The sequence below is a fragment of the uncultured Microbacterium sp. genome, assembly GCF_900078385.1.
Taxonomy (GTDB): domain Bacteria; phylum Actinomycetota; class Actinomycetes; order Actinomycetales; family Microbacteriaceae; genus Microbacterium.
On the sequence record NZ_FLQR01000008.1, the window covers coordinates 1 to 228,171 of the forward strand.

Below are 228,171 nucleotides of genomic sequence, written 5' to 3' on the forward strand. Positions count from 1 at the left end.
GCCCACGCCTGCCCCCGCGCCCGCCCCGTCCCGCGCGCCCGCGCCCCGCGCCCGTCGCCGGGCGCCTGCGCTCCGTCCCCGCGCCAGTCCCCGCGCCCGTGCCGCCGCGGCGCGCCCACGCCCGCGCCCGCCCGATCTTCGCAGGCGTCAAAGTGCGGGTCCTCGGCCGCCGCACCCACACTTTGGCGCGGATGAACAACACGGTCTCTCTTCATCCGCGCCACACGGCGGGTGTCCGGACGCCGCACCCGCTCTTTGCCGCGGATGAACCGGAACCCGGGCCGTCGGCGCGTTGCGGCAGGCGAACAAGGCTTGCACGCCCCCCGGCTCAGTCGGCGCGCACCAGCAGGTCGCCGACCTCGCAGTCGAGCGCGCGGCAGATCGCCGACAGCGTCGAATACCGGATCGCGCGGGCGCGATCGTTCTTGAGCACCGAGAGGTTGACCACCGAAACGCCGACCAGGTCCGACAGGCGCGTGAGCGTCATCCCGCGCTCCGCGAGCAGCTCGTCGAGTCGGCAGTGGATGCCGGTGAGCTCGTCGTCGTCGGCCGGGCTCACACGAGCCCCGCGGTGTCGCGCTCGAGTCGCGAGCCGTGCCGGAGGATCGACGCGAGTGCGGCGAAGCCGAGGCCGGCGGCGATCGGCCAGAACGGGAAGGTGATCCCGAAGGCGGGCTGCGGCCACCAGGCATCGAAGACGCTCTCGATGCCCGCGACCTCTTCGTAGCTCCCGCCGCTCAGCTGCAGGACCTCCGCCGCCGCCATGCTCCCCGCGACGTCGCCGAGCACCTGCGCCGCGACACCGCCGATCATGACGACGACCGCCGTGATCATCGCCATCCGCGCGACGACCGGCGCGAACGCCCGCCCGGCGAGCAGCTGGAAGCAGCCCACAGCGAGCAGCCCGGCGATCGCGCCCGGCACGAGCCACCCGAGCGCCTGGCCGATGCCCCAGCAGACGCGCGCGGCGTCGCTCAGGTCGGCGACCATGCCGCCGGCCGTGGTGAAGCCGCCCGAGACGAGCGTGGCCGTCGGACCGTCGATCGTCGTGTCCGTCGGCAGCTGCGGCCAGAACTCGCGCACGGGGAAGGCGATGGCCACCTCCGGGCTCCCGAGTGCCAGCGCCAGGGTCACGATCGCTCCGATGACCGAGAGTCCGGCCCAGAGGGCCGCGACGACCAAGGTGACGGTGATGACGGGGGAGGCTTCGCCGGCCTGCCGTGCCCTCATGGCCGCGCGGGCGAAGACGACGATGACCCCGGCGACGACGAGCACCACCGGCACGGCGACGAGATAGATCCAGGCTGAGCCCATGTCACACCATCCATATCGAAAGTCGTTGTTATCGACAAACGATATGGCCGCCAGGGATGCCGTGTCAACAGCGCTTCGCCGGGCGCGATCGGCCGTCCGCGCGCCCAAGACGCGACAGGTGAGCGCGCACGCGGCGCTCGAAACTCCAACCCGCGCCGACCCTGGCACCGGTGCGCCGACGGCGAACACGGGCATGCCGGCATCCGGTGGTGGTTATCGTCTTTCGTAAGCACCGGAACACTCGGTGCGCGGAGGAGTCGACGATGTTCGAGAGATTCACGGACCGTGCCCGTCGTGTGGTCGTCCTCGCCCAAGAAGAGGCGAAGATGCTCAACCACAACTACATCGGCACCGAGCACATCCTGCTCGGTCTCATCCACGAGGGCGAGGGCGTCGCCGCCAAGGCGCTGGAGTCGCTGGGCATCTCGCTGGACGCCGTCCGCGAGCAGGTCCAGGACATCATCGGTCAGGGCCAGCAGCAGCCGACCGGCCACATCCCCTTCACGCCGCGGGCGAAGAAGGTGCTCGAGCTGTCGCTGCGCGAAGCGCTGCAGCTGGGCCACAACTACATCGGCACCGAGCACATCCTGCTCGGCCTGATCCGCGAGGGCGAGGGCGTCGCCGCGCAGGTGCTCGTCAAGCTCGGCGCGGACCTCAACAAGGTACGCCAGCAGGTCATCCAGCTGCTCAGCGGCTACCAGGGCAAGGAGCCCGCGGGCGTCGCCACCGGTGCCGGCGAGCAGAACCAGCCCGCCCAGGGCGGCTCGGCGGTCCTCGACCAGTTCGGCCGCAACCTCACGCAGGCGGCGCGCGACAACAAGCTCGACCCCGTGATCGGGCGCGAGAAGGAGATCGAGCGGGTCATGCAGATCCTCTCCCGCCGCTCCAAGAACAACCCCGTCCTCATCGGCGAGCCCGGCGTCGGCAAGACCGCCGTCGTCGAGGGCCTCGCGCAGGCGATCGTCAAGAACGAGGTGCCCGAGACGCTGAAGGACAAGCAGGTCTACTCGCTCGACCTCGGCTCGCTCATCGCCGGATCCCGCTACCGCGGCGACTTCGAGGAGCGCCTGAAGAAGGTCACCAAGGAGATCCGCACCCGCGGCGACATCATCGTCTTCATCGACGAGATCCACACCCTCGTGGGTGCCGGAGCCGCCGAGGGTGCGATCGACGCCGCCTCGATCCTGAAGCCGCTGCTCGCCCGCGGCGAGCTGCAGACGATCGGCGCGACCACGCTGGACGAGTACCGCAAGCACTTCGAGAAGGATGCGGCGCTCGAGCGCCGCTTCCAGCCGATCCAGGTGGCCGAGCCGAGCCTGCCCCACGCGATCAACATCCTCAAGGGGCTGCGCGACCGCTACGAGGCGCACCACAAGGTGCAGATCACCGACGGCGCGATCGTCGCGGCGGCGAACCTGTCCGACCGCTACGTGTCGGACCGCTTCCTGCCCGACAAGGCCATCGACCTGATCGACGAGGCCGGCGCCCGCCTGCGCCTGTCGATCCTGTCGTCCCCGCCGGAGCTGCGCGAGTTCGACGAGAAGATCGCCAAGGTCCGCGAGGACAAGGAGCGCGCGAGCGAGGAGCAGGACTTCGAGAAGGCCGCGTCGCTGCGCGACGAGGAGAAGTCGCTGCTCGCCGAGCGTCTCCGCCTGGAGAAGCAGTGGCGCTCCGGCGACGTCGCGTCCCACGCGGTCGTCGACGAGGGTCTGATCGCCGAGGTGCTCGCCCAGGCCACCGGCATCCCGGTGTTCAAGCTCACCGAGGAGGAGACCAGCCGTCTCGTCTTCATGGAGAAGGCGCTGCACCAGCGCGTCATCGGCCAGGAAGAGGCGATCGCCGCGCTCTCGCGCACGATCCGTCGTCAGCGCGCCGGCCTCAAGGACCCGAAGCGTCCCTCGGGCTCGTTCATCTTCGCCGGCCCCACGGGCGTCGGCAAGACGGAGCTCGCGAAGGCGCTCGCCGAGTTCCTCTTCGACGACGAGGGTGCGCTCATCTCCCTCGACATGTCGGAGTTCGGCGAGAAGCACACCGTGTCGCGTCTGTTCGGCGCCCCTCCCGGATTCGTCGGGTTCGAAGAGGGCGGCCAGCTCACCGAGAAGGTGCGCCGCAAGCCGTTCTCCGTGGTCCTCTTCGACGAGATCGAGAAGGCCCACCCGGACATCTTCAACTCGCTGCTGCAGATCCTCGAAGAGGGTCGCCTGACCGACGGTCAGGGCCGCGTGGTCGACTTCAAGAACACTGTGATCATCATGACGACGAACCTCGGTTCGTCGGCGATCGCCGGTGGTCCGGTCGGCTTCCAGGTCGAGGGCAACGCCCAGACCAGCTACGAGCGGATGAAGGGCAAGGTCGATGAGGAGCTGAAGCGTCACTTCAAGCCCGAGTTCCTCAACCGCCTCGACGACATCATCGTCTTCCCGCAGCTGAACAAGGGCGAGCTGCGTCAGATCGTCGGCCTCTTCACGAAGCGTCTCGCCGAGCGTCTGCTCGACCGTGACATGACGGTGGAGCTGACGGATGCCGCGAAGGACAAGCTCATCGAGATCGGGTTCGACCCGACGCTCGGCGCGCGGCCGCTGCGCCGCGCCATGCAGCGTGAGGTCGAGGACCAGCTCAGCGAGCGCATCCTGCACGGCGAGCTGACCGCGGGCGACCACGTCACGGTCGACGCGCAGGGCGGCAAGTTCGTGTTCGAGAAGGCCGCGCGCGGCGACAAGGTCGCGATCGGCGTCGGCGCCGCCGGCGAGATCGCCGCGACGCCAGACATGGCGACCGGCTCCTGACCTGACGCACCACACGAAGAGCGGATGCCACGCGGCATCCGCTCTTCGTCGTTCCCGGGGTGACCTGCAGCGATATGTTGCCGACTTCCACAAAGTCCTTGCACTCCGTCCGCCCGTCTGCGTACCATGTCCTCGAAGCGCTTCCGCGAAGCGTTTCGAGAACCTGTGACGGAGACGACGGAGTCGACATGGCGAACATCACCGAGGTGGCCGAGGCCGCCGGGGTGTCGATCAGCACCGTCTCCTACGCGCTGAGCGGGAAGCGTCCCGTCGCTGCGGACACGAGGCGACGGATCGAGGCGGCCGTCCGCGAGCTGGGCTACAGCCCGAACGCGGGCGCGCGCATGCTCGCGGGCAGCCGCACGCAGATCTTCGCGCTCACCGAGCCGCTGCGCGCCGACTCCCACGCCCCGACGCACATGGCGTTCGTGCTCGCCACGACCATCGCCGCCCGCCGGCACGACTACGACATCCTCCTGCTGACCGACGAGCAGGCCTCGGCGGGGATGGGGCGGGTCGCCGCGAGCGGCCTGGTGGACGCGATCCTGGTCCTCGACGTCGGGCCGGACGACGAGCGCGTCCCGCTCGCGCGGTCGATCGCCACGCCGACCGTCTTCATCGGGGTGCCCAACGACCGCGAAGGGCTCGTCTGCGTCGACCTCGACTTCGAGTCGGCGGCCGCGCTGGCCGCCGACCGTCTCATCGACGCGGGGCACGAGGTCATCGGGCTCATCGGTCAGCCGGACGTGGCCTACGAGAAGTCCAACTTCCCGCCGCGCCTGCGCCGCGCCTTCACGGCGCGCGCGGCCGAGCGCGGAGTGCGCGCCGTCTCACGCACCTCCGGCGTCAACAGCACGAGTGCGGATCTCACACGCCGAGCGGTCGCTGAGATGCTCGACGACGGGGTCACGGCGTTCGCCGTGCACGCCGCCGACGATGTCCATCTGGTAGTGCTCGCCGAGCTGGCCGACCGGGGCCTCAGCGTCCCCGGCGACGTCTCGCTGATCTCGGTGGCCGCATCCTTCGACACGGCCGCCCTTCCCTTCCCCGTCGACGTCATCCCGCTGATCCCCGAGGCCTCCTGCGATCTCGCCGTCGAACTCGCTCTGCAGAGCCTGAGCGACGAGCCGCCCGAGGCCACGCTTCATCTCATCCCACCCACGCTCATCGTCCACGGGTCGGTCGCGCCGCCGAGGCGCTGACCAACCCTCCTCCAACTGAACATCGCGCTTCTCCACCCGCGTCATCGAAGCGCTTCGACAAGGCCTTGCGCGCCTGGTCGATCCGCCGACGCATCTCGAAACACCAACGAAGGTCACTGCGAAAGGAGTGCCACCATGGCACGCACGACACCCGGCACCACCCGGCGGAACGCGCGGCGAGGAGCCGCCACCGTCGCTGTTCTCACGATCGGGGCGCTCGCCCTGTCCGCCTGTGGCGGCGGCGGCGCGGACGCCGATCCCGCCGACGGCGGGACGCTCAAGCTGTGGCATTACGAAGGCGCCGACAGTGCCATGGGGAAGGCGTGGGCTGAGGCCATCGACATCTTCGAGGAGGAGACGGGGGCCACCGTCGAGTTCGAGGAGAAGTCCTTCGAACAGATCCAGTCCACCGCCAGCCAGGTGCTCGACACCGATGCAGCACCCGACCTGATGGAGTTCAACAAGGGCAACGCGACGGCCGGCTTCCTGGCGAGCACGGGGCTGATCTCGGACATCAGCGACGCGGTCGACGAGTTCGGCTGGGCTGACAAGCTCGCGCCGTCGCTGCAGACCACCGCGAAGTACACCGACGACGGCGTCATGGGCGGCGACAACTGGTACGGCATCCCGAACTACGGCGAGTTCGTCGGGGTCTACTACAACCTGGACGCCTTCGCGGACGCGGGTCTCGAGGTCCCGACCACCTACGACGAATTCGTCGACGTGCTCGACGCCTTCGTCGCGAAGGGGATCACCCCGCTCGCCGAAGCCGGCGCGGAATACCCGCTCGGGCAGCTCTGGTACCAGCTCGCGCTGAGCCAGGCCGACCGGCAGTTCGTCGACGACTACCAGCTCTACGAGAACCCCGTCGACTGGGAAGGGCCGGAGGTCACCTACGCCAGCGAGACCCTCGCGGAGTACGTCGACGCGGGCTACATCGGCTCCGACGTCTCCTCCATCAAGGCGGAGGATGCCGGAGTGTCCTTCATCAACGGCTCGGCGCCGATCTTCGTGTCGGGATCGTGGTGGTACGGCCGGTTCGTCGCCGAGGCGACCGGCTTCGACTGGACGATGACCGCGTTCCCCGAGGCGACGCTGTCGCTCGGGTCGTCGGGAAACCTGTGGGTCGTCCCCGAGAACGCGGCCAACAAGGAGCTGGCCTACGAGTTCATCGACATCACGATGCGTCCTGAGATCCAGGCGATCATCGGCAACAACGGCGGTGTGCCGGTGGCGGCCGACCCCGCCGACATCACCGACGAGAAGAGCCAGGAGCTCATCACGGTGTTCAACGGCATCCTCGACGCCGACGGACTGTCCTTCTACCCCGACTGGCCCGCGCCCGGCTTCTACGACGTCATCGTCCAGCAGCTGCAGGGTCTCGTGACCGGCTCGCAGGATGTCGCGACCACCAACGCCAAGCTCGGCGCCCAGTACGACGAGGGCACGGCCGACTTCCGTTGACCCCGGGTGGGAGCGGCGCCGACCCGAGATGCCGCTCCCACCCACCCCCGTCTCGGACCTGAGGAGAGTCCCCATGACCACCGTCACGCCACCGCGGCGACCGAAGCAGCATCCACGGACGCCGTTGCCCCCCGAGGAACCGTCGATCCCGCAGCGTTCCGGCGGGACCGGAGCGTACTGGCTGTACCTGCTCCCGGGCCTCGCCCTGTTGATCGTCGTGGTCCTCGTCCCGCTCGTCTGGAACGTGTACCTGACGTTCACGCGCTGGCGGGGAGTGCGCGAGCCCGAGTTCATCGGGCTGGACAACTGGCAGAAGCTCCTCACCGACGACGACTTCTGGACGTCGTTCGGCAACTCGGTGTGGATGGTGCTCGCGATGGTCGTGGTGCCCACGATCGTCGGCCTGCTCGTGGCGGCGCTGCTCTTCGACGTCGTCGGGCGGAAGTTCGGCGGCAAGGTCGGGAGCTTCCTCCGCGCCACCTACTACCTGCCGCAGATCCTCCCCGTCGCCGTCGCCGGCATCGTCATCGGCTGGATCGTGCGGCCGGGCGGCGAGGGCGCCCTCAACCAGATCCTCGCCCTCTTCGGCCTCGGCCCGGTCGACTGGCTCGGTCAGATGCCCTCGGCGCTCATCGTGCTCATGGTCGTTCTGGTGTGGGTGCAGATCGGCTATCCGGTGGTCGTCTTCATGGCCGCCCTCCAGCGGGTCGACCCCGAGCTGTACGAGGCGGCCGAACTCGACGGCGCGAACTGGCGGCAGCGCTTCACCGCGATCACCATGAGCATCATCCGTCCCGAGATCTTCGTCGTGACCCTCACCTGCACGATCGCGGCGCTGAAGGTGTTCGGCCCGGTCTACGTCATCACCGGCGGCGGACCGGCCGGGGCGACGCTCGTCCCCGCCTACTACGCGTACACGGAGTTCTTCACGAAGCGCAACGTCGGGTACGGCGCGACCATCGCGACCGTCCTCACGATCCTGGTCGTGATCGTCTCCGTCATCTTCATCCGGGTGCAGACATCGCTCGAGCGCAAGGAAAGGGCAGGTCTGTGATGGCCGGCACCACCGTTCTCACCGTAGACGCGGCCACCGTGGGGCGACCGTCGTCGGGTCGCCGTCCCCGTCCGCGCGGCGGGATGACCCGCAAGCGCGGCGTCGACTGGCTCATGCTGGCGCTCGTCTCCCTCGGCGCGGTCCTCATCCTGGTGCCCTTCTACCTCATCCTCGTGAACTCGTTCAAGTCGCCGGTCGACTACGCGACCTCCGGTCCGCTCGCCTTCCCCGAGACTCTCGACTTCACCGGCATCCAGAAGTTCTGGGAGCGGGTGAACTTCCCGCAGAAGGTCTGGAACTCGATCCTCATCTCGGGCGTGGTGTCGGTGCTCGCCGTGCTGCTGTCGATGCTCAATGCCTTCGCGATCGGCATCGGCCGGATTCGGGGCCGTGCCTGGATCGTGCTGCTGTTCCTGCTCGCGAACCTGCTGCCGCAGGAGGCGCTGCTGTACCCGCTGTACTTCATGTTCAAAGAGGTGGGACTCTACGACAACGTCTGGGCCGTCATCATCATCTTCACCGTGGTCCAGGCCGCCTTCGGCACCTACCTGCTGTCCGCCGTGTACGGCACCTTCCCGAAGGAGATCCTCGAGGCGGCGTCGCTCGACGGGGCGTCTCGCTGGCAGATCCTGTGGCGGGTGGTGTTCCCGATCAGCCGGCCCACCCTGTCGGTGCTGCTCATCTTCTTCTTCATCTGGACGTGGAACGAGTTCCTCATCCCGCTGACCTTCCTCGCCTCGAACGCGAACCAGACCGTGCCCGTCGCGATCAGCGTTCTGCAGGGGGACCGGCTCATGGACGTGACCACCACGAGCGCGTCGGCGCTGCTGGGCATCATCCCGACGCTCATCTTCTTCCTCATCTTCCAGCGCACGCTGACACGCGGCATCACGGCAGGAGCAGTCAAGTAATGAAGTTCACCGACGGATTCTGGCAGCTGCGACCAGGCGTCACGGCGCTGTACGCGCACGAGGCCTTCGACATCGAGGCGACGGATGCGACACCCGACGGCCCGGGGCTGCGCGTCACCGCCCCCACCGCCGCCATCACCGGGCGCGGGGCGACCCTCAATCGGCCGGTGCTGACGGTGACGCTGTCCGCGCCGCGGGAGGGGGTCATCCGGGTGCGGATCGCCCACCACGAAGGCGGCATCTGGCACGGCGGCTTCGAGACACCCGGCATCGAGGCGGGCGACGTCGGCGTCGCGCAGGTCGACGCGGCCGGGGGGACGCTCCGCGCGGGCGCCCTCACCGCGCGCGTCTCGGCCGGCGCGCCGTGGTCGCTCGCGTTCGAGGTCGACGGCCGACGCGTGACCGGCAGCGGTCACAAGTCCGCCGCCTACCTCCGGCTGAGCGCCGATGCCTCGGTCGACCGCGGCATCGTCGGCAACGCCCGGGCCGAGACCGGCCTGCCCGACGAGCGCGTGTTCGTGCACGAACAGCTCGACCTCGGCGTCGGGGAGACGATCTACGGTCTGGGTGAGCGCTTCGGGCCCCTCGTGAAGAACGGGCAGTCGGTGGACATCTGGAACGCCGACGGCGGCACCTCCAGCGAGCAGGCCTACAAGAACGTGCCGTTCTACCTGTCATCGGCCGGATACGGCCTCCTCGTCAACGACCCCGGACACGTCTCGTTCGAGATCGGCTCCGAGGCCGTCGAGCGCGTGCAGTTCGCGGTGCCGGGCGAAGTCCTCGAGTACTTCGTCGTGGCCGGCCCCACCCCCGCCGACGTGCTGTCGCGCTACACGGCCCTGACCGGGCGCCCGCCCGTGGTGCCGGCGTGGTCGTACGGTCCCTGGCTGTCCACGTCGTTCACGACCGACTACGACGAGGCGACGGTCACCTCCTTCATCGAGGGCATGGCCGAGCGCGACCTGCCGCTGTCGGTCTTCCACTTCGACTGCTTCTGGATGCGCGAGTTCAACTGGTGCGACTTCGAGTGGGATCCGCGCGTCTTCCCCGACCCGGAGGGGATGCTCGCCCGCCTCCACGACCGGGGACTGCGGGTGTCCGCCTGGATCAACCCGTACATCGGGCAGCGCTCGCCGCTGTTCGCCGAGGCCGCCGCGGCGGGCTACCTCGTCCGCCGCCGCGACGGATCGGTGTGGCAGTGGGACCTCTGGCAGGCGGGCATGGGGCTCGTCGACTTCACGAACCCTGATGCCACGGCCTGGTATCAGGGGCACCTCCGGCGCCTGGTCGCCCAGGGGGTCGACTGCTTCAAGACCGACTTCGGCGAGCGGATCCCGACCGACGTCGTCTGGCATGACGGCGCCGACCCGGCGCGCATGCACAACCTGTACACGCAGCTCTACAACCGCGCCGTCCACGACGTCCTCGTCGATGAGCGCGGAGCGGGGGAGGCGGTGCTGTTCGCACGCTCCGCGACGGCTGGCGGACAGACGATGCCGGTGCACTGGGGTGGCGACAACACCTCGACCTTCGTGTCGATGGCGGAGAGCCTGCGCGGCGGGCTGTCGCTCGCGATGAGCGGCTTCGCGCACTGGAGCCACGACATCGGCGGCTTCGAAGGCACGCCCGATGCCGCGGTGTTCAAGCGCTGGACCGCGTTCGGGCTGCTGTCGAGCCACAGTCGCTTCCACGGCTCCGACTCCTACCGGGTGCCGTGGGCGTTCGACGAGGAGGCGGTGGAGGTGACCCGCCGCTTCTCGCACCTGAAGATGCAGCTCATGCCGTACCTCTACCAACAGGGGCTGGATGCCGCAGAGACGGGCATCCCCCTCATGCGTCCGCTCGCGCTCGAGTTCCCGGCCGACCCCGCCGCGCGGTATGTCGACGGGCAGTACATGCTCGGCCCCAGCCTGCTTGTGGCGCCCGTGTTCACGGCCGACGGCGACGTGGAGTTCTATCTCCCCGACGGCGAGTGGACGAGTCTCCTCACCGGGGACGTCGTGACCGGAGGCCGGTGGCGGAGAGAGCGACACGGGTTCGACTCGCTGCCGCTCTACGTGCGCGGCGGGGCCGTGCTCCCCTGGGGGGCGCGTGCCGACCGGCCGGACTACGACTACCTCGACGGCCTCCGGCTGCGCGTGTTCGCCGGGGGCGAGGGCGAGGCGACCGTCGTCGTGACGACACCTGAGGGTCGCCGGGAGGAGTTCACCGTGGACCGGTCCGAGGTCACGGGCTGACGGGCGCGACGTCCACCGAGACGCGGAGGGTCGACTTCTTCGCCTTCGTGAAGATGATGCCCTTCACCGGGGAGACGTCGCCGTAGTCGCGGCCCCACGCGACCGTGACGTAGCGGTCGTTCGCCCACTGGTTGTTGGTCGGGTCGATGGCGAGCCACTCGTCGGTGCCCGGCAGCCAGACCGCGACCCACGCGTGCGAGGCATCCGCGCCGAAGACGCGCTGCTTTCCCGGCGGCGGCTGCGTCGCGAGGTACCCGGACACGTAGCGCGCGGCGATGCCGTGCCCGCGCAGGCAGGCGAGCGCGACGTGCGCGAAGTCCTGGCACACCCCGGCGCGCTTGCGGAAGGCGTCCGCGACGGTGCTCGTCACGGTCGTGGCGGTCTTGTCGTAGTCGAAGTCGCGGAAGATCCGCTGCATGAGGTCGGTCGCCGCCTCGCCGATGGGTCGCCCCGGGGTGAGCGACTCCGCCGCGTACGCGGTCGCCTCCGCCGTGTGCGCCACCCGCGCCGACTCGAGCGCGTACTCGGTGGCCGCCCACGCGCCGGGGAGGTCGGGTCGGAAGAGCGGACGCGCCTCCTCCCAGGGCCGGCCGAGGGCTTCCGGGTCGTAGACCGGCTCGTGCACCGTGACATCGCTCGTCGACTCGATCGTGAGCTGCGCGTGCGGGTCGGTCAGGTGGAAGTAGGTCGCGGAGTTGCCGAAGTAGTCGACGTCGGGCTCGTAGTCGCCGGGCACCGGGTCGACGGTGATGGATGCGGTCGCCACCTCCTGCCACGGCAGCGCGCGGGGGAGAAGGTGGAAGAGGCCCACGCTGTCCTGGACGGGTTTGCTGTACGTGTAGGCGGTGCGATGCCAGACGCGATACTGCTTCACGGACGCGCCTCCGTCAGCTCGATGAGGGAGAGCTCGGAGAGCGAGACGGCCGGCGGGCCCATCTCGAAGTGCAGGTGCGCGATCGCCTCGGCGAGCTGCTCGAGCTGGGCCTGCACGCCCGCCAGGAAGTCGGCGAGGGCCGGCCGGCGGCCGCCGCCGGTCGCGGCGAGTGCCGCAGCCTCGACGGCGAGGAGCTCCGTCTCGAGGTGGTCGAGCAGACGCTCGGCCCGCGTCGAGCCGGTGGATGCCGGCATGGCCGCGAGGTGCGAGCGGAGCCCGGCGAGCGCGAACGACAGCGAGCGCGGGTTGTCGCGGTCGAGCAGCAGGAGGTCGAGGGCGTCCGCGGCGCGCAGCGAGCCGCGGTACCGACGGCGGTAGGTCACGATGCTCTCAGCGGTCGTCAGGAGGTTCTCCAGCGCTGCGCGCTCGACGCGCGGGGTCCGCACGTCGGTGAGTCCGGCGCTCAGCAGGTGGCAGAGCTGCAGTCCGCGCTCCAGGGCGCGGCCTGCTTCGATCATGTGCCAGCCCGTGTCGCGGATCATGTTCGCGGTGACCCCGTACAGCACGAGGATGGCGGCGAGCATGCGACCGGCGGATTCCGACGTGCGGTGCGGGTGCGCCGAGCTGCGCAGTGCGCGCGTCGCGCGGTCGACGTTCGCGAAGACCCGCCACGTGTCACCGGACAGCTGATCGCGGACGCCTTCCAGCGCATCGCGGAGCCTGGCCACGGAGTGGGCGACCGAGCCGGGACGCCCGGCGTCGAGCAGGAGGGAGCGGAACTCGGCCTCCGGGTCGAGGAACCGCGCGCCGGCGAGGCGGTGCAGGGCCCCGAGGAGCACCTGCGCGGCGCCGTCGACGACGGCGGCGTGGGCGCCGGGCTGATCCAGCTCCGCCTGTGTCGCAAGCAGGAGTCGCAGCAGGTCCTCCGTGCGCTCGGCGTACCGTCCGGTCCAGAACATGTCCTCCAGCGCGCGGGGCGCGAGAGCCGGGATCGAGCGGGCGGAGGGCAGCGGCAGGATCTCGGTGAGCCCCTGGTCGGGGTCGGTGTCCGAGCTCTTGAGGACCCACACGTCCTTCGTGATCGGGGCGGAGTCGATCGTCTCGCGGAAGGCCGCGAGGCCGCCGACGAGCGGCCGGTAGGCGGAGCCGTACCGCAGCGTGAACGCGCGGAGCGTGAGCGGCATCGCCGCCGCGCGACCCGATCCGCCCCACACCGGTGCCTGCGAGAGCGGGAGGAGGTCCTGTCCCACGAAGCGGTGCGGTGTCGCCTCGATCCGCGCGGCCAGCTCGGCGGGGTCCAGGCCGGCCGTCGCCTTGCGCGGCTCGTCGATGGGGCGGACGATCAGCGCCGGGTCCTTCGCGGCCACGCGCCGGAGCACGGCCGCGCGGGCATCCGGGTCGCCGCACCACCAGGTCGGCGTCGAGGGGAGACGCAGCTGCTCGCCGAGCAGGTGCTCGCACGCGGCCGGCAGGAACGGCATGAGTCCCGGGTTCTCCAGGACGCCGGCGCCGAGGCCGTTGACGAGGCGCACCCGCCCGCGGCGCACCGCCTCGGAGAGCCCCGCCACGCCGAGGCGGGAGTCGGCGCGCATCTCGAGCGGGTCGCACCACTCGGCATCCACCCGACGGATGATGACGTCGATGCGCTCGGTCGGCCTCGTCGACGGCCAGCGGGCCGGCTTCATCCACACCCAGCCGTCACGGACGACGAGGTCGGACCCCTGCACGAGCGGGAAGCCCAAGGCGCTCGCGAGGAAGGCCTGGTCGAACGCCGTCTCGGACAGGGTGCCCGGCGACATGATGACGATGCGGGGATCTTCGATGTCCTGCGGGACCGCCGACAGCAGCGCCGCGCGCAGCGCCGAGAAGTACGGGTCCATCCGGTGCAGGCTGCTCTCCTGGTACAGGTCGGGGAGCACCTGCGAGATGACGCGCCGGTTCTCCGCCGCGAAGCCGAGTCCCGACGGCGCCTGCACCCGGTCGGCCAGGACGTGCCACTCGCCGTCGCCGTTGCGGCCGAGATCGGCGGCGGACAGCAGCAGCGGGCTCGTGTCGAACGCGCTCGCCCGCGCCATCGGCCGGGCGAACCCGGAGTGGCCGACGACCACGGCGGCGGGCACGATCCCGGATCGCAGCAGCGTCTGCGGGCCGTAGAGGTCCAGCAGCATGGCGTTGAGCAGCTCCGCGCGCTGCGCCAGACCCACGTCCAGGCGCGCCCAGCCGGGAGCATCGATGACGAGCGGCATGGGGTCGAGCTGCCACGGCTGGGAGCCCGAGTCGCGTCGTGTGTACGAGACGCCGTCGTCGGCGAGGAAGCGGGTGATCTCGCCGTCCACGCGGTGCATCTCGTCCGGCGTGACCGCGAGGGCGAGCGCTGCCAGCGTCTTCCACGCCGGCCGGAGGGTGCCGTCGGCTTCCACGACCTCGTCGTAGCGGACCGGCCCGCCGGGCGCGTCGAACGGCAGCGTCGGCTGCGACACCGCTGTCGAGTAATCGCGCAGCACGCTCACGCGGGGGAACTCCTCGACGTCGCAGGATGCCGCTGCCCGGCGGGGCGCGGGCGAACGACGCGGAATGGCATGACCCCAGCTTGGCGGATCCCTGTTGCACGCGGGTTACGGCGCACCGGTTCCGCCGCACCGCCGGGCATAAAGTGGTGCGGTGACCTCGTTCGTCGTCCGACCCGCCCGCACCGGGGATGTCCGCGGCATCCTCGAGATCCTCGATCCCTGGGTGCAGCGCCGCATCCTCCTCGGCAAGGAGCCGGTCACGCTCTTCGAATCGGTGCAGGAGTTCGTCGTCGCGGAGGCCGACGGGAAGCTGATCGGATGCGGTGCCCTCCATGTGATGTGGGAGGACCTCGGCGAGATCCGCACCCTCATCGTCATCGAGGACTGGCTCCAGCACGGGGTCGGGGGCGCCATCGTCGCGCGCCTCGAGGAGAACGCGCGGGCGCTGGGGCTCTCGCGCCTGTTCTGCCTCACGTTCGAGGTGGAGTTCTTCACGCGCCGCGGGTTCGCGCAGATCGGGGAGCAGGTCGTGGAGTCCGACGTCTACTCGCAGATGCTGCGCAGCCCCGACGAGGGTGTCGCCGAATTCCTCGACCTCGCCCACGTCAAGCCCAACACCCTCGGCAACACGCGGATGCTCAAGCAGCTCTAGGCGTGCCGCCGCGGGCCGCAGCGGCGCCGCGGCTTAGCCTGAAGAGGTGACCTCCTCTGCGCGTCGACGACCGAGCCCCGCGGTCTACCGCCGCCGGCGTCTCGCCGTGCTGCTGGCCGTCTTCGCCGTCGCCGCGCTCGTGGCCGTCGTGATCTGGCAGCCGTGGCGGAGCGGCGCGGGGGATGCGGCCCGACCGGCGGTCTCGACGTCGCCGTCCGCGACGCCGACCACGTCCGCGACGCCGACGACGTCCGCGCCGACGCCACCTGCTCCCACTCCGAGCGCGAGCGAGAGTGCGGCGACGATCGCGCCGTGCACGACGAGCGACATCTCCGTGCTCGCGGTGACGGACAAAGACTCCTACGGCGGCGATGAGCTGCCGAAGCTGTCGATCACGATCTCCAATGAGGGCGACGAGCCATGCCTCATGAACGTGGGCACCACGACGCAGAAGTTCGAGATCACGAGCGGCAGCGACGTGTGGTGGCGGTCGACGGACTGCCAGACCGAGTCCAGCGATCAGGTCGTGCAGATCGCGGCCGGCCAGACGGTCTCCAGCGCGACCCCGTTGGAATGGAGCCGCACCCGTTCATCCGTCGACACGTGCGACAAGAAGGATCGGCCCCGGGCGCTCCCCGGGTCGTATCACCTGTCCGTCTCGATCGGCGGCATCGAAGCCGCCGACACCCGATACTTTCAGCTTCGCTGATGCTTTGGTGGGCATAAGTCGCCCCGATCGGGGGTTTGAGCAGGCATCTGGCGCCTTTTCAGCCCGTTTCCAGACCTTCCTGAGAACATTCTCATGAATTGTCCTCCGAATGGGGGACGCATGTTTCCGTCAGGTTGCGTACCCTGTAATCAGCTCCCGCGGCGACCCCCGTTGTCCCCAGCATCGGTCGTCGGGCCAACCCCAGAGGTTCGACTCGGATCCCCCGCCCGGTGAGCAATGGGCCCTCTCGATTCCCCCAGTCCCCAATGGGGGGACCGAGAGGGCCCCTCACTTTCTCTAGGCTTGTCGTCATGGCTGGGAAGAAGCGCTCCGCGAAGGAACCCCTGGAGTTCCGCAACACGCAGCTGGCCGACGCCCTGCAGACGCAGGACTTCGCCGCCCTGGCGTTCGCGCTCCGGCATGGTCCGACGGTCGTTCCCCTCCTCCGCCCGGGGCAGCGTGAAGACCCGCTCGACGGCGGCGACGTGTGGACGTACCGCGACCCGCGAACGGGAGACGTCGCGCTCCTGCTGTTCAGTGACGCGACGCACAAGCCCGCCACGCTCCCGCCCGCCGTGGCACTGCAGTCGCCGGGCTGGCTGCGTGCATTCCTCAGCACGCATAAGTCGGAGATCACGACGGTGTTCTTCGACATCGCGGGACCGCATCCGCTGCAGGCATCGCCCGCGGATCTGCTCGCCGCGCTCGAGGCGTAGCGACTCAGAACCCGGGCGCATCCCCCGGGTCGGGGGTGTGCAGACGCGCGAGATCGCCCAGCGCGCGGCGTAGGTCCTTCGAGGCGGTGTCCAGCACGGACCGGTACCCGAGACGCGCCGCCTCGCCGCGGCGCTGGTCGTGCTGGGTGACGGCGCGGATCTCGCCGGACAGGCTGAGCTCGCCGATCGCGGCGAGCTTCGGCGGGTTGTGCCGTCCGGTCACGGCGCTCGCGACGGCCAAGGCGATCGCGAGGTCGGCGGCCGGTTCGGTCAGCCGCACACCGCCGACCGTCGAGACGTAGACATCCTGATCGGATACACGGATGCCGGCGCGCTTCTCCAGCACGGCGAGGATCATCGCGACCCGGGCACTGTCGACACCGCTGACGATGCGGCGGGGGTTCGGCCCGGTCGCGGTCAGCGTCAGCGCCTGCACTTCGACCGGGAGGGCACGGCGCCCCTCCAGGGCGATCGTGATGCAGGTGCCCGGCTCGCGGGAGCCGTGCCCGAGGAAGAGCGCGCTCGGGTCGCTGACCCCTTCGATGCCGGCACCGGTCATGTCGAAGCAGCCCACCTCGTCGGTGGCCCCGAACCGGTTCTTGAGCGCTCGGACGAACCGCAGCGAGGTCTGCCGGTCGCCCTCGAAGTGGCACACGACGTCGACGAGATGCTCGAGGATGCGCGGCCCCGCGATCGACCCGTCCTTCGTGACGTGCCCGACGATGATGACGGGGAGGTCGCGTTCCTTCGCGATGCGGATGAGGGTGGATGCCACCTCCCGCACCTGGCTGGGATGGCCGGCCACGCCGTCGCTCAGCGAGGACGAGACGGTCTGCACCGAATCGACGATGAGCAGTTCGGGGCGCGTTTCGTCGATGTGGCCGAGGATCGTGGCGAGATCGGTCTCGCTCGCGAGGTACAGCTCGTCGTGCAGGGCGCCGGTGCGCTCGGCGCGCAGCCGCACCTGCCCGAGCGACTCCTCCGCGCTGGCGTACAGGACGCGGCGACCGGCCCGCGCGCTCTGCGCGGCGACTTCGAGCAGCAGGGTCGACTTTCCGACCCCCGGCTCGCCGGACAGCAGGATGGCGGCGCCCGGGACGATCCCGCCGCCGAGGACGCGATCGAACTCGCCGACCCCGCTCGTCCGCCGCGGCGTCTCGCTCGTGTCGATCTGCGTGATGGGACGGGCCGAGCGTGTCGGCGCGAGAGCCGACACGGTGTGCACGATGCCCGTCGCGGTGGCCGCCTCGACCACGGTTCCCCACTGCTGGCACTCGCCGCAGCGACCGACCCACTTGGCGGCGGTCCAGCCGCACTCGGTGCAGCGGAAGGCGGTCGTCGCCACGGGTCGTCGGGTTGCCATGCGATCAGCGTACGTCGCGCCCGCGACACCGCCGGTCCGCCCGTGGGCGGGTCCGCCGAGAGGTGCGGGAGCGGTCAGCGCAGAGTGTCGGCGACCTCACGCAGCGCATCCGCCGACCGGCGGAAGAGGCCGAGCTCGCTGGGCGAGAAGGCGGTCGTCCGGATGGGCGCGGCGCCGGTGCGGCTCACCACGGACGGCACCGAGAGCGCGACGCCGCTCACACCGTGGAAGTCGTCGAGCACCGTGGACACCGGCATGACGGCGTGCTCGTCGTTCAGCACGGCCTCGACGATGCGGGCGCTGGAGAGGCCGATGGCGTAGTTGGTGGCGCCCTTGCCCTGGATGACCTTGTAGGCGGCGTCGCGCACGTCGACCGCGATCTGGTCGAGTTCGTCGACGGTGAACCTGGGCTGACCGTCCAGCGGCTCCCAGTCGAGGATCGGGACGGTGCCGATCGTCGCGTGCGACCAGAGCGGGAACTCCGTGTCGCCGTGCTCGCCGACGATGTAGGCGTGGACGCTCGAGATCGAGACCCCGGCGCGCTGTGCGAGCTTCCACCGCAAGCGCGAGGTGTCGAGCACGGTGCCGGAGGCGAAGATGCGCTCATAGGGGAGGCCGGTGGCCTCCTGGGAGAGGACGGTCAGGACGTCGCAGGGGTTGGTGACGATGACGTAGGTCGCGTCGGGGGCGACATCGAGGAGTCGCGGCATCATCGACTTGAGGATGTTCGCGTTCACGCCCGCCAGTTCGATGCGGGTCTGGCCCGGCTTCTGCTTGGCGCCTGCCGTGATCACGACGACGTGCGAGCCGGCCGCGACGGAGATGTCGGCACCGCCGATGATGTCGCTGGAGCCGGTGAACTGGGCGCCGTGCGCGAGGTCGAGCACCTCGGCCTCTGTCTTCTCCGCTGCGATGTCGTATAGCGCGACGTGACGGGCCGACCCGCGGATGAGGGCGGCGTACGCCACGCTCGATCCGACCGCTCCCGCGCCGACGACGGTCAGTTTCGAGTTCTCGATCACGCTCATGGGGTTCAGTCTGGCAGGGCGGAGAACGGGCTGCCACCGCGCGGAGCTTCGGCGTCGGGAACCCTGCGTCAGAGCAGCAGGCCGTCGATCACCGCGTCGACCGCCCGTGCGGCGGCAGCGCGCACGGTTGCGGGTGAGTGGGCGCGGAGCGGACCGCGCAACGCCAGCAGCGCGAAGCCGTGCACCGTCGACCAGCACGGCCACTCGGCGCCGGTGCGCGCCTCGACCGACAGCTCGCCGGCATCCACGAGACCGTCCAGCGCCGCCATGAGGAGCGCGAGAGGCGGGGGCGGCGAGGACTCCGCGACGGGCTGAGCGGTGAGCTCGGAGAACGCCGCGTCGAACCAACCCGGCTCCTCGAGTGCGAACGCGATGTACCCGAGCCCCACGGCGCGGAGCCGGCTCCGCGCGACGCTGCCGATCAGGGGCGGGGGCGACTCGAAGGAGTGCATCCGCGCGGCCATCGCCTCCTGCACGCGCTGTGCGACGCCCGCGAGAAGCTCATCGCGGCTGGCGAAGTGGCGGTAGACGGCGTTGGGGGAGACATCCGCTCGTCGAGCCGCATCCCGTAGCACGACGGCATCCCGCCCGCCCGCCCGCGCCAGTTCCAGGGCCGCGTCCAGCAGTGCGCGACGGAGATCTCCGTGGTGATAGCCGATGCGGGTCATCGGAGCCCCTCTTGACGCGTCGATCCCAATGTGTACGCTGTCAACATACCGCGGGACAGGGACGTCCGCGCGCAAAGGAGGGCTCATGGCCATCGTCGAAACGCACACTCTTCCACCGATCGTCGATATCGAGACGTGGCAGCGCGAACTCGCCGATCTGCGCGTACGAGAGAAGGCGGCCACCCGCGAGCTCGATGCGATCGCCGCTCAGCGGCGGCGACTGCCGATGGTCGAGCTCCCGGAATACACGCTCGTCGGGAAGGATGGGCCGGTTCGCCTCGTGGACGTCTTCGCAGGTCGCTCGCAACTGATCACCTACCACCACATGTGGCGCGACGACGCGGAATGGCAGTGCGGAGGATGCACCGGCTACACGTCGCAGTTCACCCGCCTCGACTTCCTCGAGCCGTACGACGCCCGGTTCGTCATCGTGACGCAGGGGCGGATCGAAGACGCCCTCGCGTATCGCGAGAAGGTCGGCAACCGCATGGACTGGTACTCCACGGCCGACAGTCCGTTCGGCTCCGACATGGACGCCCCTCCCGGCGGTGGGTTCGCCGTCAATGTCTTCCTGCGCGACGGGGACAAGGTCTACCGCACGTGGCATACGAACGGCCGCGGCACGGAGCAGCTGAGTCACACGTTCCCGTTCCTCGACCTCCTGCCGTGGGGGCGGCAGGAGGAGTGGCAGGACTCGCCGCAGGGGTGGCCACAGTCGTCGACCTACGAGCGATGGCTCGACTCGCCCGACATCGCGCGGCTCTACGGGCCGGATGCCGGCTGAGTCGACGCGGTTCGCGGCATCCCCCGGCGTGTCGTAAGCTATACGGCGGTGACGTGTCCGAGCGGCCGAAGGTGCAACTCTCGAAAAGTTGTGTAGGGTAACCCCCTACCGTGGGTTCAAATCCCACCGTCACCGCCACTGAAGCCCACTCAAACTGATCAGTCTGATCGACTTGAGTGGGTTTCGTTCTATTTGGATGTAGCTCGGATGTTGCCATTTTGTTGCCGCGCGACCAGGGGTTCTTCGACCTGAGCGACACCTGCGCCTCGATTGGGCCACCCGGGACCGGCGTTGACCGCTTGGGCGATCCGCCCCCGCTCCCGTGATTCAGCGGATTCGTGGCAACGGAGTGGCAACAAGCACCGGACCGTCGGGCTCAGGGACTCCGGCGTCTTCGGGGAAAGCGTCGAACATGCTGACGGTGGGGATGATGCCCACGGTCGTCCCAGCGTCGCAGGTCATTGGTGGCACCGTGCGGTGAGCGCGCTGCGGGCACGACCTACCCACCGCGAGCGCCACCGGTCACGCGAGCCGGTCCGCTTCGCCCGCCGCCGATCATCTCTTTCGAGATCGTCGCCGGTGGCGGGTTCTTGTAGATCGTCGCCGGTCGCGTGCGCCGGTGAAAACGTACACATCGCTCAGTCCTAGAGAAGTGTTCGGGGCATTCCACGATCGGCAGAAGGTTGGCCGCCTTCAGTCGAGCCGCCCCGCACCGCGGAGGGATTTGCCGCTCCTGCGTGATGACCCGCACAAGATCCCCACATGTGGTGATGCCTAGTCCCCACCTTGATTCATACGTTGCTCAATCAAGAGCACCGCCCGGAACCACAACACATCTTGGAGAGCCACCATGAAAGCTGCTGTCTACCGCCGATTCGGCGGACCCGATGTCGTCCACATCGAGCACATCGCCGACCTCGAACCGAAGCCCGACGAACTCCTCATCCGCGTCCACGCCTCCACCGTGAGTGCCGCCGACTATCGCTCCCGCTCCCGGGACATCCCCGCCGGGCTCGCACTGCCGAGCTCTCTGGTGCTGGGGTTCTTCCGGCCCCGGCGGCCCGTGCTCGGAATGGAGGCCGCCGGCATCGTCGAGAAGACCGGCGACGACGTTCACGGGTTCGCACCGGGCGACGAGGTGGCGGCAATGCTCGGCAGCCGCTTCGGCGGCCACGCCGAGTACGCACTCGTCAAGGCCACCGACGCGGTGGTCCACAAGCCCCGCGGCCTCGGGTTCGACGAGGCAGCCAGCCTCATCTTCGGCGGCATCACAGCCCAGGCGTACCTCAACCAGACGACGGTTCAGGCCGGCACCTCGATCCTCGTCAACGGAGCGTCGGGCGCGGTCGGTTCCGCGTTCGTGCAGATCGCCAGCGCGGTGGGCGCTCACGTGACAGCCGTCTGCAGTGAACCGAACCATGCGTTGGTGACGGACCTCGGCGCGCAGCGCACCATCGACTACCGCAGTCACGACTTCACCGCCGACGGAACCAACTACGACGTGATCGTCGACTGCGTCGGCAACGCGCCCGTCAGCAGGGTGGCACGCTCCGTGCGCCCCGGTGGCGCGGTGCTCCTGGTCGCCGCCGACCTGCGCTCGCTCCTCAACGCCAAGCGCGACGCCCGACGACACGGCATCACGGTCGTTACAGGCCCCGGCTCCTACCGGGCTGCCGACCTGCAGCACGTCATGTACCTCGCCGAGGTCGGAGACATCCGGCCCGTCATCGACCGCTCGTATCCCTTGGACGACATTGCCCAGGCGCACCGGTTTGTGGACACAGGCCGCAAGCGCGGAAGCGTCGTGATCAACATCGCCGAAGCGACCGAAACCGCCTCGGCTACCGCAGCGACCGACCGCCTCGCAGCACCTACTTATCCCGCCACATCATCCGAAAGGCACACCTCATGACGTTCCCGCAATCCATCCGTCACGGCTTCCACCGCTACGCCGACTTCTCCGGCACCGCGAGCCGGTCGGAGTTCTGGTGGTGGATCCTCTTCACCGTGCTCGTCGCCGCCGCTCTCGCCGCCCTCCCCGTGCCGACATTTCCTCCCGTGGACGGCACGACCTTCAGCGCGCCGACGCTCACTCCCGTCTGGCAGCTCGCTGTCCTGCTGCCCACGCTTGCCGTGACCGTCCGGCGCCTCCGGGACTCCGGCTCCAGTTGGGGACACATCTTCTGGGTCTTCTTTCCCGTAGTCGGGGCGATCGTGCTGGCCGTGCTGTGCTCGCAGCCGTCCACGACCCGCCTCACCGCGCCGGTGTCCGTCACCCCTGCGGAGGTCCTCCGATGAGCGCCGAAAGCACCGCCGCGCTTCTGGACGTCCATGACCTCCGCCGTTCCTACGGGCGAGGTGCCAACCGGTTCGACGCGCTGAAGGGCGTGTCCTTCCAGGTCGCGCACGGGGAATCCGTCGCGATCGTCGGGAAGAGCGGATCCGGCAAGTCCACGCTGATGCACCTGCTGGCGCTCCTCGATCAACCCGACCACGGAACGTTGCGTGTCGGGGGAGTGGACGTCGCAAACCTCAGCTCCCGGCAGATCAGCCGATTCCGCAACGAGACTTTCGGGTTCGTGTTCCAGCAGTTCTTCCTCAATCCGAACGCCAGCGTCCTGGAGAACGTCATCCTGCCGTTGAAGATCGCCGGCGTGGGACGTCGCGAGCGGCAAGTACGGGGAATGGCGGTGCTGGACCAGCTGGAGATGGCCGACAAAGCCAAGAACAAGGCCGTCAGCCTCTCGGGTGGTCAGAAGCAGCGTGCCGTGATCGCCCGCGCGCTCGTGAACAACCCCCAGCTCATTTTTGCGGACGAGCCGACCGGCAACCTCGACACCGTGACCGGCCGCCTGGTCGAAGACATCCTCTTCCGGTTGAACAAAGACAGCGGCATCACCCTCGTCGTGGTGACGCACGACACCGAACTCGCTGCGCGCTGCGACCGCCAGATCCACATCAGCGATGGCAGAGAAGTACTTCCCGAACTGATCGGAGCATTCGCATGAACATCTCTGACCTGCTTACCACCGCGGTCGGCAACACCCTGCGCAGCAAGGCGCGGACCACTTTCACCGTACTTGCCATCTTCATCGGCGCGTTCACGCTGACCATCACCAGCGCGATCGGCACGGGCGTCTCCGACTACATCGACAACCAGATCGGCGCGTTCGGCGCCAAGGACATCCTCACAATCACCAAGACGAGTGGGGAGGCTGAGCAGCAGGAAGGGCCAGCCGAATACGACCCGGATGCCGCGATCGTCGGCGCCGATCTTGCCCAGTTCGAGACCGAGCCCCTGACCGATCAGGATCTCGACGCCATCCGAAGCGTCGAAGGCATTCTCGATTTGAGCAGCGTGCGACAGGTCAATCCCCGCTACATCGAGTACGACCACCGCGGCAAGTACATGCTCGACGTGAACGCCTCGGCCAATCTCACCACCCCCGACCTGGCGGCGGGCGCCCAACTGGACAACACGGGCGCCGATCCCCAGATCCTGCTGGTCAGCTCCTACGTCCACGCCCTGGGATACGGGGATGCGGACCGTGCCGTGGGAACGACCGTGCGGATCGGGATAGCCGACTACACCGGAGAGCTGCACGAAGTCGTCGCCACGGTCGCAGGTGTGCAGAACGAGACGATCCTCGCCTCCGGGGCCGCACTCAACGACGCCCTCGTCGAACAACTGCACGCTATCCAGAGCATCGGTCAGCCGGCCGCGACGTCTGAGCAGTCCGTCGTCGCCATCGCGCATTTCAGCCCGGACGCGACCGAAGCTCAGATCGACGCGATCCAAGCAGCCCTCGCGGACCAAGGGTTCGAGGCAGCCACAGTATCGGACCAGATCGGAGTGATCCAGACGGTGGTGGACGGCATCATCGCGGTGCTGAACTCCTTCGCCGTCATCGCGCTCATCGCCGCCGGATTCGGCATCGTCAACACCCTCCTCATGAGCGTGCAGGAACGCACTCGCGAAATCGGGCTGATGAAGGCGATGGGAATGCGAGGCAGAAGCATATACGCACTGTTCAGCACGGAGGCGGTCTTCATCGGCTTCCTCGGCAGTGTCCTCGGCGCGGCAGCTGCCATCGGGATCGGCACCGTAGCGAACGGCCTCATCGTCGACAGGTTCCTCACCGATCTCGAAGGCTTGCAGGTGCTGCGCTTCGAAGTCGTGCCGGTCGCGTCGATCCTGCTAACTGTGATGCTCATCGCGTTCCTCGCCGGCACCCTGCCGGCTCGGCGGGCAGCCCGTCAGAACCCGATCGACGCACTCCGTTACGAGTGAGCGGCCGGATCACCATGACGATCACCACAACTGTGGATGCCGCCTCACCACATGGCTGCGTAGCTTGCAGTCACCGACCCGCACATGATGCGGACCACGCCGACCAGGAGCAGAGATGAACCTCGAGACTTCACACGCGACGCCTCCCGTCCGGCCCGTGCGGAAGCGCCGTGCCGGCTGGCTGCTTCCGGCCGGGCTGATTGTGTTCGGGCTCATCCCCATCCTCGCCAACGCGCTCCGACGAGTCGCCCTCGCCGTCGCCCCAGACGGTTCGTCCTCCGGCGGCGACGGCGGGATGACTCTTCCGGTCATTCTGCACGTCGTCGGCGCGACCGTCTTCGTCGTCCTTGGCGCCCTCCAGTTCTCGGGAGGTCTCCGGAGACGCCGGCCGTCCTGGCACCGGATCGCCGGCCGAGTGGCGATTCTGGCGGCCCTTCTCGCGGCAGCCTCGGGAGTCTGGCTGGCATTCGCCACGCTGGCGGAGTCCTCTCCGCTGCTGTTCCTCTTCCGGCTTCTGGCGGCGGCCGGCATGGCGATGTTCATCATCCTCGGATTCCGTGCCATTCGGCAGCGCCGGCTCCCGCAGCACCAAGCGTGGATGATCCGCGCCTTCGCCATCGGTCTCGGCGCCGCCACCCAGGTGTTCGCCCTCGGCTTCGGCGAGGCGATCTTCGGCAGGAGCGAGCTGAGCATCGCCTTACTGAACGGAGCGGGCTGGGCGATCAATCTCGCGGTAGCCGAGTGGCTGATCCGCCGCACGCTCCGACGCGCAGCCCGCCGGACCGCCGACCGAACCGCGGTGCGCGCATGACTCCGGCAACTGCTCGCGACGAACCCGACTGCTACGAACTGCGTGTCGACCGGCACCTGGATGGTCGCTGGGCCGAATGGTTCGGCGGCCTGACGATGACTCGCGAGCCTGACGGGACGACCACCATCCGAGGTCCTGTCGCCGACCAGGCCGCGCTGCACGGCATCCTGATCAAGATCCGCGATCTCGGGATGGTCCTCCTTGCGGTGCGGCGGATTGACGTGGCACCACTAGGCGGTACGCACAACGCAGCACCAGCGGCCACAGGCGCCGATTCAGACGACTGACGGCGATCCTAAGCGGGTGGTATCTGCCCGCGCCGCCCGAGCTCGCCGAGTTCCTCGGCGCGCACGACGGCCGCTCGCCGGCTGTTGACCCCGAGCTTGGTGTAGATCCGCTTCGTGTGTGTGCGCACCGTGTGCAGCGACACGACGAGCAGACGGGCGATCTCGGGACCGCTCATCTCCGTTGCCAGAAGCCGTAGCACCTCCCGCTCGCGTTCGCTCAACGGCTCCGCGAGACCGGCCCCTCGATCGCTGCTCGGCGCGGCGGCCTCGTTGCCGAACAGGCCCAGAAGCCGTCGCGCATATGCCCGTACAGCAATCCTGGACGCCATCGCCTCAAGGAGGCCAGCCATCGTCGCGCCCTCGTCGACGAAGAGGCGTGCGTATCCCTCAGGCTCGGCGAGCAGCAGAGCCCGCTCCAGCGCCGCACCGGCATCGGGAACTTTGCCCTCCGCCCGGTATGCCAGAGCCTGCAGCACGAGGATCTCCAGGGCGCTTCCGGTTCTTCCCCCGGTCTCCGCCGCCTGGAGAAGACGGGCCAGGAGCGCCGACGCGTCGCGAAGCGGCTGCTCTTCGCGCAGGCGGCGATGCTGCGCGAGCAGCGCCCTCGCGAGCGTGATGTGCTCGTATTCGCGGAGATAGTCGAGATCGTCTGTCGGGAACAGTCCGGCGCCGTCGGCCCATTGGAGGGCTTCGGCGATCTTGCCCTGCTGCAGCCAGACTCGCGCTCTCGTCGCGGGAACGGGGCGGACGACGGGGCCCATGTCGGCCACGAAGAAGTGCTCTGCTTCATCCAGGAGCAAGACCGCGCCGGCCAGGTCTCCTCGCGCTTGGCGCAGCTGAGCCATGGCCAGTCTCGAACGGTAGCGGTACTTCGGCAATCCCTCAGCGTCCCCCCGGGCCGCACCGAACTCGAGGTGCGCGAGCGCCGCCTCCAGATCCCCGCGTTCGTACAGGATCGTGCTCATGCCGACATGCATGTCCGGGATGCCGCGGCGGACCGGCGACGTCTGATCGAGCGCCAACTGCAGGGCTGTCTCGTAGCTCGTCATCGCGTCGCGCAGCCGGCCCTGCGTCAGTCGAATATCAGCCAGGGTGACCGTGCAACCGAGCACGTCGGCGATATGCCCGGAGCGGCGAAAGCTCGAGACGGACTCGGCGTAGCCCTCGTACGCGCCGTTCAGGTCGCCGCTTCCCCACAGCGCCAGTCCCTCCAGCGCTGCGGCCGCGCCCCGGCGATACTGGTCGTCCTCGTCGAGCAGGTCGAGCGCCTGCCGAGCGTATGCGACGGTCGCCTTCGCATCTCCGCGAGCCAGCGCCTGCCCCGACCGGTAGATCGCGATCGAGCCTGGCAAGCGCCGGAACTCGTCCGCATCGACCACGATCAGCTGGTCGGGATCGGGCCCGCTCCCGTCTGGCGCATTCGTCCATCGTTCCGCGTCCCTCAGTCGCGCCTCCACACCGGCCACTTCACCGGTCGACAGCAGCGCGCCGGCGAAGCCCAGACTGAGGACAGGCCGTGTACGGAAGATCTCATCGGGCAGCGCCTCCATCCAGCCGCGCAGCGTCGGTTCCCGGCGGTCCCGCGCGATCGCCGGCATGGCCGCCTCGATCAGCCGCGCCGCCAGGGCGTGATCCGGCGCAGCCAGGGCGTGCTGGATCGCCGAGTCCTGCTCGCCGTGCTGCTCATGCCACGCACTCGCCCGGCGGTGCAATTCGGGCACCGAGTCAGGCTGCTCCTCGGTCAGCCGCGCCCGCAGCACCTCCGCGAACAAGTGGTGGTAGCGATACCAATGACGGTGGTCATCGAGCGGCACAAGGAACAGGTTGCCCCGATCAAGCGCCTCCAGCATCGCCCTGCCGTCTCCACGCCCGGTGACTGCATCAGCGAGAGGCGCATTCATACGGCCGAGAATCGAGGTGTGCAACAGGAACGAGCGCACCTCCGGCGGCTGGTTCTGTAACACCTCCTCGATCAGGTAGTCGACGATGTATCGGTCGTCTCCGGCGAACCCGGCGACGAAATCGGCGATGTCATCTCGACCGCGCATCGAGAGGGCGGCGAGCTGGAGCGCCGCGATCCAGCCCTCCGTGCGATCGTCGAGCGTGGAGATCTGCTGCGGCGTCAGCGGCAGCCCCATGGAGTGGGTGAGATAGTCGGACGCCTCATCGGTGGTGAAGCGCAGGTCTGCCGCGCGTACCTCGACGAGATCACCGCGAGCCCGCAGCCGAGCGAGGGGAAGTGGAGGATCAGCGCGGCTCGCAAGCACGAGGTGGACGTTCGGCGGCAGACTGGCTATCAAGAACGCGAGCCCGTCGTGCACCGGACCGCTTTGGATGACGTGATAGTCGTCGATCACGAGAACGAGTTCGCGTGCGACGGCGGAGAGGTCGTTGAGGAGCCCGGTGAGCAGTGTTTGAGGCGCGACCGGGCCGGGTGTTTCCACCAGCGCGAGCGCCTCGGCCCCCACCCCCGGCGCGATCGTCCGTAGGGATGCGATCACGTATGTCCAGAACGCCGCCGGATCGTCGTCACCTGCATCGAGCGACAGCCACGCCGCGGCGAGATCGCCATTTCCACGAGCGGAGGCCTCAGCAAGCCAGTCGGCAAGCAGGGTCGACTTGCCGAAACCCGCCGGCGCCGAGACGACCGTCACGTTCGATGCCAGTCCTCGATCAAGCTGCTCCAACAGTCGCGGGCGTGACACAGCCCCTCGCCGTGCTCTCGGTCGGTAGAGCTTCGTCTGCAGCAGCGGACGTGATGACAGCGTTCTGGGCTGCTGACTCGCGGATGCCATCGGCTCGGCGCCTTGAACGACTCCCGTGGCTGCCGCCAAGGTGCCGCGGAGCTGCTCGGCCGATCGCGCGAGGTCCGCGGCCGATCGCGGGCGCTTCGCAGGGTCTTTCGCCAGGCAAGACAGAACCAGGTCGCGCGCAGGGGGTGGCACGTCGGGTGGCATCGGTGGCGGAGCGTCGTTCACCTGCGCCAGGGCGATCGCGACGGGCGACTCGCCGGTGAACGGACGCCGTCCCACGAGCGCCTCGTAGGCGACGACGCCCAGTGAGTAGATGTCGCTGGCCGCCGTCACCGGTCGGCCACTGACCTGCTCCGGAGAGATGTACTGCACTGTCCCCATGACCTGCCCGGCGACGGTAAAGGGGATTTGATCCGCGACGCGTGCAATACCGAAGTCCGTGATCTTCACCCGGCCATCGGCAGTGAGCAGCAGGTTCTCCGGCTTAATGTCACGGTGTACGAGGCCCGCTTCGTGAGCACTGTGCAGGGCGCGCGCCGTCTGCGCGACGATGTCCAGGACGCGGTCTGGCCGCAGTGGCGCCTCCCGCCGCAGGACGGCGGAAAGCGGCTCGCCGTTGACCAGCTCCATGACCAGGAACGCGGTCCCGTCCGCTTCGCCATAGTCGTACACCCGCGCGATGCCGTCATGGTCCACCAGCGCCGCATGTCGGCCTTCGGCGCGGAAGCGCTCCAGGAAGCCGGGCGCTTCGACCAGCTCGGCCTTGAGGATCTTCACCGCGACGGTGCGGCCGATGACCCGGTCCGAGGCTTTCCACACCTCACCCATGCCGCCGACCGCGATCCGACTTGCCAGCTCGTAGCGGTCAGCCAGCGCCATCCCCGGCTGAACAGTCATTGAGTGATTCCCGAGCCACAGATCGACGCATCCATGATGACCGATCCCTCCCGAAGACCGCTCGCGGAGCGGTGCCACGCGAGACCTGCACGGGCAACCGTATACCTGACCGCGATCGTCAGGTTGCGGTCGGCTTGGTCCTGGCCCGGAGGTGAATCCGCTCGCCGTGCGTGCCGAACATGCTGAGGATCTCGACCGGGCCGCTGCCGGCGGATCCGAACCAATGCGGGTTCTTGGTGTCGAACTCTGCGGCTTCGCCGGGACCCATCACGATGTCGTGCTCACCGAGCACCATCCGGAGCCGGCCATCGAGCACGTAGATCCATTCGTAGCCGTCGTGGGTGCGCAGCACGGGTTCGCGTTCGGTCGCCGGAATGATGATTTTGAACGCCTGCGGTTCGCTGTGCGGCTGGGACAGGCGGGTGAGCACGCGGCCTTCCGTGCGGGATGACTTCTGCGGCACCCTCGGGTCGTCGATTCTCGGGGAGCTGACGATGTCGTCCAAGGAAATCGCGAGCGCGGCGACGACGGGGAGCAGCAACTCGAGACTGGGTTTGCGCTGGCCCGACTCGAGGCGGGAGAGCGTGCTCTTCGAGATGCCGGTGGCCTTGGCAAGGTCCTCCAGCGTGACGTTCTTCTTCTGTCGCGCGTGACGCAGGCGAGGCGGGATCTGGCTAAGTTCAGTATCGATGCGCTGCGATGTGCTCACCTGCCCATGCAAACATCCCGTTCCAGTTTCGGCAACGGAACTCCCTGTCGAGGCCTTCTTGGTGTCATCTTGTTCTCATGAACGAGAAACACCATGACGTCATCGTCATCGGCGCCGGAGCGGCGGGTTTGAGCGCAGGGCTGGTCCTGACCAGAGCCCAAGCGGACGTGGTGCTGGTGGATGCCGGCCAGCCGCGCAACGCCCCCGCCGAGCACATGCACGGCTTCGTCTCTCGCGACGGCATTCCTCCCCATGACTTCCTCGCAGCGGGCCGCGCCGAAGTCGCGTCGTACGGCGGCCAGTTCGTCGCGGCAGCCGCCCTGGCCATCGAGCGGTCGGCCGACGCCTCTTTCCGAGTCACGTTCGCAGACGGCACGGTCCAGACGTCACGTGCGCTTCTTGTGGCGACCGGTCTGGTCGACGAGCTTCCCGACATCATAGGCGTGGCCGAGCGATGGGGGACGCTGGTACACCATTGCCCCTACTGCCACGGATACGAAGTGCGGGAACGGAGGATCGCGGTGATCGGCGGGCGCCAGCGCGACGTGTCCCTCAAACAAGCGGGGCTGCTCCGTCGCTACAGCGACCGCGTGACACTCATCACGAACGGCATCGAGCTGAGCCCCGCTGAGTTGCACCGGCTCACCACATTCGGCGTCGTGGTGGTTGAAGGCGCTGTTTCCCAGCTGATCGGGGCACCGGGCGCACTGGACGGGGTCGAGCTAGCCGACGGAAGCGCCGTCGAATGCGATGCCGCATTCATCGCGCCGCGTCAGGCACCCCGCGACGCGCTCCTGAAATCGCTAGGTTGCGAGACTGACCCAGACACGGGACTCATCGTTGCCGACGGATTCGGCCAGACCAGTGTCCCCGGCGTCTGGGCGGCGGGAAACGTCGTCACTCCTACCGCGCAGGTCATCACGGCGGCGGGTGCCGGAAGCGCGACAGCCATCACCATCAACGGATGGCTTCTCCAACAAGACCTCGACGCCGCATCAGCGGCCCTACCGCAGTAACCCCCCTCTCACCGGAAGGACATCACCCATGTCTCAGGCAGCAACGACCTCCACCAGCATCCCGTCTTCGACGCCACAGCCCCCGTCCGTTCACGTCCGAGCCGCGATCACCTGGATTGCGATCTTCCCGCTCGTCACACTCGGGTTCTTCGTGATCGCACCCTTCGCCGAAGGCTGGAATCCTGTCCTGCGTGCGTTCATCCTCTCCGTCATCGTCGTTCCCGTCGCCGTCTATCTCGTCGTCCCCCAGTTGATGCGGATCTACGGAAGGATGCGCGCCGCTCGTCGCTGAGTCGGATGATCGGATGCGGCGACGTCGGTCAGGGCCGTCGTCGCCGCATGGCCCTGCCGACTCGCCTGAAGCCGGTGCTGAGGCTCCCACTGCAGGGCCAGGCCTAGGCGACCGTCTCTGCCACATCCGAACCTTGAAGAAGAGGCGTCAGAGAGTGACGGCGAGCTTGCCGCGCACTGTGCCCGCTTGGAGCTGCCGCATGGCCTCAGGCACCTGGTCGAGGCTGTACGTCCGCTCGAGGCTGGGCGTGACCCGGCCGGTCTCGATGAGGTCGCTGAGGGGTTCGAGGTCGCTGGCACGCTCCTTGGTGGCATGCATGGCGAGCCGCTGCGGCAGGAAGGGAGAAATGGCGAGGGCGCGGAATTGGCGTCCGATTCCGCCGGTGAAGGATCCGCCGTCCTCGCCGCCGACAATGACGAGCGTCCCGTGTAGCGTGAGTGCGCGCCGCAGGCGTGTGAGGGTCGAGTTGCCGGCGATGTCGATGATCAGATCGTAGCGGTCGGGGCCTTCAGCGAAGTCCTCGCGGGTGTAGTCGATGACGTCGTCAGCGCCGAGAGACCTGAGCAGGTCGAGTTTGCTGGTACTGGCGACCCCGGTCACGTGAGCACCGAGCGCCTTCGCGATCTGAACGGCGTAGCTACCGACGCCTCCGGAGGCGCCGATGATCAACACCCGCTGACCTGCCTGGAGCCGTCCGGCGTCGCGAAGCGCTTGAAGCGCGGTGATCCCCGAAACAGGAACGACGGCGGCTTGTTCGAACGTCAGGCTCTGCGGCTTGGCGGCGAGCTTGTCCTCGCGGGCGGCGGCATATTCCGCGAACGAACCGCGACTGATGCCGAACACCTCGTCTCCTACCGCGAAGCGTGTGACGGACGACCCGACCTCGACGACTGTTCCGGCCACGTCCAGTCCGGGCACCCGGTTCTTGGGACCTCGGAAGCCGAAGCCCATAATCCGCATCAGGTAGGGGCGGCCCGTCATGTTGTGCCAGGTGCCGCGGTCCATCCCCGCCGCGTGGACACGAACGAGCACCTCGTCGGCTGCGATCTCAGGTCGGCTGGTCTGCTCCAGACGCAACGCGTCGACCTCGCCGTAGCGATCCTGGACGACGGCACGCATGGTGGGGGACGTTGCGTCGGACGTGCGCGCGGTGGCGGTTGCTGTGGGGGACTGTTCGGTGTTCATGATTTCTCCTGCTAACGGTTCGTGTCAGACGGATGCCGATTTGGATGGGTGGAGGCGATGTCAAAGGCGACGTCGACGGCGCTTAATCAAACCGGGCTGTTTGATTTATCTGATCCTATACACGTCTGTTTGATCTAGTCAAGATGTCCATCGCATACAGTAGTGTTTGAGCTAACGGAAGGCGGTCTAAGCGTGGCAGGTGTGCAGCGGGAGCGGGCGGTGCGGTCGGATTCGACGCGGAATCGCGACGCCATCCTTCACGCAGCTGCCGAGTGCCTGAGCGTGAATCCGAGCGCGAGCCTGGCCGATATCGCGCAGGCCGCGGGTATCGCCCGGATCACTCTGTACGGGCACTTCTCGTCGCGAAACGAGCTCTTGACGGAACTCGTCCACACCTCGATGGCGCGGGTGGAGGCGGAACTCGCTTCCGTCGATCTGAGCGGGGACACGTGGCACGCGTTGGAGGCGCTTGTGGCTTCGTCGTGGCGGCTGGTGAGCAGCTTGAGTGTCCTGCGGGGCGTTGCGGAGCAGGCCCTGCCGGCCGATGAGATGCACGGAAGCCACGGAGACCCCCGCACGCGGGTCGAGCATACGCTCGCTCGTGGCCGTACGGACGGATCCTTCCGTGATGACCAGAGCATCGCGTGGCAGACGGCGTGCTACTTCTCGCTCCTGCACGGGGCTGCCGCCGAAGTCAGGGCGGGCCGGCTCGGCGAGGACGAGGTCCAGGAGTCGCTCATTCAGACGCTGCGGGCTCTGCTGCAAGCACCGTCCGCACAGTAGCCACGATCGCGTCAGTGGGATCGGTGAGCGCCGGGTCCTCGGGCGTGGAGAGCGAGGCGCCGGCTCGAGCGATGGCGTAGATGCATTCCATTTGCCAGTGCACGTTCTGGTCGGTGCGGAATGTGCCGTCGCGGCGACCGCGCATCACGAGCTTGCGGATTCGTCCCGTCGTGTCCTGATGTAGTCGCCTCAGCTCCCACTGGCCGAGCTCGCAACCAGCGGCCGCCCAGAGCCCCGCCATGTCGCTGAGCACTCGCCATGAGGTCGCGACGAGCGCGGCGACGGCATCTTCCGGTGAGAGCGCCGGGTCATCCAGTCCCGTAAGCGTCATGTTCGCCTCGGACACCACCAGGTGCAGCGCGGCCCTCACGAGTACGTATCGGCTAGGGAAGTGGCTGTACAGAGTGCCGCGGCTGACGCCGGAAGTGACCGCAATCTCCTCCATGCTCGCGCGAGGACTTTCGTGAAGTGCGCTCAGCGCGGCCCGGAGGATCACTTCGCGATTACGGGTGGCGTCGGAGCGGGGGCGGCGACCAGGGGTCGAGTTCATGAATCTTCCTCTTGACTAGCTCATACATCTGTGTTTATGTTATCTCACTAACACGAACACGACTGTATGAGTAAAGAATCGAGTGGACATGTCCCGCATCCGTCAATCCCTCCGTGTGGCGCTCGCCCGCGACACCAGCACCTTCGCGCGGCGCTGGCCCGGGAAGGCGCTCGTCGCCGCTGTGCTGGTTGGCATTCCGGTCGTTCTCCTGGTGCGTTCGGTGCGAGGCGGCTCGTACATCGACGACAGCTGGCTCGCGGTGCTCGCGGCGGTCATCGTGGTCGTCGCCTACGCGCTCTCCCGACGACTGCTCGCCACGGTGGTGGTGGCCGGCCTCGCCCTCGGTGCGGCAGCGCTCACCATGACGCCGCAACTCGCCACCGCGAGTACCGGCGACGACACTGTCCTGGAGCGCCTCGACGGCTTGCGCAGCGACAGCATGCTCGACGGCTACCGCGACATCGCCGTCGCGACCGTCGACCTGGATGCCGCCACCCCGATTCAGTTCGCCGGTCTCGGCGCCGACCAGCACACGCGTATGGAGATCGGGTCGCTGACCAAGGCGATGACAGGGCTGGTCATCGCGGACGCGGTTGAACGGGGCGAGATCCGGCTGGATGCCGCCGTGTCCACTTATCTGCCGCAACTGGGAGGATCGCCGGCCGGCGCGGTCACGATGCGGGAACTGGTGACGCACACCGCCGGGTACGTGGCGTTCGGGCCTGACACGATGGCCCGGGGATTCTGGGCCGCCCCGCTGGGGCACAACTTCTTCTCCGCCGACGACGCGCAGGTGATCGCGGAAGCACGGGCCGGCACGCTCGAGTCCCGCGGCTCGTACGTCTACTCCACGCTCGGGGCCGCGACGGCCGGCCTGGCCGTGGCCGCAGCAACGGGGATGGACTACCCCGAGCTGCTGCGCACCCGCCTGTTCGACCCCCTCGGGATGACGGACACCGTCGTCGAAGAGGATCGCAACGCCGTCGAGGGCGGGTGGTCGGCATCCGGCCTCCCCGTCCAGCCGTGGGTCATGGGCGCGTACGCCCCCGGCGGCGGCGTTGTCTCTACCGCACACGACCTCGCCACATTCGCAACCGCTCTTCTTGAAGGCACCGCGCCCGGACTGACCGCGATGGACCCCGAGGCGCCGGCGGGAGCAGATGACACCGCCGTCGGCATGTTCTGGCACATCTCCGACTGGTCCACCGGTCAGACCATCACCTGGCACACCGGACAGACCGGCGGATACACCACCTACTTCGGCATCGACCGTGCTGACGGTACCGCGGTCATCCTCCTCTCGGATGTCTCGAACCCCGCGATCTCCGACCTCGGCCGCGAACTGCTCGCCGACCACGCCTGACCCGTCCCACCCACGACACCGACACGAAGGAGCACACCATGACCACGACCGCCCACCCCACCCGCCCCGAGACCGCCGCACCCGCCCCCACGTCCCGTCCATCGCGCCGGCGGCGCATCGCACGTGCACTGGCAATCGGGCTCGCCATCGTTCTGACGCTCGCATTCGTCTCGACCGTCGCCAACGCTGCCGCGACCGCCTCCGAGAAAGCAGAGCTCACCCCCTACGGCGACACCGTCACGCTCAACGTCGGCGACATCAACGTCTGGCGTAACGGGGGATCGGGTCCGACCCTGGTGCTGCTCAGCGGCTACGGGACCCCCGCCCCGACGGTCGACTTTGCCCCGCTGATCCGGGAACTGGACGCATTCGACGTGATCGTCGTGGAGGGCTTCGGGTACGGATACAGCGACCTCGACGTTGCCAACCGCTCCATCGAGAACATCACCTCCGAACTGCACACCGTGCTCGCGAAGCTGCACGTCGACGAGCCGGTCATCCTGGCCGGGCACTCGGTCGGCGGTCTCTACGCCCGCTACTACGCGAACACCTACCCGGACCAGGTCGCCGCGGTCATCGGCATCGACCCGATGGCGGCCACCGCCACCTCCCTCAAGGTCGGCACCCCCTCGGTCACCGAGGGTGTCGCTGGCGCACTCGGCCTCTACCGCGTCGTCACCACGATCGCCCCCGACCTCATCCAGCCTCCGGGAACCGCGTACACGGCGGAGGAACGCCGACGGACGGCGGCAATGTCGAACTGGAACTACGGCAACCCCTCCATCTCGGATGAGTGGAGCCAGCTCCAGGCGAACTCGACGAAGGCGGCCGCGCAGCCGTTCGCCGCCGACCTGCCCGTCCTGGAGATGCTCTCCACCGAAAGCGTCGACACTATCCCCGGCTGGCTGCCGAACCACGAGGCCGAGCTCGCGGGAGTCGCCACCCACCAGCTCGAGGTGCTCGAGGGAGCCCACTACCTGCACTGGACCCAGTCCCCGCAGATGGGTCGCATCATCACCCACTTCGTCTCGGCTCACGTCACTCCCTGACGGCACGCGCCTCGACACTCGGCCTCACACAAGGAAGAACCCCGCCATGAACGGTTCACAGGACAGCATCCCGACAATGACCATGCGCACGATCGCCCGAACGGTGGGAGCACTTCTACTCGCCGCGTTCGTCCTCTACGGGGTCGGCAACGCCATCGCGACCGGCGCCGCGGATGACAGTGCCCTGCTCACTCTCGGCGTCTCGATGATGCTTGCCAACAGTGTCGCCGTGGTGGCGATAGGAGCGCTCCTCGTGCCCGTCCTTCGCCCCCACTCGCCGCTGGTGGCTCGGATCTACCTCGCCACCCGCGTCTTCGAAGCCACCTTCCTCTCGGTCGGCGCGATCGCCCTTCTCGTCGGATCAGGGGCAGTCAACTTCACTGCGTATAACATCGCCATGGCTGGCCTCGGTGTCGGAAGCCTGTTCTTCTGCGCACTGCTCTATCGCACGCGCCTCGTTCCCCGCTTTCTTGCGGTCTGGGGATTCGCCGGCTACGCGGCATTCGCTGTCGGCAGCCTTTTTGAGCTCGCCGGGGTCGCGGGCGCAGGCATCATCGGGGCCGTCCCGGGCGGACTCTTCGAGATCTTCTTCGCGCTCTGGCTCATCGTCAGAGGATTCACCAGGCAGCCTGCCCCTGCACGCACCGTCATGGCATCGGAACCTGCGCGACCCTGACGGGTCCGGGAGAATCGATGATCATGACATCGCGCCGCCCGGCATCACCGCTCGTGCTCACGCTGGTCACGGCTCAGTTCGTGGTGATGCTCGATTCCAGCATCCTGAATGTCGCGCTCCCCTCGATCACGACCGACCTTGGGCTGACTCCAGTCGGAACCGCCTGGGTGCTCAACGCCTACTTCCTGACGTTCGGTGGTCTGCTGCTCATCTCCGGACGCGCCGCAGACGTCTTCGGGCGACGCCGGATGTTTCTCCTCGGTGCCGGGGTGCTTGTCCTCGGCTCGCTTCTGGGCGGTTTTGCGACGACCGACGCAGTCCTCGTCAGCGCCCGCCTGATCCAGGGCGCCGGCGCGGCAATGCTGAGCCCCGCCGCCATGTCGGTGATCTTGGCTCGGTTCACCGGCCCCGGACGGGCTCGCGCCATGAGCGGCTGGGGCGCCGCGTCCACCGTCGGGGGAGCCGCCGGTGTGACGCTCGGCGGCATCCTCACCGCGGCCTTCTCGTGGCAGAGCGTTCTCTTCGTCACCGGTGCGGTCGCGGCAGTGGTCGGCGTGGCCGGATGGTTTCTCCTCCCAGCGGAGAAGGCGACGACGAAGCGTTCATTCGACGCCGCCGGTGCGACCCTCCTCACCGGGGCAGCAGTCGCGGTCGTGTTCGGCGTGCTGTCCGCACCGCATCGCGGACTCCTCTCTATAGAGGTCGTCTGTGCGGCAATCCTCGCGGTCGCGTGCGTGATCGGGTTCGTCCTCGTCGAGCGGCGAGCGGCGGACCCTGTCCTACCCACCGGCGTGCTTCGCGACACTCGCGTGAGCGGTGGCATCGCCGTGAATCTGCTCGGCGGTGCCGCTCGTATCGCCTGCTTCGTGCTCGTCGCCCTGCTACTGCAGCAGGTCCTGGAGTATGGTCCGGCCATTGCCGGCCTCGCCATGCTCCCGACATCCGTGGCCGGGTTCCTGATCAGCATCACCATCCTGCCGAGAGCGCTCGACAGACTGGAACCCCAGTGGGTGGCGCTCGTTGGACTCGTGCTGCTCGTCTTTGCGCACCTCATCTTCGCCACCGTCGACAATGGGGACTCCTATCTGCTGCGCGTCCTGCCGGGGCTCCTGCTTGCTGCCGCGGGCGTCGCGTTCAGCTTCACCCCGACGACCCTCGTCATCTCCGAAGGCATCGCCGCACAGAACTCCGGCGTCAGCTCGGGACTTGCGTCGGCGACAGCTCAATTGGGAGGAGCCATCGGAATCGCAGTCTTCGGCTCCCTCGACGCCACGAGCCGGGCAGCCGTGCTGCAGTCAGGTGGAACATCTCTGGCGGCGGCGGATGCTGGACTTCAGTCCGCCAACCTGGCCGCGGCTGCTGCCGCCGGACTGGCGGCCGTGATCGCGCTGATCACGTTCCCTGCGCTGAGGAGGACGCGCACAGCCGGCAGCAGTCAGTCGGCATAGGGTTTCGGAGAGAGCGACAACCAGAGTCATGGGGGGTTCACGGACTTCGTATTCGAGGAGAGAGTCGAACATGCTGACCGTGTGCTTCACCCCACGGCGGCCTCGACCACTCCATTCGCTGGATCCCAGCGCTCCGAGTCACCGCCGCTCGAGCATGTCGAGCTGGGGGATCCCGTCAGGAACGCACACCCGCGCGCTCCAGGGTGGATCGACTGCTCGTCATGCGACGCCGAGCTGATCGGGCCGTACTCCGCTCGAGTCCGGGCACAGCTTCACTGTGTTCGACCAACTCGTCGCGAACCGCAACGGTCGGTGGATCACTCGTTCCGCGTTCCATCGCACGAATTCCGCGGAGCTGAAGCTCAACGAGTCACGGTACCTGGGTCGTCCGCGGTGCGCATCGGGTAGGGCTCATCGACGAGTGCGTGACATCACATCCGGCGGAACAACCAGGCGGCCGAGCCGTAGTTGGTGTCGGCTTCGCCGGTGACGGTGAGGGTCTGCCCGTCGGCTCCGCAGGTGAACTGCACCGGCCGTAGCCCGGCGCCGAAGACGGCTTCGCCGAAGGCGCCGTCGGGCTCCGGGGATTCGGTCACGAACCCGAGGGGTACGGGGATTTCGCTCTTGAGCCGTTCATACTGCGGCTCGCGTTCCTGCATCGCCGACCTTCCGTAGTCGTCGCCGCCGACCGCGTATCCATTGCCGACCGACAGGTACAGAGCGGCATACGACTCCGACGCGGTCAGCCGTGGCGCGGTGACGGCCCACGAACCCGAGGGGCCGGGTGCCACGGTGAACCGGGTGGTGCCGCGGTAGGAGGTCCAGAAGCCACCCGCGGGGTCGGCGACAGCGAATCCCGCGACGCGCACCGCGTACGACCCACCGCCTCCGACCTCGAGGGTGAAGCGCGAGAACGCCGCCCGGCTGAGATCGAGCCACCTCGATTCGACGCTCTCGAAGCGCCACACGCCTGTGAAGCAGTTCGGCACCGGAGCGCCCGGCGCCGGTGTGGGGTCGTCGGGTTCGCGGTACTCGAACGAGGTCTCACCGCTCCCGAGGATCATCAGCAGCGATCGCCCCGCGTTCAGGATGCCCTGCTTGATGTCTTCGAAGATGCGGTACAGGATGCGCCGGAGCTCAGCGTCGATCAGCGGTGCCAATGGTCCGCCGTAGGCCGCGACTTGCGCGATCGCCTGCGCGAGAAGGTCTTCGACGGTCCGGAACAGATCGGTCACGTCGCCCTTGGGAACCTCGGCGCTCACGCGCACCTTTCCGTACTCCACCGGCTTGCTACTCGTCTCCACGGCGTTGGCGACCCAGGGGATGACGACGCGCTTCGCCTCGTCCACAGGGGCCACCTGCGGCTGCGGGTAGAACAGCACGTCCTTCTCGTAGATCGACTTTCCGTTGGCCTTGACCGGCAGCTCGCCGCGCCACGAGAAGAGTTCGCCCGACTTCACGATGTCGGGGAGCGGGCGTTGGCCGAGGCGCGCCAGACAGTCGTTGAGCTGCGCCTCGAGCGGCCGCTTCGTGTCGATAATGGCGTGCCAGTATCCCGGTTGACCGTCGAGCTGCACCGGATCGCGCGTCGACACGAGCATCATCGACACACCCATGAGGTAGCTGCTGATATGCGAGGCGATGCCGACGACCGCGACGGCTGAGGCGATGGCTCGCAGCGCGGGCCCGGTGAGTGTCTCGATCACCTTCACCACGGCGGCCTTGGCGAGGGCGACGGCGGAGTTGAAGAGGTTCGCGAGGAACCCCGAGATCGACCCGAGGATGCCGCCGGAGCCGAGGAAGTCCGGTGGGAGCTGGACTGCGCCGAAGATGCGGTTGATCGTCTGTGCGAAGAAATCGATCACGAGGGTACAAGGCGCTTCCGGCAGGACGGCGGAGCCGGCACCGGCGACCGTGACCCCGCCGGCTGAATTCGCGCCGCGAACCAGGCCGCCGCCGCGCGCTGCGGGCGTTTCCGACGCGTCCGGCAGCGCTCCGAAATCGGCGAGCGACGCCTCCATCGCATCCGCCACGAACAGCAGGAGCGCGGCACGCGGGTACCAGATCGTCGGAGCACGTGACCAGTCGATATCGGCGGGCATCCACCGTCGCGCCGCCGTGGCGCGGTCGGTGGCCCCCTCCATCAGCCACGCCGCCACGAGGTAGCTGAACGGCGGGGCTCCCTCCGGCATCGGTGCGAGCTCGTCGAGGTCCGCACCCGGGACCCCTCCTGCGGAGTCGACTTCGGCTTGCATCACCCCCACGGCGTAGGCCGGAGAGGCGAGGAGCGCCTGCTCGGGCCACTCGTCGGCCACGTCGTCCAGCACCGCGATCCCGTGCCCGGCGAAGACGTCGGCGACGGCGTCCCCTTCTTCCGCAGTATCGTCGGCGGTGCAGGCGGTGAGTATCGCAGCCACCAGCACCGCGACGACGACGCTGGCGGAGAACCGCCTCCTGTCGCGCCTCGCCGCATCGATCACGGGAGCGCCTCGAGCAGTTCGCGTGCGATCTGTTCGAAGGTCGCGAACGGCACAGCGCCGGCGGCACCCGCCCATGCGAGCGTGATGCCGAGATCCCCGCGCGCTGACGTGAGCGCTCCCGACGTCGGCTCATCAGCCGGGGTGATCCCCGGGATGGCGGACAAGAAATGCCCGTTCTCACCCAGATCGGGCAGCGCCACGAACGAGCCCGGGACCGCACTCGGGTCCGAGCCGGCGATCAGCGCCACATCCGCGGCCGTGACGATCTCGACGCTGACGCTGAGGTCAGCGACCCCCGGCACGGTCAACTCCACCTGGCAGAACGACAGCGCGACGATGAACTGCGTGTCTGCCGGTGTGCCGACACCACCCAGCTCGGCCAGTGCGGGGCTCGCGGCCGCGATCTCGCACGCCGTGTTCTCGTCGACGGAACCCGCGGCATCTGCCCCGTCATCCGGCTCTGCCGTCACCACTTCGCCCGGCGCGATGGTGTCGGCGTCGTCTGTGCTCGCCTGCGCGGCGCACCCGCTCGTGAGTAGGACGCACAGCAGTGCGGCCGGGACAGCGGCGTGGATTCTCACGGGTCTCACGCCGTCAACATAGAAACGAATCTGGTTCAGCACCAGCGGAATATCCTTCATTCGGTTTAGCATCGCTTCATGTCGATGTTCGATCGCGATCTCGCGGCGACGGTGGCCGCAGTCGCCGAAGAGGGAGCCTTCGAGGCGGCTGCGCGTCGTCTACGTCTAAGTCCCTCCGCGGTGAGTCAGCGCGTGAAGCTCATGGAGGAGCAGCTCGGTCGCGTGCTGATCGTACGATCGCGCCCCGTGAGGCCCACCGAGGCGGGCGAAGCAGTTGTCCGGCTATCGCGGCAGATCTCGCTGCTGGAGCAGGACGCCGCGGCCGAACTCCGCGTGGGCGACACGCACGCGCAGTTGCGCGTATCACTTGCAGCCGACGCCGACTCTCTCGCCACGTGGCTCCTGGATCCGCTCACGCACGCGGCCTCTGCGCACGCCTTCGAACTCGAACTCCTGCGGGCCGATCCGAGCGAGACCGCACGGCTCCTCGAGTCTGGGCGGGTCATGGCCGTCGTCACATCGGAGAACTCTCCCGTCGCCGGCTGCGAGATCTCCTGGCTCGGCGCGCTGCGCTACGAGCCGGTGGCCTCGCCGGTGTTCGTGTCGGAGTGGCTGGGCGACACAGTCGGGGGCGAGCACCTTGACAGCGCCCCCTTCGTCAGCTTCGATCGCGACGACGAACTACAGAGCCGCTGGCTCGCACAGCGCGGAATCGAGCCCCGGCTCCCACCGCGACACTTCGTTCCGTCGGCGCACGACCTTCTGCGCTCAGTCGAGCTTGGGCTCGGATGGGCGATGGTGCCAACGGCGCAAGCGTCAGCCGCAATCGCGGCCGGCCGAGTCGTGCGACTCGACGGGCCGCCTGTCCGCGTCCCGCTGTACTGGCAGCAGTGGAGCCTTCGCTCACAAATCCTCGACGGAATTCGAGCCGAGGTCGAAGGCGAAGCCCGTCGCGCGCTCGATAGAAGCACCGCGTCTCTCGCACCTTCCTCGGGGCCCCATCAGCGGCGAGGGTCGCCGGAACTGCAGCGGCCACGCTGAGGCTATGGTGGCTCGGGGTGCTCAGAACCCAACCGGTTTGGCGCGAAGGATGTGGCGGCTGAGGCGGAATGCTTCGGGCCTGCCGCGTGGCAACAGAATGGCAACATTTCAACTGAATCGAACGGGTTCGAGTTGATCGAATCGTATGGCTGAACCCGCGTGAAATCAACGGAACGCACCTCCGCTGATCGCACTATAGGGACGGGTCTGTGGGTTCAAATCCCACCGTCACCGCCAGAAAAATACCAGATCAGCGCCCCTTTCGAGGGGCGCTGTTCGGCATTCTGGGCACATTTCGGGAAGGCTGGCGTTCTCGATCCGTTCCCAAATGGCTCGCGGCCGTTGCTACACGCCAAAGTGGGCGCTGGATTGTCGAACGAGTGGTGCGGTTGCCGAACCTCGATCGGGCATCGTTGCGGACGGCCTGATCGTGCCACCCGTCCTTCTGCCCGTGCGGCGAGTGAGTACCGCGACGGTGGTGCACGGTTCACCACCGCTCTGCGCGCCGGACCTGACCACATCGGACCAAGCCCTAGGCGAGCGGGCGCCTACCCTAGGGTGCGGCTGAGGGACTCATACGCCTCTGCGAGCGCGCGATGCTCTGCCGCCAGCCCAGCCCAACGGTCGGGGAAATCCGATCGCGGCTCAACGCTCGACGGAGGAACCAACTGTCGCAACGGCGCCAACTCCGCAGCGAGGGTTTCCAGCCCCTCCCCGATCGTCTCCAGCGCCGTACAGACGTGCTTGAGCGCATCGACGGCGCGGCCCTTCGGCTGCCCAGCCATCTGAGCCTCGTACAGATCGCGCTGCTTTCGCACCTCCTCCGTCAGCGCCATCAAACTCGCTTGCACTTCGCCCAACGTCGCCATCTCGGCTCCCACCTTCACAGAGCGGCCGCGCGCCGAGCGGGACTGAGGCACCGGTCGCATCGCGTGTCGCGTGGGCTGCCGGCGTGAGCAAACACGACCGCATCGGCGGTTGACACGGTCGCACAGTACTCCTGGGTGGGCACGTGCGTAAGGGGACCGCGTATCGGCTGGCTAGACCAACTCCGACGCGATCGAGCAGTCGAAGGCCACTGACTTCGTTTGCTCGCTAACTCTTTGGTGTGTGGAGGCGGTGACCAGCGACATCAACTTCGCCGGACGGTGCCGCGCCCTCATCGCCATATGAGCCGGCACGGGTGGTGACAAGAATCTGGGCGCGAAGCCTCACCGAGCCTGAACGGATGCCGTGGACTCGGGCCCCGCCGAGCTGACCTACCAGCCCTTCGGGCCGAGGGAGCCGGCCGTGTACTCCTCGAGCGGGACCTCGCCTTTCCGCCACGCGCGCAGCACCGGTTCGAAGATGCGCCAGCTCTCCTCCGCCATGTCGGCTCGCACCGACAGCAGTGGGTCGCCCTCGACGATGCCCTGCAGCACCTGACCATAGGGGAGAAGGTCGCCCAGATCCTTCGTGGCCTGCAGGATGCTGCGCTCCAATGTGAACGGGTCGCCGCTTCCGTTCATCGTCAGACCGAGTTCGACCGCTCCCGACTTGAGATCCAGCATGATCGAGTCGGGCGCCGGTGCGCCTCCGAACCCGGGGATCTCGGGCACCGGCCGCATGTGCACGCGCACCTGGGTCACGTACTTGCCGAGCGCCTTGCCCGACCGCAGCACGAAGGGCACGCCTTGCCACCGGGCGGTGTTCACCTCGAGGGTGACCCGTGCGAGCGTCTCGGTCTGCAGCGCAGGATCCACGCCGGGTTCATCCGCGTACGAAGGCATCGACCGCTCACCCACCTTGCCGGCCGTGTAGCGGGCTCGGCGGCTGGAAGCGGCCGGATCGTCGTCCCAGACATGGGTGGCGCGCAGAACCTGGGCAGCGTTCGATCGGAGTTCGACTTCGTTCAGCCGCGGCGGCTGCTCCATCGCGACAAGCGCGAGCACCTCGAGCAGGTGGCTCTGCAGCATGTCGACGAGGGCGCCCGCGTGGTCGTAGTACCCGCCGCGCCCTTCGAGTCCGAGCAGTTCGTCGTAGACGATCTCGACGCGCTCGATACGACGGCCGTTCCACACCGACTCGAAGAACTGATTCGCGAAGCGCAGGCCAAGGATGTTCAGCACCATCGACATCCCCAGGAAGTGGTCGATGCGGAACACCTGCTCTTCGGGCACGAGCAGCGCGATCTGTCGATTGAGCGCGCGCGCAGACTTCAGATCCGTGCCGAACGGCTTCTCGAGCGCCAGGCGGGTGCCGTCGGGGAGGTCGAGTTGACGCAGCGCGGCACACACCTGGGTGGTGACGGCGGGCGGCAGGGCGAAATAGATGATCGGCGTGTGCTCGCATGCCGCGATCAGGGTGCGAAGCTGCTCGGCATCCGTCACGTCTCCCGTGATGTACCGGGCGGATTCGAGATAGCGGTCGGCGTCTTCCGGTTCGGTGACCTGCCCGAAGCTGTCGCGGATCAGCTGCCGCCACTCCGCATCTGTGCGCTCTTCCCGCGCCGCCCCGAGAACCTGCACGTCGTAGTCGTGCGCCGACAGCAGACTGGCCAGCCCCGGAAGCAGGAGGCGCTTGGTCAGGTCGCCCCCGGCTCCGAGGATCAACAGGCTCACGCTCTTTTTCGCTCGACGCTTGGTCACAGCCCGATGCTAGGTCGTGGTCGCTCGGCGCGACGCCCCCTGGTGCGCGAGCCCCGCCGGTGCTAGCTCGTCGGGTCGCGGCGTCCTCTCGACCTCACGCGGTCTCAGAGTCCGCCTTCCGACTGCCGGCCTCCAGCATGTCACCGGCGGGAAGCTCCTTGTGTCCGCCGAACTGCAGACGCATCGCCGAGAGCAGCTGATTCGCATAGTGATCCTCGCCGCGGGAGGCGAAGCGCTCGAACAGCGCCGCCGCGAGCACGGGGACAGGGACCCCGGTGTCGACGGCGGCCTTGATCGTCCATCGCCCCTCGCCGGAGTCCGACACACGACCCGCGAGACCGTCCAGCGTCGGGTTCTCCTCCAGTGCCGCGGCCGTCAGGTCCAGCAGCCATGACGAGATGACCGAGCCGCGCCGCCACAGTTCGGTGACCTTGGGAGTGTCGACTGTGAACTGGTAGAACTCCGGCTCCTCGAGTGGTGCGATCTCGGCGGAATGCTCGGACTCTCGGATGCCGGCGTCCGCGTTGTCGAGGATATTCAGCCCCTCCGCGAGCGCCGCCATGATGCCGTATTCGATGCCGTTGTGCACCATCTTCACGTAGTGCCCCGCGCCCGATGGTCCACAGTGCAGGTAGCCCTGCTCCTCGGGGGCGTAGTCGCCTTCCCGACCGGGAGTTCGCGGGATTTCTCCCGGGCCGGGTGCGATCGTCTTGAGGATCGGCTCGATAACCGACACCGCCTCGTCGGGGCCGCCGACCATCAGGCAGTAGCCGCGCTCCAGCCCGAACACGCCGCCGCTCGTACCGACATCGACGTAGTGGATGCCGCGTTCCCTCAGCCCTGCGGCCCGCCGGACGTCATCTCGGTAGTTGGAGTTGCCGCCGTCGATGATGATGTCGCCGGGCTCGAGCTCATCCGCAACCTGGTCGACCACTTTTCCCGTGAGTCCCGCGGGGATCATCAGCCACACGACGCGTGGTGTCTGCAGCTTCGCAACCAGCTCCTCGATGCTGCGGCTGCCCTCCGCCCCCTCGCTTTCGAGCGCGCTGACCGCCGCCTCGGCGACGTCGAAGACCACGGTCTCGTGACCATCCCGCATCAGCCTCCGCGCGAGATTCCCGCCCATCCGGCCGAGGCCGACCATTCCCAGCCGCATGCTTCCTCCGATTGCTCGATCGACCCGCCCGCGCGGCAGATCACCGGAGTCTACGGCGAGGTCGTTTCGCGAGCGAGGGGGTTCCCTGGGGCCGCTGTGGACCGCGCGTGATGGCGTGTCGCAATAGACCTCAGCGCGGCGGTCGGTCAACGACCCGGTAGAACAGGTGTACAACTCCCTCGCCCGCTCTCAACGTCGCCACGAGTGGGAGTGAACCGCGGAATCATGCGGCGAACGCGCTCCTCGGCACCCCGTGAGCCCCAGATGGGTGGGTTCAAATCCCACCGTCACGGCTTCTGCTCTCAGCTCGACCGCAGGTCCGTCAGGCCGGCCTCAGCCACACGGTGCTCTCTCCGGGGACGTGACCGAACGGGGTCTCGCTGCTGGCGAGCGCGACGTGGTCTTCCTGGACCTGAGACTCGGTGAGCGCGAATTCGGTGGTCCCGAAGTTGGTGACGACGCGCCATCCGTTCGGCCGCACATAGTGCAGGACGTCTTCTCGGCCCGTCTCGATCCACTCGAGCTCCTCGTCCGCCTGCAGCTCGTGGCGCAGCGCCAGGGCGCGCCGATACAGGGTGAGCGTCGAGTGCAGGTCGTTCTCCTGGGCTTCCACCGAGGCGTCGCCGAACCATCGTGGCTGCGGGAGATGCGCATGCCGGGAGCCGAAGCCGAACGACGGCCCGTCGCTGGTCCACGGCAGCGGCACGCGGCATCCATCCCGACCCATGTCCAGGCCGGCGCTGCGGAAGAACGTCGGGTCCTGGCGCTCGGCGTCGTCGATGTCGGCCACTTCATGCAACCCGAGCTCCTCGCCCTGGTAGAGGTACGCGGATCCGGGGAGGCCGAGCACGAAGAGGCTGGCCGCACGCGCACGCCTCAGCCCGCGCTCGCGATCGAGTTCGGGCTCGACGCCGCCCGACAGGAGCCAGTCGGTGCCGTGCTTGCGGAGAGGCAGATCGTCGGCACTGCGTTCCGGGTGGGGCAGACCGTATCGCGTCGCGTGGCGGACGACGTCGTGATTGGACAGCACCCACGTCGTCGATGACGCGGATGCCTCGGCCAGTTCGAGGTTCTCTGTCACGACCCGGCGGAACTGCCGGGCATCGAAGTCCGCCTGCAGGAGTTCGAAGTTGAAGGCCTGACCGAGGCTCTCGGGGCTCGCATAGAGCGGGATGCGGGAACGGTCCACCCACGCTTCGGCGACGGCGGTGCGGGGCGGGGTGTACGAGTTGAAGACGGCCCGCCACTCCGCGTAGACCTCGTGCACGTCGTCGCGGTCGACCGTCGGGTGTGTGCCGTTGCGGGGGAGCGCGTCCAGTTGAGCCTGCGTCGGCAGCGGACCGGAGAGGTCTTTCGTGAGCATGTGCGCGACGTCGATGCGGAACCCGTCGACTCCGCGATCCGACCAGAATCTGAGCGTCCGGACGAAGTCGGCCCGCACGTCGGCGTTCGCCCAGTTCAGGTCGGGCTGCTGGACCGCGAAGTTGTGCAGGTACCACTGGCCGTCGGCGGCGCGCTCCCAGGCCGACCCGCCGAACAGCGAGACCCAGTCGGTCGGGGGCTCGTCCCCCACCCCGTCCCGGAAGATGTAGCGGTCCCGCGCGGGGGATCCCGGGCCGGCAGCGAGGGCATCCTGGAACCAGGGGTGGAGGTCGGACGTGTGGTTCGGGACGATGTCGACGACGACGCGGATGCCGTTCGCGTGCAGCGCTGCGAGCATCGTGTCGAAATCGGCGAGCGTGCCCAGGCGCGGGTCGACGTTGCGGTAGTCGGCGACGTCGTACCCGCCATCCGCGAGCGCCGACGGGTAGAACGGGCTCAGCCACACCGCGTCGATGCCGAGAGTGGCCAGATACGGCACCCGCGAGGTGATTCCCGGGATGTCGCCGACGCCGTCGCTGTCGGCATCCGCGAAACTCCGGGGGTAGATCTGGTAGACAGCGGCCTGTCGCCACCAGGTGGCGTCGTCGTCGTCGATTCCGGATGCGGGGGCCGTTCGATGTGCGGAGGGCACGGCGCGCCTTTCGTCGTGGGTCTGCTCGGATTTCGGAGGGGAAGCGTCAGCCCTTGACGGCACCCTGGGTCACGCCCTCCATGACCCACCGCTGGGTGAAGAGGTACACGATGACGGCCGGCGCCATCGCCATGAGGTACGAGGCGAACGACACGTGGTAGTTGTTGCTGAACTGCGTCTGGAAGATGCTCTGCACGACCGGGAGGGTCTGCTGGCTCGGGTCCGAGATGATCAGCGACGGCATCATGAAGTCGTTCCAGGACGCGAGGAAGGCGAAGATGCCGACGGTCGCGCTCATGGGCGCCAGCAGCGGGAAGGTCAGCTGCCAGAAGGCCTGCCAGGTCGTCGCTCCGTCGATGCGCGCGCTCTCCTCGAGCTCGAGGGGGATCGACCGGAGGAAGGCGGTGAAGAGAAGGACGCTGAAGCTGAGCTGGAACATGATGTGCAGCAGGGTGACGCCCGCGGGGTTGTCGAGTCCGGCGAGGCCGGTGAGCTGGATCTGCGGCAGCGCGAGCACGGGGAACGGGATGAACATCGCCATCAGGAGGTAGAAGAACGACCAGCGGAAGAGCTTGTGATCCCAGTTGCGAGCGATGGCGAACGACGCGGCGGCGGCGAGCAGGATCGTCCCGGCGACCGTGGCGGCCGTCACCACGACGGTGATCATGAAGGCGAGCGGGAAGTTGGTGAGCTCCCATGCCTCGACGAATCCGTCGATGCTGAAGGGCGCGGGAAGCGAGAAGGCGTTGCCGTCGACCGCCTGCGCCTGCGTCTTGAACGCCATCGAGACCGTGACGTAGAGCGGCACGAGCACGGTGATCGCGCAGAGCGCGAGGATGATCGTGCCGGGCCAGTTGACCCGCTCCATCGAGAAGCGGCTGCGGGCCGGCTTGGGGGCGGTGCCTTCGAGGACCTCTGTGGCCTCGATCGTTTCGACGACGAGGGCGGGCTGAACCGACATCAGAGCACGTTCCTTCCGCGGGTCAAGGTGAGTTGGAGCAGCGCGATGGCCACCGTGATGATGAAGAAGATCGTCGCGTTCGCCATCTGGTAGGCGTAGTCGCCGCTCGAGAAGCCGGTGACGATCGTCATCGCGATGCTGCGCGTCGCCGTCCCCGGACCGCCGTTGGTCAAACCGACGATCACGTCGTACGCGTTCAGGAACCCCTTGAACCCGAGGATCAGGTTGATGACGACGTAGCCCATCACGAGCGGGAGCGTGATGCGTGCGAGCTGGGCGAAGTGGCCGGCGCCGTCGATCGCGGCGGCCTCGTAGACCTCGCCGGGGATCGAGAGCAGGCCTGCGATGTAGATGAGCAGCGTGCCCGGGATCGCCTGCCACGCCGTGACGATCACGATCGCGATCCACGCCAGGTCGGGGTTGGCGAGGATGCTCTCGCTGAGCCAGCCGATCCCCATGGCCTGCCCGAACGCCGGAAGGGAGTTCGAGAACAGGAAGTTGAAGACGAACGCGATGACGATGCTCGAGATGACCATCGGGATGACGAAGATCGTGCGCAGCGCGGTCTTGGCGCGGATGCGGGAGGTCAGCCCGACGGCGAGGAGGAAGGCCACCACGTTCACGACGATCACCGTGACGGCGGCGAAGCCGAAGGTGAAGAGGTAGCTCTGCAGGATCGCCGGGTCACTGAAGGCGGCGATGTAGTTGATGAACCCGACGAACTTCCAGTCGCCGAAGCCGATCGAGTTCGTGAAGCTGAAGAAGATGCCGATGACCGCGGGCAGGGTGATGCAGAGTGTGAAGAGGATCAGGCTCGGCAGGAGGAAGAGGTAGTAGACCCCCTCCACCCTGCGCTTCGCCCGAGGTGGCGCGCCGGCTGTCGCCTGCTTGCGTGACTTCGGTGCGACGAGCGTCGCCGTCGTTGTTGCCATGTCGTGTCGCTTCCCTCGTGCTGTCCGTGTGCCTATTGCCGCAGCGCCAGCCGCGCCCAGTCGGCATCCATGGTCGAAAGCGTCGCCTCCACGTCGCTGCCGAGGACGATGCCCTGCAGGTAGTTCGCGGCGGGGATCGTCAGGGGAATCTGCTGAGACGCACCCTGATAGAAGTCCGCCGCGTCGAAGTACTTCTTCATGCCGACGATGCGCGGGTCGGTGACGGGCGCGGCATCCGTGGTCGTTCCGTAGCCGAGCTGCGCGGCGTTGTACTGGTCCATGACCTCCTTCTGGAACAGGTAGCTGAGGAACGCCCGGGCGCCCTCCTTGTGGCGGGAGGCCTCGGGAATCCACGCCGCGAGGTCGAGGTTCACGCGCACTTTCAGGTCGCCGGGGTCATTGGTCACCGGCAGCGGGAAGGTCCCCAGCTCGAGGTCGGGGCTGGTCTTGGCGATCTCGCCGAACGCCCACGGCCCCTGCAGGTACATGGCGGCCTCGCCCTGCGCGAAGGCGAGATTGCCGTCGCCGTAGCCCTTGCTCGCGGCATCCTGATTCGTGCATCCGTCGGAGAGCTGCTTCATGAGCGACACCGGCTCGCCCAGGGTCTTCTGGAACGACACGTCCGATTCGGGACCCACCGCGGTGCCCAGCTCCTTCATCTCGTCGTAGAACGAGGCGACGTCGACCGTGCCACCGACCGTGTAGTCGAACCAGCCCTGCGCCACGGTCCACGGGTCTTTGTACGTCGCATAGAACGGCGTCACACCTGCTGCGGTGAAGGTCTCGCAGGCGGCCTCGAGCTCGTCGAGGGTGGTGGGCACCTCGACGCCGTTGTCTTCGAAGAGCCGCTTGTTGTAGATGACGGATGCCGCCATCACCGAGTACGGCAGGACGCTCGTGCGTCCCGGATACGTCGCGTACTGGTCGACGAGCTCCTGCACCTGCGGCAGGATGCGGTCGGCCTCGGGCATGTCGGAGAGGTCGCTGAGCGCGCCGCGCTCCATGAAGCGCGCCATCTCCATGTTGTAGTTCAGCAAGCCGAGGTCGGGCGGGTTGCCGCGCAGGAAGCCGGCCTGCAGGTTCGAGGCCGAATCGAGCACGACATGCACGTCGTTCTGCGATCCGTTGTACTCGGCGATCAGGTCGCGGAAGTAGGGGATCGCCTCAGGCTTGCTGAGCAGGAATCGCACCTGTTCGGGACCGCCGCCGGCTGCGCACCCGGTGGTGGCCGCGACGCCGATCAGAGCGAGCAGAGCCGCCGCCGTGCGGATCCTCGCTCGCGTGTGAGGCCGGGAGTTCTCTGGCACGTCGTCGTCCCTTCGCAACCGTCATTGGGTGCGCTTCGAAAACCGGAAGCGTTTCCGAAATGAAAGCACTGCGGGCAATACCTGTCAAGAGGGATTGCTGAGCGTCGATGGGAAACGCTTGCGAAGCGGGCTCGGCGCGCGGCACCGTGAGGCGGCGGCGACCTCATCGCCGGCGGTGATCCGGGGCGATCAGAACGAGCGGGGAGGGGCCGTGCTGCCGCGCGGGATGAGCGTGGTGGGCATGGTCAGCGAGTCCTGCGCCCCCTCACCGGAGAGCAGCGCGAGCATGATGCGCCCCGCCGCGGCGCCCTGGCCTTCGGGCGACTGGCCGATGGTCGTCAAGTCGGTCAGTGCGGCAAGCGGATGATCGTCGATCCCGATCACCGAGATGTCCTGCGGGACGCGCAGACCTGCCCGTCGGATGGTGCGGACGGCGCCGACGGCGATCTCGTCGGAGTGCGCGAACACGGCGGTGGGCGGATCGGGGAGGCTCAGGAGTCGCGCCATGGCGAGCGCCGCCTGCTCCGGATCCCACGCGACGCGCATCACGAGACTCGGGTCCGGGGCGAGGCCGGCCGTCTGCAGAGCCGCGTAGTGCCCGTCCGAGCGGTCGATGTCGACGGACCAGTCGGCGTTGATGTTCGGCGCGACGGCCTCGATCATCCCAATGCGTCGGTGTCCCAGCGACAGCAGGTGCGCCGTCGCCTGCCGGGCTGCCTCGACATCGTCGATGCGCACGAACGGGAACGGCGCGATTTGTCCGCTGACCGAGACGATGTGGACGTCGAGAGCCTCGAGACTGCGCTGCTCGTCGGCATCCACAGGCATCCCCACGACCACGACGGCATCGACCTTGCGCCGAGTCGGAAGATCACGGAAGAACCGGTGGCGGGCGCCCTCATCGGGGACCAGATAGAGCAGCACATCGAGATTGGCTTTGCGCAGCTCGCTCTCGATGCCCTCCACCACCGAACCGAAGAACCAGGAGGACGTGTGAGGGAGGAGGATGCCCACCCGGCCCGTCGCCCCCCGCGCAAGCCTCGATGCCTCCGGCGAGACGACGTAGCCCATCTCCTCCGCGATCGCTTCGATGCGGCGACGCGTCGCGGCGGACACCCCGTAGGAGCCGCTCAACGCGCGCGACACGGTTGCCATGCCGACGCCGGCACGACGCGCGACATCAGCCATGTTCACGGGCGGGCGCTCGGATGGCATGGCGCCCAACCTATCGGACGCCTGACGGAGGTGCGGATGAAGACGACCGGCCGCCTCGACCGGCCTGTCTCGGGTGCTTCGGCGGCGCGTAGTATCTGCGTATGCGCGCAGACACGAATGATCCGCTGCCGGCGACCGAGTACGTCGAGGTCGCGGTGGAGATCTTCCGGCTTCTGTCCGACGCCACGCGGGTGCGCATCCTGCTCGCTCTGCAGGATGGCGAGCTGTCGGTGAACCAGCTCGCGGACACCGTCGATCGGCCGGGCCCTGCGGTCTCCCAGCACCTCGCGAAGCTGCGCTGGGCGCGCATGGTGCGCGTGCGCCAGGAGGGCAACCGCGCCTTCTACTCGCTCGTCGACGAGCATGCGGTGCGTGTGGTCAGGGAAGCGCTGCTGCAGGCCGAGCATGCGGTGGACGATCAACCTGCCCACCACCGCGGCCACGCATGACAGCGTCGCTCCGGCTCGCCTCCGTCCTCCGTGTCGGCGCGTACCGAAACCTCTTCACCGCTCAAGTGCTCGCGCTCCTCGGGACCGGCATGCTCACGGTCGCGCTGGGGCTCCTGGCCTTCGACCTCGCCCGTGCCGACGCGGGCGCGGTCCTGGGGACGGCGCTGACGATCAAGATGATCGCGTACGTCGCGGTCGCCCCGATCGTCGCCGCGGCGGTGGATCGGCTGCCGCGCAAGGCGGTGCTGATCGGCGCTGACCTCGTCCGGGCGCTCATGGCGGTCGGGCTGCCTATGGTCACCGAGGTGTGGCAGATCTACGTGCTCATCTTCCTGCTGCAATCGGCGTCCGCCACCTTCACGCCGGCCTTCCAGTCCACGATCCCCAGCATCCTGACGGATGAACGCGACTACACCAAAGCCCTTTCCCTCTCCCGTCTGGCGTACGACCTCGAGGCGATCGTCAGCCCGATCGTCGCCGCGCTGCTCCTCGCAGTCGTCTCGTACTCGAACCTCTTCGCGGCGACGGTCGTCGGGTTCCTGGCGTCGGCGGCGCTCGTCGCCGTGACGCGGATCCCGCCACGACCCGCCCCGTCGTCCGTGCTGCGCTTCTGGCGCCGAACGACCGAGGGTGTCCGGGTATTCGTGCGCACGCGAAGCCTGCGCTTCCTCATGCTCATGAACGTCGTGGTCGCCGCGGGCACGGCGCTGGTGCTCGTGAACAGCGTCGTCTATGTGAAGGGTGTCTTCGCGCTGGATGACAGTGCGCTCGGCCTGGTATATGCGACATACGGCATGGGCTCGCTCCTCATCGCGCTCACCACCCCGCGCATCGTGGAGGCGCTCGGCGTGAGCCGGACCATGCTCGCGGGTGCGACGACCGTCATCGCGGGTCTGGTCGGTGCGCTCGTGTTCACGCTGTCGATGGATCCGCGGGGCTCGTGGTGGCCGCTGCTGGGCGTCTGGGCGCTGCTGGGTGCCGGCACGTCCCTGATCAACACACCGTCGGCGCGGTTGCTGCTCGCGGCATCCACGGAGGATGACCGTGCGCTCGTCTACACCGCCCAGTTCTCGCTCTCGCACGCGTGCTTCCTCATCGCGTATCCCCTCGCCGGATGGCTGGGCGCGTGGACTCCTCCCGCCGCGGTGCTCGCGCTGCTGGCTCTCGCCGTTGTCGGCGCGCTGGCGGGGCGACGCGTGTTGAGTGGCGGCGCCAACCCGGCGAGTCGGTCGGCGCGGCTGCCGGCGCGCCCGTGAGTCGCGCCGCCCGGCTCGAAGCGGATTACGCTGTTGCCGAGGGGGGTGCGAGATGCTCGTGATCGACTCCGTCGTCCGTCATCGTCTCCGTCGGCTGCGCTCGCTGAACGCCGTCGTCCTCGCCATCGCGACCGCGGTGATCGTCGGACTGCTCGCCATGCATGTGCTCAGCGCCCCGGGAGCATCCCACCACGCCCACACCACCTCCATCACCACGGCATCGATCACCGCGGCGGCCAGTGCGGTTCCCCACGCGGCCGCGCACGACGGCGAGATCGCGCCGAACTCGCATCCGGTCGCACCGGCATCAGTGGTGGACTGCGACTGCGATCAGGCGACACCGAGCACGCTGCCGGCGCCGGTGCACACGATGCTTCTGATGGCGTGCGTGCTCGCGTTGCTCGCTTTCGTGCTGATCATCGCTCCGCGTGTGCCATTCCTCCGCGTCGCGGCGACAGGGAGTGACACCTCCCCAGACAGGCTGCGCGCGGCCACATCGGCGCGCGCGCGCGCACCGTCCCTCATCGTCCTCTCGATCAGTCGAACCTGATTCGCCGCCGGCGTTCCTCCCACTCAATCGGTCGGAGGATCGCATCGCCCTGCCCGGGCACCGAATCACCCGAATGTCGACTGATACGAAAGGACGTTGTTTCACATGGACGCACTGCGCAGAACCGCGCTGACTTCCGCCCTGCTCGCCGCCGCCCTCACGCTGGGAGGCTGCGCCGCCGCCGACGGCACCACACCGGGCATGGGAAATGGGCCCGGCGGCATGATGACCCAGACGAACGAACCCGGCGCGGACTTCAGCGCCGCCGACCAGATGTTCCTCATCATGATGATCCCGCACCATGACCAGGCGATCGAGATGGCCGACATCCTCCTCGACAAGGCCGGCATCCCGGACGAGGTGACCGAGCTCGCCCAGAAGATCAAGGACGCCCAAGGTCCGGAGATCGAGACCATGCGCTCGTGGCTGGAGGAGTGGAACGTGGAGTACGACGAGGACTCCATGGGCGGCATGGGGCACGACGACGGGATGATGTCAGACGGCGACATGACTGCTCTCGAGGACGCGTCGGGCGACGAGGCCGCGCGGCTGTTCCTGGATCAGATGATCGTCCACCACGAGGGTGCGATCGACATGGGCGAGATGGCCCTTCGCGGAGCGCAGAACCCCGACGTCATCGCCCTGATCGACAAGATCATCGCGGACCAGACCGCCGAGATCGCCACGATGCGCGATCTTCTCGGACGCTCGTAGCCACTGTCGCGATGAACCGCACACCGAGAACCGTCACGTTGGAGGTCAGCGGCATGATCCGCGCGACCTCCACCAACGTCACCGAAGCTCACCTCGCCCGCCGGCCCGGCGTCATCCGAGTCGACGCGAACCCCATCTCGCAGACCGCGACCGTCACGTACGATCCCGGCACGACCTCGGTTGCGCGCTTGCAGGAGTGGGTCATCGAGTGCGGCTACCATTGCGCCGGTCAATCCGTCCCCGAGCACATCTGCGACCCCACAGAAGAGCCCGGCGCGCACTCCCCGCAGGAGATGATGGGTCACGGCGGCCACCATGCCGGCATGTCGATGGATGCCATGATCCGCGACATGCGCAGCCGGTTCCTGGTCGCGCTGATCCTCTCCATACCGATCACCCTGTGGTCGCCGATCGGGCGAGAGGTCCTCGGATTCGGTGTTCCGGCACCCTTCGGGCTCCGCGACGACGTGTTCGCACTGATCCTCTCGCTGCCGGTGATCTTCTACTCGGCCTGGATCTTCTTCGACGGGGCGTACCGGGCGCTCCGCGCCCGCACCCTGGACATGATGGTCCTCGTCGCGGTGGGCGTCGGCGCCGGCTGGCTGTACAGCCTCTTCGTCACCCTCGCCGGTGGCGGCGAGGTGTTCTACGAGGCGGCGACCGTGCTCGCCACGTTCGTGCTGCTGGGGCACTGGGTCGAGATGCGGGCCCGCGGCGGTGCGAATGACGCCATCCGCACGCTTCTCGAGCTGGCACCCCCGCAGGCGGTCGTGATCCGCGACGGCCAGGAGGTCGAGATCGCCACCTCCGACGTGGTGCCCGGGGACTTGATGCTGGTGCGGCCGGGCGCCAAGGTGCCCACCGACGGAGTCGTGGAGTCGGGGGAGTCGGAGGTGGACGAGTCGATGGTCACCGGCGAGTCCATGCCGGTGTCGAAGTCTCCCGGCTCCGACGCGATCGGCGCGACGGTCAACACGGTCGGCACTCTCCGGGTGCGAGCGACGAAGGTCGGCGCCGACACGGCGCTGGCCCAGATCGTCTCACTGGTCCAGCAGGCGCAGAACTCCAAGGCTCCGGGGCAGCGGCTCGCCGACCGGGCCGCGTTCTGGCTCGTGCTCGTCGCCCTGATCGGCGGAACGACGACCTTCCTGGTGTGGATGCTGGCAGGAGCAGCGGTGCCGACGGCGATCCTGTTCGCCATCACCGTCGTGGTCATCACGTGCCCCGATGCCCTCGGGCTGGCGACACCGACCGCGATCATGGTCGGCACCGGCCTCGGCGCGAGGCGGGGCGTGCTGTTCAAGACAGCGGACGGCATCGAGACCGCCGCACGCATCACCACCGTGGTCTTCGACAAGACCGGCACTCTCACCAAGGGTGAACCCGAGGTCACCGACTACCTCGCCGTCGCCGGCGACGAACTCGAGATGCTCGGACTGGTCGCGGCGGCGGAGCGGGAGTCCGAGCATCCCCTCGCGACCGCGATCGTCGCGTACGCCGTTGCGCGCAACGTCCCGCTACGACATGCCACCGCGTTCCGGAACATCACCGGCCAGGGCGCGGTCGCCACCGTCGACGGGCGGCGTGTGGTCCTCGGAAACGCCCGCCTGATGACCGCGGAGCGCATCGACACCGCAACCGTTCAGGCATCCCACGACACACTGGCAGCCTCCGGACGCACCGCGATCATGTTCGCCGTCGACGGGCGGATCGCCGGGGTCATCGCGCTCGCCGACGCGCCCCGCGAGAGCGCGAAGGCCGCCCTCGACGCCCTGCACGAGCAGGGCGTCGAGGTCGCGATGCTCACCGGCGACAATCGGCCGACGGCGGAGCGTATCGCAGCGCTGCTGGGCATCGACACGATCATCGCCGACGTCCTCCCGGAGGACAAGGCCGCGAAGGTCGCCGAGCTGCAGGCCGCCGGGAGGAAGGTCGCGATGGTGGGCGACGGCGTCAACGATGCCCCGGCCCTCGCCCAGGCCGACCTGGGCATCGCGATCGGTGCCGGCACCGACGTCGCCATCGAGACCGCGGATGTGGTGCTCATGCGTTCCGACCCGCTCGACGTCGCGATCGCGCTGAAGATCGGCAAGGGCACATTGCGCAAGATGCGGCAGAACCTGGGCTGGGCGATCGGCTACAACGCGGCCGCCCTTCCGATCGCCGCCGGGGTGTTCTATCCGGCATTCGGGATCATGCTCTCCCCGGAGATCGCCGCGCTGTCGATGTCCGGGTCGAGTGTCATCGTCGCCGTCAACGCGCTTCTCCTCAAGCGCTTGCGCCTGCCGACTCAAAGCGCTTGACGCCTAACGCGGTCAAGCGGAAGCCCGACGGAGGTGCGGGCCGCGCCCGCCGGGCGAACGGGGCACGGTCCTACGCGCCGGGCAGACGTCACGGCGCTCGTTGCGGGGGCCCGCGTCAGTCGCGACGCCAGACGTCCCCGAGAGTCGAGGATCGAGGGATCATGCGCGGCTCGAGGGTGACCGTTCGCTTCGGCGACTCCGGGCGTTCGATCTGTTCCAGGAGGAGATCGGCTGCCATGCTCCCCATCTCCTCTCCCGGCTGCGCGACAGTGGACACCGGGATGGCGCTCTCCGAGGCGAAATGGTTGTTGTCGTACCCCGTCACGGCGATGTCGACCGGCACGGCGAACCCAGGGATCTCGTTGAGCACCTGGATCAGGCCGATGGCGACGAGATCCGAACCCGCGATGATGCCGTCGTAGGCACCCGCCCCAGCCCTGATCAGGCGCTTCGCGACCTCGCGCCCGTGCCGGATGTTCACGCCCCGCGTCTGTTCGAGCGCAATCGTCGCGTCCGCCTGTCCGGCGACAGCCTGCTGCGCACCCTCCCACCGCTGCGAGACCGCAGTCAGGAAGAGCGGCCCTCCGACGAACAGCAGTCGTCGCCGCCCGAGACTCAGGAGATGACTCGCCGCGAGGAGGCCACCGTGGCGCTCGTCGACGATGACACCGGAATACGAGAGTGTCGGAGACTCGTAGTTGACGAGGACGGTCGGCGTCGAACGCGTGGGGAGGACGGGCGACTTCGCCAGGGGAGTGTCCAAGGGCGCGATGATGATGCCGGCGACCCGTGAGCGATCGAGGAGCTCGAGGTTGTGGACCTCGCGGGCAGGCTCGATGTCGGTGTTGACGATCAGCACATCCATTCCGCGCCGCCGCATCACGCGTTCCACACCGCGAGCGATGTCGACGAAGAACGAGTTCCCGAGGTCGGCGAGGACCAGCCCGACGGACGTGCTGCTGCCGGCCGCGAGCGAACGGGCCGCGTCATTTCTCACGAACCCGAGTTCGGCGATCGCTGCCAGAACCTTCCGTCTCGTCGCTTCCCGAACCTTGCCCGGGCTGTTGAGGGTGTTGGAGACGGTACCGATGGCGACTCCGGCGTGCGCAGCGACGTCAGCCATGCTCGGCTGCGCACGAGAGCCCCCACGGGGATCCATGGCCACGCTCGCCTCCTTCCGACGTCGGTGTCGAGCCCGCTGGGTCGAGACTGCGATAGCTCGTCAGGCAAGCTTAATGGGATGCGACTCTGACTGAAGCGATTCATTTTCGTTATCACGACGTCTTGACAGAGCCTCTTTCCGTCTGCCATTTTTCTTGTGAAGCGCTTCAAAAGAGGCGTCGCATTCAAGGAGGAATTGTGACCACAGCATCACGGCGCGTTCGGCGCCTCGTTCCCGCCCTTGCTCTGCTCGGTGCCGGCGCCCTCGCGCTGTCGGCCTGTGGCGGCGCCGGCGACCCGTCGCCGTCCGGAGAATCGGACGGCGAGTTCTCGTACCTCGGACAGACCGAGAACACGACCATCATCACAACGCTGGAGACGCTGGCGTCGGGCGAGTGCAAGGCGGCCGACGAGGCGGCGCCCCTGAAGGCGGATGACATCGCCGGAACCCAGTGGGACCAGCAGCTGCAGCTCCTCGCCAGCCAGAACGGCCTCTCCGACATGCAGATGGCGGCCGGCACCCCGTCGCTGATGCAGGACTTCATCAAGGCCGGTCAGGTGCTCAACCTCTCGGATGCGCTCGACGAGCTCGGCGTGGCAGACAAGGTGCTCCCCGCGGCTGAGTCGACGATCAAGGCTCTGTACGGCGACGGCGACCTGTACGCGCTGCCGACGGAGTTCAACATCGAGGGATTCTGGTACAACAAGCAGCTCCTGGCCGACAACGATCTCGAGGTCCCGGCAACGTGGGACGCCCTGGTGGACGCGGCCGCGACGCTCAAGGGCGCCGGCGTGCAGCCGTTCGCCGCGGCGGGCAAAGACGGCTGGCCCGTCACCCGCCTCGTCGGTGACTACATCTTCCGCGATCTCGGGCCGGACGCCCTCCAGAAGGTCGCCGATGGCGAGGCGAAGCTGACCGACCCCGAGTACGTCGCGGCGGCGGACGCCGTCAGCGAGCTCGGGAAGGCCGGCTACTTCGGAGAGGCGATCGGATCCGTCGACTACAACGCGGCGATGAACCAGTTCCTCACCGGGAAGGCAGCCTTCTTCTACATGGGCAGCTGGGCGCTGGCGAACTTCAACGACGAGGCGCAGAACCAGATCGGCGTCGACAACGTCGGCTTCGCGCCCTTCCCCGCTGTCGAAGGCGGCGCGGGCAGCATCGACCAGATTCCCGCCAACGTGGGCATCCCCGTGATGCTCTCTGCCAAGGGTGCGGATGACGGTACCAAGGCATGGCTGAAATGCATCGCAGAGAACTACGGCGACACCGTTCTGGCCGACTCCGGTGTCGTCTCCGGGTTCGCGCTCAGCGAGACCCCCGCCGGCCTGTCCGCACCCACGCAGGTGGTTCAGGACACCATCCAGAATGCTCCGTCGAGCGTCCTGTGGTTCGAGGCCAAGTTCACGTCGAAGGGCACCAGCGTCAGCCAGACGAACGGCGGCGCCCTGGTCAGCGGCTCCATCAGCGGAGCCGACTTCATGAAGATCGTCCAGGCGGCCAACGACGAAGGATGACCATCCGTTGACCGGGGCGGGCAGCACGACCGCTCGCCCCGGTCGACCGGTCACACCGAGGAGTAACACTCATGCACAAAGTCCTGGGCGACAAGCGCGCCATCCTGATCCTGCTCGGACCCGCGCTGCTCATCCACACGCTCGTGATGCTGGTCCCGATCATCTGGTCCCTCTTCTACACGGTTCAGGATGGGAACCCGATCACGGGTTTCACGTTCGCCGGTCTCGACAACTTCGCGAAGTTCTTCCAGGACCCCGCCGCATGGGATGCCGTGCTGTTCACGCTCCGGTACGCGCTCGTGCTGACCGTCCTTCAGGTCGGCCTGGGCTACCTGCTGTCTCTCATGTACGTGTTCTGGCTCCGTAAGGGTTCGGGGATCATCCGGACCGTCGTCTTCTTCCCCGTCGTCCTCCCCACCGTCGCCGTCGCGCTTCTCTTCCAGCGTCTCTTCGAGGCGGCGCCGACGACGGGCCCGGTCAACACCTTCATCCAGTTCCTCGGCGGCGGCAATGTCGACTGGTTCGGAACGCCGACGGCGTCGTTCTGGATCATCATCCTCATGGACCTGTGGCGCTCCATGGGCTTCTACGCCGTGCTGCTGTACGCGGGGCTCATGGATATCCCCGACGATCTCCTCGAGTCGGCGCGCATCGATGGAGCATCCGGCTGGAAGCTGATCCGCAGCATCGTCCTGCCCCTGTCCCTCCCCGTGCTGCTCTCATCGCTGATCTTCAGCATCAACGGCACGCTCAAGGTGTTCGACACCATCGTCGCGCTCACCAACGGTGGACCCGGCAGTGCGACGACACCGCTCACGCTGTACATGTTCCGGACTTCGTTCGCCTACGGCGACTACGGGTACGGCAGCACCATCGCCCTCATGCTGACGATCCTGTGCCTCCTGTTCACCGTTTTCATCTTCCGTTCCACACGCAACGACCTGACGAAGGGCTGATCATGAGCGCCACCACCGCCATCGTCACCGAGCTGAACGACCCCGTCGCCCGGCGCGACGTCGGGCGACGCCGTCGCGGCGGGAGAGACTTCCTCGCGCGGCTGCCGATGCGCGCCATCATCGCCGTCCTGCTCATCATCGAGATCTACCCGATGGTCTGGATGTTCTTCGGCTCGTTCAAGACCCAGAGCGAGTTCCTCAACGACCCGTTCTGGTCGCTGCCGGCCTCGTGGGGTCTCGAGAACTACGTCGAGGTCTTCACGACGGGCGACTTCGGAAAGTACATCGTCAACTCCGTCATCGTCGTCTTCCCCTCGCTGGCCATCATCCTGCTCCTCGGAGTCGCCGCCGGCTTCACGCTCGAGGTCATGGTGTGGAAGGGGAGGGGTCCGGTGCTCCTCCTGTTCCTTGCGGCGATCATGATTCCGACCCAGATGATCCTGCTGCCGCTGTTCACCATCTACTTCCAGCTCCACCTCACCGGAACGCTCTGGCCGCTGGTCCTGACGTACGTCGCGACCGGCCTCCCCCTCACCGTCTTCATGATGGCCACCTTCTACCGCGCGGTACCGCGCGAGGTCTTCGAGGCGGCGACCATCGACGGGGCGAGCGTCTTCGGTCTGTTCTGGCGGATCGGTCTCCCCCTCGTCCGCAACGCACTGTTCACCGTCGGACTCGTGCAGTTCTTCTTCCTGTGGAACGACCTGCTCATCGCCCTGACGTTCACCAACAGCAGCGACCTGCGAACGATCCAGGTGGGCCTTCTGAACTTCACCGGTGAGTACGGCGCCGTCCAGTACGGTCCGACCTTCGCCGCGATCGCCGTCAACGTCTTCGGGACGCTTCTGATCTACCTGTTCCTCAATCAGCAGGTCATGAAGGGCCTGACTGCCGGGTCGGTGAAGGGCTGAGATGACCGAGATCACGGAGCTCTGGCTCGAGAACCGTCGCGGTGGGAAGACCATCGGCATCGGCGAAGCGGCGCCGCGCATCTCCTTCGTCGCCGATGGCCCCGGCCCCTTCGAGCTGCGTTTCACGCACGACGACGGACGTCAGGAGACAGCGACCGTACTTCGCACCCAACTCGTCGGATGGCCCTTCGCGCCGCTCTCGCCGCGGGCGGGCGGGCTCCTGCGGGTGGGCGACTCGGCCGAGGTGCGTATCGAGGCCGGCATCGGTGACGACTGGGGAGTGCAGTTCGTATCCCCGTCCCTCACCGCCGACCGCTCGGCTCCCCGGCCCGCCTACCTCCTCCGTGCCCTCTTCGACACCACCTCCCTGGCCGCTGACGTCAAGCACGCGCGCCTCTACGCGACCGCTCACGGCGTGTACCAGCTCGAGCTCAATGGCCGACGCATCGGAGAGGACATCCTGGCGCCGGGCTGGACGAGCTACAACCATCGACTCCGCTATCAGACGCATGACGTCACGGCAGCCCTCCAGGTGGGAGCGAACGTCGTCGGGGCCTGGCTCGCGGATGGCTGGTACCGAGGGCACATCGGGTTCGACGGCGGAGTCTGGGACATCTACGGCCCCGACGTCGCCCTCCTCGCCCAGCTCGAGATCACCACGGTCGACGGCGTTCACCATCACGTCCCGCTGACGTGGACGTGGGAGCGTTCACCGATCACCGCCGTCGGGCTCTACGAAGGCGAGACCTTCGACGCCCGTCTCCTCGACCCCGCGTGGTCCACGGCGGACTTCGACGCACAGACGTGGCGGCGCGCCGAAGTCCTCCCGAGGGACTCGTTCGAGGCTCGGCTCGAGGCACCCACGGCGCTTCCCGTGCAGGAGACCGAGATCCTCCGCCCGATCAGCACGGAGCGTCGCGCCGGCGGTCGTATCCGGCTCGACTTCGGGCAGAACATCTCCGGCGTCCTGCGCATCCGCCTGCGCGCGAGTGCAGGGCACGCGGTACGACTGCACCACGCTGAGGTGATCGAGGACGGAGAGCTGGGCACGCGCCCGCTGCGCGCGGCCACCTCCGTCGACACCTACATCGCGGCCGGTTCCGGCGACGAGATCTACTCGCCCCGTTTCACGATCCACGGCTTCCAGTACGCCGAGCTCGAGAACTGGCCCGGCGAGCTCACCGAGGGTGATGTGGAGGCCGTCGTCATCCACACCGGCATGCAGCAGACGGCATGGTTCGACTCGTCTCATTCCGGGCTCAACCAGCTCCACTCGAACGTCACGTGGAGCATGCGCGACAACTTCGTCGATCTCCCCACCGACTGCCCGCAGCGCGACGAACGGGTGGGCTGGACCGGCGACATCCAAGTGTTCGCCCCGACCGCCCTCCGCCTCTTCGCCGCGCACGGCACGCTCACCGGGTGGCTTCGCGACGTCGCCCTGGAGCAGGCGGAGCAGGGGCATGTCCCCAACTTCGTCCCATGGGTGGACTGCGGTTTCCCGAACTTCCCGACGGCTGCGTGGGGGGACGCTGCGGTGATCGTCCCGTGGGAGATGTACCTGAACGACGGCGACACCCGCATCCTCGCCGACCAGTATCCGAGCATGCGAGCGTGGGTCGATCTCGTCGACGACCTCGCCGGGCGCACCGGGCTCTGGAACGACGGATTCCAGCTCGGCGACTGGCTTGACCCGACGGCACCGCCGGATGATCCGGGCAAGTCGCACACCGACAAGTACCTCGTCGCGACGGCCTATCACGTGCGCACGGCTCGGATCGTCGCAGACACCGCGGCGCTGCTCGGCCGGGACGAGGACGAGAAGCACTACCGGGCACTCGCGGCGACGGCGACGCGAGCGTTCCAGGAGGAGTTCATCAGCGCGTCGGGTCGGGTCGTGAGTGACACCCCCACGTCGATCGCCGTGGCCCTGATCTTCGATCTCTTCGCGAGCCCGGAGCAGGCGGCCCATGCCGGGACACGCTTGCTCGAGCTCGTGGCGCAGGGCGGGTTCCATATCTCGACGGGCTTCGTCGGCACGCCGATCATCTGCGACGCGCTCGTCCGCGCCGGCAGCATGGACTACGCGTACCACCTCCTTCAGCAGGAGGAGCTGCCCTCGTGGCTGTATCCCGTCAGCATGGGGGCGACCACGATCTGGGAGCGCTGGGACAGTATGCTGCCCGACGGATCGATCAATCCGGGAGACATGACCTCCTTCAACCACTACGCCCTCGGTGCAGTGGCGGACTTCCTGCATCGCGCGGTCGCCGGGCTCGCCAGCGAGGCGCCGGGCTGGGCGCGGATCCGATTCGAACCGCGTCCCGGCGGCGGTCTGGAGCACGCCGGCGCGCGCTACGACAGTGTGCGGGGAACAGCGGCCATCCGCTGGGCGCGAGCGGGTGGCGCTCTGGACATCACCGTCGAGGTTCCGGCCGCATCCACCGGCGTCCTCGTCCTGCCCGGCACCGGGGAGGAGATCGAAGTCGGACCCGGCACGCACACGTTCCAGACCACCTTCCGTCCGGCGGCCGGCGACCCGGATGCTCCGTTCCTCGGCTGGCGGCGGCCCGACGCCGTCGAAGCCTGACCCCACGATCGACAGACAAGGCGAACATGCAGAACTTCATCACGCCCGGGCAGGTTTGGCTGGACACCGAGGGCAAGCGCATCCATGCTCATGGCGGATCGATCATCACCGTGGACGGCGTGCACTACTGGTACGGCGAGAACAAGGAACGCTCGACACCCGGCAGCGGCATCTGGCACTGGGGAGTGCGAGCCTATTCGTCCCCCGACCTCGTCAACTGGACGGACCGCGGCCTCATCATCCCGCCCGACGAGAACGATGAGAGCTCCCCCCTGCATCCCACCCAAGGACTCGATCGTCCGCACATCATCTACAACGCAGAGACCCGGAAGTTCGTCTGCTGGGTGAAGGTCATGACGAAGGGATCCGTCCAGCGCTCCACCGTCCTCACCGCCGACGGCATCCTCGGCCCGTACGAGATCGTCCGCACGTGGCTACGGCCGCTCGACATGTCGGCCGGTGACTTCGACCTCGTCGTCGATCCGCACGACGGCAAGGGGTACTACTACTTCGAGCGGGTGCACTCGGAGATGATCTGCGCCGACCTCACGACCGACTACACGGATGTCACCGGGTACTACTCCACCCACTTCCCACAGCCGCAGCCCCCGTTCGTGCGGGAGGCCCCCGCGCACTTCCGGCGCAACCGCCTCCAGTACCTCCTGACCTCAGGGACGACGGGGTACTACCCGAACCCGTCCGAAGCCGCCGTCTCCCGGTCGTACCACGGGCCATACGAGGTGCTCGGTGACCTGCACCCGACCGACGCGTCGCGTACGTCGTTCCACTCTCAGATCTCGTCGGTGTTCCGCCACCCGGGAAAGAAGGACCTGTACATCGCCGTCGCCGATCGGTGGCTTCCTCGCTACCTCGACCACGGCGAACGCGCACAACAGGCGTTCATCGAGCACTTCGCGCCCGGCAAGGACAGCGATGAGCCGATGGCGGAGTTCGCCTACGTCGACACCTCGATCGCCGACTATGTGTTGCTCCCGATCCGGTTCGAGGGCGATCGACCCGTCATCGAGTGGCGTGACCAGTGGAGTCCCGACGAGTACGAAGACGCCTGACGCACGCCTCGAACACCGGCAGTAGCTCACACCTCTAGGGCCCCGAGTTCGGCAGCCATCGCGCGGCTGAAATCGACCCCGGGAACCGTGCCCGCGTCGAAGTGGATGCCGCAGGCCAGGGTGCCGTTGTAGGAGACCGCGGCGACACCCAGGCGCACATTGCCGGCGAGGACTCCGACCGGCCAGAGCGCAGTGACGGGGGCGCCCGCCAGCTGGAACGCGCCTGCCGCACCCGGGACATTCGTCACGAACCCGGCGACCAGACGCTGCTGGCGCGCGAGGCGATCGAAGAGGCGGGCTCCGATCGGGCCGCGCATGAACTCGAACGTGCCCTGGCTCCGGGCCTCGACCTTCAGCTTCTGCGTCTGCGCGGCGATCAGCCCCAGCCGTGTCTCTGGATCGGCCTCGTGAAGCGGCAACCGCACCAGCATCACGCCGACGTGGTTGCCGGCGTTCGCCCGACGGGGCAGCGCGACGGGGACGGAGACGGGCAGCTCGGCGGGGATCGGCTCGCCCGCCGCGCGCAGAGCGGATCGGTACCCGGCGGCGACGGCGGAGAGGAGAGCGTCGTTGACCGTCGCGCCGCGCAGGTGGGCGCGCTCGTGCAGTGGCGCGAGATCTACGCGAAGGAACGCCACGCCGCGGTGCGGGGTGCGTTCGCCGAGCAGGACGGTGGGTGGGACGGCGCGTCGCAGCCCCGTCAACAGCACGCGGTGGACCCCCTCGATGATCCGCCGTGCATACCGAAGTGCTCCGACGTGAGTCTCCGTGCCGGTGGTGGACGGTCGAGACGGCGCGACGGCGCGGGAGATGAGGTGCTCATCCGGGTCGAAGAGGCCGTGGAGGATCTCCGCCGCAGCCATCCCGTCGGCGACAGCGTGGTGCACCCGGAAGACCACCCCGACCTCGCCCGGCCCCATGGGGACGACCAGGATCTCCCACAGGGGCCGGTCGCGCGGGAGCGGCCGGCACATCAGCTGAGCGCAAAGAGCTTCCAGCCCGGGGACCCCGTCGACGGGTGGGTCGAGCCGGATGTGTTGCGCGAGGTCGGGCTCGGCGACCCGCCAGCGATGCCGGGGGCCGACGGTGACGATGCTCCGGCCGAGCGCGGGCAGCGCGCCGATCCGTGTGCGAACCGCGCGCCGCAGCGCGCCCATGTCGGCAGCTCCGTCCTCGGCGACGAAACCGCCCGGCGCCAGCGTCGCGCACACCAGGAAGACATTGACCTGCCCTGAATGATCGAGGACGAGATTCGCCTCGTCCACCGCCGCGAGCCTCGCTGTCCCGGCATCCACGTCATCACGGTAGCCCGCGAGCGCCGCCGCTCGCGGGTGAGCGGGACCCTGTCGCGCCCACATTCCCGGTGCTACGCTCCGTGCCAAGTCAGCTGCCGGGGGGCGGCAGCGGTGTTCTTCAGAACTGGGGTACGAAATGAAGATGTCTCGACTTGCCCACATCGCCGGCGGCAGTGTCGCCCTGGCTGCCTGTCTGGGCCTCGCGCTCGCGGCACCTGCCGCGGCCGATCCGCCGGGAGACAACGGGACGGTGAAGATCGACGGCGTCGCCTTCGATACACATCCCGACAACGAGCCGCACGTCGGATGCCGATTCCAGGTCGACTTCTACGGATTCGACATGGGAGACCTGAACGCCGCCGTCACCTTCGAGGGCCAGGCGCCGACCGGCAAGGACACGCCGCTGCTCTGGGATTCGGTGTTCATCGGCGAGGACGCTGCCGGCGGCGGCACCGACCTCGACGCCGAAGTCACCTACAACCTCGCGAACGTGATCAGCCAGCTCGGCGCACCGCACCCGATCCAGGGCTACCACATCAAGCTCACCGTGAACGCCGAAGGCTCGATCGGCGCCGACACGAAGCACAAGGTGTTCTGGGTCACGGGCTGCCAGCCGCCGTCCTGACCGCACAGCGGACGCTCGCCCTGTAAGAACCCCGCCCGTCGTGGACACTTACAGGCGTGGAGACAGGACAGACCGCCGACAGGCGCCGCGACTTCGAGACACTCGTCGTCGCCGTCGCCGACCCCGTGCGCCGCTACCTCAGGCGGCGCACGGATCAGGCGACGGCGGATGATGTCCTCGCCGAGACGTTGATCGTGCTCTGGCGTCGCTTCGACGATGTGCCCGAAGCGGCAGTCGCATGGGCGATCGGCATCGCGCGGCTGCAGCTCGCGAACGCCCTACGCGCGCAGCGTCGTCAGAATCGTGTTGCACGGCGGATCGTCGAGACGGCCACGCCGCCGCAACCTGACGACGGAACGGCGGAGGCCGTCCGGACGTCCCTCGCCCGTCTGCGTCCCGCGGATGCGGAGATCATCCGGCTCTGGGCGTGGGAAGGCCTCGAGCCGGCGCAGATCGCCACCGTCCTCGCGATCTCCGCCAACGCGGCCGCGGTGCGTCTGCACCGAGCCCGTCGCCGGTTCGCCGACCAGTTCGGTAAGGATGCCGCCGATTCCGGACAGATCGCGGTAGACGAAAGGACGACATCATGACTCAGGACCAGACTGCGCAGCAGCGCGCGACGATCACCGCCGCGGATCCCACTTCCGGCACCGCTTCCCTTCGGGAGGATCAGGCGATCGCTCTGGCCCGGCGGGCTCTCGATGCCGATGAGCGCCGCGCTCCCGCGCGGCGTTGGGTTCGCCCATCGCTCATCGGGGGATTCGTGGCCACGGCGGCAGCGGCCGTCGTCATCGGCGCGGCCATCGCGAGTTCCGTCTCGAACGTCCCCGCGCAGGATCCGATGACGCTCGAGCAGGTGCCGGGCGGCATCGCCGCGAAATGCATCGCCCCCGACGCCGGGATGCTCGCCGACTTCTCCGACACCCTGTTCCGAGCCGACGTGCGCGGGATCTCCGGCGGAATCGTGACGCTCCTCGTCACCGAGACGCTCACCGGAGAGGCCGCGCCCGTCGTGGAGGTCGCGCAGGGTGACGGCATGATCTCGGATGGCGGTCCGCTCGTGTTCGAGGAGGGGGCAACCTATCTCCTCGCGACGAGCGACGGCGTCATCCTCAGCTGCGGGCTGAGCGGAGTCGCTTCGCCCGAGCTCGAGGACCTCTACAGCGACGCGGCCGATCTCCAGGGGCGGTGAGCGGCGACCTTCCTCCGCATCTTCCGTCGCCGCACGCCGCATGAAAGCAGGCCTCTGGCGGCGGCAGGCATCCGGCTCTACCGTGTGTGTCAGCGTCTGGCGCTCCATTGGACGCGACCCCACCACATCGATTCGCCGTTCGGCGATGCCACTCGAAGGGAAGTCGAATGCCAGAAAGCAAGCCGACCATCGTCCTCGTCCACGGTGCATGGGCTGACGCATCCAGCTGGAACGCGGTGAGCATGCCGCTTCAGGCCGAGGGATACACGGTCCTCGCCCCACCCAACGAACTCCGCGGTCTGACGGCGGATGCCGCGTACATCGCCTCGTTCCTCGCGCAGCGCACCAGCGGTCCCGTCGTGCTCGTCGGACACTCCTACGGCGGTGCGGTGATCACCAACGCCGGCGCTCAGGGCGGCGATGTCAGAGCGCTCGTCTACGTCGACGCCTTCATCCCCGACGAGGGTGACACGGTCGTGGCGATCCTGGAGGGCTCGGGATCGGCGCTCGCCGTCGCCGACCCGACGACCGTGTTCGACGTCGCCGGCTATCCTGGCGCGCCCGAGGGAGCGGCTGAAGCGTTCCTGAAGCCGGAGACGGTCCACACCTCGTTCGCCCAAGACCTGCCGGAAGCGGATCGGTGGACGATCGTCGCCACGCAGCGACCGGCTTCCTTCGTCGCCAACGTCACGCCCTCGGGGGCGCCGGCGTGGAAGACGATCCCGAGCTGGGCGGTGCTCGGCACCGATGACCTGGTGATCCCGATCGACACCCAACGCCGCATGGCCGAGCGCGCCGGGGCGACGATCACGGAAGTGGATGCGTCGCACGTGTCGATGGTCTCGCGGCCGGACGTCACGCTCGCGGCGATCCACGCGGCGGTCGACGCGATCAGCTGATGTCGAACCCACTCGAGAGCCTGACGGCCTCCGTGTCGTCCTGGGGTGCGAAGCTGGCGTTCGGCGAGAGCACCACGATCGGCGGACATGAGGTCGTCCCTGCCGCTCTGGTCGTCTTCGGTTTCGGTGGGGGCGGAGGGTCGGGCACCTGGCCGGAGCGCGGCACGGTCCCGGAGAGTCAAGGTGAAGGCAGCGGTGGTGGTGGCGGCGGCTACGCTCTGCCGATCGGCGCGTACGTCGGCGGTCCGGACGGGCTGACCTTCCGCCCGAACCCGGTCGCCGTGATCATCGTCAGTGTGCCCCTGATCTCCGCCGTGGGATGGGCGATCGCGCGCATCATCACTGCCGCGAGGCCTGCGAGGCACTGATCGTGGGCGCGTCGAGCGCGGTCGGGGCCTGGCCGGATCGAGCGTCAGCGGGACCTTGAGCATCGTCGGCGGACGTGCCCTGACGGATCCCGTCGCGGGAAACCGACGCGGGGAACTCGAACCGGCAACTAGCTTCCGAGGAATGCGCTTTGGCGGCCGTGCGTTCACCCTCATGACGCACGATGCCGGAGGCATTCCCGGCAGCGCCGGCCGTTCGAAGGAGTCCCGCCATGGCAGATCGCATCCACTTCGCTCTCCGCGATCTGCCGGAGGGCGCCCGGCTCCGGTCGGTGACGGCCGAACCCGCCGACATCCGCGGCCGTGCTGCGCTACGCGTCGAGCTGACCGATGACGTGACGCTGCATGGGGTGCCCGGCGTCGACTACATCGACCGCCCGACGTTCGTGGAGCTTCCCGTGGACCTGCGGACCGGCGTGATCGAGGTCGACATCCTCTCCCGCCTCAACGGGAAGACGGACTTCCCGGCCCGCGCCTTCGCGGGTGTCGTCTTCCACGTGCGGGACGACGCGCGGGCGTTCGGGTCGGTCTACCTCCGACCGCTCAACGGTCGGAGCCTGAACCCGCCGTCCCCACGGGCCGATCGCGCGGTCCAGTACTTCACCTACCCGGACTGGCCGTTCGACCGGCTCCGAGACGACTTCCCCGGCGGCTACGAGGCGGGCGCCGACATCGAACCGGACACCTGGATGCGCCTCCGGGTCGACATCGACGACGATCGGATCCTGGCGAGCGTCGACGGCGCCCCGGTCCTCTCGATCACCCGCCCGCTCGAATCGCCGCAGCGGGGGACGGTCGGGCTGTTCGTCGACATCGGCACCGAAGCGTTCTTCTCCGACCTCACCGTCACGGCGGTCGACGGCGCGGCCTGAGACCGCGTCCGTCGCCGCCGTGCTGGGACGCGATACCTACCCGACTGCGGTGCGCTGAACGGCGCCCAGGGCTTTGATGCCGTGGACGATCCCGCCACCGGCGCGCAAGGCGGCGGTGATGTAGGTCGTCTCGGCCAGTTCCTCGTCTGTCGCGCCGTGCTCGACGGCGGCGCGCGCGTGGCCCTTCAGGCAGGCGTCGCACTGCGTCGTCAGGGCGACGCCGAGCGCGATCAGCTCGCGGTACTTCCGGGGGATCTCACCCCCCCCGTTGAACACGGCATCGTCGAACGCGACGAAGGCGCGTCCCATCTCGCCGGCCAGGTCGCCGAGGGGTGCGGGGTGGTTGTGCTCGGTCATCGTGCTCTCCATTTCGTGGGCCAGCGACTCCGCAGCCCATCGGGGCCCCCGGAGTCGTCCGGAGGGGGATCCGTCAGTGCTCGTGAAGCACAGCCCCGGGTCCAGCCGGAGCCGGGACCGCGAGCGCTTCGAGGTCGGGGTAGGGGTCGGGGGCGAACTCCTCGCCTCCGGCGACGACGAGGGTCGGGCGCCGCAGGCAGGTCAGATCGGCGAGCGGATCGCCCGCCACGCCGATCAGGTCGGCCGCGAGGCCTGGGCGGAGCGCTCCGATCTGATCTTCGAGCCCCATCGACTCGGCCGCGACGACCGTCGCGGCCATGAGCACGTCCTCCGCCGGCAGTCCGAGCGCGGCGTGCACCTCGAGGGTCGCCGCGTAGGCGTGATGCGGGGCGCGGTCGATCCCGGCGTCGGTCCCCGTCACGACGCGCACACCGCGCGAGCGGAGTTCGCGCACCACCATGGCGAAGTGTTCGACGAAACCGCCGGTCCCCGCACGGAGCATCTGCCACGCGAGCACGTTCATCGTGAACGAGACGAACACGCCACGGGCGGCGATCTCGTCGGCGAGGTCGGCATCGAAGCCGAGTGAGCCGTCGGACGCGACGAACGTGCAGTGCTCGAGAGCGTCGATGCCGGCACGCACAGCGTGGCGGATACCCTCGATCCCGTGGGCATGCGCGACCGCCTTCTTCCCGAGGCGGTGCGCATCCGTGATCGCGAGGGCGAGCTCGTCCTGCGAGTACTGCGCGAACCACGGCGCGCTGCCCTTCGTCATGAACCCGCCCGTCGACATGATCTTGATCGAGTCGACACCCTGTTCGTGGTGACGTCGTACCGCGGTCCGAAGCTCGTACCCGCCGTCCGCCTCACCGCCCATGAACCAGCAGTGCCCGCCGGTCGGGGTGAGCGGTGCACCGGACGCGATGAGACGGGGGCCCCGCGCATCCCCCCGGACGATCGCGTCGCGCACGACGACGTCGAGATAGTTGCGCGCGCCGAGGTCGCGAGCGGTGGTGACCCCCGCGCTGAGCAACTGGCGGGCGCTGCGGAGCATCAGGACGAGCTGTTCCGCGTCGCTCTCGGACATCATCCGCTCGACGGGGTTCGGGCCGCCGTCGAAGCCCAGGTGCACGTGCGTGTCGACGAGGCCGGGCATGATCGTCCCCTCCACGCGGGTGCGCGGCAGGTGGGCGTACGCGGCCGGGAGTTCGTCGGTCGGGCCGACCCAGGCGATCAGGCCCTCATCGTCGGTGATGACGCTCGCGTCGGCGATGGTCCCGGCCGCGGCGTGGGTGCGCACCCGGTCGGCGGAATAGATCCTGCTCACGAGAGCACCTTCTCTGCGGTTCGGGCGGACAACGCGTCGGCGTAGGACGGATCGGGGAGCGCGACGTCGACGGGGTCCGGTGCGAACTCCGCGCCCCTGGCGAGGACGAGGCGGAGGTCGCGCACGGCGGAGATGTCAGCCAGGGGGTCGCCCTGCACCGCGAGCAGATCGGCCGACGCTCCGGTCGTCAGCTCACCGGTGACCCCGGTCAACCCGAGTGCGGCGGCGGCGCGGGATGTCGCGCCGACGAGGACCTCCTCGATCGGTACGCCGAGGATGACGGAGGTCTCGAGGCCACCCGCGTAGTTGCGGTGCGGCACGCCGTCGATGCCTGCGTCGTTGCCTGCGATGAGCTGCACGCCCCGCTCGTGCAGGAGGCGGACCGGCGGCTGGAAGGCGGGGTTGTCGCGCATCATCGCCGGCAGGTTCCAGGTCGCGGTGGCGCAGACATGGATCCCGCGCGCCACGATCTCGTCGATGAGTCCGATGTCCGGCGCAACGACCGCGCCATCGGCCACGAAAGTGCAGTGCTCGAGCGTGTCGACGCCCGCGGCGACGGCCCGCTCGATGCCCTGGACGCCATGGGCGTGCGCGGCGACCCGCTTGCCCAGGCGGTGCGCCTCCTCGACGACAGCCGAAAGCTCCTCGACGGAGAACTGAGCGAACCACGGGGCGCTGCCGGCCGTCATGAAACCACCGGTCGCGTTCACCTTGATGAGGTCGACGCCCGCCTTGTGCTGCGTGCGCACGAGTTTGCGCAGCGCGTCCGGGGAATCCGCACGGGCGTGGTTCTGCCACGTGTGGCCGCCGGTGGTCGTGATCTGCGCGCCGGCGACGAGGATGCGGGGGCCTCGTACGAGGCCCTCGTCGACCGCGTCGCGCACTTCGACGCTCAGGTTGTCGCGGGCGCCGAGGTCGCGCACCGTGGTCACACCGACGCTCAGGAGCTCCCGCGCGGAGGCGATCATGACGGCGACGAGGTTCGGAGCCGAGCGCGCGAAGGAGCGCTGCTTCGTGCCGGGCCGACCGTCGTAGGAGAGGTGCGCGTGCGACTCGATGAGGCCCGGCATGATCGTGGCGCCGGGGAAGTGCCGTGCGGGTGCTTCGGCGAACTCGGCAGGGAGGTCCGCCTGCGCGCCCACCCACGCGACGGTGTCGCCGCGGACGACGACCGCGCCGTCGGAGATCGCGGATCCCGTCGTCCCCCTCCAGACGGCATCCGCTGTGAAGACCTTCGTGGTGTCGGTCATGCGACCAGCTCCTTTCCCGGAATGGCTGCGAGAAGCTCTCGCGTGTAGGCGTGGGCGGGTGCCGTGAAGACCTGCTCGACGTCGCCCACCTCGCGCAGGACGCCGAACTGCATGACGGCAACACGATGCGACAGCTGGCGCACGACCGCGAGGTCGTGGGAGATGAACAGGATCGTGACGCCCAGGTCGTGCTGCAGTTCGGTCAGCAGCTCGAGCACTTGCGCCTGGACGGACACATCGAGCGCGCTCGTCGGCTCGTCGCAGACGAGCAGCTCGGGCGACAGTGCCAGCGCACGCGCGATCGCGACGCGCTGGCGCATGCCCCCGGAGAGCTCCTCCGCCCGCCTGCCGGCGGTGTGCGCCGGCAGGGCCACGCGGTCGAGCAGTTCGAGGGCTCGCGCCCGCTGCTCGCGGCGGCCGCCGACGCGGAACGCGCGCAGCGGCTCCTCGATGATCGACGCGACCGTGTAGCGCGGATCGAGCGAGGCGTACGGGTTCTGGTAGACGACCTGCATACGGCGGCGGAGGGCGCGGAGCTCCCCGGCCTTGAGTCCGGACATCGCCTGTCCGTCGATCCGGACCTCGCCCGAGGTCTGCTTCTCGAGCTGCAGCACGATCCGCGCGAGCGTGGACTTGCCCGAGCCGGACTCGCCGACGAGGCCGAGTGTTTCGCCGCGACGGATGTCGAGGCTGACGTCGTCGACGGCGGTGAGGGTTCCTCCGCCGGGGAGCGCGAACTGCTTGGTGACGTTCTCGAGACGCACCACGCGGTCATCGGCGTCGGCATCGTCGAGCCGAGGAGGGGCGAGCCGTACTGACGGCGTCGACAGACTCGGGGCGGCCGCCAGCAGCTTCTTCGTGTACGGATGCTGGGGGTTGGACATGATCTCGTCCGAGGGCCCGTGCTCGACGATCTCGCCCTGGCACATGACGATCACGCGCTGAGCGCGCTCGGCGGCGACCGCGAGGTCGTGCGTGATGAGAAGCATCGCGGTGCTGTGGACGGCGATCATGTCGTCGATGTGGTTGAGAATCTGCCGCTGCACCGTGACGTCGAGCGCGCTGGTGGGCTCATCGGCGATCACGAACCGGGGCGTGCACGCGAGCGCCATCCCGATCAGCACGCGCTGCCGCATGCCCCCGGACAGCTGATGAGGGTACTGCTCGGCGCGCTGCTCGGGATCGGTCAGTCCCGCGTCGCGCAGGATGCGCACGGCTTCGCGTGCGGCATCCGACTTCGACAGCCCCTGATGGATGCGCAGCGGCTCGGCCACCTGGGGGCCGATCCGCATGACCGGGTTCAGGGAGACCGTCGGGTCCTGCGGAACGAGCCCGATCGCGTCGCCCCGCAGTCCGCGCCAGGCTCGGTCGCCGAACCGCGTGACATCCATTCCGTCGAAGGTGATGGACCCGCCGGTGATCGCACCGTTGTGGGCGAGCATGCCGATGAGGGACTGCGCGACGGTCGTCTTGCCCGAGCCGGACTCGCCGACGATCGCGACGACATCGCCCTGGGCGATGTCGAACGAGACGCCGTGCACCGCCTCGCGGGTGATGCCGCGCGAGGTGTACGCGATCCGAAGATCGCGAACGCGGAGGAGGGGGGAGGAGCTCACTTGCGTCCTTCTTTCTCGAGGGCGCGGGCGACGCGGTTGGCCGCGAGTACCAGCAGGGTGATGACGAGGCCGGGGAAGGTCACAAGCCACCAGGCGGTGGCGATGAAGTCTCGACCCTCCGAGACGAGACGCCCCCACTCGGGTGTCGGAGCAGGCGCACCGTAGCCGAGGAAGCTCAGCGCCGAAACGGCCAGGACGGCTGTGCCGAATTCGAGCGCGGCGACGGCGACGACAGACCCTGCCGAGTTGGGGAGCACGTGGCGGAAGAGGATGGTCCACCACCGGCATCCGGCAGCCCGCGCGGCTTCGACGTAGAGCGACGTCCGAACCCGGAGCACATCGGCCCGCATCAGGCGGGCGAAGTTCGCGACGCTCGCGAGACCGACGGCGATCGCGACGTTGACGAGTCCGTAGCCGAGGATTGTGATGAGCGCCATCGAGAGCAGGAGCGACGGGATCGCGAGTACGACGTCGACGATGCGCATGAGCACGTCGTCGACCCACCGGCCGAAGAACCCGGCAGCGAGGCCGAGCAGCGAGCCGACGACGAGGGCCACGCCGACCGCGATGAGGATGGCTTGGATCGAGTACTTCGCGCCATGGATGACACGCGAGTAGACGTCGCGCCCGAGCGCGTCGGTGCCGAACGGGTGATCGGCCGACGGAGGGAGCAGACGCTGCGTGAGCTCTCCCGTGAGCGGGTTCGCGGATGAGAAGAGCTGCGGCGCCGTCACCCATGCGACCACCGTCAGCAGGAAGAGAACCGCGATGAGGAGGCCCGGCTGTCGTCCAACCCACGCGAGGGCACGTCGGAACAGGGTCGGATCCGCGCTCTCGCGGGGCGCGGGCACGCTGACGGGGGCGGATGTCGCCGTTGGCGCGGCGGTGAGGGTGCTGGTCATGTCAGGCCGCCTTTGCGAGCTGCGTGCGGACGGGTCGGAGGTTCTGCCGGATACGCGGATCCAACAGCGGGTAGAGGAGATCGACGATCAGGGTCGCGACGACGAACACGATCGCGGAGAAGACGACGACGCCCATCACGACCGGGATGTCCTGCGCGTTGACCGCGTCCACGGTCGTGCGCCCGAACCCCTGACGGCCGAACACCGTCTCGATCACGACGGCCCCGCTGAGGAGGGCGCCGAAGATCATGCCGACGATCGTGAGGACGGGCAGGAGCGCATTGCGCACTGCGTGCCGGAGCATCGCGCGCAGCCGGGTCGCGCCCTTCGCGCGCGCCGTGTCCAGGTATGCCTCGGCCATGACCGTGCGCAGGCTCTTGCCGAACACCTGCGCGATCATCGCGGAGACCGGGATCGCGAGGGCGACCGCGGGCAGGATCGTCGACACGAAGCCGTCGTTGCCGAACGCGGGGAAGATTCGGAGGCTGAAGGAGAAGACCTGGATCAGCAGGAGCGCCGACCAGAACGTCGGAATGCTGGCGCCCACGGACGGCAGGGAGAAGAGCAGCTGCCGCAGGGGGCCGAAGCGGGTGTACGTCGCGACGAACCCGAGGACCATGCCGACGACCACGGCGATGGCGAGTCCGAGGACGGCGATCGCGATCGTCGGCGGGAGGGCTTCGGCGAGCATCGCGGTGACCGGCTGACCGGTCTGGTACGACACCCCCCAGTTGCCGGTGGCCATCGCGAGCATCCGCGTCACGTACTGGACGAGGACGGGCTGGTCGAGCCCCATCTCGGCGCGGAGCTCCTCGAGCTGCTGCCGGCTCGCCTCGCTGCCGGTCTCGCCCTGGAGGCCACCGCTGGCGATGATCTCGGCAGGGTCCGAGGGCATCAGGTACAGGATGACGAAGGCGAGCGTGAAGGCCGCCCAGACCACGACGGCGGCTTGGCCGACGCGTGACACGAGGTATCTGATCACCGGTGGTTCCTTTCGGGTCGTGGAGGGGCGGACGGGGTGCGACCGACGGATGCCGGTCGCACCCCGGACGCTCAGGGGGTGATCCAGGTGTCGTACATGTTCAGACGGGTCGACGCCTCGAACTGGAAGGCGTTCACCCCGTCACGTACGGCGTAGGCGGCGGCGAGCGCGTGCAGCGGCACCACGTACGCGTTGTCGAGGACGCTCTCCTGGATGTCACCGGCGAGCTCGGCACGTGCGGTGGGGTCCGACTCGCCCGCCTGTGCCTCGAGGAGCGTCTGCAAGTCGGCGTCGGAGAGTCCGTACCAGTTGGCGCCGGCATTGGTCAGCGTCGAACGGAGCACATCGATGTCCGCGCGGGTCAGGTTGCCCACGGTGGCGTCGAACGCCCCCTCGCCCAGCGCCGTGATGAAGTCGGCGGTGGTGATCTGCGAGATGTTCAGCCGGATGCCGAGCTCGGCGTACTCCTGCTGCAGAAGCTCGACGACGGGGCCGTCGAAGAAGTACGGGAAGTCCAGCTCGAGCGCCGCGCCGTCCTTCTCACGGATACCGTCGGCACCCTCGACCCAGCCGGCGTCCTCAAGGATCTCCGCCGCACCCTCGGGGTCGTAGGCGAAGTGGTCGGTGAAGTCGGCCGATCCCGGGGTCGTGCTGGTCAGGACGCCGGGCGTGGCCGCGCCTGTGGGCCCGAGGACGGTGAGCACGTCGTCACGGTCGACGCCGATCATCATGGCCTTGCGCACGGCAGGGTCTGCGCCCGGCCCTTCGGCCTGGTTGAACATGACCGAGACCGCGAAACCGGGGTTGGCGCGCGTCACGAGGCTGAAGCCGCCAGTGGAGACGGATGCCTCGTCCTGCTGCTGCACGTTGTCCATCGCGTCGATCTGGCCCGAGAGCAGTGCGCCGGTGCGGACGCTGTTCTCGGGAAGCACCTGGAAGGTGATCTGGTCGAGGTAGGCCTCGCCGTCGTGGGCGGCCGAGGGCGGTGCCCAGTCGTAACCGTCGCGCTTGACGAGGACCGTGGCGTCGTTGGCGACGTAGCTGTCGAGGACGAAGGGGCCGCTGCCGATGACCCCTGCGGCGCACCGCTCGTCCGCGGTCATCGCGGCGGTCTCGCTTGACACCATGCCCAACGCGATGTTGGCGGTCGCCTGCAGGAACTGGGCGTTCGGCTGGGCGAAGGAGATCTCGACCGTCTTCTCGTCGACGACGGTGGCTGCTTCGAGGCCGGCGAGGTACGGACCGGCGACCGGCGCCTGTGCGCCGAGCGCGACGATGCCGTCGATGTTGTCCTTGACGACCTGCGCGTCGAACGCCGAGCCGTCGCTGAAGGTGACGCCGTCCCGCAGCGTGAAGGTGAACACCGAGCTGTCGTCGTTCACCTCCCAGGACTCGGCGAGCCAAGGCTCGACCTCTCCGGTGTCCGGGTTCTGCTCGGTGAGCGAGTCGGTGAGCTGACGGGACACGCTCAGTGACGCGTTCGTCCCGATCTGCTGGTTGTCCACGCAGGTCGGGTCGAGGTAGGTGCCGATGACGAGCTCGCCGCCGGCCGTCGGCGCGGCTGTGGCATCGGTCGCTACCGACGCGCCACCGGCGCAGCCGGCGAGAACGGCCGCGGTGGCCAGGGTGGCTCCGGCGACGGCGAGTAGTCGCCGGGGGCGAGAGTCTCGGAATGGGGTGTGGGACGGGTTCATGACGTGCTCCTCCGGATGCGGGTGGGGCCGGGAACGGGTCAGCACGATCAGTCGGTCCGATCATGCTCAGCCGACTGCGCCTCAACAGTGCGTTCAAATTACGTCAGGTGAAATCAACTGGAAGAACAGATCCGCATTCTTTTACACGTCGGTTACAAGACCGCAACAAGGCGTGGATCCCGAGCGTAGGCAATGCCGGCTGGTCTCAGAGTTCGGCGAAAAAGCTTTTGATCAGGTATAAAGATGCTCTTCATCGCGCTCTGTGCCGCGCATTGGTTTCTCGCGACACGAAAAGATGTGGCAGAACAGCGCAACAATGTGTTGAGATACATCCACACCCCGTCACACACCCAGGAGACAACCGTGGCTGACTCCACCCCCGCGCTCGGCGGCGACATCGCCGACTTCCGCGCGCCGCGCCGCACGCTCGACGGCGAACGGCTGATCACCGTGTTCTCGCGCCTCGTCGAGCCGATCGGACGCGCGCTGCCGACATCGAGCGAAGTCGTGCTCCATGACCTGAGCCTGCTGCCGAACTCGATCGTCGCGGTGTTCGGTGATGTCACGGGACGTCGCGTCGGCGATCCGTCGACGGACCTTCTCCTGGAGCAGGCCGTCGCCGGGTTCGCCGAGCACGACCTCGGCTACGAGACGGTCCTCTCGGACGGCCGTCGGATGCGGTCCTCGACCATGATCATCCGCGACGTCGCGGGCCATCCCGTCGCCGCGCTGTGCATCAACACCGACATCTCGGCGTGGATGGCGATCAAGCAGGTCGCCGACGCGATGGTGTCGGTGGCCGGCATGAAGGAGGGGGACCGGCCGGTCGCGCTCCCGTCGACCTCGACAGCGGAGTCGAAGGAGATGTTCGTCCGCGACGTCGACGAGCTGGCGTCGTACCTCATCCATCAGACGATCACGGCTGTCGGCATTCCCGTCTCGCAGATGAAGAAGGAGCACAAGCTCCAGGTCGTCGCCAAGCTCAAGGCGCGTGGGCTGTTCCTTCTGCGGGAGGCGGTGGAGATGATCGCCGAATCGCTCGACGTCAGCCGGTTCACCATCTACAACTACCTGAACGAGCTCGCGAGCTCCGAGGACGGCGACGGAGCCGAGCAGTGACCCGCCACCCCAGAGAGGAAGACAGCGTGCCCAGGATCGACTTCGACGCCATCACCGAGACGGAACTCCGCGACGCGGGCAGCGTCAAATGGACGATGTTCCCCGACACGATCGGAGCCTTCGTCGCCGAGATGGACTTCGGCCTGGCGCCTGCCATCAGCGGCGCGATCAAGTCCGCTGTCGATCGGGGCGTCACCGGCTACCTTCCGCCGCAGGTCGCCGCCGACATGTCGCTGGCGACGGCGACGTGGTACAGCGAGACGTACGGCTGGGACGTCCCCGCCGACCGCGTGCACCACATGCCCGATGTGATCGCCGCCTTCGAGCTGTCGATCGAGCGGTTCACCGAGCCGGGCTCGGCCGTCATCGTGCCGACGCCCGCGTACATGCCGTTCCTCATGGTGCCGCCCATGCTCGGACGACGGGTGATCGAGGTGCCGAGCATCGAGGTGGACGGTCGAATGACGATGGACCTCGAGGGCATCGCGCGAGGCTTCGACGACGGCGCAGGTCTCGTCGTGCTGTGCAACCCGCACAACCCGCTGGGAACCGTGTTCACCAGGGAGGAGCTGCTCGCCTTGGCGGACGTGGTGGCGGCGAAGGGTGGACGCGTCTTCTCGGACGAGATCCACGCACCGCTCGTGTATGCGCCCGCTTCCCATGTGCCGTACGCATCGGTGTCCGAGGCTGCGGCCTCGCACACCCTCACGGCGGCCTCCGCGTCCAAGGCATGGAACCTCGCCGGCCTCAAGTGTGCGCAGGTGATCCTCTCGAACGATGCGGATGCCGCGGCGTGGGAGTCGTTCGGCTTCTGGGCCGGCCACGGCACCGCAACCCTCGGTGTGCTCGCCAACACGGCCGCGTACTCCGCCGGCGGGCAATGGCTGGACACCGTCGTCGACTACCTCGACGGAAACCGGCGCCTCCTGGCGGAACTCGTCGCCACCCACCTCCCACGCGCGCGGATGAGGATGCCGGAGGGCACCTACATCGCCCTCATCGACTTCCGCGCGTACGGCATCGAGGGCGACCTCGCCGTCTGGTTCCGTGAGCAGGCCGGTGTGGCCATGACCGACGGCGCGGCCTGCGGGGAGGCGGCGATCGGACACACGCGGTTCGTGTTCGCCCTTCCCCGTCCCCTGATGGCCGCCGCCATCGAGCGGATGGGCGCCGCCCTCGCAGCGCGCGAGCACGCCGCCCAAGCCGCGGCCTGACCGCAGGTCGGTTCGGGCGCGGCGCCCGAACCGACTCCGGCGGGGCGCTCAGGCGGTGTGCGGGACGCCCACCGCGCTGGCCTGTGCCGCAGCGGTGATCACGTCCGCGACGGTCTGCGGCTGGGTGACGTAGAGAGCGTGGCTCGCGGGCACGGTGGTGATCCGTGCGCCGGCGCGCGTCGCCATGTGCTGCAGCATCGCCCCGTCGAACGACTTGTCGTCCTCGGCGATGACCGCCCAGCTCGGCTTGTCGCGCCACGCGGCGTTCGTCAGCGGCGTCCCGAAGACCGCCATGTTGATGGGCACCTGCGTGTCGCGGAGGAAGGCTGCCTCGGCGTCGCTGAGGTCGGCGGCGAATCCTGCCCGGAACCTGTCGTGATCGAGGAAGCCGTATCCGTCCGCGCCGACGTCGATGACGAAGTCCGGGGTGGGAGCGAATCCGTCGTACTGCTGCGCCGTGGTCTCGCCCGCGTCGGGTGCCAGCGCCGAGACGTAGACGAGTCCGGCCACGTTCGGGTGCACGCCGGCCTCGGTGATGACCGTGCCGCCCCAGGAGTGCCCGACGAGGACGGTGGGCCCGTTCTGACGGTCGAGGACACGCGTGGTGGCGGCGACATCGTCCTCGAGCGAGGTGAGCGGGTTCTGCACGATCGTGACCCGGTATCCGCGGGACGTGAGGATGTCGTAGACGCCTCGCCACCCGGAGCCGTCGGCGAAGGCCCCGTGCACCAGGACGATGTTCGCGACCGCGCGATCAGTGGTGTTCATGATGCTCTTCCTTTCTTCTTCCCGCCGGACGTTCCGGCGGGAGAACTGCACGGGAGGATGTAACGCAAGTGATGTGCAATATATTGCATGGCGTGCGATGAGGAATGAAGGGTTCAGACGGCCCGGTGATCCACCGGATAGGTGCCTCCGGGACGCACGAGCGTGCGGCCGGAGGTCGGTGCCTAGAGAGCGGCCGCCGGTCCGGCGGGCACGGTGAGCTCGGCGGTCGTCCCCTCGCCGGGCACAGAGTGGAGCGAGATGACCGCGCCGTTGCGCGCGGCGAGATCCTGAGCGATCGACAGCCCGACGCCGGTTCCTGCCGTGACCCGCGCGACGGCGTCGGCGCCCCGGTAGAACTTCTCGAACGCGTTCGCGACGGTCTCGGCATCCATTCCGGGGCCCGTGTCGGTCACCGAGATCGTCACGGCGGCGCCGTCGGCGTCGTCGGCGCGGGCCGCGGCGATGGCGACGGTGCCGCCGTCCGGCGCGAACTTCACCGCGTTCGAGACCAGGTGTCCAAGCGCTCGGGCGAGTTCGGCGCGGTCGCCGTAGCCCGCGAGATCGGACGGCACGTCGGTGGTCAGGGTGATCGACCGGGCGCCGGCGAAGGGCAGGGCGCCCGCCTCGGCCTCGGTGACGAGCTCGCCGATCGCGAAGAGCTCGGGACCGGACGTGCGCGATGCGCGCGTCGTGCCGAGCGAGAGCAGGTCCTCGACCAGGTGCAGGAGACGGCCCGCGTTGCGCTCGATCGCGAGCACCCAGCCGCGCTCCGGTTCGTGCTGGTCGCCGTCCAGCAGCAGGTCCGTGTAGCCGACGATGCTCGTGATGGGGGTGCGCAGCTCGTGGCTCGTCGATGCGACGAAGTCGTCGCGCTGCCGGGTCAGCTCGAGCCGCGCGGTGAGGGTGGCCGCCTGCTCGTTCGCCGCCTCCGCGCGCGCCGTCGCGGCCTCCAGTCGGGCGATGTTCGCCGACCGGATCTCGTGCCGTGCCGAGACGAGAACGAGCGTGAACCAGCCGAGCGCCGACATGAACGAGACCGTCGCGATGGATGTCTCCGCCGGGGTGTACGCCGCGGAGACGAACGAACCGTGGCCGCTGACCGTCAGCGCGAGCACCGACACCGCTACGACGAGCGACTCGGCGAGGGCGATGACGGCCGGCAGTCGCAGCGCGCCCCAGCACACCCCGACGAACACGAGGAACCCGACCGGGATCACGGCGCCCGGGCGGAAGGCGGCGAAGACCGTGAGGGCGAGGAGCACGCTCTGCATCCCCAGCTCCCGGAGCGATACGGTGTCGGGGAGCGGCTCCGGCAGCGCGGCGAACGGTGCGATCAGCAGGACGGCCGCGCTGTGCGACGCGGCGACGATGGCGGCCGACGCCCAGAAGTCCCCGCCGCTCCAGATCGCTCCGGCGGCCCCGGCCGCGATGCCGGCGACGATCGCGCCGGCCGCGGCGATCAGCGCGAACACGATCGCGTCGGGCAGGGAGCGCAGTGTGAACGGGTGCGGCCGGGCGATCCGCAGCCCGTAGACGACCACGGCGACCTCGAGCGTGTTGGCGATGCCGTACGCGATGCTGAGCCCCAGCTCACGACCGGTCCACGCGTTCGCGGCCCCCGTCACGACCAGCACCAGCACCAGCACGAACACCTGCTGCCGCGGGGGGACGAGCAGCGCGAAGCAGACCGACAGGCCGGCGGCGGGCCACCACGCCGCGACCTCGGTCCCGGGTGTGGCGAGGAACGCTCCGCCGACACCGGTCGCGAAGATCAGCACGCCGGCCAGCGGCCACCCCCACCAGGGCAGCCGGACACGTCCGGGTCTTCCGAACGGCGGCCACGCACGACGCATATGCAGACGGTAGCGCCCGGATGGTCCAGATCATGCACGCCGTTGCCGATCGCGTGCGCGCTTGCCACGCCGTGCGGTGCCCTTGCGCGCGGCTCAGCGAGCCAGGAAGTACTCCCGGGCGAGCGGCGCGATCTCGAAGCGGTCCGCCTCCCGCGGCCCCACCCAGGCGAGCTCGGCGATCTCCGCGCCCACCGCGGGCTGCTGCGCGCCGATGTCGGCGGCGAAGACGTCCGCCACCACGACGAAGCCGGGTTCGTTCGCGGCCGCCGCGGTGAACGAACCCATCCCGCGCAGGGCGCCCGGGGGCACGTCGATGCCGAGTTCCTCGGCGAGCTCGCGGCTCAGTGTCTCGCTGGCCGTCTCGCCGGGCTCCGGTTTTCCGCCGGGCTGCATGAACGCCGTGGTCCCGGCCTTGCGGACGAGCAGGAGACGACCCTCGTCGTCGCGGATCACCGCCGCCGAGACGTGGATGCGGCGGGTGCCGGCGGTCGGTGAGCTCACCGTGGCACGGTAACAGGTTCCGCCCATCCGGCCCGACGTAGAATCGCGTGTGCCTCCCGAGACCTCTTCCCTCACCGACCTGCCCAGCGGCATCGACCCGGACGAACTCGCCGTCACGCTCAAGGTGCTCCGCGAGATCGCCGATGTGGACCAGTCGCACCCCGACTTCATCACCGTCCGTCGCGCCACCGCGCACATGTTCAAGGCCGCGAAGCGCGTGCGGCGCCGGGAGATCCGCGACGCGATCGCGCAGGCCGATCGCGAGGTCGTCGCCGCGACGGCGACGGGTGCCGCCGACCGCATCGACGATGAGACCCGCGGCATCCCGATCAGCACCGCCACCACCGCGCCGACCGCCGGCACACTCCGCAAGGCGCGCGGCTGCTACATCTGCAAGCAGCCCTACACGCTCGTCGACGCGTTCTACCATCAGCTCTGCCCCTCCTGCGCGGCGATGAGCCACGCGAAGCGCGAAGCGCGTACCGACCTGACCGGCCGGCGCGCGCTGCTGACCGGCGGACGCGCGAAGATCGGCATGTACATCGCGCTGCGCCTGCTCCGTGACGGCGCCCACACGACCATCACGACCCGCTTCCCGCGCGACGCGGTGCGCCGCTTCAGCAGCCTCCCCGACGCGCCGGAGTGGATCGATCGACTGAAGATCGTCGGGATCGACCTGCGCGATCCGGCCCAGGTCATCGGCCTGGCCGACGACGTCGCGGCTGCCGGCACCCTCGACATCCTCATCAACAACGCGACGCAGACCGTGCGACGCTCGCCCGGCGCGTACCAGCCGCTCGTGGACGCGGAGCTCGCTCCGCTGCCGCACGGCCCGCTGCCCGAGCTCGTCACGTTCGGGCACACCAACGACCAGCATCCGCAGGCCCTCGAGCGGTCGGTGACCGCCCACCCGATCCTCGCGGCGGCGGCCTCGCGCGCCGACGAGCTCACCGAACAGGCGATGGCCGCCGGCTCCAGCTCGCTGGAGCGCCTCGCCGCCGGCACGGCGATCGACGCGGGCGGGCTCATCCCCGACCTGCACGACGTCAACTCGTGGACGCAGCGCGTCGGCGACGTCGACCCGCTCGAGATGCTCGAGGTTCAGCTGGCCAACACCACCGCGCCTTTCCTGCTCGTGTCGAAGCTGCGGCCGTCGCTGGCCGCGAGCCCCGCCCCGCGCACCTACGTCGTCAACGTCAGCGCCATGGAGGGCGTCTTCGGCCGCGGCTACAAGGGGCCCGGGCACCCGCACACGAACATGGCCAAGGCCGCCGTCAACATGCTGACGCGCACGAGCGCGCGCGAGATGTTCGAGACCGACGGCATCCTGATGACGAGCGTCGACACCGGCTGGATCACCGACGAGCGCCCTCACCCCACGAAGGTGCGGCTCGCGGAGGAGGGCTTCCACGCCCCGCTCGACCTGGTCGACGGCGCCGCTCGCGTCTACGACCCGATCGTTCGCGGCGAGGCCGGCGAGGACCTGTTCGGTGTGTTCCTCAAGGACTACGCGCCCGGCGCATGGTGAACCTCCCGGAGCCCGGACGGCGCGTCGTCGTGCGGTACCTGCTGCCCACGGGGCAGGCGACGGACGCGCTGGGTGAGCTCCTCAGCGCGGATGCCGAGACGGTCGTCGTCGACGGCAAGCGCGGAGTCGAGCGGATCCGGGTGGCCGACATCGTCGCGGCCAAAGAGGTCCCACCCCCGCCGGCACCGCGGGTGCGCCGACCCCCGCAGCACTGACCGCCGGGGCGCGCCGAGCTCCCGCCCGGCCACGCAGACCGCGGCGTGGATTACGCTTCGCGAGTGACCACGCCCAAGAACGCCGCCCGCGCGGCGAAGGACTCATCGGTGTTCCGCGGCCTCGCCCGGGTCGGATATGTCGTGCTCGGCATCCTGCACGTCGTGATCGGGGGGATCGCCATCTCCATCGCCACCGGCGGCGGGGGCGACGCCGACCAGGGTGGCGCGATGACGCAGATCCGCAGCACACCCGCCGGTGTCGTGCTGCTGTGGGTCATCGCCCTCGGGCTGTTCGCGCTCGCCGCCTGGCAGATCGCCGAAGCGTTCCTCGAGCGGGACCCCGACACGAAGAAGAAGTGGGGGCACCGCGCCAAGTTCATCGGCACGGCCGTCGCGTACATCGCCATCGCGGCGACGGCGCTCGTGTTCGCGCTCGGCGGCCGCTCCGAGTCGTCCGATTCGTCGCAGACCTTCAGCGCGCGACTCCTCGCGGCACCGGGCGGCGTCTTCCTGCTGGTCGTCGTGGGTCTCGGCGTCGCGGCGATCGGCATCGCCTTCATCGTCCGCGGAATCACGCGGGCGTTCGAGAAGCACCTCGACCTCCCCTCCGGCGCCGCGCGGCGGGGGATCGTCGGGTTCGGGGTCGCCGGGTACGTCGCGAAGGGAGTGGCGGTCGCCGCGACCGGCGTGCTGTTCGTCGTCGCGGCGGTCACGCACGACCCGGAGACGGCAGGCGGACTGGATGCCGGACTGCGCGCGCTCGCCGGCCTGCCGTTCGGCGCCGTGGTGCTGTGGGTCGTCGGCGCGGGACTCGTGCTGTACGGGCTGTTCTGCGTCGCGCGGGCACGCTACAACCGCATGTGAGGACGCCCCTACGCATGAATCCGCCCCGAAATCAAGGGTCTATCGGAGCGGGCTGAGACAGAGGAAAGTCATCCGCGCCAACACCATCAAGAAAGGTGCAGACACATGCTCGGACTCATCATCAGCATCATCATCATCGGACTGATCGCCGGCGCCCTTGCGCGGCTTCTCGTCCCCGGCAAGCAGAACATGGGCATCGGTATGACCATGCTGCTCGGAATCATCGGCTCGTTCGTCGGTGGCTTCCTCGGCAAGCTGCTGTTCGGCGCTGACGCAGGTGACGGCTTCCTGCAGCCGGCCGGCATCATCGGCTCCATCATCGGCGCCGTGCTCGTGCTGCTTCTGTGGATCGCTTTCTCGAAGCGCCGCTCGGGCAACCGCGTCTGAAGCGACACGACAGAGCCCTCGCGGACCGGTCACCCGGTTCGCGAGGGCTCTTCTCATGCCAGGAGAGCGTCCGTCGGGGCGCGTGCGAGCGGCCTCAGGAGGCCGTTGGCGGTGGGGCCTGGTCGGACGGGGTCTCGATGTCCGGGTCCTCGCCGGTGACCAGGCCGCTCGGCCCGCTCCGCGCCCGCCCCTCCGCGAGGTAGGCCAGTCGGCGCAGCGTCTCCCTGTTGCGGGCGTGCAGGAGCAGATCGCGGATCGGCTTCGGGACGATTCGCGCCGGACCCGAGACGGCGTCCTCGGCGATCCGGACCGTGCAGTGGCGGTCCCCGGCCCGACGCACCTCGATCGTGACGCGCGCCTCGCCGATCGGCCAGCCGCGGGCCTTCATCACCATGCGACGTGGCGGCTCCCACTCCTCGCTGACCGTGACGTCGTCGATGAGAAGCGGCCAAGGTCCTACCGAGTGGTGCAGGCGGGCACCCGCCTGCGGCCAGAGCGCGTCGACCGCCCGCATCCGCGCCGCCCCCACGACCCACACGGGGTAGACCCAGCCGTCGCGGAGCACCTCGAAGACGTCCTCGGCCCGACAGGCCATCCTGCGCACGTTCTGTGACATCGGTCACTCCCTTCCGCTGCGGCCACGATAGGTCCGGCGGCTCGAGCGCGCCCCCGCCTTGACGGGCGTGCGTCCCCGTGCTTCCCCGCCCGCGATGCAGAGGTCAGGGGCTCAGCGACGCCGCCACCCAGCGGGCATAGGCGTGCCAGGGGTCCTCTCCTGCGGCGAGCGTCGCCGCGTGGGCGAGCAGCTCCTCGTCGGCGCGGAACCACTCGCCGCCGACCCGCAGCGCCGCGAACCTCCGGTGCCGCTCCTGCTCCACGGCACGTCCTCCGGGCTCGAAGGCGAGCAGCTCTTCGTGCCACAGCGTCGCCAGCCGCTGCCGTGGCCGCCACGAGGTTCCGATCTTCACGCGGTCGGCGTAGCGGATGTAGTACACGACTTCCACGCGCGGCCGCGGGAGGTCGGGGTCGGGGACATCGCCGACCCGCCAGCCGCAGACGGCGCATCGCCAGCCGTCGTCCGCGCACACGCCGTCGGCAGCGCCGCACAGGAGGCACGGCCCGGGCATCGCGCCGGCGATCGTCACACCCGAAGGCTAGGCCCCGCCGCCGACACCCTTCCGGGCGCGGCGGATCGCTCCACCGCCGGATGATGTCCCACCGCTCGCGGACCACGCGGCTCGAGATCGCCGATCATCGCGTGCGCCGGACGGCTGAGAGGCCGGAATGTCTGTCGGCGCGGGCGCGCGGCGAGCTCCTGCACGCACCCCTCCGGACGGTGACCCGCCGGCGGGTCGAGGAGACCCTCGACGCGCGGGTCGCGGTGCGGCGTAGCGTCCCGGACGGACGTGCGCTGCACGGGGGAATCGCGTCGTGCGCCGCACGCGCAGTGTCCGGCGCCCTCGCGGGGTCGTCGGCGTCGCGCTGACGGCGTCGACCTGGGTCTCCTCGGCGGGGCGCTCCTCCGGCGTACGCGCGAGGCCGGACAGTCCCCGCTCCAGCAGGTGCAGCCACGTCAGGACCGCACCGAAGGCCATGGCCTCGTAGAGCGCGAGGTTGATCACGCCGGAGAGCATGCCCGCGATGCCGAGCACGAGGACCACCGTCGAGACGGCGCCGACCCGGCGCACGTGCGGCGGGAGCTCCGGGAGGAACCGGCCGGTCACGAGCTGCAGGGCGCCGAAGGCGAGGATGACGCCGTTGGCGGCGCGCTCGTGCAGGAACTCGTTGAGGGTGAGCGGGATGACGCCGATCAGGAGCAGGCAGATCCCGAGCGTCGCCACGAGGACGGGCGTGACACGGACGGCCCGCGCGTCGCCGATCGCTCCGCGGCCGGCCGCCCGGGTGAGGCGGACATGCGCCGAGACGCCCGTGGACGCCGTGACCGCGCCGCAGGCGATCACGCCGGCGTTGAAGGCGACACCGGAGGCGTCGGCGAACATCCCTAGCCGGCTGAAGTGCAGGTGCCACCACAGCGGGTCGGATGTCGTCAGCGCGGCGGTCGCGGTCATGAGACACAGCACCGCGGCGGCGAGGAGAATGCCCGGTGCGCGCAAGGGCCCGCGCGCACGGGAGGAGGAGGTCAGGTCGCTGTCTGCTGGAACGGCGGTCTGCGTACGGGTTGGCATCGGGTCCCCATCATCTGAAATCCCCCACCCGCTGCCCCATGCAGCGGATGCGTCACCCCAGTGCGATTTCTTGTGTTGTCGCGTCGTCCCAGTTCGCCGCGTCGTACTCCACTCATCTTATGAAAATTCGTGGTCACCGATCTTGTCCCCCATATGGTGGACAAGCTAGAGTGACGCCAGGGACCACGAGAGAGAGCATCCGGGGGGAGCTCCTCACGAAGTCCCGATGGGGGGACAGGGAAGACAGGCGACGTCCGGACGTCGCCTCCCTGCGTTGCGGCGAAGGGTTCCCCTCAGGAGCGTTCATGGAAAGCTCGGCTCTTGAGGGGAACCCGGATCCTGAGCGCTCGCCGTGGACCATGCTGGGGGGTACGGCCGCATCCTGATGCTGGGGACATCGGGTGCGCGAGGCTCGTGCAGATCCACTTCGAACCTAGCGCGTAGGCGGCCCCGTCACCAGCTTTTTCCGGTACCCGCGCGACGCGTGGACCCCGACGCGCGCCCGCGCGCGCCGCGGAACGCGGTGGCAGGATGGCGGGATGACCCAGACCCACGTCCTCACCGGAGCCGGCTCCGGCATCGGACTGGCCGTCGCGCGACGCCTCGCGGCGCGCGGAGACCGGCTGATCCTCATCGCCCGAGATCGCCCCCGCGCGGCCGAGGTGGAGGCGCTGCTGCCCGGCAGCCGTTCGGTGGTGGCCGACCTCTCGGATCCCGCGCAGATCGCCGGCGCGGTGGCCGAGCTGCCGGACCGCATCGATGCCGTCATCCACGCCGCGGGCATCGTTGATCTCGGAGACGTCGCCGACGCCCCGCTGGCGTCGTGGACCGACCAGCTCACGGTCAACCTCGTCGCCCCCGCGGAGCTCACCCGGGTCCTGCTGCCGCGCCTTCGCGCGACGCGCGGACAGGTGCTGTTCATCAACTCGGGCGCCGGTCTCACCGCCCACGCGGGGTGGGGAGCCTACGCCGCCTCGAAGCACGGGCTGAAAGCCCTCGCCGACGCGCTGCGCGGCGAGGAGGCGCCGCGCGGGGTCCGTGTCACGACCGTCTACCCGGGCCGGACGGCCACGCCGATGCAGGCGCGCGTGCACGAGCAGGAGGGGCGGGCGTACGACCCGGCGGCGTTCATCGACCCCGAGTCGGTGGCCGACGCCGTGCTGACGGCGCTGACGCTCCCGCGCGATGCCGTGATCAGCGATCTGACGGTGCGGCCCGGCCCGCGCTGACGCCGGTCGGGTCGCTGAGCAGCTCCGCGAAGGCGGCCTCGGCGGCCCCGATGAGCAGCCGATGCTCGGCGAGCCCCGCGGGGCGGATGTCGAGGTCCTCGGCGCACGCCGGCATCGACTGCGCCCGCACCGCCTCGATGAGGCCGGGGACGTCGAGGTCGGCGAGGATCGCGAGGAAGCCGCCCAGCACCACGACCGAGGGGTTGAGGACGTTGACGGCGTTGGCGAGCGCGGTGGCGAGGATGCGGCGCTCACGCTCGATCTCCGCCGTCGCGTCGGGGGCTGTAGCGGCCCGGAGGGCTGCGCCGAGCTCCCGGTCGTCGGCGCGGGAGAGGCCGACGGCTGCCATCAGCCGCGCCCGCCGCACCTCGTCCTCGAGGACGCCGCCCTGCGCCCGCCGGTCTGCCAGGGTCGCGATGCCGGGCCGGTTCTGCCCGAACTCTCCGGCGTAGCCGCCGACGCCGCCCACCGGCATCCCGTGCACGATGAGCCCGCCGCCGATGCCGCTCGCACCGCCGTTGAGGTAGATGACGTCGTCATGCTCCTTCGCGGCCCCGAAGAGGTGCTCCGCCATCGCGCCGAGTGAGGCGTCGTTGCCGACCGTCACGGGGAGTCCGGTCGCGTCCGCCACGAGGTCGCGGACCGGCGCGTCGATCCAGCGCAGGTGCGGCGCGTTGCGCACGAGTCCGTCCGCGGCACGCACCAGGCCGGGGACGGCCAGCCCCACGCCCACGATCCGCGCGCCGTCGAGGTCGGTCTCCCGCCAGTGCTCGACCCGCTCCGCGATGAGGCGCGTCGTCTCGACGGGGGAGAGCAGGTCGTCGAGGGGGATCCGGTCGAAGGCGCGGATGCTCTGATCCAGTCCCACCGCCGCGATCTCGAGCGCATCCACCTCCGGGTTCACCGCGATGGCGACCACGCCCGGATCGACGGCGACGACCGGCGAGGGGCGCCCGACCCGGTTCGACGGATCCGGGGTGCGCTCCTGCACGAGCCCGACGCGGACGAGTTCGGCCACGAGGTCGGCGATGGTCGAGCGGTTGAGGCCGGTCTCCTCGGTCAGGGTCGCGCGCGACTGGGGTCCGCGCAGGTGGACGATGCGCAGAAGCTGCGCGAGATTGGCGCGACGGACGGATTCGATGGTTCGTCCCGGCTGGCTCACGCCCCCACTGTAGCGAACCCCCCGTATTTGTTGCTCTTGACCTCAAAACCCAGGGCTTCTATATTGAAGGCGTCCAGATCACTTTTCGACGTTGCAGTCGAAAGTTTCGAAAGGTTCGAAGATGAACAGACGCAGCATGACGAGGCTGTCCGCGGGCGTCGCCGCCGGCGGTCTCGCGATCGCAGCCCTCACCGGCTGTACCGGCAGCGGCAGCCCCGACCCCAGTGACGACGCCGCGGGGGGCGATGTCACCATCACGTGGTGGCACAACGCCACCTCCGACCCGCTCCAGGGTCTGTGGGCGGACGTCGCCGCCGAGTTCGAGGACGCCAACCCGGGCGTCACCGTCGAGGTCACCGGGTACCAGAACGAGGAGCTGCAGCGCACGCTCATCCCGAACGCGCTGCAGAGCGGCGACGCCCCGGACGTGTTCATGGTCTGGCCGGGCGGCGAAGTGCGCTCGCAGGCCGAAGCAGGTCACCTCATGGACCTCACCGAGGTCGCCGCCGACGAGATCGCCGCCCTCGGCGGCACCGTGAAGCCCTGGGAGGTCGACGGCAAGCAGTACGCGCTGCCTTTCACCTTCGGCATCGAGGGGTTCTGGTACAACAAGGACCTCTTCGAGCAGGCCGGCATCTCCACGCTGCCCGAGACGCTTCCCGAGCTCGAGGACGCCAACGACAAGCTGAAGGATGCCGGCGTGGCGCCGATCGCCGTCGGCGCGGGCGACCTCTGGCCGGCCGGCCACTGGTGGTACCAGTTCGCGCTCGCCGCGTGCTCGACCGAGACGCTCGAGACCGCCATCCCGGCGCTGGACTTCAGCGACCCGTGCTGGCTCGAAGCGGGGGAGCTCCTTGAGGACTTCGTCGCCACCGAGCCGTTCCAGTCCGGCTTCCTCGCCTCGTCGGGGCAGCAGGGCGCCGACAGCTCCGCGGGCCTCATCGCCAACGGCAACGCCGGGATGGAGCTCATGGGGCACTGGAACTCCGGCACGATCGGCTCGCTCACGGCCGACGGCACGGTTCCCGAGTTCCTCGGCTGGTTCCCGTTCCCGAGCGTGCCCGGCACGGCCGGCGACCCGACCATCACGATGGGCGGCGGCGACGGCTGGGGCGTCCACAAGGACGCGCCCGCAGAGGCGGTCGACCTGCTGAAGTACATCATGAGCGCCGACGTCCAGAAGCGCTTCGCGGAGACCGGTGCGGGCATCCCGACGCACCCGGAGGCCGCGGACAGCGTCACCGACCCGAACCTCAAGGCCATCGCCGCCGGTCTCGCGGAGTCGTCGTACGTGCAGCTCTGGCTGGACAGTGCCCTCGGCCCGACATTCGGTCAGCCCCTCAACCAGGCTGTCGTCAACCTCATGGGCGGCACCGGCAGCCCCGAGGACATCGTCAAGACGCTGGAGGACACGGCGGCCGCGCTGTAACCGACATGACCACCAGCATGATCGAGACGGGGCCCGCGCTCGCCGCGGGCCCCGTCCCCCCTCCCCGCCCCCGCCGTCGCACCGACGGCCGGAAGTGGCTCGAGATCGGCCTGTTCGCCGGTCCCGCGCTCATCGTCTTCCTGACCTTCGTCATCCTGCCCGTCGTCCTCGCAGCGGTGTACAGCTTCTTCAACTGGAACGGTCTGACCCCGCTCGAACGCTTCGTCGGGTTCGACAACTACATCCGGGCCCTCACCGATCCGCTCTTCCTCAAGGGCATCAGCAACAACGCCGTCATCCTCGTCGCGTCGGTCCTCATCCAGGGGCCCCTCGCGATCGGGATCGCCCTGCTGCTGAACCGGCGTCTGCGCGGGCGCACCCTCATCCGCGCCCTCATCTTCGTCCCCTACGTCCTCGCCGAGGTCGTCGCGGGTCTGTCGTGGAAGCTCCTGCTCTCCCCGCGCGGCGGCGTCAACGCCGTGCTCGAGTCGATCGGACTCGGCGAGCTCGCCCGCCCCTGGCTCGCCGAGCCCGCCATCGCACTGTGGGTCATGTTCGGCATCCTCACGTGGAAGTACCTCGGCTTCGCCATCCTCCTCATGCTCGCGGGGCTGCAGGGCGTTCCCGAGGAGCTCACCGAGGCGGCGCAGCTGGACGGCGCCAGCTGGTGGCGCATCCAATGGCACATCACGCTCCCGCTCATCGCCCCCACGATCCGCATCTGGATCTTCTTGTCGATGATCGGCTCGCTGCAGCTGTTCGACATGGTGTGGGTCACCACCCGCGGCGGCCCGGTCGGCGCCACGAACACGATGGCCGTCTACATGATCCAGTACGGGCAGACCCAGCCCGGCTTCGGCAGCGCGATCGCCGTCATCCTCTTCCTCATCTCGCTGGCCGTCGCGCTCGTGTACCAGCGCTTCGCCCTCCGCCGCGATCTCGCCGGCGCCACCACGACAGGAGTCCGCTGATGGCTGCCACCGTCGCCGTGACCGTCCCCTCCGCGGGCCGCCGCAGGGACCGTCCCGCCGGTTCCGGGTTCGACTGGCGTCAGCCCTTCGTCTACCTCGTCGCCCTCGCGGCGGTCCTCATCTCCGTCGTCCCCGTCGCGTACGTGTGGATCGGCGGGTTCCGCCGAACCGCCGACATCAACGCGAACCCGGCCGGCTGGCCGGACCCGTGGACGCTCGACAGCTACCTGCGGGTCCTGGGATCGAGCCGCTTCTGGGGGTCGGTGTTCTCGTCCTCCGTCGTCGGCATCGGCACGACGGCCGGGGTCGTGCTGCTCGGCGTCATGGCCGCGTTCGTGATCGCCCGGTACGACTTCCGCGGCCGGGGCGTGCTGTACTCGCTCTTCGCAGCGGGCCTCATGTTCCCGCTCACGGTCGCCGCGCTGCCGCTGACCATCCTGCTGCGCGACATCGGGCTGCAGGGGAGCTTCCTCGGCGTCATCATCCCGCAGGTCGCGTTCGCGCTGCCGACGACCGTCATCATCCTCGTCCCCTTCCTGAGGGCCATCCCGGCCGAACTCGAAGAGGCCGCGGCGATCGACGGCACGAGCCGGATCGGGTTCTTCTGGCGCATCATGCTGCCCCTGTCGGTGCCGGGCCTCGTCACCGTCGGCGTCCTCGCGTTCGTCGGCAGCTGGAACGCCTACCTCCTGCCCCTGCTCGTGATGGCGGCGGGCGGGATGCCGCAGGATCTGTGGACCCTGCCGCTCGGCGTCCAGCAGTTCTCCACCCAGTACTCCGCCGACACCGGCGCCGTGCTCGCCTACACGTCGCTGGCCATGGTGCCGGCGCTCGCGTTCTTCCTGTTCGCCGAGAAGCGCATCGTGGGCGGCCTGACCGGGGCGGTGAAGGGATGACGCGCATCGACGAGCTCGTCGCGGCGATGACCCTCGACGAGAAGATCGCCCAGCTGTACGGCGTCTGGGTCGGCGCGTCCGACTCCGGCGGCGACGTCGCCCCGCACCAGCACGACATGGAGGACGTGGTCGACCTCGACGCGCTGCTGCCGCACGGGCTGGGGCAGCTCACCCGTCCGTTCGGCACGCGGCCCGTCGATGCCGCCGTGGGCGCGCTGTCGCTCGCGCGCACGCAGGAGCGCATCCGTGCCGCCTCGCGGCACGGCATCCCCGCCCTCGCGCACGAGGAGTGCCTCGCCGGCTTCGCGGCGTACGGCGCGACGGCCTATCCCGTACCCCTGTCGTGGGGCGCGACCTTCCACCCCGAGCTCGTCCGGGAGATGGGGCGCCGCATCGGCGAGGACATGCGCCGGGTCGGCGTGCACCAGGGTCTCGCGCCCGTGCTCGACGTCGTGCGCGACGCCCGCTGGGGTCGCGTCGAGGAGACGATCGGCGAGGACCCGCTCCTCGTCGGCACCGTCGCCACCGCGTACGTGCAGGGCGTCGAATCGGTGGGCGTCGTCGCGACGCTCAAGCACTTCGCCGGCTACTCGGCATCCAAGGGGGGTCGGAACCTCGCGCCCGTCTCGATCGGACCGCGCGAGCTGCAGGACGTCATCCTCCCGCCGTTCGAGATGGCGGTGCGGGACAGCGGCGTCCGGAGCGTCATGAACTCCTACTCGGACATCGACGGCGTTCCGACGGCGGCCGACCGGTCGCTGCTGACCGAACTCCTCCGCGACACGTGGGGGTTCGATGGCACGGTCGTCGCCGACTACTTCTCGGTCGCGTTCCTGAAGCTCCTCCACGGGGTCGCCGCGTCGTGGGCGGATGCCGCGGGCCAGGCGCTCGCGGCGGGCATCGACGTCGAGCTGCCGACCGTCAAGACCTTCGGCGAGCCGCTCCGGCGCGCCGTCGAGGAGGGCGTCATCGACGCCGGGCTCATCGACACGGCGCTCCGCCGCGTGCTCCGACAGAAGGAGCAGCTCGGGCTCCTGGCGGCCGACTGGTCGGCCGTGCCGGAGGCGCTGGCGGGCCGGGACCTGTCCGATCCCGAAGCGCTGCGCGGATCGATCGACCTCGACCCGGCGGAGAACCGCGCCCTCGCCGCGCGGCTCGCCGAGGAGGCGATCGTGCTCGTCCGCAACGACGGCGCGCTGCCGCTCGGCACGCCGACGCGGATCGCCGTCGTCGGCCCGAACGCCGATGACCCGTACGCCATGCTCGGCTGCTACTCGTTCCCGACGCACGTCGTCTCGCAGCATCCGGGCGTCCCGCTCGGCATCCGCATCCCGACCCTGCTCGAGGCGCTCCGCGCGGAGTTCCCCGAGGCCGAGGTCGCGCACGTGCGGGGCACGAGCGTCGACGGCGGCGAGCGCGACGGCATACCCGAGGCCGTCGCGCTCGCCCAGGCCGCGGACGTCGTCGTGCTGGCGCTCGGGGACCGGGCGGGGCTCTTCGGTCGCGGGACGAGCGGTGAGGGCTGCGACGCCGAGTCGCTCGCCCTGCCCGGCGCCCAGCAGGACCTCGTCGACGCGGTGCTGGATGCCGGTACGCCGGCCGTCCTCGTGCTGCTGGCCGGTCGCCCCTACGCCCTCGGTCGCGCCGAGGAGGAGGCCGCGGGCATCATCGAGGCCTTCTTCGCCGGCGAGGAGGGCGCGTCCGCCGTCGCGGGCGTGCTGAGCGGACGCGTGAACCCGAGCGGACGCCTGCCGGTGAGCATCCCGAAGGCTCACGGCTCGCAGCCCTCGACATACCTGGCGACACCCCTCGCGACGAAGACGGGCGTGTCGAAAATCGACCCGTCCGCGGCCTTCCCCTTCGGTCACGGCCTGTCGTACACGACGTTCGAGTGGAGCGAGCTGACCGCGGATGCGGCCGAGATCGCGACCGACGGGACGGTCGGGGTGGCGTTGCGGGTCGCCAACACGGGGGACCGGGACGGTGTCGAGGTCGTGCAGCTGTACCTCCACGACCCCGTCGCCGAGGTGCCCCGCCCCGTGCAGCGCCTCATCGGGTACGCACGGGTCGAGGTGGCCGCCGGCAACGCGGTCGAGGTGCGCTTCGCGGTGCCGGCGGATCTCGCGGCGTACACCGGCCGGGCTCTGCACCGCATCGTGGATGCCGGCGAGCTCGTGCTGGGCGCGGGGCGCTCGAGCGGCGACATCGCGTCGTCGCGGACCGTGCGCCTCGTCGGCCCGACGCGGGTCGTCGACCATTCGCGCGCGCTCGTCCCCGGCGTCGAGGTGCGTGCGGTCGAGGCCTCGGTGGTGTGACGGGGATTGTCGGGGCCCGGCACATCCCTGCCGGTGTGTGCGGGCCCCGGCCCATCCCTGCCGGGCTCAGGCGCTCTGCGCGGGTCAGGCCGAAGCCGCGCGGATCGGCCTGACCTCGGCGGATCGCCTGTTCCGGGGATGCCGCGAGTCGGCCTACGCGGGCGGCGCGGTGCTGCCGCGGACCACCAGGTGCGTCGCAAGGTCCATGCGGAGCGTGTCGACGGTGTCGCCCTCGGCGAGGCGCAGCACGATCCGTGCGGCCTCCTCGCCCATCCGGCGGAGCGGCTGATGCACCGTCGTCAGCTGCGGGCTGAGCCAGCGTGCCAGCGCGATGTCGTCGTAGCCGACGACGGAGAGGTCGTGCGGGACGCTCAAGCCCGCCGCCGTGGCCGCGGCGATGACGCCGAGGGCCTGCAGGTCGCTGCCCGCGAAGACGGCCGTCGGGCGGTCGGGTCCGGCGAGCAGCTCACGGGCGTGGTGCTCGCCGCCCGCCGGGTGGAAGTCGCCGAAGCGGATCCAGGTCGGATCGATGGGCAGGTTCGCGGCGCTCATCGCCGAGCGGTAGCCGTCGACGCGCGCGAGGGAGCACATCATGTCCTCGGGGCCCGTGATCGCCGCGATACGCGTGTGGCCGAGATCGATCAGGTGCCGGGTCGCCATGAGGCCGCCCGACCAGTTCGCCGAGCCGACCGACGGCACGTCCGGCGCCGGGTCGCCGGCCGGGTCGACGATGGCGAACGGGACGCCCCGCGAGCGGAGCTTCTCGCGGTGCGCGCGGGGCAGGTCGGAGAACACCAGCACGACGCCGACGGGGCGGCGGCGCAGGACGCCATCGATCCACTCCGCGGACGGTGCGTGGCGATCGCCGCTGACGGTCAGGACGACGGAGAGCCCGGCGGCGTGGGCGACGTCCTCGACGCCCTCGATCACCTCCATCGACCAGCTCGCCTCGAGCTCGTGGAAGACGAGTTCGAGCGTCTCGGTGCGCTGCGCGGGGGTGCGCCGGTGGTAGCCGTGACTCTTCAGATGCTCCTCGAGGCGGGCGCGCGTGGCCGGGGCGACATCGGTGCGGCCGTTGAGCACCTTGGACATCGTGGCGACGGAGACTCCGGCCTCGGCCGCGATGTCGGCGAGCGTCACACGGGGAGCAGTGGTCATGGAGGATCCTCGGAGCCGGTCGCGGAGCCGCGGAGTGCGAGCGAGCCGATTCTTGCACCTTTCGTGTGACGCGACGATAGTTTCGGATGCCGATTCTCCTCGGCGGGGCACTGGCGCGCCCCCGCTCCATGGTATAGGTTGTTTATCGCAACAATTAACTCGACGTCGAGCAGGAGCATCATGGTCACCCCCACCCCCGCGGACAAGTTCACCTTCGGACTGTGGACGATCGGCTACAACGGGAGCGACCCGTTCGGCGGTCCCACCCGGCCCCCGCTCGACGTCGTGCACGCCGTCGAGAAGCTCGCCGAGATCGGCGCCTACGGGCTCACGTTCCACGATGACGACCTCTTCGCCTTCGGCTCGACGGATGCCGAGCGGCAGAAGCAGATCGACCGCCTGAAGGGCGTGCTGGATGCCACCGGGCTGACGGTGCCGATGGTGACCACGAACCTGTTCTCGCCCCCGGTCTTCAAGGACGGCGGCTTCACCTCCAACGACCGCGCCGTGCGTCGCTTCGCGCTGCGCAAGGTCCTCCGTCAGCTCGAGCTCGGCGTCGAGCTCGGCGCCAAGACCTTCGTGATGTGGGGCGGCCGTGAGGGCGCCGAGTACGACGCCGCGAAGGACGTGCGCACGGCCCTCGAGCGCTACCGCGAAGCGGTGAACCTCCTCGGCCAGTACGTGATCGACAAGGGCTACGACATCCGCTTCGCGATCGAGCCGAAGCCGAACGAGCCGCGCGGCGACATCCTGCTGCCGACGGTCGGCCACGCCCTCGCCTTCATCGAGACGCTCGAGCACCCCGAGCTCGTGGGCCTCAACCCCGAGGTCGGTCACGAGCAGATGGCGGGCCTGAACTTCGCCGCCGGCATCGCGCAGGCGCTCTACCACGGCAAGCTCTTCCACATCGACCTAAACGGCCAGCGCGGCATCAAGTACGACCAGGACCTCGTCTTCGGTCACGGCGACCTGCACAACGCGTTCGCGCTCGTCGACCTTCTCGAGAACGGCGGCCCGAACGGCGGTCCGTCCTACGAGGGTCCCCGCCACTTCGACTACAAGCCGTCCCGCACCGAGGACGAGACCGGCGTCTGGGACTCGGCCGCCGCGAACATGCGCACCTACCTCCTCCTCAAGGAGCGGGCCGCCGCGTTCCGCGCCGACCCCGAGGTGCAGGCCGCGCTCGAGGCCGCCCGCGTCTTCGAGCTTGCGCAGCCGACGCTGGGCGCGGGGGAGTCGTACGACGACCTCCTCGCCGACCGTTCGGCGTACGAGGACTTCGACGCCGACGCGTACTTCGGCGCGAAGGGCTTCGGCTTCGTGCGGCTCCAGCAGCTGGCCACCGAGCACCTCCTGGGCGCCCGCTGACCCACCCCACCTCGCCCGTCCCGCCCCGCGTCACTCGACGCGGGGCGGGAACGCGGCACGGGCAGAGAGAGGATGCCGGATGGCACTCGTGATGGGCGTCGACTCGTCGACGCAGTCGTGCAAGGTCGTCATCACGGATGCCGACACCGGTGCCGTGGTCCGCTCGGGGCGCGCGTCGCACCCGGAGGGCACCGAGGTCGACCCGGCTGCGTGGTGGACGGCGCTGCAGACCGCGATCGCGGAGGCGGGCGGCATCGACGACGTCGCCGCGTGGTCCATCGCGGGGCAGCAGCACGGCATGGTCGTGCTCGACGCGGACGGTGACGTCATCCGCCCCGCCCTGCTGTGGAACGACACCCGCTCCGCCGGCGCGGCGCGCGACCTCATCGCCGAGATTGGCGCCGAGGAGTACGCGCGCCGGACCGGTGTCGTGCCGGTCGCGTCCTTCACGGCCACCAAGCTCCGCTGGCTGCGCGACCACGAGCCCGCTGCCGCGGCGCGCGTGGCGGCCGTCGCGCTCCCGCACGACTGGCTCACGTGGCGGCTCCGGGGCTTCGGCCCCGACGACCCGCGTCTCGACGAGCTCGTCACCGACCGCTCCGACGCGTCCGGCACCGCGTACTGGGGTCCGGGCGGGTACGACCGCGACCTGCTCATCACAGCGCTCGGCCACGACGCGGTCCTCCCGCGCGTGCTCGGCTCCGGCGAGAGCGTCGCCGACGGCGCCGGCCGGGCCGTCGCGCCCGGGGCGGGCGACAACGCCGGCGCCGCACTCGGGGTCGGCGCGGGCGTGGGCGACGTCGTGGTGTCCATCGGCACGAGCGGGACGGTGTTCGCCGTCTCGGCCGAGCCGACCGTCGATCCCACCGGTACCGTCGCCGGGTTCGCCTCCGCGGACGGCCACTTCCTCCCCCTCGTCGCGACCCTCAACGCCGCGCGCGTGCTCGACGTGACCGCCCGGCTGCTCGGCGTCGACCACGGCGAGCTCTCCCGCCTCGCCCTGAAGGCCGAACCCGGCGCGGGCGGCCTCCGTCTCGTGCCCTACTTCGAGGGGGAGCGCACGCCGAACCTGCCCGACGCGACGGCGTCCCTCGACGGCATGACACTCGCCTCGACGACGCGGGAGAACCTCGCCCGCGCCGCCGTGGAGGGGATGCTGTCCGGCCTCGCCGCCGGGCTCGACGCGGTCCGCGGTCTCGGCGTGCCGATCCGGCGAGCCCTCCTCATCGGCGGCGGCGCGCAGTCCGAGGCGGTGCGCCAGATCGCCCCGCTCGTCCTCGGCGTCCCCGTCGAGGTCCCCGAACCGGCGGAGTACGTCGCGCTCGGCGCCGCCCGGCAGGCGGCGGCGCTCGTCGGCACCGAGCCGAACGGATGACCGCGCGCACGGCGCTCATCGTCCGCGGCGGCTGGGACGGACACCATCCCGTCGCGGCGACCGACCTCTTCGTCCCGTTCCTCGAGCGCGACGGCTTCACGGTCCGGATCGAGGACACGAGCGGCGTGTACGCGGATGCCGCGCTCATGGCCGCGACCGATCTCATCGTCCAGTCCGTCACGATGTCGGAGATCTCCGCGCCCGCCCTCGTCGGCCTCCGCGACGCGGTCGCGGCCGGCACGGGCCTCGCCGGGTGGCACGGCGGCATAGCCGACTCCTATCGGTCGAGCTCCGACTACCTGCAGCTCATCGGCGGGCAGTTCGCGACGCACCCCGGCAAGCATCCGGATGAGCGGCACGGTGACGAGACGGACAACTACCTCCCGTACACCGTCGAGATCACCGACCTCGGGCGGACGCACGAGATCACCGCCGGCATCGACGACTTCGCGCTCACCACCGAGCAGTACTGGGTGCTGCACGACGACCTCATCGACGTCCTCGCCGAGACGACGCATCCCGTGCAGCCGCACCACCCGTGGCACCGCCCCATCACCTCCCCGACCGTCTGGACGCGTCTGTGGGGTCGGGGACGCGTCTTCGTCGCGACGCCCGGCCACAGCCTCGACGTCCTCCAGGACGAGAACGTCCGCACCATCATCGAGAGGGGGATGCGATGGGCAGCCCGCACGGCATAGGGATCGTTGGCCTGGGGGTCATCTCGGGCGCGTACCTCGACACGCTCCGCGGCCACCCCGCGCTGCGGATCGCCGCCGTCGCGGACCTCGATCAGGACCGGGCACGCGGGGTCGCCGACGGCCTCCCCGGGACCCGCGCCACGACCGTCGCCGAACTCGTCGCCGATCCCTCCGTCGCCACGGTGCTGAATCTCACCGTGCCCGCCGCGCACGCCGAGGTCGCCCATGCCGCCATCGCGGCAGGGAAGGACGTCTACGGCGAGAAGCCGCTCGCCGCGACCCTCCACGAGGCCCTCGGAATGCGGGATGCCGCGCGGGAGGCCGGTGTGCGCCTGGGCTGCGCGCCCGACACCGTGCTCGGCACCGGTGTGCAGACCGCCCGCGCCGCCGTCGACGCGGGCCGCATCGGCACACCCGTCTCGGCGACGGCGACGTGGATCTCTCCGGGCCACGAGCAGTGGCATCCGCACCCGGACTTCTACTACCTCCCCGGTGGAGGTCCGGTGCTGGACATGGGCCCCTACTACCTGACGGCACTCGTCCAGGTGCTCGGGCCCGTCGTCGCCCTCACCGGCATGAGCTCGCGCGTGCGCGCGGAGCGGACGATCGCGTCGGGCCCGCGCCTCGGCGAGGTGATCCCCGTGGAGACCGACACCCACGTCACGGGTGTGCTGCAGCATCGGTCCGGCGCGCTGTCCACCGTGACGGTTAGCTTCGACGGCGTCCACTCGGCCGCCCCGCCGATCGAAGTGCACGGCACCGCGGGGTCGCTCGTGCTGCCCGACCCGAACGGCTTCGACGGCGACGTCCTGCTGCGAGCCGCCGGGGCGACGGAATCGCTCGTGCTGCCTCCTTCGGCGGGATTCGCCGACGCCGCGCGCGGCGTGGGCCTGCTCGACTTCGTCCGCGGCGGCGACGGCGCAAGCGGCGCCATTGCCCTGCACGTCCTGGAGATCATGACGGGACTGCTCGACTCTCACGGCACGCGTGTCGACCTGGCGCCGCCGCCGGAGCGCCCCGCCGCGGTGCCGTTCACCCCCGCCGAGGTGTGGCGCGGCGCCTGACGCCGCCGACGACCTGGCGGAGCGCCCGATGCGTCCTTCAGCGGAGCGCGGGCGCGGTGCGAGGATGAGACCGTGACGGATGCGACGGCTTCGGCCCTGCTCGCAGCCGCCCGCGAGCGCCTCCGCGGCGCCCCGCGCGAGCGGCTCGGCGAAGCGGTCGCGCCGCGCCGCGTCTTCGGCCTGGGACGCGCGGCCCGTGTGGTGCCGGTGCGCGAGGCCTGGCACGTCGGGGTTCTGCTGCTCGACGAGGATGCGGCATTCGCGACGGGCGAGATCCTCCGGGCTCGGACGGAGGCGATCCGCGGATTCACGGCGGAGTCCCAGCGCGCCCGCGCCGAGGTGGCCGCGGCCGCGCGGCGCGGCGGGTTCGCCGAGGGCGAGGTGGTGCACGTGGGCTGGCAGAGCATCGACATCCCGCTCGTGGATCGGGGCGGGGCATCCGGCCCGCTCTCGGTCGTCGGCGGCGTCGTGCACGTGCGCTGGAGCACGGCCGGCGGCACGCGGCCCCTGGCGGACTACCTCGCCGAGCAGCTGTCGCTGCGGTGAGCGGGGACCTCTTCCAGGCGAAGTAGGGTTGTCGTCACGACTCTGGAGGTCTGCATGCAGGTTTGGCCCGGTTCCGCCTATCCGCTGGGGGCGACCTTCGACGGCAACGGCACCAACTTCGCTCTCTTCAGCGAGAGCGCCGAGCGCGTCGAGCTGTGCCTGTTCGACGAGGCCGGCGAGGAGACCCGCGTCGAGCTGCGGGACGTCGACGCCTACGTGTGGCACGCCTACCTGCCCACCATCCAGCCGGGCCAGCGCTACGGGTACCGCGTCCACGGCCCGGAAGACCCGACGCAGGGCCAGCGCTTCAACCCGAGCAAGCTGCTGCTGGACCCGTACGCGAAGTCCGTCGAAGGCGAGATCGAGTGGGGCCAGTCGGTCTTCGGGTACGACTTCGGCGATCCGGACTCCCGGAACGAGGAGGATTCGGCGCCCCAGATGATGAAGGGCGTCGTCGTCAACCCCTTCTTCGACTGGGCCGGCGACCGCCTTCCGAAGACGCCGTACGCCGAGACGCTGATCTACGAAGCCCACGTGAAGGGCCTCACCGAGCTGCACCCCGACATCCCCGACGAGATCCGCGGCACCTACAGCGCGATCGGTCACCCCGCGATCATCGAGCACCTCAAGAAGCTCGGCGTCACCGCCATCGAGCTCATGCCGGTGCACCAGTTCGTCAACGACTCCACCCTGCAGGACAAAGGGCTGTCGAACTACTGGGGATACAACACGATCGCGTTCTTCGCGCCCCAGAACACCTACGCCTCCGCCGGCGACCGCGGCCAGCAGGTGCAGGAGTTCAAAGGCATGGTCCGGGCGCTGCACGCCGCCGGCATCGAGGTCATCCTCGACGTGGTCTACAACCACACGGCCGAGGGCAACCACCTGGGTCCGACGCTGTCGATGAAGGGCATCGACAACGTCGCCTACTACCGCCTCGAAGACGACGACAAGCGCTACTACACCGACTACACCGGCACGGGGAACAGCCTCAACGTCGGCAATCCGCACACGCTGCAGCTCATCATGGACTCGCTGCGGTACTGGGTGCTGGAGATGCACGTCGACGGCTTCCGCTTCGACCTCGCCGCGACCCTCGCGCGCGAGTTCTACGAAGTCGACCGACTCGCCGCCTTCTTCGAGCTCGTCCAGCAGGACCCGGTAGTTTCGCAGGTCAAGCTCATCGCCGAGCCCTGGGACATCGGTCCCGGCGGCTACCAGGTGGGCAACTTCCCCCCGCAGTGGACCGAGTGGAACGGCAAGTACCGCGACACGGTCCGCGACTTCTGGCGGGGCGAGCCGTCGACGCTCGGCGAGTTCGCGTCGCGCGTCACCGGCTCCGCGGACCTGTACGAGCACTCCGGGCGCCGGCCGGTGGCATCCATCAACTTCGTCACCGCCCACGACGGGTTCACGCTGCGGGATCTCGTGTCCTACAACGAGAAGCACAACGACGCCAACGGCGAGGACGGGAACGACGGCGAATCGCACAACCGCTCGTTCAACCACGGCGTGGAGGGCGACACCACCGACCCGAAGGTGCTGACCCTGCGCGCGCGGCAGCAGCGCAACTTCATCGCGACCCTGCTGCTGAGCCAGGGCGTCCCGATGATCGCGCACGGCGACGAACTGGGTCGCACCCAGAAGGGCAACAACAACGGCTACGCGCAGGACAACGAGCTGACCTGGGTGCACTGGGACAGCGTCGACCAGCCGCTCGTCGAGTTCACCGCCGCGATCGCGCGGCTCCGCCGCGAGCACCCGACCTTCCGACGCAGCCGGTTCTTCAACGGACGACCGATCCGCCGCGAGGAGGGGGCGCCCGTCCCCGACATCGCCTGGGTTCGCCCCGACGGCACCGAGATGCAACCGGAGGACTGGGACAGCGGCTTCGGCCGCGCGATCGGCGTGTTCCTCAACGGCGAAGGCATCCGCGAGCGGGATCGCCGCGGCGAGGAGATCCGCGACCGGCACTTCATGATCTTCTTCAACGCCGGCGACGAGGGTGTGGACTTCACGATCCCGACCGCCGACTTCGGGCCGCGCTGGGAGGTCGTCGTCGACACCTCCGGTGAACAGGCCGACGTCGCGCCGCTCGACGGGGGCGATGTCCTCGGGCTGGCGGCGAAGTCGCTCCTCGTGCTGCGCGACTACGAGGAAGCCGAGCCGGACGTCGACCACTCCGTCGCCGCCTCGCTGGCCGCGCGGACCACCCCGATCGACACGATCCCCGCCCACGCACCGCAGATCGAGATGCCGCACTGACGCCATGACGCCCCCGGCTTCGACCTACCGCCTCCAGATCCGCGCCGACTTCGACCTGGATGCGGCGGCCGACGTGACCGCGTACCTTCGGGCGCTGGGGGTCGACTGGGCGTACCTGTCGCCGATCCTCGAGGCTGCGGACGGGTCCGACCACGGCTATGACGTCGTCGACACCTCGCAGGTCGACCCGGCGCGGGGCGGGGCGGAGGGCCTCGCCCGCTTCCGGGACGCGGCCCGCGCCGCAGGTCTCGGCATCCTCGTGGACATCGTGCCCAACCACATGGGCGTCGCCGACCCGTCCCGGAACGCGTGGTGGTGGGACGTCCTCACCCACGGCCGGTCGTCGCGGCACGCGGAGGCGTTCGACGTCGACTGGGCGCACGGGTCCGGCCGGCTCCGGCTGCCGATCCTCGGGGCGGAGATCGACGACGTCCTCGCCGCGGGCGAGCTGACGGTCGACGTCGACGCGGGCGTCGTGCGGTACTACGACTCGGCGCTGCCCCTCGCGCCGGGATCGCTCGACCAGGCCGCCCCGGACGACGTTCCGGCGGTGCTGGAGGCTCAGCACTGGGAGCTCCTGCACTGGCGTCGCGACGCCGACCTGAACTATCGCCGGTTCTTCACGGTGACGAGCCTCGCCGGCGTCCGCGTCGAGACGGAGCCGGTCTTCGCAGCCACGCACGCCGAGGTGGCCCGCTGGTTCCGCGAGGGACTCGCCGACGGCCTCCGCATCGACCATCCCGACGGCCTCGCCGACCCGGGCGGCTACCTCACGAGGCTCGCCGAGCTCACCGGCGGCGCCCATGTCGTCGTCGAGAAGATCCTCGAGCACGGCGAGCAGCTGCCCGGCTGGTGGGCCACGGCCGGGACGACCGGCTACGACGCGATGGCGGAGATCGACCGCGTGCTCGTCGATCCCGCCGGCGCCCCTGCCCTCGACGCCCTCGACGCGCGCCTGCGCGCGGAGAGCGGGCTGACGCCGGTGACCTCGTACGCCGACCTCATCCACGACACGAAGCGCGCGATCGCCGACACCGCGCAGCGCGCCGAAGTGCGCCGTCTCGTCCGGCTGCTCCCCGCCGAGCTGGGCGGGCCAGACGGGTCGGACACGGTCGACGCGGTCGCCGAGCTGCTGGCGAACTTCCCGGTGTACCGCGCGTACCTCCCGGCCGGCGCGCAGCACCTCGCGCACGCCGTCGCGGAGACCTCTCGGCGCCGCCCCGACCTGGCCGCGCGTGCCGTCGCCGTGGCCGATCTGATCCTCGCCGACCCGCACGGCGAGCTCGCGACGCGGTTCATGCAGACCACGGGGCCCGTCATGGCGAAGGGTGTCGAGGACACGGCGTTCTATCGATACACGCGCCTCGGGACACTCACGGAGGTCGGCGGCGATCCGTCGGTCTTCGCCCTCGACGTCGACGGCTTCCATGCCGCTGCCGGCATGCGGCAGTCCGGGTGGCCGCACGCGTCGACGGCCCTCTCGACGCACGACACGAAGCGCAGCGAGGACGTCCGAGCGCGTCTCTCGGTGCTCGCGGAGCTTACGGAGCGCTGGGGCGCGACGCTCGATCGGCTGCGCGGGATCGCCTCGACCGGCAACGGCCCGCTCGACGCGCTGCTCTGGCAGGCGATCGTCGGCGCCTGGCCCGCATCGCCGGAGCGGTTGCACGCCTACGCCGAGAAGGCGGCGCGCGAATCCGCCGAGGACACGACGTGGGCAGACCCGGACGCGGCCTTCGAGGCGCGCGTCCACGCCGTCGTGGATGCCGCGTCCGGCGCGGCTCGAGGGCTCGTGGAGGCGTTCGTCGGCGAGATCGCCGGTTTCGGCCGGTCCAACTCCCTCTCCGCGAAGCTGCTTCAGCTCGCGGCCCCCGGCGTGCCCGACGTCTATCAGGGCACCGAGCTCTGGGACCTCTCGCTCGTCGACCCCGACAACCGGCGCCCCGTCGACTACGGGGTCCGCCGCGCGCTGCTCTCCCGCATCGACGCGGGGTGGACGCCCGACGTGGATGAGACCGGGGCGGCCAAGCTGCTCGTGACCTCCCGTGCGCTGCGGCTGCGCCGCGACCGGCCGGACCTGTTCACCCGCTACACCCCGCTTCCCGCGGCCGGGGCGGCGGCAGACCACGCCGTCGGGTTCGACCGCGGCGGCGCGATCGCCGTCGCGACGCGGCTTCCCGCAGGGCTGGCGGCCCGCGGCGGCTGGGGCGACACCGTGATGCTCCTGCCGCCCGGCGTGTGGCGCGACGAGCTGACCGGGCGTCGGCACGACGGCGGCGAGACCCCGCTTTCCGACCTCCTCGCCGTCTACCCCGTCGCCCTGCTGCGCCACGCCGACGCGGGATCCGGCTCCGCCGACGACCCGGGCGGCGCCGACGCCGCGGCATCCGACCCCGGACGCGACGAACGGCAGGACCGACCGTGACCCGTGGGGCGCGTGAGGCTCGGCAGCCCCAGCAGTCACAGGTGATCCTGCAGATCGCACGGCAGTGCACGACGGGAGGACGACGATGATCGAGGTATGGGCACCGCGCGCGGAGCGTGTACGGCTGCGACGAGCCGGGCAGGGCGACATCGAGCTGACGCCGCGTGACGACGACGGCTGGTGGGACGCCGATGTCGCACTCGCCGACGGCGACGAGTACGGCTTCGTGCTGGGCGACGGCGACGACATCCGGCCCGACCCGCGCTCGCGACGGCAGCCGCGCGGCGTGCACGACGCGTCCGCGCATCACGACCCCGCCGCCTTCTCCTGGACCGATCAGGACTGGACCGGCAGACAGCTCGCCGGCGGCCTGATCTACGAGCTGCACATCGGCACGTTCACTCCGGAGGGCACGCTCGATGCCGCGATCGGCAAGCTCGGGCACCTCGCCGACCTCGGGGTCACACACATCGAGCTGCTGCCCGTCAACGCGTTCAACGGCACCCACAACTGGGGCTACGACGGCGTGCTCTGGTACGCGGTGCAGGAGACATACGGCGGCCCCGCCGCCTACCAGCGCTTCGTGGACGCCGCCCACGCAGCCGGTCTCGCCGTCATCCAGGATGTCGTCTACAACCACCTTGGACCCTCCGGGAACTACCTTCCCGAGTTCGGTCCCTACCTCCGCGACGGCGTCGAGACCACGTGGGGCGCGAGCCTCGACCTCGACCAGCGCGCCGTGCGCGACCACATCGTCGGCAACGTCTTCCTGTGGCTCCGCGACTACCACGTCGACGGTCTGCGGTTGGATGCCGTGCACGCGCTGCACGAGAGCGTCGACAGCCCCGTCCACATCCTCCGCGAGATCGCGCAGGCCGTCGACGCGCTGAGCGTCCACGTCGGCCGGCCGCTCTCCCTCATCGCCGAGAGCGACCTCAACGACGCCGTCATGATCCTGCCCCGCGAGGCCGGCGGGCACGGCCTCGCGGCGCAGTGGTCCGACGACTGGCACCATGCCGTGCACGTCGCGCTGACCGGCGAGACCGACGGCTACTACGCCGATTTCGCCGACCTCGGCGCCCTGCCCAAGGTGTGGACGGGCGGGTTCTTCCACGACGGGACGTGGTCCTCGTTCCGCGGCCGCGACCACGGCGTGCCGATCCCGCCCGACGTGCCGACCTGGCGTCTCGTGACGTTCGCGCAGGACCACGACCAGATCGGCAACCGCGCCGCGGGCGACCGCCTGGCCGCGACCCTGTCCGCCGATCGGCTCGCCGTCGCGGCCGTGCTCACCCTCACGACGCCCGGCACGCCGATGCTCTTCATGGGCGAGGAGTGGGGCGCCTCGACGCCCTGGCAGTTCTTCACGTCGCATCCCGAACCCGAGCTCGCCACGGCCACCGCGAACGGACGCAAGGCCGAGTTCGCCGCGATGGGCTGGGATGAGTCGCTTGTCCCCGATCCGAACGACCCGGAGACGTTCGCACGGTCCAAGCTCGACTGGGCCGAGGCGTCGACGGGCGATCACGCGCGGCTGCTCGCGCTGTACCGCGCCCTCGCGCGACTCCGGCGTGAGCGTCCCGAGCTCACCGATCCCGCATCCGGCGCCGGTGGGGCGGCGTCGGCCGAGGCCATCGGGGGGCGCGTCTACGAACTCGACCGGGGCGCGGCGCGGGTGCTCGTGAACCTCTCCGCCGTCCCGTGGGACGTGCCCCTCGAGGGCGCCGAGATCTGGCTCGCGACGAAGGATCCGGAGCGCCGCGGCGCGACGCTCTCGCTGCAGCCGGACTCGGCCGTCATCGTCGGTCCCGCCTGAGGCCCCCGGCGCGCACCGCCGCGACCGGAAACACTGTCAACCCCCTGCCGCGCCGGGCCGCGCGCGCCTAGCGTGGCAGCCATGATCGACGACCTCCGCCCCGCACGCGCCGCGGACCTCATCCGGCAGATCGCCGTCATCTCGGCGGTGTCCTTCATGCTCGTCGCCGCCCTCGTCGGCTCCGGCGTCTTCGGCGGCACTCCCGTGAACGAACTGCAGGACGGGAACCTCGCCTCCGACGCGACCTACCTCGCGCCCGGCAGCTCCGCCTTCTCCATCTGGAGCCTCATCTACCTCCTGATGATCGCGTACGCGATCTGGCAGGCGCTGCCGGGCCAGCGGGCGCGCGACCGCCAGCGCTTCGCGGGCTGGTGGATCGCCGTGACCGCCGTCCTCAACGGATGCTGGCTGCTTGCGGCGCAGTTCCTGAACCTCCCCGCCACCGTCGTCGCGATCCTCCTGCTCCTCGTCGCGCTCGGCGCGACGATCCGCGTGCTCGTCGTCCGCCCTCCGCAGGGGGCGACGGATGTCGCCTTCACCGACCTCACGGTCGGATTCCACCTGGGCTGGGTGTCGCTCGCGACCGTCGCCAACGTCACGGCATGGCTCACCGCCGAGGTCGCCCCCGCGGCGTGGGGGGACGCGGCGGTCCCGATCGCGATCGCCGTGCTCATCGTGGTCGCGATCATCGGCGTCGCGCTCGCCTACGGCACCCGCGGTCGCCTCGCGCCGGGCCTCGCCATGGGGTGGGGGCTGCTGTGGATCGCCGTCGCTCGCGCGACGGACGAGCCGGCATCCACCCCCATCGCGATCGCCGCGGGAATCGCCGCGGCCGTCGTCGTGATCGCCCCCATCGTCATGATCGTCACCGGTCGGCCCGGGCGCGGCGAGTTCGCGCGACGACCGGCCTCCCGCCCCGTCCCCCAGGGCGACGACGTCAGAACGTCTGGGCGAACCGCTGCAGGATCCGGGTCGGCTCGGTGAGCGAGGTCGCGAGCACGCGGGCGGCGATGGCGTCGTAGTCGCCGGCGGCGAAGTACCCGTCGTCGCGGTACACGGCCATCCGCTCGGTGAAGGCGCGTGCCGTGGGCTCCGGATGGAACTGCGTCGCGTACAGCCGGTCGCCGAAGCGGTACGCCTGCACGGGGCAGGCCTCGTTCGTCGCGAGCAGCACCGCCCCCGCCGGCGGCTCCGCGATGCCCTCCTTGTGCGCCGTCAGCGCCGTGAAGGTGTCGGCGAGGCCGCCGAAGAGCGCGTCCCGTGACCCGTCCTCGGTCAGCGAGACCGTCGTCGGACCCGTGTCCTCCGGATAGGCGCGTGTGACGGTGCCGCCGAGGGCGCGAGTCGCGATCCCGATGCCGTAGCAGGTGAACAGGGCCGCCGTCCGCCCGTCGGCGGCGCGCTCGGCGACGCGCGACAGTGCGGCCTCGAGGCGCCGCTGCACATCGGTCTTCGTCGACTCCGGGTCGGTGACGTTGAACGGGCTGCCCCCGACGACGAATCCGCGCCACCGCTCGAAGGCGTCCTCCGGAAGTTCGTCGCGCACGAGGTCCAGCTGATCCAGCTCACCGTCGCCCAGCCGCGCGCCGGTGCGGAACGACTCGTATTCGGCGGCGGCGGCGCCCAGCTGCGGACGGACGCAGACGTACACGAGCGGTGCCATGCGCCGAGTCTAGGTGGATCGGTCCGGCCCGGCGAGAGTCCGCCGGCATCCGTCCGCGCGTCGATGTATCACCGGGGGTATCGCCTCGCTCCTGTCCATGTGGCCAGAATGGGCGCTATGACCGATGCCGACCCGCCGCCCGTCCGAGAACCGTCGGAGGGCGACGGGAACGTCGGCGCACCCCTGACGATCTGGGACCGCGCCGCCGGTGCGTTCCACCGCTGGCGCGAGGGCGACGCCCGCGCCATGGACGAGCTCGTCCGCATCATGACGCCCGTGCTGTGGCATGTCGTGCGGGCGTACGGTCTCGAGCACATGCTCGCGGAGGACGTCGTGCAGGCGACGTGGATGACGCTCGTGCAGCGCCACGAGTCGATCCACGACGAGCGGGCCGTCGCCGGGTGGCTGACGACGTGCGCACGCCGCGAAGCGTGGCGCGCAGGACGCGCGCACCAGCGCGTCCGCGCGACCGACAGCGCCGACCTCGAGCCGAAGCTGCCGCCGGCGGACTCCGCCGAGGACCTCGCCCAGGTCGCCGACCGCGATCACCGGATCTGGGGCGCCGTCGGACGTCTCGACGACCGCTGCCGCCGCCTGCTGCGGATCGTCGCGTTCGAAGAGCGCCCCGACTACGCCCGGATCGCCCAGGACCTGGCCATGCCGATCGGCTCGATCGGCCCGACCCGGCAGCGCTGCCTCGGCAAGCTGCGCACCGCCTTGCAGGCGGATGGATGGAGAGGGGATACCCGTGACCTCTGAGATGCCCGCGGCGGATGCCGCACTGTTCCGCGCCCTCCGGCGCGCGTGGGAGGTGGTCGATCCGGTCCCCGCCGACCTCGTCGACCGGATGGTGGCCGCCGTCGCGACGGCCGACCTGTCGCGGGAGTACGCGCTGCTCACCCTGGTCGAGAGCGACCGGCTCGCGGCGGTCCGCGGCGACGCCGACATGCTGACGCTGCAGTTCAGCGACGGCACGACCAACGTGCTCATCCACGTCACGGCCGCCGAATCCGGTGCCCGCCGCATCGACGGCTGGGTGGACGGGGTGGCGCTGCGCATCGAGCTCGTCCAGGAGGGCGCCACCTTCACGGCGGCGCCGGAGAGCGGGCGGTTCGCCTTCGACGAGGTTCCCGCCGGCGTTTCCCGTCTCCGCATCATCCTCGAGACTCCCCCCGAGCCGGGCGCCGCCACCGAGGTGCTGACGCCGCGCTTCGAAGTCTGACCACCGCCGTACCCCGTACCCCACACCACGACGTCGCCCCCGGCGACCACGAGAGGAGCGACCATGGTCGCCGACACCCCCGAGCAGAATCCGCAGCCGAAGGGGTGGTCGTGGCGCGACCGCGCCCGAGGATCGGTCGTCAAAGGCACGGTCCTCGATCCCGGCACCGAGCCGCTGGACGGCATCGAGGCGTTCCAGACCGCCTACGTCCCCGATCGGCTCCTCCTCTCCGGTGGTGAGCAGGGGTCGCTTCTGGCCGGCAATCTCGACCGGGTCCGCCGAGCGGCGGGCGCCTTCGGGTGGGGCGTCGAGCGCGAGGCGCTCGACGGGAGCGACATGGAGGATGACGCGCCGCCGCCCGAGCAGCGGTTCCCGGGTGCGCCCGTCGTCATCCGCGTGCGACTGACGACGCCGGATGGCGATCGCGGCGTCTCCCCGGCGCTCCCGGACGCGTGGCGTGTCCTGCAGCAGGTGCGCCGGGACGCGCTCGGCGGTGACCCGGTGCGATCGCGGGACGGGCGGATCGACGCCGCCGCGACGCTGCGCGCCGCCGGCGCCGACCGGATCGGCCTCGATCATCTGCTCACCGTCGACCCCGTCGGGCTGAACCCGTACACGAAGTCCAATCCCTACACGAAGTCCAATCCCTATACGAAGTCGAACCCGTACACGAAGTCCAACCCGTACACGAAGTCGAACCCCGTGGGCGAGTACGGCGAAGCGGGGCTCGGCGGGCGGCAGCCCGTCGCGTGGGTGGGACCGCCGCTCGCGCGCACCGAGCCGGGGGAGGGCCGGCGCCGCGCCGTCGTGGCCGTGCTCGACACCGGCGCCGGTGTCCACTCCTGGCTGCCCGACGACGTCGTCGACCGGAACGTGCAGATCGACGGGCGCCCTCTGGGCCTCACCGATGAGGCGAACCCGGAGGTCTATCCCGACCTCTACGGCCCCCTCGACGGCGAGCTCGACCCGGTCGCCGGTCACGGCACGTTCATCGCGGGGATCGTCCGGCAGGCAGCGCCGGATGCCGACATCCTGGCGATCCGCGTCGCGGATGCCCTGGGGATCGTCGAGGAGTCGTCGCTCCTGCAGGTGATCGAGGATCTCGGGGTGCTCGTGCACCGGTATCGCACGGGCCAGCGCGGGGGCCGCCCCGTCGATGTGCTGAACCTGTCGCTCGGCTACTATCACGAGACCCCGCAGGACGGCCTGTACACCCGCGATCTCTACGACCTCCTCGCCGCCCTCCGGGCGCTCGGGACGGCCGTGGTCGTCTCAGCGGGCAACGACGCGATCGACCGGCCGACCTTCCCGGCGTCGCTGTGGGCGTGGCCCGGCGCCGACAACGGCATCGTGCCCGACGGCGGCGCCGTCCACGTCTCGGTCGGGGCGCTCAATCCGAACGGCTGGACGACGGCGCTGTTCTCGAACGTCGGGCCGTGGGTGCGCACGTACGCGGTGGGAGCCGGCGTCGTCAGCACGATCCCCGACTTCCACGGCGGCATCCAGGCGACCGCGCGCGACGATCAGTACGGGCGCCGCCGCCTCACGATCAGCCCCGAGGACTTCCGCGGCGGGTTCGCCGTCTGGAGCGGCACGTCCTTCGCGGCACCGCTCGTCGCGGGCCGGATCGCGGCGGGCCTCACCGATCTCCCGGTCGAACCGGAGAAGGCCGAGGCGGCCGTGGCCGGCGTCACGAAAGCAGCGGAGGCCGTGATCGTCGAGGACTGAGTGCGGGCCGCGGTGTCGCCGCGCGCGTCGGGCAGGGCATGCTGTCAGGGTGACCCCCACAGCGGACGAGCTCCATCGACGGGGCCTCCGCCTGACGAACGCGCGTCGCTACGCCGACGCACGCCGCGTTCTCGACCAGGCGGCGGCCACCGCGGTCGACCCTGACCTGGCCGCACGCATCGCCGGGACGCTCTCCTACGTCCTCGTGCAGACCGGTGATCCGCAGGGCGGGGAACGACTGTGCCGGGACGCGGTCGCCGCCGATGATCTGAGTGCCCACACGCGGGGGGTGCTGGCCGGTCAGCTGGGAAGCCTCCTCGCCAACCAGGGCCGGCTCGACGAGGCGCTGGAGTGGCTCGAGCGTGCGATCACCACCATCCCGGGCGATCCCATGGCGGTCGCGAACATCCGGATGAACCGCAGCGTCCTGCTCATGCAGCGCGGCGACCTCGCCGCCAGCACGGCCGACCTCGAGGAGGCGGTCGCGGCGTTCGCGGCGCACGGCGATGCCGTCGATGTGGCGGAAGCGCAGCACAACCTCGGGTACGTCTCGCTCCTCGGCGGCGACATCGTGCGCGCCATGCGCGAGATGGCCGCGGCGCGCCCCGCGATCGCCGCGGCCTCGCCCGCGAACGCCGCGATCGGCGACGTCGACCGGGCGGAGGTCCTCCGGGACGCGGGCCTCGTCACCGAGGCGGAGCGGCTGCTCGAGCGCGCGGCGGCCGTCTTCGGTGAGAACCGGATGCCGCAGGCGCGCGGCGAGGCCGAGTTCCACCTCGCCCGCTCCCTGCTCCGTCACGACACGACACGCGCCGCGGCGACCGCCCGTGCCGCGGCGCGCCGATTCGCGGGGCTCGGCAACCGGCTGTGGGCGGCGCGCGCGGAGGCGATCGCCCAGCGGGCGGCGTTCGCCGGCGGAGGCCTCGACCGGGCCGGAAGGCGCCTCCCCGAGGCACGTCGCCGCCCGACGCCGGAGGATGTGCGGCGCACCGCCCGTGCCCTCCAGTCCGGCGGACTGCACAGCGACGCCGCGGCGCTGCGGCTCGCGCAGGAGCTGTGGCGCGCGCGGCACGACGCGCCGGCCGGGCGGCTGCCCCGACTGCCGGAATCCGCGTCGGTCGAGGTCAGGCTCCTCGTCGACGAAGTGCGCGCGGCCCGCGCCCTCCGCGCCGGCCGCTCGGCGGAGACCCGCCGGCACGCCGCACGCGGGCTCGATGAGCTCGCCGCGTCGCAGGCCTCGTTCGGCAGCCTGGACCTGCAGACCTCGCTCGTCATGCACGGCAGCGGGCTCATGCTCGCGGGCCTCGACGCCGCCGTGCGGTCCGGACGGCCCGAGACCGTCTTCGAGTGGTCCGAGCGGGCCCGGCACCTGAGCATCCAGGTGCTTCCGCTGCGTCCTCCTCCCGACCCGGAGCTGGCCGGCGACCTCGCCGAGCTGCGGATGCTGCGCGCGGACCTGGCGGGGGCCGACTGGCTGTCCGACCCGCGCGCCGTCGAGCTCGGCGAGCGGCTGCGGCAGCGCCAGTGGACCACGACGGGTGCTCGCGGCGTGGAGGAGCGCGTCGACCTCGCGGCGCTGCGCGCGACGCTCGATGCCGACACCGCCGTGCTGTCCTTCGTCTTCAGCGGCGCGGGTCTCAGCTGCCTCGTGGTCACGCGCGGCACGGAGGCCGTCGTCCCGCTGCCGGGGTGGGGTGATGCGCGCGCTGCGCTCGCGGGCCTCCGCTCCGACCTCGACGTCGCGGCGTCGGTGCGCTCCGGACCGATGGTCGGCGTGATCCGGCGCGGTCTCGACGCGCGGCTCGCCGCGCTCTCGACGGTGCTGCTGGACGGACCTCTGCGACGCACCGACGCCCGGCGCCTCGTGCTCACGGCCCCGGGCGTCCTGGCCGGACTGCCGTGGGGGATGCTGCCCGGCCTCCGCGGGCGCGCCTTCACCCTCGCCGGCTCGGTGACCCGCTGGGTCCGCGGTCGCGCCGCCGTCGCACCGATCGCGAGCGCCGGTTTCGCCGCAGGTCCCCGCGTCGCCCGCGGGGACGAGGAGGTCGACCGCGCGGCATCCGCCTGGTCTTCCCCACCCATCCTGCGGGGTTCCGATGCGACGGTCGATGCCGTGTCGGCGCTCGGCGGCAAGGTGGATCTGCTCCACGTCGCCGCGCACGGCCGGCACGCCGTGGACAACCCGCTCTTCTCCGGTCTGGAGCTCGCCGACGGGGTGCTGTTCGGCTACGACATCGACCGGATGCCGCGCGTGCCGGCGACCGTCGTCCTGTCGGCCTGCGAGGTCGGCCGCTCGACCGTGCGCTGGGGTGAGGAGGCGGTCGGGATGACCCGGTCCTGGCTGCACGCCGGCGCCCGGTGCGTCGTCGCGGCGCCGGTCGTCGTCGCCGACGACGAGGCCTGCGAGCTGCTCGCCGCCATGCACGAGGGCCTCGTGGCCGGACGGCGCCCCGCCGAGGCGCTCGCCGATGCGGCCACGCGGACCGGCATCGTGGCACCCTTCCAGTCGCACGGCGACGGGCTCTGACCGCTTCCCCGGGATCGATTCGGGGTGGCGTGTATCAGGGGGCCGGGGTCGGGCTCTTGATCCATGGAACGACAGTGCGGGGGGATCGGCTGATCCCACCCCGATCACCCATGGGGGATCGTCGCCCTGCTGGGGGCGCGCTGGTGAGTCATTCCGAGGACGGCCGTCCGGGGGTTCACGCCCGTCCAGGGGCCGGTGGCATTGGGGGATGCCATCGGCCCCGGTCCGGTCGTCGGGCTATCGTCGGCATTCGTCCGCGCCTGATGGCGGGTCCGGACGGGTTGCACCCGCACGTCGCCGCGAGTGAATCGCGACGCTCACGTTCACCCGCGTCAGGATGCGGGTGCGGCGGCCCGGCACCCACACTTCGCCGCGGATGAACGTCGGCGATCACCGTCGCCCGCGTCGACGTATCGGTGTGGCGCGGCGCGCTGCCGCCGGTCAGGACCGCGACGAGTTCGCCGTGCGCCCGCGCACGATGCCGATGAACGCGTCCACGAGCGGGGCTGCCGCGTCCCGCGGCCACGCGAGCGCGACGGTCGAGCTCGGCCCGTCGGTCAGGACGCGGTGGTCGGCGTCCTTCCGGTGGTGCAGGCGCGCGAGGGACATCGGCACGATCACGATCCCAACCCCGGCCGCGACCGTCGCGACCGCGTCGGCCGTGGTCTCCGGCGGTGCGAACGCGGGAGGGACGGCATCCGGGACCCGCACGCTCAGCACGTCGTCGTCCGGCACGATGACGATCTCGCCGGCGAGGTCGGCGATGGTCAGCTCGTCGGCCGCGGTGAGGTGCGAGTCGGCCGCGCACACCACGACGGGCAGCTCGTCGTAGAGCGGGATGACGTGCAGCGCCGCGGTGTCCACGGGCAGCCGGACCAGCGCCGCGTCGACTCCGCCGGCCCGCAGCGCGTCGAGTTGGGTCGCGACGGAGAGCGGCACGAGCTCGACCGCGACGCCGGGCATGCGCTCCTGCCACCGGTCGATCCACGAGCCCACCGTCGCGCCGGGGATCGTCCCCAGACGGAAGGGTCCGGCGGGCAGCGGTGCCGGCTCGATCGGGGCCGCTGCGGCGGGCTTCTTGGGGGTGCGCTTCGGGGTCTGCGCGGGCTTCCGGGTGGCGCCGGGGCGCGCCGGGCGCCCGCGTCCCCGCTGAGAACCGCCGCCTGCCGCCATGGGTTTCAGCGTAGCCGCGCTATCGTCGGCTCATGGTGCCCCTCATCGCGACGATCGTCGCGGCCCTGGCCGCTCTCCTGCACGTCTACATCTTCGTCATGGAGAGCATCCAGTGGACGCAGCCTCGCGTATGGAAGCGGTTCGGCGTGACCGACCAGGCGGCTGCCGAGACGACGCGGCCCATGGCGTACAACCAGGGCTTCTACAACCTGTTCCTCGCCATCGGCGTCATCATCGGGCTGGCCCTGTTCTGGGCGGGCGGCCCGGGGACGGTTGCGGATGTCGCCGGCCGGACCCTCGTGCTCTTCGGGCTGGGTTCCATGCTCGCCGCCGCGCTCGTGCTGACCACGAGCGGCGCGAAGTATCTGCGTCCCGCGCTCATCCAGGGGACGCTCCCGCTCATCGGCTTCGTGCTGATGCTCTTCGCCTGAGCCGCGTCACCGGCACGCCGACCACTGCCCGCGTCCGGCGGCCTCCGCGTCGGCCTGCAGCGCGGAGAACAGCGGCGCGTGCGCGACGTTCGGGGGCACCCGCAGAGCGACCGCGTCCCCGGCTGCCACGAGCTCACCGGCGACGAATCGGCCGTCGTCCGTCCAGAGATGCAGGAGCCAGCGGCCGTAGCGATCCTGCGGCTCCTGTTCGACCGCCGCCCAGAGCCGCACTCCCTCCGGGAGCAGGCGCGCGAGGTGGGCGCGGGCCTCGTCCGCTCCGCACTCGACGGTGGGGGTCCCCTCCGGAGTGTCGATGCCGATGATCCGGACGCGGACGGCGTCCGTCGTCGGGAGGAGTGTGGACGGCTCGGCGGGGCGGGCCCGGATCGTGTCGCCGTCGTAGGCGTACTCCATCGTCATCGCGACCGCGTCGGCGGGACGTGTCGGAGCAGCCACGGCTGCAGCGGGGGTCGATTCGGGGATCGCGGCGCTCGGCGCCGGGTCGCGGTGGGCGGCGATCCACGACCCGACCAGCACGACGGCGGCCACGATGAACACGGCGACGACATTCGCTCGTGAGTTCCGCCGCCGTCCCATCCGCCGATGCTATCGACGACGGACGACGCCGACGGCGCGTGGGTCGGCCTCCGACGGCCGGTCGCGAGGGTCAGCGGGTCGGGCTCGGCTCAGGCGGCCAGGCGCAGACCGCGCGGGTCGGTGGCGACCCGCTCGTTCTCGCCGACGTTCTCGTCGTCGCGGATGAGCGAACCGACCGCGACGCGGGCGTTCGCGCCGACATACGCGCGGACGCCGATCTTGGCGCGCGCCCCGATGGCAGCACCCGGGCCGATGTGCGCGTGCGGCGCGATCTCAGCCTCCGGGCCGATGACGGCATCCGGCTCGATCCAGACCCCGCGCCCGATGTGGGCGCCCGCGGCGACCTGCACGCCCGGCTCGACGTACGCACCCTGTTCGACGAGCGCGGTCGGGTGCACCTTGGCGCCGTTCGCGATCAAGCCCCGCCCGTTGACGTGCTTGCGGTATCGCAGCGTCTCGCCCCGGTCGTTCTCGATGTCGACGTAGTTCTTGCCCACTGGTCCTCCTAGATGAATGACAACCATGTGAAGGCATGGAACATTCCCGTTTCAGCGCGCCGGGACGGGCGTGGCGGATGCGGCCACGCCGGGGGAGAACACGATCGCCCGCTGCACCGCGAAGCTCACGACGAACAGCGTCGCGTCGCTGGCCAGCTTCGCCGCGAGCGTCGGCACGCCCGCGTCCGTGAGGGCCGTAAGCAGCCCGAACCCGGCGAGCAGCAGCGTCAGGGCGAGCGACACGTAGCGCGCGGCAGCGGTGCGCAGCGGCACCGAGCGACCCTCCGCGAAGACCAGCCGACGGTTGGTGGCGAAGTTGACCCCCGCGCTCACGAGACGGGCACCGATGAGCGACAGCAGCAGCCAGCCGGTCAGGGCTTCCAGCAGCAGGAGCACCGCGGTGTCCAGGACGAAGGCCAGGAGAGCGGATGCCGCGAATCGCAGCAGCGGGGAGTACACCCGCAGCGAGTCGGCGAGGGGGCGGAAGTGGCTCGAGGTGTTCCCGTCGAGGTAGACCGTCGCGATCGGCTCCTCGACGAGCGCGATGCCGGCGCGGCGCGCCTCAAGCAGCATCGTGAACTCGTACTCAAACCGGTCGCCGGGCAGGGTCCGGGCCCACCCCAGCACGCCCTGCGGGTAGCCGCGGAGGCCCGTCTGGGTGTCGTGGACGACCCGGCCCGTCGTGGCGCGGAAGGCCCAGCGCGTCACCGTGTTGCCGATCCGGCTGCGGGCCGGGACATCGCCGGTGAACGCGCGGCTGCCCAGCACGATGGCTCGTCCCTCGCCGACGCGGCCGGCGACCCGCCGGACGTCGGCGGCAGTGTGCTGCCCGTCGGCGTCCGCGGTCACGACCGCGGCGGCCGGCCACCCGGCGGTGACGGCGGCGAACCCGGAGCGCAGGGCCGCGCCTTTCCCCCGGTTGCGGGGGTGGGTCACCAGGTGGGCGCCGGCGGCGGCGGCGTCCGCGAAGACGGCGGCGTACCGCGGGCCCGAGCCGTCGTCGACGACGACCACGGGACCGTCGGCGACGAGGTCGCGCACGAGCCGCACGAGCCGCGCATCGGGCTCGTACGCGGGGATCAGGACGACGTGCACGGTGTCACCCCGCGATGTAGAGGATGTCGCTGGTCTCGCGCTCCCCGCCGTTGGAGGGCTGATTGACGACCTCGCCGTCGAACCACATCTCGCTCGAGCCGCCGCCGTCGAGGTTGTAGGCGGTCGTGGCGCCGAGCGACACCATGATGTCCGCCAGCTCCGTCATCGTCACGCCGCGGCTGTAGCCGGTGGCGCGGCCGTCGACGACGACGATCACGATGCGGTTGTCGTCGATGATGCCGATGGCGGTGCGCGGCTGCTCGCCCTGGATGGAGTGGTTGCCGAAGTTCGTGTCGACCTCGACGTCGTCGATCCCCGCGACGGGGGCTCCGTCGACCACCACGGCGGGGCCGAAGCTGACCGTGTTCCACGCGCCGTCGGCGAGCAGTTCCGCGGCGGAGGTCTGCGTCTCGTCGTAGACCGCGGCGGTCCCGTCCTCGTAGAAGACGAGACCTTCCCTCGCCGGGACATCCCGGTACGCGACGCCGTTGCGGATCACGATGCCGCTGTCGCGGAACCCGTAGTAATCGCCGTTGACGGCGAACACGGCGCCGTTGGCCTCGGCGGTCTCGCTCACGAGCGCCGTCACGTTCTCGCCGAACTGGTTGTCGGCGAAGGCGCTCCGCAGGGCCGTGGCGTCGCTCAGCGTGATGTCGGCGGCGTAGAAGGTGACGGTGTCGTCGCCGGACCCGGTCGTGTGCGTCGTGATCGCGATCGATGCGTCCTCCGACGTGTAGGTGGTGTCGGTGAGGGTGGCGGCCGTCTCCTCTCCGCTCGAGGACGCGGCCGAGGTCGACGACGCGCCGCCCTGCGCCGCCTCGTAGGCGGCGACGTCCTCGACCTCGACGTGCGGGACCACGAACCGGTCGAGCGCCCACGCGGCGCCGCCGGCGGCGGTGAGCACGACCACGAGGCCGCCGGCGAGGAGCGAGGTCTTGAGCCGTCTGTTCATGTGCTCCAGTGTCGGCAGGCAGCTGAGGCGCGCCGTAGGGTGCGGCTACGAGCCCGCTATGGATCGAGGTTTGCCAGGATGGACACGTGAGCGATCCCTCCGACGGTCCCGACGCCACGACCGGGCCCTCCCTCGTCTTCGACGAGAAGGCCGCGCCGCACACGCTCGCGGACGACGTGCTCGGCATCCTGACCGGGACCTTCGCGGCGTCGCTGGGGCTGCACCTGCTGCACGCGTCGGAGGCGGTGACCGGTGGCACGGCGGGGCTGTCGCTGCTGCTGGGATACGCGACCCCATGGCCGTTCTGGGCGATCTTCGCCGTGATCAACATCCCCTTCGCGGTGCTGGCGGTGGTCAAGAAGGGCTGGGACTTCACGATCCGGACGATCATCTGCATCGCGCTGGTGTCGGGGTTCGCGCTCGTCCATGAGACCTTCTTCGTCATCGAGCGGCTGCAGCCGCTCTACGGGACGCTCGCCGGAAACCTGCTGGCCGGCATCGGGATGCTGATCCTGTTCCGCCACGGCGGGAGCGTCGGCGGCATCCATGTCGTCGGCCTCCTCATCCAGGAGCGCACGGGGGTGCGGGCGGGGTGGACCCTCATGGTGTTCGACGTGGTCGTCATCCTGCTGGCGCTCCTCGTCGTGCCGTGGCCCAACGTGATCATGAGCGCGGCCGGTGCCGTGCTGCTGAACCTCGTCCTGGCACTGAACCATCGGCCGGGTCGGTACATCGGCCGCTGAGGGATGATGCTCCGGCCGGGCGCGGACCGTCCGTCAGGGACGCGGGCCGGCGACGGTCAGCGCTGGCAGGACGGGCACCAGAACACGTTGCGCTCGGTGGTGGCGCTCGCACCGAGCTGCGCGCCGCGGACGAGCGTCCCGCACCGCCGGCACGGCTTCCCCTCGCGGCCGTAGACCCACATGCGCTGGCCGGGACGGCTGTCGCCGGTGAACGTGCGGCCGCTGCGGTCACGGTTGAGCACGATCATGCGTGCGCCGGTATCGAGGAGGGCCCGCGCGTCCACGGTCGCGGCCGGGGTGGTGGGCAGGATGCCGCGGACGAAGAGCAGCTCGTTGGCGTAGACGTTGCCGAAGCCGGCGACGTTGCGCTGATCGAGGAGCGCGACGTGCACGGCGCGGTCGTCGAGGCTCAGCCGCCGGGCGGCCTCGGCCGGATCCCACGTCGTGCTCAGCGGGTCGGGCCCGAGGTGGCCGACGATGCGGTCCTCGTCGGCGGTGGGCAGGACCTCCACCATCGCGAGCTCGAAGCCGACCGCCTCGGCGCGCGCCGTGCCGACGATCGCGCGGGCTTGGAAAGCGGGTTTCCGCCAGCGTCCACCGGGGCGGTACACGTGCCACTCGCCCTCCATCTTCAGATGGGAGTGCAGCGTGTACGCGCCGATGCGGAGCAGGAGGTGCTTTCCGCGCGGCACCACCTCGCGGACGCGTGCGCCGGTGAGGTCCGCCGTCGCGCTGCCGGGGACACGGATGTCGAAGCGCGTCACCTCGCCGTCGGCGAGGGCCTCGTGCAGGGTCCGGGCCGTCCGGAAGACGGTGTCGCCCTCAGGCATGGCCCGCCGGGGCGGTGCGGGCGCCCGCGCTCGCGCGGCGCAGGGTGAGCCCGCGGGCCGACTCGACGAACCCGGCCTCGCGCAGTGCGCGGCCCGCCGGGGTGCCGTAGACGAACGCGCCCCCGACCTGCTCGATCGTGAGGGTGTCCAGGCGTCGGGCCCGGGCGGTCTCCACGAGGCTGCGGGTCGCGGCGGCGAGCACGTCCTCGTCGTCGGTGAACGCCAACGCCGAGCGGCCCCCGCGCTCGAGGTACAGCACGAGGGCGCCGTCGACGAGCACGACGAGGCCGCCGGCCTTGCGGCCCGGGCGGTGCGCGACGCCCTCGAGCGCCGGCCACGACAGCGCGGCGCCGTACGGGTTCGCGGGGTCGGTCGCCGCGAGCGTCCGCGCCGCGAGCGGAGCGGGATCGGCGACGGCGGCGAACTCGCGGAGCCGGTCGACGGTGGCCGAGGTGGCGAACTGCGCCGCGCCCAGCTTCTCGATGAAGTAGCCGCGCCGGCAGTGCCCGGCATCCTCGAAGCCGGCGAGCACGCGGTACGCCTGCGCGAACCCACCGGGAAGCCCCTCGGCCTGCACGGAGCCTCGCGTGACGACGCCGTAGCGTTCCAGCAGCAGGCTCGCCGCGGCCGCCGCGCGCAGCGCGGGATCGGGTTCGGCGGCGGGCAGCAGCGACCAGCGGCCGCCGACGAGCGTCGGGCGCTGCGGTGCGGTGCGGGGCGCGGCCGCGAGCGGCGTCCCGCGGAACATCCGGCTGCGCGGCGTCCGGCGCGCGACGCGGTGCGCCTGCGAGCCGCCGCCGAGCAGCGACCGGACCGGCGCGAACGTGTCGTTGGTGACCCGGCCGCTCCAGGTGAGGTTCCACAGGGCCTCGACGACCGACTGCTCGTTCTCGGCGCCGGTCATGGGCACGAGCTGCGCCGCGAAGTACGCGCCGCCCGCGGCGAGGGCGTCGAGGATCCGCTGCTCGAACGCGGTCGGCTCCTCCTCCGGCGGCGGGAGGGTCAGTGCGGCGGTGTCGGCCGGGTGCAGGGCGATCCAGCCGTCGCGTCCGGGGAGCGACCCGTGCCCGGACCAGAGCACTTCGCCGGTGGCGGTGAGTTCGTCGAGCATCGCCGAGGTGTATCCGGTGACCCGCGAGGGCAGCACGAGCGACTCCCACGCGCTCGCCGGCAGCGGCACGCCGGCCAGCTGCTCGATGGCTGCCAGAACCCCGTCGACGCCGTCCAAGGGGCGCGCGAGGTGCTGCCAGACCGGCAGGAAGCGGGCGAAGGCCTCGGGGGCCACGGGCTCCACCGCGCCGCGGATCGCGGCGAGGGAGCGCAACCGGAGGCGGCGCAGCACCTCGCTGTCGCACCACTCGAGGTCGTCGGTGCCGCCGGCATCCGACCGCTCGGGCAGGAAGAAGCCGCTCGCGATCCGCCCCTGCGACTCGAGGCGCTGCAGCGCCTGCCGCGCGACGGCCGGCCCGATGCCGAGCCGCTCGGCGACATCGGCCGTGCGGAACGGACCGTGCGTGCGGGCGTTCCGGGCGACGAGGTCGCTGAGCGGATCGACGACGGGCTCCAGGAACGCCGTCGGGATGCCGACCGGCAGAGCCGCGCCGAGCGCGTCGCGCAGGCGGCCGGCGTCTTCGATGCCCGCGACCCGCGCGGCGCCGGCGATCGTGACGCGGATGGCGCGGCGCGCCTCGACGAGCGCGTCCAGGAACGCGGTGGCGGTCGCGAGCGAGGCGGTGTGCTCCGCCGATGCGGCGGGCTCGCCGTCGGCACCGTCCGGGGCGGCGGCGTCGGGTTCCAGGCGCGCGGCGACCTCTGCGGCATCGAGCGGCCCGAGCAGCCGCAGCAGATCGGCCACGCCCTCGAGTCCCCGCACACGCCGGGCCGGGTCGAGGCGCTGCACCTCCTGCTCGAACTGCGCGATGATGCCGGGGTCGAGGAGCTCGCGCATCTCGACCTTGCCGAGCAGCTCGCTCAGCAGCGCAGGATCGACCGACAGCGCCGCGGCGCGACGCTCGGCGAGCGGCGAGTCGCCCTCGTACATGAAGGCGCCGACGTAGCCGAACAGCAGGTCGCGGGCGAAGGGGGACGGCTGGCTCGTCGTCGTCTCCACGAGCCGGATTCGGCGGTCGCCGATCGACCGCGCGATGCGGAGCAGGGCGGGCAGGTCGTAGACGTCCTGCAGCACTTCGCGCAGGGTCTCGAGGATGATCGGGAACGTCGGGTGCTTCTTGGCGACCTCGAGCAGCTGCGCCGAGCGCTGCCGCTGCTGCCACAGCGGCGACCGGCGGTTCGGGTTCAGTCGGGGCAGGAGCAGGGCGCGAGCGGCGCACTCCCGGAACCGCGACGCGAACAGCGCCGACCCGCCCACCTCGTCGGTGACGATCTGCTCCAGCTCGTCGGGGTCGAAGACGAAGAGCTCGGCGCCGGGCGGCTCCGACTCGGCATCCGGCACGCGTGCGATGATGCCGTCGTCGCTCGCGACCGCCGATCCCTCGACCCCCAGACGCTCCCGAATGCGGGCATTGACGGCGAGCGCCCAGGGCGCGTGCACATGCATGCCGTACGGGGAATGCAGGATGACGCGCCAGTCGCCGACCTCGTCGCGCGAGCGTTCGACGGTGAGGGTCCTGTCCGTCGGGAGGCTGCCGGTGGCCTCGCGCTGCTCGGCGAGGTAGGACAGCAGGTTGCCGATCGCGTTGTCGTCGAGGCCGGAGTCGCGGAGGCGTTCCGACGCCTTCTCGGGGGTCGCGGCGGACACTTCGCGGGAGAACCGGCCGAGCGCCTCGCCGAGCTCCGCGGGGCGACCGAGCCCGTCGCCGTGCCAGAACGGGAGCTTCCCCGGCTGCCCGAAGGCGGGGAGCACGTTGACGCGGTCATGCGTGATCTCCACGATCCGCCAGCTCGTCGTGCCGAGCGTGAAGACGTCGTTGACACGCGACTCGTAGACCATCTCCTCGTCGAGCTCGCCGACGCGGGCGTTGCGGGTCTCGCCCGCGACGAAGACGCCGAAGAGCCCGCGATCGGGGATCGTGCCGCCGCTCGTCACGGCGATCCGCTGCGCGCCGGGGCGCCCCGTGAGCGTGCCCTGATCGCGATCCCAGATGACGCGGGGGCGGAGCTCGGCGAACTCGTCGGACGGGAACCGGCCGGCGAGCAGGTCGAGCGTCGCCTCGTAGGCGGAGCGCGGGAGGGAGCGGAACGGCGCAGAGCGCTTGACGGTCTCGAACCATCCCTCCACGTCGACCGATCCGGTCGCACACGCGGCGACGGTCTGCTGGGCGAGGATGTCGAGCGGGTTCTGCGGCACCGAGATCGCCTCGATCTGGCCCGACAGCATCCGCTCGGTCACGACGGCCGTGTGCAGCACGTCGCCGCGATGCTTGGGGAACAGGGCCGCGCGGCTGACCTCGCCCACCTGGTGCCCCGCGCGCCCGACCCGCTGCAGGCCGGACGCGGCCGACGGGGGTGCTTCGACCTGGATGACGAGGTCCACGGCGCCCATGTCGATGCCGAGCTCGAGGCTGCTGGTCGCGACGACGCAGCGGAGCACGCCGGACTTCAGCTCGTCCTCCACGATGGCCCGCTGCTCCTTGGACACCGAGCCGTGGTGCGCCTTGGCGAGGACGGGGTCGGCGCTCGCGCCGGCCTGAGCCTCCCCGATCGCCCCTCCACGCGTCGCATTCGCGCCGCGCGGAGCCTCCGCTCCGTGGGCCCCCATCGCTGCCGGGACGGCGGCATCCGGCAGGTCGAGGCCGAGCCGCTCGGCGTAGATCTCGTTCAGTCGCCCCGTGAGGCGTTCGGCGAGGCGCCGGGAGTTGGAGAACACGATGGTGGACCGGTGCGCGAGGATCCGGTCGACGATGGCCTCCTCGACGTGCGGCCACACCGAGCCGGTGATCTCCGTCGTCTGCGGCGGGGTGTACCAGGCGCTGTCCCCGTCGCCGTCCTCATCGTCCTTCGACTCGTCCTTCTGGTCCGGCGCGGTCGCGGTGCCGGGCGGCGGAGGAGGGTTGAGCATGTCGTCGATCGGAACCACGACCGAGAGGTCGAAGGCCTTCGTGGCCCGCGGCGCGACGATCTCGACGGGCGCCGCCCCGCCGAGGAAGCGCGCGACCTCGTCGATGGGACGGACCGTCGCGGACAGTCCGATGCGTTGCGCGGGTGCGGCGAGCAGGTCGTCGAGCCGCTCGAGGCTGACGGCCAGGTGCGCGCCGCGCTTGGTCGCGGCGACGGCGTGCACCTCGTCGACGATGACCGTGTGGATGCCGCGCAGAGTCTCGGACGCCTGCGACGTGAGCATGAGGTACAGCGACTCGGGGGTCGTGATGAGGATGTCGGGCGGGTCGGCGACGAGTTTGCGGCGGTCCGCGGATGTCGTGTCCCCCGAGCGCACACCGACCGTGACCTCCGGCACGGCGATGCCGAGGCGTCGCGCGGACTGCCCGATCCCGACGAGCGGGGAGCGGAGGTTGCGCTCCACGTCGACGCCGAGCGCCTTCAGCGGTGAGATGTAGAGGACGCGCGTGCGCGGCGGTCGGTCCTCCTTCTTCTGCTTCCGCGGCGGCGCAGGGGCGGCGTCCTTCTCGTGGAAGATGCGGTCGATGGCCCACAGGAAGGCCGAGAGCGTCTTGCCCGACCCCGTCGGTGCCACGACGAGGGCGTGGCGGCCGGCTGAGATGGCATCCCATGCGCCCGTCTGCGCGTCCGTCGGCCGCGCGAAGGCGGAGCGGAACCAGTCCTGCGTCGCGGGACCGAATCGCTCGAGCACATGGGCCATGACCCCATCTTCCCCCTGACCGCGGACACCTGGGCGGGGGTTGCGTCGGCGTGCGGTTCCGTGCCGTTCGGCCCCGCGGGTCCACGGCCCGGGCTATGGTGGGGGATTCGCCGTCGACCGCCGGCGGGAGGGAGCAGCCGTGCAGAACCAGACCGACCGGGTGTGGATGACCCCCGCGACCCTCGCCTCGCTCGAGGCGGAACTCGCAACGCTGCGTGACGACGACCGGGCCCGCGCCGTCGAGGTGCGCGAGCTGATCCGCCGCGCCGAGGTCGGCGCGAAGCCCGACGACGGCCTCGTCGAGCCGGGCATGACCGTCACGGTGCGCTTCGACCGTGACGGCTCCACGGAGACCTTCCTGCTCGGCAGCCGCGATCTCGTCCGGCAGGATGCCGGCGTCGAGGTCGACGTGTATTCGCCCACCTCGCCGCTCGGCGCCGCCATCACCGGCCGCTACGTCGGCGACGGCGTGACGTTCGAGGCGCCCAACGGCGCGTCGCTGGCCGTGACCGTCGTCGCCGCCGTCCCCTACGTCTGACCGCGCGGACTCACGCGAGGCTCACCTCCGACAGCGACCCTGACCGCAGCTCGAGCGCCAGATCGACGCCCAGACGGCGCAGGAACGCGTCGTCGTGGCTCACGACGAGCACTGCGCCGCGGTAGGCGGCCAGCGCGTCGACCAGCTGGTCGACGGTGTCGAGGTCGAGGTTGTTGGTCGGCTCGTCCAGCACGAGCAGCTGCGGGGGCGGGTCGGCCAGCAGCAGCCGGGCCAGGGCGACGCGGAACCGCTCGCCGCCGGAGAGCGCCGCGACGGGGCGGAGCGCGGCATCCCCGCGGATGAGGAATCGCGCGAGCCGGTTCCGCAGCTCGACGTCGCCGACACCCGGCGCCGCGGAGCGCACGTTCTGGAGGACCGATCCCGCCTCGTCGAGACCGTCGACGCGCTGCGACAGGTAGCCGATCCGGTCGGTGTGGGCCTCGGCCGACGCGCCGGGTGTGTCATAACTCCGCCTGGACGCGGTCCGTTCGGCGTCATCCGGTGCCTCCGCGCGTGCAGAGGCGGAGTTGTGAACCGCCTCCCCGCCCGCCGCGGGACCGGCCGAGGCGAGGAGTCGCTCGACGAGCGTCGTCTTGCCGGCGCCGTTGGGGCCGAGGAGCGCGACGCGCTCCGGGCCCTGGACGATCCACGACCTCGAGGCGTCGCGGACGGTCGCGATGCGGCGCCCCGCCGAGACCGCGGGATCCGGCAGATCGATGCGCACGGCGTCGTCGTCGCGCACGCGCCGATCCGCCGCGTCGTGCGCGGCCCGGGCCGCGGCCTCCTTGCCGGAGGCCTCGACCCGCAGCCGCCCGGCCGAGACCTGCGCCGCGCGCTTGCGCGCGTTCGCGACGATCCCGGGCACCCGCTTCTCCGCCGCCGCCTTCTGCCCCATCGCCGCCCGCGAGGCGAGCACCGACTCCTGATGGATCCGGTCGCGCTTCTCGCGGCGGACGAGCTGCGCAGCCGCCGACTCGGCGTGCCGCGCCGCGGCCTGCTCGGCATCGAGCCACTCGCGCCATGCCGTGTACGGGCCGCCGAAGACGGACAGCTCGTTGTCGTACAGCTCCGCGGTGTCGTCCATGAGGTCGAGCAGCGCGGTGTCGTGGCTCACGACGACGAGCGTCCCGCGCCAGCCGCGCACGAGATCGTGCACGCGGCGACGGGCGTCCCGGTCGAGGTTGTTGGTCGGCTCGTCGAGGAGGGCGATCGGCGCCCCGCGCAGGCGGACGCCGATGAGCGCCGCGAGGACGCCCTCGCCCCCCGAGAGCTCGCCGATCCGACGATCGAGCGCATCCGCGGGAAGACCGGCCTCGGCCAGGGCCGCCGTCGCGCGCGCCTCGACGTCCCAGTCGTCGCCGACCGCGTCGAAGTGACGCGGGTCGACGTCGCCGGACTCGATGGCGCGGACCGCGTCGAGCGCGGTCGCGACGCCGAGGGCGTCGGCGACCCGCCGATCCACGTCGAGCGTGAGCCGCTGCGGCAGCAGGTCGACGGCGCCGGTGCGGGCGATCGCGCCGTCGGTGGGTTCGAGCGTTCCCGCGATGAGCTTCAGCAGCGTGGTCTTGCCGGACCCGTTCCGGCCGACGAGGCCGGTGCGTCCCGCGCCGAACGCGCCGGACAGGCCGCGCAGCGCGGCGGTGCCGTCCGGCCAGGTGAAGGTGACGCGGTCGAGTGTGACCGCGGACGTGAGTGTGGTGGGCATGGTGTCTCCGTGTCGGTGGGTGCACTGACACGGGGATGCCGAACGGCCGGGATTCCCGGGAGGAGGACGGCGGGTCGACGTGTCAGCGCGGATGGTGCGCGAACACGTCAGACCCTCGGAGGAGGGGACGGCTCAGCGCGGAATCACAGCGCGGTGGCGTCGATACCCTTCAACGGTCTTCCTTCACACTCGGGGACGAGAACTCGGCAACGGTATGCGACACCGCATCCGCTGTCAAGATCAGCCGTCGAGCCGCTCGAGCTGCTTGTCCAGGAACACCCGCACGTCGCGCAGCTCGTCCTCCGACACGCTGTGCGTGAGCCCGGGGTACACCCGGCCGCTCAGTTCCACCCGCCCCGGCAGCCAGTCCACGCTGTGCTCGACGAGCGCGAGCGGGATGGTCTCGTCGTGCGATCCGCGCCCCCAGAACACCGGCGGGCGCGCCGCGGCGAGGTCGGCATCCGATGCCAGCGCGCCCGGCGCGACGTACCCCGACAGGTTCACGGCGAAGTCGATGCCGTGGGGCCGCAGGCGCAGCGCCTGCAGCGCGACGGCGGCGCCCTGGGAGAAGCCGAGCAGGCCCACCGGCGCCTCCTCGGCGACGCCGTCCAGCCACCGCAGCAGCTCGTCCGCGGCCGTCGTGATCCGGCTCGGGTCGCGGCCGTCGAGCCCCTCGATCGGATACCACGAGTAGCCCGGCATGGGGAACGGCGGCGGCAGGGGAGCCCGCACGGCCGCGACGACGAACCGCTCCGGAAGGTACGGCACGAGGCTGAACAGGTCGCGCTCGTCGGACCCGTAGCCGTGCAGCAGCACGAGCAGCGGACGGCCCGCGCGTTCTGCCGGCTCGACCGACCACAGCACCGCCGTGGGATCGAGGGCGGAGGGGGATGCCATGGCATCCATCTTCGCAGGGAGGTCCGACGGCGGGTCCGCCCCCCGACGGGGGTTCGGGGTATACATGAGGCATGGCCGTCCGCACCCCCGATCCCGATCCGAACGAGCGCGACGACGACGGCGAGCCCCGCGACCCGCTGCGTGGGCTCGACTCGACGTTCGACCGCCCGGGGCATCCCGGCGGCGAGAGCTCGTTCGGCTCGCCCGGAGGGGGAGCGGCGGGCAACCCCGCCTGGCTCTCCGACATCGAACTCGCCGAAGCACGCCGCCGCCTCCCCATGCTCTACGTCGAGGCGGTCCCGGTGCGCACCGACGGGATGGGCGCCGTGACCGAGGTCGGCATCCTCCTGAGGGCCACCCCCGTCGGCGAGATCACCCGCTCGATCGTCTCCGGCCGGGTCCGCTACGGCGAGCCGGTGCGGGACGCCCTGTTCCGGCACCTGGAGAACGACCTCGGCCCCATGGCGTTCCCGCTCCTCCCGCCGCAGCCGGTGCCCTTCACCGTCGCCGAGTACTTCCCGATCCCCGGCGTGAGCGCCTTCCACGACGACCGCCAGCACGCCGTCTCGCTCGCCTTCGTCGTGCCGGTCACGGGGACGTGCGAGCCCCGGCAGGACGCGCTCGAGGTCACCTGGATGTCGCCGGAGGAGGCGTGCTCGGACAGCCTGGCCGCCGAGATGGAGGGCGGACGCTCGACGCTCGTGCGGCTCGCGCTCGCCTCGGTCGGCGCCCTGCGCTGAGCCGCGTCGCGACCACCGCACCGACCACCGCGGATCAGGCGCTCATCAGGCGCTCGTCAGGCGCGCCAGCTCGCGGACGAACGCGTCGACGTCGTCCTCGTGCGTGTCGAAGGAGCACATCCAACGGACCTCGTTGCGTGCGGCATCCCAGTCGTAGAAGCGGAAGCTCTCCCGCAGCGCGTCGGCGACGCCGTCGGGCACGGTCGCGAAGACGCCGTTGGACTGCGTCGGCTGGGTGAAGGCGACGCCGCGGATCGACCCGTCCGCGATGCCCGCCTCGACCTCGCCGCGGAGGCGCGCGGCCATCGCGTTCGAGTGCCGGGCGTTGCGCAGGTAGAGGTCGCCCTCCAGCAGCGCGATGAGCTGCGCCGAGACGAAACGCATCTTGGAGGACAGCTGCATGTTGAGCTTCCGCAGGAACAGGAGCCCCTCGGATGCCGTGGGCTCGAGGACGACGACGGCTTCCGCGCCGAGCGCCCCGTTCTTGGTGCCGCCGAAGCTCAGCACGTCGACGCCCACATCGCGCGTGAAGGCGCGCAGCGGCAGGTCGAGGGCGGCGGCGGCGTTGGAGATCCGGGCACCGTCGAGGTGCACCCGCATCCCGAGGCTGTGCGCGTGGTCGGCGATCGCGCGGATCTCGTCGGGCGTGTAGAGGGTGCCGAGCTCGGTGGACTGCGTGATCGACACGACGAGCGGCTGCGCGCGGTGCTCGTCGCCCCAGCCCCACGCCTCCCGGTCGATGAGCTCGGGGGTGAGCTTCCCGTCGTCGGCGGGGACGTTGAGGATCTTGATGCCGGCCACGCGCTCCGGCGCGCCGCCCTCGTCGACGTTGATGTGCGCGGTCGACGCGGCGACCACGGCGCCCCAGCGGGGGAGCATGGACTGCAGTCCCGTGACGTTCGCGCCGGTCCCGTTGAAGACCGGGAACGCCTGCACGCCCTCGCCGAAGTGGTGCGCGAAGACCTCCTGCAGCCGGGCCGTGTAGGCGTCCTCGCCGTAGGCGATCTGGTGCCCGTCGTTCGCGGCGCCGATCGCGGCGAGGACCTCCGGGTGCACGCCGGAGTAGTTGTCGGAGGCGAAGCCGCGGACGGCTGTGTCGTGGAGGGTGCTCACGATCATCCAGCCTAGTTCGCGCCGTCGGGCCCCTCGCCGATGTCCGCCCCGGCGCGTACCCTCACGGTATGTCCGACGACCTGCGTCCCGACATGGATGCCGCCGCCGCCCCGCCTGCCGCCGCCGCACCCCGCTCGCAGCTCGCCCCGCCCGGCGGCGAGCGCACCTTCCGGCACGTCCTGGTCAACACGGCCGCGGCCAACGTGACGACGAGCTTCCTCTGGTTCGCGCTGACCTTCTGGGTGTACATCGAGACCGAGTCGGTGCTCGCCACCGGCATCATCGGCGGCGCCTACATGCTCCTCCTCGCGATCTTCGGGATGGTCTTCGGCACGCTCGTGGACCGCCATCGCAAGCACCGCATCATGGTGGTCTCCGCCTTCGCGACCCTCGCGGCGTTCCTCGTCGCCGGCGCCGTGTACCTGGCGCAGCCCGAATCGGCGCTCCTCGACCTCGGCGGACCATGGTTCTGGCTCTTCTCGGGCATCATCCTCGCCGGGGCCGTCGTCGAGAACCTCCGCAACATCGCGCTGTCCACGACCGTCACCCTGCTCATCCCGGTCGAACGGCACGCCAACGCGAACGGCCTGGTCGGCACGGTGCAGGGCCTCGCCTTCCTCGTCACGAGCGTCTTCTCCGGCCTGTCGATCGGGCTCCTCGGCATGGGCTGGACCCTCGTCATCGCGATCGTGATGACCGCGGTGGCGCTCCTGCACCTGCTGACGGTCCGCGTCCCCGAAGGCCAGCCGGAGCGGGACGAGTCGGCGAAGGCCGCCGATGTGCGCGGTGCCGCCCTCGCGATCCGCGCGGTGCCGGGCCTGTTCGCGCTCATCATCTTCTCGACGTTCAACAACCTCATCGGCGGCGTCTACATGGCGCTCATGGACCCGTACGGGCTGACGCTGTTCCCCGTCGAGTGGTGGGGTGTGGTGCTCGCGGTGGGTTCGACCGGCTTCCTCGTGGGCGGCGGCCTCATCGCCGCGAAGGGACTCGGGCGGAACCCGATCCGGACGCTCCTGTTCGTCGTCATCGGCATGGGCGCGCTCGGCGCGCTCTTCACGATCCGCGAATGGGGCTGGCTGTACGCGGTCGGGATCTGGGCGTACATGGCGCTGGTCCCCGCGGCCGAGGCGGCCGAGCAGACCGTCATCCAGAAGGTCGTGCCGTTCGAGAAGCAGGGACGCGTGTTCGGGGCGGCGACGGCGCTCGAGGTGTCGGCGGCACCCATCACCTCGTTCCTCGTCGCGCCGATCGCGCAGTTCTGGGTGATCCCCTACATGCGCACCGGCGCGGGTGACGACGCGTGGGGATGGCTGCTCGGCGAGGGTGAGGCGCGCGGCATCGCGCTCGTCTTCCTCTTCGCCGGCCTCATCATGATCGTCTTCGGCGTGCTGGCGTTCCTCACGAAGTCGTACCGCGTGCTGTCGGCCGAGTACGCCGAGGCGCCCGGATCCGTGCCGGCCACGGGCGAGACCGTGCCGCCCGCCGCCGCCCGCGGCGCGGTGGGCGGCATGGCGGGTGGCGACGCGAATCAGTCCTGACCGAGCGTCACGACGGTGTCGTTGACGCTCGCGGCATCCGCATCCCAGAGCGCCGCGAAGCGTGTCGCCAGGGCGTCTTCGAGACCGGCCAGCGCCGTCACGCGGAAGACGACGGATGCCGCCCGCAGCGGCACGTGCCCGTCCCGGGCCGCCTTCGCGAACCCCTGCGCGACGGCGCGCGCCCACGCCTCGGACGCCGCCTTGACGGCGGCGTAGTTGGCGCCGCCCGCGAGCGGGCGCGCGACGGCTGTGGACGAGACGATCGCGAGCCGCGCCGCATCCGAGGCCCGCAGGTCGGCGTCGAACGCCCGCGTGACATGCCGGAGCGCCGTGAGGCCGCCCTCGAGGAAGCGGTAGTCCTCGTCGCTCTGACGGGCGAGTCCGCCGCCCCCGCGCCACCCGCCGACGAGGTGCAGGAGGCCGTCGACGCGGATGCCGTCCGCCCGCAGCCGCTCCGCGAGGGTCGCGACGCCCCGCTCGTCCGTGAGATCGCACACTTCCGTGCGCACCCGTCGGTCACGCGGAGTGTCCACGACGAGCGCGGCCAGCTTCTCGGGATCGCGGCCGACCGCGATCACCCGCGCGCCGGCCCCGGCCAGGACGCGGGACGCGACGGCCCCGCTGGTGCTCGTCGCCCCGGCGACGAGCACGGTCCGTCCCGCGACGCCGCGGGGGGAGTCAGGCATCCGTTCCACGGATGCCGGCGGTCGAGTCGATGACGGGGCGCATCTTCTTCTCCAGCGCCTCGAAGAACATCGACAGCGGGAACTCGTCGTCCCGCACCGCGTCGGTGTACCCCTTCGGCGGGCCGGCGAGCACGTCGTCGGGAAGCCCGCGCGCCCACGCCGACGCCGGGTGGGGAGTGAGCGTCCGGCGGACGAGCTCGTATGCCGCGAGCCAGTGCGCGATCTTCGGGCGGTCGATCGACTCCCAGTAGAGCGTGTCGATCTCGTCGGCGAGCGCGACGACCGCGGCCGGGACCTCGTCCCAATCGAACGCGAGCGCCGTGTCGGTCCAGTGCAGCACGCCGCGCTGGTGCAGCCAGGCGAACAGCAGCTGCCCGCCGACCGCGTCGTAGTTGCGCACCCGTGCGCCGGTGATCGCGAACCGGAAGATCCGGTCGAAGATCACGGCGTACTGCACGAGGCCCGCGTGCTCGAGCATCTCGCGCTCGGTCGACGTCAGGTCATCGCGGGGCGCGAGCCGCTGCTCGATCGCGACGCACTCCCGGAACGCGGTCAGGTCGCAGCGCAGCTCCTCCAGCGAGTAGAGGAAGTACGGCATCCGCTGCTTGATCATGAACGGGTCGAACGGCAGGTCGCCGCGCATGTGGGTGCGGTCGTGGATGATGTCCCACATCACGAACGTCTTCTCCGCGAGGGTCTGGTCCTCCAGCATCCGCGCGGCTCCGGCGGGCAGGGCGAGCTTCGTGATCTCGGATGCGGCGCGCACGACGCGGCGGTAGCGCGCGGCCTCGCGGTCCTGGAAGATCGCGCCCCACGTGAACGTCGGGATCTCGCGCATCGCGACGGTCTCGGGGAACAGCACGGCGGAGTTGGTGTCGTAGCCGGGAGTGAAGTCGATGAGTCGCAGCGAGACGAACAGGCGGTTCGTGTACTCGGTCTCGAGCTGCCCGATGAACTCGGGCCAGATAACCTCGACGAGCACGGCCTCCACGAAGCGGTTGCGCGACCCGTTCTGCGTGTACATCGGGAAGACGACGAGGTGGGGGAGGCCGTCGATCCGGTGCTCCTGCGGCTGGAAGGCCGCGAGGGAATCGAGGAAGTCGGGCACGCCGAAGCCCTCCTCGGCCCAGCGCGCGAAATCGCTCACCGACGCCGCGAGATACGCGGCATCATGCGGGACGTGCGGCGCGAACTCGTCGATCGCGCGGGTGATGGTCGTGACGAGGTGCCGCGCGGTGGGGTGGTCGGCGGGGTCTGCGACCGATCCGTCCTGCGCCTGGAACCGCTGCAGCTCGGTGGCGGCAGCCTTCAGCGCCCGCCAGGCGGGATGCTCGGCGAGCGAACGGGCGTCCTCGACGACCTCGGGCTCGCCGATGACGGCCTGCACCGTTGCGGGGGCGTGGCTGATGGTCATGAGTCCTCCGTTCGTCGCTCGCGGTCCGCGCAATTCTACGGGACTTCTTCCGCCGGAGAAATCCAGAGACAGGAAAATTTCCGGTAACCTGGCGGCGTGAACACCCCGGAGGAGACCCGCGCCGTCACGAGGCACCTCGACGACGAGATCGACGTGCAGATCGTCCGGGAGGTCTCGCGCGATGGACGCGCGACCCTGGCGCACCTCTCCGCCGCCGTGGGACTGTCGGTCTCCGCGGTGCAGACGCGGCTCCGCCGACTCGAGTCCCGGGGAGCGATCCGCGGCTACCGTGCCGTCGTCGATCCCGACGCCGTCGGTCGCCCGCTCGCCGCCTTCATCGAGATCACCCCGCTGGACCCGGCGCAGCCGGATAATGCCCCGGAGATGCTCGAGCACCTCGACGCCATCGAGGCCTGCCACTCCATCGCCGGCGCCGCCAGCTACATGCTGTTCGTGCGCGTGGCCGCACCGCGCGACCTCGAGGTGCTGATCCGCGACATCCGCCAGGCGGCCGCCGTCAGCACCCGGACGACGGTCGTGCTGCAGACCTTCTTCGAGAACCGCCCGATCGACCCGGCCCTCACCCGCTGACGGCACCGCGGCTCCGGCGACCTGTCCCGACATCCCCCACAGCGGGCCGGGATACATCCCGCGGTGGATGCCGACGGGCGGGGCCCTCGCGTAGCGTCGAGGCGTGCTCCGCCCCCTCCGCAGATACCAGCTCGTCGTCGACCTCGTCCTCGCCGGGCTGTTCGCCGTCGTGGCATTCCCCGTCGAGCTGCGCGCCGACCCGTCCCTGTCGTTCAACGCCCTCGGCGCCGTGCTCGTCGTCATCGCGATGGCCGCCGCACTGGCGGTGCGGCGGCTCGCGCCCGGGCTGTCCCTCGGCATCGCCTGGGCCGGTGCCATCGTGCAGATGGCCTTCGGTCGCACACCGGGCTACACCGACCTCGCGATCTTCGCCGTGCTGTACGTCACGGCGGCGTACGGCTCGCGGCGCGTGTTCTGGGCCGGTTTCGCGTCCGTCCTCGTGGGCGCCGCGGTCATCACGCTGTACATCTTCCTGCCGGTCTTCGGCGGCGGCGGGTTCAGCCTGTCGTCCATCACGACGGCGTTCGCCGTGCTCCTCGCCGCCCTGTTCGGCCTCGGACTCGCCTGGACCATCGGCGCCCTCGTCCGCACCGGCGTCCGGGCGCGGGAGACCCGGCGCGCGCAGGAGCGCGCCGAGACGGCAGCGGCGACCGAGGCGGAGCGCACCCGCATCGCCCGTGACATGCACGATGTCGTCGCGCACTCCCTCGCCGTGGTCATCGCGCAGGCCGACGGCGCCCGGTACGCTGCGGCGGTCGACCCGGACGCGGCCACCGCGGCGCTGGGGACGATCTCCGCCACGGCGCGCGCGGCCCTCTCCGACGTGCGACTGCTGCTCACCCAGCTGCGGCACAGTCAGGCCGACGGGCCGCAGCCGACCCTCGCCGACCTCGAGCAGCTGTACGCGCATGTGCGCGGCGCGGGCGTCGACCTCCGCGTCGACATCGATCCCGCGCCGCACGGCGAACCGCCGGCATCCGTGCAGCTGGCCGTCTACCGGATCCTGCAGGAGGCGCTCACCAACGCCCTCCGCCACGGCGACGGCGGCCCCGTCGATGTCGCCCTCGCGTGGCATCCTGACCGTGTGGAGATGCACGTGCGCAACCCGGTCGGACCGCGCACCGACGAGCCGCGTGGCCACGGCCTGATCGGGATGCGCGAGCGCGCGCAGCTCGTCGGCGGAAGCCTCGACGCCGGCGTCGAGGGCGCTGCGTTCGTCGTCAACGCGACCCTGCCGATCGGCGGGGCCGCGTGAGCGCCCCGATCCGTGTCGTCCTCGTCGACGACCAGGCGCTCTTCCGCGCCGGGATCCGCATGGTCATCGACTCCCAGTCCGACCTCGCGGTCGTGGGGGAGGCCGGCGACGGCGCCGAGGCCCTCCGCATGGTCCGCGCGACGCGTCCCGACGTGGTCCTGATGGACATCCGGATGCCGGTCATGGACGGGCTCGCGGCGACGGCTGAGCTCCTCCAGGACGCATCGTTCGGCGACACCTCGCCGCGGATCGTCATGCTCACCACCTTCGACCTCGACGAGGCCGCGGCCCGCGCGATCCGCCAGGGCGCGAGCGGCTTCCTGCTGAAGGATGCCGACCCCGAGTTCCTCCTGGCCGCCATCCGGACAGTGCACGCCGGCTCGGCGGTCATCGCCGCCGCCGCGACCCGCGAGCTCTTCGCCCACTTCCCGGAGGCTGCAGCCGCGCCCGTGCCCGCCAGCTACGCGACCCTGACCGAACGGGAGCGGGAGATCTTCGCGCTCGCCGCCCGCGGCCTCTCCAACGCCGAGATCGCGGCGCGCGAATACCTGTCCGAGGCGACTGTCAAGACCCACATCAGCCGCATCCTCACGAAGCTGGCGCTCCGTGACCGTGTGCAGCTCGTCGTGTTCGCCTTCGAGCACGGGCTGGCCTGACCGCCGCACGGATCATCCTGGAGATGTACATCCGAGCGACTCCCGGCGGACGCGCCATCCCCGCCCGGCTTCGTAGCGTCGAAGACATGGAGATCACATCGACCGACCTGGGCCTGGCTGCCCGGGTGCAGCAGCTGACCAAGACCTACGGCGCGGGCGAGTCCGCCGTCCGCGCGCTCGACGGCGTCACCGTCGGCATCCGCCGCGGTGAGTTCACCGCGATCATGGGGCCCTCCGGTTCCGGCAAGTCCACGCTCATGCACATCATGGCGGGGCTGGACGCCCCGACCTCGGGGCGCGCGTGGATCGGCGACACCGACATCACCGGTCTGTCCGACCTCGAGCTGACGATCCTGCGCCGCCGGCGGGTGGGCTTCGTCTTCCAGTCGTTCAACCTCGTCCCGACCCTCGACGCCCTCGGCAACATCCTGCTGCCGTTCGACCTCGACGGCCGATCGCCGAGCGCGCTCGAGCGGGCGCGCATCGACGGACTCATCGAGTCGCTCGGTCTCGGTCCGCGTCTCACGCACCGGCCGCACGAACTCTCCGGCGGGCAGCAGCAGCGCGTCGCGATCGCGCGCGCCCTCGCGACGGCGCCCGACCTCGTCTTCGCCGATGAACCCACCGGCAACCTCGACTCCCGTTCGGGCCGGGAGGTGCTCTCGCTGCTGGCCGCCGCGAGCCGCGAGCACGGCCAGTCCATCGCGATGGTGACGCACGACCCGGTCGCCGCCGCGTACGCGGACCGCGTCCTCTTCCTCGGCGACGGCCGCATCGTCGCCGACAAGCCCGCACAGACGGCCGAAGCCGTCTCGGCCCACATGCTCGCCGCCGAGCAGGTGCCGGCATGACCGCCGTCGCTGTCGCCGGACCGGCGCGACGGATGCCGGTGGCGATCCCCGCCTGGCTGCGCGAGCGCGGCATGGGGGCGACCGTCCTCGTCGCGGCGATCTCCGCGGCATTCGGCGTCCTGCTCATCAGCGCGACGGGGTTCCTCGGTGCGTGGCTGAAGGCCGACCCGTACATCGGCGGCGGCGAGACCGTCGCCGTCGTCGTGGGCATCCTCAGCATCCTGCTCGTCGGCGTCGCCGTGTACGTTGCGGCCATCGTCACGGCGAACACGTTCGCGACGATCGTCGCCGGGCGCACGCGCCACATCGCCCTCCTCCGGCTGATCGGCGCGTCGGCGCGCGCTCAGCGCGGCGAGATCGCCCGGCAGGGGCTCGTCGTCGGAGCGATCGGGGGCCTCGTCGGACTCGTCGGCGGCACGCTCGCGGCGTGGGGACTGCTCGCGCTCGGGTCGCGCCTCCTCGCGATCGACGTGATGTACACCGTCGTCCAGCCCGTGCTGCTGATCCCGGCGGCGATCGTCGCGCTGACGACCTGGGCCGCCGCGTGGGCGGGATCGCGCCGCGTCCTGTCGGTCACGCCGCTGCAGGTGCTCTCCGGCTCGGTCGAGCGCTCGCACGACGAGGTGAGCGCGGCACGCAGCCGTCCTGTCGCCGCGATCGCGCTGTTCGTCGTCGGTGCCGCGCTGCTCGCCGCCGGCATCCTGATCGGTCTCCTGACCCCGCTCGGCGTCGTCGTCGCGTTCTTCGGCGGGCTGGCGTCCTTCACGGGTCTCACCCTCGGCGCGGTGCTCGTCATGCCCCCGCTGCTCCGACTCACGGGGCGGCTGTTCGGCCGATCCGCCCCCGCGCGCCTGGCCGCGGAGAACGCCCTTCGCTACCCCGAGCGCTCGAGCCGCATGGCGATCGGCGTCGTCATGGGCGTCGCTCTCGTGACGATGTTCGCCGTCGCCAACGAGTCGGTGAAGATCGTCATGGCGGCCTCGGGCGGCGGCGAGCTTCCGGGCGACCTGGCGCAGATCCTCGACACGTTCGCGGCGATCATGATGGGGCTCGTCGCGGTCTCGGCCGTCATCGCGGCGGTCGGCCTCGTCAACCTCCTCACGATCGGCATCGTGCAGCGGCGGCGCGAACTCGGACTGCTCCGTGCCCTCGGGCTGACGTCCGCGCAGGTGCGGCGGGTCGTCCTGTTCGAGGCGGCGCACGTCACGATCACGGCGCTCGTCTTCGGGCTGGTGCTGGGCATCGCGTATGGGTGGGCGGCGGCGCAGTCGCTGTTCGGGTCGATCCAGATCCCGCCGGACTGGTCGTCGCCGACGTTCGTCGCGCCGGGGATGCCATGGGTTCCGATGCTGGTCGTCATCGTGGCGACGGCGGCGCTCACCCTCGTCGCCGCCGTCACCCCGACGCGGCTCGCCACGCGCGTCGCGCCGGTGGAGGCGCTCGCCGAGTGACGAGGCGCAGGTCGACGGGGGTGTCGCTTCAGGCTTCGGTCGCGGCATCCCCGTCGTCGTGCAGAGCGGTCTCGGGGTCGTACGCCCAGGACGGTGCCACCTGCCGCAGGCGCGCACCCCGCCACTGCCAGGTCGCCCACAGCACGGGCCAGAGCGGAAGGGCCGCGGCGCCGCCGACCACGAGCCGGTCGCGCCAGAGCGTCTTGCTCGGATCGCCGGGCGCCGGGGAGACGGCCATCTGGTGGTCCCAGACATCCAGCGCGGAGAGCGGGCCGGTGAGCGGAATGCCGCTGTCGCGCAGGATCCGGACCGGGCCACGGCTGTCCTCGGTGTAGCGCTCGCTCACATGGATGAGCTGCCGCCCCACCGGGATGGCGCCGGCGAACGTCAGCTGGACCGGCACGTCGGCGCCGACCGTCATCGACGTCGCGGGGTGCGCCTCCAGCGGCTGCATGCCCAGGAGCGGTGCGTACAGCTCCGCGACCGCGCGCGGGGAGTGCAGTGCCCGCCACGCGGCATCCGCGTCGCAGTCGAGGACGAGCTTCAGAAGGATCCGCATGCCTCAGTGTCGCATCACGGCCGATTCGGTCTAGAGTGAAACGATGAATGGGAGCGCTCCCATACCGACTCGACAGACCTCTGGACGCCGATGCCCATTTCTCCCGCCATTGAATCCGGTGACCGCTCGCACGCGGTGACGCCGGTCGAATCCGTCGCGCAGATCTCCACGCTGCTCGAGGACACCGACCCCACCCTCGACCCGGCTCTGGCCGGGGTCGCTCGTCAGGCAGCCGCCGACGGTCTGGTCCTGCTGCACAACGACGGCACACTGCCCCTCGGGGGTCGTCCCGTCGCCGTCTTCGGGCGCGTGCAGATCGACTGGTTCGCCGTCGGCTACGGATCGGGCGGCGACGTGAAGGTGCCGTACGTGTGGAACCTCCTCTCCGGCCTGCGCGACGCCGGCGTGCAGGTGGACGCCGAGATCGCCGACCTCTACACCGACTGGTGCGCCCGCAACCGCCCGGCGTTCGAGGGCACGTGGGGACAGTGGCCGCACCACTTCCCGGAGATGCCCCTGGATCGAGCGGTCGCCGCCGCGGCGGCGGAGCGCGCCGACACGGCGGTGGTCGTGATCGGGCGGGCGGCCGGTGAGGCCCGGGAGAGCGTCCGAGCGCCGGGCAGCTTCCACCTCACCGACGACGAGCGGACGATGCTGGATGCCGTCACGGCATCCTTCGCGCACACCGTCGTCGTCCTCGACGCCGGGAACGTCATGGACCTGTCGTGGGTCGCCGGCTACGGCGACCGCATCGGCGCCGTCCTCTACGCCTGGCAGGGCGGGATGGAGGGCGCGCGCGCCGTCGCCGCCGTGCTCTCCGGCGAGATCGCGCCGAGCGGCAAGCTGACCGACACGATCGCCTGGTCCTACTCCGACTACCCGAGCGCCGCGAACTTCGGGAACCCCGACTTCAACGAGTACGCCGAGGACATCTTCGTCGGCTACCGCTGGTTCGAGACCTTCGCACCCGAGCGCGTGCAGTACCCGTTCGGCCACGGCCTCGGGTACACGACGTTCGACGTCACGGTCGCGGGGACGCAGACCGATGCCGGCGGCATCCGCCTCGCCGTCGACGTCCGCAACAGCGGCACGACGCACACCGGACGGGAGGTCGTGCAGGTGTACGTCGCCGCGCCGGACGGCCGCCTCGGTCAACCCGCCCGCCGCCTCGCCGCGTTCGCGAAGACGGGCGATCTGGCGCCCGGCGACGTCGAGCGGGTCGAGCTCGCGGTGCGCCTCGACGACCTGGCCTCCTACGACGACTCGGGAGTCACCGGCCACCGGAGCGCCTGGGTGCTCGAGGCCGGCGACTACGGCTTCCTCGTCGGCACCGACGTGCGCGCGGCCACCCCGGCCGCCGTCGTGACGCTCGACGTGCTGCGCGTCGTCCGCCAGGTCTCCGAAGCAGCCGCCCCGTCACCGTCGACCCCGTTCCGCCGGATGACCCTCGCGCGCGACGAGGACGGCCGCGCCCTCGTCGCGTGGCAGGACGTGCCCACCGCGACCGTCCGCCGCGCCGAGCGCGTCGCCGCGGGTCTCCCCGCGGAGACCCCGCCGACCGGGGACCGCGGCATCCCGCTGGACGCCGTCGCCGACGGCACCGCGACCCTGGACGAGTTCGTCGCCCAGCTGAGCGCCGAGGAGCTCGCGCTCCTGGCCCGCGGCGACGTCACGATGCACAGCCCGCTGGGCGCCGCGGGGAACGCGGGCGTCCTCGGCGGGGTGTCCGCCTCGCTGCGCGCGAAGGGCGTGTCGCCGGTCACGACGACCGACGGCCCCAGCGGCATCCGCCTCTCCGCGTATGCCTCGCTGCTGCCGTCGGGCACCGCCCTGGCATCCACGTGGGACACCGCGCTGGTCCGCGAACTCACCGCGCTGCACGGCCAGGAGATGATCCGCAAGGGCTCCGACGTGCTGCTGAGCCCCGGCATGAACATCCACCGCGACCCGCTCTGCGGACGCAACTTCGAGTACTTCTCCGAAGACCCGCTGCTGACGGGCCGGATGGCCGCCGCCGTCGTGACGGGCGTGCAGTCCAACGGCGTCGCGGCGTGCCCGAAGCACTTCGCCGTCAACAACCAGGAGACCAATCGGACACGCAACGACTCGCGCGTCTCCGAGCGGGCGCTCCGGGAGATCTACCTGCGCGGGTTCGAGATCTGCGTGCGGGAGGCGGAGCCCCTCGCCCTCATGACCTCGTACAACCAGGTCAACGGCGTGTGGGCGCATTACCACCACGACCTCGTCACGACGATCCTGCGGGAGGAGTGGGGGTACGCCGGCTGCGTCATCACCGACTGGTGGATGGAGGAGGCCGTCGATCCGGACTTCCCCGCGCTCGAGAACAACGCCTACCGCGTGCGGGCCCAGGTCGACGTGCTCATGCCCGGCGGCGTGAAGACCCAGACCGGCCCCGGCGACCACGCCGACGACACGATCCTCGAGTCGTTGGCGCGCCCGGACGGGCTGACGCTCGGAGAACTGCAGCGCTCGGCGCGGAACGTGCTGCGCCTCGTCCTCGCGCTGAAGCCGGTCGTCGACGCCCGTAGCCTGGACGCGTGAGCTCCCCCTTCGACCAGTCCCGCTACCAGGTGCGCCTCGACTGGGGCGTGACCGGTCTCGAGCGCCTCGCGCCGGCCGACATCACGGTGGTCGTCGACGTCCTGCGCTTCTCGTCGACCGTGGTCGACCGGGTCGCGGCGGGGGAGTCCGTCGCGCTCGACGCCGCAGCGCACGCCGTCTCGCTCAACGGCGCGGCGGTGGCCGCGCACGCCGCCGCGAAGGGGACCGCCGTCCTGCTGGGGGCGCTGCGCAATGCACGCGCCGTCGCGGACGCGATCCTCGCGGAGCAGCGGCGTCGCGGCGATCGGACGAGCATCGCGCTCATCGCGGCGGGAGAGCTGGTGCCGGGCGACCCCGGCGCGCCGCTGCGGTTCGCGGTCGAGGACCTTCTCGGCGCCGGCGCCGTCGTCGATGCGCTCGGCGCCCTCGGCGTGGATCACACGTCGCCGGAGGCGGCGGCGGCCGGTGAGGCGTTCCGCGGGCTCCGCGGCGCGGTCCGGCATCTCCTCACGGCGAGCGGCTCGGGTCAGGAGCTCATCGACCGGGGGCAGCGCGACGAGGTCGTCGCCGCCGCAGCGGTGGATGCCGCGACCTGCGTCCCCGTCCTCCGCGACGGCCGGTTCACCGCGTACGCCTGAGTCCGGTGCGGAGCGGCCGGCTCAGCGCGGCGTCATCGCGGCCAGGCGCGTCGCGGCGGTGATCTCGCGCCGTCGCCAGCTGAAGAGGTGCCGCTCGTCGAAGACCGGCGAGCACTTCGCGCACGACGTCGCCCGCGTCGCACGGCGGTGCCGGTAGGCCGTGTGACCGGCGGGGCAGACGCCCACCCAGGGCGCGAGTTCGTTCGCCGTCTCGCCGTAGTGCGTCACGCCGCCGGTGTACCCGAGGGATCGCGCCGTCCGCTTCCATGCCGCCCCGTGTGCGGCCTTCGCTCCGGCGAGCGCATGCGCGACCTCGTGCAGCAGCACCTGCCGGTTCTCCTCGTCGTCGAACCGGGCGGCGAGGTACCGCGACACCGTGATGCGCTTGCGGGTGTAGTCGCAGGCGCCGGCGCGGCGCTTGGCGTTGTCGAAGGCGAACGACCAGGACGTATCGAGGTGCGCCGCGATGAGGGCTTCCGCTTCGTGGCGGACGATGTGCAGCTCGGTCATGCGGGGACGATAGAGCGGGGGTCGGACACTCAGCTGGCGACGGATGCTGCGCCGCGGCGCCGGTCGGCGGCCTCGATCGCGAGCAGTGTGGACTCCAGCTGGTCCTCCGGCGCTCCGGACTCCTGACGCAGGAACAGCGCCCGCTTGAAGTCGGTGCGCGCGGCGGAGTAGTCGCCGGCGTCGAAGTGGACCTTGCCGCGGTGCTGGAACGCGAAGGCCGCGAGCGGCGTCCACCCCTGCCCCTCGGCTTCCTCCGTGCACATGTTCAGCTCGTGCAGCGCGGCCGCGTAAGCGCCGCGGAACTGCTGCACGGTCGCGTGCAGCACGCGGGCGCGGAGGAGGTCCTTCCGGGTGCCGGCCATGCGGGCGACCCGCACCGCCTGCTCCGAGACGACGAGCGCGTCCTCGAGCTTGCCGAGCACCTTGAGCAGCCACACGCGCTCGAGGAGGGCGGGGAGGCTCCGCTGGTCGCCGAGCTCGTCGAGACGGTCCTTGCAGCGGCGGAGATCGACCTGCTCGCGCAGGGTGTCGGGGTCGTACCCGAGGATGTAGCTCACCGTCGTCTCCCTTCGCGCGTGCCGGTTCGCGCCTCCAGTGTCACCCGAGGTCCGCCGCATCCGGCGAGGCACGCCGCGCGCCGTCGACCTCGGAGTCGGAACCGGGCTCAGCGTTCGAACACGGAGGCCGCGGGCTTCGGCGACGGGACGGCATCCGCATCCGTCACAACCCGCGCGCCGCGCGCGAACTCGTCCAGCTCGGTGCCCTGCGCGACCTTCGCGGGGTGGGGGCCCGCGGCCATGAGGCGGGGCAGCCATTCGACCGGCAGGGGCGCGGGCGACGCGGCGATGACGAGGTTCCCGAACCGGCGCCCCTTCAGCGTCTGCACCTCTGCGAGAACGATGACCTCCGGCAGCACGGCGCGCACGGTGGCGACCTGGCGCCGCGCGAATGCGAGTCCGGCGCCGTCGGCGACGTTGACGAGCAGGACGCCGGCGGGGGCGAGGAGGCGTGCGAGCGTGCGGTAGTACTCGACGGTCGTGAGGTGCGCGGGTGTCTGCGCCCCCGCGAAGACGTCGGAGATCACGAGGTCCGCGGCGCCGACGAGACCGGGCGGCATCTTCTCCGCGACGGCCCGCGCGTCGCCGATGCGCATGCGCACCTGCGCGCCGCGGGGCAGGGGGAGGTTCTCCCGCACGAGATCCGCGAGGGGCTGCTCGAGCTCGACCACCTGCTGGCGGGAGCCGGGCCGGGTGTGCTCGAGGTAGCGCGGCAGGGTGAGCGCCCCGGCGCCGAGGTGCACGGTGGTGAGCGGCTGGCCGGGCATCCCGAGGAGGTCGACAACGGCCGCCATCCGCGCGATGTACTCGAAGTGCAGGTGCGTCGGATCGTCGAGGTCGACGTGCGACTGCGGGGTCCCGTCGACGTCGAGCTCGTAGCCGCCGGCGAAGCGGCTCGGGACGATGCGGGCGAGCGTGCCGTCCGACAGGCGCCGCGACGGCCCCGCTTCCTCCACCCGCGCGCGCGCCATGCCCCCACGCTACCCGCGCCCCGGCGCCGCGCCTGCGCCGCGCGCCCCCCGCCCCCGCGCCTGTGCTCCCCGCGCCGCTCACACCGGCGAACCAGCAACGGCTCGCCGACCCCCTGCGACTCCGACGTCATTCGCGGATGGGCTCGGCGAGCCTATGCCGGCTCGCGGCACGCGCCTCCGTGCCCGGGCCTCCCTCTGTGCCCGCACCTCCCAGGGCCGCGAGAAACCACATCCGGCATGACAAACCACCCCTGGCGTGGTGTCTCATGCTCGAGGTGGTTTCTCAGCGGATGACGGCGGCCCGGGAGCGGGGCCGGGCGGCGCTACCGTGGGGGCATGGCGGTGATCGACCTCAACGCGGACCTCGGCGAGACCGTCGACGGCGTGCCGACGGCCGACGACGAGGCGATGTTCGCGGTCGCCTCCAGCGCCTCGATCGCGTGCGGCGGTCACGCCGGCGACGACGCCTCGATGCGCGAGGCCGTCGAGCGCGCGGGACGTCACGGCGTCGCCGTCGGCGCACACCCCTCCTACGTCGACCGTCCCGGGTTCGGCCGCGCCGCGCAGGATGTCCCGCCCGCCGTGCTGCGCGCGCAGGTGGCGGCGCAGCTGACCGCGCTCCTTGCGGCCGGCGCCGACCTCCGCTACGTCAAGCCCCACGGCGCGCTCTATCACGCGGTCACGGCGGATGCCGACACCGCGGGCGCCCTCGCGACCGCCGTCGCGGATGTCTCCGCCCGCCTCGGCCGCCCGCTCCCCGTCCTCGGCCTGGACGGCGCGATCGCCCGGGCGGCGGAGTCCCGCGGCCTGCCGTTCCGCCGCGAGGCGTTCCTCGACCGCGGCTACCGCGCCGACGGCTCCCTCGTCCCGCGCGACCGACCCGGCGCACTCCTGCACGACCCGGACGCCGTCGCAGCCCGCGCCGTGCAACTCGTGCGCGAGGGTGTCGTCGAGGCCGTGGACGGCACACTCGTCCGGGTGGATGCGGTGTCGCTGTGCGTGCACGGCGACACCGCCGGTGCCGTCGCGATCGCGCGCGCCGTGCGTGCCGCGCTCGATGCGGCGGGCGTGGCGGTGCGCGCCCCGTGGTGATCGACCTCCGGCTGCTGCCCTTCGGTGATCGGGCCGTCCTCGCCGAAGTGGCCTCGCTGGCCGCGGTCCTCGACCTGCACGCGCAGGTGGCGGCGCAGCCGCCGGCGGGAGTCATCGACATCGTGCCCGCGGCCCGCACGGTGCTCGTCCGCGTCGACCCGCAGGTGCTGCCGCTCGACGCGGCGCGCGCGTGGATCGCCGCCGCCGCGGAGGCGCCCGCGAGCGCACCCGCCGCGGCATCCGTCGTCGAGCTCCCCGTCGTCTACGACGGGGAGGATCTGTCCGCGACGGCCGCACTGCTCGGTGTGACACCGGGCGAACTCGCGGCCCGGCACGCCGGCACCGAGTGGACGGTCGCGTTCACCGGCTTCGCGCCGGGCTTCGGCTACCTCGTGAGCGACGCGTGGCCGTTCGACGTGCCGCGCCGCGCGACACCGCGGACGCGCGTGCCGACCGGTGCCGTCGGGCTCGCCGGCGCCTTCAGCGGCGCGTACCCCCGCGAGACGCCGGGCGGCTGGCAGCTCATCGGCACGACCGCGGCGACGCTCTTCGATCCGGACGCCGACACCCCGGCCCTGCTCGCGCCCGGAACGCGCGTGCGCTTCGTTCCGCGGGCTCCGGATGCGGTGACGGGCGACGCGCACGACGAGAGGGCGGGCGCGACCCGCGCAGCCGGCGGCGTCGGCTCGCACATCGCGGCCCACCCCGCCCCGGCCCACCCCGCCTCGGCCCGGCCCGCCCTGACCGTCCTCGACCCCGGACTGCTCGCGACGGTCCAGGACCAGGGCCGTCCGGGCCATGCGGCGGAGGGTGTGGCGCTCTCCGGTGCGCTGGACCGCGCCGCGCTGCGCACGGCGAACCGGCTGGTCGGCAACGACGAGGGCGCGGCGGGCATCGAGATCACCCTGGGCGGCTTCCGCGCGGTCGCGCACACCGACCTCTGGGTCGCCGTCACCGGCGCGTGGGGTGCGATCCGCTGCGCCGGGCGCGAGCTCGCGCCGTACGAGGCGCACCTGTGGCCGGCCGGCGCGGAGCTGCAGGTCGACTGGTTCACGCGCGGCGCGCGCGGCTACCTCGCCGCGCGCGGGGGCATCGAGGCACGGGCGGCGCTCGGCTCGCGGAGCACGGACATCCTCTCCAGGCTCGGCCCGGCACCCCTCGCCGCCGGCGTCGAGCTGCGGCTCGGGCCCGAGGCGTCCGGGCCCGTCCCGCCCGAGGACCTGCATCCGTGGGGCCCGCCCGACGACGATCTCATCGAGGTCGGTCTGGCCCCCGGGCCGCGCGCCGACTGGTTCAGCCCCGGCGCTCTCACAGCCCTGTTCGAGGAAGCCTGGACCGTGACCAGCCAGGCCGACCGCGTCGGCATCCGTCTCGACGGGCCGATCCTCGATCGCGTGCGGGGCGAGGAGCTTCCGAGCGAGGGGATGGTCCCCGGCGCCCTGCAGGTGCCGCCCGCCGGCCGCCCCGTCATCCTCGGCGCGGACGGACCCGTCACCGGCGGCTACCCCGTCATCGCGGTGGTGTCGGATGCCGGGCGGGACGCCCTGGCGCAGGCGCGACCCGGCACGACACTGCGCTTCCGTCACGCGCGGATGTCGTGAATCGCTAGCATCCAAATAAGGGGCTGTTGCCCTGTCACCGAGATGGTTAAGGGTGAAGATGACTCCAGAGGTCGCGCGAGCTTTGTTGCACATCGACGAGGACGCCACGCACGAGCAGATTCACGCCGCGTTTCGGGCCCGCTCGCGGATGATGCATCCTGACCGATTCGCGGGCCGACCAGCTTCGGAAATCAAGATGGCCACGGCCGAGTTCCAGCGCCTCGAGGATGCGCGTCGCGTGCTGCTCTCGGGCGATCCAGATCGGTCCAATCCACGGGGAACTCGCCCGGAGCACGCGCCCGCGAGTGCGGAGTCGCCCGCGGACGCCCACAGATCTCCTCGCGGCAATGACCTCCACATTGTCCACGAGATCGCGAAGGAACTCGCCGAAACGGGTGGCCTGATTGAGGTCCAGACGGTTCTGGGGGCGCGACCGCTCAGAGTCCCACCCAACTCGGTCGATGGGACGCGCATACGCGCAAGCGGATATGGCTACGACGGCCCGATGGCTGGTCCGCCTGGGGACCTCATCGTTACTCTTCGCGTTAGCGTCGGTGCGGGGGGATTAGCGAACCCTCCGGAGGGTCCGCCTGCTGGACACGAGACAGGCGCCGAACCCGGACGTGGCCGCCTGCGGCTGGTCGTAGTTGGTATTGCCGCGGCAGTCCTAGCAGTTGGCGGCGTGGCTGTTGCGATCTCGACCATGAATCGGCCCGACTCTTCGTCCCCCACCGTCGAGGCCGACCCGACGGAGGCCGCCGAGCCCGGGATCGCCGCGGCGACCGGTGACACGATCTCCGGCACCGGCTACAGCTTCAACGTCCCCGAGGGCTGGGGTGAGCCCGATCAGGAGATCGAGGGCTTCGACCCCGACGCCTTCGCCGCCGACCTGGACGACGCCGACGGGTTCTCGGACAACGTCAACGTCATCCTCTCCCCGGCCGGCGAGGTGACGCCCGAGCAGGTCGAGACCCTCGGCGTCGAGGAGCTCGAGGGCGTCGGTGCGACCGACGTCGAGGTCGGTGACCGGGTCACCGTCGCGGGTTCCGAGTCGGCGCACCTCTCCGCCGCGCTCGCCGCGGAGGGCACGGAGTACGTCGTCGACCAGTTCTACGTCACGGCGGACGGTCAGACCTACGTCGTCACCTTCTCCTTCAGCCCCACGGTCTCCGAGGCCGACCGCGACGAGATCGCCGGTTCGGTCCTCGCCTCCTGGACCTGGAGCTGACGCACCGCCCTACCAGCGCGCGAGCTTCTCCTGCGCGACGGCGAGCTCCCGCGGCGGCAGGGCGCGGGCGACGGCCTCGGCCAGCGTGAGCTCGGCGCCGCGCGCCTCGCCCTCCGCCACGAGGGCGGGCGCCTGCGCGCGGGCCGCGTCCAGCGACAGGGAGTGCACCGTGAAGGCCTCGACGTCGAAGACGCCCACGCGATGACGGATGGTCGTCGCCGCGGCGGAGAGCTCGCCGGCGCGGCGCGCGTCGCCCCGCGCCGCCGCGACCGCACACAGCCCCTCGAGACCGTAGGCGACGCCCTCCTCGTGGTGCAGGCGCAGCGAGTCCATGAGCGTGCGGACGAACACGCGCTCCGCCTCGTCGACCGCGCCGCCCACCATCAGCAGCCGGCCCTTCTGGTTGCCGGCGATGGAACGCGTGAAGAGGTCTCCGCCGGCGTCGGCGATGGCGCTGGCCCGCTCGAAGTGCGCAAGCGCGTCCTCGCGTGAGCCGCGGAGCCACGCGACGCGGCCGAGCGAGACGCGTGTGATGGCCTCGCCCCAGCCGTTGCCGACCGCGTGCAGGCGCTCGACCGCCTCGTTCAACTCCCGCTCGGCGAGGTCGATGTCGGGGTCGGGCAGCTGCACGCGCGCCGTCGCGCGGGCCGCGAACGCCATGGCGGCGGCATCCTCGTCGCCCGCTTCGGCGAACAGTCGCGCCACCTCGCCGAGGCCCGCGACCACCTCCTGCGCGGGGCGCTGCCACAGCTCCCCCCACAGCGCGTAGAACCAGGCGACGGCCCGCGTGTGCTGCGTCATGGGCTTGTCCTTGCCCAGGAGCTCCAGCATCCACACCCGCACGCCCGCGAACAGGCCCATGATCCACCAGTAGATAAGGAGCGCCCAGGCGAGGTCGCCGGCGTCGTCGAGCCGGTCGATGTAGACGAGGTGCCGCACGGCGGCGCGGAGGTTCGCCAGCTGCAGCCCGAGTTCGGCCAGCGCCGCCTCCTGCCCCGGCCCCCGCAGGTCCGGCGCGATCCGCCGCACGAGGGCGAGGTGGTAGTCGGCGTGCGCCGCGCGCATGAGGTCGGCCTCGCCGCGCTCCTTGAGGCGGTCGATCGCGTACTCCCGGACGATCGCGAGGAGGGACAGGACGCCGCGCCCGTCGATCTCGGTCTGCGTCACGAGCGAGCTGTCCACGAGGGCCGCGAGCCCGTCGATCGCGTCGGCCTCCCAGTCGCGCCCGGCGCCGATGGCCTCGACGGCCTCGAACGTGAACCGCTCCGCGAAGACCCCGAGATCCTCCAGCAGGGCACGGTGCGCGGGGGTCAGCAGGCTCACGCTCCACTCGAGCGTCGCGCGCATCGTGCGGTGCCGCTCCGGCATGTCGCGGACGGCCGCCGTCAGGAGCGGGAGGGCGCGGCTCAGGCGCTCCGCGATGGCCTGCGGGGACAGCATCCGGACCTTGGCGGCGGCGAGCTCGATCGCCAGCGGCAGCCCCTCCAGGCGCCGGCAGATGTCCATGACGGCGCCGGCGTTGTCCTCGGTGAGCATGAACCCCGGCTTGGCCGCCAGCGCGCGGTCGGTGAAGAGGGCGCACGCGGTCGACATCCCCGCGCGCTCGAGGGTGGCGGGCGCGCCGTCGGCGGGCGTCGTCAGCGCGCGCACGTCGTAAACCCGCTCGCCGCGGATCCGCAGCACGACCCGGCTCGTCACGAGGAACGTCGCCTGCGGTGCGATGTCGTAGAGCCGGACGAGCACCGGCGCGGCCTCGACGATCTGCTCGAAGTTGTCCAGCGCCACCAGGACCCGCCGCCCTTCCAGCGCGCGCGCGATGCGCCCCTCGAGGGCGGCTTCGCCGTTGTCCCGGATGCCGAGACTGTAGGCGATCGTCGGGATCAGCAGCGCGGGCTCCAGGACGTTCTCCAACGGGACGAAGTACACCCCGTCGGGGAAGAGGTCCTCGGCGGCGAGGGCGACCTCGATCGCGAGCCGGCTCTTGCCGATGCCCCCGGGTCCGATGAGGCTGACGACCCGGTCGTGGCCCGACGCGAGCATCTCCCGGACGGCGGCGATGTCCCCGTCGCGCCCGATCGTCGTCGTGTACGGCACGGGGATCCGCGCGGCGGGGGAGGCGCCGAAGGCAGTCGGATCGTCGTCCTCGGCGCGCCTGCGCGATTCGTCGAAGCGCTCCGCGAGCAGCGTCGCGAGGTCCGCCGCGACGCGGGACTCGAGCTCGCCGGCTTCGGTGAACGGGAGGTAGGCGGCGGTGTCGTCGGCCTGGATACGGGAGATCAGCGTCTTCAGGCGCTCGTCGCGGTCGTCGCTCGCCTTGATGTAGATGAGTTTGGGCATCTCCCGAGGAGCCAGGTTGTATTCGTCCTCGAGGCCCGAGACCTCCTCTTCCGGCGCGACCCAGCCGTAGCTGGCGCCGTAGATGCCCACGAACACGTCGCTCTGCTCCAAGTAGGAGCGGTACAGCTCCCGCGGAGGATGCGGCCGCGCGCCGAGTTCGAACATGACCGGAGCGAGGTGGAGGCGCTCGATCGCGGTGCGGGCAGCACGGCGCTCGTCGGCGAGCTCGCGCAGTGTGGAGCTGACGAAGACCCGGATCCGCTGGTCGGGCGTGCGGATCACGGGGCGGATGACCCCAGTCATGGGGACATCATGGCGCGACGGCCGCGACTTCGCCACGGTTTCCGGGCCGCGGAGCGCGTGATCGCGCGGTTATACCGCAGCATCCGGAACAAATCAAGAATGTCGCTGGACATGGCGCGTCGCCCGGGCTATAGTGGGTAGTTGCGCTCCCTTCCCCCTGCCCTCATATGGTGGTCGGCTTGTGCCTGTTGTGCCCCCGTCGGATTCCGGCGGCGCGTGCTGCGCAGGTTTTCGGGTTCGGGAGCACTCCACCCTGACGACAAGGAAACCAGCCCCTGCCCGGGCTCACGGAGGTAATCCCCTTGGCTGCTGCGCGCAACGCAACCAATTCCACCACCACCCCCAAGAACGGCCGGGACGCTTCGCGTCTCACGTTCGCCAAGATCTCCGACACGCTGGCGGTCCCCGACCTCCTCGCGCTGCAGACCGAGTCCTTCGACTGGCTCGTCGGCAACGAGACGTGGAAGGCGCGGGTCGCCGAGGCGAAGGCCGCCGGTCGCACCGACGTGCCCGAGACCAGCGGCCTCGAGGAGATCTTCGAGGAGATCTCGCCGATCGAGGACCTGGGCGAGACGATGCAGCTCTCGTTCACGAACCCCTACCTCGAGCCGGAGAAGTACTCGATCGAGGAGTGCAAGGAGCGCGGCAAGACCTACGCCGCCCCGCTGTACGTCGAGGCCGAGTTCATGAACCACCTCACGGGTGAGATCAAGACCCAGACGGTCTTCATGGGCGACTTCCCGCTCCAGACCACCAAGGGCACGTTCATCATCAACGGCACCGAGCGCGTCGTCGTCTCGCAGCTGGTGCGTTCGCCCGGTGTCTACTTCGACAAGACCCCCGACAAGACGTCCGACAAGGACATCGTGTCGGCGCGCGTCATCCCGAGCCGCGGTGCGTGGCTCGAGTTCGAGATCGACAAGCGCGACCAGGTCGGCGTGCGCATCGACCGCAAGCGCAAGCAGTCGGTCACCGTCTTCCTGAAGGCCCTCGGCCTCTCCAGCGAGGACATCCTCAACGAGTTCGCCGGCTTCGACTCCATCGAGGACACGCTGTCCAAGGACGCGATCCTCACCAAGGAAGACGCGCTGCGCGACATCTACCGCAAGCTCCGTCCGGGCGAGCAGGTCGCCGCCGAGGCCGCCCGCGCGCTGCTGGACAACTTCTACTTCAACTCCAAGCGCTACGACCTGGCGAAGGTCGGTCGTTACAAGATCAACCAGAAGCTCGGCCTCGACAAGCCGCTCAGCGACTCGGTCCTGACCGTCGACGACATCGTCGCAACGATCAAGTACCTCGTCCGCCTGCACCGCGGCGACGTCACGTTCGAGGGTCTCCGAGGCGGCAAGACCTCCGACATCCGCCTGGACATCGACGACATCGACAACTTCGGCAACCGTCGCATCCGCGCCGTCGGCGAGCTCATCCAGAACCAGGTCCGCACGGGTCTGTCCCGCATGGAGCGCGTCGTCCGCGAGCGCATGACCACGCAGGACATCGAGGCCATCACGCCGCAGACCCTGATCAACGTGCGCCCCGTCGTCGCCGCGATCAAGGAGTTCTTCGGAACCTCGCAGCTGTCGCAGTTCATGGACCAGAACAACCCGCTCGCGGGTCTGACCCACAAGCGCACGCTGTCCGCGCTCGGCCCCGGCGGTCTGTCGCGTGAGCGCGCCGGCGTCGAGGTCCGCGACGTCCACCCGTCGCACTACGGCCGCATGTGCCCCATCGAGACGCCGGAAGGCCCGAACATCGGTCTGATCGGCCGTATGGCGACCTTCGGCCGCATCAACGCGTTCGGCTTCGTCGAGACGCCGTACCGCAAGGTCATCGACGGCCGCGTCACCGACCAGATCGACTACCTGACGGCCACGGAGGAGAGCGACTTCATCGTCGCCCCCGCCAGCACGCCGCTCAAGGACGGCCACTTCGCCGAGGACCGCGTCCTCGCGCGTCGCGGCCAGGGCGGCGAGGTCGACCTGTTCCACGTCGAGGAGATCGGCTACATCGACGTCTCCCCGCGCCAGATGGTGTCGGTCGCGACCTCGCTCATCCCGTTCCTCGAGCACGACGACGCGAACCGCGCCCTCATGGGTGCGAACATGCAGCGTCAGGCCGTCCCGCTGCTGCGCAGCGAGTCGCCCGTCGTCGGCACCGGCATGGAGGGCCCCGCGGCCATCGACGCCGGTGACGTGCTCATCGCGCAGAAGGCCGGCGTCGTCACCGAGGTCTCGGCCGATGTCGTGACCCTGCAGCTGGACGAGGGCGGCACGCAGGACTACTTCCTGCGCAAGTTCGACCGCTCGAACCAGGGCACCTCCTACAACCAGCGCGTGGTCGTCTCGGCCGGCGAGCGGGTCGAGGTCGGCGAGGTCATCGCGGACGGACCGGCGACGGAGAACGGCGAGCTCGCGCTCGGCAAGAACCTCCTCGTCGCGTTCATGATGTGGGAAGGCCACAACTTCGAGGACGCGATCATCCTCAGCCAGGAGCTCGTGAAGAACGACACGCTCTCCTCGATCCACATCGAGGAGTACGAGGTCGACGCGCGCGACACCAAGCTCGGCAAGGAGGAGATCACCCGTGACCTTCCCAACGTCAGCCCCGACCTGCTGAAGGACCTCGACGAGCGCGGCATCGTCCGCATCGGCGCCGAGGTGCGTCCCGGTGACATCCTCGTCGGCAAGGTCACGCCCAAGGGCGAGACCGAGCTGTCGGCCGAGGAGCGTCTGCTCCGTGCGATCTTCAACGAGAAGAGCCGCGAGGTCCGCGACACGTCCCTGAAGGTGCCTCACGGCGAGCAGGGCACGATCATCGCGGTCAAGGAGTTCAACGCCGAGGACGGCGACGACGAGCTCGGCTCGGGCGTCAACCGCCGCGTCGTGGTCTACATCGCCCAGAAGCGCAAGATCACCGAGGGCGACAAGCTCGCCGGCCGCCACGGCAACAAGGGTGTCATCGCGAAGATCCTCCCCGTCGAGGACATGCCCTTCCTCGCCGACGGCACCCCCGTCGACATCGTGCTGAACCCGCTCGGCATCCCGGGTCGAATGAACTTCGGCCAGGTGCTCGAGACCCACCTCGGGTGGATCGCGCAGCAGGGCTGGAAGGTCGAGGGCAACCCCGACTGGGCCAAGCAGCTCCCCGAGTTCGCCCGCCAGGCCGCGCCCGGCACGAAGGTCGCCACCCCGGTGTTCGACGGTGCCGCGGAGTCGGAGATCGCGGGTCTGCTCGACTCGACGCTCCTCACCCGCGACGGTGAGCGCCTCATCGACAGCTCGGGTAAGACGAAGCTGTTCGACGGCCGCTCCGGCGAGCCGTTCCCGGCTCCGATCTCGGTCGGCTACATGTACATCCTGAAGCTGCACCACCTCGTGGACGACAAGATCCACGCGCGCTCGACGGGCCCGTACTCGATGATCACCCAGCAGCCGCTCGGTGGTAAGGCGCAGTTCGGCGGTCAGCGCTTCGGTGAGATGGAGGTGTGGGCCCTCGAGGCCTACGGCGCCGCGTACGCGCTGCAGGAGCTCCTCACGATCAAGTCCGACGACATCGTGGGCCGCGTCAAGGTCTACGAGGCGATCGTCAAGGGCGAGAACATCCAGGAGCCCGGCATCCCCGAGTCCTTCAAGGTGCTCATGAAGGAGATGCAGTCGCTCTGCCTGAACGTCGAGGTCCTCTCGGCCGACGGCACGGCGGTCAACCTCCGCGACACCGACGACGAGGCCTTCCGCGCCGCTGAAGAGCTCGGCATCAACATCTCCACCCGGTTCGAGACCACGTCCATCGACGAGATCTGACCCGGCCAGGCTTCCAAACGAATTTCGACACAGGAGAACTAGTGCTCGACGCAACCACTTTCGATGAGCTTCGCATCGGCCTGGCCACAGCTGACGACATCCGTCGTTGGTCTTTTGGTGAGGTCAAGAAGCCCGAGACCATCAACTACCGCACGCTGAAGCCGGAGAAGGACGGCCTCTTCGGCGAGCAGATCTTCGGCCCCTCCCGCGACTGGGAGTGCGCCTGTGGCAAGTACAAGCGCGTCCGCTTCAAGGGCATCGTCTGCGAGCGCTGCGGCGTGGAGGTCACCAAGTCCTCCGTCCGCCGCGAGCGGATGGGCCACATCGAGCTCGCCGCGCCCGTCACCCACATCTGGTACTTCAAGGGCGTGCCCTCGCGCCTCGGCTACCTGCTGGACATGGCGCCGAAGGACCTCGAGAAGGTCATCTACTTCGCCGCGTACATGGTCATCTCGGTCGACGAGGATGCTCGTCACCGCGACCTGCCCACGCACGAGTCGAACCTGCGCCTCGAGCTGAAGAACCTCGCCGACCGTCGTGACGCCCGCGTCGCCACGCGTCTGGCGAAGCTGGAGGAGGAGCTCGCCGCCCTGGAGGCGGAGGGTGCCAAGGCCGACCAGAAGAAGAAGGTCAAGGACGCCGCCGAGAAGGATATGGCCGGCATCCGCAAGAGCTCGGACGAGCAGATCGGCAAGCTCGAGCGCGTCTGGGAGGAGTTCCGCAACCTCTCCGTCGGTCAGCTCAAGCAGGAGGACGACGTCTTCCACGAGCTGCAGGACCGCTTCGGTCAGTACTTCGAGGCCTACATGGGCGCCGAGTCGATCAAGCGTCGCCTCGAGGCGTTCGACCTGGCCGCTGAGGCCGAGTCGCTCCACCTGCAGATCTCCGAGGGCAAGGGTCAGCGCAAGATCCGCGCGATCAAGCGCCTGAAGGTCGTCAACTCGTTCCTGCAGACCGGCATGAGCCCGGCCGCGATGGTCCTCGACGTCGTCCCGGTGATCCCGCCGGAGCTGCGCCCGATGGTCCAGCTCGACGGTGGCCGCTTCGCGACCTCCGACCTGAACGACCTGTACCGCCGCGTGATCAACCGCAACAACCGTCTCCGTCGCCTGATCGACCTCGGTGCTCCCGAGATCATCGTCAACAACGAGAAGCGGATGCTGCAGGAGGCCGTCGACGCACTGTTCGACAACGGCCGTCGCGGTCGCCCCGTCACGGGCACGGGCAACCGTGCGCTGAAGTCGCTGTCCGACATGCTCAAGGGCAAGCAGGGCCGCTTCCGTCAGAACCTGCTCGGCAAGCGCGTGGACTACTCGGGCCGTTCGGTCATCATCGTCGGCCCCCAGCTCAAGCTGCACCAGTGCGGTCTGCCCAAGCAGATGGCGCTCGAGCTGTTCAAGCCGTTCGTGATCAAGCGCCTCATCGACCTCGGTCACTCGCAGAACATCAAGGCCGCCAAGCGCGCCGTCGAGCGCACCCGTCCCGAGGTCTGGGACGTGCTCGAGGAGATCATCCGCGAGCGTCCCGTGCTGCTCAACCGTGCGCCCACGCTGCACCGTCTCGGCATCCAGGCCTTCGAGCCTCAGCTCGTCGAGGGCAAGGCGATCCAGCTGCACCCGCTCGTCTGCGCCGCGTTCAACGCGGACTTCGACGGTGACCAGATGGCCGTCCACCTGCCGCTGTCCGTCGAGGCCCAGGCCGAGGCCCGCATCCTGATGCTGGCGTCGAACAACATCCTGAAGCCGTCCGACGGCCGCCCGGTGACCCTGCCTTCGCAGGACATGATCATCGGCCTGCACCACCTGACCACGGTCATCGAGGGTGCATCCGGTGAGGGTCGCGTGTTCGGCTCCGTCGGCGAGGCGATCCTGGCGAAGGACGAGGGCACCCTCGACCTGCAGGCCAAGGTCCGCATCCGCGTGCCCGGTCTCACGTTCCTCGAGGGCGAAGCCCCCGAGGGCTACGAGCGCCACGGCCTCGTGGACGCCTCGCTGGGCCAGGCGATCTTCAACGACACGCTCCCCAAGGGCTACCCGTTCGTGCGCGAGCAGGCCGACAAGGGCAAGCTGTCGCAGATCGTGAACAAGCTCGCCGAGGAGTACCCGAAGGTGGAGGTCGCGGCGTCGCTCGACCGCATCAAGGACGCCGGCTTCTACTGGGCGACCCGTTCGGGTGTGACCGTCGCGCTCAGCGACATCCTCACGCCGCCGAACAAGGCCGAGATCGTCGCGGGCTACGAGAAGCAGGCCGCGAAGGTCCAGGGACAGTTCGAGAAGGGCCTCACGACCGACGCGGAGCGTCGCCAGGAGCTCATCAAGATCTGGACCGAGGCCACCGACGAGGTCCAGGGCGCGATGCGCGCCAACTTCCCGGCCGACAACACCATCAACCGCATGGTGAGCTCGGGTGCCCGTGGCAACTGGCTGCAGATCCGCAACATCGCGGGTATGCGAGGCCTCGTGAACAACCCCAAGGGTGAGATCATCCCCCGTCCGATCATCTCCTCGTACCGCGAGGGTCTGTCGGTGGCGGAGTACTTCATCGCGACGCACGGTGCCCGCAAGGGTCTGGCCGACACGGCCCTCCGTACCGCCGACTCGGGTTACCTCACGCGTCGTCTCGTGGACGTCTCGCAGGATGTCATCATCCGTGAGGACGACTGCGGGTCGAACAAGGGCCTGGAGTTCACGATCGCGGCGCCCGGCGCCGACGGCACGCTGGTCAAGGACGCGAACGTCGAGAACTCGGTGTTCGCCCGTACCCTCGCCGCCGACGTCGTGAGCCCCTCGGGCGAGGTGCTGGCCGCGGCCGGCGACGACGTGGGCGATGTGCTCATCAACGCGCTCGTCGAGGGCGGCGTGGAGTCCATCAAGGTCCGCTCGGTCCTCACCTGCGACTCGGCTGTCGGTGTCTGCGCGAAGTGCTACGGCCGTTCGCTCGCGACCGGCAAGCTCGTCGACATCGGCGAGGCCGTCGGCATCATCGCGGCCCAGTCGATCGGTGAGCCCGGCACCCAGCTGACGATGCGCACCTTCCACACGGGTGGTTCGGCTTCCGCCGACGACATCACCCAGGGTCTGCCCCGCGTCCAGGAGCTGTTCGAGGCCCGCACCCCCAAGGGTGCGTCCCCGATCGCCGAGGCCGACGGTGTCATCAAGATCGATGAGACCGACAAGGCCAAGAAGGTCATCCTGACGCCGGACAACGGCGACGAGCCGCACGTCTACCCGGTCCTCAAGCGCGCCACCCTCCTCGTCGAGGACGGCCAGCGCGTCACGGTCGGCCAGCCCATCCTGGTGGGCACGCTCGACCCCAAGGAGGTCATGCGTGTCATGGGTGCCCGCGAGGTGCAGAAGTACCTCGTGAACGGCGTCCAGGGCGTCTACCGCTCGCAGGGTGTGCCGATCCACGACAAGCACATCGAGGTCATCGTGCGCCAGATGCTGCGCAAGGTCACCGTCGTCGACCACGGCGAGACCACGCTGCTGCCGGGTGAGCTGGTGGACTTCAAGCGCTACCAGCAGATGAACCGCGAGGCGGTGGCCGAGGGCAAGCGTCCCGCGTCCGGCCGTCCCGAGCTGATGGGTATCACGAAGGCGTCGCTCGCGACGGAGTCGTGGCTGTCGGCGGCGTCGTTCCAGGAGACCACCCGCGTCCTCACGCAGGCGGCCATGGAGGGCAAGAGCGACCCGCTCGTCGGCCTCAAGGAGAACGTCATCATCGGAAAGCTCATCCCCGCCGGCACCGGCCTTGCGAAGTACCGCAACGTCGTGGTCGAGGCGACGGAGGAGGCCAAGAGCGAGCGGTACCCCAACCGCATCTTCGCCTCGGACGGCGCGTACAGCGACGCGGACCTGAGCTTCGTCGACTTCGACAGCTTCTCGACGGACGACTTCACGCCCGGCACCTACAACTGAGGGAGGCGAGCGCCGGGCGAGCGTGCTCGTTCGGCCGAGCCGACCGATGTTGCCGAGCGACGACGTCGCGAGGACAACTGAGTCGGATGCCGGTACCACCGGCATCCCTCACCCCGAAGGCCCTCGGCATCACGCCGGGGGCCTTCGGCGTTCCGGGGGTCGGCGCGTTCCGCGGGTCGGCGCGGGGCGGTGCGTTCCGCGGGTCCTCGGAGCGCCGATCCACCCGCGGCGGCCCGGCCGCCTACCGTGGGAGCATGACCCGGGTCGGCGGCAGGAATGCGGTTTTCGCGTGGGTCGTGGGGCTCATCAGCGCCGCGATCGTCGCGGTGCTGGTCGTGCTCGCGCTGCCCATGCTGCCGGCATCCCTCGCGTGGCTCGGCGAGCAGGTGAACGGTCCGGTCTCCGAACCGCAGGCAGGCGACGAACCGGGGGACGATGACCTGCCCGCCGAGTGCCGCGACCTGTACAGCCAGCCGCTGTGGGCCACCCTCGTGTGGGCGCCCGACGCCGTACTGACGCCGTCGCGGGATCTCCCGAGCACCTCGGCGGCAGGACTCATCGACGCGCTCGCGCCGACGGTGCGGATGACGTGCACGTGGACCTCCGCGGAGGGCGAGATATCGACGACGCTCGCCGAGGTGGCCACGGATGCCGGCGCCATCGCCGCGACCGCGCTCCCGACCGCGGGCTTCACGTGCGCTGCCATCGACGGCCGCACCCGCTGCACGCGCACCGACGGCGAGCTCATCGAGACGATCGAGGCCGGCGGCGGCCTGTGGCTCTCGACGTCGCAGACGTCGTGGCAGCCGGCCGACTACCCGGGACGCGTCGCCGAAGCGGTCTGGGCCGGCTAGGCGCGATCAGAGCGCAGACGGCCAGATCGCGCGGATGACGGCCGTCGTGTAGCCGGTCGGTGCGAGGTTGGAGTACTGCGTGTCGATGAGGACGCCGTCCCGGTAGAACAGCGTCCGGCCGTCGGTGACGGGGAAGGCGTCGTTCTGCCAGGTCTTCTCACACCGGAGGCCGCCGGCCGGCTCGTAGCAGACGAAGCCCTCCTCCATGCGGGCGTTGAAGTAGTCGAGGACGTCGTTCTCCGGCGCGTAGTTGATCGTGGTCTCGAGCCGCGTCGTGTCGGCGCCGGGCTGACCCCAGACGCAGCGCAGCGTCCGGTCCGAGAGGACACCGGTCTCCCCGAAGCCGGGGTCGTTGAGCGGGACGCCCTCCAGCTGCGCGAGGACGGCGTCGTCGAGGATGGCAGAGCAGTCGGTGGGCAGCACCGTCATGGACAGAACCGGACCGGAGGGCACCGGGGGAGCGCCGTCGGCCGTCGCGGCGGGCGTCGGCGTGCTGCTCGGCGTCGCCGACGTCGGAGTGTCGGACGGGGCGGCCTCGGGGGTCGGCGCGCACGCCGCCAGCAGTGCGACGAGGAGCGCGGCAACGGCCGGAGCGGCGACGAGGACGCGGCGCGGGAAGGGGGCCGACATGTCCTCCACGATAGGCGCGACCCTCCGGCGCCGCGCTCCCGACACGTCGGCATGGCTCCCGGACTGGGCCCGGCGCCCGGGTTACGCTCACTGTGCGGCGGCGAACGCCTTCGCGTGAGGAGCACATCGCAATGAGCGACCCCAAGTACGGTGAGCCCGTCGACGACAGCACTCCTGCTCGTGACGACCGCTCGGTCGATGACGTCGTCGGCAGCGCCAACGCCGGTCTCGCCGAGGCCGAGGCCGCCAAGCGCGACGCCGTGACGCCCGACGAACAGGCTGCGGCCGCACGCTCCGAGGAGGCCGCTCGCGACGACGTCGCCACAGACGGCGTGCGCGACGATCGCCCCGCCGGTGCCGCCTACGACGACCGGTCCGGTGCAGCCTACGACGACCGCGCCACCGCCGCCTCCACCGGCGCCGCCGCCTCCACCGGCAGCCTGCGCGATCGGTCCTACGCCGACGACCGCTCGGCCGACGACGACGGTCTCGACTACCTCCGCACCGGCCCCGCCGCGACCGGCGCGCCCGCGACCGGCGCGCCCACCGACGACCGCTACGCCGCGCCGGCCGCTGAGGCGCCGACCGAGGCGTACCGCCCCGCCGCGAGCGAGCCGGTCGCCCCCGTGGTCGCCCCCGCACCGCAGCCCATCTTCGTGCAGGCGCCGGAAGCACCCCGCGCGCGCGGCAACCGCGGCGCCGCCGGTGCCATCGGTCTGCTCGCCGCGGTGGCCTTCGCCGTCCTGTACCTCGCCGCCGCGCTCGGCTTCGGGGCCATCGAGGGTGACGTCACGCTCGACAACGTGGGCGAGGAGGCGCTGGCCGCCCTCACGACCTGGTGGTTCTGGGTCCCCGTCGTCGTGTTCTTCCTCGGCTTCTGGATCCTCGGCGCCGTCATCAACCGCGGCCGCTGGGGCCTCTGGGTGATCTTCGGGCTCATCGTCGGCGCCGTCGCGTACGTGGGCCACCTGCTCGGCCAGCTCTTCCAGGCGCCGTTCTGGACCCTTACCGCAAGTCAGGGCGCGGAGGTCGTGAACGAGCAGTTGCTCGCCCCGCTGGCCATCGCCGCGTTCGTCTTCGGCCGCGAGCTGACCATCTGGTTCGGTGCATGGGTCGCTGCCCGCGGCAAGCGGGTCACCGAGCTGAACTACGAGGCGCAGCGCGAGTACGAGCGCACGCTCGAGGCGGGCCCGCAGCTTCACCGCGCGTGATGTCATGACCGGTCGTGGGGTGGCGCCGCCGGTCGCGGTGGCGCTCGCCACGGTCGCGTTCGTGGCGCTCGCCATCGGGGGCCTCGGCATGGCGAGTCTGTTCCTCGGGGCGGACGTCATCGCGACGCCCGGCGTAGGCCAGCTGGCCGGCATCGTCGCCGTCACACTGTCGACGGCCGCGTTCGGAGGCCTGCTGTGGGCATACCTCCGCCGACCGGAGCCGTCGTATGTCGCCGCGCTCCCCGTCACGGTGGCCGCCGCACTCGCCTATCTCGTCGGCATCGGGATCGGCGCGATGCTGCAGGGGACGGATGCCGCGCTCGCGCTGGCCGCCGCCGGCGGATTCGCGACGTCGTGGTTCGCGCTCGTCCTCGCCTCTGCGGCATTCGTCTCGGCCTGGTCGGCGGTCGCGCTGGTCCGCACGCGTGCGGAGCGTCCGCGCTGGCCGTGGGAACGCGACGACCCCGAGCCCTGACTTCGCGCCCGCGACCCCCGCGTCGCCCGCGCCGTGAACCCCTGCGCCCCGCGCCGTGAGCCCCTGCGCCCCGCGCCGTGAACCCCTGCGCTCCGCGCCGCCCGGTCTTGTGGCCGCTCCGCCCGTACCTGAGGTTCATCCGCGCCGATTGGTGCGTGTTCCCGCCCCGCATCCGCCCTTTGCCGCGGCTGACGCCCGAGATGCTGCTCGGGTGCCCCGCCCGGCCCGCCCCCTCGCGCTCTCGCGCCTGAGGTTCGCCCGCGGCGAATGGCGGGAGTTCCCGCCCCGCACCTGCACTTTGGCGCCGCCGAAGATCGGCGCCGATTTCCATCCGCGCCGAATGGTGGGTGCGCGGCCCCGACACCCGCACTCTGCCGCTGATGAACACCCGCCGGAACCCGACATCCGCCCGAACCCAGTTCCCGCCCCGCACCCGCACTTCGCCGCCGCGCAAGATCGGCGCCGATTTTCATCCGCGCCGAACGGTGGGTGTTCCCGCCCCGCACCCGCACTTCGCCGCGGATGAACACCGGCCCCCGCCCCACAGCCCCAACCCGGCCCCCATCACCCGCCCGTACCCCACCCGCCGCCCCAACCCCGCCACCCGCCCGAACCCCATCACCCGCCCGAACCCCACCCGCCGCCGCACCCCCCGCGCGACCCACTCGGGCGCGGCGCGCGCCGGGTTTCGCGTCACCTACACCGAAACGCCATGCCGCACGGGACAATGGGTCGCGTGGAGCGGTCGATCGAGACCCAGGTCAGCCAGGCGGTGGACGCCTGGCTGAAATGGCTGCCGCGCTGGGAGCCGGCGACGCACCGCGGCCGGGTCGCCCCGTGCCGCCGCTGCTTCGGGTCTCCCGTGCTGTCCGCGGCCGGCCTCGGCGCCGACGTGCCGCACGGTGTCCAGCACGGGCTCTCCACACGCGTGAAGACGATCGTCGACCGGTCGGTCGCCGAGTACACGGCGCGCAACCTCCCGATGCTGCAGGCCGAGCTCGACCAGCAGGCGGCGCGCAACCAGGCTCGCAGCTACCGCCCTGCCGAGGGGCTCGACCCCGAGTTCGAGGGGCTGCCGCTCGACCCGGACCCCGTACCGGGCTCGCCGTTCCTGTTCACGATCTCCGGCCTCGCCGAGGAGGCCGCCGCCGCCGTCCCCGATCTGCCCCCGCTATCCGACGAGGCCAAGAGCGCGCTCCGCCAGGAGGTGCGCCTCGCCGACGACTACGCGAACATGGTCGGCCGCGAGGTGTGCACGGTCCTCCTGCACCACCGCCTGCGCATCCAGGCGGCCGTGGGGCAGTACGTCGAGCCGCAGATCGCGGCGATGCTCGAGGAGCTGACCCGCTCCCTCGATGCCCCGTTCGACCCCGGGTCCGATCCGGGGATCCCCGAGCTGTAGCCACCCAGCCCGGTACGGGCCGCCTTTGTTAGCATGGGCCGGACTCGCCGCAGAGCACGGCCACCCGGCATCCGCGTGGCGAAGCGTCTTTTCCGTCGACCGGTGAGGGGTGGTATGGCACAGAGGCTCCCGTCGTCGCCGCCCATCCTCCCCGGCCTGGACTACGTGCGGCCCCTCGGATCGGGCGGCTTCGCCGACGTGTTCCTCTACCAGCAGGACATGCCCCGCCGCGCCGTGGCCGTCAAAGTGCTCCCCACCGACGAGCGGGATCCTGATCTGCTGCGCATGTTCAACGCGGAGGCCGACGTCCTCGCGCACCTGTCCGCGCACCCCGCGATCGTCACGGTCTACCAGGCCGGCATCTCCGCGGACGGGCGGCCGTACATCGTCATGGAGTACTGTCCCGGTTCGCTCGCGCAGCGCTACCGGATCGAGCGGATCCCGGTCGAGGAGGTCATGACGATCGCCGTCCGCCTCGCCGGCGCGCTCGAGTCCGCCCACCGGGCGGGCCTCATCCACCGCGACATCAAGCCCAGCAACATCCTCGTCACGACGTTCGGGGCGGCGGTCCTCGCCGACTTCGGCATCTCCGCGTCGCTCCTCCGGCACACGCCGGGGGAGGTGCTGGCGATGTCGATCCCGTGGAGCGCGCCCGAGGTGATCGCCGAGCAGACCGCCGGCACCGTCGAGAGCGAGGTCTGGAGCCTCGGCGCGACGGTCTACTCGCTCCTCGCCGGGCACAGCCCGTTCGAACGGCGGGAGCGCGGCCAGAACACCCGCGATCACCTGCGCCGGCGCATCGCGCGCGCGACCTTCGTCCCCGTGCCCCGCCCCGACATGCCCGACGAGCTGCAGCGCGTCCTCGCGACGGCGATGGCGCGCGACCCCGCGCATCGCTACCGGACCGCGCGCGAGTTCGGCGAGGCGGTCCGCGACGTGCAGCGCGGTCTCGGCCTCGCTCCGACGCCGCTCGAGGTGCCCACGGAGGAGTGGACGCCGATCTCCGACGAGATCGACTTCGCCGACGCGCGTGTCCGCGGCCCGGTCCGCAGCACCGTCCCGCACGAGACGCGCCGCCGCCGCACGACCGATCCCGTGCCTCCCCGCGGCCGCGACGAGGATTCCGCGATCTCCGGTCCGGCACCGGTGCGCCGGCGGATCTGGCCGTGGCTGGTCGGGGCCGCGGTGATCGTCGTCGCAGTGGTCGTCGTCGCCGCCGTCCTCCTGGGTGCACGCTGATGCGACGCAGCACCGTCGTCGGCCTCGCCGCGAGCGCGGTCGCCGTCGCGCTCGTCACCGGGCTGAGCATCGTCTGGCCCGGGCTCGACGCACAGGACACGCCGCCGCGGGACGCGTCGGTCTGGGTGCTGCAGAGCGACGGCCTCCGCTATGCCCGCGTCAACACCGCCATCGGCGAACTCGACACGGTGCGCCGCGTCGCCAACCCCACCCGCATCGTGCAGGCGAGCACCGGCGCCTACATGTTCACCGACAGCGACAGCAAGGTCATCCGCATCGATGAGGCGGCGCCGGTGGACCTCGACGTCCAGGGGCTCGAGCAGGCCGACTCCGCCCCGTCCGGGACACGCGAAGCGGTCAGCGCGGGAGACTTCGTCGCCTACCGCACCGACACCGGCGCCGTCTATGCCGGGCGGCTGTCCACCGGATCGTCCGCGCGCGTCGACCCGTTCGGCTCCCCGGACGACGAGGATCGGCCGCAGTACACGGCGGAGGCCATCGCCGTCGACGCACGCGGGATGCTGTTCAGCTACTCGTCGACCGACGACGCGGTGCTGCGCTTCGACATCGTCTCCTCGACCGTGCGGGGCGAGGACCCGGTGGACGCGAACCCGGACGTGCCGGCGCTCACCTCGGCCGCGGAGGACTGGGTGCTCGTCGACGCCGATGACGGGCGGTTCTGGGTCCGGGGTGTCGATGAGGCCGGACAGGCCGCGACGGACGGGGCGGTCGTGCTGAGCCGCCCCGACCCCGAGGGCGACACCGTCTTTCTCGCGGACCAGAGCGGCCTCGTGAGCGTCGGCGTCGACGGCGCCACCGAGCAGATCGTGCCCACCGGCGACGCGGTCCGCGGGACCCCCGCCCGGCCGGTGGTCCGGGACGGGCGGGTGTACGCCGCCTGGCTCCCGGAGGGAGCCGGGCCCGGCACGCTCTGGGACGGGGGGCAGGTGCGCACGCTCGACTACAACGGGGCCGAGCTTCCTCCGCAGCGTCGCCCCGTCTTCCTCGACACCGGCAACGCCCTCGTGCTCAACGACGCGCGTTCCGGGTGGGTGTGGACCGTGGACGACGCGCGGCTCCTGCCTTCCAGCCAGCATTGGGACATCGATGAGGTCACCGAGTCGACGGCCGAGCCCAGCGAGGAGGAGCCGCCCGCCGTCATCGACCCCCGCCCTCCGGTCGCGGTGCCCGACGCGTTCGGCGTCCGCCCCGGCGCCCTCGTGCCGCTGCCCGTGCTGCTGAACGACCACGACCCCAACGAGGACGTCCTCGCGATCGACCCGACCTCCGTGACGGGACTGGACCCGGGATTCGGCGTCCTGACCACGACCGACGACCGGCAGCGCCTCGCCGTGCGCGTCGCGCCGGACGCGGAGGGCGCGGCGGCCTTCTCCTACACCGTCACGGACGGCACCGACGAGGACGGGCTGGACTCCCCACCCGCGACCGTGACGCTCACCGTCGCGGCGGACGCGGCGAACTCCCCTCCCGTGTGGTGCGGCGTGCCGAGATGCCGTCAGGATGCCGTGGCACCGCAGCTGCCGCGCGGTGGGACGCTCACGCTCCCGGTGCTCGCGGAGTGGGTCGACCCCGAGGGGGACGCCCTGCTCCTGGAGAGCGTCGTGAACCCGTCCGGGGTGGGCAAGGTCGCCTTCGTCCCGAGCGGCGAACTGGTCTACCAGCACAGCGATGCCAACGGCCGCGACGAGAGCATCTCCCTCACCTACACGGTGTCGGACACCCGCGGAGCGACCGCGACGCGGACGCTCGTCATCCGCGTCGTCGGCGACCCGGAGCCGACGGTGCAGTCCTTCGCGGTCGTCGACACCGCGGGCTCGCGCCTCACCGTCGACGTCGCCCCGCACGTCACCGGCGCGGCGGGGGAGATGACGCTGACGGCCGCCCGCGTGCTCGACGACGCTGCGGCCACCGCGACCGTCGTGGGCGGCACGACCCAGTTCGACTTCTCGACCAGCGAGCCCGGCACCTACCGGGTGGGGGTCACCGTCGCGGTCGGCTCCGGCGAGGCGACCGGCGTCGCCCGCATCACGCTGCTGCCGGAGGACGCCCCCGCCCAGCTGTCCACGGCGCCCGTCATCGCCTTCGTGCGTCCGCAGGCCGACGCGACGGTCGACGTGTTCGCCGCGGTGTCCAATCCGACCAGACGGGTGCTGCTGCTCAGCGACGTCGTCGCGTTCCCCGAGGCGGGCGCGACACTGTCGGTGGATGCCGTCGCACAGAGCCAGCTGCGGGTGTCCGGCACGACCGCCACGGGGGAGGCCGGCCCGCTCGGCACGGTGTCGTACCGCGTCAGCGACGGGACGAACGACGAGGGCGCGTCCGTCGAGGGGCTCGCGACGGTGTACCTCCTGCCCCCGCCGCCCGAGATCGCGCCCATCGCCGTCGATGACACCGTGGTCGTCCGCGCCGGGTCGCAGGTCGACATCCCGGTGCTCGCGAACGATTTCGCTCCCTCGGGCGCCCGTCCGCGCATCGACCCCGAGTCCATCGCGTCCTCCAGCACGGGCGCGCTCGCATTCGCCTCCGGAGACCTGCTCCGCTACCTCGCCCCCACCACTCCCGGCACGTACACGGTGGAGTACGACGTCTTCACGACCGGGTCGCCCACGCTCGTCGACACCGCGACCGTGCGGATCCGCGCGCTCGCCGACGACGCGAACCGCCCGCCGCTGCCGGCCAACCTGTCCGGCCGGGTCCTCAGCGGACTGTCCACCACGATCCCGTTCGACGGATTCGGCATGGACCCCGACGGCGACGTCGTGCGCCTGGACCGCATCGTGGACCAGCCCGACGTGGGATCGGCGGCCATCTCCGCGGACGGCACCTCGATCGTCTACACGAGTGTGGCCGGCGACAGCGGCCAGCACGCCTTCCGCTACCGCGTCGTGGACGCCTCCGGTGCCACAGGCGAGGCGACCGTGCGCGTCGGCGTCCTCACCGGCGACGCCAACCCCGGCCCCGTCACGTACACCGACTACGTGCACGTGCGGCAGGGCGAGGGGAACGTCATCCGCGTCCAGCCCCTCTCGAACGACCTCGATCCGATGCGCGGGAAGCTGACGCTCACCGACGTGCGGCCGGACGTCCCCCTCACGACGGCGGACGGCACGCCCAGCGACGAGTACGAGCTGCTGGAGAGCCGCATCCTGTCGGTCACGGACGACACCGTGACGATCGCGGCGGGCACGGAACCCGGCACGATGGCCTTCCTGTACGACGTCGAATCGTCTTCGCTCAACACCGCACGGGGGCTCATCGTCGTGCGCGTCGTGCGCGATCGGGTGCCGGACTATCCGATCGTGGCCGACACCGTCCTCACGGTCGAGGATCGCGAGGACTTCGGCACCGGGGTCGACGTGCTCGCCGGCAAGGTGACGTGGTCCGGCGGCGAGGTGGACGAGCTGACCCTCGGGCTGTGGCGGTCGCCGCGCGGCGTCGTCGTCGACGGCGACCGCCTGCGGGGCGAGCTGAGCGAGGAGGCGCGCATCATCCCGTTCTCCGTCACGGGTCAGACGACCGACGGACCCGTCACGACCTACGCCTTCCTGCGGCTGCCCGCCGAGGCCGACCCGCCCCTGACGCTTCGTTCCGGCATCCCCCCGATCGTCGTCGGCGAGGGGGAGGAGGAGACGGCCGACATCGCCGCTCTCGTCGCTCGTCCCCGCGGCAGCGAGCTCCAGGTCGGCGACGTCCGCGCCTCCGGCGCCCGCGAGGCCGGCGTCTGCGAACGGGAGCGCGGGACGACCGTGCGCTACACCGCGGGTGAGGGTGCGCCGTGGACGGACGCGTGCCTCGTGTCGGTGCGCCTCGCCGGCCAGAGCGGCTGGACGGTGCTGCCGGTCCCCGTCACGGTCACGCCGCTCGAGCCCCAGCCGACCCTCAGCCCCGCCTCGATGACGGTCGCACCGGGGGAATCGGAGACCTATGACCTCGGCGAGCTGACGACCTGGCAGGGGCGCCCGGAGGCCGTGGAGTACCGCGTCGAAGACACCGCCGCATCCTTCGGCATCGAGTTGCGGGGCGCCGTGCTCACCGTCGCGGCCCGCGACGATGCGAGGCCCGGCACCTCGGAGTTCGTCACGGTCGAGGTCGTCAGCCACGCCGGGGTGGCACCGGCGCGCATGATCCTGCGCGTGGGCGCGGCGCCGTCCGAGCTCCCGCACGGCGGCACGGCGCAGCAGCTGTGCAGCCAGTCCACCGGCACGCGCTGCACCATCACGGTGATCGGGGCGCCGGGCGAGGTCAACCCGCTGCCCGACACCCCGCTGGAGGTCGTGGCCGTGGATCCGCGCGGCGTCTGCACGGGCATCACGTTCGCGGTGGCATCCGCGCGCACCGTCACCGCCTCGTGGACCGAGGACGCACCCGGCTCGACGTGCACGGCGTCCTTCACGGTCCGCGATGCGCAGGACCGGCAGAGCGCGGGCGATCGCGACGGCGTCATCCTGTTCGACCTGCAGGGATACCCGCAGGCACCCGCGAGCATCATCCAGTCGGCGTACGGCGACGCCTCCCTCACGCTTCGCGTCGACCCGGGTGCGGCGCGCACCGCGTACCCCGCGCTGCGCGGCTTCGAGGTGCGACAGGGCGGCGAGGTCGTGGCGCAGTGCACCGCCGCGGGTGTCTGCCCCGCCCTCACCGCACCCAACGGGGAACGGCGGGAGTTCGAGGTCGTGGCCGTCAACGCCGTCGGCGTCTCGCGCACGTCGGTCCGGACCGTCGCGTGGGCGTACGACCCGCCGCTGCCACCGCGCAGCGTCACGGCGACCCCGCTCGTGACGGGCGGGGAGGGCGGTCTCGTCTCGCTCGCCGTCGCGGGCGTGGATGCCGCCGACACGGGGTCGCTCCAGATCGCGAGCCCCGCCGGCGAGACCATCACGGTCGCCGTCGCGGAAGGGCAGACCGACGTCGCCGTCCCCTCCTTCCGCGTCGGCGCGAACACCGCCACCCCGGTCACCGTGACCCCCCGCTCCCGTTTCGAGGTGCCACCGGTCGCCGGCGCCGCACCCACGATCGAATCCCTCACCGCCATGGCGAACGGCATCGGCGCGCCGATCGACCTCTCGCTCGCCCTGACCGCGACGTCCGCGGGCGACGGGCGCACCGACGTCTCTGCGGTGGGCTCGGCGAGCCTCAACGGCGACCGCTCCCAGCTCCGCTGGGGCATCGTCCGGGACGGACAGCCGTGCATCGTCTCGCCGGACGGGCGCACCGCCGAGTTCCGAGGGCTGCCCGACGGACGTCTCTACACCTTCGTCCTGTGCGTCGAGTCGTGGTTCGACGGTCGCTCCTTCGGGCGCTCGACGCGGACCGCCGAGGTGCGCGCCGTGCAGTCGACCGCGGCCCCCGAGGGCTTCACCTTCGTCGTCGGGCCCACCGCCCGCGTCGACGGTCAGGCCGCCCGGTGGACGATCGACTCGGCGCCGACGTCGTGGCAGACCCCGCCGTACGACAACGTCGCCGCCTTCCGCGGCTACCCGTCCGGCGTCTTCGACACCGATCCGGGCATCACGGTGCGCTACGAGCACACCTCCGGCTGGTGGCAGTCGGCGTGGGGCGCCGTGACCCCTGCGCGCGGCAGCGCGCCGTACCAGGTCCAGGCGCGCTGGTGGGTCGACGCCTGCAACGGCGGCGCGCGGCTCGTGCCCCAGGCCTCGTCGACGGACTCCCTCGCGCGTGTCGACTTCTCCCCCGTGGGGATGCGGTACTTCGACGCGGACGGCGCCGAACTGTCCGCGGGCCCCGACCCGTGGATCGTCCCGGATGCCGCCGTGCGCGTCACCGGGATCGGGGTCGTGGTGGACTGGGCGGGACGCGGCTGGAATCTGAACCCGGCGACCGCCGATTTCTCCGCGACCTGCAGCCCCGCGCCACCGCCCCCCGGCGACACGACAGACGAGGACGACGAATGACCATCACCCAGGAGCAGGCGACCTGGTTCGCGCAGACCTTCGGCCAGCTGGCCGACAACGTCGAGCGCGCCGTGCTCGGCAAGCGTCACGTCGTGGAGCTGATCCTGACCGCGATGCTCAGTGAGGGCCACGTGCTGCTGGAGGACGTCCCGGGCACGGGGAAGACCTCGCTCGCGCGCGCCGTCGCGCAGTCCGTCCAGGGGACGACGACCCGCATCCAGTTCACACCCGACCTGCTCCCGGGTGACATCACCGGGATCACCGTCTACGACCAGAAGACGGGGGCGTTCGACTTCCACGCCGGCCCCGTGTTCGCGAACATCGTGCTGGCCGACGAGATCAACCGGGCGAGCCCGAAGACGCAGGCCGCGCTCCTCGAGGTCATGGAGGAGTCGCGGGTGACGATCGACGGGGTCACCCGGCCGGTCGGGCGTCCGTTCCTCGTCCTCGCGACACAGAACCCGATCGAGCAGGCGGGCACGTACCGGCTGCCCGAAGCCCAGCTCGACCGCTTCCTCATGCGCACCTCGCTCGGGTATCCCGATCACGCCGCGACGGTGCGGATCCTCGACCGCGCCGCCGTCGCGACCGACGACCTGCCTCCCGTCGTCACGCCCGCCGCACTCGTCGGGATGACCGAGCTCGCCGCGGACGTGTACGCCGACGCGCTCGTCCTGGACTACATCGCCCGGCTCGTGGACGCGACCCGCTCCGCGGACGAGGTGCGCCTGGGCGTCAGCATCCGAGGGGCTCTCGCCCTCACGCGTGCGGCCCGGGCGAGCGCCGCCGCGCGCGCCCGCACCTACGCGACCCCCGACGACGTCAAGCGCCTCGCGGTCGCCGTTCTGGCGCACCGGCTGATCCTGCACCCGGAAGCCGAGTTCGACGGTGTCACACAGGAGGCCGTCATCGGCCAGGTGCTCCTCGACGTCCCACCGCCCACCCGCCGAGACACGCCATGACCGCCCTCGACCCGCGCGGAGCCGACACCCGGGTGACCCGCACCACCACCTCGACGGGCTCGGGGGAGCGCACCGAGGTGACCTCGCCGCGCTCCCGCGCGCTCGTCGGCCTCGTCGTGTGGGCGACACGACTGTGGCGGATGCTGCGTCGCGCGGCCCGTGTCACGGCCGCCGCCGTGGGGCGCACCGTGCGCCCCGCCGGGGCCCTGGTCCTCCTCGCGGCGAGCCTCGGGCTGGTCGTGGGGTTCGCGTTGGGCTGGGTGGAGTGGATCGCCGCCGGCGTCGTCGCCCTCGTGCTCCTGGCGATGACCGTGCCCTTCCTCTTCGGCGCGCGCGCCTACGACGTCGATCTGGGTCTCGCGCACGAACGCGTCGTCGCCGGCAACGGCGTCGCCGCCCATGTCACCGTCCGGAACGCCGGTACCCGGGTCACCTTGCCGGGTCGCATCGACGTGCCCGTCGACGCCGGACTCGTCGAGTTCGGGGTGCCGCTGCTGCGCCCCGGGCAGGAGATCGTCCACGACTTCGACATCCCGCCGCAGCCGCGCGGCATCGTGCCCGTGGGTCCCGCCACGACCGTGCGATCGGATCCCATCGGCCTCCTCCGCCGGGAGCGCGCTTTCGAGGACCGGCACGACCTGTATGTGCACCCGCGCACCGTCGCCCTGCCGTCCACGAGCGCCGGGCTCATCCGCGACCTCGACGGCAGCCCGACGCGGCGGCTCGTCGACGCCGACATGAGCTTCCACGCCATCCGCGAGTACGCGCCCGGCGATGCCCGCCGGCAGATCCACTGGAAGTCCACCGCCAAGACCGGGCGACTCATGGTGCGGCAGTACGAGGAGTCCCGTCGTTCCCGGATGGCGGTGGTCTTGGGCCTCGCCGAGCCGGAGTACACGTCACCCGAGGAGTTCGAGCTCGCCGTCAGCTGCGCCGCCTCCCTCGCCGTCCGCGCCGTGCACGACGCGCGCGACCTCGACATCGTCGTCGGTGCCGAGATCCCGCGCGTCGTCCGCGGTCGCCTGCGGGCCATCCGCCACATCCCCTCCGGCGCGCCGCGACCGCTGCTCGACGGCTTCAGCGGCGTCGACCGGCTCGCCAACACGATGGCGCTCGAGGACGTGTGCCGGCTCACGGCGGAGGCGAACGAGCGGCTCTCCATCGCCGTGGTCGTCACGGGGTCGACCCTCGGCCCCGCGGGCCTGCGCCGTGCTGCGCTCGCGTTCCCTGCCGACACCGCCGTGCTCGCGGTCGTGTGCGACGAGCAGGCGCACCCGCGCTCGCAGGTGTTCGGGGGCTTCACGGCCCTCACGGTCGGCACGCTCGACGATCTCGCAGGCCTCCTCCTCCGATCGGCCACATCATGACCGCCGCGCAGCACGCGGCGGGGTCCCCGAGCAGCGCGGGCACCGTGGAGTGGCGCGGTCGTTACGTGGCCGGCACCGCGTACGTCATCGTCATGATCCTGCTGGCGGCGATCGCGGCGTGGCCGATCTACCGCGACCCGGCCTTCGTCATGGTCGTCGGCGCCGGGTCGCTCCTGGGCGCGGCGCTCGCCGTCCTCATCGCGCGGCGCGGCTGGAGCGGCTGGGCGACCGCGGGTCTGCTGGCGCTCACGCTGCTGATCGTGGGGGTGCCGCTGGGCGTCCCCGGCCGCACGGGAAGCGCGGGCGAGCTGCTGCGCGGACTCGGGGAGCTCGTCGCGGGCGTCGTCGTCGGGTGGAAGGACCTCGTGACGGTGGCCCTCCCGGTGGGGACGTACCGGAATCTGCTGGTCCCGGCCCTCGTGGTCTTCCTCTGCGGAACCTGCATCGCCCTGCAGCTGACGTGGCAGCAGCGCCGGAGCGCGTATGCGGCCGTCCCGGTGACCCTCGCCATGACCGGCTTCGGACTGGTCTTCGGCCGCACCTCCGTGAGCGCTCCGCTGGACCTCGGCCCGCTCACGATCTCCGCGCCCGCCGAGACGGCCGTGGGGGTGGCCGCGCTGCTGGCGAGTGTGCTGTGGCTCTCCTGGCGCGGCCGGCACGAGCGGCAGGACGCGCTGCAGCGCGCCGCGCACGCCAGCGGCGTGCGGCGTCGGCGCAGGTCCCGTGCGGATGCCCGGCGGGCGGCGCTCGGCGTCGGGATGGTCGCGGTCGCCGCGCTCGGCGTCGCGGCCGTCGTCCCCGCCGCCGCCCTGTCCGCGGACCGGCATGTCCTCCGCGATGCCGTCGGGCCGGAGGTGGAGCTGTCCGAGGCGCTCAGCCCGCTCGCCGCCTACCGCACGCTCTTCACCGACGACGTGATCGACGATGTCGCCTTCACTGTCAGCGGCGCCACCCTCCCCGACCGGGTCCGCCTGGCGACGCTGGACACGTACGACGGCGCCGTGTTCCGCACCGGCTCCGCGGGCGCCGGGGGCCGTTTCGCCCGTGTGCCCGCCATGCGCGACGCGGGTGCCGGTGAGGCCGTCGGCGCGGTCGTGCAGATCGGTGCGCTCACCGACATCTGGATGCCGACCATCGGCGCGCTCGCATCGGCGCGGTTCGACGACTCTCGCGCCGCGACCCTCGCCGACGGCTTCTACTACAGCGCCGAGCTCGGCGCCGCGGTGCAGACGGCGGGGTGGCGGGCGGGTGACCGCTACCGCCTGAGCGGGAGCGAGGTTCCGGCGGCGACCCTCGCCGAGGCCACGGCGCCCGGCGGTGTCGCGTCGCGGGTCGAGGCGCCCACGAGTCTGCGCCGGTGGGTGGACGAGCACGCCGTCGGGACCGGCGGGGCGACGCTGGCGAGCCTCGTGGATCTGCTCCGCGCCCGCGGCTATCTCAGCCACGCGCTGACCGAAGACGCCGACACGGCCTGGATGGAGCGCCTCGACGGGTACCGGTTCGTCCCGTCCACCTCCGGGCACTCGCTCGGCCGCATCGACGACATGTTCGACGCGCTGCTCGAGCGCGAGAACGAGGCGACGGGGGGCCTCGTGGCGGCCATCGGCGATGACGAGCAGTTCTCCGTCGCCGTCGCGCTGATCGCGCAGGAGCTCGGATTCCCCGCCCGCATCGTCTACGGTGCGCGCCTGACCGCCGAACCCGGGCTCCCGTCCTGCACCGACGGCGTCTGCCGCTCGGGCGACCTCGCCGCGTGGGTGGAGGTGCGCTCGTCCGCGGGCCAGTGGATCGCCGTCGACGTGACCCCGCAGCACGCCCAGCCTCCCGCCCTGCTGGTCACCGAGCAGCGCGACCCCCGTGTCGCGACGGAGGTCCGCCCCGACGTGGTCGAGGAGGTCGTGCCGCCGCGCCCGGCGCAGGACGACACCTCCCGCGCCGACCGCGACGCCGACGCCCTCGACCTCACCTGGCTGTGGGCGGCGCTCCGCGGCGTCGGAGTGGGAGCGAGCATCGTCGCGATCGTCATCGGCCCGTCGCTGCTGATCGTCGCGGCGAAGGCGCTGCGGCGCCGCGGCCGCCGGCGCGCGGACGATCCGGTGGCCCGCATCGCCGGAGGCTGGGAGGAGTACGTGGATGCCGCCGCCGACGCCGGTCGGCCGGCCCCGGGGCACCTCACCCGCACCGAGGCCGCCGGCATCCTCGCGACCCCCGCCGGCACGGTCCTCGCCGAAGCGGCCGACGAGGCCGTCTTCTCTCGCGGCGGGATCACACCGGCCGAGGCCGACGAGTTCTGGCGCATCGTCGAGGCCGAACGGCACGGCATGGCGACGGGTTTCTGGCGCCGCTGGCGCGCCGCCGTATCGTTGAGATCGTTCGCCCGCCTCGGCGGGACCCGAGCCCACACCACCGAGAGGGGGAGCCGTCGGCCCTCCGGCCGACGGACCGAACCATGATGAGCCCGCTCCTGGATGACTCGCTGACGCCCCTCCTGGGCCTGCTCTCCCTCGCGATCGGCGTCGCCCTGTACGTGTGGACGGCGCTCGCCCTGGCCGCGATGTTCCGGAAGATGGGCGAGGAGCCGTGGAAGGGCTGGGTGCCCCTGCTGAACCAGGCGACCGTGCTGCGCTGGGGCGGGTTCAACCCGTGGCTCGTGCTGCTCTTCTTCGTGCCGATCGTCGGTCCGCTCGTGCTGTGGGTCCTGCAGACCATCGCGGCGCACCGTTTGAACCCGGGCTTCGGCTACGGGACGGAGATGACCGTCCTCGCCGCCGTGCTGTTCGTCGTGTGGGCGAGCATCCTCGGGTTCGGTCCGTCCCGCTGGCTGGGCGCGCGCGCCGTGCGCGCCGCCGGCGCATCCCCGGTGGGTCCGCGTCCGTCGCCGGCCATCCCGTCCGTGGTCGACACCGACCCCACGGGGTCCCGGGCCGCCGCCTTCGCCCCCGGCGAGGACGCGCCGGAGCCGGCCGCCTCCGCCTGGCGCCCGCCGACGGCCCCCATCCCGATCGTCGTCGGCGCGGGCGCCGACACCCCCGTCGCCGATGCGGGGCGGAGCGAGCCGGGCGCGCCGTACGCCCCGGTCGCCGACGAGCACGACGACGCCGCGTGGCCGTCCGAGGTCGACGAGGTCTCGGCGGTGCACCCGTCGCCCTTCCCGCCCAGCGCCGCGTCCTCGCGCCCGTACAGCCCTCCTCCCGTCTCGCCGGCCGAAGGCCCCATCGCCTTCGTGCCCGGCCGGAAGTCCGCCGTGCCGAGCGTCCACGGCGATGCGCCGGTGACGCGCGTACCCGCTCCCGGCCCGGCGGCGCCGCCCGAGCCGTGGGCTCCCGCACGCTCGGCCGAGTACGACCCGGACGCCTTCCCGGAGATGTCGGGGGAGGTCTCCGCGGTCGTGGGCTCTCCGGCCGCGGGAGCCCCGCTCGCGGCCCGCCGATCCGTGTCCGCACAGCAGCGCCCGCCGGGCACGGAGGAGGATGACGACGCCGAGCAGACCGTCATCGCGCGCCGTCGGCGCCCGACATGGACGCTGACGGCGGCGGGGCGCACGGTCCCCCTCGTGGCCGACGTCGTCATCCTCGGTCGTCAGCCGGCGCCCGACCCGGCCTACCCCCGGGCACAGCTGGTCGTCGTGGACGATCGCACCCGGACCGTCTCCAAGACGCACGCGCGGCTCGAATTGAAGCCCGACGGATGGCAGGTGACCGACCTGCATTCGACCAACGGCGTGCTCATCCCCACGCTGATGGGGACCGAGGAGGAGATCGGCCCCGGGTCGCCCGTCCCCGCCGGTGATCGCTTCCGTCTCGGCGACGCGCAGATCACGCTCGCGCGCGGCGATCGCTGACCCCGGTCCTCGTTTGACCGCCCCTCCCGCGGGGCGTATGATTGACCGGGTGTGCGCTCACGCGCGCCCTGCGTCGCGCCTCGGCATCGAGTCGCCAGGCGGGGAGACCGAGGCGCCGCATCTCAGGGAATGATCTGCGAACAGATCACCCCCACGGCATATCCACCATGAAAGCACGGCGCGTTCGCGCTGCGCCGGTGGATCTGTGGTGAAACCACGACGCTGTCACCGTGCAGCATTCACAAGGAGAGAACGTGCCAACCATTCAGCAGTTGGTTCGCAAGGGCCGTTCGCCGAAGGTCTCGAAGACCAAGGCGCCGGCACTGAAGTCGAACCCGCAGCAGGCCGGGGTCTGCACCCGCGTCTACACGACCACGCCCAAGAAGCCGAACTCGGCGATGCGCAAGGTCGCCCGTGTCAAGCTCCGCAACGGCACCGAGGTCACCGCCTACATCCCCGGCGAGGGCCACAACCTGCAGGAGCACTCGCTCGTGCTCGTCCGCGGCGGCCGTGTCAAGGACCTCCCGGGTGTGCGCTACAAGATCGTCCGCGGCGCCCTGGACACCCAGGCCGTCAAGAACCGTAAGCAGGCTCGCAGCCGCTACGGCGCGAAGAAGGGTTAAGGAACATGCCTCGTAAGGGACCCGCACCTCGCCGCGTCGTCGTCAACGACCCGGTCTACGGCGCTCCGATCGTCACCCAGCTGGTGAACAAGATCCTCGTCGACGGCAAGAAGTCGATCGCCGAGGCCATCGTCTACGGCGCCCTCACCGGCGTCGAGGCCAAGAACGGCCAGGACGCCGTCGCAACGCTCAAGAAGGCGCTCGACAACGTCCGCCCCACCCTCGAGGTCAAGAGCCGCCGCGTCGGCGGCTCGACCTACCAGGTTCCGGTCGAGGTCAAGCCGCACCGCGCGAACACGCTCGCGCTGCGCTGGCTCGTCTCCTACGCGAAGGGCCGTCGTGAGAAGACGATGACCGAGCGTCTGCAGAACGAGATCCTCGACGCCTCGAACGGCCTGGGTGCCGCGGTCAAGCGCCGCGAGGACACCCACAAGATGGCCGAGTCGAACCGCGCCTTCGCGCACTACCGCTGGTAACAGCGATGCCGTCGCTCTCGCGGATGACACATCCGCGAGAGCGACGGTTCAACAGCATCCCTCACTACACGTAAGGAATTTCCCGTGGCACAAGACGTGCTCACCGACCTCACGAAGGTCCGCAACATCGGCATCATGGCGCACATCGATGCCGGCAAGACGACGACGACCGAGCGCATCCTGTACTACACGGGAACCAACCACAAGATCGGCGAGACGCACGATGGCGCCTCGACCACCGACTGGATGGAGCAGGAGCAGGAGCGTGGCATCACGATCACCTCCGCTGCTGTGACGTGCTTCTGGGACAAGAACCAGATCAACATCATCGACACCCCCGGCCACGTCGACTTCACCGTCGAGGTCGAGCGCTCGCTCCGCGTCCTCGATGGCGCCGTCGCCGTCTTCGACGGCAAGGAGGGCGTCGAGCCCCAGTCCGAGACCGTCTGGCGTCAGGCCGACAAGTACAACGTCCCGCGCATCTGCTTCGTCAACAAGATGGACAAGCTCGGCGCCGACTTCTACTTCACGGTCGACACGATCGTCAACAAGCTCAAGGCCAAGCCGCTGGTCATCCAGCTGCCCATCGGCGTCGAGAACGACTTCGTCGGCGTGGTCGACCTCGTCGAGATGCGCGCGCTCGTCTGGGCCGGCGACGCCAAGGGTGATGTCACCATGGGCGCCAAGTACGACGTCCAGGAGATCCCGGCCGACATGGCGGATGTCGTCGCCAAGTACCGCGAGCTGCTGCTCGAGACGGTCGCCGAGACCGACGAAGAGCTCCTCGAGAAGCACTTCGGTGGCGAGCCCCTCACGGTCGCCGAGATCAAGGCTGCGATCCGCAAGCTGACGGTCAACTCGGAGATCTACCCCGTGCTGTGCGGCTCGGCGTTCAAGAACCGCGGCGTGCAGCCGATGCTCGACGCGGTCGTGGACTACCTGCCCTCGCCGCTGGACGTGCCCGCCATCGAGGCCCACGACCCGAAGAACGAAGAGACGGTCATCCTGCGTCACTCCGACCGTGAGGAGCCCTTCACGGCCCTCGCGTTCAAGATCGTGACGCACCCCTTCTTCGGTCGCCTCACCTACATCCGCGTGTACTCCGGTCACCTGGATTCCGGTGCGCAGATCGTCAACTCGACGAAGTCCAAGAAGGAGCGCATCGGGAAGATCTTCCAGATGTACGCCAACAAGGAGAACCCGGTCCCCTCGGTCACGGCCGGCCACATCTACGCCGTCATCGGCCTGAAGGACACCACCACCGGTGACACCCTGTCCGACTCGGCCAACCAGGTCGTCCTCGAGTCGATGACGTTCCCGGAGCCGGTCATCGAGGTCGCGATCGAGCCCAAGACGAAGGCCGACCAGGAGAAGCTGGGTCTCGCGATCCAGAAGCTCGCGGAGGAGGACCCGACGTTCCGCGTCGAGCAGAACTCCGACACCGGTCAGACCGTCATCAAGGGCATGGGCGAGCTGCACCTCGACATCCTCGTGGACCGCATGAAGCGCGAGTTCAAGGTCGAGGCCAACGTCGGCAAGCCGCAGGTCGCGTACCGCGAGACGATCAAGAAGACCGTCGAGCGCCACGACTACACGCACAAGAAGCAGACCGGTGGTTCGGGTCAGTTCGCGAAGATCCAGTTCGCGCTCGAGCCGCTCGCGGTCACGGCCGACAAGACGTACGAGTTCGAGAACAAGGTCACCGGTGGCCGCATCCCGCGCGAGTACATCGCTCCGGTCGACCAGGGCTTCCAGGACGCCATGAACGTCGGCGTGCTCGCCGGCTATCCCATGGTCGGCGTGAAGGCCATCCTCATGGACGGCGCGTCGCACGACGTCGACTCGTCCGAGATGGCGTTCAAGATCGCCGGCTCGATGGGCTTCAAGGAGGCCGTCCGCAAGGCGAACCCGGTCATCCTCGAGCCGCTCATGTCCGTCGAGGTGCGTACGCCCGAGGAGTACATGGGCGACGTCATCGGCGACCTGAACTCCCGTCGCGGCCAGATCCAGTCGATGGAGGACGCCCAGGGCGTCAAGGTCGTCCGGGCCCTGGTGCCGCTGTCCGAGATGTTCGGCTACATCGGCGACCTGCGTTCGAAGACCTCCGGCCGTGCCGTCTACTCCATGGAGTTCGACAGCTACGCCGAGGTCCCGCGCGCCGTCATGGACGAGATCGTCCAGAAGACCAAGGGCGAGTAACCCTCCCCTTCGGATGCCGGGGGCTCCGGCTCTCGGCATCCACCCAAACTGAATACAGCACTGTCAACTACACTGACAACATCCCCGTAGAGCACCGGTCGCAATCCAGCGCCCGGAACCTCTACATGACCGTCCTGAGGAGGACCCAGTGGCTAAGGCCAAGTTCGAGCGGACCAAGCCGCACGTGAACATCGGAACGATCGGTCACGTCGACCACGGCAAGACGACGCTCACCGCGGCGATCTCGAAGGTGCTCGCCGACAAGTTCCCGTCCGCGACCAACGTGCAGCGTGACTTCGCGTCGATCGACTCGGCTCCCGAGGAGCGTCAGCGCGGCATCACGATCAACATCTCGCACGTCGAGTACGAGACCCCGAAGCGTCACTACGCGCACGTCGATGCGCCCGGTCACGCTGACTACATCAAGAACATGATCACCGGTGCGGCCCAGATGGACGGCGCGATCCTCGTGGTCGCCGCCACCGACGGCCCCATGGCCCAGACGCGTGAGCACGTGCTGCTCGCCAAGCAGGTCGGCGTGCCGTACCTGATGGTCGCGCTGAACAAGGCCGACATGGTCGACGACGAGGAGATCCTGGAGCTCGTCGAGCTCGAGGTCCGCGAGCTGCTGTCCAGCCAGGGCTTCCCCGGCGACGACGCTCCGGTCGTCCGCGTCTCGGGCCTGAAGGCTCTCGAGGGCGACGAGGCGTGGACCCAGTCCATCCTCGACCTGATGGACGCCGCCGACGAGTCGATCCCCGACCCGGTGCGTGACAAGGACAAGCCGTTCCTCATGCCCATCGAGGACGTCTTCACCATCACCGGCCGTGGCACGGTCGTCACGGGTCGCGCCGAGCGCGGCACGCTGGCCATCAACTCCGAGGTCGAGATCGTCGGCATCCGCCCGACGCAGAAGACCACGGTCACGGGCATCGAGATGTTCCACAAGCAGCTCGACGAGGCCTGGGCCGGCGAGAACTGCGGTCTGCTTCTCCGTGGCCTCAAGCGCGACGATGTCGAGCGCGGCCAGGTCGTCGTGAAGCCGGGCTCCGTCACGCCCCACACCAACTTCGAGGGCACGGCGTACATCCTGTCCAAGGAGGAGGGTGGCCGTCACAACCCCTTCTACACGAACTACCGTCCGCAGTTCTACTTCCGCACCACCGACGTCACCGGCGTCATCACGCTGCCCGAGGGCACCGAGATGGTCATGCCCGGCGACACCACCGACATGACGGTCGAGCTGATCCAGCCGATCGCCATGGAGGAGGGCCTCGGCTTCGCGATCCGTGAGGGTGGCCGCACCGTCGGCGCCGGCACGGTCACGAAGATCCTGAAGTAAGTCTTCCGACACCTCACGAAGCCCCCCGGGTCCGCCCGGGGGGCTTCGTGCTGTCCGGGGATGCCGCCGGGCGCCGGACGCGTGTCCGCTCTTGCCCGGCCCGGGGCGCTCGGGCCAGACTGGCGAGAGCGGGCGGCGACGCCCGGCAGCACCCCACGAAAGGGACGGACATGGGTATCGAGGATCTGGTCAACCAGGGCAAGGACTTCCTGGAGCAGAACAAGGACAAGATCGAGGAGACGCTGAAGTCGGATCAGGCCGAGGACGTCAGCGACAAGGTCCTCGACGCGGCGGCGGAGTTCGTGAAGAGCGTCGCGCCGGACTCGGTCGACGCGAAGGTCGACGACGTGCGTGACGGGATCGACACGAAGATCGGCAACGAGTAGCCGCAAGAGCGGGACGTGGAAGGGGGGATGCCGGTCGGCATCCCCCCTTTTCCGACTCATCCGCGCGAAACGCTTGACGCCGCACCCCTTCGCCTTCTAGCGTCGCCCTTGGCGGTTGTCGTCCGATCCGGGGGGTGAGGACGGGCCGCCGATGGGCTTGGGAGCTCATCCGTCGTCGTCGGGACTTGGGGCCGGCGACACTTGGGGGCAGGTGGGGGATGGGCGCAGCACGCGTCGCTGGGGTAACGCTGTTGCGCGCCCGCCGCGTCGACTCATCGTCGACGCACTTCGCCGACCCCCACGGATGTGTCTTCGGAGGCCGCGGGGCTCTGTCCCGCACCTCGTGAGCGGGCCGGGCGTCCCCCAAGGCCCGCCCCGCTCACACCCTTCCCGGCATGCCGGCTGAAGATACGCCGAATGCGACACGCCCGAGTTTGCGACACGCCCGGGCGACACGTAGACTAATGAGGTTCCACATTCTGATGCCGCTTCGGTGTGCGTCGGATCACTGCCAGGGCAGTGCATAGGCGGCGCATGAGCGCAGGGTCCTAGGCCGCGGGTAGTCAGAACACCAATCCAAAACCCCACCCGGAGACGGGATCGCACGTGTGCGTCCGGGGGAGCGGATACCGCAGGGTGACCTGCGGATTGACATCAGAACAGCGGTGCAGCATCCATCGCCACCGCGATGGGAAGTGCCCGGCGCGCAAGCGCCCCGTGCGTCCGATGCCCCAGAGGTATGACGCGAGAAAGAGAGTGAGCAGACAATGGCGGGACAGAAGATCCGCATTCGCCTGAAGTCGTATGACCACGAGGTCATCGACACGTCGGCGCGCAAAATCGTCGACACCGTGACCCGTGCGGGCGCGACGGTCGTGGGCCCGGTGCCCCTTCCGACCGAGAAGAACGTCGTGTGCGTCATCCGGTCGCCCCACAAGTACAAGGACAGCCGCGAGCACTTCGAGATGCGCACCCACAAGCGCCTCATCGACATCATCGACCCGACGCCCAAGGCCGTCGACTCGCTGATGCGTCTCGACCTCCCGGCTGACGTCAACATCGAGATCAAGCTCTGAGGTCGACATGGCTGATATCAATTCCAAGGTTTCCAAGGGCCTGCTGGGCACGAAGCTCGGCATGACCCAGGTCTGGGACGAGAACGGCAAGCTCGTTCCCGTCACCGTCATCGAGGTCGCCCCGAACGTGGTCACCCAGGTTCGCACGCCCGAGAAGGACGGCTACAACGCGGTTCAGATCGCCTACGGGCAGATCGACCCCCGCAAGGTGAACAAGCCGCTCACGGCCCACTTCGAGGCCGCCGGCGTGACCCCGCGTCGCCACCTCACCGAGATCCGCACGGCGGATGCCGCTGACTACTCACTCGGTCAGGAGCTGACCGCTGACGGCATCTTCGAGGCCGGCCAGCGTGTCGACGTCGTCGGCACCAGCAAGGGCAAGGGCACCGCGGGTGTCATGAAGCGCCACAACTTCAAGGGCGTCTCCGCCTCGCACGGTGCGCACCGCAACCACCGCAAGCCCGGCTCCATCGGCGCATCGTCGACCCCGAGCCGCGTCTTCAAGGGCATGCGCATGGCCGGCCGTATGGGTGGCGAGCGCGTGACCGTCCTCAACCTCACGGTGCACGCCGTCGACGCCGAGAAGGGTCTGCTGCTCGTCAAGGGCGCCGTCCCCGGTGCTCGTGGCCGCATCGTCTACGTCCGCAACGCAGTGAAGGGTGCCTGATCATGGCTGACTCGACTCTCGCGCTCGACGTCCACAGCGCCGACGGCAAGAAGGCCGGCTCGGTCGAGCTTCCCGCCGCGCTGTTCGACGTCAAGACGAACATCCCCCTCATCCACCAGGTCGTCGTCGCGCAGCTCGCGGCGGCTCGCCAGGGCACCCACTCGACCAAGCGTCGCGGTGAGGTCTCCGGCGCCGGCCGCAAGCCCTTCAAGCAGAAGGGCACCGGTAACGCCCGTCAGGGCTCGATCCGCGCGCCGCACATGACCGGTGGTGGCATCGTGCACGGCCCCAAGCCGCGCAACTACTCGCAGCGCACCCCCAAGAAGATGATCGCCGCCGCCCTGCTGGGCGCGCTCAGCGATCGTGCTCGCGGCGGCCGTCTGCACATCATCGACTCGTTCGGCATCGAGGGTGCCCCGTCGACGAAGGCCGCTGTGACGGTCCTGTCGGCACTCGCCCCGACCAAGAACGTGCTGGTCGTCATCAACCGTGACGACGATCTCGCCACGAAGAGCGTGCGCAACCTCGCGTACGTCCACGTGCTGACGTTCGACCAGCTCAACGCCTACGACGTGCTCGTCTCCGACGACATCGTCTTCACCAAGGCCGCCTTCGACGCGTTCGTCGCTGCGAAGGCCGGCGCCACCGAGGAGGTCTCGGCATGAGCACCGCGAACATCGCAGTGAACAAGGACCCGCGCGACATCATCCTGAAGCCGGTCGTCTCGGAGAAGAGCTACTCGCTCATCGACGAGGGCAAGTACACGTTCCTCGTGGACACGCGCGCGACCAAGACCGAGATCAAGCTCGCCATCGAGAAGATCTTCGGCGTCAAGGTGGCTTCGGTGAACACGCTCAACCGCGTCGGCAAGGCCCGCCGCACCCGCTTCGGCATGGGCAAGCGCAAGGACACCAAGCGCGCCATCGTCACGCTGAAGTCGGGCACCATCGACATCTTCACGGCAGTCGGCTGACGGTCGGGATAGAGGACAGAAAATGGCTATTCGCAAGTACAAGCCCACGACCCCGGGTCGTCGCGGTTCGTCGGTCGCCGACTTCACCGAGATCACGCGGTCGACGCCCGAGAAGTCGCTGCTGCGCCCCCTGTCGAAGACCGGCGGTCGCAACAACCAGGGTCGCATCACGACCCGTCACATCGGTGGTGGCCACAAGCGCCAGTACCGCGTGATCGACTTCCGTCGCAACGACAAGGACGGCGTCAACGCCAAGGTCGCTCACATCGAGTACGACCCCAACCGCACCGCGCGCATCGCGCTCCTGCACTACTTCGACGGCGAGAAGCGCTACATCCTCGCGCCGAACAAGCTGTCGCAGGGCGACGTCGTCGAGTCGGGTCCGTCCGCGGACATCAAGCCGGGCAACAACCTCCCGCTGAAGAACATCCCGACCGGTACCGTCATCCACGCCATCGAGCTCCGTCCCGGTGGCGGCGCGAAGATCGCCCGCTCGGCCGGCGTCTCCGTGCGCCTGGTCGCGAAGGATGGCCCGTACGCCCAGCTGCGTCTCCCCTCGGGCGAGATCCGCAACGTCGACGCGCGCTGCCGTGCGACGATCGGCGAGGTCGGCAACGCCGAGCAGTCCAACATCAACTGGGGCAAGGCCGGCCGCATGCGCTGGAAGGGCGTCCGCCCGACCGTGCGTGGTGTCGCCATGAACCCGGTCGACCACCCGCACGGTGGTGGTGAGGGCAAGACGTCCGGTGGCCGTCACCCCGTCACTCCTTGGGGCCAGGCTGAGGGTCGCACCCGCCACGCCAACAAGGAAAGCGACAAGTACATCGTCCGTCGTCGCAACGCCGGCAAGAAGCGCAAGTAGGAGTAGAGGAAGATGCCTCGCAGCCTTAAGAAGGGCCCCTTCGTCGACGAGCACCTGCTTCGCAAGGTGGTCGTGCAGAACGAAGCCGGTACCAAGAACGTCATCAAGACCTGGTCGCGCCGCTCGATGATCATCCCGGCCATGCTGGGTCACACGATCGCCGTGCACGACGGACGCAAGCACATCCCTGTGTTCGTGTCCGAGACCATGGTCGGCCACAAACTGGGCGAATTCGCGCCCACCCGCACCTTCCGCGGCCACGAGAAGGACGACAAGAAGGGCCGTCGCCGCTGACGCGGTGGCGCTCTCAGAGAGAGGAAGAGGAGGAGTTCAAATGGTGGAATCCATCGCACGCGTCAAGCACATCCGCGTGACCCCTCAGAAGGCCCGTCGTGTCGTCGCGCTCATCAAGGGCAAGCAGGCTCAGGAGGCACTCGCCATCCTGAAGTTCGCTCCCCAGGGTGCCAGCGAGCCGATCTACAAGCTCGTCGCGGCTGCTGTCGCCAACGCCCGCGTGAAGGCGGACAAGGACGGCGAGTTCCTGGACGAGCAGGACCTGTACGTGCGCAACGCGTACGTCGACGAGGGCACGACGCTCAAGCGTTTCCAGCCCCGCGCACAGGGCCGCGCGTTCCAGATCAAGAAGCGCACGAGCCACATCACGGTCGAGCTGGCAACCCCTGAGGTCGCCGAGACCGTGACCACGACCGACAAGAAGGCGAGCAAGTAATGGGACAGAAGGTCAACCCCTACGGCTTCCGCCTCGGCATCACCACGGACCACGTGTCGCGTTGGTTCTCCGACTCCACGAAGCCGGGCCAGCGTTACGCCGACTACGTGGCCGAGGACATCAAGATCCGCAAGCTCCTGCAGACGCAGCTGGACCGCGCCGGCGTGAGCGGGATCGAGATCGAGCGCACGCGTGACCGCGTCCGCGTCGACATCCACACCGCCCGCCCGGGCATCGTGATCGGCCGCCGCGGCGCCGAGGCCGAGCGCATCCGCGCCGACCTCGAGAAGCTCTCCGGCAAGCAGATCCAGCTGAACATCCTCGAGGTCAAGAACCCCGAGGCCGACGCTCAGCTTGTCGCGCAGGGCATTGCCGAGCAGCTCTCCGCTCGCGTGGCGTTCCGCCGCGCGATGCGCAAGGGTCTGCAGGGCGCCCAGCGCGCCGGCGCCAAGGGCATCCGCATCCAGGTGTCGGGCCGTCTCGGCGGCGCCGAGATGAGCCGGTCGGAGTTCTACCGCGAAGGCCGTGTGCCCCTGCACACCCTCCGCGCGAACATCGACTACGGGTTCTACGAGGCCAAGACCACCTTCGGCCGCATCGGCGTGAAGGTCTGGATCTACAAGGGCGACCTCACCAACAAGGAGCTCGCGCGCGAGCAGGCCAACGCACCGAAGGCACCCCGTGGTCGTGACGACCGTGGCGGCGACCGTCGTCGTGGCCCGCGCAACGACGCCCCTGCCGCAGAAGGAGCATCGGCATAATGCTTATCCCCCGCAAGGTCAAGTACCGCAAGCAGCACCACCCCGGCCGTTCCGGCCAGGCGACCGGCGGCACGAAGGTCTCCTTCGGCGAGTTCGGCATCCAGGCCCTCACGCCCGCTTACGTGACGAACCGTCAGATCGAGTCCGCTCGTATCGCGATGACGCGTCACATCAAGCGTGGCGGCAAGGTGTGGATCAACATCTACCCCGACCGTCCGCTCACGAAGAAGCCGGCCGAAACCCGCATGGGTTCCGGTAAGGGTTCGCCGGAGTGGTGGGTCGCGAACGTCAAGCCGGGTCGCGTCCTCTTCGAGGTCGCGGGCGTCGACGAGCAGCTCGCTCGTGAGGCCCTGACCCGTGCCATTCACAAGCTGCCCCTGAAGGCACGCATCATCAAGCGCGAGGAGGGCGACGCGTAATGTCTGTCGGTACCAAGACGCTCGCTCCGAGCGAGCTGGACACGTTCGAGGACCAGCGCCTCGTCGAGGAGCTCCGCAAGGCCAAGGAAGAGCTGTTCAACCTGCGCTTCCAGTCGGCCACCGGTCAGCTCGAGAGCCACGGCCGCATCCGTGCGGTCAAGCGCGACATCGCGCGGCTCTACACCGTGATCCGTGAGCGCGAGCTCGGCATCCGTGCCACGCCCGCCCCCGCGGAGGTCGCGACGAAGGCGAAGAAGACGAAGGCCAAGAAGGCGGATGCCGCTGACGAGGCCGCGAAGGAAGAGGCCGAGTGATGGCTGACACTGAGAAGAAGGCCCCCGCGCCCAAGGCTGCCCCGGCAGTGAAGAAGGCGCCCGCCAAGAAGCCCGCTGCCAAGGTCGAGACCCCCGTGGTCGAGGCCCCCGTGCAGGCCAAGGGTCACGAGTCGGCTGCGTCCGACGTCCGTGACGCCGACGCCCGCGGCTACCGCAAGGCCCGCCGTGGCTACGTGGTCAGCGACAAGATGGACAAGACGATCGTCGTCGAGGTCGAAGACCGCGTGAAGCACCCGCTTTACGGCAAGGTCATCCGCCGCACGTCGAAGGTCAAGGCCCACGACGAGTCGAACAGCGCCGGCATCGGCGACCTGGTCGTCATCAACGAGACCCGTCCGCTCAGCGCCACCAAGCGCTGGCGTCTGGTCGAGATCCTCGAGAAGGCCAAGTAAGGCCCCGGCCTTCTTGGAACCCAAGGAGTAAAAAGTGATTCAGACAGAGTCCCGCCTCAAGGTCGCCGACAACACCGGCGCCAAGGAGCTGCTCACGATCCGCGTGCTGGGTGGCTCGAGCCGCCGCTACGCCGGTCTGGGCGACACCATCGTGGCGACCGTCAAGGACGCGATCCCCGGCGGCAACGTCAAGAAGGGCGACGTGGTCAAGGCCGTCATCGTCCGCACCGTCAAGTCCACCCGTCGTCCCGACGGGTCCTACATCAAGTTCGACGAGAACGCCGCCGTCATCCTGAAGAATGACGGGGAGCCCCGCGGCACCCGCATCTTCGGCCCGGTCGGTCGTGAGCTTCGCGACAAGAAGTTCATGAAGATCGTCTCGCTCGCACCGGAGGTGATCTGACCTCATGGCCAAGATCAAGAAGGGCGACCTGGTTCAGGTCATCACGGGCGCCAAGCCCGAGCGCGGCGGAGACCGCGGCAAGCAGGGCAAGGTCCTCGAGATCCTTGTCGAGCAGAACCGCATCATCGTCGAGGGCGTGAACTACGTCACCAAGCACAACCGCGTGGGCCAGTCCCAGCGCGGCACCAAGACGGGCGGCATCGAGACGATGGAAGCCCCGATCCACATCTCCAACGTCGCCGTCGTCGACCCCTCGACCAAGAAGCCGACCCGTGTCGGCCATCGCGTCGAGGACCAGACGAAGGACGGCGTGAAGCGCACCGTCCGCGTGCGCTACGCCAAGAAGTCAGGCAAGGACCTCTGAACATGAGCACCACCACTGCCGCGGCGGCTGGCAAGATCCAGCCCCGCCTGAAGCAGAAGTACCAGGCCGAGATCAAGAAGGCGCTGCAGGAGGAGTTCGGCTACCCGAACGTCATGCAGATCCCCGGTCTCGTCAAGGTCGTCGTGAACACCGGTGTCGGCGAGGCAGCTCGCGACAGCAAGGTGATCGATGGCGCGGTCGACGACCTCGTCAAGATCACCGGCCAGAAGCCGGTCGTCACCAAGGCCCGCAAGTCCATCGCGCAGTTCAAGCTGCGTGAGGGCCAGGCCATCGGTGCACACGTCACGCTCCGCGGCGACCGCGCCTGGGAGTTCGTCGACCGTCTCGTGAACCTCGCGCTGCCCCGCATCCGCGACTTCCGCGGCCTGTCGCCCAAGCAGTTCGACGGCCACGGCAACTACACGTTCGGCCTGCAGGAGCAGTCGGTCTTCCACGAGATCAACCAGGACAAGATCGATCGCGTCCGCGGCTTCGACATCACGATCGTGACCACGGCGAAGACGGATGAGGAGGGCCGCTCGCTGCTTCGTCAGCTGGGCTTCCCCTTCACCGCTCCCGAGGTCAAGGCGTAACACCACCCACCACAGGTCGGCTGCCGTGTAACGGCGTCCGAAACCTGGTGAACAAAGGAAAACACTCATGACAATGACAGACCCGGTCGCAGACATGCTGACCCGTCTGCGCAACGCGAACTCGGCGCACCACGACTCCGTGTCGCTGCCGAGCTCGAAGCTCAAGACGCACATCGCCGAGATCCTCCAGCAGGAGGGCTACATCTCCGGCTGGGAGGTCTCCGACGCCCGCGTCGGCCAGACCCTCACGCTGACCCTGAAGTACGGCCCGAACCGCGAGCGGTCGATCGCCGGCATCAAGCGCGTCTCCAAGCCCGGGCTCCGCGTGTACGCGCGGTCCACCGAGCTCCCCACGGTCCTCGGCGGCCTGGGCGTCGCGATCCTGTCCACCTCCTCCGGTCTCCTCACGGACCGTCAGGCCGAGCAGAAGGGCGTCGGCGGGGAAGTCCTCGCCTACGTGTGGTGATCTGACATGTCGCGTATCGGACGTCTCCCCATCGACATCCCCGCCGGCGTCACCGTTTCGGTGGACGGCCAGGATGTTGCGGTCAAGGGCCCCAAGGGTGAGCTCTCGCTCACCGTCTCCAAGCCCATCGAGGTCAAGGTCGAGGAGAGCCAGGTTCTGGTCTCCCGCCCCGACGACGAGCGTGAGTCGCGCTCGCTGCACGGCCTCACCCGCACCCTGATCAACAACAACATCATCGGCGTCACCGAGGGCTACACCAAGGGCCTCGAGGTCGTCGGCACCGGTTACCGCGTGGCCCAGAAGGGCGCGGCCGTCGAGTTCGCGCTCGGGTTCTCGCACCCGGTGCTCATCGAGCCCCCGGCCGGCATCACGCTGACCGTCGAGGGCAACAACAAGCTCACCGTGAGCGGGATCGACAAGCAGGCGGTCGGCGAGGCCGCCGCCAACATCCGCAAGATCCGCAAGCCGGAGCCCTACAAGGGCAAGGGTGTGCGGTACGCGGGCGAGGTCGTCCGCCGCAAGGCCGGAAAGGCTGGTAAGTAATCATGGCTGTGAAGTCGAAGACCGACGCCCGCGCGCGTCGTCACGCCCGCCTTCGCAAGAAGGTCGTGGGCACCGAGGCGCGCCCGCGTCTCGTCGTGACCCGATCCGCCCGCCACGTCTTCGTGCAGCTGGTGGACGACAGCAAGGGCCACACGCTGGCATCCGCCTCGACGCTCGAGGCCGACCTGCGTGGGTTCGACGGTGACAAGACCGCTAAGGCCCGCAAGGTCGGCGAGCTCGTCGCCGAGCGCGCCAAGGCTGCCGGTGTCGAGGCCGTCGTGTTCGACCGCGGTGGCAACCGCTACGCGGGACGAGTCGCGGCGATCGCCGACGGCGCCCGCGAGGGAGGTCTGGACCTGTGAGTGACAACAAGGAGAACGAAGTGACCGAGACGACGGCTCCGGCTGCGGCCGAGGCTCCCGTCGAGCGCGAGGCTCGCGAGCCCCGTCGCGGTGGTCGTGAGCGCAACGCCAACCAGCGTGACCGTGGTTCGCGCGACGCCGACAAGAGCCAGTTCCTCGAGCGCGTCGTCACGATCAACCGCGTGTCGAAGGTCGTCAAGGGCGGTCGCCGCTTCAGCTTCACGGCGCTGGTCGTCGTGGGCGACGGCAACGGTCTGGTCGGCGTCGGCTACGGCAAGGCCCGTGAGGTCCCCCTGGCGATCTCGAAGGGCGTCGAAGAGGCCAAGCGCAACTTCTTCCGTGTGCCGCGCGTCGGCTCCACCATCCCGCACCCGGTGCAGGGCGAGGCCGCTGCCGGCGTCGTGCTCCTGCGTCCGGCCGCTGCCGGTACCGGTGTCATCGCCGGTGGTCCGGTGCGCGCCGTGCTCGAGTGCGCCGGCATCCACGATGTCCTCTCCAAGTCGCTCGGCTCGTCGAACACGATCAACATCGTGCACGCGACCGTCGCGGCTCTGAAGAGCCTCGAGGAGCCCCGTGCCGTGGCCGCCCGTCGTGGTCTTGACTACGACCAGGTCGTGCCGGGCATCATCATCCGCAACGAGGCCAAGGCCGCGGCTGCGCAGAAGGCAGGTGTCTGATGGCTAGCCGCCTGAAGGTGACCCAGGTCAAGTCCAAGGTGAGCGAGAAGCAGAACCAGCGTGACACGCTGCGTTCCCTCGGTCTGAAGCGGATCGGCGACTCCGTCGTCCGTCCCGACGACGCGCAGACGCGCGGCTACGTCAAGACCGTCGCGCACCTCGTGAAGGTTGAGGAGATCGACTAATGGCTGAGAAGAAGGACGAGACGGTCGAGGCCGTCGCGGCCGAGAAGGCCGCCCCGAAGAAGGCCGCTGCCCCGAAGAAGGCTGCCGCCCCGAAGAAGGCCGCCGCCAAGCCGGCTGCCGCGAAGGCGGAGAAGGCCCCCGCGAAGAAGGCGGCGTCCAAGGACGCCCCCGCTTCGCGCCCCGGTGTGCTCAAGGTGCACCACCTGCGTCCGGTCCCCGGATCCAACACCGCGAAGACCCGTGTCGGTCGCGGTGAGGGCTCCAAGGGCAAGACCGCCGGTCGTGGCACCAAGGGCCAGAAGGCCCGGTACCAGGTCAAGGTCGGCTTCGAGGGTGGGCAGATGCCCCTCCACATGCGTACGCCGAAGCTGCGCGGGTTCAAGAACCCGTTCCGCGTCGAGTACCAGGTGGTCAACCTCGACAAGCTCGCCGAGCTGTACCCGTCCGGTGGCGACGTCACCGTGACCGACCTCGTCGCCAAGGGTGCGGTCCGCAAGAACGAGAAGGTCAAGGTGCTCGGCACCGGCGACATCTCGGTCAAGCTCACCGTGGCCGTCGACAAGGTCTCGGGTTCGGCCGAGCAGAAGATCGTCGCCGCGGGCGGTTCGATCAAGTAGTCCAGCGGCAGGGGTCGGAGGCGAGCCTCCGGCCCCTGTTGCCGTACTCTGGTAGACGGTGTCTCCCGAGGCACCGGCCATCCCACTGGAGGAAATGCCCTTGTTCAGCGCCATCGCGCGGGTCTTCCGCACTCCGGATCTCCGGCGGAAGATCGGCTTCACCCTGGCGATCATCGCCGTCTACCGCTTCGGCGCGCACATTCCGACGCCGTTCGTGGACTTCCCGAACGTGCAGTCGTGCCTCGACCAGTCCAGCGGGACCGAGGGACTGCTGTCCCTCGTCAACCTGTTCTCCGGTGGCGCCCTCCTGCAGCTGTCGATCTTCGCCCTCGGCGTCATGCCGTACATCACGGCGACGATCATCGTGCAGCTGCTGCGCGTCGTCATCCCGCACTTCGAGACCCTCTACAAGGAGGGCCAGGCGGGCCAGGCGAAGCTGACGCAGTACACGCGGTACCTCACGATCGCGCTCGCGCTCCTCCAGTCGACGACGCTCGTGACCGTGGCCCGCTCCGGCCAGCTGTTCGGCAACACCGGCATCGCCGAGTGCCAGACGCTCCTCACCAACGACGCGTGGTGGGCGCAGCTGCTCATGATCATCACGATGACCGCCGGCACCGGCCTCATCATGTGGTTCGCCGAGCTCGTCACCGAGCGCGGCGTCGGCAACGGCATGTCGATCCTCATCTTCACCTCGATCGCCGCGACCTTCCCGGCCGCCATGTGGTCGATCGCCGTCGCGCGCGGCTTCGAGGTCTTCCTCCTCGTCCTCGCCGTCGGCATCGCCGTGGTCGCCCTCGTCGTCTTCGTCGAGCAGTCGCAGCGCCGCATCCCGGTGCAGTACGCCAAGCGGATGGTCGGGCGTCGCACGCTCGGAGGCACGAACACGTACATCCCGATCAAGGTCAACATGGCCGGCGTCGTGCCCGTCATCTTCGCCTCGTCGCTGCTGTACATCCCGGCGCTCATCGCCCAGTTCAACCAGACGCCGGCGGCCGACGGCTCCGTGCCCGGCTGGGTGGCGTGGATCCAGCAGTACTTCACGACCGGCGACTCGCCGCTGTACATGCTCGTCTACTTCCTCCTCATCATCGGCTTCACCTACTTCTACGTCGCGATCACGTTCAACCCGGTCGAGGTCGCCGACAACATGAAGAAGTACGGCGGCTTCATCCCCGGCATCCGTGCCGGCCGCCCCACCGCCGAGTACCTCGACTACGTACTCACCCGGATCACGCTGCCGGGCTCGATCTACCTGGGCCTCATCGCCCTGCTCCCGCTCATCGCCCTCGCGACGGTCGGCGCCAACCAGAACTTCCCGTTCGGCGGCGCCTCGATCCTCATCATCGTCGGCGTCGGGTTGGAGACCGTGAAGCAGATCGACGCCCAGCTGCAGCAGCGACACTACGAAGGACTCCTGCGATGACCTCAGCCCCCGCTCGCCTCCTGATCATCGGACCCCAGGGTTCCGGCAAAGGCACCCAGGGTGTCCGCATCGCAGAGGCGCTCGGGATCCCGGCCGTGTCCACCGGCGACGTGTTCCGCGCGAACGTCAAGGAGGGCACCGAGCTGGGGCTGAAGGTCAAGGCGATCATCGATGCCGGCGACCTCGTCCCGGACGACCTGACGAGCGCGATCGTGCGCGACCGGCTCTCCGAGTCGGATGCCGCCGACGGGTTCCTGCTCGACGGCTACCCGCGCAACCTGGGCCAGGTCGCCGACCTCGACGCGTTCCTCGAGGAGCGCGGCGAGGCGCTGACCTCGGTCATCGAGCTGTCGGTGCCGCGCGCCGAGTCCATCCAGCGCCTGTCGCTGCGCGCCGCTCAGCAGGGGCGCGCCGACGACAACGAGGAGTCGATCGCCAAGCGCCTCGCGATCTACGAGTCCGAGACGGCCCCGATCCTCGACGGATACCGCTCGCGCGGCATCGTCGACGAGATCGACGGCGTCGGCTCGCTCGACGAGATCACCGAGCGCATCATGGCGGCCCTCGCCGCGCGCGCCATCGCGGCCTGACCGTGGGTCTTCGCCGCTCCCTGTACAAGACGCCCGCCCAGCTGCGGGCGATGGTCGAGCCGGGTCTCATCACCGCCGCCGCCCTCGACGCGGTGCGCGCACTGATCGCGCCGGGTGTCACGACCGGTGAGCTGGATGCCGCTGCGGCGGCCGTCATCCGCTCGCGCGGTGCCGAGTCGAACTTCCAGCTCGTCCGCGGCTACCGTCACACGACCTGCATCTCCGTGAACGCGGAGGTCGTGCACGGGATCCCGGGGAAGCGCGTGCTGGAAGCGGGCGACATCGTCTCCATCGACTGCGGCGCGCAGTACCAGGGCTGGAACGGCGACTCGGCGATCACGGTCGTCGTGCCGGATCCGACGCGCCCCGAGCTCGTCGCCGCGCGGCAGCGGCTGTCCGACGTGACCGAGACGTCGCTGTGGGCCGGGATCGCGGCGCTCGCCTCGGCGGCGCGCGTCGGCGAGATCGGCGACGCCGTGCAGACCTCGATCGAGGCCTCCGGCGAGAGCTACGGCATCCTGCGCGACTACGTCGGGCACGGGATCGGCCGCCGCATGCACGAGGGGCCCACGGTGTTCAACTACCGCGTAGCCGACCTCGGCCCCGAGGTGCGGCCGGGGCTGTGCCTCGCGATCGAGCCGATGGTCACCGGCGGCTCGGACGAGACGTTCGTCGAGGACGATGACTGGACCGTCTCGACGGTCGACGGCAGCGACGGCTCCCATTGGGAGCACAGCGTCGCTGTGCATGATGGAGGCATCTGGGTGCTCACGGCGCCCGATGGCGGAGCTGCCGGACTCGCGCCCTTCGGCGTCGTTCCGGCGCGGATCGGTGAGAGGTTCTGATGGCAACGGCAGGCAAGACAAACTGGTTCGCGATCTGGGTGAGCGTGGCGGTGCTCGTCGTCCTCGCACTCGTGATCGGCCTGGTCGTGTGGATGAACAGCTCCGCGAGCGACCCCGGCACGCCCCCCAGCGGTTCGGGCGTGAACCAGGAGACCGGCGCCGTCGTCGTGGGCGACGGCGAGCAGACCCTCGACACGTACATCGACTTCATGTGCCCGATCTGCGGCCAGTTCGAGGAGGCGTACGGCGAGGAGATCCTGAGCCTCGTGGATGACGGCACGATCACGCTGAACATCCACCCCATCTCGATCCTCGACCGGTACTCGCAGGGCACGGCGTATTCGACGCGGGCGGCCAATGCCATGTACTGCGTCGCCGAGGCCGACCCGGATGCCGCGGTGCCGTTCATGCAGGCCCTGTTCGCGAACCAGCCCGAGGAGGGCTCGACCGGCCTGACCGACGACGAGATCCTCGGCTTCGCGTCGGGCGTCGGCGTCGACGGGATCGACGACTGCGTCACCGAGGGCCAGTACGAGAAGTTCGTGGCGGCGAAGACCGAGGAGACCCCGGTGCAGCCCGGCGCCAGCGGCGTCGGCACCCCGACCCTCGCGGTCAACGGTGAGGTCATCTCGAACTCGACGATCCCCGCCGTGGGCGAGTTCGCCTCGCTGTTCGAGTAAGCACCGCGCGTGGCGTTGCCGGGCTGAGAAACCACATCCAGCACGAGACATCACGAGAGTCGTGGTTTCTCACGCTGTGTGTGGTTTCTCACTGGCCCGCCGGAAGTGAGCGCGGGTTCCCGCGCAGCGTCGCGAGGAGCGCCGGGCGCGGTCTGCGGACGACCGGAACGCCGGCGCGGACCAGCGCGAGGCGGAGGGGCTCGACGCGGAGAGCATCGGCATAGTCCCACCGGGCGAACGAATGGCCGTGGCGCCGGAGCCGATCCTCCCGGCGCTTCTCGTCCCGAAGCCGCTGCTGCGCGAGAGCTGCGTCGTCGAGGCCATACTTCCCCCAGCCGTCGGACTCGCCGATCGCGCGGACCGAGGGAAAGTGGAAGTCGACGCGGTCGCGAACGCCTTCGTAGCGGAACTCGCGCTGCAGCTCGGGCTCTTCGAACCCGCTCCACAGGATGACGGCGCGGCTGACGCTCTCGCCGGGCGATTCCGACCGGGCGTCGATCACCGGCCAGAGGAGCTCGAGTCGAGCACGGCCGCGGCGCATGCGTTGCTCCGACGCGCGTGCCCGCAGCGCATCGACATCGAGCGATCCGCCGGCCCACGCGGGGGACACCGATGCGTCGGCGACCGCGAGCGCGTATGCGGGAGGGAGGACCCGCGCCAGATCCACCACCGTGTCGAGGACCGAGGTCGTCGCGATCCCGTCGACGCTCTGCACCTCGCGCACATCCTCGGAGGTGTGCACCGCGACATCGCCGAACCGTCGGGATGCCGCCCGCTCGCGGTCGTAGACGTGGATGTCCCTGGCCTGTCCGAACAGCGGCAAGCCGTGCACGGCGGCCGCCGACTCCAGACAGAGGACCGCATCCGGGTGCGCGAGGACGAACGCGCGTACCCGGACCTCGTACCGCTGCCATCCGGCCAGTGAGTCCCACACGCTGCGCGCGATGTGGATTCCCGGGCGTACGCGGTGAAAGGCGGCGGTGTGGACCCGGAGGCCGAGCATCCGCGCTTCGTCGACCGTGATGAGCGGCACCGGCGGGAGCGGCGTTGCGGAACGCGGGGTCGAGGCCATCGGCATCCGCTCATCGTCGCGGCTCGTCCCTGAGCGTGGAGGCGGGTCGCGCCGCCATGTGGACCACGCGCGCGCCCACGCGCCGGTGCAGGAGCCTCCGGTGCCCGCCGACCGCGACATCCGGCGGCGAGACATCACTTCCCGCATGAGAAACCACGCCAGCCCTGGTTTGTCGCGCTGGATGTGGTTTCTCGGCGAAGTGGATGCGGCTGGGCCCAGGCCGCAGCGCGCGGGGCCGCGCGCGGCCGCCGCGCGCGGGCGGAGCCGAGTTGCCGGAGGCCCCGATACCACGTACACTTGATCTTTGGTGCCTTGCGCCTCTATTGGCGTGTCGAGGCACCGAATCCCCATCCACCCGCAGACCGGCCGGTCTGCACAAGCGACAACGAGGCTATGGCTAAGAAAGACGGTGTCATCGAGATCGAGGGCGTGATCTCCGAAGCGCTGCCCAACGCGATGTTCCGCGTCGAGCTCACCAACGGACACAAGGTCCTTGCCACGATCTCGGGCAAGATGCGGCAGAACTACATCCGCATCATCCCGGAAGACCGCGTCGTCGTGGAGCTCTCGCCCTACGACCTCACGCGCGGACGCATCGTCTACCGCTACCGCTAGACCGGCTGAGAAGTAACGGCCCGAGCACACCTGTGCCCGGGTACGAAGACAGCGAAACAGGAAACATCATGAAGGTCAACCCCTCCGTCAAGCCCATCTGCGACCACTGCAAGGTCATCCGCCGCCACGGCCGCGTCATGGTGATCTGCAAGTCCAACCCGCGCCACAAGCAGCGCCAGGGCTGACGACGAGCGGATGCCACGGCATCCGCCCCGCGAACTGACAACTGAATACACACACAGGCAGGAACAAGAACCGACCTCGGTCGGGGACACCTCGGGCGGAGGCCCGGGCACCGATCCTGCTCCACACCTCCACTCACTCCCCAGGAGAACCGCATGGCACGTCTTGCCGGCGTTGACATCCCGCGCGACAAGCGCGTTGTGATCGCGCTCACCTACATCTACGGCGTCGGCCGTACCCGCTCGGTCGAGATCCTCAAGGCAACGGAGATCGACGAGAGCATCCGCGTCAAGGACCTCACCGACGAGCAGCTCGTCACGCTCCGCGACCACATCGAAGGCACCTACAAGGTCGAGGGCGATCTCCGCCGCGAGGTCGCCGCCGACATCCGCCGCAAGGTCGAGATCGGCTCCTACGAGGGCGTCCGCCACCGTCGCGGCCTCCCGGTGCGCGGTCAGCGCACCAAGACGAACGCGCGTACCCGCAAGGGTCCCAAGCGCACCGTCGCCGGCAAGAAGAAGGCGCGCTAGGCCTCCGCCGGCGCCTCAAGGATTTAGGGAGAACGCAAAATGGCACAGGCCAAGTCAGCTGCGCGCAAGCCGCGCCGCAAGGAGAAGAAGAACATCGCGCTGGGCCAGGCCCACATCAAGTCGACGTTCAACAACACGATCGTCTCGATCACCGACCCGTCGGGTGCGGTCATCAGCTGGGCGTCCTCGGGTGGCGTGGGCTTCAAGGGCTCGCGCAAGTCGACCCCGTACGCCGCCGGCATGGCTGCCGAGTCGGCCGCCCGTCAGGCCGCCGAGCACGGCGTCAAGAAGGTCGACGTCTTCGTGAAGGGTCCCGGCTCGGGTCGCGAGACCGCGATCCGCTCGCTGCAGGCCGCCGGCCTCGAGGTGGGGTCCATCCAGGACGTCACCCCGCAGGCGCACAACGGCTGCCGCCCGCCGAAGCGCCGCCGCGTCTGATCTCTCGGAGCCGGGGCACCTCACGGTGTCCCGGCTGCCGCCGTTTCCCGGATGCCGCGATCAGGCGGCATCCGCTGACAAAAACTCAAAACCTCACCAACTGCACGTGTCAAATAGCGGTCACGTGATTGAAAGGAACACATAGTGCTCATCGCACAGCGTCCCACTCTGACCGAGGAGAAGATCGGCGAGTTCCGCAGCCGGTTCGTCATCGAGCCCCTGGAGCCCGGTTTCGGTTACACCATCGGCAACGCGCTGCGTCGCAGCCTGCTGTCCTCGATCCCCGGCGCCGCGGTCACCAGCATCCGCATCGACGGTGTGCTGCACGAGTTCAGCACCATCCCGGGCGTGAAGGAGGATGTCACCGAGATCATCCTCAACATCAAGCAGCTCGTCGTCTCCTCCGAGCGTGACGAGCCCATCACGGCGTACCTGCGCAAGACGGGTGCCGGCGAGGTCACCGCGGCCGACATCTCCGCTCCGGCGGGCGTCGAGGTCCACAACCCCGAGCTGGTCATCGCGACCCTCAACGACAACGCCAAGTTCGAGCTCGAGCTGACGATCGAGCGTGGCCGCGGCTACGTCTCGGCGACGCAGAACCGCAACGAGTACGCCGAGGCCGGTCAGGTCCCGATCGACTCGATCTACTCGCCGGTCCTGAAGGTCAGCTACCGCGTCGACGCGACCCGTGCCGGGGAGCGCACCGACTTCGACAAGCTGGTGCTGGATGTCGAGACGAAGTCCTCGATCTCCGCTCGGGATGCCGTCGCGTCCGCCGGCCGCACGCTGACCGAGCTGTTCGGCCTCGCACGCGAGCTGAACGTCGAGGCCGAGGGCATCGAGATCGGCCCCGCGCCGGTCGAGCAGGTCCTCACCAACGAGCTGTCGATGCCGATCGAAGACCTCGACCTCTCGGTGCGTTCGTACAACTGCCTCAAGCGCGAGGGCATCAACACGGTGTCTGAGCTCGTCGCCCTCTCGGAGACGCAGCTCATGAACATCCGCAACTTCGGCCAGAAGTCGGTCGACGAGGTGCGCGACAAGCTCATCTCGCTCGGCCTGTCGCTGAAGGACTCGGTCCCCGGGTTCGACGGCGCGCACTTCTACGGCGGATACGACGACGAGACCGTTTGAGTCGACTCCGGCTCGCCCGGGTCTCTCGCTGACACTTTTCAACTGGAGTAACTGACATGCCCAAGCCCACGAAGGGTCCCCGCCTCGGAGGCGGCCCCGCCCACGAGCGCCTGCTGCTTGCGAACCTCGCCGCGGCCCTCTTCACTCACAAGTCCATCACCACGACCGAGACCAAGGCCAAGCGCGTCCGCCCGCTCGCCGAGCGTCTCATCACGTTCGCCAAGCGCGGCGACCTGCACGCACGCCGTCGCGTGCTCGGGGTCATCGGTTCCAAGGAGGTCGTGCACGTCCTCTTCACCGAGATCGCGCCGCTCGTCGCCGAGCGTGAGGGTGGCTACACCCGCATCACGAAGGTCGGCAACCGCAAGGGCGACAACGCCCCCATGGCCGTCATCGAGCTCGTCCTCGAGCCGGTGAAGCCGAAGCCGAAGTCGGCCAAGAAGTCGGCCAAGGCCGCTCCCGCCGCCGAGGCCCCGGCCACGGAGGAGGCTCCCGTCGAGGAGACCGCCGCCGAGGCTCCGGTCGAGGCTGACGAGGCCGCCGCTGCCGGCGCCGAGTCGCCGGAGGAGGGCGCTGCCGCTGAGGCCGCCGCCGAGGACGCCGTCGAGGAGAAGTCCGCGTAAGGCTCCGATCCGCGTGAAAGGCCCGCCCCCTTCGGGGAGCGGGCCTTTCTGCATCCGGTCCGCTCGCTAGGGTGAGATGGTGAGCACCGACGACGCGACCCTCGCCGAACGCCTCGGACCGACGCCCGAGCCCATCACGCCGGAGCACCCGGATGTCACGCAGTGGCGCCCGGCCAGCCTGGCGGAGATCGACGCGATGCACAGCGTCTTCGCCGCGGCGGCGCCGGTGGACCACCCCACCTACACGACCCCGCGGGAGGAGCTCGAGGAGACGCTCGAGCTGAGCCACGTCGACGCTGCCCGCGACACACTGGTGGGGTTCGCCGCGGACGGCACCCCCGTCGCGGTGGGCGTCGCGATGCCGCACGCCGATCGGTCGTCCGTGGTCCGCACCTACCTCGACGGCGTCGTGCACCCGGACTGGCGACGGCGGGGGATCGGCGGAGCGGTCGTGCAGTGGGAGCTGGCTCGGGCGCTGCAGCAGTTCGCCGAATCGGGCGCCGCGCTGCCGGCCGAGGCCGTGATGTACGCGGATGAGCGCGATGCGGGGGCCGTGGTCCTCGCCGAGCGGCTGGGCCTGCAGACCGAGCGGTGGTTCACGAGCATGGTGCGCGACAGCGCGGCCACGCTCCCGGAGCTGCCCGAGGTCGACGGCATCCAGATCGTGCCGTTCACCCCCGAGCTGGCCGAGGCGGGGCGGACCGCACGCAACGATGCCTTCCGCGACCACTGGGGGAGCCTGCCGACAGATCCCGAGCGCTGGGAGCAGTTCGTCGGCGGTCCGTTCTTCCGGTACGACCTGTCGCGCGTCGCGCTCGCCGGGGACCGGATCGTCGCCTTCTCCCTCGCATCCGTCAACGAGGACGATTGGGAGACGCTCGGGGCGTCGAACGCGTACATCGACCTGATCGGCGTCGTACGGGATCACCGCCGCAGGGGTCTCGCGCCCCTCGTCGTGTCACGCACCCTCGCGGCGATCGCCGACGCAGGCCTCGAGAAGGCGGTGCTCGACGTGGACACCGAGAGCCCGACGGGCGCGAACACGCTCTACGAGCGCCTGGGCTTCACCGCGACGGACCGCTCGCGCGCCCTCGTGAAGCACTACTGATCCGGCGGCTGCTACCGCGACGGGATCGCGTGGCCGATGGACCACAGCAGGTCGGCGGCCTCGTAGCGGGCCTGCAGCTGCTCGTCCTCGACGCGCTGAACGGCGGTCGCGACGGCATCCGCGAAGACCTTCGCGCCCGAGGCGCCGGGGTGGATGCGGTCGCCGGCCAGCAGGTCGGTGCGGTCGTCGATGGCGGAGGACCAGTCGGCGATCGAGACGCCGTGATGGGATGCCGCGAACGCGGCGAGCTCGCGATTGACCCCCGGGATCCAGTCGCGGGGCGCGTAGGCGTTGACGAGCACGAGGTGACGGTCCGGACCCACGATGCGGTCGACCTCGGTGAGGGTGTCGTCGTCGACGGGCCCGTTCGTCCCGAGCCCGACGACGACGTAGTCGCGGAGCTGACCGCGCTCCGCGAGGCGGGCGAGGATCTCGGGCGCCGTCCACATCGACCGCGACACCTTCGCGTCCACGTGGATGCCCGGGAAGATATCCAGCAGGCCTGGTGCGGACGCGAGCATAACGGAGTCGCCGACCGCGGTGACCCGGTCGCCGGGGACCCGTGCCGATGCCGGCGGTGCCGGGCGGTCGTCGGCGGGAGTCGAGACCGGTGCGGGCGGCGCCGCACCATCCGCCGCCTCCGCCTGATCCAGGGCGTCCTGACCGGCCCGCACGACGGCTTCGCCCGACGTCGTCTCGGGCGCGGCGGCGACGGCGGCCGTCGTTCCGCCGAGCAGCACGGCACCGGCCGCGATCGCCGCGACGGCCCCCAGCCGGCGCGCGGGGGACGATGAGAAGCGGGCACCCATCCGGCGCGCGACGCCGCGGAACCCGTGCGCGCGGACCGGCTGCTCGACGAACCGGTACGACAGCGCAGCCAGACCGAGGGTGAGGGCGGCGGCGGTCGCTCCGGCGGCGACGGGCACGCCGGCATCCGCCGTCGTCCCGGTCCCGGCCGCCGTCACCAGCACGACCAGCGGCCAGTGCCACAGGTAGATCCCGTACGAGCGCTCGCCGATCCAGCGCAGCGGTGCGATGTCCAGCGCGCGACCGAACACCGACCCGGGCCGCACCGACACGGCGACGATCACGCCGGCGAGGACGGAGGCGACGACGAGGATCCCCGGGAAGGTCCGGGCATCCGTGGTCGGCGTCATCGACGCGAGGGCGACGAGGCCCGCGAGCGCCGCCGCGCCGAGGACGGCCCCGACGATGCGCAGCGCGCGGGGCGGCGCTGTCCGCGCCTCGGCACCCTGCAACGCGAAGGCGAGCGCGACGCCGAGCAGCAGACCGAAGGCGTGACTGTCGGTGCCGAAGTAGGTGCGGGTGGGCTCCGCGGTGGCGAGGAGCGCGACGGCCCACGCGGCCGATCCCGCGCCGACGGCGAGCGCGGCGAGTGTGCGCGGCCAGCGTCCCGGGAGCAGCAGGAACAGGGGCAGCAGCAGCGGCCAGAGCAGGTAGAACTGCTCCTCCAGGGCGAGCGACCAGAGGTTGCGGAACACCTCCGGCTGCGCGGCCGTGAAGTAGGACGCGCCGGTCGCGATCGAGAGCCAGTTGTAGGAGAAGGTGGCGGCTCCCGCGACCTGCAGTCCGAGCCCGACGAGCACGTCGCCGCCGATCAGCCACGCGGCGGTCGCGCACACCGTGACGACGACGGCCAACGCGGGCATGAGCCTCCGCGCCCGGCGGATCCAGAACGATCCGAGCGCGATGCGGCCCGTCTGCTCCCGCTCGCGGAGGAGCAGTGACGTGATGAGGAACCCCGAGATCACGAAGAAGACGTCGACGCCGATGAACCCGCTGCGCAGCAGCCACGCGGGGAACAGGTGGTAGATCACCACGAGGAGGACGGCGACGGCGCGCAGACCGTCCAGGCCCGCGAAGCGGGCGCGTGCGGAAGAAGTCATGAGGGGGGAGGGGGGTCGACGGAGGGGGCGGAGGCGAATCGACCCGGTGCCACCGGTCGCCACCCTCGTCGCGCGCGGTCTCGACGGCGGATTCCGCCGCACGGCGCAGCTGCGCCAGATCGGTCGCCTCGGGATCGATGGGCACGACACCGGCGCTCGCGGTCAGGCGCACGGCCAGCGGGTTGCCCTCGTAGTCGTCGCGGAGGCGGGTGAGCACCGTCCGCACCGACTCGCTCGCCGCGACGGCAGGCAGTGACACGAGGACCAGCACCTGGCCCGGCTCCCCGCGCCCGAGATCGGCATCCGCGGGGAAGACCGCGGCGATCGCGCGTTCGAAGTGCCCCGTCACGGTCTCCACGGCGACATCCCCCGTGGCGGCGCGGATCTTGCGCAGCTCGTCCATGCGGAAGTCGACGAAGGTCCAGGTGCGCTCGCCGCGCGACTGGATGCGTCGCAGGCGCTCGGTCGCGAGTGTGGCGAACTGCGGGGCGGAGAGGACCGCGTCCGCCATCCCGGTGGTCGAGGGTGCGGCGCGCCAGGTGGCCACGAGGCTCAGCACGGTCGCCGTGAACGCGACGAGGTAGACGATGACGGCGATGCTGATGAGCGCGTGGACGGCATCGAGGGCCGTGCTGCCGCCCGTGGTGATCTCGACGATGATCGCCGCGATGACGATGATCGGCAGGAGGCTCGACGCCACCACGGTCGGCGCCGTCAGTCGTCGGTAGAGCGGGGCGACCACGACGAGCTCGATGACGAGGATGACCGCGAACACGGCGGCTGCGGTCAGCTGCAGGAACAGGGCGAGCCGGGCGGTGGACGCGTTCTGCAGCCACCACAACAGGCCGCCGCCGACCACGGCGATCGCCGGGCCGATCCACGCGTAGGTCCGGGCGCCGCGCGACGCGCGGAAGCCGGACCAGACCATGGCGGGAACGCCGGTCAGGGGTGCGAGCGCGATCGTCCGTGCCGACGGCGGCAGACCGAACGCGGTCGCCGTCTCGGCGGCCCAGCTGGCCACGAGGGCGAGTGCCAGGGCCGAGGTCCACAGCGTCGTCGCAGGAACCGGCAAGGTGAGGAAACCGAGGGTGGCGACGAGGACGACGCACACCGACACGACGGCGCAGAGAGCGAGCAGGATGCCGAACGGCTCGGCGGAGAGGAAGGTGTTCACCGGTCGTCATCCGCCGCAGCGACGTCGGATGACGGGCCGCCGACGCGGTCCGGCTCGCCGCGGTCGGGGCGGGCCGGGAGGGTGACCGTCACTTTGGTGCCTGCGCCGGGCTCGCTCTGCACCGCGATGGTCCCGCCGTGCTCCGCGATGATCGACTGGACGATGCCCATGCCGAGTCCCGTGCCCTGCGTCGTGCTGGCGCGGGCGCTGTCGCTGCGGAAGTAGGGCTCGAAGATGCGCTGCACTTCGCTCTGGGTCATGCCGACGCCGGAGTCCGAGACGACGAGGGTCGCGGTGTCGCCGTCGTGTGTCGCGGCGACACGGACCCGGCCGCCCTTCAGCGTGTACTTCAGGGCGTTGCTCACCAGGTTGTCGACGACCTGGCGCAGCCGGAACGCGTCGCCGTCGACGATCACCGCTTCGGCCGTGTCGAGGCGGAGGACCACGCCGGCCAGTCGTGCGGCGGGATCGAACGCCGCCACGGCGTCGGCGCAGATCTGACCCAGGTTCGTCGTCTGGCGGACGGGGGCGGCCGCCTGCTCGGCCGGCGCGAGGAGCAGCTCGCCGATCATCCGCATCATGCGCTCGGCGGCGGTGTTGATCGCCTCCGCGCGGTCGCGGGTGCGGTCCTCGGTCGTGTCGTCGCTGAGCATCTCGGAGTAGCCGAGGACGGCGGTGAGGGGGTTGCGCAGCTCGTGCGAGACGCGGGCGGCGAGGGTCTGCCGGTCGGACTCGGCGCGGATGACGTCGGTGATGTCGTGGACGACGAGCAGCGTGGCCGACCCCTCGGCGACGTCGGTCAGGTCGCGCGCGGACAGCGACAGGGCATGCCAATCGCCGTTCTGGTCGAAGAGCCAGATGCGCTCGTCGACGAACCGCTCGCCGCCGACGACGCGGGCCAGCGGCTGGCGCTCCGGCGCGAGCGGGCGGCCGCGGAAGCCGTCGTACTCCACGGCCCGCGCCCGGGCGGCAGGGTCGCCCACGTCGAGCCCGTACAGGGCCCGGTATCGCTCGTTCGCGTAGACGATCTCCCCGCGGGGGGACAGCCGGACGACGCCGACGTCGACGGCATCCAGCAGGCGCGACCCCTCGCGCTCCTGCCGGCTCGTGCGGTCGACGGTGTCGGCGAGCTTGTCGGCCTGCCGGCTCAGCAGCTGCCGGAACGCCCGGTTCTGGCTCGCGCTCGTGTGCATGAACAGCGAGATGAAGCCGAAGGAGAGCAGGGTCACGACGAGGCGCATCGTGGGCCCCGGCTGCCCGAGGATCGCGTAGTCGCGGACGACGATGCAGGCCGTGATGAGGCTCAGGCCGCTCACGATCGCGACGCGGCCGAAGTAGGTGGCGATCCATACGACGGGGAAGAGCCACAGCGACCCGACGCTCAGCAGGGGATCGATCGTCAGCAGACCGATCGCGGCGATGTCGACGAGCGGCACGACCAGCACCAGGCGGTCGGGGAGACGGTCCCACGGGACGGCCAGCGTCGCGGCGGTCGTCACGATGATGATGGAGATGCCCGCCGTGAACGTCCACGACGTCGTGGCCTGCGGCGCGAGCGCCTGCGCCATCAGGACGAGGATGATGATGATCCCCGCGAGCAGCAGCTGGGCGAGCCACACGGAGTACGTCCGCGTGCTGACGGCCGGCGTCAACGCCTGGGAGCGGGCCAACGCGCCGCCCCGCAAACGCCTGCTCTGGGTCGGTGTGACCATGGCCCGAGTCTACGGTCTCGGTGTCGAGCGGCTCAGTCGCTCGGCGCGGCTCGCGGGGCGCGCCGCCCGCACGATCTCCGCCACGCTGCGCAGCGTCACCTGCTGCACCGACAGGTCGGGTCGGTAGCGGACGCCGCGGAGTTCGAGACCTTCGGTGAACAGCGCGCGCACATCGTCCTCGACGCCCTCGTCGACGTCGAAGCTCGTCGCCATCGCGGCGAAGATCCCGGGCCGCACGCGGCCGATGACGACGTCGGCCGGGAACGCGGCATCCACCGCTTCGAGGAGGGCCGCGAACACCTCCCGCGTCCAGCTGCGGCCATAGGCCGTGCGATGCAGCGAGAGGTCGAGGATGCTGATCAGCACGACCGAGCGGGGCGAGGCCAGTGCGAAGCGGATCGCCGCGGCCGTGCGGAACGCCCGCACGCCGAGAATGCGCTTGGGTCCACGGGCGAGGCCGTCGTCGAGGGCGATCCGGGTGACGCCGTACGCGCACGCGGCCGTGACCACGGCGCCGACGATGCCGCTCGGCGCCGTCGCCAGGGCCACCTCGTATACCGGCGACTCGACGCCGAGGACGGCGGTGCCCACCAGGCGGACCAGGCAGTAGACCCCATATATGCCGGTCGCGACACCCACGACGGTGCGGCCGGGCGACCGCGGGATGCCGGGCCGGAAGCACTCCCACGCGGTGAGACCGGAGAAGAGGAAGAGCACGCCGAGCTTCGCGTACTGACCGGCGTCGGGTGAGATCCACAGCGTCGTCACGCCCACGAGCGCCGACGGGACGATGAGGGCCGGCAGCACCGATCGGGTGGAGCCGCGCGCGCGGCGCATGGCGGCCCACAGCAGGCCGATGGCCAACGGCATCGTGGTGTCCGCGATGACGAGCGGCATGGAGGAGCGCGGGGTGTTGCCGGCGATGACGTAGCCGAGCGTCGACAGCAGCGCGGCGAAGGCCGCGATGCCCGCCAGTGCGGTCATCGGCAGGCCGTGCTCGCCGCCGCGCTGCCACGGCTGCGCGAACACCATGATGGCGATGCCCATCGCGGATGCGAGCACCAGGGCGACCGCGAACACCTCGACCACAGCACGCTCCCACCGGGCTCCGCATCGACGGAGGGGCGGCGCCCGCATCCGTTGCGGAGGTCTTGACCGAGTCTTGAGGTGGCCTGGACCGTCCCTCCACATGACGCGGAGGCAACTCTAGCAAGGTGGAGTCATGACGTTCCCGCCTCACCACATCGACTCCGCCGACACCGCGCCGAGGGCGCACACGACCCGTGCGGTGCGGTCCGTCGAGCTCGAGATCACGGGGCCTGCGCACACTGCTTTCCCGGCGGATTTCGACGACGTCTTCGACGAGACGCAGCGCTCGACCATCGGCTGCGTCATCCCCGCGTACAACGAGGAGGAGTCGATCGCGAGCGTCCTCGAGAGCCTGCTCTCCCAGACCCGCGTGCCCGACGTCATCCACGTCGTCGTCAACAACACGTCGGATGCCACCGTCAAGGTCGCCTCCCGGTTCGCCGGCGCGCACACCATCACGACGGAGATGGGGGAGCAGTTCACCGAGGTGTTCGTCCACGACATCGGCAAGAACCCCGACAAGAAGGTCGGCGCCCTGAACTACGGCTACGCGCTGGTCGAGGGCTACGACTACCTGCTCGGCGTCGACGGCGACACGACCGCCGACGCACGTGCCGTCGAATACCTCGAAACCGAGATCACGAGCGACAGCCGCATCGGCGGCATCTCGGCGATCTACTCGATCGACAGCACGCCGTTCCGCGGACTCGCGTCGTTCCTCATCAGCGGTCAGCGCTCGCAGTTCGCCGCGTTCAACCTGCAGAACCTGCTGCGCGGCCGCAACATGGCCGTCCTCGGCGGGCAGTTCTCCATCTTCTCCACGCACGCATTTCGCGAGGTCATGCGCGAGAACCACCAGTCCACGCCCTGGGTGAAGGACAGCGAGGTGGAGGACTCGCTGCTCTCCCTGCAGATCAAGAGCGCCGGCTACCTGACGAAGATCAGCCCCGTCGCCCGCGCCGACGTCGGTGGCATGACGACGCTCAGCGGCCTGGACGCCCAGCAGGTGAAGTGGACCTACGGGGCCATCGAGTTGATGTGGCCGGGACAGCGCGGCGACACCAAAGGGCAGCCGTTCCACCCCAATCTCCGGGTGCGCTGGCTGGAGAACGGCGCCATGGCCGTCAACCTGTTCGTCCGCATCGCCTTCGTGCTGCTGCTGGCCGGGTCGCTCTCCCTGAACGCGTTCGTCTTCTCGCCGTGGTGGCTCATCCCCATCGTGATGGCCGTCGCCCTGAACGTGCGGATGGCCGTGACGATGCAGAACCGCACCCGCCGGGACATCCTCTTCGCGCTGCTGGTCCTCCCCGCCGAGGCCTACATGTGGATCCGGCTGTCGCACTTCGCGCGCGCCTGGAGCCGCTTCCTGTCGAAGAAGAAGGTCGACAACTGGGCCGCGCAGGCGAAGGCCGAGCGAGGCGGCGGCAACGGGCACTGGGCGCCGCTGGTCGTCGTCGTGGCGATCCTCATCGCGCTCGCCGTGATCTGGTCGATGCTCGGCCCGGTCGTGCAGTCGTCGATCCTCTGGATCGGCTGGCCGATCCTCGGCGTCGTGACGATCCTGCAGACCCTCGGCATGTTCCTGAAGCTCATCCGCCGTCAGCACGGCTACCGGGTCTGAGCCCGACGGGCGCTCCGTCGCGTCGACCGGCGGGCGCGGCGCGGGTGGCTAGAAGGCGCCGCCGCCGTCGGCGGTGAGCCGGTACCCCACGCCGCGCACGGTCTCGATGTAGCGCGGACTCGCGGCGTTGTCGCCGAGCTTGCGACGCAGGTTCGTCATGTGCGCCTCGATGGCACGCTTGTCGGCGTCGCCCACGAAGTAGGTCGTGACGTACGACTCGCCGCGGAGCAGGAGCGTCAGGTCGGCCTTGCTGCGGACGCGGCGCCGCGACTCCATGAGGGCGGCCAGCAGGTCGAACTCGGTGCGCGTGAGGTCGAGCTCCTCGTCGCCGATCAGCACCACCCGGCTGTCGGGGTCGAGGCGAAGGTCGCGGTGGGTCAGCCACCCGGCACCCGCGGGCAGCGGGGCGACGGTCGACGGCTGCTCGGTGACGCGGACGACATCCGACGAGGCGGGCGCGACCGGACGATCGAGTGCGGCGGGCGGGGGAGAAGCGACCGGGATGCCGTTCGTCGCGTTCGCCGTCTGGCGTCCCGCGGGGAAGGACGGGCCGGTGCTCTCCTGCGCGCGGGGCGCCGGCGCGAGCGGGGCGCGCGGGCGACGCAGCAGGGCCTCGATGCGGGCACGGAACTCGCGCGGGCGGAAGGGCTTGTGGATGAAGTCGTCGGCGCCGGCGGACAGGCCAAGGACCACGTCGGCCTCGTCGTGCAGCGCCGTGATCATGATGATGTACGTCTCGGGGTTCTGCGCGCGGATGCGGCGGGCGGCCTCGAAGCCGTCCATCCCCGGCATGTTGACGTCCAGCGTCGTGATGAGCGGCGCGTACTGCGCCACGGCCCGGACGCCGTCGATGCCGTTGCCCACCGAGACGGTGGAGAAGCCGGCGGATTCGAGGACGTCGATCAGGAGGTGACGGACTTCGGGGTCGTCCTCGACGATCACCGCGGTCTTGATCGGTTCTTCTGATTCGGCCAACTGAACCCTGGTCTCCTCGAGCCGTGCGCGACGGTCGCCGTCGCTCCTCGCGCGGGGGCGCGGAGTAGTCGTCATCCTCCCACATGCGTGTGACGCGAGGGATTATTGGGGCGGAGCGTCAGCCGACGTCGCGGGTCAGCTCCACGGCCGACTCCGGCCACCACCGGCCGGCCGCCGGCCCGCCGTTGCAGGCGCCGTCGCTCTCGCCGGGGGGCTTGATCCACAGGTTCGCGTCGACGATGTCGTCGCCGAAGCTGCCGCTGCGCGCGCCGACGAGCCGACCGGCGGGGTTGCACCATTCGCCGGTCGCGCCCGCGCCGTTGCGGCTCGTGTCGATCACGGCATGCAGCCCGCCGAGCGCGGCGGACAGCGTGCGGGCGTACATCACCTCGGCGGCGTCGGTGTTGTAGTTCGACACGTTCGTCGCGACGCCGCGGATCATGTGCGTGACGCCGATCCGCTCGATGAGCCGCGCCATCTCGGACGCCGGGCGCCAGTTCGAATGCCCGCCGTCGAGGTAGAGCCACGCGGTGCGGGCCTGCAGGTTCGTCACGGCCGTCGCGATGTGCGCGAAGCGCTCCGTCATCCCATCGCAGTCGGGGGCGAGTGCCACCGCGTCCGGCTCGACGATCACGACCGTCGGCGTCTCCGCGGCGCGGACGGCGGCGCCGATCGCGCGCGTCCACGTGTCGTAGGCGGCCGGATCCAGTCCACCGGCGGACTGGTTGCCGCAGTCGCGGTCGGGGAGTCCGTACACGACCAGCACAAGGGTCGCGTCCTGCGACCTCGCCTCCGCGGCAAGGGCGGTGACATGAGCTCCGACCGTGTCGACGGGCTGCGCCTCCGGCGTCAGCCACACCGCCTCGGGCTGCGTCGCAAGGTACGCCGCGGCGCGCGTCGCCGGATCGTCCGTCGTGCCGGATGCCGCGGCATCCGCTGCCTTCGAACCCGAGGGCACGTGGAACGCCGTCCCCGGCCCGGCGGCCGTGAACGGGAGGAGCCGGAGGTAGGCGTTGGTCAGCACGGGGACCGTGAGCACGAGGAGCACGGCGACGGCGCCGGCGATGAGCGTCGCGGCGGCGCCGGCGACACGGGCGGTGCCCCGCCGGGGCCTGCTTTGACGCACGCGTCCGAATATATAGCGCGGGCCGGGCGGGGCCCTGCGCGCGGGTTTGGCCGCGGCATCCCCATGACGTAGACTGACTCTTTGGTTCTTGTGCCCTGCTGGCCAAGCACCGCGAACGTGAGCCCTCCACTGGCATGTTTCACGGGACGACGTCTCGGAAACCACCCCGGAGTGGGATTCACGAACCTCTCCGTTCGATCAAGAAAGCAGCACTACAGTGACGCGCACTTACACCCCCAAGGCTGGCGAGATCCAGCGCTCGTGGCTGGTCATCGACGCGACCGACGTCGTCCTCGGCCGACTCGCCTCGCACGCGGCCACGATCCTCCGCGGCAAGCACAAGCCCACCTTCGCCAACCACGTCGACACCGGTGACTTCGTCATCATCATCAACGCGGACAAGGTCGCCCTGACCGGGCAGAAGCTCCAGAAGAAGAAGGCCTACCGCCACTCCGGTTACCCGGGCGGCCTCAAGTCGGTCACCTACGAAGAGCTCCTCGCCAAGAACCCCGAGCGGGCCGTCGAGAAGGCCGTCCGCGGCATGCTCCCCAAGAACAGCCTGGGCCGCCAGCAGCTGACGAAGCTCAAGGTCTACGCCGGTGCCGAGCACCCCCACGCGGCGCAGCAGCCCACCACGTACACCTTCGACCAGGTCGCCCAGTAAGCGCCGCCGAAAAGACTAAGGACATACTGATGGCGAAGATCGCTGACTCCATCGAGACCCCGGAGAACTACACCACCGAGACCCCTGCCACCGAGGCCGCTCCGGCGCCCCGTCCGGTGCTGTCGGTCCCCGGTGCCGCTGTGGGCCGCCGCAAGCAGGCCATCGCCCGCGTGCGTCTGATCCCCGGCTCGGGCACCATCACGGTCAACGGCCGTACGCTCGAGGACTACTTCCCGAACAAGCTGCACCAGCAGCTGATCAACGACCCGTTCACGGTGCTGAACCTCGCCGGTGCGTACGACGTCATCGCGCGCATCTCCGGTGGTGGCCCCTCGGGTCAGGCCGGCGCCCTGCGCCTGGGCATCGCCCGCTCGCTGAACGGCATCGACGAAGAGAACAACCGCCCGACGCTGAAGAAGGCCGGCTTCCTCTCCCGTGACGCTCGCGTCAAGGAGCGCAAGAAGGCTGGTCTCAAGAAGGCCCGCAAGGCTCCTCAGTACTCGAAGCGCTAAACCGCTCGATGGCGCTGTTCGGTACGGACGGTGTGCGGGGCCTCGCGAACGGCCCCCTCACCGCCGACCTCGCGCTCACCCTGGCCCAGGCGACTGCTGTCGTCCTGGGCCAGGGGCGTATCGCGGAGGCGCGGAAGGCCGCCGGCAAGCGGCTGACCGCCGTCGTCGCGCGCGACCCGCGCGTGTCCGGCGAGTTCCTGACGGCCGCCGTGGCCGCCGGTCTCGCGTCGTCGGGTGTGGACGTGCTGGATGCCGGGGTCGTGCCGACGCCGGCGGCCGCCTACCTGATCGCCGACATCGACGCCGACTTCGGTGTCATGGTCTCGGCTTCGCACAATCCCGCGCCCGACAACGGCATCAAGATCTTCGCCCGCGGCGGCGTCAAGCTCCCCGACGAGGTCGAGCGCCGCATCGAAGAGGCCATGACCGGGCCGAAGCTGCAGCCCACCGGCGGCGACGTCGGCCGCATCCGCCGATTCGCGGATGCCGAGGACCGGTACGTCGTCCACCTTCTGGCGTCGCTGCCCAACCGGCTCACGGGCCTGCACATCGTGCTGGACTGCGCCAACGGCGCCGCATCCGGCGTCTCCCCGGAGACGTTCCGCGATTCGGGTGCCCGCGTCACCGTGATCGGCGCCGACCCGGACGGCGTCAACATCAACGACGGTGTCGGCTCGACCCACCTCGACAAGCTCGCGGCGGAGGTCGTGCGCACCGGAGCGCACATCGGCATCGCGCACGACGGCGACGCCGACCGCTGCCTCGCGGTCGACGCGGACGGCAGGATCGTCGACGGCGATCAGATCATGGCGATCCTCGCCGTCGCGATGAAGCGCCGCGGTCACCTCGTCGACGACACGCTCGTCGCCACCGTCATGAGTAACCTCGGCCTGCACCGCGCGATGGCCGCGCAGGGGATCACGGTCATCACCGCAGGCGTCGGCGACCGCTATGTCCTCGAAGCCATGAACGAGGGCGGGTACGCCCTCGGCGGCGAGCAGAGCGGCCACGTCATCATGAGCGAGTTCGCGACCACGGGCGACGGTCTGCTGACCGGCCTGCACCTGTGCGCCGAGATGGCCCGCACCCGCAAGAGCCTGGCCGAACTGGCATCCGTCATGACGATCTTCCCGCAGGTGCTCGTCAACGTCCGTGGGGTGGAGCGCTCGCGCGCGACCGACCCCGATGTCGTCGCGGCCGTGGACCGGGTCTCGGCGGAGCTCGGCGACACCGGCCGGGTGCTGCTGCGCCCCTCCGGGACGGAGCTCATGGTGCGCGTGATGGTCGAAGCCGCGGATGCCGAGACCGCCCAGCGCCTCGCCGACGAGCTCGCCGAGGTCGTGCGCGGCGAGAGCTGACAGCGATCCAGCCGCTCGAGGTCACGCGCGTCGCGACGGGGCCCGTGGATGCCGCGCGCGTCCGCGCAGCCGCTCGTGCCGCCAGGCGACCCAGGCGTACAGCAGCAGCGCGGTGATCACCAGCACCACGAAGCCCGCGGTCGTCGGGCGCTCCCAGAGAAGGGCGGCGCTGCCGAACGCGATCGAGGCGGCGATCGCCACGAGGCTCACCAGCTGAGCCTGGAACAGCACCCGGAAGGCGCTCCACCGCGCATCGCGCACGAGGCCGGCGTTCACGACCCCCGTGAGGGTCAGCACGGCGCCGGTCACCCGCGCCGTCAGGGGTGTCAGCTCCCATGCCCATAGGCCGATCGCGACCTCGGGAAGCACGAACATGGCCGCCCCGGTCAGCGCCGCCGAGATCCCGACCGCCACGAGCACCGCCCGCAGCGGCCTCGACACGATCACCTCGTCGCCGGCGACGGGGGTCGCCGGCCGGGCGCGCCGCGCCTCGCGGATGCCCAGCGCCGCGATGACGAACGGCGTCGTCGCGTACAGCACGATCCAGACCGCGAACGAGAGGTTCCGCGAGAACCCGTCGAGGTGCAGCAGCGTCGCGATCAGCAGCGCGGCCGCGAACACGACGACGGCGGGGAAGCCGTGGCGCACGTCATCCCAGCGCCGGGCGCGAGCGGTGCACACGAAGAACCACACGCCGCCGACGTACGCGGACGCCAGGAGGTACGCCGACAGCGGCGGCGCGATCGCCCACGCGAACAGCTCGCCCGTCCGATCGGGGAACGCGAAGAGCAGCACGGCGGCGACGACGAGGAACGGGATGATGGCGATCGCGGTCCACCGGGTCGCCGGCGTCACGCCGTCACTCACGGACACGGGCGATCGCTTCGGAGATCGACAGCTCGCGCCCCTGTGCGATCGCCTCGTCGAGCTCCTCGGCGCGTCCCTGCGCTCGCAGCTGCTGGACGGGACCGGCGAAGAAGGCGAAGGCGCTCGGATTCATGAGGCCCTTGCGCAGCCGGAGGGTCTGCGCGGCGCCGAGCAGGATCCCCGCGCCGCGCGCGTCGGACTCCATCGCACGCAGCCCGACGAACCCCTCCAGCCCGTACGCGATGCCCTCGTCGTGTCCGAGGGCGAGGGAGAGATCGAGTCCGGCGCCGAACTCCTCGCGTGCCCCCGCGAGGTCGCCGAGCAGGAGCCGCGCCCATCCGAGATGGTTGTGCGCGATGACGATGCCCAGCCGCTCACCCTGTGCGGCGGCCAGCGTCAGGCTGTCCTCGAACCGGCCACGCGCCCCGAGCGGATCGCCGACGGCGAGCGCGATGCGCCCGAGCATCACGAGCGACATCGCCTGCCCCCACGTGTCGTCGTCGGCCCGGAACCCCCCGAGACTCCGCTCGAGTTCGCCGCCCGCCGCGGCGACATCGGGCCCGGTCGGCTGCGCCAGATGGGCGAGCCCGATCGACACCCCCGCCAGCGCCGCACCCGACGGGTCCTCCGTCGCGTCGAAGAGGTCGCGGCACTCGGTCAGCTCCTGTCGCGGGTCGTATGCGGGGTCCTGCCAGAACCGGACCGCCGCGGTGTAGTAGAGCGCGATCGCGCGACTGTGCGGGGCGAGACCGCTCGGCGCCGCCGCGAGCAGTTCCGCCATCAGGGCCCGCACGACGCCCAGGTAGCCGCCGATCCAGAGGTAGAGGTACAGCGCCCAGGCGTACTCCGCCGCCTCATCGAACCGTCCCCGGTCCACGAGCGCGCGGCCGACGGCGGCGATGTTCTCGGACTCGAGTTCCAGCGCCGCCAGCTGCTCGAGCTGATCGGGACCGCGCAGCCGCGGCGCCGCGCGCCCCACCATCCCGCGGTAATGCTCGATCCAGGCCGTGACCGACTGCTCCCGCTCCTCGTCGGAGGCCAGCTCGGCCGCATAGGTGCGCACGGTCGTGAGGAGGCGATACACCCTCGTGTCGCCTTCCACACCGTGGCCGACGAGGCTCGCGTCGATGAGACCGGCCAGCGCATCCAGAGGCGCCGCGATCCCGGCCGCATCGAGCACGTGCTCAGCCGAGGCGACCGTGAAGGCGCCGCGGAAGGCCGACAGTGCCGCGAGAGCCGTGCGCTCGGGCCCGTCGAGCAGCTGCACGCTCCATGCCATCGTCGCGCGCAGCGTGCGCTGACGCTCCGGAAGATCCCGCGGACCCTCCCACTCGCCGAGCGCGGTGTCCAGGCGGCTGAGGAGGTCGATGGGGGAGAGCGCGCGCAGTCGAGCGGCCGCGAGCTCGATGGCCAGCGGCACCCCGTCCAGGGCCCGACAGATGCGCACGACCGCGTCGACGTTGGCGGGTGTCAGCGTGAACCCGGGCCGCACGGCCGCGCCGCGCTGGACGAAGAGGGCGAGGGCCGCGGAGTCCAGGGCGGCCGCGACGCTGCGAGTGCCGTCGGCGGGCACCGGGAGGGGCCCGATCTCGACCACCCGCTCGGGACGCACGCGCAGCGGAGCGCGGCTCGTCACCAGCACCTGCAGGCGCGGCGTGCGGGTGATCAGCTCCATCACCGTCGGGGTGGCATCGAGCAGATGCTCCATGTTGTCGAGGACGAGCAGTGTGTCGCGCTCGCCGACCGCCGAGATCACCCGGTCGGTCAGGGAGCCCTCGCTCGCCGCGTCCCGCACCCCGAGCGAGCGCGCGACCGAGTCGATCACCCGCTCGGGGGAGGAGACGGCCTCCAGCAGCGTGAACGCGACGTCGCGCCCCGCGTGCGCGACCTCGAGGGCGACCTCGATGGCCAGCCGCGACTTCCCGATCCCGCCGGGACCCGTCAGGGTGACCAGCCGGGTGCTCTCCTGGCCGAGCAGGGTCAGCGTGGCGTCACGCTCCGCCTCGCGCCCGACCATCGGCGAGTACGGGGCGGGGATGCCGGGCCGGGGGATCTGGTCGGCGGGCGCCGTGGACCTCGCCTGGTCGAACCGCTCCGTCAGGAGGACGGCGAGATCGTCCTGCAGCAGCCGGCCGAGCTCGTCAGGATCGGCGAAGGATTTGTAGGACACGCGGTCGTCATCGCGGATGCGCTGGAGGAGGGCCTCCAGGCGCGGCTCGCGGCCGGCCGCGGACTCGCGGACGTAGATGAGGCTCGGCATCCCCGCGGAGAGCCGGTATTCGTCCTCCAGACCGGACACGTCCTCGCCGGGGGCGACCCACCCGTACTGCTGCGCATACAGCCCGACGAACACATCGCTCTGGGCGAGGTAGGACCGGTACAGCTCCCGCGGCGGGTGCGGCCGGGCCCCCAGCTCGAACATCACCGGCGCCAGCCGCAGTCGCTCGATCGCAGCGCGCGCCGCCCGGCGCTCCGGCTCGAGCTCACGCAGTGTGGAACTGACGAAGATCCGGAGGCGCTGGTCGGGAGTGCGGATGGCTCGGGGCGCGGCCATGACGGCATCATGGCCCAACCGGGCCCACGCGTCCAGAGTCCGCGCACGCGGCGGGCCGGGTTAGGCGGGATCGTTCCAGGACAGCGACTCGATGTAGCGGAGCAGCACGCCTTCGCGCAGCGCCCACGGCGAGACCTCGAGCTCGTCGACGTCGAGCATCGTCATGGCCGTGTGCAGCACCACCGCGCCCGCGACGATCTGCACCGTGCGGTCGGCGGTGATGCCCGGCAGCTCCTGCCGCGCCGACGCGGGGATGCGGGCCAGCCGCGGGATCCACGAGCCCAGCGCGGCGCGCGGCATCCGCATCCGCTCGCTGCCCGACCAGCCCGGCACGGGGTAGCCGGCGAGCTTCGCGAGCGACCGGATCGCCTTCGACGACCCCACGACATGGTCGGGCCGCGGCTGCCCCGACATCAGGTCGAGCACGGGTGCGAGCGTCTCACGGGCGTGCGCGCGCAGCACCTCGACGGCGTCCTCGCCGGGCGGGTCCTGCGGGAGGAACTCCACGGTCATGCGCCCCGCGCCGAGCGGGACGGATGCCGCGACCTCGGGCAGCTCGTCGGGTCCGGCGGCCAGCTCGAGCGAGCCTCCGCCGATGTCGAAGAGGAGGATCTGCCCGGCGGACCAGCCGAACCAGCGGCGCACCGCCAGGAAGGTGAACCGCGCCTCGGACTCCCCGCCGAGCACCTGCAGCTCCTGTCCCAGGGCCTCCTCGATGCGGGCGATGACCTCGGCGCCGTTCGCGGCCTCGCGGACCGCGCTCGTCGCGGTCGCGAGCAGCTCGACGACATTCTCGCCGTCGGCGATCCGCCGCGCCTCGGAGACCGCGTCGACCAGGGCGCGGACGCCGACCTCGCTGATCGAGCCGTCCGGCTCGAGGTAGCGCATCAGGCGCAGCACCGTGCGCTGGCTGGTCTTCGCGAGCGGCCGCCCACCCGGGCGGACATCCGCGACGAGCAGGTGGACGGTGTTCGATCCGATGTCGAGGACTCCCAGGCGCACGCGTTCAGGCTAGCGGGTGGGTGCGCAAGGGCAGATAGAGTGGGCGCGATGTCCACCGAAGACGCCCTGGCCACCCTCGATGCGCGGTACCGCGAGATCGGGCGAGAGGAGTGGGCGCGACTGGCATCCGGGATGGCGAACCCCCTCTCCGAGACGGAGATCGTGCAGCTGCGCGGTCTCGGCGACCGACTCGACCTCGCCGAGGTGCGCGAGGTGTACCTGCCGCTCAGCCGTCTGCTGAGCACCTACGCCGAGAACACGAAGCGACTCGGCGCCGAGACGGCGGAGTTTCTGCGCGAAGCCGATTCGACCACCCCGTTCATCGTCGCGGTTGCGGGCTCCGTCGCGGTCGGTAAATCGACGGTGGCGCGCCTGCTGCGTGAGCTCATGAGCCGCTGGCCGGGGACGCCGCGGGTCGAGCTCGTCACGACGGACGGATTCCTCTATCCGAACGCCGAGCTCGAGCGGCGCGGCATCATGCACCGCAAGGGCTTCCCGGAGTCGTACGACCGCCGGGCGATGGTCGACTTCCTCACGCAGGTGAAGTCCGGCGCCCCCGAGGTGCGCGCGCCGTTCTACTCGCACATGCGGTACGACATCATCTCCGACGCGCACGTCACGGTGCGGCGACCGGACGTCGTCATCGTCGAGGGGCTCAACGTGCTCGCGCCGCCCGCGACCCCGAACGACGTCGCCGTGAGCGACCTGTTCGACTTCTCCATCTACGTCGACGCCGACGTGACGCACATCGAGTCGTGGTTCGTCGACCGGTTCCTCGCGCTCCGGCAGGGTGCCTTCAGCAACCCGAACTCGTTCTTCAAGGTCTTCGCCGACCTGTCCGACGAGGAGGCGGTCACCGCGGCGCTCGGGTTCTGGCGGGACATCAACCTGCCGAACCTCCGCGAGAACGTGGAGCCCACGCGGCACCGGGCCCGCCTCATCCTGCAGAAGGGCGCCGACCACACCGTCGAGCGCGTGCAGCTGCGCAAGCTCTGACGCGGTCAGTCCTCGATCTCGGCGCGCTCCACGGTCGTCGTCCGGGCGGGTGCGGGGCGCCGCGCCGCCGCGATCACCGCGACGAGCAGCAGCCCGAGGCAGGCGCCCGTCGTGTTGGCGACGATGTCCATGACGCTCGGCGTCCGCTGGTCCAGTGCGATCGCCTGCACGCACTCGACCGTCACGGTGACGACGAGCGAGAGCGGCACCACGAGGTAGCGGGCTCGCGGGAGGATCAGCGCGAGCAGCACGCCGAGCGGGAAGAAGAGCAGGATGTTCGCGCCGAACTCGAGGCGCGGGTAGGTGAGGGCGGGCAGCGTGCTCGTGAGCTGCGCGATGAGCCCGCCGAGACCCGCATCGACCGGGGTGGGCCAGAACGCGATGGCCGCCAGCAGGACGCCGTAGAGGGCCAGGATGACGTGCGCGACGGCGCTGCGCGTCGGTGCGGTGATCGCGTCGTCCATAGCTGCCTCCCCGTCGGGCGCTGCGGCGTTGCGCGCATCCGAGAGTTTACGCGGGGGTGGCGGGGGGTTTGTGACGGCTTCTCACATGTCCGCTCCGCTTACGATGGGGTGCATGTGTGGAATCGTCGGATACGTGGGCCTGCGTGACAGCCAGGCGATCCTCCTTTCCGGGCTCGCCCGGCTCGAATACCGCGGGTACGACTCCGCCGGGATCGCGATCATCGACGGCGACGGCGACCTCGGGATGCGCAAGCGCGCCGGGAAGCTGAAAGTGCTGCGCGACGACCTGAAGGCGCACCCCCTCGCCGACGGCACAACCGGCATCGGCCACACCCGGTGGGCGACGCACGGCGGCCCGACCGACGAGAACGCGCACCCGCACCTCGCCGACGACGACAAGCTCGCCGTCATCCACAACGGCATCATCGAGAACTTCGCCGAGCTCAAGAACGAGCTCCTGGCAGAGGGCTACACCTTCCGCAGCGAGACCGACACCGAGGTCGCCGCGGTCCTGCTCGGCCGCGAGTACGAGGCCACGCACGACCTGGTCGGCGCGTTCCGCACCGTCGCGGCGCGCCTGGAGGGTGCGTTCACCCTGCTCGCGATGCACCGCGACGAGCCCGGCCTCGTGGTCGGCGCGCGCCGCAACTCCCCGCTCGTGATCGGTCTGGGGGAGGGCGAGAACTTCCTCGGCTCCGACGTCGCCGCCTTCGTCGAACACACGCGCAACGCGCTCGCGATCGGGCAGGACGAGATCGTCGCGATCACGCCCGACGGTGTCGAGGTCACCGACTTCGACGGCAACACCGTCGAGGTCGAGCCGTTCGAGGTCGTGTGGGATGCCTCGGCCGCGGAGAAGGGCGGCTGGTCGTCGTTCATGGCCAAGGAGGTCTCCGAGGAGCCCGAGGCCGTGGCCAAGACGGTCCTCGGTCGCGTCCGCGACGGCGCCGTGGTCATCCCCGAGCTCGAGGGCTTCGACGACCTGTTCCGCGGCATCACCCGCATCATCATCATCGCGTGCGGCACGGCCGCCTACGCGGGCATGGTCGGCAAGTACGCGCTCGAGCAGTGGACCCGCGTCCCGGTGGACGTCGAGCTCGCCCACGAGTTCCGCTACCGCGACCCGGTGATCGGGCCCGACACGCTCGTCGTGTCGATCTCGCAGTCCGGCGAGACCATGGACACGCTCATGGCGGTCAAGTACGCCCGCGAGCAGGGGGCGAAGACCCTCTCGATCTGCAACACGCAGGGCGCGACCATCCCGCGCGAGTCGGATGCCATCGTCTACACCCACGCCGGCCCCGAGGTCGCCGTCGCATCCACGAAGGCGTTCGTCGCCCAGATCACCGCGCTCTACCTGCTCGCTCTGCACGTGGGCCGCCTCCGCGGCGTGCTGTCGGCGGAGCAGTCGGCGGCCAACGTGCGCGAGCTCGAGGCCATCCCCGCCAAGATCGCGCGGGTGCTCGAGACCGAGCAGGCGCACATCGAGCAGTTCGCGCACTGGATGGGCGACACGCAGTCGGTGCTGTTCCTCGGCCGTCACGTCGGCTACCCGATCGCGCTCGAGGGCGCGCTCAAGCTCAAGGAGATCTCCTACATCCACGCCGAGGGCTTCGCCGCGGGCGAGCTCAAGCACGGTCCCATCGCGCTCATCGAGCCCGGCCAGCCGGTCTTCGTGATCGTGCCGTCGCCCCGCGAATCGGCGGAGCTGCACAAGAAGGTCGTCTCCAACATCCAGGAGATCCGCGCCCGCGGCGCCCGCATCATCGCGGTCGCCGAAGAGGGTGACGCGGCCGTGCTGCCGTTCGCCGACGAGGTGCTGCGCATCCCCCTGGCCGGACCCCTCTTCGAGCCGCTGCTGGCCGTCGTCCCGCTGCACATCTTCGCGATGGGGCTCGCGACGGCCAAGGGCCTCGACGTCGACCAGCCGCGCAACCTCGCGAAGTCCGTCACCGTCGAGTAGTCCCAGGGACGGCCGGACGTCCCGCGCGCCGCGCGGGCCGTAACTCCTCCTCTGAGGTGCGCACGCGCACGCGCGGCCGCGCCGAGTCCGGGTGTGGCGGAGTTCCGGCACGCCGCCACCTCCGTTCGGCGAAAGGTAGGCTGGCGGAGGCCGCGCAGCGGCGCGAGAGGAGGACGCCGTGATCATCGGAATCGGCGTCGACCTCGTGGATGTGCCGCGGTTCGAGCAGTCGCTCGCCCGCACCCCGGCGCTCCTGCAGCGCCTCTTCTCGCCGGCCGAGCGGATCCTCAAGCCCCGGTCGCTCGCCGCGCGGTACGCCGCGAAGGAAGCCCTCATCAAGGCGCTCGGCGGCTCGGACGGCGTGCACTGGACCGACATCGAGGTCGCGTCGGAGCCCTCCGGGCGTCCCGTCTTCGCGCTCTCGGGGTCCACGGCATCCGTCGTCGCCGAGCGCGGGATCACCGCCCTCCATCTCTCCCTCTCGCACGACGCGGGGCTCGCGGCCGCGTACGTCGTCGCGGAGGGCGTCGCGCCCGCCGAGCCGGAGCGCGGACGATGAGCCGGATGCCGGACGGGGTCATGCGCGAGGCCGTCATCGACGTCGGCGCGATCACCGCGAACGTGCGGCACCTGCGGCGCCTCACCGCATCCGAGGTCATCGCGGTGGTCAAGGCCGACGGATACGGGCACGGCGCGGTCCGCTCCGCGGTAGCTGCGCTCGAGGGCGGCGCGGCGCGACTCGGCGTGGCCGACGTCGGCGAGGCGCTCGCCCTCCGCCGGGCCGGAATCGACGCCCCGATCGTCGCGTGGCTGCATGCGCCGGGTGCGTCGTTCGCCGAGCCCGCGGCGCAGAACATCGAGCTCGGGATCTCGAGCAACGACCAGCTCCAGGCGGCGGCCGCGGCGGCGTCCCGCGACCGCCCCGTCGACGTGCACCTCAAGGTCGAGACCGGGCTCGGTCGCAACGGCATCGCGGCCGCAGACTACGGCATCGTGCTCGCCGAGGCCGCGCGCCTCGAGCGGCTCGGCAAGGTCCGCATCCTCGGCATCTTCAGCCATCTGTCGAACACGAGCGACGCCGACGACCGCGTCGCGCTGTCGCGGTTCCAGGTTGCGCTCGCCGCCGCCGCCGCGCAGGGCATCGCACCGCCGCTGCGGCACATCGCCGCCTCGCACGCCGCGATCGCGCTGCCCGAGGCGCGACTCGGGTGCGTGCGGCTCGGCATCTCGATGTACGGGCTCTCGCCGTTCGAGGATCGCACGTCGGCCGAGCTGGGGCTCCGGCCCGCCATGACGCTCCGCGCCGCCGTCGCCGCCGTGCGGCGCGTGCCCGCGGGTCAGGGCGTCTCGTACGGCTACGCGCACCGCACCGTCGCCGAGACCACCCTCGCCCTCGTACCGCTCGGCTACGCCGATGGCGTGCCGCGCAACGCCTCCGGTGCCGGCCCGGTCACGATCGGCGGGCGACGCTTCACCGTCGCCGGCCGGATCGCGATGGACCAGTTCGTCGTGGATGTCGGCGACGCCGACGTGTCGGTCGGCGACGAGGTCGTGCTGTTCGGCGACCCGACCCTGGGCGTGCCGTCGGCGGGCGACTGGGCCGCGGCATCCGGCACCATCAACTACGAGATCGTCACGCGCATCGGCCCGCGCGTGCCGCGCCGGCAGGTGTCGCAGTGAGCGGTCTCGCCGCCGTCGCGGGCACACGCGAGATCGACTCGCCCGCCGACATGGAGGCCTTCGGTCGCGCGATCGGCGCGCAGCTGCGTGCCGGCGACCTCGTCGTGCTCACCGGCCCGCTCGGAGCCGGGAAGACGACGCTGACCCGAGGGATCGCCGCCGGTCTCGGCGTGCGCGGTCCCGTGCAGAGCCCGACGTTCGTGATCGCCCGCACGCACCCGTCGCTCGTCGGCGGCCCGCCGCTCGTGCACGTCGACGCGTACCGGCTGGGCTCGCCGGCCGAGCTCGACGATCTGGGCCTGGACTACGACAACTCCGTCACGATCGTCGAGTGGGGCCGCGACATGGTCGACGGCCTCGTGGACGCGTGGTGGGAGATCGAGCTCGACCGGCAGTGGCACGGCCACGGCGTCGACTCGGCCTGCGGCACGACGGCGCACGACGCCGAGCTCGACGCCGACGCCCCGCGGCTCGTCACGGTCACCCGGAGGCCCTGACCCGGGTCCCATCCCGACGGGCTCGCCTGTCGCAGAGTGCCGTCGCCTCCCGTCGTTCGGGTCCGGCGAGCAGGCCACACCCCGCCCTCAGGCACCGGTTCAGGGTCCCGTCAGCGCGGACAGGGCAGACTCGGTCCCATGCGCGTGCTGCTCGTGGACGATGAGGTGCGCCTCGCCGAGGGCGTCCGCCGGGGCCTCGAGGCCGAGGGGATGACGGTCGACGTCGCCCACAACGGTGTCGACGGTCTGTGGCGCGCGCGCGAGCAGGACTACGACGTCATCGTGCTCGACGTCATGATGCCCGGCATGAGCGGCTACCGCGTCTGCGCGACGCTGCGCGCGGAGCAGATCTGGACCCCCGTCCTCTTCCTCACCGCCAAGGACGGCGAATGGGACGAAGTCGAAGGCCTCGACACCGGCGGCGACGACTGGCTTACGAAGCCCTTCTCCTTCCCCGTGCTCGTCGCGCGCCTGCGTGCCCTCGTGCGCCGCGGCGCCCGCGAACGCCCGGCGGTGCTCGAGGCGGGCGACCTGCGCCTCGACCCCGCGGCGCGCACCGTGCACCGCGGCGACCTCGAGATCGACCTCACGGCGCGGGAGATCGCCGTGCTCGACTTCCTCATGCGTCGCCGCGGCGAGGTCGTCACCAAGCTCGAAGTGCTGGACAACGTGTGGGCCGACGACTTCGACGGCGACCCGAACATCGTCGAGGTGTATGTCGGGCGGCTGC

At 70.4% G+C, this 228,171-nt stretch carries 206 protein-coding genes, 1 tRNA gene and 1 pseudogene (1 of these 208 only partly in view); 141 read left to right on the forward strand and 67 right to left on the reverse strand.

Annotated elements, in window-relative coordinates:
- Positions 1 to 328: 328 nt before the first annotated feature.
- Both QZL85_RS09690 and QZL85_RS09695 read right to left on the reverse strand, forming a co-directional pair.
- Positions 329 to 559, reverse strand: coding sequence for a helix-turn-helix transcriptional regulator (locus QZL85_RS09690; RefSeq protein ID WP_295576375.1), 231 nt, complete (start codon positions 557 to 559; stop codon positions 329 to 331).
- Positions 556 to 1,314, reverse strand: coding sequence for a hypothetical protein (locus QZL85_RS09695; RefSeq protein WP_295576376.1), 759 nt, complete (start codon positions 1,312 to 1,314; stop codon positions 556 to 558). Before QZL85_RS09695 ends, QZL85_RS09690 begins: the two co-directional genes overlap by 4 nt.
- Before the next feature lie 263 nt (positions 1,315 to 1,577).
- On the opposite strand from QZL85_RS09695, the gene QZL85_RS09700 reads away from it, so the two are divergent.
- The 6 genes from QZL85_RS09700 (at position 1,578) to yicI (ending at position 10,968) form a co-directional block, all read left to right on the forward strand.
- Positions 1,578 to 4,100 (forward strand): ATP-dependent Clp protease ATP-binding subunit, encoded by a 2,523-nt coding sequence (locus QZL85_RS09700; RefSeq protein ID WP_295576378.1) that lies wholly within the window; start codon positions 1,578 to 1,580, stop codon positions 4,098 to 4,100.
- Between the two features lie 188 nt (positions 4,101 to 4,288).
- Positions 4,289 to 5,302, forward strand: coding sequence for a LacI family DNA-binding transcriptional regulator (locus tag QZL85_RS09705; protein WP_295576379.1), 1,014 nt, complete (start codon positions 4,289 to 4,291; stop codon positions 5,300 to 5,302).
- 135 nt (positions 5,303 to 5,437) lie between these two features.
- The gene (locus QZL85_RS09710; RefSeq protein WP_295576380.1) at positions 5,438 to 6,766 is read left to right on the forward strand and encodes an ABC transporter substrate-binding protein; all 1,329 of its coding nucleotides are present in this window, start codon (positions 5,438 to 5,440) and stop codon (positions 6,764 to 6,766) included.
- 73 nt (positions 6,767 to 6,839) lie between these two features.
- Positions 6,840 to 7,820: a carbohydrate ABC transporter permease gene (locus QZL85_RS09715; RefSeq protein WP_295576381.1), complete on the forward strand. Its 981-nt coding sequence runs from the start codon at positions 6,840 to 6,842 to the stop codon at positions 7,818 to 7,820.
- Entirely contained in the window at positions 7,820 to 8,731 is a 912-nt protein-coding gene (locus QZL85_RS09720; RefSeq protein ID WP_295576779.1) for a carbohydrate ABC transporter permease, read from the forward strand. The genes QZL85_RS09715 and QZL85_RS09720 overlap by 1 nt, the downstream gene beginning before the upstream one ends.
- Positions 8,731 to 10,968 (forward strand): alpha-xylosidase, encoded by a 2,238-nt coding sequence (gene yicI, locus QZL85_RS09725; RefSeq protein WP_295576382.1) that lies wholly within the window; start codon positions 8,731 to 8,733, stop codon positions 10,966 to 10,968. Before QZL85_RS09720 ends, yicI begins: the two co-directional genes overlap by 1 nt.
- Here yicI and QZL85_RS09730 read toward each other — a convergent pair.
- Both QZL85_RS09730 and QZL85_RS09735 read right to left on the reverse strand, forming a co-directional pair.
- Positions 10,958 to 11,842, reverse strand: a complete 885-nt coding sequence (locus QZL85_RS09730; RefSeq protein ID WP_295576383.1) for a transglutaminase family protein — start codon at positions 11,840 to 11,842, stop codon at positions 10,958 to 10,960. The genes yicI and QZL85_RS09730 overlap by 11 nt on opposite strands.
- Positions 11,839 to 14,352: a circularly permuted type 2 ATP-grasp protein gene (locus QZL85_RS09735; RefSeq protein WP_295576384.1), complete on the reverse strand. Its 2,514-nt coding sequence runs from the start codon at positions 14,350 to 14,352 to the stop codon at positions 11,839 to 11,841. The genes QZL85_RS09730 and QZL85_RS09735 overlap by 4 nt, the downstream gene beginning before the upstream one ends.
- Before the next feature lie 151 nt (positions 14,353 to 14,503).
- On the opposite strand from QZL85_RS09735, the gene QZL85_RS09740 reads away from it, so the two are divergent.
- The 3 genes from QZL85_RS09740 (at position 14,504) to QZL85_RS09750 (ending at position 16,429) form a co-directional block, all read left to right on the forward strand.
- Complete coding sequence (locus QZL85_RS09740; protein ID WP_295576386.1) at positions 14,504 to 15,004, forward strand: amino-acid N-acetyltransferase; 501 nt, start codon at positions 14,504 to 14,506, stop codon at positions 15,002 to 15,004.
- A gap of 46 nt (positions 15,005 to 15,050) precedes the next feature.
- Complete coding sequence (locus QZL85_RS09745; protein WP_295576387.1) at positions 15,051 to 15,713, forward strand: hypothetical protein; 663 nt, start codon at positions 15,051 to 15,053, stop codon at positions 15,711 to 15,713.
- Between the two features lie 311 nt (positions 15,714 to 16,024).
- The gene (locus QZL85_RS09750; RefSeq protein ID WP_295576388.1) at positions 16,025 to 16,429 is read left to right on the forward strand and encodes a dehydrogenase; all 405 of its coding nucleotides are present in this window, start codon (positions 16,025 to 16,027) and stop codon (positions 16,427 to 16,429) included.
- Between the two features lie 4 nt (positions 16,430 to 16,433).
- Here QZL85_RS09750 and radA read toward each other — a convergent pair whose 3' ends face one another.
- The 3 genes from radA to QZL85_RS09765 all read right to left on the reverse strand — a co-directional run bounded on the left by radA (position 16,434) and on the right by QZL85_RS09765 (position 19,488).
- On the reverse strand, positions 16,434 to 17,792 hold the full coding sequence (gene radA, locus QZL85_RS09755) for a DNA repair protein RadA (protein WP_295576389.1): 1,359 nt from the start codon (positions 17,790 to 17,792) through the stop codon (positions 16,434 to 16,436).
- 74 nt (positions 17,793 to 17,866) lie between these two features.
- On the reverse strand, positions 17,867 to 18,820 hold the full coding sequence (locus QZL85_RS09760) for an L-lactate dehydrogenase (RefSeq protein ID WP_295576390.1): 954 nt from the start codon (positions 18,818 to 18,820) through the stop codon (positions 17,867 to 17,869).
- A 68-nt stretch (positions 18,821 to 18,888) separates the two neighbouring features.
- Positions 18,889 to 19,488 (reverse strand): TetR/AcrR family transcriptional regulator, encoded by a 600-nt coding sequence (locus QZL85_RS09765; protein WP_295576392.1) that lies wholly within the window; start codon positions 19,486 to 19,488, stop codon positions 18,889 to 18,891.
- A gap of 85 nt (positions 19,489 to 19,573) precedes the next feature.
- Here QZL85_RS09765 and QZL85_RS09770 point away from each other — a divergent pair, with 85 nt between their 5' ends.
- The 8 genes from QZL85_RS09770 to QZL85_RS09805 all read left to right on the forward strand — a co-directional run bounded on the left by QZL85_RS09770 (position 19,574) and on the right by QZL85_RS09805 (position 25,661).
- Positions 19,574 to 20,272: a DUF899 family protein gene (locus QZL85_RS09770; protein ID WP_295576393.1), complete on the forward strand. Its 699-nt coding sequence runs from the start codon at positions 19,574 to 19,576 to the stop codon at positions 20,270 to 20,272.
- Positions 20,273 to 20,319: 47 nt separating this feature from the next.
- A tRNA-Ser gene (locus QZL85_RS09775) sits at positions 20,320 to 20,410 on the forward strand.
- Positions 20,411 to 21,122: 712 nt separating this feature from the next.
- Positions 21,123 to 22,184, forward strand: a complete 1,062-nt coding sequence (locus tag QZL85_RS09780) for an NAD(P)-dependent alcohol dehydrogenase (protein WP_295576394.1) — start codon at positions 21,123 to 21,125, stop codon at positions 22,182 to 22,184.
- Positions 22,181 to 22,570, forward strand: a complete 390-nt coding sequence (locus tag QZL85_RS09785; protein ID WP_295576395.1) for a DUF805 domain-containing protein — start codon at positions 22,181 to 22,183, stop codon at positions 22,568 to 22,570. The genes QZL85_RS09780 and QZL85_RS09785 overlap by 4 nt, the downstream gene beginning before the upstream one ends.
- The gene (locus tag QZL85_RS09790; RefSeq protein WP_295576396.1) at positions 22,567 to 23,280 is read left to right on the forward strand and encodes an ABC transporter ATP-binding protein; all 714 of its coding nucleotides are present in this window, start codon (positions 22,567 to 22,569) and stop codon (positions 23,278 to 23,280) included. The genes QZL85_RS09785 and QZL85_RS09790 overlap by 4 nt, the downstream gene beginning before the upstream one ends.
- Positions 23,277 to 24,563, forward strand: coding sequence for an ABC transporter permease (locus tag QZL85_RS09795; protein WP_295576397.1), 1,287 nt, complete (start codon positions 23,277 to 23,279; stop codon positions 24,561 to 24,563). Before QZL85_RS09790 ends, QZL85_RS09795 begins: the two co-directional genes overlap by 4 nt.
- A gap of 115 nt (positions 24,564 to 24,678) precedes the next feature.
- A complete protein-coding gene (locus tag QZL85_RS09800) occupies positions 24,679 to 25,374 on the forward strand; it encodes a DUF2306 domain-containing protein (protein ID WP_295576398.1) in 696 nt (231 codons plus the stop codon).
- Positions 25,371 to 25,661, forward strand: a complete 291-nt coding sequence (locus QZL85_RS09805) for a hypothetical protein (RefSeq protein ID WP_295576399.1) — start codon at positions 25,371 to 25,373, stop codon at positions 25,659 to 25,661. The genes QZL85_RS09800 and QZL85_RS09805 overlap by 4 nt, the downstream gene beginning before the upstream one ends.
- A gap of 8 nt (positions 25,662 to 25,669) precedes the next feature.
- On the opposite strand, the gene QZL85_RS09810 is transcribed toward QZL85_RS09805, so the two are convergent.
- Entirely contained in the window at positions 25,670 to 29,311 is a 3,642-nt protein-coding gene (locus QZL85_RS09810) for a serine/threonine-protein kinase (RefSeq protein ID WP_295576400.1), read from the reverse strand.
- A 118-nt stretch (positions 29,312 to 29,429) separates the two neighbouring features.
- Positions 29,430 to 30,020 carry a helix-turn-helix domain-containing protein gene (locus QZL85_RS09815; protein WP_295576401.1) on the reverse strand — a complete coding sequence of 197 codons (591 nt, stop codon included), beginning with the start codon at positions 30,018 to 30,020 and terminating at the stop codon, positions 29,430 to 29,432.
- A gap of 77 nt (positions 30,021 to 30,097) precedes the next feature.
- On the opposite strand from QZL85_RS09815, the gene QZL85_RS09820 reads away from it, so the two are divergent.
- The gene (locus tag QZL85_RS09820) at positions 30,098 to 31,036 is read left to right on the forward strand and encodes an NAD(P)/FAD-dependent oxidoreductase (protein ID WP_295576402.1); all 939 of its coding nucleotides are present in this window, start codon (positions 30,098 to 30,100) and stop codon (positions 31,034 to 31,036) included.
- 28 nt (positions 31,037 to 31,064) lie between these two features.
- On the forward strand, positions 31,065 to 31,328 hold the full coding sequence (locus tag QZL85_RS09825) for a hypothetical protein (protein WP_295576403.1): 264 nt from the start codon (positions 31,065 to 31,067) through the stop codon (positions 31,326 to 31,328).
- A gap of 147 nt (positions 31,329 to 31,475) precedes the next feature.
- On the opposite strand, the gene QZL85_RS09830 is transcribed toward QZL85_RS09825, so the two are convergent.
- A complete protein-coding gene (locus tag QZL85_RS09830; protein ID WP_295576404.1) occupies positions 31,476 to 32,513 on the reverse strand; it encodes an NAD(P)-dependent alcohol dehydrogenase in 1,038 nt (345 codons plus the stop codon).
- A 192-nt stretch (positions 32,514 to 32,705) separates the two neighbouring features.
- Here QZL85_RS09830 and QZL85_RS09835 point away from each other — a divergent pair, with 192 nt between their 5' ends.
- Positions 32,706 to 33,296: a TetR/AcrR family transcriptional regulator gene (locus QZL85_RS09835; protein ID WP_295576405.1), complete on the forward strand. Its 591-nt coding sequence runs from the start codon at positions 32,706 to 32,708 to the stop codon at positions 33,294 to 33,296.
- Here the strand turns inward: QZL85_RS09835 and QZL85_RS09840 are convergent.
- The gene (locus QZL85_RS09840; RefSeq protein ID WP_295576406.1) at positions 33,250 to 33,846 is read right to left on the reverse strand and encodes a TetR/AcrR family transcriptional regulator; all 597 of its coding nucleotides are present in this window, start codon (positions 33,844 to 33,846) and stop codon (positions 33,250 to 33,252) included. The two genes, QZL85_RS09835 and QZL85_RS09840, sit on opposite strands and share 47 nt — an antisense overlap.
- Before the next feature lie 88 nt (positions 33,847 to 33,934).
- On the opposite strand from QZL85_RS09840, the gene QZL85_RS09845 reads away from it, so the two are divergent.
- Genes QZL85_RS09845 through QZL85_RS09860 form a run of 4 tightly spaced genes read left to right on the forward strand, consistent with a single transcriptional unit; the run spans position 33,935 to position 38,382 of the window.
- Complete coding sequence (locus QZL85_RS09845; RefSeq protein ID WP_295576407.1) at positions 33,935 to 35,209, forward strand: serine hydrolase; 1,275 nt, start codon at positions 33,935 to 33,937, stop codon at positions 35,207 to 35,209.
- 38 nt (positions 35,210 to 35,247) lie between these two features.
- The gene (locus QZL85_RS09850) at positions 35,248 to 36,258 is read left to right on the forward strand and encodes an alpha/beta fold hydrolase (RefSeq protein WP_295576408.1); all 1,011 of its coding nucleotides are present in this window, start codon (positions 35,248 to 35,250) and stop codon (positions 36,256 to 36,258) included.
- Between the two features lie 46 nt (positions 36,259 to 36,304).
- Entirely contained in the window at positions 36,305 to 36,934 is a 630-nt protein-coding gene (locus tag QZL85_RS09855) for a DUF4386 domain-containing protein (protein WP_295576410.1), read from the forward strand.
- A gap of 23 nt (positions 36,935 to 36,957) precedes the next feature.
- Entirely contained in the window at positions 36,958 to 38,382 is a 1,425-nt protein-coding gene (locus QZL85_RS09860; RefSeq protein WP_295576411.1) for an MFS transporter, read from the forward strand.
- Positions 38,383 to 38,813: 431 nt separating this feature from the next.
- On the opposite strand, the gene QZL85_RS09865 is transcribed toward QZL85_RS09860, so the two are convergent.
- Together QZL85_RS09865 and QZL85_RS09870 are read right to left on the reverse strand one after the other, a co-directional pair.
- Positions 38,814 to 40,862: a hypothetical protein gene (locus QZL85_RS09865; RefSeq protein ID WP_295576412.1), complete on the reverse strand. Its 2,049-nt coding sequence runs from the start codon at positions 40,860 to 40,862 to the stop codon at positions 38,814 to 38,816.
- Complete coding sequence (locus QZL85_RS09870; protein ID WP_295576413.1) at positions 40,859 to 41,503, reverse strand: hypothetical protein; 645 nt, start codon at positions 41,501 to 41,503, stop codon at positions 40,859 to 40,861. Before QZL85_RS09870 ends, QZL85_RS09865 begins: the two co-directional genes overlap by 4 nt.
- A gap of 24 nt (positions 41,504 to 41,527) precedes the next feature.
- Here QZL85_RS09870 and QZL85_RS09875 point away from each other — a divergent pair, with 24 nt between their 5' ends.
- Positions 41,528 to 42,484: an ArgP/LysG family DNA-binding transcriptional regulator gene (locus QZL85_RS09875; protein ID WP_366208652.1), complete on the forward strand. Its 957-nt coding sequence runs from the start codon at positions 41,528 to 41,530 to the stop codon at positions 42,482 to 42,484.
- Positions 42,485 to 43,032: 548 nt separating this feature from the next.
- Here the strand turns inward: QZL85_RS09875 and QZL85_RS09880 are convergent.
- The 8 genes from QZL85_RS09880 to QZL85_RS09915 all read right to left on the reverse strand — a co-directional run bounded on the left by QZL85_RS09880 (position 43,033) and on the right by QZL85_RS09915 (position 52,696).
- Entirely contained in the window at positions 43,033 to 43,353 is a 321-nt protein-coding gene (locus QZL85_RS09880; RefSeq protein WP_295576415.1) for a hypothetical protein, read from the reverse strand.
- 390 nt (positions 43,354 to 43,743) lie between these two features.
- Entirely contained in the window at positions 43,744 to 45,111 is a 1,368-nt protein-coding gene (locus QZL85_RS09885; RefSeq protein WP_295576416.1) for a glucose-6-phosphate dehydrogenase, read from the reverse strand.
- A 94-nt stretch (positions 45,112 to 45,205) separates the two neighbouring features.
- Complete coding sequence (gnd, locus tag QZL85_RS09890; protein WP_295576417.1) at positions 45,206 to 46,417, reverse strand: phosphogluconate dehydrogenase (NAD(+)-dependent, decarboxylating); 1,212 nt, start codon at positions 46,415 to 46,417, stop codon at positions 45,206 to 45,208.
- 172 nt (positions 46,418 to 46,589) lie between these two features.
- Positions 46,590 to 48,281, reverse strand: coding sequence for a glycoside hydrolase family 13 protein (locus QZL85_RS09895; protein ID WP_295576418.1), 1,692 nt, complete (start codon positions 48,279 to 48,281; stop codon positions 46,590 to 46,592).
- Positions 48,282 to 48,327: 46 nt separating this feature from the next.
- Entirely contained in the window at positions 48,328 to 49,149 is an 822-nt protein-coding gene (locus QZL85_RS09900; protein ID WP_295576780.1) for a carbohydrate ABC transporter permease, read from the reverse strand.
- A gap of 92 nt (positions 49,150 to 49,241) precedes the next feature.
- Entirely contained in the window at positions 49,242 to 50,174 is a 933-nt protein-coding gene (locus QZL85_RS09905; protein WP_295576419.1) for a carbohydrate ABC transporter permease, read from the reverse strand.
- A 32-nt stretch (positions 50,175 to 50,206) separates the two neighbouring features.
- On the reverse strand, positions 50,207 to 51,481 hold the full coding sequence (locus QZL85_RS09910) for an ABC transporter substrate-binding protein (protein ID WP_295576420.1): 1,275 nt from the start codon (positions 51,479 to 51,481) through the stop codon (positions 50,207 to 50,209).
- A gap of 189 nt (positions 51,482 to 51,670) precedes the next feature.
- Positions 51,671 to 52,696 carry a LacI family DNA-binding transcriptional regulator gene (locus QZL85_RS09915; RefSeq protein WP_295576421.1) on the reverse strand — a complete coding sequence of 342 codons (1,026 nt, stop codon included), beginning with the start codon at positions 52,694 to 52,696 and terminating at the stop codon, positions 51,671 to 51,673.
- A gap of 101 nt (positions 52,697 to 52,797) precedes the next feature.
- Here QZL85_RS09915 and QZL85_RS09920 point away from each other — a divergent pair, with 101 nt between their 5' ends.
- The 5 genes from QZL85_RS09920 (at position 52,798) to QZL85_RS09940 (ending at position 57,968) form a co-directional block, all read left to right on the forward strand.
- Positions 52,798 to 53,145 carry a metalloregulator ArsR/SmtB family transcription factor gene (locus tag QZL85_RS09920; RefSeq protein WP_295576422.1) on the forward strand — a complete coding sequence of 116 codons (348 nt, stop codon included), beginning with the start codon at positions 52,798 to 52,800 and terminating at the stop codon, positions 53,143 to 53,145.
- Entirely contained in the window at positions 53,142 to 54,401 is a 1,260-nt protein-coding gene (locus tag QZL85_RS09925; RefSeq protein ID WP_295576423.1) for an MFS transporter, read from the forward strand. Before QZL85_RS09920 ends, QZL85_RS09925 begins: the two co-directional genes overlap by 4 nt.
- A 52-nt stretch (positions 54,402 to 54,453) precedes the next feature.
- The gene (locus QZL85_RS09930) at positions 54,454 to 54,951 is read left to right on the forward strand and encodes a DUF6153 family protein (protein WP_295576425.1); all 498 of its coding nucleotides are present in this window, start codon (positions 54,454 to 54,456) and stop codon (positions 54,949 to 54,951) included.
- Between the two features lie 105 nt (positions 54,952 to 55,056).
- A complete protein-coding gene (locus QZL85_RS09935; protein ID WP_295576427.1) occupies positions 55,057 to 55,665 on the forward strand; it encodes a DUF305 domain-containing protein in 609 nt (202 codons plus the stop codon).
- A gap of 11 nt (positions 55,666 to 55,676) precedes the next feature.
- On the forward strand, positions 55,677 to 57,968 hold the full coding sequence (locus QZL85_RS09940) for a cation-translocating P-type ATPase (RefSeq protein ID WP_295576429.1): 2,292 nt from the start codon (positions 55,677 to 55,679) through the stop codon (positions 57,966 to 57,968).
- Positions 57,969 to 58,083: 115 nt separating this feature from the next.
- Here QZL85_RS09940 and QZL85_RS09945 read toward each other — a convergent pair whose 3' ends face one another.
- Positions 58,084 to 59,091, reverse strand: coding sequence for a LacI family DNA-binding transcriptional regulator (locus QZL85_RS09945; protein WP_295576430.1), 1,008 nt, complete (start codon positions 59,089 to 59,091; stop codon positions 58,084 to 58,086).
- Positions 59,092 to 59,327: 236 nt separating this feature from the next.
- Between QZL85_RS09945 and QZL85_RS09950 the strand changes: the two genes are divergently transcribed.
- The 5 genes from QZL85_RS09950 (at position 59,328) to QZL85_RS09970 (ending at position 66,174) form a co-directional block, all read left to right on the forward strand.
- Positions 59,328 to 60,647: an ABC transporter substrate-binding protein gene (locus tag QZL85_RS09950; protein WP_295576432.1), complete on the forward strand. Its 1,320-nt coding sequence runs from the start codon at positions 59,328 to 59,330 to the stop codon at positions 60,645 to 60,647.
- A 71-nt stretch (positions 60,648 to 60,718) separates the two neighbouring features.
- Positions 60,719 to 61,603 carry a carbohydrate ABC transporter permease gene (locus tag QZL85_RS09955; protein WP_295576433.1) on the forward strand — a complete coding sequence of 295 codons (885 nt, stop codon included), beginning with the start codon at positions 60,719 to 60,721 and terminating at the stop codon, positions 61,601 to 61,603.
- A 2-nt stretch (positions 61,604 to 61,605) separates the two neighbouring features.
- Positions 61,606 to 62,514, forward strand: a complete 909-nt coding sequence (locus QZL85_RS09960) for a carbohydrate ABC transporter permease (protein ID WP_295576435.1) — start codon at positions 61,606 to 61,608, stop codon at positions 62,512 to 62,514.
- A gap of 1 nt (position 62,515) precedes the next feature.
- On the forward strand, positions 62,516 to 65,104 hold the full coding sequence (locus QZL85_RS09965) for an alpha-L-rhamnosidase (protein WP_295576436.1): 2,589 nt from the start codon (positions 62,516 to 62,518) through the stop codon (positions 65,102 to 65,104).
- Between the two features lie 26 nt (positions 65,105 to 65,130).
- Entirely contained in the window at positions 65,131 to 66,174 is a 1,044-nt protein-coding gene (locus QZL85_RS09970; RefSeq protein ID WP_295576437.1) for a family 43 glycosylhydrolase, read from the forward strand.
- 26 nt (positions 66,175 to 66,200) lie between these two features.
- Here QZL85_RS09970 and QZL85_RS09975 read toward each other — a convergent pair whose 3' ends face one another.
- Positions 66,201 to 67,469 carry a wax ester/triacylglycerol synthase domain-containing protein gene (locus QZL85_RS09975; protein WP_295576438.1) on the reverse strand — a complete coding sequence of 423 codons (1,269 nt, stop codon included), beginning with the start codon at positions 67,467 to 67,469 and terminating at the stop codon, positions 66,201 to 66,203.
- A 142-nt stretch (positions 67,470 to 67,611) separates the two neighbouring features.
- On the opposite strand from QZL85_RS09975, the gene QZL85_RS09980 reads away from it, so the two are divergent.
- From QZL85_RS09980 to QZL85_RS10005, 6 genes are all read left to right on the forward strand, one after another.
- A complete protein-coding gene (locus QZL85_RS09980) occupies positions 67,612 to 68,094 on the forward strand; it encodes a hypothetical protein (RefSeq protein ID WP_295576439.1) in 483 nt (160 codons plus the stop codon).
- A gap of 56 nt (positions 68,095 to 68,150) precedes the next feature.
- The gene (locus QZL85_RS09985) at positions 68,151 to 68,684 is read left to right on the forward strand and encodes an RNA polymerase sigma factor (RefSeq protein WP_295576440.1); all 534 of its coding nucleotides are present in this window, start codon (positions 68,151 to 68,153) and stop codon (positions 68,682 to 68,684) included.
- The gene (locus QZL85_RS09990; protein ID WP_295576442.1) at positions 68,681 to 69,286 is read left to right on the forward strand and encodes a hypothetical protein; all 606 of its coding nucleotides are present in this window, start codon (positions 68,681 to 68,683) and stop codon (positions 69,284 to 69,286) included. Before QZL85_RS09985 ends, QZL85_RS09990 begins: the two co-directional genes overlap by 4 nt.
- A 167-nt stretch (positions 69,287 to 69,453) precedes the next feature.
- Complete coding sequence (locus QZL85_RS09995) at positions 69,454 to 70,185, forward strand: alpha/beta fold hydrolase (protein WP_295576443.1); 732 nt, start codon at positions 69,454 to 69,456, stop codon at positions 70,183 to 70,185.
- Positions 70,185 to 70,553 carry a hypothetical protein gene (locus QZL85_RS10000; RefSeq protein ID WP_295576444.1) on the forward strand — a complete coding sequence of 123 codons (369 nt, stop codon included), beginning with the start codon at positions 70,185 to 70,187 and terminating at the stop codon, positions 70,551 to 70,553. Before QZL85_RS09995 ends, QZL85_RS10000 begins: the two co-directional genes overlap by 1 nt.
- Positions 70,554 to 70,783: 230 nt before the next feature.
- Positions 70,784 to 71,443, forward strand: coding sequence for a hypothetical protein (locus tag QZL85_RS10005; RefSeq protein WP_295576445.1), 660 nt, complete (start codon positions 70,784 to 70,786; stop codon positions 71,441 to 71,443).
- Between the two features lie 36 nt (positions 71,444 to 71,479).
- On the opposite strand, the gene QZL85_RS10010 is transcribed toward QZL85_RS10005, so the two are convergent.
- From QZL85_RS10010 to QZL85_RS10040, 7 genes are all read right to left on the reverse strand, one after another.
- A complete protein-coding gene (locus tag QZL85_RS10010; RefSeq protein WP_295576446.1) occupies positions 71,480 to 71,800 on the reverse strand; it encodes a carboxymuconolactone decarboxylase family protein in 321 nt (106 codons plus the stop codon).
- A gap of 73 nt (positions 71,801 to 71,873) precedes the next feature.
- Complete coding sequence (locus QZL85_RS10015; protein WP_295576447.1) at positions 71,874 to 73,127, reverse strand: amidohydrolase family protein; 1,254 nt, start codon at positions 73,125 to 73,127, stop codon at positions 71,874 to 71,876.
- Positions 73,124 to 74,377, reverse strand: a complete 1,254-nt coding sequence (locus tag QZL85_RS10020) for an amidohydrolase family protein (RefSeq protein ID WP_295576449.1) — start codon at positions 74,375 to 74,377, stop codon at positions 73,124 to 73,126. The genes QZL85_RS10015 and QZL85_RS10020 overlap by 4 nt, the downstream gene beginning before the upstream one ends.
- A complete protein-coding gene (locus QZL85_RS10025; RefSeq protein WP_295576450.1) occupies positions 74,374 to 75,993 on the reverse strand; it encodes an ABC transporter ATP-binding protein in 1,620 nt (539 codons plus the stop codon). The genes QZL85_RS10020 and QZL85_RS10025 overlap by 4 nt, the downstream gene beginning before the upstream one ends.
- Positions 75,990 to 76,895 carry an ABC transporter permease gene (locus QZL85_RS10030; RefSeq protein WP_295576451.1) on the reverse strand — a complete coding sequence of 302 codons (906 nt, stop codon included), beginning with the start codon at positions 76,893 to 76,895 and terminating at the stop codon, positions 75,990 to 75,992. The genes QZL85_RS10025 and QZL85_RS10030 overlap by 4 nt, the downstream gene beginning before the upstream one ends.
- A gap of 1 nt (position 76,896) precedes the next feature.
- Positions 76,897 to 77,877, reverse strand: coding sequence for an ABC transporter permease (locus tag QZL85_RS10035; protein ID WP_147049527.1), 981 nt, complete (start codon positions 77,875 to 77,877; stop codon positions 76,897 to 76,899).
- Positions 77,878 to 77,948: 71 nt separating this feature from the next.
- Entirely contained in the window at positions 77,949 to 79,571 is a 1,623-nt protein-coding gene (locus QZL85_RS10040) for an ABC transporter substrate-binding protein (RefSeq protein WP_295576452.1), read from the reverse strand.
- Between the two features lie 363 nt (positions 79,572 to 79,934).
- Here QZL85_RS10040 and QZL85_RS10045 point away from each other — a divergent pair, with 363 nt between their 5' ends.
- On the forward strand, positions 79,935 to 80,690 hold the full coding sequence (locus QZL85_RS10045) for a transcriptional regulator (protein WP_147049529.1): 756 nt from the start codon (positions 79,935 to 79,937) through the stop codon (positions 80,688 to 80,690).
- Between the two features lie 26 nt (positions 80,691 to 80,716).
- Positions 80,717 to 81,904 carry a MalY/PatB family protein gene (locus QZL85_RS10050; RefSeq protein WP_295576453.1) on the forward strand — a complete coding sequence of 396 codons (1,188 nt, stop codon included), beginning with the start codon at positions 80,717 to 80,719 and terminating at the stop codon, positions 81,902 to 81,904.
- 48 nt (positions 81,905 to 81,952) lie between these two features.
- Here the strand turns inward: QZL85_RS10050 and QZL85_RS10055 are convergent, their stop codons facing one another.
- The 3 genes from QZL85_RS10055 to QZL85_RS10065 all read right to left on the reverse strand — a co-directional run bounded on the left by QZL85_RS10055 (position 81,953) and on the right by QZL85_RS10065 (position 85,026).
- Complete coding sequence (locus QZL85_RS10055) at positions 81,953 to 82,672, reverse strand: alpha/beta fold hydrolase (protein WP_295576455.1); 720 nt, start codon at positions 82,670 to 82,672, stop codon at positions 81,953 to 81,955.
- 182 nt (positions 82,673 to 82,854) lie between these two features.
- Complete coding sequence (locus tag QZL85_RS10060) at positions 82,855 to 84,525, reverse strand: ATP-binding protein (RefSeq protein WP_295576456.1); 1,671 nt, start codon at positions 84,523 to 84,525, stop codon at positions 82,855 to 82,857.
- 93 nt (positions 84,526 to 84,618) lie between these two features.
- Complete coding sequence (locus QZL85_RS10065; protein ID WP_295576457.1) at positions 84,619 to 85,026, reverse strand: NUDIX domain-containing protein; 408 nt, start codon at positions 85,024 to 85,026, stop codon at positions 84,619 to 84,621.
- Positions 85,027 to 85,075: 49 nt separating this feature from the next.
- Between QZL85_RS10065 and QZL85_RS10070 the strand changes: the two genes are divergently transcribed.
- From QZL85_RS10070 to QZL85_RS10085, 4 genes are all read left to right on the forward strand, one after another.
- Positions 85,076 to 86,554, forward strand: coding sequence for an SDR family NAD(P)-dependent oxidoreductase (locus QZL85_RS10070; RefSeq protein ID WP_295576458.1), 1,479 nt, complete (start codon positions 85,076 to 85,078; stop codon positions 86,552 to 86,554).
- Positions 86,548 to 86,769, forward strand: a complete 222-nt coding sequence (locus QZL85_RS10075; protein WP_295576459.1) for a hypothetical protein — start codon at positions 86,548 to 86,550, stop codon at positions 86,767 to 86,769. Before QZL85_RS10070 ends, QZL85_RS10075 begins: the two co-directional genes overlap by 7 nt.
- A gap of 63 nt (positions 86,770 to 86,832) precedes the next feature.
- A complete protein-coding gene (locus tag QZL85_RS10080) occupies positions 86,833 to 87,633 on the forward strand; it encodes a DUF1206 domain-containing protein (protein ID WP_295576460.1) in 801 nt (266 codons plus the stop codon).
- A 105-nt stretch (positions 87,634 to 87,738) separates the two neighbouring features.
- Positions 87,739 to 88,020 carry a GlsB/YeaQ/YmgE family stress response membrane protein gene (locus QZL85_RS10085; protein WP_295576461.1) on the forward strand — a complete coding sequence of 94 codons (282 nt, stop codon included), beginning with the start codon at positions 87,739 to 87,741 and terminating at the stop codon, positions 88,018 to 88,020.
- 94 nt (positions 88,021 to 88,114) lie between these two features.
- On the opposite strand, the gene QZL85_RS10090 is transcribed toward QZL85_RS10085, so the two are convergent.
- The 3 genes from QZL85_RS10090 to QZL85_RS10100 all read right to left on the reverse strand — a co-directional run bounded on the left by QZL85_RS10090 (position 88,115) and on the right by QZL85_RS10100 (position 90,089).
- Positions 88,115 to 88,636 (reverse strand): SRPBCC family protein, encoded by a 522-nt coding sequence (locus QZL85_RS10090; RefSeq protein WP_295576463.1) that lies wholly within the window; start codon positions 88,634 to 88,636, stop codon positions 88,115 to 88,117.
- A gap of 103 nt (positions 88,637 to 88,739) precedes the next feature.
- The gene (locus QZL85_RS10095) at positions 88,740 to 89,165 is read right to left on the reverse strand and encodes a GIY-YIG nuclease family protein (RefSeq protein ID WP_295576464.1); all 426 of its coding nucleotides are present in this window, start codon (positions 89,163 to 89,165) and stop codon (positions 88,740 to 88,742) included.
- Between the two features lie 9 nt (positions 89,166 to 89,174).
- The gene (locus QZL85_RS10100) at positions 89,175 to 90,089 is read right to left on the reverse strand and encodes a hypothetical protein (protein ID WP_295576465.1); all 915 of its coding nucleotides are present in this window, start codon (positions 90,087 to 90,089) and stop codon (positions 89,175 to 89,177) included.
- 656 nt (positions 90,090 to 90,745) lie between these two features.
- Here QZL85_RS10100 and QZL85_RS10105 point away from each other — a divergent pair.
- On the forward strand, positions 90,746 to 91,435 hold the full coding sequence (locus QZL85_RS10105; RefSeq protein WP_295576466.1) for an SDR family oxidoreductase: 690 nt from the start codon (positions 90,746 to 90,748) through the stop codon (positions 91,433 to 91,435).
- Here the strand turns inward: QZL85_RS10105 and QZL85_RS10110 are convergent.
- Positions 91,401 to 92,597: an ROK family transcriptional regulator gene (locus tag QZL85_RS10110; RefSeq protein WP_295576468.1), complete on the reverse strand. Its 1,197-nt coding sequence runs from the start codon at positions 92,595 to 92,597 to the stop codon at positions 91,401 to 91,403. The two genes, QZL85_RS10105 and QZL85_RS10110, sit on opposite strands and share 35 nt — an antisense overlap.
- Before the next feature lie 136 nt (positions 92,598 to 92,733).
- On the opposite strand from QZL85_RS10110, the gene QZL85_RS10115 reads away from it, so the two are divergent.
- The 4 genes from QZL85_RS10115 to QZL85_RS10130 are packed head-to-tail and all read left to right on the forward strand — an operon-like array spanning position 92,734 to position 98,208.
- On the forward strand, positions 92,734 to 94,026 hold the full coding sequence (locus QZL85_RS10115) for an extracellular solute-binding protein (protein WP_295576470.1): 1,293 nt from the start codon (positions 92,734 to 92,736) through the stop codon (positions 94,024 to 94,026).
- Between the two features lie 5 nt (positions 94,027 to 94,031).
- Entirely contained in the window at positions 94,032 to 94,997 is a 966-nt protein-coding gene (locus QZL85_RS10120) for a carbohydrate ABC transporter permease (protein WP_295576471.1), read from the forward strand.
- The gene (locus QZL85_RS10125; RefSeq protein WP_295576473.1) at positions 94,997 to 95,893 is read left to right on the forward strand and encodes a carbohydrate ABC transporter permease; all 897 of its coding nucleotides are present in this window, start codon (positions 94,997 to 94,999) and stop codon (positions 95,891 to 95,893) included. The genes QZL85_RS10120 and QZL85_RS10125 overlap by 1 nt, the downstream gene beginning before the upstream one ends.
- Positions 95,890 to 98,208, forward strand: a complete 2,319-nt coding sequence (locus QZL85_RS10130) for a glycoside hydrolase family 3 N-terminal domain-containing protein (RefSeq protein WP_295576475.1) — start codon at positions 95,890 to 95,892, stop codon at positions 98,206 to 98,208. Before QZL85_RS10125 ends, QZL85_RS10130 begins: the two co-directional genes overlap by 4 nt.
- Positions 98,209 to 98,361: 153 nt before the next feature.
- On the opposite strand, the gene QZL85_RS10135 is transcribed toward QZL85_RS10130, so the two are convergent.
- Entirely contained in the window at positions 98,362 to 99,366 is a 1,005-nt protein-coding gene (locus tag QZL85_RS10135) for a LacI family DNA-binding transcriptional regulator (RefSeq protein ID WP_295576477.1), read from the reverse strand.
- Positions 99,367 to 99,546: 180 nt separating this feature from the next.
- Between QZL85_RS10135 and xylA the strand changes: the two genes are divergently transcribed.
- From xylA to QZL85_RS10180, 9 genes are all read left to right on the forward strand, one after another.
- Positions 99,547 to 100,734, forward strand: a complete 1,188-nt coding sequence (gene xylA, locus QZL85_RS10140; protein ID WP_295576479.1) for a xylose isomerase — start codon at positions 99,547 to 99,549, stop codon at positions 100,732 to 100,734.
- A gap of 79 nt (positions 100,735 to 100,813) precedes the next feature.
- Positions 100,814 to 102,109: a xylulokinase gene (xylB, locus tag QZL85_RS10145; protein ID WP_295576481.1), complete on the forward strand. Its 1,296-nt coding sequence runs from the start codon at positions 100,814 to 100,816 to the stop codon at positions 102,107 to 102,109.
- On the forward strand, positions 102,106 to 102,807 hold the full coding sequence (locus QZL85_RS10150) for a ThuA domain-containing protein (protein ID WP_295576483.1): 702 nt from the start codon (positions 102,106 to 102,108) through the stop codon (positions 102,805 to 102,807). The genes xylB and QZL85_RS10150 overlap by 4 nt, the downstream gene beginning before the upstream one ends.
- Positions 102,786 to 103,871, forward strand: coding sequence for a Gfo/Idh/MocA family protein (locus QZL85_RS10155; protein ID WP_295576485.1), 1,086 nt, complete (start codon positions 102,786 to 102,788; stop codon positions 103,869 to 103,871). Before QZL85_RS10150 ends, QZL85_RS10155 begins: the two co-directional genes overlap by 22 nt.
- Positions 103,872 to 103,943: 72 nt before the next feature.
- Positions 103,944 to 104,417, forward strand: a complete 474-nt coding sequence (locus QZL85_RS10160) for a glutaminase (RefSeq protein WP_295576487.1) — start codon at positions 103,944 to 103,946, stop codon at positions 104,415 to 104,417.
- A gap of 54 nt (positions 104,418 to 104,471) precedes the next feature.
- Positions 104,472 to 106,682 (forward strand): glycogen debranching protein GlgX, encoded by a 2,211-nt coding sequence (gene glgX / locus QZL85_RS10165; RefSeq protein WP_295576488.1) that lies wholly within the window; start codon positions 104,472 to 104,474, stop codon positions 106,680 to 106,682.
- Between the two features lie 4 nt (positions 106,683 to 106,686).
- Positions 106,687 to 109,107 (forward strand): malto-oligosyltrehalose synthase, encoded by a 2,421-nt coding sequence (gene treY / locus QZL85_RS10170; RefSeq protein ID WP_295576489.1) that lies wholly within the window; start codon positions 106,687 to 106,689, stop codon positions 109,105 to 109,107.
- Positions 109,108 to 109,192: 85 nt separating this feature from the next.
- Positions 109,193 to 110,923, forward strand: a complete 1,731-nt coding sequence (gene treZ, locus QZL85_RS10175; protein WP_295576490.1) for a malto-oligosyltrehalose trehalohydrolase — start codon at positions 109,193 to 109,195, stop codon at positions 110,921 to 110,923.
- A gap of 81 nt (positions 110,924 to 111,004) precedes the next feature.
- A complete protein-coding gene (locus QZL85_RS10180; RefSeq protein WP_295576491.1) occupies positions 111,005 to 111,907 on the forward strand; it encodes a tryptophan-rich sensory protein in 903 nt (300 codons plus the stop codon).
- Here the strand turns inward: QZL85_RS10180 and QZL85_RS10185 are convergent.
- On the reverse strand, positions 111,861 to 112,586 hold the full coding sequence (locus QZL85_RS10185; protein ID WP_295576493.1) for a glutamine amidotransferase-related protein: 726 nt from the start codon (positions 112,584 to 112,586) through the stop codon (positions 111,861 to 111,863). The genes QZL85_RS10180 and QZL85_RS10185 overlap by 47 nt on opposite strands.
- 117 nt (positions 112,587 to 112,703) lie before the next feature.
- On the opposite strand from QZL85_RS10185, the gene QZL85_RS10190 reads away from it, so the two are divergent.
- From QZL85_RS10190 to QZL85_RS10205, 4 genes are all read left to right on the forward strand, one after another.
- The gene (locus QZL85_RS10190; protein WP_295576494.1) at positions 112,704 to 113,345 is read left to right on the forward strand and encodes an RNA polymerase sigma factor; all 642 of its coding nucleotides are present in this window, start codon (positions 112,704 to 112,706) and stop codon (positions 113,343 to 113,345) included.
- Positions 113,335 to 113,808 carry a hypothetical protein gene (locus QZL85_RS10195; protein ID WP_295576495.1) on the forward strand — a complete coding sequence of 158 codons (474 nt, stop codon included), beginning with the start codon at positions 113,335 to 113,337 and terminating at the stop codon, positions 113,806 to 113,808. The genes QZL85_RS10190 and QZL85_RS10195 overlap by 11 nt, the downstream gene beginning before the upstream one ends.
- Before the next feature lie 63 nt (positions 113,809 to 113,871).
- Positions 113,872 to 115,536 carry a S8/S53 family peptidase gene (locus QZL85_RS10200; protein ID WP_295576496.1) on the forward strand — a complete coding sequence of 555 codons (1,665 nt, stop codon included), beginning with the start codon at positions 113,872 to 113,874 and terminating at the stop codon, positions 115,534 to 115,536.
- A 49-nt stretch (positions 115,537 to 115,585) separates the two neighbouring features.
- A complete protein-coding gene (locus QZL85_RS10205) occupies positions 115,586 to 118,063 on the forward strand; it encodes a CHAT domain-containing protein (RefSeq protein ID WP_295576497.1) in 2,478 nt (825 codons plus the stop codon).
- A 441-nt stretch (positions 118,064 to 118,504) separates the two neighbouring features.
- Here QZL85_RS10205 and QZL85_RS10210 read toward each other — a convergent pair whose 3' ends face one another.
- On the reverse strand, positions 118,505 to 119,236 hold the full coding sequence (locus tag QZL85_RS10210) for a LysR substrate-binding domain-containing protein (RefSeq protein ID WP_295576498.1): 732 nt from the start codon (positions 119,234 to 119,236) through the stop codon (positions 118,505 to 118,507).
- A gap of 32 nt (positions 119,237 to 119,268) precedes the next feature.
- Between QZL85_RS10210 and QZL85_RS10215 the strand changes: the two genes are divergently transcribed.
- The gene (locus QZL85_RS10215) at positions 119,269 to 119,667 is read left to right on the forward strand and encodes a DUF1304 domain-containing protein (protein WP_295576499.1); all 399 of its coding nucleotides are present in this window, start codon (positions 119,269 to 119,271) and stop codon (positions 119,665 to 119,667) included.
- A gap of 6 nt (positions 119,668 to 119,673) precedes the next feature.
- Here QZL85_RS10215 and QZL85_RS10220 read toward each other — a convergent pair whose 3' ends face one another.
- The 4 genes from QZL85_RS10220 to QZL85_RS10235 form a co-directional block, all read right to left on the reverse strand.
- The gene (locus QZL85_RS10220) at positions 119,674 to 120,264 is read right to left on the reverse strand and encodes a thermonuclease family protein (protein ID WP_295576500.1); all 591 of its coding nucleotides are present in this window, start codon (positions 120,262 to 120,264) and stop codon (positions 119,674 to 119,676) included.
- A gap of 89 nt (positions 120,265 to 120,353) precedes the next feature.
- Complete coding sequence (locus QZL85_RS10225) at positions 120,354 to 120,761, reverse strand: transferase (protein WP_295576501.1); 408 nt, start codon at positions 120,759 to 120,761, stop codon at positions 120,354 to 120,356.
- A gap of 51 nt (positions 120,762 to 120,812) precedes the next feature.
- Positions 120,813 to 121,856 (reverse strand): glycosyltransferase, encoded by a 1,044-nt coding sequence (locus tag QZL85_RS10230; protein WP_295576502.1) that lies wholly within the window; start codon positions 121,854 to 121,856, stop codon positions 120,813 to 120,815.
- A 4-nt stretch (positions 121,857 to 121,860) separates the two neighbouring features.
- The gene (locus QZL85_RS10235) at positions 121,861 to 122,808 is read right to left on the reverse strand and encodes a phosphodiester glycosidase family protein (protein WP_295576503.1); all 948 of its coding nucleotides are present in this window, start codon (positions 122,806 to 122,808) and stop codon (positions 121,861 to 121,863) included.
- Between the two features lie 86 nt (positions 122,809 to 122,894).
- Here QZL85_RS10235 and QZL85_RS10240 point away from each other — a divergent pair, with 86 nt between their 5' ends.
- Entirely contained in the window at positions 122,895 to 123,551 is a 657-nt protein-coding gene (locus tag QZL85_RS10240; RefSeq protein ID WP_295576504.1) for a YitT family protein, read from the forward strand.
- A 56-nt stretch (positions 123,552 to 123,607) separates the two neighbouring features.
- Here QZL85_RS10240 and QZL85_RS10245 read toward each other — a convergent pair whose 3' ends face one another.
- The gene (locus QZL85_RS10245; RefSeq protein ID WP_295576505.1) at positions 123,608 to 124,381 is read right to left on the reverse strand and encodes a DNA-formamidopyrimidine glycosylase family protein; all 774 of its coding nucleotides are present in this window, start codon (positions 124,379 to 124,381) and stop codon (positions 123,608 to 123,610) included.
- On the reverse strand, positions 124,374 to 129,158 hold the full coding sequence (locus QZL85_RS10250; protein ID WP_295576506.1) for an ATP-dependent helicase: 4,785 nt from the start codon (positions 129,156 to 129,158) through the stop codon (positions 124,374 to 124,376). The genes QZL85_RS10245 and QZL85_RS10250 overlap by 8 nt, the downstream gene beginning before the upstream one ends.
- A 139-nt stretch (positions 129,159 to 129,297) precedes the next feature.
- Here QZL85_RS10250 and QZL85_RS10255 point away from each other — a divergent pair, with 139 nt between their 5' ends.
- Positions 129,298 to 129,696: a GreA/GreB family elongation factor gene (locus QZL85_RS10255; protein ID WP_295576507.1), complete on the forward strand. Its 399-nt coding sequence runs from the start codon at positions 129,298 to 129,300 to the stop codon at positions 129,694 to 129,696.
- Between the two features lie 10 nt (positions 129,697 to 129,706).
- Here the strand turns inward: QZL85_RS10255 and QZL85_RS10260 are convergent, their stop codons facing one another.
- Together QZL85_RS10260 and QZL85_RS10265 are read right to left on the reverse strand one after the other, a co-directional pair.
- The gene (locus QZL85_RS10260) at positions 129,707 to 131,401 is read right to left on the reverse strand and encodes an ABC-F family ATP-binding cassette domain-containing protein (protein ID WP_295576508.1); all 1,695 of its coding nucleotides are present in this window, start codon (positions 131,399 to 131,401) and stop codon (positions 129,707 to 129,709) included.
- Between the two features lie 240 nt (positions 131,402 to 131,641).
- Positions 131,642 to 132,298 (reverse strand): alpha/beta hydrolase, encoded by a 657-nt coding sequence (locus QZL85_RS10265; protein ID WP_295576510.1) that lies wholly within the window; start codon positions 132,296 to 132,298, stop codon positions 131,642 to 131,644.
- A 71-nt stretch (positions 132,299 to 132,369) separates the two neighbouring features.
- Between QZL85_RS10265 and QZL85_RS10270 the strand changes: the two genes are divergently transcribed.
- The gene (locus QZL85_RS10270; RefSeq protein WP_295576512.1) at positions 132,370 to 133,038 is read left to right on the forward strand and encodes an NUDIX hydrolase family protein; all 669 of its coding nucleotides are present in this window, start codon (positions 132,370 to 132,372) and stop codon (positions 133,036 to 133,038) included.
- Positions 133,039 to 133,083: 45 nt separating this feature from the next.
- Here QZL85_RS10270 and QZL85_RS10275 read toward each other — a convergent pair whose 3' ends face one another.
- Positions 133,084 to 134,151 (reverse strand): low specificity L-threonine aldolase, encoded by a 1,068-nt coding sequence (locus QZL85_RS10275; protein WP_295576514.1) that lies wholly within the window; start codon positions 134,149 to 134,151, stop codon positions 133,084 to 133,086.
- A 68-nt stretch (positions 134,152 to 134,219) separates the two neighbouring features.
- Between QZL85_RS10275 and QZL85_RS10280 the strand changes: the two genes are divergently transcribed.
- The gene (locus QZL85_RS10280) at positions 134,220 to 135,692 is read left to right on the forward strand and encodes an MFS transporter (protein WP_295576516.1); all 1,473 of its coding nucleotides are present in this window, start codon (positions 134,220 to 134,222) and stop codon (positions 135,690 to 135,692) included.
- On the opposite strand, the gene QZL85_RS10285 is transcribed toward QZL85_RS10280, so the two are convergent.
- The gene (locus tag QZL85_RS10285; protein WP_295576518.1) at positions 135,683 to 136,378 is read right to left on the reverse strand and encodes an SDR family oxidoreductase; all 696 of its coding nucleotides are present in this window, start codon (positions 136,376 to 136,378) and stop codon (positions 135,683 to 135,685) included. The genes QZL85_RS10280 and QZL85_RS10285 overlap by 10 nt on opposite strands.
- On the reverse strand, positions 136,371 to 137,792 hold the full coding sequence (locus tag QZL85_RS10290; protein WP_295576520.1) for a DUF6421 family protein: 1,422 nt from the start codon (positions 137,790 to 137,792) through the stop codon (positions 136,371 to 136,373). Before QZL85_RS10290 ends, QZL85_RS10285 begins: the two co-directional genes overlap by 8 nt.
- Positions 137,793 to 137,888: 96 nt before the next feature.
- On the opposite strand from QZL85_RS10290, the gene QZL85_RS10295 reads away from it, so the two are divergent.
- The 5 genes from QZL85_RS10295 to QZL85_RS10315 all read left to right on the forward strand — a co-directional run bounded on the left by QZL85_RS10295 (position 137,889) and on the right by QZL85_RS10315 (position 142,596).
- Positions 137,889 to 138,383 (forward strand): Lrp/AsnC family transcriptional regulator, encoded by a 495-nt coding sequence (locus tag QZL85_RS10295; protein ID WP_295576521.1) that lies wholly within the window; start codon positions 137,889 to 137,891, stop codon positions 138,381 to 138,383.
- A 103-nt stretch (positions 138,384 to 138,486) separates the two neighbouring features.
- Positions 138,487 to 139,638, forward strand: a complete 1,152-nt coding sequence (locus QZL85_RS10300; RefSeq protein WP_295576523.1) for a sensor histidine kinase — start codon at positions 138,487 to 138,489, stop codon at positions 139,636 to 139,638.
- Positions 139,635 to 140,294: a response regulator transcription factor gene (locus QZL85_RS10305; protein ID WP_295576525.1), complete on the forward strand. Its 660-nt coding sequence runs from the start codon at positions 139,635 to 139,637 to the stop codon at positions 140,292 to 140,294. Before QZL85_RS10300 ends, QZL85_RS10305 begins: the two co-directional genes overlap by 4 nt.
- A gap of 86 nt (positions 140,295 to 140,380) precedes the next feature.
- Positions 140,381 to 141,145, forward strand: coding sequence for an ABC transporter ATP-binding protein (locus QZL85_RS10310; protein WP_295576526.1), 765 nt, complete (start codon positions 140,381 to 140,383; stop codon positions 141,143 to 141,145).
- Positions 141,142 to 142,596, forward strand: a complete 1,455-nt coding sequence (locus QZL85_RS10315) for an ABC transporter permease (protein WP_295576527.1) — start codon at positions 141,142 to 141,144, stop codon at positions 142,594 to 142,596. Before QZL85_RS10310 ends, QZL85_RS10315 begins: the two co-directional genes overlap by 4 nt.
- Before the next feature lie 28 nt (positions 142,597 to 142,624).
- Here QZL85_RS10315 and QZL85_RS10320 read toward each other — a convergent pair whose 3' ends face one another.
- On the reverse strand, positions 142,625 to 143,155 hold the full coding sequence (locus QZL85_RS10320) for a hypothetical protein (RefSeq protein ID WP_295576528.1): 531 nt from the start codon (positions 143,153 to 143,155) through the stop codon (positions 142,625 to 142,627).
- 90 nt (positions 143,156 to 143,245) lie between these two features.
- On the opposite strand from QZL85_RS10320, the gene QZL85_RS10325 reads away from it, so the two are divergent.
- Together QZL85_RS10325 and QZL85_RS10330 are read left to right on the forward strand one after the other, a co-directional pair.
- Positions 143,246 to 145,717, forward strand: a complete 2,472-nt coding sequence (locus QZL85_RS10325; RefSeq protein WP_295576529.1) for a glycoside hydrolase family 3 C-terminal domain-containing protein — start codon at positions 143,246 to 143,248, stop codon at positions 145,715 to 145,717.
- Positions 145,714 to 146,355 (forward strand): 2-phosphosulfolactate phosphatase, encoded by a 642-nt coding sequence (locus QZL85_RS10330; RefSeq protein ID WP_295576530.1) that lies wholly within the window; start codon positions 145,714 to 145,716, stop codon positions 146,353 to 146,355. The genes QZL85_RS10325 and QZL85_RS10330 overlap by 4 nt, the downstream gene beginning before the upstream one ends.
- A 21-nt stretch (positions 146,356 to 146,376) precedes the next feature.
- On the opposite strand, the gene QZL85_RS10335 is transcribed toward QZL85_RS10330, so the two are convergent.
- The 3 genes from QZL85_RS10335 to QZL85_RS10345 form a co-directional block, all read right to left on the reverse strand.
- Complete coding sequence (locus tag QZL85_RS10335; RefSeq protein WP_295576532.1) at positions 146,377 to 146,865, reverse strand: SprT-like domain-containing protein; 489 nt, start codon at positions 146,863 to 146,865, stop codon at positions 146,377 to 146,379.
- A 29-nt stretch (positions 146,866 to 146,894) separates the two neighbouring features.
- A complete protein-coding gene (locus QZL85_RS10340; protein WP_295576533.1) occupies positions 146,895 to 147,422 on the reverse strand; it encodes a hypothetical protein in 528 nt (175 codons plus the stop codon).
- A 107-nt stretch (positions 147,423 to 147,529) separates the two neighbouring features.
- The gene (locus QZL85_RS10345) at positions 147,530 to 148,393 is read right to left on the reverse strand and encodes a spermidine synthase (RefSeq protein WP_295576534.1); all 864 of its coding nucleotides are present in this window, start codon (positions 148,391 to 148,393) and stop codon (positions 147,530 to 147,532) included.
- A 336-nt stretch (positions 148,394 to 148,729) separates the two neighbouring features.
- Between QZL85_RS10345 and QZL85_RS10350 the strand changes: the two genes are divergently transcribed.
- The 4 genes and pseudogenes from QZL85_RS10350 (at position 148,730) to QZL85_RS10360 (ending at position 152,314) form a co-directional block, all read left to right on the forward strand.
- Complete coding sequence (locus tag QZL85_RS10350) at positions 148,730 to 149,485, forward strand: 5-oxoprolinase subunit PxpA (RefSeq protein WP_295576535.1); 756 nt, start codon at positions 148,730 to 148,732, stop codon at positions 149,483 to 149,485.
- Positions 149,479 to 151,086 (forward strand): urea amidolyase family protein, encoded by a 1,608-nt coding sequence (locus QZL85_RS10355; RefSeq protein ID WP_295576536.1) that lies wholly within the window; start codon positions 149,479 to 149,481, stop codon positions 151,084 to 151,086. Before QZL85_RS10350 ends, QZL85_RS10355 begins: the two co-directional genes overlap by 7 nt.
- A gap of 58 nt (positions 151,087 to 151,144) precedes the next feature.
- Positions 151,145 to 151,627: pseudogene (locus QZL85_RS15190) on the forward strand (DnaJ domain-containing protein); the annotation flags it as partial.
- Positions 151,628 to 151,789: 162 nt separating this feature from the next.
- Positions 151,790 to 152,314, forward strand: coding sequence for a hypothetical protein (locus QZL85_RS10360; RefSeq protein ID WP_295576537.1), 525 nt, complete (start codon positions 151,790 to 151,792; stop codon positions 152,312 to 152,314).
- Between the two features lie 9 nt (positions 152,315 to 152,323).
- Here QZL85_RS10360 and QZL85_RS10365 read toward each other — a convergent pair whose 3' ends face one another.
- Complete coding sequence (locus tag QZL85_RS10365; RefSeq protein WP_295576539.1) at positions 152,324 to 154,954, reverse strand: DUF4062 domain-containing protein; 2,631 nt, start codon at positions 154,952 to 154,954, stop codon at positions 152,324 to 152,326.
- 302 nt (positions 154,955 to 155,256) lie between these two features.
- Between QZL85_RS10365 and QZL85_RS10370 the strand changes: the two genes are divergently transcribed.
- From QZL85_RS10370 to QZL85_RS10380, 3 genes are all read left to right on the forward strand, one after another.
- Complete coding sequence (locus QZL85_RS10370) at positions 155,257 to 158,754, forward strand: DNA-directed RNA polymerase subunit beta (RefSeq protein ID WP_295576540.1); 3,498 nt, start codon at positions 155,257 to 155,259, stop codon at positions 158,752 to 158,754.
- A 41-nt stretch (positions 158,755 to 158,795) separates the two neighbouring features.
- Positions 158,796 to 162,671, forward strand: a complete 3,876-nt coding sequence (gene rpoC, locus QZL85_RS10375; protein ID WP_295576541.1) for a DNA-directed RNA polymerase subunit beta' — start codon at positions 158,796 to 158,798, stop codon at positions 162,669 to 162,671.
- Between the two features lie 254 nt (positions 162,672 to 162,925).
- Positions 162,926 to 163,525, forward strand: coding sequence for a hypothetical protein (locus QZL85_RS10380; RefSeq protein WP_295576542.1), 600 nt, complete (start codon positions 162,926 to 162,928; stop codon positions 163,523 to 163,525).
- A 6-nt stretch (positions 163,526 to 163,531) separates the two neighbouring features.
- On the opposite strand, the gene QZL85_RS10385 is transcribed toward QZL85_RS10380, so the two are convergent.
- Complete coding sequence (locus tag QZL85_RS10385) at positions 163,532 to 164,155, reverse strand: hypothetical protein (RefSeq protein WP_295576543.1); 624 nt, start codon at positions 164,153 to 164,155, stop codon at positions 163,532 to 163,534.
- 131 nt (positions 164,156 to 164,286) lie between these two features.
- On the opposite strand from QZL85_RS10385, the gene QZL85_RS10390 reads away from it, so the two are divergent.
- The 38 genes from QZL85_RS10390 (at position 164,287) to QZL85_RS10575 (ending at position 199,577) form a co-directional block, all read left to right on the forward strand.
- Positions 164,287 to 165,366, forward strand: coding sequence for an ABC transporter (locus QZL85_RS10390; protein WP_295576544.1), 1,080 nt, complete (start codon positions 164,287 to 164,289; stop codon positions 165,364 to 165,366).
- A 4-nt stretch (positions 165,367 to 165,370) separates the two neighbouring features.
- Complete coding sequence (locus QZL85_RS10395; RefSeq protein WP_295576546.1) at positions 165,371 to 165,841, forward strand: hypothetical protein; 471 nt, start codon at positions 165,371 to 165,373, stop codon at positions 165,839 to 165,841.
- Between the two features lie 736 nt (positions 165,842 to 166,577).
- The gene (locus QZL85_RS10400; protein WP_295576547.1) at positions 166,578 to 167,243 is read left to right on the forward strand and encodes a spermidine/putrescine ABC transporter substrate-binding protein; all 666 of its coding nucleotides are present in this window, start codon (positions 166,578 to 166,580) and stop codon (positions 167,241 to 167,243) included.
- 114 nt (positions 167,244 to 167,357) lie between these two features.
- A complete protein-coding gene (locus QZL85_RS10405) occupies positions 167,358 to 168,482 on the forward strand; it encodes a serine/threonine-protein kinase (RefSeq protein ID WP_295576548.1) in 1,125 nt (374 codons plus the stop codon).
- Entirely contained in the window at positions 168,482 to 174,415 is a 5,934-nt protein-coding gene (locus QZL85_RS10410; protein WP_295576549.1) for an Ig-like domain-containing protein, read from the forward strand. Before QZL85_RS10405 ends, QZL85_RS10410 begins: the two co-directional genes overlap by 1 nt.
- A complete protein-coding gene (locus QZL85_RS10415; RefSeq protein ID WP_295576550.1) occupies positions 174,412 to 175,377 on the forward strand; it encodes a MoxR family ATPase in 966 nt (321 codons plus the stop codon). Before QZL85_RS10410 ends, QZL85_RS10415 begins: the two co-directional genes overlap by 4 nt.
- Positions 175,374 to 176,744 (forward strand): DUF58 domain-containing protein, encoded by a 1,371-nt coding sequence (locus tag QZL85_RS10420; protein ID WP_295576551.1) that lies wholly within the window; start codon positions 175,374 to 175,376, stop codon positions 176,742 to 176,744. Before QZL85_RS10415 ends, QZL85_RS10420 begins: the two co-directional genes overlap by 4 nt.
- Positions 176,741 to 179,197: a transglutaminase-like domain-containing protein gene (locus tag QZL85_RS10425; RefSeq protein WP_295576553.1), complete on the forward strand. Its 2,457-nt coding sequence runs from the start codon at positions 176,741 to 176,743 to the stop codon at positions 179,195 to 179,197. Before QZL85_RS10420 ends, QZL85_RS10425 begins: the two co-directional genes overlap by 4 nt.
- Positions 179,194 to 180,585 carry a DUF5684 domain-containing protein gene (locus QZL85_RS10430; RefSeq protein ID WP_295576554.1) on the forward strand — a complete coding sequence of 464 codons (1,392 nt, stop codon included), beginning with the start codon at positions 179,194 to 179,196 and terminating at the stop codon, positions 180,583 to 180,585. Before QZL85_RS10425 ends, QZL85_RS10430 begins: the two co-directional genes overlap by 4 nt.
- Before the next feature lie 254 nt (positions 180,586 to 180,839).
- On the forward strand, positions 180,840 to 181,208 hold the full coding sequence (gene rpsL, locus QZL85_RS10435; protein ID WP_013584051.1) for a 30S ribosomal protein S12: 369 nt from the start codon (positions 180,840 to 180,842) through the stop codon (positions 181,206 to 181,208).
- Between the two features lie 5 nt (positions 181,209 to 181,213).
- Positions 181,214 to 181,684: a 30S ribosomal protein S7 gene (gene rpsG, locus QZL85_RS10440; RefSeq protein ID WP_028496536.1), complete on the forward strand. Its 471-nt coding sequence runs from the start codon at positions 181,214 to 181,216 to the stop codon at positions 181,682 to 181,684.
- A gap of 84 nt (positions 181,685 to 181,768) precedes the next feature.
- On the forward strand, positions 181,769 to 183,883 hold the full coding sequence (fusA, locus tag QZL85_RS10445; protein WP_295576555.1) for an elongation factor G: 2,115 nt from the start codon (positions 181,769 to 181,771) through the stop codon (positions 183,881 to 183,883).
- Between the two features lie 148 nt (positions 183,884 to 184,031).
- Positions 184,032 to 185,225, forward strand: a complete 1,194-nt coding sequence (tuf, locus tag QZL85_RS10450) for an elongation factor Tu (RefSeq protein WP_295576556.1) — start codon at positions 184,032 to 184,034, stop codon at positions 185,223 to 185,225.
- Positions 185,226 to 185,395: 170 nt separating this feature from the next.
- Positions 185,396 to 185,611, forward strand: a complete 216-nt coding sequence (locus QZL85_RS10455; RefSeq protein ID WP_295576557.1) for an Rv0909 family putative TA system antitoxin — start codon at positions 185,396 to 185,398, stop codon at positions 185,609 to 185,611.
- 767 nt (positions 185,612 to 186,378) lie between these two features.
- A complete protein-coding gene (rpsJ, locus tag QZL85_RS10460) occupies positions 186,379 to 186,687 on the forward strand; it encodes a 30S ribosomal protein S10 (protein ID WP_005050520.1) in 309 nt (102 codons plus the stop codon).
- A 7-nt stretch (positions 186,688 to 186,694) separates the two neighbouring features.
- Positions 186,695 to 187,354: a 50S ribosomal protein L3 gene (gene rplC / locus QZL85_RS10465; RefSeq protein ID WP_295576558.1), complete on the forward strand. Its 660-nt coding sequence runs from the start codon at positions 186,695 to 186,697 to the stop codon at positions 187,352 to 187,354.
- Between the two features lie 2 nt (positions 187,355 to 187,356).
- On the forward strand, positions 187,357 to 188,019 hold the full coding sequence (rplD, locus tag QZL85_RS10470) for a 50S ribosomal protein L4 (RefSeq protein WP_295576560.1): 663 nt from the start codon (positions 187,357 to 187,359) through the stop codon (positions 188,017 to 188,019).
- Positions 188,016 to 188,327, forward strand: a complete 312-nt coding sequence (rplW, locus tag QZL85_RS10475; protein WP_295576561.1) for a 50S ribosomal protein L23 — start codon at positions 188,016 to 188,018, stop codon at positions 188,325 to 188,327. Before rplD ends, rplW begins: the two co-directional genes overlap by 4 nt.
- 22 nt (positions 188,328 to 188,349) lie before the next feature.
- Entirely contained in the window at positions 188,350 to 189,189 is an 840-nt protein-coding gene (gene rplB / locus QZL85_RS10480) for a 50S ribosomal protein L2 (RefSeq protein ID WP_028496529.1), read from the forward strand.
- A gap of 12 nt (positions 189,190 to 189,201) precedes the next feature.
- Entirely contained in the window at positions 189,202 to 189,483 is a 282-nt protein-coding gene (rpsS, locus tag QZL85_RS10485) for a 30S ribosomal protein S19 (RefSeq protein ID WP_017201589.1), read from the forward strand.
- 40 nt (positions 189,484 to 189,523) lie between these two features.
- Entirely contained in the window at positions 189,524 to 189,919 is a 396-nt protein-coding gene (gene rplV / locus QZL85_RS10490) for a 50S ribosomal protein L22 (protein WP_295576562.1), read from the forward strand.
- Complete coding sequence (rpsC, locus tag QZL85_RS10495; RefSeq protein WP_295576563.1) at positions 189,919 to 190,680, forward strand: 30S ribosomal protein S3; 762 nt, start codon at positions 189,919 to 189,921, stop codon at positions 190,678 to 190,680. The genes rplV and rpsC overlap by 1 nt, the downstream gene beginning before the upstream one ends.
- Positions 190,680 to 191,099: a 50S ribosomal protein L16 gene (gene rplP, locus QZL85_RS10500; protein ID WP_025102402.1), complete on the forward strand. Its 420-nt coding sequence runs from the start codon at positions 190,680 to 190,682 to the stop codon at positions 191,097 to 191,099. The genes rpsC and rplP overlap by 1 nt, the downstream gene beginning before the upstream one ends.
- Positions 191,099 to 191,413 carry a 50S ribosomal protein L29 gene (gene rpmC / locus QZL85_RS10505; protein ID WP_295576564.1) on the forward strand — a complete coding sequence of 105 codons (315 nt, stop codon included), beginning with the start codon at positions 191,099 to 191,101 and terminating at the stop codon, positions 191,411 to 191,413. Before rplP ends, rpmC begins: the two co-directional genes overlap by 1 nt.
- Positions 191,413 to 191,826 carry a 30S ribosomal protein S17 gene (rpsQ, locus tag QZL85_RS10510; RefSeq protein WP_295576566.1) on the forward strand — a complete coding sequence of 138 codons (414 nt, stop codon included), beginning with the start codon at positions 191,413 to 191,415 and terminating at the stop codon, positions 191,824 to 191,826. Before rpmC ends, rpsQ begins: the two co-directional genes overlap by 1 nt.
- Before the next feature lie 34 nt (positions 191,827 to 191,860).
- Positions 191,861 to 192,229 (forward strand): 50S ribosomal protein L14, encoded by a 369-nt coding sequence (rplN, locus tag QZL85_RS10515; RefSeq protein WP_028496524.1) that lies wholly within the window; start codon positions 191,861 to 191,863, stop codon positions 192,227 to 192,229.
- Between the two features lie 4 nt (positions 192,230 to 192,233).
- Positions 192,234 to 192,593 (forward strand): 50S ribosomal protein L24, encoded by a 360-nt coding sequence (rplX, locus tag QZL85_RS10520; protein ID WP_295576567.1) that lies wholly within the window; start codon positions 192,234 to 192,236, stop codon positions 192,591 to 192,593.
- A gap of 2 nt (positions 192,594 to 192,595) precedes the next feature.
- Complete coding sequence (gene rplE, locus QZL85_RS10525) at positions 192,596 to 193,186, forward strand: 50S ribosomal protein L5 (protein WP_295576568.1); 591 nt, start codon at positions 192,596 to 192,598, stop codon at positions 193,184 to 193,186.
- A 67-nt stretch (positions 193,187 to 193,253) separates the two neighbouring features.
- Complete coding sequence (rpsH, locus tag QZL85_RS10530; protein WP_295576569.1) at positions 193,254 to 193,652, forward strand: 30S ribosomal protein S8; 399 nt, start codon at positions 193,254 to 193,256, stop codon at positions 193,650 to 193,652.
- Positions 193,653 to 193,658: 6 nt separating this feature from the next.
- Positions 193,659 to 194,195 (forward strand): 50S ribosomal protein L6, encoded by a 537-nt coding sequence (rplF, locus tag QZL85_RS10535; RefSeq protein WP_295576570.1) that lies wholly within the window; start codon positions 193,659 to 193,661, stop codon positions 194,193 to 194,195.
- Between the two features lie 2 nt (positions 194,196 to 194,197).
- Positions 194,198 to 194,557, forward strand: coding sequence for a 50S ribosomal protein L18 (gene rplR / locus QZL85_RS10540; RefSeq protein WP_295576572.1), 360 nt, complete (start codon positions 194,198 to 194,200; stop codon positions 194,555 to 194,557).
- Positions 194,554 to 195,234: a 30S ribosomal protein S5 gene (rpsE, locus tag QZL85_RS10545; protein WP_295576573.1), complete on the forward strand. Its 681-nt coding sequence runs from the start codon at positions 194,554 to 194,556 to the stop codon at positions 195,232 to 195,234. Before rplR ends, rpsE begins: the two co-directional genes overlap by 4 nt.
- A complete protein-coding gene (rpmD, locus tag QZL85_RS10550; RefSeq protein ID WP_028496517.1) occupies positions 195,234 to 195,419 on the forward strand; it encodes a 50S ribosomal protein L30 in 186 nt (61 codons plus the stop codon). The genes rpsE and rpmD overlap by 1 nt, the downstream gene beginning before the upstream one ends.
- On the forward strand, positions 195,419 to 196,036 hold the full coding sequence (gene rplO / locus QZL85_RS10555; protein ID WP_295576574.1) for a 50S ribosomal protein L15: 618 nt from the start codon (positions 195,419 to 195,421) through the stop codon (positions 196,034 to 196,036). Before rpmD ends, rplO begins: the two co-directional genes overlap by 1 nt.
- A gap of 100 nt (positions 196,037 to 196,136) precedes the next feature.
- Positions 196,137 to 197,462 (forward strand): preprotein translocase subunit SecY, encoded by a 1,326-nt coding sequence (gene secY / locus QZL85_RS10560; protein WP_295576575.1) that lies wholly within the window; start codon positions 196,137 to 196,139, stop codon positions 197,460 to 197,462.
- Positions 197,459 to 198,052 carry an adenylate kinase gene (locus tag QZL85_RS10565; RefSeq protein ID WP_295576576.1) on the forward strand — a complete coding sequence of 198 codons (594 nt, stop codon included), beginning with the start codon at positions 197,459 to 197,461 and terminating at the stop codon, positions 198,050 to 198,052. The genes secY and QZL85_RS10565 overlap by 4 nt, the downstream gene beginning before the upstream one ends.
- A gap of 2 nt (positions 198,053 to 198,054) precedes the next feature.
- Positions 198,055 to 198,897, forward strand: a complete 843-nt coding sequence (gene map, locus QZL85_RS10570) for a type I methionyl aminopeptidase (protein WP_295576578.1) — start codon at positions 198,055 to 198,057, stop codon at positions 198,895 to 198,897.
- Entirely contained in the window at positions 198,897 to 199,577 is a 681-nt protein-coding gene (locus tag QZL85_RS10575; protein ID WP_295576580.1) for a thioredoxin domain-containing protein, read from the forward strand. Before map ends, QZL85_RS10575 begins: the two co-directional genes overlap by 1 nt.
- Positions 199,578 to 199,665: 88 nt before the next feature.
- Here QZL85_RS10575 and QZL85_RS10580 read toward each other — a convergent pair whose 3' ends face one another.
- A complete protein-coding gene (locus tag QZL85_RS10580; RefSeq protein WP_295576582.1) occupies positions 199,666 to 200,649 on the reverse strand; it encodes a hypothetical protein in 984 nt (327 codons plus the stop codon).
- Between the two features lie 393 nt (positions 200,650 to 201,042).
- Between QZL85_RS10580 and infA the strand changes: the two genes are divergently transcribed.
- The 7 genes from infA to QZL85_RS10615 all read left to right on the forward strand — a co-directional run bounded on the left by infA (position 201,043) and on the right by QZL85_RS10615 (position 205,280).
- Positions 201,043 to 201,264, forward strand: a complete 222-nt coding sequence (gene infA, locus QZL85_RS10585; protein ID WP_028496510.1) for a translation initiation factor IF-1 — start codon at positions 201,043 to 201,045, stop codon at positions 201,262 to 201,264.
- A 68-nt stretch (positions 201,265 to 201,332) separates the two neighbouring features.
- Positions 201,333 to 201,449 (forward strand): 50S ribosomal protein L36, encoded by a 117-nt coding sequence (rpmJ, locus tag QZL85_RS10590; protein ID WP_005050492.1) that lies wholly within the window; start codon positions 201,333 to 201,335, stop codon positions 201,447 to 201,449.
- A 153-nt stretch (positions 201,450 to 201,602) separates the two neighbouring features.
- Positions 201,603 to 201,977: a 30S ribosomal protein S13 gene (rpsM, locus tag QZL85_RS10595; protein ID WP_295576584.1), complete on the forward strand. Its 375-nt coding sequence runs from the start codon at positions 201,603 to 201,605 to the stop codon at positions 201,975 to 201,977.
- A 39-nt stretch (positions 201,978 to 202,016) separates the two neighbouring features.
- A complete protein-coding gene (gene rpsK / locus QZL85_RS10600; RefSeq protein ID WP_047544506.1) occupies positions 202,017 to 202,415 on the forward strand; it encodes a 30S ribosomal protein S11 in 399 nt (132 codons plus the stop codon).
- 144 nt (positions 202,416 to 202,559) lie between these two features.
- Positions 202,560 to 203,549: a DNA-directed RNA polymerase subunit alpha gene (locus tag QZL85_RS10605; RefSeq protein ID WP_295576586.1), complete on the forward strand. Its 990-nt coding sequence runs from the start codon at positions 202,560 to 202,562 to the stop codon at positions 203,547 to 203,549.
- A gap of 56 nt (positions 203,550 to 203,605) precedes the next feature.
- On the forward strand, positions 203,606 to 204,172 hold the full coding sequence (gene rplQ, locus QZL85_RS10610; protein WP_295576588.1) for a 50S ribosomal protein L17: 567 nt from the start codon (positions 203,606 to 203,608) through the stop codon (positions 204,170 to 204,172).
- A gap of 79 nt (positions 204,173 to 204,251) precedes the next feature.
- Positions 204,252 to 205,280: a GNAT family N-acetyltransferase gene (locus QZL85_RS10615; protein WP_295576589.1), complete on the forward strand. Its 1,029-nt coding sequence runs from the start codon at positions 204,252 to 204,254 to the stop codon at positions 205,278 to 205,280.
- A gap of 11 nt (positions 205,281 to 205,291) precedes the next feature.
- Here QZL85_RS10615 and QZL85_RS10620 read toward each other — a convergent pair whose 3' ends face one another.
- Complete coding sequence (locus QZL85_RS10620; protein WP_295576590.1) at positions 205,292 to 207,187, reverse strand: acyltransferase family protein; 1,896 nt, start codon at positions 207,185 to 207,187, stop codon at positions 205,292 to 205,294.
- 46 nt (positions 207,188 to 207,233) lie between these two features.
- Here QZL85_RS10620 and QZL85_RS10625 point away from each other — a divergent pair, with 46 nt between their 5' ends.
- Both QZL85_RS10625 and QZL85_RS10630 read left to right on the forward strand, forming a co-directional pair.
- Positions 207,234 to 207,443 (forward strand): hypothetical protein, encoded by a 210-nt coding sequence (locus QZL85_RS10625; RefSeq protein WP_295576591.1) that lies wholly within the window; start codon positions 207,234 to 207,236, stop codon positions 207,441 to 207,443.
- Between the two features lie 331 nt (positions 207,444 to 207,774).
- The gene (locus QZL85_RS10630) at positions 207,775 to 207,915 is read left to right on the forward strand and encodes a hypothetical protein (RefSeq protein ID WP_295576592.1); all 141 of its coding nucleotides are present in this window, start codon (positions 207,775 to 207,777) and stop codon (positions 207,913 to 207,915) included.
- A 442-nt stretch (positions 207,916 to 208,357) separates the two neighbouring features.
- On the opposite strand, the gene QZL85_RS10635 is transcribed toward QZL85_RS10630, so the two are convergent.
- Both QZL85_RS10635 and QZL85_RS10640 read right to left on the reverse strand, forming a co-directional pair.
- Positions 208,358 to 210,073, reverse strand: coding sequence for a cell wall metabolism sensor histidine kinase WalK (locus QZL85_RS10635; protein ID WP_295576594.1), 1,716 nt, complete (start codon positions 210,071 to 210,073; stop codon positions 208,358 to 208,360).
- Positions 210,074 to 210,082: 9 nt separating this feature from the next.
- Positions 210,083 to 211,162, reverse strand: coding sequence for a hypothetical protein (locus QZL85_RS10640; protein WP_295576595.1), 1,080 nt, complete (start codon positions 211,160 to 211,162; stop codon positions 210,083 to 210,085).
- A gap of 133 nt (positions 211,163 to 211,295) precedes the next feature.
- On the opposite strand from QZL85_RS10640, the gene QZL85_RS10645 reads away from it, so the two are divergent.
- Positions 211,296 to 212,783 (forward strand): glycosyltransferase, encoded by a 1,488-nt coding sequence (locus tag QZL85_RS10645; protein ID WP_295576596.1) that lies wholly within the window; start codon positions 211,296 to 211,298, stop codon positions 212,781 to 212,783.
- Positions 212,784 to 212,831: 48 nt separating this feature from the next.
- Here the strand turns inward: QZL85_RS10645 and QZL85_RS10650 are convergent, their stop codons facing one another.
- Complete coding sequence (locus QZL85_RS10650) at positions 212,832 to 213,758, reverse strand: response regulator transcription factor (protein ID WP_295576597.1); 927 nt, start codon at positions 213,756 to 213,758, stop codon at positions 212,832 to 212,834.
- Between the two features lie 118 nt (positions 213,759 to 213,876).
- Entirely contained in the window at positions 213,877 to 214,884 is a 1,008-nt protein-coding gene (locus QZL85_RS10655) for a glycoside hydrolase family 6 protein (RefSeq protein WP_295576598.1), read from the reverse strand.
- 217 nt (positions 214,885 to 215,101) lie between these two features.
- On the opposite strand from QZL85_RS10655, the gene rplM reads away from it, so the two are divergent.
- Genes rplM through glmM form a run of 3 tightly spaced genes read left to right on the forward strand, consistent with a single transcriptional unit; the run spans position 215,102 to position 217,418 of the window.
- The gene (rplM, locus tag QZL85_RS10660; protein WP_295576599.1) at positions 215,102 to 215,548 is read left to right on the forward strand and encodes a 50S ribosomal protein L13; all 447 of its coding nucleotides are present in this window, start codon (positions 215,102 to 215,104) and stop codon (positions 215,546 to 215,548) included.
- Positions 215,549 to 215,577: 29 nt separating this feature from the next.
- Positions 215,578 to 216,060 (forward strand): 30S ribosomal protein S9, encoded by a 483-nt coding sequence (gene rpsI / locus QZL85_RS10665; protein WP_295576601.1) that lies wholly within the window; start codon positions 215,578 to 215,580, stop codon positions 216,058 to 216,060.
- A gap of 8 nt (positions 216,061 to 216,068) precedes the next feature.
- Positions 216,069 to 217,418 carry a phosphoglucosamine mutase gene (glmM, locus tag QZL85_RS10670; RefSeq protein ID WP_295576602.1) on the forward strand — a complete coding sequence of 450 codons (1,350 nt, stop codon included), beginning with the start codon at positions 216,069 to 216,071 and terminating at the stop codon, positions 217,416 to 217,418.
- Positions 217,419 to 217,439: 21 nt separating this feature from the next.
- Here the strand turns inward: glmM and QZL85_RS10675 are convergent, their stop codons facing one another.
- From QZL85_RS10675 to QZL85_RS10685, 3 genes are read right to left on the reverse strand one after another with little or no spacing between them, the layout of a single operon-like run.
- Positions 217,440 to 218,273, reverse strand: coding sequence for a hypothetical protein (locus QZL85_RS10675; RefSeq protein ID WP_295576603.1), 834 nt, complete (start codon positions 218,271 to 218,273; stop codon positions 217,440 to 217,442).
- A gap of 4 nt (positions 218,274 to 218,277) precedes the next feature.
- Positions 218,278 to 220,839 carry a DUF4062 domain-containing protein gene (locus QZL85_RS10680; protein WP_295576604.1) on the reverse strand — a complete coding sequence of 854 codons (2,562 nt, stop codon included), beginning with the start codon at positions 220,837 to 220,839 and terminating at the stop codon, positions 218,278 to 218,280.
- Positions 220,840 to 220,899: 60 nt separating this feature from the next.
- Positions 220,900 to 221,841: a Ppx/GppA phosphatase family protein gene (locus QZL85_RS10685; RefSeq protein WP_295576605.1), complete on the reverse strand. Its 942-nt coding sequence runs from the start codon at positions 221,839 to 221,841 to the stop codon at positions 220,900 to 220,902.
- 48 nt (positions 221,842 to 221,889) lie between these two features.
- Here QZL85_RS10685 and coaA point away from each other — a divergent pair, with 48 nt between their 5' ends.
- On the forward strand, positions 221,890 to 222,837 hold the full coding sequence (gene coaA / locus QZL85_RS10690) for a type I pantothenate kinase (protein WP_295576613.1): 948 nt from the start codon (positions 221,890 to 221,892) through the stop codon (positions 222,835 to 222,837).
- A 5-nt stretch (positions 222,838 to 222,842) separates the two neighbouring features.
- Here coaA and QZL85_RS10695 read toward each other — a convergent pair whose 3' ends face one another.
- Positions 222,843 to 223,301 (reverse strand): VanZ family protein, encoded by a 459-nt coding sequence (locus QZL85_RS10695; RefSeq protein ID WP_295576615.1) that lies wholly within the window; start codon positions 223,299 to 223,301, stop codon positions 222,843 to 222,845.
- Between the two features lie 112 nt (positions 223,302 to 223,413).
- On the opposite strand from QZL85_RS10695, the gene glmS reads away from it, so the two are divergent.
- From glmS to QZL85_RS10720, 5 genes are all read left to right on the forward strand, one after another.
- The gene (gene glmS, locus QZL85_RS10700) at positions 223,414 to 225,264 is read left to right on the forward strand and encodes a glutamine--fructose-6-phosphate transaminase (isomerizing) (RefSeq protein ID WP_295576617.1); all 1,851 of its coding nucleotides are present in this window, start codon (positions 223,414 to 223,416) and stop codon (positions 225,262 to 225,264) included.
- Between the two features lie 178 nt (positions 225,265 to 225,442).
- Complete coding sequence (locus QZL85_RS10705; RefSeq protein ID WP_295576619.1) at positions 225,443 to 225,823, forward strand: holo-ACP synthase; 381 nt, start codon at positions 225,443 to 225,445, stop codon at positions 225,821 to 225,823.
- Entirely contained in the window at positions 225,820 to 226,944 is a 1,125-nt protein-coding gene (alr, locus tag QZL85_RS10710) for an alanine racemase (RefSeq protein WP_295576621.1), read from the forward strand. Before QZL85_RS10705 ends, alr begins: the two co-directional genes overlap by 4 nt.
- Complete coding sequence (gene tsaE, locus QZL85_RS10715; RefSeq protein ID WP_295576623.1) at positions 226,941 to 227,441, forward strand: tRNA (adenosine(37)-N6)-threonylcarbamoyltransferase complex ATPase subunit type 1 TsaE; 501 nt, start codon at positions 226,941 to 226,943, stop codon at positions 227,439 to 227,441. The genes alr and tsaE overlap by 4 nt, the downstream gene beginning before the upstream one ends.
- A 138-nt stretch (positions 227,442 to 227,579) precedes the next feature.
- Positions 227,580 to 228,171, forward strand: partial view of a response regulator transcription factor gene (locus QZL85_RS10720; protein WP_295576624.1) — the 5' portion only. 86 nt of this gene lie beyond the right edge of the window; 592 of the gene's 678 nt are visible here — the first part of the coding sequence; the start codon lies at positions 227,580 to 227,582; its stop codon lies beyond the right edge, outside the window.

What these genes read in the sequence shown, in the direction of transcription:
- QZL85_RS09695 (WP_295576376.1), bottom strand. Translation starts at nt 1,314, where the DNA reads ATGGGCTCAGCCTGGATCTATCTCGTCGCCGTGCCGGTGGTGCTCGTC.
- QZL85_RS09700 (WP_295576378.1), top strand. Translation starts at nt 1,578, where the DNA reads ATGTTCGAGAGATTCACGGACCGTGCCCGTCGTGTGGTCGTCCTCGCC.
- QZL85_RS09705 (WP_295576379.1), top strand. Translation starts at nt 4,289, where the DNA reads ATGGCGAACATCACCGAGGTGGCCGAGGCCGCCGGGGTGTCGATCAGC.
- QZL85_RS09710 (WP_295576380.1), top strand. Translation starts at nt 5,438, where the DNA reads ATGGCACGCACGACACCCGGCACCACCCGGCGGAACGCGCGGCGAGGA.
- QZL85_RS09715 (WP_295576381.1), top strand. Translation starts at nt 6,840, where the DNA reads ATGACCACCGTCACGCCACCGCGGCGACCGAAGCAGCATCCACGGACG.
- QZL85_RS09720 (WP_295576779.1), top strand. Translation starts at nt 7,820, where the DNA reads ATGGCCGGCACCACCGTTCTCACCGTAGACGCGGCCACCGTGGGGCGA.
- yicI (WP_295576382.1), top strand. Translation starts at nt 8,731, where the DNA reads ATGAAGTTCACCGACGGATTCTGGCAGCTGCGACCAGGCGTCACGGCG.
- QZL85_RS09750 (WP_295576388.1), top strand. Translation starts at nt 16,025, where the DNA reads ATGGCTGGGAAGAAGCGCTCCGCGAAGGAACCCCTGGAGTTCCGCAAC.
- radA (WP_295576389.1), bottom strand. Translation starts at nt 17,792, where the DNA reads ATGGCAACCCGACGACCCGTGGCGACGACCGCCTTCCGCTGCACCGAG.
- QZL85_RS09760 (WP_295576390.1), bottom strand. Translation starts at nt 18,820, where the DNA reads ATGAGCGTGATCGAGAACTCGAAACTGACCGTCGTCGGCGCGGGAGCG.
- QZL85_RS09765 (WP_295576392.1), bottom strand. Translation starts at nt 19,488, where the DNA reads ATGACCCGCATCGGCTATCACCACGGAGATCTCCGTCGCGCACTGCTG.
- QZL85_RS09770 (WP_295576393.1), top strand. Translation starts at nt 19,574, where the DNA reads ATGGCCATCGTCGAAACGCACACTCTTCCACCGATCGTCGATATCGAG.
- QZL85_RS09780 (WP_295576394.1), top strand. Translation starts at nt 21,123, where the DNA reads ATGAAAGCTGCTGTCTACCGCCGATTCGGCGGACCCGATGTCGTCCAC.
- QZL85_RS09785 (WP_295576395.1), top strand. Translation starts at nt 22,181, where the DNA reads ATGACGTTCCCGCAATCCATCCGTCACGGCTTCCACCGCTACGCCGAC.
- QZL85_RS09790 (WP_295576396.1), top strand. Translation starts at nt 22,567, where the DNA reads ATGAGCGCCGAAAGCACCGCCGCGCTTCTGGACGTCCATGACCTCCGC.
- QZL85_RS09795 (WP_295576397.1), top strand. Translation starts at nt 23,277, where the DNA reads ATGAACATCTCTGACCTGCTTACCACCGCGGTCGGCAACACCCTGCGC.
- QZL85_RS09800 (WP_295576398.1), top strand. Translation starts at nt 24,679, where the DNA reads ATGAACCTCGAGACTTCACACGCGACGCCTCCCGTCCGGCCCGTGCGG.
- QZL85_RS09805 (WP_295576399.1), top strand. Translation starts at nt 25,371, where the DNA reads ATGACTCCGGCAACTGCTCGCGACGAACCCGACTGCTACGAACTGCGT.
- QZL85_RS09810 (WP_295576400.1), bottom strand. Translation starts at nt 29,311, where the DNA reads ATGACTGTTCAGCCGGGGATGGCGCTGGCTGACCGCTACGAGCTGGCA.
- QZL85_RS09820 (WP_295576402.1), top strand. Translation starts at nt 30,098, where the DNA reads ATGAACGAGAAACACCATGACGTCATCGTCATCGGCGCCGGAGCGGCG.
- QZL85_RS09825 (WP_295576403.1), top strand. Translation starts at nt 31,065, where the DNA reads ATGTCTCAGGCAGCAACGACCTCCACCAGCATCCCGTCTTCGACGCCA.
- QZL85_RS09830 (WP_295576404.1), bottom strand. Translation starts at nt 32,513, where the DNA reads ATGAACACCGAACAGTCCCCCACAGCAACCGCCACCGCGCGCACGTCC.
- QZL85_RS09840 (WP_295576406.1), bottom strand. Translation starts at nt 33,846, where the DNA reads ATGAACTCGACCCCTGGTCGCCGCCCCCGCTCCGACGCCACCCGTAAT.
- QZL85_RS09845 (WP_295576407.1), top strand. Translation starts at nt 33,935, where the DNA reads ATGTCCCGCATCCGTCAATCCCTCCGTGTGGCGCTCGCCCGCGACACC.
- QZL85_RS09850 (WP_295576408.1), top strand. Translation starts at nt 35,248, where the DNA reads ATGACCACGACCGCCCACCCCACCCGCCCCGAGACCGCCGCACCCGCC.
- QZL85_RS09855 (WP_295576410.1), top strand. Translation starts at nt 36,305, where the DNA reads ATGAACGGTTCACAGGACAGCATCCCGACAATGACCATGCGCACGATC.
- QZL85_RS09860 (WP_295576411.1), top strand. Translation starts at nt 36,958, where the DNA reads ATGACATCGCGCCGCCCGGCATCACCGCTCGTGCTCACGCTGGTCACG.
- QZL85_RS09870 (WP_295576413.1), bottom strand. Translation starts at nt 41,503, where the DNA reads ATGAAGGATATTCCGCTGGTGCTGAACCAGATTCGTTTCTATGTTGAC.
- QZL85_RS09875 (WP_366208652.1), top strand. Translation starts at nt 41,528, where the DNA reads ATGTTCGATCGCGATCTCGCGGCGACGGTGGCCGCAGTCGCCGAAGAG.
- QZL85_RS09880 (WP_295576415.1), bottom strand. Translation starts at nt 43,353, where the DNA reads ATGGCGACGTTGGGCGAAGTGCAAGCGAGTTTGATGGCGCTGACGGAG.
- QZL85_RS09900 (WP_295576780.1), bottom strand. Translation starts at nt 49,149, where the DNA reads ATGGAGCGGGTCAACTGGCCCGGCACGATCATCCTCGCGCTCTGCGCG.
- QZL85_RS09905 (WP_295576419.1), bottom strand. Translation starts at nt 50,174, where the DNA reads ATGGCAACAACGACGGCGACGCTCGTCGCACCGAAGTCACGCAAGCAG.
- QZL85_RS09915 (WP_295576421.1), bottom strand. Translation starts at nt 52,696, where the DNA reads ATGCCATCCGAGCGCCCGCCCGTGAACATGGCTGATGTCGCGCGTCGT.
- QZL85_RS09920 (WP_295576422.1), top strand. Translation starts at nt 52,798, where the DNA reads ATGCGCGCAGACACGAATGATCCGCTGCCGGCGACCGAGTACGTCGAG.
- QZL85_RS09925 (WP_295576423.1), top strand. Translation starts at nt 53,142, where the DNA reads ATGACAGCGTCGCTCCGGCTCGCCTCCGTCCTCCGTGTCGGCGCGTAC.
- QZL85_RS09930 (WP_295576425.1), top strand. Translation starts at nt 54,454, where the DNA reads ATGCTCGTGATCGACTCCGTCGTCCGTCATCGTCTCCGTCGGCTGCGC.
- QZL85_RS09935 (WP_295576427.1), top strand. Translation starts at nt 55,057, where the DNA reads ATGGACGCACTGCGCAGAACCGCGCTGACTTCCGCCCTGCTCGCCGCC.
- QZL85_RS09940 (WP_295576429.1), top strand. Translation starts at nt 55,677, where the DNA reads ATGAACCGCACACCGAGAACCGTCACGTTGGAGGTCAGCGGCATGATC.
- QZL85_RS09945 (WP_295576430.1), bottom strand. Translation starts at nt 59,091, where the DNA reads ATGGCTGACGTCGCTGCGCACGCCGGAGTCGCCATCGGTACCGTCTCC.
- QZL85_RS09955 (WP_295576433.1), top strand. Translation starts at nt 60,719, where the DNA reads ATGCACAAAGTCCTGGGCGACAAGCGCGCCATCCTGATCCTGCTCGGA.
- QZL85_RS09960 (WP_295576435.1), top strand. Translation starts at nt 61,606, where the DNA reads ATGAGCGCCACCACCGCCATCGTCACCGAGCTGAACGACCCCGTCGCC.
- QZL85_RS09965 (WP_295576436.1), top strand. Translation starts at nt 62,516, where the DNA reads ATGACCGAGATCACGGAGCTCTGGCTCGAGAACCGTCGCGGTGGGAAG.
- QZL85_RS09970 (WP_295576437.1), top strand. Translation starts at nt 65,131, where the DNA reads ATGCAGAACTTCATCACGCCCGGGCAGGTTTGGCTGGACACCGAGGGC.
- QZL85_RS09980 (WP_295576439.1), top strand. Translation starts at nt 67,612, where the DNA reads ATGTCTCGACTTGCCCACATCGCCGGCGGCAGTGTCGCCCTGGCTGCC.
- QZL85_RS09990 (WP_295576442.1), top strand. Translation starts at nt 68,681, where the DNA reads ATGACTCAGGACCAGACTGCGCAGCAGCGCGCGACGATCACCGCCGCG.
- QZL85_RS09995 (WP_295576443.1), top strand. Translation starts at nt 69,454, where the DNA reads ATGCCAGAAAGCAAGCCGACCATCGTCCTCGTCCACGGTGCATGGGCT.
- QZL85_RS10000 (WP_295576444.1), top strand. Translation starts at nt 70,185, where the DNA reads ATGTCGAACCCACTCGAGAGCCTGACGGCCTCCGTGTCGTCCTGGGGT.
- QZL85_RS10005 (WP_295576445.1), top strand. Translation starts at nt 70,784, where the DNA reads ATGGCAGATCGCATCCACTTCGCTCTCCGCGATCTGCCGGAGGGCGCC.
- QZL85_RS10010 (WP_295576446.1), bottom strand. Translation starts at nt 71,800, where the DNA reads ATGACCGAGCACAACCACCCCGCACCCCTCGGCGACCTGGCCGGCGAG.
- QZL85_RS10020 (WP_295576449.1), bottom strand. Translation starts at nt 74,377, where the DNA reads ATGACCGACACCACGAAGGTCTTCACAGCGGATGCCGTCTGGAGGGGG.
- QZL85_RS10030 (WP_295576451.1), bottom strand. Translation starts at nt 76,895, where the DNA reads ATGACCAGCACCCTCACCGCCGCGCCAACGGCGACATCCGCCCCCGTC.
- QZL85_RS10040 (WP_295576452.1), bottom strand. Translation starts at nt 79,571, where the DNA reads ATGAACCCGTCCCACACCCCATTCCGAGACTCTCGCCCCCGGCGACTA.
- QZL85_RS10055 (WP_295576455.1), bottom strand. Translation starts at nt 82,672, where the DNA reads ATGAACACCACTGATCGCGCGGTCGCGAACATCGTCCTGGTGCACGGG.
- QZL85_RS10060 (WP_295576456.1), bottom strand. Translation starts at nt 84,525, where the DNA reads ATGCGTCGTGCGTGGCCGCCGTTCGGAAGACCCGGACGTGTCCGGCTG.
- QZL85_RS10075 (WP_295576459.1), top strand. Translation starts at nt 86,548, where the DNA reads ATGGTGAACCTCCCGGAGCCCGGACGGCGCGTCGTCGTGCGGTACCTG.
- QZL85_RS10085 (WP_295576461.1), top strand. Translation starts at nt 87,739, where the DNA reads ATGCTCGGACTCATCATCAGCATCATCATCATCGGACTGATCGCCGGC.
- QZL85_RS10090 (WP_295576463.1), bottom strand. Translation starts at nt 88,636, where the DNA reads ATGTCACAGAACGTGCGCAGGATGGCCTGTCGGGCCGAGGACGTCTTC.
- QZL85_RS10100 (WP_295576465.1), bottom strand. Translation starts at nt 90,089, where the DNA reads ATGACCGCGACCGCCGCGCTGACGACATCCGACCCGCTGTGGTGGCAC.
- QZL85_RS10105 (WP_295576466.1), top strand. Translation starts at nt 90,746, where the DNA reads ATGACCCAGACCCACGTCCTCACCGGAGCCGGCTCCGGCATCGGACTG.
- QZL85_RS10115 (WP_295576470.1), top strand. Translation starts at nt 92,734, where the DNA reads ATGACGAGGCTGTCCGCGGGCGTCGCCGCCGGCGGTCTCGCGATCGCA.
- QZL85_RS10120 (WP_295576471.1), top strand. Translation starts at nt 94,032, where the DNA reads ATGACCACCAGCATGATCGAGACGGGGCCCGCGCTCGCCGCGGGCCCC.
- QZL85_RS10125 (WP_295576473.1), top strand. Translation starts at nt 94,997, where the DNA reads ATGGCTGCCACCGTCGCCGTGACCGTCCCCTCCGCGGGCCGCCGCAGG.
- QZL85_RS10130 (WP_295576475.1), top strand. Translation starts at nt 95,890, where the DNA reads ATGACGCGCATCGACGAGCTCGTCGCGGCGATGACCCTCGACGAGAAG.
- QZL85_RS10135 (WP_295576477.1), bottom strand. Translation starts at nt 99,366, where the DNA reads ATGACCACTGCTCCCCGTGTGACGCTCGCCGACATCGCGGCCGAGGCC.
- xylA (WP_295576479.1), top strand. Translation starts at nt 99,547, where the DNA reads ATGGTCACCCCCACCCCCGCGGACAAGTTCACCTTCGGACTGTGGACG.
- xylB (WP_295576481.1), top strand. Translation starts at nt 100,814, where the DNA reads ATGGCACTCGTGATGGGCGTCGACTCGTCGACGCAGTCGTGCAAGGTC.
- QZL85_RS10150 (WP_295576483.1), top strand. Translation starts at nt 102,106, where the DNA reads ATGACCGCGCGCACGGCGCTCATCGTCCGCGGCGGCTGGGACGGACAC.
- QZL85_RS10155 (WP_295576485.1), top strand. Translation starts at nt 102,786, where the DNA reads ATGGGCAGCCCGCACGGCATAGGGATCGTTGGCCTGGGGGTCATCTCG.
- glgX (WP_295576488.1), top strand. Translation starts at nt 104,472, where the DNA reads ATGCAGGTTTGGCCCGGTTCCGCCTATCCGCTGGGGGCGACCTTCGAC.
- treY (WP_295576489.1), top strand. Translation starts at nt 106,687, where the DNA reads ATGACGCCCCCGGCTTCGACCTACCGCCTCCAGATCCGCGCCGACTTC.
- treZ (WP_295576490.1), top strand. Translation starts at nt 109,193, where the DNA reads ATGATCGAGGTATGGGCACCGCGCGCGGAGCGTGTACGGCTGCGACGA.
- QZL85_RS10180 (WP_295576491.1), top strand. Translation starts at nt 111,005, where the DNA reads ATGATCGACGACCTCCGCCCCGCACGCGCCGCGGACCTCATCCGGCAG.
- QZL85_RS10185 (WP_295576493.1), bottom strand. Translation starts at nt 112,586, where the DNA reads ATGGCACCGCTCGTGTACGTCTGCGTCCGTCCGCAGCTGGGCGCCGCC.
- QZL85_RS10190 (WP_295576494.1), top strand. Translation starts at nt 112,704, where the DNA reads ATGACCGATGCCGACCCGCCGCCCGTCCGAGAACCGTCGGAGGGCGAC.
- QZL85_RS10200 (WP_295576496.1), top strand. Translation starts at nt 113,872, where the DNA reads ATGGTCGCCGACACCCCCGAGCAGAATCCGCAGCCGAAGGGGTGGTCG.
- QZL85_RS10210 (WP_295576498.1), bottom strand. Translation starts at nt 119,236, where the DNA reads ATGGCGGCAGGCGGCGGTTCTCAGCGGGGACGCGGGCGCCCGGCGCGC.
- QZL85_RS10215 (WP_295576499.1), top strand. Translation starts at nt 119,269, where the DNA reads ATGGTGCCCCTCATCGCGACGATCGTCGCGGCCCTGGCCGCTCTCCTG.
- QZL85_RS10220 (WP_295576500.1), bottom strand. Translation starts at nt 120,264, where the DNA reads ATGGGACGGCGGCGGAACTCACGAGCGAATGTCGTCGCCGTGTTCATC.
- QZL85_RS10235 (WP_295576503.1), bottom strand. Translation starts at nt 122,808, where the DNA reads ATGAACAGACGGCTCAAGACCTCGCTCCTCGCCGGCGGCCTCGTGGTC.
- QZL85_RS10245 (WP_295576505.1), bottom strand. Translation starts at nt 124,381, where the DNA reads ATGCCTGAGGGCGACACCGTCTTCCGGACGGCCCGGACCCTGCACGAG.
- QZL85_RS10250 (WP_295576506.1), bottom strand. Translation starts at nt 129,158, where the DNA reads ATGGCCCATGTGCTCGAGCGATTCGGTCCCGCGACGCAGGACTGGTTC.
- QZL85_RS10260 (WP_295576508.1), bottom strand. Translation starts at nt 131,401, where the DNA reads ATGCCCACCACACTCACGTCCGCGGTCACACTCGACCGCGTCACCTTC.
- QZL85_RS10265 (WP_295576510.1), bottom strand. Translation starts at nt 132,298, where the DNA reads ATGGCATCCCCCTCCGCCCTCGATCCCACGGCGGTGCTGTGGTCGGTC.
- QZL85_RS10270 (WP_295576512.1), top strand. Translation starts at nt 132,370, where the DNA reads ATGGCCGTCCGCACCCCCGATCCCGATCCGAACGAGCGCGACGACGAC.
- QZL85_RS10280 (WP_295576516.1), top strand. Translation starts at nt 134,220, where the DNA reads ATGTCCGACGACCTGCGTCCCGACATGGATGCCGCCGCCGCCCCGCCT.
- QZL85_RS10285 (WP_295576518.1), bottom strand. Translation starts at nt 136,378, where the DNA reads ATGCCTGACTCCCCCCGCGGCGTCGCGGGACGGACCGTGCTCGTCGCC.
- QZL85_RS10290 (WP_295576520.1), bottom strand. Translation starts at nt 137,792, where the DNA reads ATGACCATCAGCCACGCCCCCGCAACGGTGCAGGCCGTCATCGGCGAG.
- QZL85_RS10310 (WP_295576526.1), top strand. Translation starts at nt 140,381, where the DNA reads ATGGAGATCACATCGACCGACCTGGGCCTGGCTGCCCGGGTGCAGCAG.
- QZL85_RS10315 (WP_295576527.1), top strand. Translation starts at nt 141,142, where the DNA reads ATGACCGCCGTCGCTGTCGCCGGACCGGCGCGACGGATGCCGGTGGCG.
- QZL85_RS10320 (WP_295576528.1), bottom strand. Translation starts at nt 143,155, where the DNA reads ATGCGGATCCTTCTGAAGCTCGTCCTCGACTGCGACGCGGATGCCGCG.
- QZL85_RS10325 (WP_295576529.1), top strand. Translation starts at nt 143,246, where the DNA reads ATGCCCATTTCTCCCGCCATTGAATCCGGTGACCGCTCGCACGCGGTG.
- QZL85_RS10335 (WP_295576532.1), bottom strand. Translation starts at nt 146,865, where the DNA reads ATGACCGAGCTGCACATCGTCCGCCACGAAGCGGAAGCCCTCATCGCG.
- QZL85_RS10345 (WP_295576534.1), bottom strand. Translation starts at nt 148,393, where the DNA reads ATGGCGCGCGCGCGGGTGGAGGAAGCGGGGCCGTCGCGGCGCCTGTCG.
- QZL85_RS10350 (WP_295576535.1), top strand. Translation starts at nt 148,730, where the DNA reads ATGGCGGTGATCGACCTCAACGCGGACCTCGGCGAGACCGTCGACGGC.
- QZL85_RS10360 (WP_295576537.1), top strand. Translation starts at nt 151,790, where the DNA reads ATGAATCGGCCCGACTCTTCGTCCCCCACCGTCGAGGCCGACCCGACG.
- QZL85_RS10365 (WP_295576539.1), bottom strand. Translation starts at nt 154,954, where the DNA reads ATGACTGGGGTCATCCGCCCCGTGATCCGCACGCCCGACCAGCGGATC.
- QZL85_RS10380 (WP_295576542.1), top strand. Translation starts at nt 162,926, where the DNA reads ATGACCCGGGTCGGCGGCAGGAATGCGGTTTTCGCGTGGGTCGTGGGG.
- QZL85_RS10385 (WP_295576543.1), bottom strand. Translation starts at nt 164,155, where the DNA reads ATGTCGGCCCCCTTCCCGCGCCGCGTCCTCGTCGCCGCTCCGGCCGTT.
- QZL85_RS10390 (WP_295576544.1), top strand. Translation starts at nt 164,287, where the DNA reads ATGAGCGACCCCAAGTACGGTGAGCCCGTCGACGACAGCACTCCTGCT.
- QZL85_RS10395 (WP_295576546.1), top strand. Translation starts at nt 165,371, where the DNA reads ATGACCGGTCGTGGGGTGGCGCCGCCGGTCGCGGTGGCGCTCGCCACG.
- QZL85_RS10405 (WP_295576548.1), top strand. Translation starts at nt 167,358, where the DNA reads ATGGCACAGAGGCTCCCGTCGTCGCCGCCCATCCTCCCCGGCCTGGAC.
- QZL85_RS10410 (WP_295576549.1), top strand. Translation starts at nt 168,482, where the DNA reads ATGCGACGCAGCACCGTCGTCGGCCTCGCCGCGAGCGCGGTCGCCGTC.
- QZL85_RS10415 (WP_295576550.1), top strand. Translation starts at nt 174,412, where the DNA reads ATGACCATCACCCAGGAGCAGGCGACCTGGTTCGCGCAGACCTTCGGC.
- QZL85_RS10420 (WP_295576551.1), top strand. Translation starts at nt 175,374, where the DNA reads ATGACCGCCCTCGACCCGCGCGGAGCCGACACCCGGGTGACCCGCACC.
- QZL85_RS10425 (WP_295576553.1), top strand. Translation starts at nt 176,741, where the DNA reads ATGACCGCCGCGCAGCACGCGGCGGGGTCCCCGAGCAGCGCGGGCACC.
- QZL85_RS10430 (WP_295576554.1), top strand. Translation starts at nt 179,194, where the DNA reads ATGATGAGCCCGCTCCTGGATGACTCGCTGACGCCCCTCCTGGGCCTG.
- rpsG (WP_028496536.1), top strand. Translation starts at nt 181,214, where the DNA reads ATGCCTCGTAAGGGACCCGCACCTCGCCGCGTCGTCGTCAACGACCCG.
- QZL85_RS10455 (WP_295576557.1), top strand. Translation starts at nt 185,396, where the DNA reads ATGGGTATCGAGGATCTGGTCAACCAGGGCAAGGACTTCCTGGAGCAG.
- rpsJ (WP_005050520.1), top strand. Translation starts at nt 186,379, where the DNA reads ATGGCGGGACAGAAGATCCGCATTCGCCTGAAGTCGTATGACCACGAG.
- rplC (WP_295576558.1), top strand. Translation starts at nt 186,695, where the DNA reads ATGGCTGATATCAATTCCAAGGTTTCCAAGGGCCTGCTGGGCACGAAG.
- rplD (WP_295576560.1), top strand. Translation starts at nt 187,357, where the DNA reads ATGGCTGACTCGACTCTCGCGCTCGACGTCCACAGCGCCGACGGCAAG.
- rplW (WP_295576561.1), top strand. Translation starts at nt 188,016, where the DNA reads ATGAGCACCGCGAACATCGCAGTGAACAAGGACCCGCGCGACATCATC.
- rplB (WP_028496529.1), top strand. Translation starts at nt 188,350, where the DNA reads ATGGCTATTCGCAAGTACAAGCCCACGACCCCGGGTCGTCGCGGTTCG.
- rpsS (WP_017201589.1), top strand. Translation starts at nt 189,202, where the DNA reads ATGCCTCGCAGCCTTAAGAAGGGCCCCTTCGTCGACGAGCACCTGCTT.
- rplV (WP_295576562.1), top strand. Translation starts at nt 189,524, where the DNA reads ATGGTGGAATCCATCGCACGCGTCAAGCACATCCGCGTGACCCCTCAG.
- rpsC (WP_295576563.1), top strand. Translation starts at nt 189,919, where the DNA reads ATGGGACAGAAGGTCAACCCCTACGGCTTCCGCCTCGGCATCACCACG.
- rplP (WP_025102402.1), top strand. Translation starts at nt 190,680, where the DNA reads ATGCTTATCCCCCGCAAGGTCAAGTACCGCAAGCAGCACCACCCCGGC.
- rpmC (WP_295576564.1), top strand. Translation starts at nt 191,099, where the DNA reads ATGTCTGTCGGTACCAAGACGCTCGCTCCGAGCGAGCTGGACACGTTC.
- rpsQ (WP_295576566.1), top strand. Translation starts at nt 191,413, where the DNA reads ATGGCTGACACTGAGAAGAAGGCCCCCGCGCCCAAGGCTGCCCCGGCA.
- rplX (WP_295576567.1), top strand. Translation starts at nt 192,234, where the DNA reads ATGGCCAAGATCAAGAAGGGCGACCTGGTTCAGGTCATCACGGGCGCC.
- rplE (WP_295576568.1), top strand. Translation starts at nt 192,596, where the DNA reads ATGAGCACCACCACTGCCGCGGCGGCTGGCAAGATCCAGCCCCGCCTG.
- rpsH (WP_295576569.1), top strand. Translation starts at nt 193,254, where the DNA reads ATGACAATGACAGACCCGGTCGCAGACATGCTGACCCGTCTGCGCAAC.
- rplF (WP_295576570.1), top strand. Translation starts at nt 193,659, where the DNA reads ATGTCGCGTATCGGACGTCTCCCCATCGACATCCCCGCCGGCGTCACC.
- rplR (WP_295576572.1), top strand. Translation starts at nt 194,198, where the DNA reads ATGGCTGTGAAGTCGAAGACCGACGCCCGCGCGCGTCGTCACGCCCGC.
- rpmD (WP_028496517.1), top strand. Translation starts at nt 195,234, where the DNA reads ATGGCTAGCCGCCTGAAGGTGACCCAGGTCAAGTCCAAGGTGAGCGAG.
- rplO (WP_295576574.1), top strand. Translation starts at nt 195,419, where the DNA reads ATGGCTGAGAAGAAGGACGAGACGGTCGAGGCCGTCGCGGCCGAGAAG.
- QZL85_RS10565 (WP_295576576.1), top strand. Translation starts at nt 197,459, where the DNA reads ATGACCTCAGCCCCCGCTCGCCTCCTGATCATCGGACCCCAGGGTTCC.
- QZL85_RS10575 (WP_295576580.1), top strand. Translation starts at nt 198,897, where the DNA reads ATGGCAACGGCAGGCAAGACAAACTGGTTCGCGATCTGGGTGAGCGTG.
- QZL85_RS10580 (WP_295576582.1), bottom strand. Translation starts at nt 200,649, where the DNA reads ATGGCCTCGACCCCGCGTTCCGCAACGCCGCTCCCGCCGGTGCCGCTC.
- infA (WP_028496510.1), top strand. Translation starts at nt 201,043, where the DNA reads ATGGCTAAGAAAGACGGTGTCATCGAGATCGAGGGCGTGATCTCCGAA.
- rpmJ (WP_005050492.1), top strand. Translation starts at nt 201,333, where the DNA reads ATGAAGGTCAACCCCTCCGTCAAGCCCATCTGCGACCACTGCAAGGTC.
- rpsM (WP_295576584.1), top strand. Translation starts at nt 201,603, where the DNA reads ATGGCACGTCTTGCCGGCGTTGACATCCCGCGCGACAAGCGCGTTGTG.
- rpsK (WP_047544506.1), top strand. Translation starts at nt 202,017, where the DNA reads ATGGCACAGGCCAAGTCAGCTGCGCGCAAGCCGCGCCGCAAGGAGAAG.
- rplQ (WP_295576588.1), top strand. Translation starts at nt 203,606, where the DNA reads ATGCCCAAGCCCACGAAGGGTCCCCGCCTCGGAGGCGGCCCCGCCCAC.
- QZL85_RS10620 (WP_295576590.1), bottom strand. Translation starts at nt 207,187, where the DNA reads ATGACTTCTTCCGCACGCGCCCGCTTCGCGGGCCTGGACGGTCTGCGC.
- QZL85_RS10630 (WP_295576592.1), top strand. Translation starts at nt 207,775, where the DNA reads ATGACGGCGATGCTGATGAGCGCGTGGACGGCATCGAGGGCCGTGCTG.
- QZL85_RS10635 (WP_295576594.1), bottom strand. Translation starts at nt 210,073, where the DNA reads ATGGTCACACCGACCCAGAGCAGGCGTTTGCGGGGCGGCGCGTTGGCC.
- QZL85_RS10645 (WP_295576596.1), top strand. Translation starts at nt 211,296, where the DNA reads ATGACGTTCCCGCCTCACCACATCGACTCCGCCGACACCGCGCCGAGG.
- rpsI (WP_295576601.1), top strand. Translation starts at nt 215,578, where the DNA reads ATGGCGAAGATCGCTGACTCCATCGAGACCCCGGAGAACTACACCACC.
- glmM (WP_295576602.1), top strand. Translation starts at nt 216,069, where the DNA reads ATGGCGCTGTTCGGTACGGACGGTGTGCGGGGCCTCGCGAACGGCCCC.
- QZL85_RS10680 (WP_295576604.1), bottom strand. Translation starts at nt 220,839, where the DNA reads ATGGCCGCGCCCCGAGCCATCCGCACTCCCGACCAGCGCCTCCGGATC.
- coaA (WP_295576613.1), top strand. Translation starts at nt 221,890, where the DNA reads ATGTCCACCGAAGACGCCCTGGCCACCCTCGATGCGCGGTACCGCGAG.
- QZL85_RS10695 (WP_295576615.1), bottom strand. Translation starts at nt 223,301, where the DNA reads ATGGACGACGCGATCACCGCACCGACGCGCAGCGCCGTCGCGCACGTC.
- glmS (WP_295576617.1), top strand. Translation starts at nt 223,414, where the DNA reads ATGTGTGGAATCGTCGGATACGTGGGCCTGCGTGACAGCCAGGCGATC.
- alr (WP_295576621.1), top strand. Translation starts at nt 225,820, where the DNA reads ATGAGCCGGATGCCGGACGGGGTCATGCGCGAGGCCGTCATCGACGTC.